Raw genomic sequence first — 230686 nt, 5'->3', positions numbered from 1 at the left:
GGCGGCTCGGCCTGCAACCACTGCATCCGTCCTGGCTGCGGCTCGCCGATCGGGCGTCCCTAGTGGACACCCGGCGCGCGCGGGAGGAACTCGGCTGGCGGCCCCGCCACGACGCGGCGACCACGATCAAGGAACTGCTCGCCGCCATCCGCGCCGGGCGACGGGGAGACAGTCGCCCGCTCGACCCGCCGCGCGACCGGATCCGGCTCGGGCGGCCGAGCCACCAGGATCAAGCCGGCGGCTGAGCGGCTTCGCGGCCCTTCGCGAGATCCGCGAGACGTCGCAGGGATTCCCGGTTCCGCGGCACCAGGAAGAGCGCCTGCGCGGCCTCCGGCAGCAGACGTCCCGGCCCGCGGGTCGCCTGCTCGGACATCAGGATCTCCGTGGTCCCCGGCGCGGTTTCCCGCAGTTCCAACCGGATCCGCGCGGTGCCGAAGGGCCAGGCCCGCGCGTCGAGTTCGAGCAGCCTCGGCGGGTCGGCGACGTGCACCTTGGTGACGTCGTCGAGCAGGAGTGGCCACGACCCGACACAGTGGTGGATCCGCGTCCCCCGCGCCGGCCAGCCCGCGTCGACGTCACGGATGTGGGAGGCCCCCACGACCCACGCCGCGTACGTCCAGCCATCCGCGAGCACCTCGAACACACGCTCGGGAGAAGCGTCTACCGTCATCTTCACGTCGACCATGAACCCATCCGCCCTGGATAACCGGCCGGCTCGTTCCGGCTCGCCTCACCGCCCCGGATACCCCGGGGCGGCAAGGGCAAACCCGTGCCGATGGCGTTCAGTCGCGCCAGCGGTTGTTGAGGAACGCGTCGTCCTCGTCGTCCGCCGGTGCCGGGCGGGTGCGGGGAGCGCGCCGGGGCGTGTCCCGCCCCGGGCGGGCAGGCGGCTCCGAAGCGAACGGAGCCGCCATGTCCACGGGCTCGTCTTCGAACGGCGACGCCGCCCCCGGCCGCGCGTGCGACCGGTCGGTGCTCCAGCCCGACTTCGTCTTGCGCTGCCCCAGCTCCCGCCGGTGCTCGACGTACCGCTGGGCGGTCGCGACCTGTTTGGTCATGAACTCCTGCGAGCTCGCCTTGATCTCGTCGGCGCGCTTGTCCCGCAGCGCCCGGCGCTCCGACTGCTCGCGGACCAGGCCGTCCAGGGTCGCCTTCATGGCGGCGGTGTCATCGGCGCTCATCTGTTCTCCCCTGACCCGGCTCACCGCTTGCGGGTGACCGACTGATCCTCGTCGTCCAGCAGCGAACCGGTGATGCGGCCGGTGGGTTCGTTGATCTGGTCGAACACCTCGCCCTCGATCCGGTACGCGCGGTTGGTCCGTTCCTGGTCTCCGCCCTGGCCGCCCGCTCCGCCGGCACCCATGCCCATCGGCGGCATCGCGCCGCCGCCGAACGACTGACCCGACGGGCTGCCCATCGGAGCCGACGGGGCACCCGCGGCCACGGGCTGCGGCTGCTGGGTCCCACCGCCGCCGGTGTGCACGCCTTCGCTGAGCGATTGGCCCGTCGCGGGGCTCGCGGTCTCGAAGGGCATCGACGGCGCACTACCGCCGCCGCCTCCGAAACCACCACCGCCACCGCCACCGATGTCACCGGCGCGGATCCCGTCGGGGACGGTTCCGCCGCCACCGTGGTGCGGGGTGAACTCCGGTTTGGAGTCGGGCTGCGCCGTCCCGGTGACGGGAGTCGCCGGATGCGACGCCTTGTCGGCGGAGGGCTTGTCCGTGGCTGGCTTGTCCTCGCCGAGGGTGTACGTCGTCGGCTTGCCGGTGCCGTCGTCGACGGTGACGACCGTCGGCCCGGAGGGACCGTCGGGCCGTTCGGCGGTGATCTTCACATCGCCGTCCTGGATGTGGATCTTGCCGTCCGGACCGGGACGGTGGACACCGTCCTTGTCCGGCTTCCCGTCGTCCTGGCCTGGGGTCGAGCCCAGCTTGGACTCGTCGCCGTCGCCGGTCCAGTCGAGCTTGAAGTCCTTGGCGGGCCCGGAACCGTCCCCGACCTTGATCTCCATCTCGCCGTCTTCGTCCGGTTCGGTCATCTCGAAGGTCGTGTCGCCCTGCTTGACCTTGAGGGTCTCGCGTTCGCCGTCCTCGGCCTTGCCGCCGTCCTCACCGGGCTTGTCACCGGTCAGCTTGTCTTCGCCGGACAGCTCGTCGTCGAGCTTGTCCAAGGCGTCCGACGCCTTCTTCTTCGCCTCGTCGGCGGACTTCTCGCCGTCCTTCGAGTCGCCGTCCTTGGCTTCGGTGTCGCCCATGCCGCCGGGGGCGTCGCCCAGCTTGTTCAGCGCGTCGGAAGCCTGCTTCTTCGCCTCCTCACCGGCCTTCTCGGCCGCTGCCTTGGCTTCGGCCGCAGCGTCGGTGTTGCCACCGCCACCGGGGCTCGAACCGCCCGGCCCGGAGCCGCCGGAACCACCGAGGTCGGCACCGGCCGGACCGTCGCCCAGCTTGCCCAGCGCCTCGGACGCCTGCTTCTTCGCGTTCTCGGCCGCCGCGGCGGCCTGCTTCTTCGCCTCTTCGGCCGCGGCCTTCTGCTCGTCGCCGTTCGACGGCGGCGGGGTCACGCCCGAGGGCGACGTCTGATCCTTGTTCGCGTCCGGACCACCGCCGGAGCCACCCGGAGACCCGGAGCCGCTCTCGGGAATCTTCACGTCCGGGACCGGCGGGGGTTTGACGTCGCCCGTCGGACCGGTACCGCTTCCACCGGGACCGGGACCACCGCCACCGGGGCCGCTGCCGGAGCCGCCCTCGGGGCCGCCGCCGCCCGGACCGCCGCCGGTGCCGCCGGTGAAGTCCGGTCCCTGCCCGGCGCCTGGCCCGCCGCCCGTGCCGCCGGTGAAGTCCGGGCCCTGGCCCGAACCGCCCGGCCCACCGCCGGGTCCACCGGTTCCCGAGCCTTCAGGACCACCACCGGGGCCACCGCCCGGTCCGCCCTGGCCACCGGTGAAGTCCGGCCCCTGACCGCCTGGCCCGCCGCCCGTGCCGCCAGGGCCGCCACCCGTGCCACCGGCTCCACCGGCGCCCGCGCCTTCGAACTCGTTCTTGACCTTGCCCATGACCTTGTCGAGCTCGTCGTAGGCCTGGTTGACGAAATCCTTGGTTTCCTTGCAGGACTTGGCGAATCCCTCGTAGATGATGGTCCACATCTCGGGGATGAACTGGTTCTGGATCCACTGCTTGGCGAGGTTCTGGCCCGCCTTCTTGAACTCGTCGTCGTCGCAGCAGCCGTCGTTGTTCAGCTGCTGGACCAGATTGGAGCCGAAGTTGACGTCCATCCAGCCCGCGATCGCGCCGAGGTCCTCCTTGCCGCTCTTCTCGCCGGCGGCGATGGCGATGACCTTCTGCGCCATCGTGAAGTCCGCCTTGCCGACGATCTCCTTGTAGAGGTCGACGACCGTGTCGGCCTTGCCCTTGCACAGCTTGAAGACCGTGGCGGTGGTGTGCAGCGTCGCTTCGCTCGCGTTGTCCAGTGTCTGCGAGAGTTTCTTGGCCTTGGGGAGGATCTTCTCGTTGTAGTTGGCCGACGAAGCGTCGGCGGCCTCCCCGGTCCAGGTCCCGTACAGCGTGGTCAGCTGGGAACCGGTGTCGTCGATGGCCTTCTGCACGGTCTTCGCACCGGTCTTGAAGTGAGCGGCGTCGTCGACGAAGTTCTTGAAGCTGATCCCGCGCTGCTCGTCGAACGGCTTCTGGATGTCCTTGTCGAAATCGAGCGCGCGAGAAGCTCCACGGCAGTCTTCCGGAACCTTCGCCAGCAGCGAGCCGAAGGTCTGGAAGACCTTGAGCGCGGGCGCGGCGGCGTCGAAGATCTCGTCCGACGTCTTGGTCCCGGCGCCCTCGGCGGTGGGTTCCTTCACGCCGTCGAGCTTCTTGTTGCCTTCGTCGACGGCCTTCGTCTCTTCGTTCTGGTTGAAGCTGGCCTGATCTCCGGCCTTCTTCGCCTCGTCGTAGACCTTGCCGACGTCGTCGGACGCCAGGAACGGGATGGCGTTGTAGGACGCCGCGTATTTCTCGGCTTCCTCGCGCTTGCGCTTGATGTCCTCCGGCTCCTGGTCCGCCGACCACGGCGGAGGCGCCGGATGCGTCCGCATCCACGAGCCGATGAGCTTGGTCTTCTGCTCGGCGGGGACGGCCGGGTCGTCGAGGACTGCCTTGACGTCGGTCCAGGTGGTTTCGGTGGCCACTAGCGCATCCCCGTCTCGGTGATCTTGTTCTTCTGCTCGTCCTCGTTGGTGCCGTAGGCGGTGGCGGCGGTACCGAGGTTCGTGCCGAACGAGCCGAGCGTGGTGCTGTACCCCTGGACCGACGCCCACAACGCCGCCACGCCGTCGGTGTACTTCTTCGCGTGGTCGCCGTGCGCCTGGCCGAAGCCCGCCGCGTTCACCGGGGTGTTCGACAGATCCGGATTGTCTTCGAGCAGCTGTTCCGTCAGCTTTCCGATGTTCTTCGACGCCGATGAAAGCGCATCGGTCGCCGCGGTGAAGCCCCCGCTCATTCTTTTCAGCGCCTTTCGTCGGATCCGTCGGCCTTGACGCCGAGTGCCTCTGCGAGCACCTCGGCCACCGACCCGATGTCGGTGAACCGGTCCAGCTGGTCCAGATCGATCCTCACGTCGTGGTAGATCTCCAGCGCCGACAGGAGTCTTATCCGTCCCTTGGAGTCGATACCCAGCTCTTCGAGCGGCGCGTCGGACTCGATTTCGGCGGGATCAAGCCGAAAAGTCTCACTGACGACCTTCACGACCTCCGCGCGGTGATCACCCACGGGGCCGACTATAACGCGCCCTCGCCGCGGCTCGCGCGACCTTGCCACTGGAAGTGCGCGGAAGGTCACCGGAGGGAACCAGACGTACCGATCGCAGCGTCAGATCATGTTCTCTGGAAACGGCGCGCAATACCACTCTCGTCACTTCTTTGACATCCGCGTCGGCGTTTTTTGCCCATTCGGCTACCAACATCGCCCCTTCTCCCCTTTCGTCCGTGACACCGAATGCGGCGACGCGGTCGCGGCGGATCGCCGGATGCGCCTCACCCGCCACCGCCTCGATGTCCTGCGGGTGGAAGTTGCGGCCGTCGATGACGATGAGGTCCTTGAGCCTGCCGGTGATGTAGAGATCGCCGCGGTGGACCACGCCGAGGTCACCGGTGCGCAGCCAGCCGGTGACGCCGTCGAGTTCGCCGCCGAACGCGGCGGCGTCTCCACGGCCCCAGTACCCCGCCGCGACGTTCGGCCCGTGGATCCAGATCTCCCCGGCGAGGCCGTCGGGCTGCGCCACCCCGTCCCGGACGATCCGGACCCGCTGGCCGAGCGGCCGGCCGACCGAGACGAGTTCCTGACCTTCCGGCACCTCGATCGCATGGCCCTGCGCGAGGGCTTCGCGGTCGAACACCGCGCTACGCGGTCCTTCCGCGTCCGCGCTCGCGACGTACACGGTGGCCTCGGCCAGGCCGTAGGACGGACGGTGGGCGTCGGCACGGAATCCGTGCGGGCCGAAGGTCTCCCGGAAGCGCGCGACCGTGTCCGGCCGCACCGGCTCGGCGCCGTTCAGCGCGATCCGGACGTCGGAGAGGTCGAGGTCGTCCCCCGCTTCTCCGGCCGCTTCGACGGCCAGGTCGAAGGCGAAATTCGGCGCGGCGGTGAACACGGCCGGGTGATCCGCGAGCTGACGGAGCCAGCGCACCGGACGGTGCACGAACTCGGCGGGCGACATGAACACCGATCGCGCCCCCGCGTGGACCGGCAGGCACAGCAGCTGGATCAGGCCCATGTCATGGAAGAACGGGATCCAGCCGGCACAGGTCGTGCCTTCGTCGACGGCGTAGGCCCGGCTCGCCTGCCAGCAGGCGGCGGCCACCGCCCGGTGCGGGATCACGGCACCGGCGGGTTCGCGGGTCGACCCGGACGTGTACTGCAGATACGCGGGGCTTTCCGGCGCGACGGCGACCGGATCGGCCCCCGGCCCGGACAGTTCGTCGACCACGATCAGGTGGTCCGGCGTGCCCGCTTCGCGGACCTTCACGGCCGCGGCCGAAGAGGTCAGCCAAACCCGTGCGCCGCTGTCCTCCAGCACACCGGTGAGCCTGGCTCGCTGGGATGGGCTGCCGGGTGCCATCAACGGCACGGCGATGAGCCCGGCGGCGAGCGCTCCGAAGAACGCCAAGGGGTAATTCAAGTCCTGGCCGGTGAGCACGGCCGCACGATCACCCGGCCGTGCGACCTGGCGCAGCGTGCCCGCGACCAGTCGCACGCGCGAGACGAACTCCGTCCAGGTGACCGTGCTGTCCACACCGGCGCTGTGGTCCTGGTGCGTGAACAGTGGGCGCGGGTCGGCTTCACGAGCGAACAACCGCTCCACGATCGAGGTGCGCAGCACCTGCTCCGGCACATCCTCCGGCGACGCGGTCATATCCGGCAACGTACTGGAACCCCGGCGAGGGCGCTCGGACGACCCGGGCGACTGTCCGTCCTAAGTAGACACTGGATGGTCCGGTCCACCGGAATTCGCTCTTGTGAATTCCGGACAGAAGACCGGACAATCCTCGCCCTTTCGTGGACCAGGGCCGCACACTCGGCGGGCAGTGTGTTTCTTTCCCCCGGCCTTGGAGGACTAGACCATGCGTCGAAGAATCGCCCTGGCAGTCGGCGGCGCCGCCGTCCTGACCGCGAGCCTCACATCCGCCGCTTTCGCTCCCGTCGCACAGGCTTCCCCCGGATTGATCGCCGCCATGCAGCGGGACCTGGGGCTCACCGCCGCGCAGGCCTCGGCCCGGCTCACCCAGGAGATGACCGCGTCGCGGGTGCTGCCCGCCGCCCAGCAGGCCGCCGGTGCGGCGTTCGGCGGCGCCTGGTTCGATCCGGCGCGCGGCAAACTCGTCGTCGGGGTGACCGACCCCGCCGCCGCTCCCGCCGTCCGGCAGGCAGGCGCCGAACCCACCGCGGCCGCGATCAGCGCGGCACGGCTCGACGCGGCCAAGGCCGAAATCGACAGGTCGGTCGAGACCGAGCCCGCCCCCGCAGCCGTCAGCGGCTGGCGCGCCGATCCGCGCAGCGGCAGCGTCGTGGTCGCGGTGCGGCCGGGCACGCACGGTTCCGACGTCGACGACTTCCTGGCCAGGGCGAGGAAATCCGGTCCGGTCACGGTGGTCACCGCCCCCAAGGCCGAACCGTTCGCGGCGGGTACCGTCGGCGGCGACCCGTACTACATCAACGGGAACACCCGCTGCTCCATCGGTTTCTCCGTCCACGGCGGTTTCGTCAGCGCGGGCCACTGCGGCGGCACCGGCAGTTCCGTCGTCGGCTGGGACGGCTCGGCGATGGGCAACTTCGCCGGTTCTTCCTTCCCCGGCAACGACTACGCCTTTATCCGGATCGGCAACGGCTGGTGGACCGCGCCGGTCGTCCTCGGCTGGGGCACCGTCAGCGACGCGCTCGTTCGCGGCTCGTGGGTCGCGCCGGTCGGCACCTCGGTGTGCCGGTCCGGTTCGACGACGCACTGGCACTGCGGCACCGTGCTGGGGCACAACGAGACGGTCAACTACTCGCAGGGCGCGGTGCACCAGATGACCCGCACCAACGTCTGCGCGGAACCCGGCGACTCCGGCGGCTCCTTCATCACCGGCGACCAGGCGCAGGGAGTCACTTCCGGCGGCTGGGGCAACTGCGGTTCCGGCGGGGAGACCTGGTTCCAGCCGGTGAACGAGATCCTGCAGAACTACGGTTTGTCGCTCGTCACCGCTTGATGCGCGTGAAGGCCCCCTTCCTTCGGCTGCGCCGAGAAAAGGGGGCCTTCAGGCCTACGAGCCGCCGGTCTCCAGCATGGCCTTGATGTCGGCGACCGCGGCCCGCGCGGTCATCCCGACGCCGATCAGCGTGGCCGACGCCGGCCCGGTCCAGTCGCCGTAGCCGAGAAGGTGCAGCCGGGGCTCGGCCACCACTCGGGTGCCTTCGGTGGGGATGCGGCCGCGGGTGGTCCGCAGCCGCAGCGACGCGAGATGGCTCAGCGCGGGCCGGAACCCGGTGCACCAGATGACCGCGTCCGCGTGCCGGTGGGTCCCGTCCGTCCACACAGGACCTTCGCTGTCCAGTCTCGTGAACATCGGGCGCGGCCGCAGCAGCCCGGCGTCACGGGCCTCCCGGACCGGTGGGACGGCGACGATGTCGCCCAGACCGCCGACTCCGCCGGTGTCGGCCTGCCCGGTTTCGAGGGCTCGGCGGCGCCGGGTGGCGACGTCGAAGAGTGCCTTGCCGTCGACGTGGTCGGGCAGGTAGCGGGGCGGGCGGCGGGTGACCCAGGTCAGGTTCGCCGTGCCCGCGAGGTCGGCGGCGATCTGGGCGCCGGAGTTGCCGCCGCCGACCACCACGACGTCCTGGCCCGCGAACTCCTCCGGATCCCGGTAGTCGACGGTGTGCAGCCGGCGACCGGTGAATCCGCCGGGCATCAACGGCAGGAAGGGCCGCCACCAGGTGCCGGTGGCACTGATGACAGCCTCGGCGCTCCACTCCCCCGTATCGGTGCTCACCGTGAATCGTCCGCCGTCACGGGACACGTCGCTCACCGGCTCCGAGCGGCGGATCGGGAGTTCGTAGCGCTTCTCGTACGCCGCGAGATACTCGACGACATGGTCGGCGGTCGGATAACCCGGCCCTGGGTAGGGCGGCATCGGCCACCCTGGCAGGGAACTGTGCTGTGCCGGGGAGAACAGCCGCAGCGAGTCCCAGCCGTGGATCCAGGCGCCGCCCGGCCGGGCCTGGGCGTCGAGGATGACGAAGTCCAGCCCGGCACGGCGCAGGTAGTAGCCCGCGGCGAGACCGGCCTGACCCCCGCCGATGACCACCACCCGCACGGCTGCGGTCACTCCGCGGGCGCTTTCGCGGTCCAGCGCTTGCGCAACCAGAGGCTGACGTAGACCAGCGCGACGAGCACCGGTACTTCGATCAGCGGTCCGACGACCCCGGCGAGCGCCTGCCCCGACGTCACGCCGAAGACGCCGATGGCCACGGCGATCGCGAGTTCGAAGTTGTTGCCCGCCGCGGTGAACGCCAGCGTCGTGGTGCGCTCGTAGGAGAGACCGGACGCCTTGCCCAGCAGATAGCCGCCGATCCACATGATCGCGAAGTACACCAGCAGCGGCAGCGCGATCCGGGCGACGTCGAGCGGGCGGGAGGTGATGTTGTCGCCCTGCAGGGCGAACAGGATCACGATGGTGAACAGCAGGCCGTAGAGCGCGACGGGGCCGATCTTGGGCAGGAACTCGCCCTCGTACCAGTCGCGGCCCTTGCTCCGCTCCCCGACGCGGCGGGAAAGGTAACCGGCGGCGAGCGGGATCCCGAGGAAGATGATCACGCTGAGCGCGATCTCCCACGGCGAGAAGTCGATGCTCGTGGTGTCCAAGCCCAGCCAGCCGGGCAGCAGATCGAGGTAGAACCAGCCGAGCACACCGAACATGATCACCTGGAAGACGGAGTTCAGCGCGACCAGCACCGCCGCGGCCTCGCGGTCACCGCAGGCGAGATCGTTCCAGATGATCACCATCGCGATGCACCGGGCGAGGCCGACGATGATCAGCCCGGTCCGGTACTCCGGCAGGTCGGGCAGCATCAGCCAGGCGAGCGCGAACATCAGCGCCGGACCGAGAATCCAGTTCAGCACCAGGGAAAGCACCATCGTGCGCTTGTCCTTGGTCACGGTGTCGAGCTTGTCGTAGCGGACCTTCGCCAGCACCGGGTACATCATCAGCAGCAGACCGAGCGCGATCGGCAGCGACACCTGGCCGATCTTCACCGCGTCCAGCACACCCTGCAGACCGGGGATCACACTGCCCAGCAGCAGCCCGGCGCCCATCGCGACGATGATCCAGACCGGCAGGAACCGGTCCAAAAAGGACAGTTTGTGCAGGACGTCGGTGCCGGTCTCTTCGGCGGTTCGGGTCACGGGGCTGGTCTCCAGAGGTCGGAAGCGAGGGTCAGGCGTCGAGGATTTCGGCGACCAGGCCACGGACGCGGCGGTCGATCTCGTCGCGGATCGGGCGGACGGCGTCGACACCCTGGCCCGCGGGATCCTCCAGCGGCCAGTCGAGGTAACGCTTGCCGGGGAACACCGGGCAGGTGTCACCACAGCCCATCGTGATCACCACATCGGACGCTTCGACGTCCTCTGTGGACAGCTTGCTCGGCACCTCGGCGGTGACGTCCAATCCCCACTCCGCGAGCGCCGCGGCGGCGGCCGGGTTCACCTTGTCCGCGGGTTCGGACCCCGCGGACCGGACGGCGATCCGGCCGAGCGAGTAGTGCTGCAGCAACGCGGCGGCCATCTGGGAGCGGCCGGCGTTGTGCACGCACACGAACAGCACCTCGGGCTTGCGGGTCATACCAAGTCCGCCTTTCTGCGGTGATCAGTCGATGAGTTCGTCGAGCAGGTGCCGGACGCGGCGGCCGATGTCGTCCCGGATCCCGCGGACGACCGCCAGCGACTGGCCCATCGGGTCCGCCACGTCCCAGTCCAGGTACCGCTTTCCAGGGTGGACCGGGCACGCGTCCCCGCAGCCCATCGTCACTACGACGTCGGCCGCACGGACGACCTCGTCGGTCAACGGCTTGGGGTAGGCGCCCGCGAGCCGGATGCCCAGCTCCGCCAGCGCCTCGGTGATGACCGGAGGGATCTCCCCGGTGGGCCGCGATCCGGCGGAGCGGACCATCACGTGCCCGAAGGCGTGATGGTCGAGCAGTGCCGCGGCCAGCTGTGAGCGGCCGACGTTGTGCACGCACACGAACAAGACCTGCGGCGCGGTCACCAGCGTGAGCCCGCCGACTTTGGCGAGGTCGACCAGCCGCAGCCGGGCGAACCGGGCGGTCAGCGCCGGCAGGTGGACCTTGACGGTCGCCGAGCGATCCAGCAGCCGGTACGTCTCCTCGACGCAGTATTCGATCGTCTCGCGGCCGAACGTGCCACGGAACCGATCGGCCAGCTCGTCGGCGATCCGGTCGAGCTGGTCCAGCGCCGCACGGCCGGGCAAGCCCTCGGTCGCAGGGTTCATCACGTCTCCTCGGTCCGGGCGACCTGGATTGAAGTATCTCGATCCAAATTGAAGACCTTGGATCGAATTTTGTCAATTCAACGGGTACGCTGGGCTCGTGACGAGCGAGAACGGACGCACCCGGAAGCCGGTCGCGGTGACCCTGCTGATGGCCGAACCCGCGGCGGTCGTCGATCCCGGGGACGCCGAGACGGCCGCGAAGCTGTTCAAGGCGCTGTCGGATCCCGTCCGGATCCGCTTGCTGTCGCTCGTGCGGCACTCCCCCGGCGGCGAGGCGTGTTTCTGCGACCTCGCCGAGGAGTTCGACATGCCCCAGCCCTCGCTCAGCCATCACCTGCGGGTGCTGGTCTCCGCCGGCATCCTCGAGCGGGAGCGGCGTGGCACTTGGAGCTGGTACACCGTCGTCCCCGAGCCGCTCGAAACGCTGGGGAACCTGCTCCGCTCGGGCGGGCCGCTCGCCGACCGCCCCGCGCGGCTCAGCAAGACTAGGTGCTGAACAACCGGTCCAGCGCCGAGCGGCTTTCTTCGGCCATGGCGCGATAGATCACCAGCCGCTGATCCTGATCCTGAAGCGGCGTCAGCACTTCGAAATGCAGATCGAGCACGCCTGCCTCGGGATGCCGCAGCACCTTGCGTCCACGGCCGTTGACCTTGACATCACGTTCAGCCCACAGCCGCGCGAATTCCCCGTCGCTGGTGAATTCGGCGATGAGATCGGCCAAGGCCTGGTCGTCCGGATGCGCGGCCCAGGCGGCGCGCAGATGAGCGATCCCTTCCCGCACCACCCGTTCACGGTCCGCGTAGAACTCGCGCACCTCGGGATGCTTGAGGCACAACCACATCGCATTGCGCTGCGACGGCGGCAACGTGGCGAAGTCCACCAGCAGCCTCGCCATTTCGTCGTTCCAGACCAGGATGTCGTAGCGGTGGTTCAGCAACATGGCGGGCAACGGCGACAGATCGGCGATCAGCCGGGCCAGCGGCGGCGCCGCGGTGGTGGCGAGTTTCTCGGCGTTGCGGGGTCGCTGACGGGCCAGGTCGAAGAGGTAGACACGTTCGTCGGGGGCCAGGCGCAACGCTCGCGCGAGCGCTTCCACCACCTCCGCCGACGGACGCAGCCCGCGCGCCTGCTCCAGCCGCACGATGTAGTCGATGCTGATCCCGGCCAGTTCGGCGACCTCCTCGCGGCGCAGACCCGGGGTCCGCCGGGACCGGCGGCGTGACGGCAGGCCGAATTCGTCCGGGTCCAGGCGTTCACGCCGGGTCCGCAGGAACGCGGCCAGCTCCTGGGTCGGGTCCACGGTGGGGGTCGTCATGCCCGGTCCAACAGCGAGGGTGGGACCGGTGTTCCCAGGATGTCTTCTCCCTTAACCCCTGCTCGCGGCGGTCGCAGACTCGTCCTCGACAACGGATCACGAGTACAGGAGGACACGATGTCGCTCACCCTCGACACCTATCGGCTGCTGGGCCGGTCCGGGCTACGGGTGTCCCCGCTGGCGCTGGGCGCGGCGACGTTCGGCACCGAATGGGGCTGGGGCGCCGGGCGGGACGAGGCGCGCGAACTGTTCGACACCTACGTCGAACGCGGCGGCAACTTCATCGACACCGCATCCACCTACACCGACGGCAGCTCCGAGCGGCTGCTGGGCGAATTCGCCCACGACAATCGCGAAAGCCTCGTGCTGGCGACGAAATACACGACCCTGCGCCGTCCGGGCGATCCGAATTCCGGGGGCGCCCAGCGAAAAAGCCTGTTCGCGTCGGTGGAATCCAGTCTGCGGCGGCTGAACACGGACTACATCGATCTGCTTTACCTGCACGTGTGGGATTTCACGACCCCGGTCGACGAGATCCTGCGCGGGATGGACGATCTGGTCCGGCAGGGCAAGCTTCTGTACGTGGCGATCTCCAACGCGCCGGCCTGGGAGGTTTCGCGGATGCAGGCGATCGCCGACCTGCGCGGCTGGTCGCCACTGGTCGCGCTGCAGATCGAGTACAACCTGATCGAGCGCACCGGGGAACGCGACCTGATCCCCATGGCACGCGAGATGGGGCTGGGAGTGGTCCCCTGGTCACCGCTGGCGGGCGGCGTGCTCACCGGGAAGTACAGCCGGGACGATCTGACCGGGGTGCCGTCCGAGGACGGCACTCGCAAGAACTTCAACTTCGCCTTGGGCACGCTCACCGAACGCAACCTCGCCATCGTGGACGTGGTCAAGGAGGTCGCCGCCTCGGCGCACCGCCCGGCGCTGCGTGCGACAGGCCGGCGTGGCGGCCCAGTTCGGCCTGGCGCGGAGGGCGGCCAGCTGTGATGCGTGTTGCCGCTCGCGGACGCGCGCCGGCATCGGCCGGTTTCGGGTCCGCGGGTCTCACGTGGCCGGCGCGCGCTGGCGCGCCGTGCGGATCGGAGCCGCGCGACCGCGTGCCGACGCAGTACGGTTGCGCACGGTGCCTCGTCGTCGAGACAGCTGCGCGTCGATACTGCCCGAGGTTCGGTCGACCCTCGCGACCGTGAGTCCGACCGCGTCTCCGCCGCGCGGCGCTACGCGGCGTGAGCGCCGAGGGGCCCGAATGCCCGGGCCGGGCACGGACCCCTGAGCGGAGCGTGGCCGGCGGCCCGTGAGCCCTGGTCACCGGCGGGGCGTGCCGCGGTCGGCCCACCCGGGAGCCAGCTCGGCGTCGTGGTGGTGGCACCGCACCTTCGGGGCTCGTGCCGAGTCGGTCAGCCGGTGGCGTTCACGCCGTCGGGGCCGTCGCGAGTTGGTCACAGACGCGTCGGTTCTCCGTCGGCCGGTCGTCCGCCCATTCGCCGATCACCTCGAAGCCGGGCTCGCCTGCCAGCAGGGCGGCGATTCCCGCCCGCACCACCGGATGATCGTCGACTATCAGTACCCGGACGGTCATCGGACCTCCCTGGTGGGCACGGCGACGGCGAGCGCGGTGCCCTCTCCTGGCGCGCTCTCGACGACCATCTCACCACCGAGTTCGGCGAGCCGCTCGCTGATCATCCGCATACCGTTCCCCCGGTCGCCGCTCGCGCGAGTCGACGCCGGATCGAAGCCGACACCGTCGTCGCGGATGTCGAGGACGACCTTGTCGGCCAGGTAGGTCAGCGTGACGGCGGCCTTCGTCGCCTTGGCGTGCTCACTGACGTTCGCCAGCGCGCCCTGTGCGACCCGGAGCAGAGCCGCCTCCACCGCGGGCGGCAGTGGATACGGGTCTCCGCTGGTCTCGAAGCGCACCTCGTGCATGGCGGCGAACATGATCTGCTCGGCGAGTTCCTTCAAGGTCTCGGCGAGATCCCCGGCGTCGAGCCGCGGTGACCCGAGGCCTCTGACGAACCGGCGCGCCTCGGCGAGGTTGTCCCCCGCCGCCTCGACGGCGCGGGACACATGGGCTTTCGCCAGCTCCGGGTCCGTGTCCCACGACCGCTCCGCCGCCTGCAGCAGCATCCGCATACTCGAGAGCCCCTGTGCGAGGGAGTCGTGGATCTCCCGCGCCAGCCGCTCCCGTTCCTTCATCATCCCGGCCAGTCGCTGGCTCTGCGCGAGATCGACCCTGGCGCCCAGGAGTGCCTTGACGGCTTCCCCCAGTTTCCTCCGGCCCCGGTCGAGTTGCAGGAAGGTCATCGTGGCCATCAGCGCGACCGCGACGGGCGCGAGGACGAGGCTCGGATCGAACCCACTCGCGATCCTCAGCTGGGCGAGGATGGTCGCGGCGGTCAGCAGGACCACGACCGCGACCATCACCCGCGGGCTCAGCATCTGCAGGCAGACGAAGAACAACGGCACGGCGCACCAGGCGAAACTCGGCGCGGCCACCACCAGCGCGAGCCAGACCGCGATCACCGCCGTCAACCACACCGGACGCCACCGGCCCAGCGTTTCCCAGCTCAGTATCCCCGCCACGTACACCAGCGCGAGCGCGCCGGTGAGCACGAGGATCAACGGTGTGGCACCGCTCAACCCGTGCCCCGCGACGAACCGGGCCACCGACGCGGCGAGCAGCAGGAAGAACCCGGCATGCATCGCGGCGTTCAGCCGGGTGGCCGCGCCGAGGTGCGATTCCATTCGGTCCTCCCTTCGTCGCCGATGATCGTAAGCAGGGAGGCTGGGTGTTCCGCATCAATCGTTCGGTTGATGCCCCCACCGATCACTCGACGCCCGATCGATGTCCACTCTCCCGATTCGCCGCGCCCCGCCGGACGGGAGAGTCGTAGGGGAAGGCAACACCCCCTCACCGCAAAGGAAATCCGATGAACGCCAAGCTCCCCCGCACTCGTCTCATCCTCGGTATGACGGCCGGTCTCGCGACCGTCGCGCTGGCCACCGGTGTGGGCGCGGCGCAGGCACAGGACCACAAGCCGCAGCCGCCCGCCCAGCAGGCCGTCGTGCAGACCAGCGTGCTCGGCGTCGACGCCGCCACCCGGGCCGCGCAGGCCGCGCTGGACGCAGCCGAGAAGGAGGGCCAGCGGGTCACCGTGGCCGTGGTCGACCGCTCGGGTGACGTGCGTGTGCTGCTCAAGGGCGACGGCGCCGGGCCGCAGACGGAAGAGTCCGCCAAGCGCAAGGCCTTCACCGCGGTCTCCTTCGGACAGCCCACGTCCGCGCTGGCCAAGAACGCCCAGGGCGACGGCCCGACCATCCGCGACATCCCGGGCACGCTCTTCCTCGGCGGCGGGGTGCCGGTCGCCGCGAACGGCGGCCCGATCGCCGGGATCGGCGTCGGCGGGGCGCCCAGCGGTGACCTCGACGAGCGCTTCGCCACGGCCGGGCTGCGCGCCATCGGGGAACTTCGCTGATGATCGGTGAGCGGGCGATCGTGGCGTTGCTCGCCGCCCTCGTGCTCGGTGCCTGCTCCCCCCAGGCACCGAGCGCACCACCCCGGACGGCACCGAGCACCGCCCCGCCGCCCGCCTCGTCCCAGCCGCCCCGCCAAGGAGTCCCCGTGAGCCAGCTTTTCGAAGCCGACGTGAACCGCGTCCGGCAGGCCGTCGAGGCGGGCGCCGATCTGGAGACCCGTGACGATCGCGGCCGGACCCCGTTGCTCGTCGCGGTCACCGAGAACCGCGTCGACGTCGCCGAGGTCCTGGTACGCGCGGGCGCCGACCCGGACGCGCTCGACGGACGGCACGACACGCCGTGGCTGGTCACCGGAGTCACCGGCAGCGTCCCGATGGCGAAGCTGCTGCTGGAGGCCAAACCGGATCTGACCATCACCAACCGGTACGGCGGCGTCTCGCTGATCCCCGCCTCCGAACGCGGGCACGCCGAGTACGTGCGGCTGGTGGCCGGCAGCGGGATCGACGTCGACCACGTGAACGATCTCGGCTGGACCGCGTTGCTGGAAGCGGTCATCCTCGGCGACGGCGGGCCACGTCACCAAGAGGTGGTCCGAGCACTCGCCGCCGCCGGGGCCGACATGAACCTCGCCGACAAACAGGGCGTCTCTCCCCTCGCCCACGCCCGGTCCAAAGGCCAGGCGGCCGTCGTCCGGATCCTCACCGAAGCCGGGGCGCGCTGACCCATGCCGCCCCGGTTTCACGGACCACGACGGTGACCCGCTGCCGATCCTGTGGCTACCGTGGCAAGGCGAAGCCCGAGAGCCGCACAGTGTGTCGAAGGTGGCTCGTCGAGGAAGGAATCGGGACACTCGATGTCCCAATTCCTTCATCGACGTGGCCAAGCGCAGGCACGCAATCGAAGGCCCACTGCCGGCAGTGACCTCACAACCGGCGGGCGTGTCTCGTCGTACCCGGGACAACGCACGAGACCCAGGGGGCGACTTCCCATGACCGAACGCACGCAAGACCCGCTCGACCCGGCGTTGAAGGCGATAGTGAGTGAGCGGCGTCAGCTGATCGGCCTCGCGTATCGCCTGGTCGGTTCGCTTTCCGAGGCCGAGGACGTGGTGCAGGAGACCTACACCCGCTGGTACGCCTTGTCCCCGGCACAGCGGGAAGCGATCGACTCCCCCGGCGCCTGGCTGACCACCGTCGCCGGCCGCATCTGCCTGGACCTCCTCGGTTCGGCCCGCAAGCGGCGGGAACGCTACGTCGGCGAGTGGCTCCCCGAGCCGGTGCCGGGACATGTCGAGTGGACGACCCTGCGCCCGCCCACCGACGATCCGGCCGACCGGGTCACCCTCGACGAGTCGATCAACATGGCGTTTCTCGTCGTGCTCGAATCACTGACCCCGGCCGAGCGGGTCGCGTTCGTCCTGCACGACGTCTTCCGCTACCCCTTCGCCGAGGTCGCGGCGATCGTCGGCCGTAGCCCGGCCGCTTGCCGTCAGCTGGCGACCTCCGCACGCCGCCGCATCCGCGCGTCGCGGCTCGTGCCCGCACCGGTCGCCCGGCAGGCGGACCTCGTCAAGGAGTTCAAGAAGGCGTGGGAGGCCAAGGACATCGAAGCCCTCATCGGTCTCCTCGATCCGGACGTCAAGGCGGCCAGTGACGGCGGAGGTGTCGTCAGGGCCGCGCTGCACCCGTTCGAGGGGCGCGAGGCGGTCGCGTCCTATCTCCTCACGGTGGCGCACCTGACCTCCGGCCTCGACCTGGTGGAGCGGGAGGTCAACGGACTGCCCGGCCTCGTGCTCCAGCAGGCCGGGCGGACCGTCGCCGTGTTCGCGTTCCACGTCGCCGACGACCGCATCCAGCGGATCTGGGGGATGCGGAATCCGGAGAAACTCCGGCCGTGGGCCGACGCCTGACCGCTACGCCGCGAGGGCGCCGAGTTGCCGGAGCTGGGTGAGGACGTCGACGACACCCCAGATCTCGGCGACCCGCCCTCCGGCGAAGCGGAGGATGAAGATCTCGCTGTAGGAAACCGGTTTCCCGGTGGCGGGCATTCCCCGGTATTCGCCCCCATGGGTGCCGGTGACGGTGTTCCGGCAGACGATCTTGTCGCCGTCGGCGAGCACGTCCTCGGCCGTGACCCGCAGGTCGGGGAACGCGCGAAGCAGCACCGTCCACACCTGTTTCAGTGCCTGCGCTCCCGTCGTCTCCATCGGCACCGGCGCGTGGAACACCACGTCCGGCGCGACGACCTCGTCGATCATCTTCTCGATGACGTCGTAGCTGCCACTGTTGGTCGCGTCGTGGAAGCGGTCGAACGCCGCCCGGTTGCGGGCTGTCTCGGCGGCGGTCATGCGAACTGCCCGACCCGGTAGTCGCCGCCGGGGTTCTGGATGATGCCGTTCATCCGGTTGAAGGCGTTGATCAGCGAGATCACTCCGACCAGCGCGGCGAGCTGGTCTTCGTCGAAGTGTTTGGCGGCGTTCGACCACGCCTCATCGGTGACGCCGCCGCCGTCGGCCATCCGGCAGGCCTGCTCGGTCACCTCCAAGGCGGCACGCTCGGCCTCGGTGAAGCAGTTCGCCTCCCGCCACACGGCGACCAGGTTGATCCGCACGTCCGTTTCGCCCGCGGCGGCCGCTTCCTTGGTGTGGATGTCCAGGCACACCGCGCAGCCGTTGATCTGGCTCGCGCGCATCCGTACCAGTTCCTGGATCGTGAGCGACAGCGGCGAGTCGACCAGCCCCTTGTTCGCCGAGACGAGAGCCTTCACGAACTTTCCGCCGACCTTGTTGCCGAAGTAGTCGAGCCTGGCGTTCATCGCGATCTCCTTGCGTTGGTGGATGTTCCTGTCCCACCGACGAGGCAGCCGCGCGGAATGTGAGGCCGGGCCCGAAAACACGTGTGGAGGGCGGACCTGGAACGGTCTCACCCTCCACACGGGATACAGCCGGTCATCGCACGACCGCCGGGTCACCTCCGGTGACTTCGCTCGGCGCGCTCCGGGGGAAGCGCAGGGTGGCCATGGCCAGGAAGCCACCGGCGACCGCGATTCCCGCGGCCCCGAGGAACGCGGCCGAGTATCCGCCGGTCAGCGCGACCGGGTCCCCGATCCGCCCCGCGCCGAACGACACGCCGACCGCGGTCATCGCGGCGAGGCCGAGCGCCGAACCGATCTGGTACGAGGTGTTCACGATCCCCGACGCCAGCCCGCCTTCCTCCGGCTTCGCGCTGGAAATCGCGGTGCCGAGCGACGGGATGAACGCCAGCGCCTGGCCCAAAGCCGCGACCAGCGACGCGGGCAGGACGTCGACCAGGAAATTGCCCGTCGGGCTGACGAACGACAGCCACACCAGACCCGCGGCGAGTGCCCACAGACCACCGATGATCATCTTCTTCGGCCCGAACCGGCCGATCAGCCGGGGCGCGACCGCGACCATCAGCACGACGATCAGCACCGTCATCGGCAGCAGCGCCGCACCGCTGGCGAAGGCCCCGTATCCCAGCACCTGCTGCAGGTACAGGTTGAGGAAGTACCACATCGGGATCCACGCCGCGCCGAGCAGGAACTGCGCCAGGTTCGCGCCGCCGAGGTTCGGTGTCCGGAAGATCCCCAGCCGCACCAACGGAACCTCACGCCTGCGCTGGATCAGCACGAACACCACGAGCAGGGCGACCCCGCCCACCAGCGCGCCCCACGTGCCCGCCGAGTCCCAGCCTGCTTCCGGAGCCCGGACGACGCCGAACACGGTCAGCCCGAGGCCCGCGGTCGCCGCGATGGCACCGGCGATGTCGACCGAACCACGCCGTGCGGGCGCGGACGGCATCAGCCTGCCGGTCGCCAGCACCGCGACGAGCGAAATCGGGACGTAGAGCCAGAAGATCCACGGCCACGACAACCACTCGGTGATCACACCGCCGAGGAACACCCCCGCCGTACCACCCGCCGGGGCGGCCGCGCCGTAGAGCGCGAGCGCCTTGGTCAGCTCACGAGGACGCGCGCCGAACAGCATCATCAGCAGGGTCAGCGCGGACGGCGCGATCAGCGCCGCTCCCGCGCCCTGCAGCACCCGGCCGAGCAATTCGACCCACGCGGTACCCGCGACCGCCGCGACCACGGAACCGCCGAGCGTGACGACCCAGCCGGCGGTGAACATCTTCCGCGCGCCGAACAGGTCCGAGAGACGTCCGCCGAGCAGCAGGAGCCCGGCCAACGCGATGACGTAGGCGTTGAACACCCACGACAGGTCCCCCGGGGAGAACCCGAGGTCCTGCTGCATGGCGGGTAGAGCGACGCCGATGATCGAGGTGTCCATGATGACCATGAACTGGGCCAGCGCGATGAGTCCCAGCGCCCACCACCGTCGTGGGTCCGGGGTTGTCTCCGCCATGACGACCGTCCTTTCGAGAAGTTGATACCCCCATGGGGTACCTGACGGAGACGAAGTTATGCCTGGGTCCACACTCGGCGCAAGTACCCCAAGGGGGTATCTATGTAGCGCTGGTCACAGCCGCTCCGCGACGCGCTCGACCTTGCCGACCAAGAGGACGTAGGACAGGATCCCGGCGATCGTGATCACGGTCATGTAGGCGAACCCGGGCGCGAAGCTGTCGTCGGTGACGATCAGGCCGATGACGATCGGGGTCGCGATCGACGACAGGTTCCCGATGAAGTTGAACATCCCGCCGGTCAGCCCGAGCAGCCGTCGCGGGGCCAGCGCCGAGACCAGCGACCAGGTGATCGACGCGAGCCCGTTGCCGAAGAAGGCGATCGACAGGATGACGATGACCAGCGTGGTCGAGTCGGTGAAGCCCGCGGCGACCATCACGGTGCTCAGCAGCAGGCCCGCGATGATCGGCCCCTTCCTCGCCACCCCGAGCGAAGCACCACGGCGCACCAGGAAATCCGACAGGACACCGGAAGCCAGCACACCGACCAGCGCCGCGATGAACGGCAGCGACGCCAGGAAGCCGGACTTGATGTAGTCCATTTCCCGGTATTCGACGAGATACGTGGGGAACCAGGTGAGGAAGAACCAAAGCGTCGAGGTCAGGCAGAACTGTCCGAAGTAGATTCCCCACAGCTTCCGGCTGCCCAGCACCGTCGCCAGATCCGCTCGGGTGATCCGCGCCCGCTCCGGCCGTTCACGCGGTAGATCCACCAGGCCGCCGCCGGTGCGGATCAGGTCGACCTCGGCCTCGTTGGCCCGCGAGTCGCGCGGCTCCCGGTACTTCGCGTACCAGAGCACCGCCCAGAGGATGCCGACCAGGCCCGTGGCGATGAACACCCAGTGCCACGAAAGCACGGTTTGCAACCAGGACAGCACAGGGGTCAGCAGCGCCAGCCCGATGAACTGGCCCGAGGTGTAGAAACCGATGGCCGTGGCGCGTTCGCGTTCCGGGAACCAGACGGTCGCGATCTTGCTGTTGATCGGATAGGCGGGCGCCTCGAAGACACCGACCATCAGCCGCAACGCGATCAGCGCCACGAATCCGCCGATGATCCCCATGAAGAACGTCGCGAGCGACCACAGGATCAGGCACGCCGGATAGAGCAGCCGCGGCGGGATCTTGTCGACCAGCCAGCCACCGGGCAGCTGCAACGCGGCGTAGGTCCAGCCGAAGGCCGACAACAGCAGGCCCTGTTCCGCTTTGGTCAGCTCGAGTTCGCCGGCGATCGCGGGCATCGCGATCGACAGGTTCGAGCGGTCGAGGTAGTTGATGACGACGGTGACGAACAACATCACCGCGATGAGCACCCGGAACCGGGTCGGGCGCACAGTGGTCTGGACGGAAGTCGTCATCGCGCTCACCATTCCGCGAACGAGCCGTCGGTGTGCCGCCACACCGGATTCCGCCAGCGATGTCCCTCGGCCGCGCGTTCGGTGACGTACTCCTCGTTGATCTCGATGCCCAGCCCCGGCCCGCGGGGGATGGCGACCTGTCCCTCGTCGTAGGCGAACACCGACGGATCCGCCAGATAATCCAGGAGATCGTTGCTCGTGTTGTAGTGGATGCCGAGGCTCTGTTCCTGGATCGTGGCGTTGTAGCAGCCCGCGTCGATCTGCAGGCACGCCGCCAGCGCGATCGGGCCAAGCGGGCAGTGCAGGGCCAGGCCGACGTCGTAGGCCTCCGCCATGTGCGCGATCTTGCGTGCTTCGGTGATGCCGCCGCAGTGCGACGGGTCCGGCTGGATGATATCGACGGCGCCCGAGGCCAGCACCGCCTTGAAATCCCACCTCGAGTACAGCCGCTCGCCGAGCGCGATCGGGATCGGCGAGTTGCGCAGGACGTCGGCGAACCCGTCGACGTGCTCGGACAGCACCGGCTCCTCGACGAACATCAACCGGTACGGCTCCAGTTCACGCAGCAGGACCTTGGCCATCGGCTTGTGCACGCGGCCGTGGAAGTCCACCCCGATGCCGATGTCCGGGCCCACCGCCTGGCGCACCGCGTCCACATTGGCCACACAGCGGTCGACCTTGTCCCATGTGTCCAGATAGGACAGTTCCTCGGTGCCGTTCATCTTCACCGCGCTGAATCCGCGATCGACCACCTCACGCGCGGCGCGGGCGGTCTCGGCGGGGCGGTCTCCGCCGATCCACGAGTACACCTTGATCCGGTCGCGCACCCGGCCGCCGAGCAGTTCGTGGACCGGGACGCCGAGCGCCTTGCCCTTGATGTCCCACAGCGCCTGGTCGATCCCGGCCAGCGCGCTCATGTGGATACCACCGCCACGATAGAACCCGCCGCGGTAGAGCACCGTCCACAGATCCTCGATCCGCGAAGGATCCTTGCCGATCAGGTGGTCGGAAAGCTCCTCCACGGTGGCGGCCACCGAAGCGGCCCGGCCCTCCAGGACCGGTTCACCCCAGCCGGTGACGCCCTCGTCGGTTTCGATCTTCAGGAACGACCAGCGCGGCGGCACCTGATATGTCGTCATTGACACGATCTTCATGGGTCTCTTCCTTAGTCCTGGTGCCAAATCCTGGAAAATTCGCGGGCACGGGCGCCGACCGCGTCCGCGTCGTCACCCGGCCGGTAGAGGCAGGAACCCAGCCCCGCCCCGGCCGCCCCGGCGGCGGCCCAGTCCGCCAGGTTCGCTTCGTCGACGCCGCCGACCGGCAGCAGCCCGATTTCGCGTGGCAGCACGGCACGCCACGCCTTCATGCCCCCGATCCCGACCGCGCCGGCGGGGAACAGCTTGAGATTCCGCGCTCCCGCGGCCACCGCGGCGAAGGCCTCGGTGGGCGTGGCCACGCCGGGATACGGCGTCATCCCCTCGGCCACGGCGGCGGAGATCACCGCGGGATCGGTGTTGGGCGCCACGATCATCCGCGCCCCGGCCGCCCGCGCCCGGCCGACGTCTTCGGTGGTGAGCACGGTGCCCGCGCCGATCTCGCACCATTCGCCGAACGCGTCGGTGAGCAGGCGGACGCTCTCGAACGGCTCGGGCGAGTTCAGTGGCACCTCGATGGCGGGGAAGCCCGCGTCGACGAGCGCCCGGCCGATTCCGACGACCTCGGCCGGGGTCACTCCGCGCAGGATCGCGATCAAACCGGTCACGGCTTCAGTGTCCTTTCGAGACGGTCTTCGAGCAGTCCGGCGGCCGTCGCGATACGCCACAGCCCCCGGACGGTGATCTCCTCGGAGAGCACGGTGGCCTCAACTCCCCTTCCGGCGAGTGCGGCGGCATAACGACGGCAGAGTTCGCTCGCTCCACAAAGGACGACGTGCGTGTCCGACGCGTGCAGCAGATGCGAAACCTCGTCGGCGATCAGGACGCCGGAGAGGTAGTCGGGCAACGACTCCGGCTCCAGTACGCCGTCGAGCACGAGCGGCCGGGCGCCGAACGCCTCGGTGGCGAGTCCTCGCGAACGCCGTCCCGCGGCCAGTCCCCGCGAGAAGGCCGCGTCGTCGGCGACCGGATCGGCGGCCGTGCGGGCGAGAATGCCGTGTGCGGTCAGCAATCCGTACAGTTCGCCGGTCATCGCGGTGGTGAAGCCGGTGACGATCCCGTTCTCGACGCGGACCCATTTGCTGTGCGTACCGGGGAGCACCACGGTGAGCGGTCCGCCGGGGTGCCCGAGCGTCTCGAGCGCGCCGACGAGTTGCGTTTCCTCGCCGCGGATCACGTCGCCCGGGTCGTCACCGGACGGGATCCGCAGCCCCGGCACGAGATGGAGCACGCCGTCTCGATGGGAAACCGGGACGAGCGAAGGGAAATCGAGCGGCGCCGGGACGGTGCGATAGCCGGAGTCGGTCCAGCCCTGCGCGCTGCCCACCATCCCGGAGGCGAGCGCGGGAAGCCCGGGATACGTCGTCAGCCAGTCGCCGCAGGCCTGCCGGAAGGCCGACTCGTAGGCGGCCGCCCTCGCTCGCGGATCCCGGAGGTCCACGTCCTCGGTCGTGGTGAGCAGTCCGCGCCCGGCGTCGCGGGAGGCCAGGATCTCGCCCTCCCTGCCGAGCAGCCAGGCGCGCTGACCGGAGGTCCCCCAGTCGAGCGCGATCAAGGCGGGTTCAGTGTCCGTCACGAGCGACATCGTGCGGTCGCGTTCCCGATAATGCGATCGCCGTCCCTATATGTAGGATCCAGCCATGTCCGACACGGCACCGCCCGGCACCCAGACCCTCGCCCGCGGCCTCGCGGTGATCCGCGCGGTCGCGAACGGCGCGACCGACCTCCGCGCCCTGGTCGACCACACCGGCCTGGGCCGCAGCACCGCGCACCGGCTGGTCCAGCTGCTGGTCAGCGAGGGCTATCTGCGCAGCGGACGGGACGGCTACACACTCGGGCCGACCTTGATCGAGCTGGGTTTCCAAGCCCTGCACGGAAGTCCGCTGCCGGTGGTCGCCCGGCCGGTGCTGGAGGAGCTGGCGGAGCAGTTGCGGGACACCGTGCACCTGGCCGTCCGCGACGGGGATTCCGTGCTGTACCTGGACAAGCTGCCGGGTTCACGGGGCGCGGAGATGCGCTCCCGTATCGGGCACCGGATGCCGTTGACCCGCACCGGGGTCGGCATGGCGCTGCTGCTGGACTCCGCGCCGGAGTGGCGGGAGCTGTATCTGGCCGAGACACCGGCGGAACCCGGCCGGGTGCGCCCGGAGGACGTCGACGCCTTCCTGGCGCGGATGCGCGAGTACGCGGAGTCCGGGGTGGCGATGGACCTGGAGGACAACGAACCGGGGATCCGCTGTGTCGCGGCGCCGATCCGGGACGCCACCGGCGCGATCGCCGGCGCCATCAGCGTTTCGGCGACCCGGCCGTACATGCCCGCCGCCCGCATGCGCGGCCTGAACCGCGTCGTCGGCCGCGCGGCGCGACAGGTCTCCGCCGGGCTCGGCCACCGCGAACCCTAGGTCCGTCAGATGCCCAAAGCGCCCACGAGCAGCGCGCTCACCGCGTCACGGTTGGCGGGGACGTCCTCCCAGCGCAACCTCCGGCCCGCCTCGACCACCACCCCGAAACCCGCGTGCACGAGCACCCTCGCCTGACGCTGGCCGAGTTCCGGCCTGGCCGACCGTAATTCCCTTTCCCAGACGGCGATGTGCTCGCGCTGCGCGCTGACCAAGGGCCGCTGCAGAGCGGCCGGGAGGCCCGCCAGTTCCGCGTTGGCGACGCTCGTGAGCGCGGTGTGCTCGAAGCTGTACGCCACATACGTCCGCGCCAGTGCGAGCAGGGCTTGGCCCGGGTCGCCGACACCGCGAAGGTTCTGTTCCACCGCCTGGGCCAGAATCCCCGCGGCCTGCAGGCAGGCGGCGGCGAGGATGTCGGCCTTACCGGGGAAATACCGGTAGAGCGCGGACGGCACCAGCCCCACGGCCTCGGCGATCCGGCCGTTCGTGACGTTGGCGAACCCGTCCTGTTCGAACAGCGGGATGGCGGCCGCGATGATCTCCGAACGCCGGGTACGCGACTCCGGGCTGGACGGCAGCTCGACGGCGTGTGCGCTCCCGCCACCCGTCGCCGGGTCGGTCGCGGCCACCCGCAGCGCCGACTCCACCAGCACCTCTTCGACCCGGCGCTGGGCGATCGACGTGCGGTGCATCGTGATGGACCCGATCACGCCGAGCGCCGCCACGGCCCGCAGGCCCGCGTCGGGGAGCGGGTACTCCCGCTGCACCGCGTCGGCCACCCGGTCCACGACCTGACCGAATTTCAGCGCGAGCGAATGCCGGTCGTCACGGTCGAGATACCGGGATTCCCAGCGGTACAGGCCGCTCGACGCCCGATGGGTGACCGTGCCCCGCGTGACGGCGGCGAGGACCTCCGCCAGCGGCGCGCCGGGCGCGACCTCGTCGAGGGTGGCGACGAGCCGGTCGGCCATGACGTTCGCGCACGCGGCGAACAGCGCGTACTTGTTCGGGAAGTGCCGGTACAGGGCCGCCGCGGTGATGCCGACGTCGGCGGCGATCTCCTCCATCGACGCCGCGTGGTAGCCGTGTTCGCTGAAGATCCGGCCGGCCGCGTCGACGATCGTCTGCTTGCGGTTGCGGGGCCGGACGGCCGCGGTCGAGTCGGCGCTCATCGCGGGTGCCGAGCGGCTGCGGACGGGAACTGGGCCATGCGGGGAAGTCAACCACGAACCGGATCACCGGCATGGGAACTGACCGGCGAAGACCGGGCCCTGATGTGATTCCCGATTAACTTATGGGTTCTCAACCGGCGCTTTGGCATGCATACTGGCTTCGCGACCAGTCCCGTTCCGACACCTGAGGATGGCCATGTCGACCGCTTCGGCTCCCGCCTCGTCCTTCCGGCACCACTGGATGGCGCACGCGGCGACGCACGCGATGATGCGTCCGGACAAGCCCGCCCTGCGGTACCTCGGGGAGACGACCACCTGGGCGGAGCTTTCAGAGCGGTCCTTGCGGTTGGCCGCCGGGCTCGCCGCGCACGGGGTCGCCGAAGGCCATCGGGTGGCCACGCTGACCTTGAACCACCCGTGGTTCGTGGAAACCGTGTTCGCGGCGAACAGCCTGGGCGCCATGGCCGTCCCCCTCAGTTTCCGGCTCGCGCCGGCGGAGCTCGACTACATCCTCGCCGACTGCACACCGTCCGCCATCGTCGTCGACGAGCGGCTGCTGCCCCTGCTCGACGCCGCGCCGAAGGCCGCGTCGATCGGGACGGTGCTCGTGCTCGGAGAGGCGTACGAGGAATTCCTGACCGCGCACGAGCCGCTGGAGCTGCCGGACGTCAGCGAAGAGTCGACCGCGCTGATCATGTACACCTCGGGCACCACCGGCAGACCGAAAGGGGTGATGCTGTCCCATCGCAACCTGCAGATGCAGGCGATCACCTGCATCCGGGCGATGAAGATCTTCGACGACACCGACGTCGCCTTCCTGACCGCACCCTTCTTCCACATCGCGGGCCTGGGTTCGATCGTGGCGAACTTCCTGGTCGGCGGCGTGGTCGTGATCCATCCACTGGGCGCCTTCGATCCGCGCGCGGTGCTCGACGCCTACGAGCGCGAAGGCGCCACGGTGGTGTTCAACGTCCCCCAGCAATGGGACCTGATCTGCGCTCAGCCGGACATCGCCGACCGCGACCTGAAACTGCGGATCATCAGCTGGGGCGCGGCTCCCGCGTCCAGGACGACACTCCTCGCCATGGCCGAGAAGTTCCCCGGTGCTCTCAACGTGGCCGTGTTCGGCCAGACCGAGACCTCCCCGATCACCTGCGTCCTCAGCGGCGAGGACTCGATGCGCAAACTCGGCTCCGTCGGCAAACCGATCCCGACCCTTCAATACCGCGTCGTGGACGACGACATGAACGACGTCGCACCGGGCGAGGTCGGCGAGATCGTCTATCGCGGTCCGACGGTGACCAAGGGGTACTGGAAGAAACCTCGGGAGACCGCGGAAGCCTTCGCCGGTGGCTGGTTCCACTCCGGCGATCTGGTCTGCCAGGACGAAGACGGCTTCATCTGGGTGGTCGACCGCAAGAAGGACATGATCATCAGCGGTGGCGAGAACATCTACTGCGCCGAACTGGAGAACGCCATCTCCGCGCATCCGTCGGTGGTGGAGGTCGCCGTGATCGGCAGGCCCGACGAGCGCTGGGGCCAGGTGCCGGTCGCGTTCGTCACCACTCCGCCCGACGGCGGACCGTCCTTGGCGGAACTGGCCGAATTCCTCGAAGGCAGGCTCGCGTCCTTCAAGCTGCCCAAGGATCTCGTGGTCGTCCCCGAACTCCCGCGCAACGCGGGCGGGAAGGTGGTCAAGGGTTCGCTCCGCGACCTGGACGAGAAACGCGTACGTCACTAGCGAATCACTCATCGGATGCCTACCAAGGAAGTTAGGTCAGTAAATGAGCGATCTCAGCAGGAGGAACGTCCTGTCCCTCGGTGTCGCCTTGGGGCTGGTCGGCGCGGCGAGCGTCGCACCGGCCTGGGGTGCGACGCGATCCGGTTCGGCCGCCGACCCGTGGTGGGTCTGGGACGACGAAATCGACCGCATCATGGCGAGGATCCTCGAGGCGGGCCAGGTTCCGGCGGTCAACACCGCGCTGAAACCCTGGGTGGACAACAACGATCCGCTGCCCGGCGGCCTGCCCGCCGATCTCGCCGGCTACCTCCAGGGCGTCCACAAGCTGCCGTCCTGGGCCGACCCCGCGAAACTGCGCCGCGCGGCCGATTTCAACCGGCGCAAGGACACCTATCTGTTCATGTTGTACGGGCTCGGCAGCGGCATCATGAGCACCGTCATCCCACGTGAGGCCAAATCGGTCTACTGGTCCGCGGGCGGGGCCGACATGCAGGACCGCGCGGCCAAGACGTTCACCTTCGGCTACGACCTGAGCGACCTGAACGCTTTCGAACCCGGCGGCCAGTTCGTGGTCACCGCCAACAAGACCAGGCTCGTGCACGCCGCGGTGCGGCATCTGCTGCCGCAGTCGGCGCATTGGAAGGCCGTCGCGGACGAGCGGATCCCGATCAGCAACGGCGACATCCTGGTCACCTTCCACAGCCTCGGCACCTACGTGCACCGGAAGCTGCGCGAGTGGAAGGTCCCGATGTCGGCCGCCGACGAAGAGGCCTTCCTCCACATGTGGCAGGTCGCCATCCACCTGCTCGGCGTCCGGGAGGAGTTCATCCCGAAGACGTGGGCCGCCGCGCACGCGCAGTCGGCGCAGGTGCTCACCCCGATCCTTTCCCCATCGCACGAAGGGAAAGAGCTCGCCGAAGACCTGCTAGGGCTGACCGCGCAGATCGATCTGGGCGTCACCCGCGGATTCCTCAACGAATTCGTACGCTACGTGCTGAGCGACGCGATCGGCGACTGGCTCGGACTGCGCCGCGACTACGCGTCCGCGGCCCTCATCCGCACTGCGTGGCCCGCCTACATCGCCTTCCGCGAGGGGCTGATCCCCGTCATGCCCGCCGGTTTCTACATGTTCGACCAGCTGGTGCGCGCGCTGGCGATGCTGTTCCTCAACAAGGGCACCTCGCCGACGACCACCCCCATCACGATCCCGACCGGGAACCGGCCGGGCGCCTGACCGGTGGTCGGAGGGGCTTCCCAAAGGTGACGTGATGCGAAAGCCACTTTCGCAACGTTGAAGGTTGCGAAAGTGGCTTTCGCAACGCCTCCGCGCCAGACCGCTCGGCCGAGGCACGTGGCGCCACGAACGCGTGTCGCGAAAGCCACTTTCGGGACGTCAGACGTCGCGAAAGTGGCTTTCGCGACACGCCACCCCCGGCAACCAGGACAGATCTCACCATTCACGACCGCCGAATCCACCTCGGCGTGACAATTTTCCGCGTCTCAGTAGTTTCCACGACGCGCGTTTCCCCGGAATCCCGCTATATCTGGGAATCCGTTCCGGCCTCGGAACGGTTCTTCCGAGAGGACATGCGCAATGAAGCGTGGATCAACGTGGGGCGCCGCGGTTCTCAGTGCGGTGACCGCACTTCTCGTGGCGGCGGTACCGGCCGCCGCCGAAGAGAGTCCGTATGCCCGCGGCCCGGCGCCGACGAAAGCCAGTATCGAAGCGGATCGCGGTACGTTCCAGACCGCCACCGAGAAAGTCCCCGCCGGACAAGGTTTCGGCGGCGGGACGATCCACTACCCGACCGCCACCGGCCAGGGTACGTTCGGCGCGATCGCGATCGCGCCCGGCTTCCTGGAGTCGGAGGCGGCGATCGCCTGGTACGGCCCGAGGCTGGCGTCCCAGGGTTTCGTCGTCATCACGTTCTCGACCAACAGCCTCTGGGACACCCCGGACAGGCGCTCGGACCAGCTGCTCGCGGCGCTGCGTTACGTCACCGATTCGAGCCAGGCCAAGAGCCGGGTCGACCCGAACAGGCTGGCCGTCATGGGGCATTCGATGGGCGGCGGCGGGGCGCTGATCGCGTCCCAGAAGGCGCCCACGCTGAAGGCGGCGATCCCGCTGACGGGCTGGAATCCGAACACGACGTTCTCCGACCTGAAGGTCCCCACCTTCGTCGTCAGTGCCCAGAACGACTTCATCGCCCCGGACGGCTCCCATTCCCGGCCGTTCTACCAAAGCCTTCCCGCGTCGCTGGACAAGGCGTACATGCTGCTGGCCGGGGCCGGCCACATGGCGCCCACGAACCCGAACGTGACCATCGCGAAGTACAGCCTTTCGTGGCTCAAACGCTTCGTGGACCAGGACACCAGGTACGAGCAGTTCCTGTGCCCGCTTCCGGCGAACGACCCGAAGATCGCCGTGTACCAGGGAACCTGCCCGATCGACTGACGCCGGGCGTCCCGCGGCCGCTGTGCTCCCAGGAGGTCACAGCGGCCGCTGCTCGACCCAGACGGCCAGCTGGGTCCGGTTCACGAAGTCGAGCTTGTGCGAGATGTGCTGCAGATGCGTCTCCACCGTGCGCCGGGCGATGACCAGCCTCGCCGCGATCTCCCGGTTGCTCAGCCCGGCCGCGACCAGCCGCGCGATCTCCGATTCGCGGGGCGTCAGCGGCGCGAGCACGGCCTGCTCGCCGACGGGCTCGGACGGCGGGCCGCTCAGGGCGTCGTGCGGGTTCCGCCGCCGTCCCTCGGCGAACGCGGCGTCGAACCGCGCCGCTCCCAAGGCGTTCCGGGTGGCCTTGTGGAACATCCGGTGGGTCATCGTGACGGCCACGTCGGGTTTGGCGCTGCAGCGGTCCCACAGCGTGGCGGCGGTTCCGAACAGTTCCGCCGCACGGACCCAGTCCTCGCGCCGCGCGGCCACCCAGGCGAGGCTGTCCACCCGGTAGGCCACCGACAGCACGTCGGAGGCGCGGAGGTCGATCTCCAGCGCGGCACGGATCCAGCGTTCCCCCTCGTCGAGATCTCCGCCGAAACAGACCTCCGCGACCCCCAGCCCGAACAGGGCCATGGAGCGATACCGGTACTCCCCCGCTTCTTCGCACAGCCGACGCATCGAGCCCAGCAGCTCCCGCGCTCCATGGAGATCCCCTCGGTAGGCGAGAGCGACCCCCTGGATGAACATCGGGTGCATCTGCCGTCGTACGTCGCCTCGCTCACCGAACAGCCGCACCGCCTCCGCCGCGCGGATCATGGTGTTCGGCTCGATCGACAGCATCCTCACGAAGGCACTCGCATGCGCGATGTAGGGAGCCGCGTCTTCGTCCCCGAGCGTCTCGGCGGCGGCCAACCGCCGCCGGGCAAGCGGCAGATCCGCGTGCAGCGCGGCGCACAGGGCCGCGATCGCCAGCCCCCTCGCCCGTCCCGGGGTCTCCGGCGGCGCCGCGTCGAGCGCGCGATCGATCCAGTCCCGCAGTTCCCAGGCCGCGCCGCGGGCCACCCAGTATTCGATCGTGCCGGTGGCCATCTCCAGCGCCACCCGGCTTTCACCGGGGGTTCGAAGCGACCACGACAACGCTTCGCGGATGTCGGCGTGGGCGGCCGTCAGGCGCTCGTAGGCCTCGTCCTGCCCAGGCCCGAACCAGGCTTCGGCGGCCTGGGCGATGAGCCGGGCGTAGTGGTCACGGTGCTTCCTCGCCACGGCGAGCTCGTCTCCCGAAGCGGCGAGCCGCCGTCCGCCGTATTCGCGGAGGAGCCGGAGCATCCGGTAGTGGACCCTGTCCGTGCCGTCGATCCGGGCCAGCACCGATTTGTCGACCAGACCGTCCACCGCGTCCAGTACGGCCAGGGAGTCCAAACCGCCCTCCTCGGCACAGACGGCCTCGACGCCCGCCAGATCGAACTGCCCCGCGAACACCGAACAGCGCGCCCAGACGATCCTCTCGGTCTCGGTGCAGAGGGAGTGGCTCCAGTCGATCGTGGCGCGCAGCGTCCGATGCCGCTCGACGGGCATCCGGAGGCCGCTCGCCAGCACCCCCGAATTCTGCTCGACCCGATCGGCGATCTGCGACGGCGACAAGGCGCGGATCCGGGCCGCCGCCAGTTCGATCGCCAGCGGCAGTCCGTCGAGGCCACGGCAGAGGCGGACGACGTCCGCGACGTTGCCTTCCGTGACCTCGAACGCGGGCAGGACGTTGGCGGCGCGCTCCGCGAACAGCCGTACCGCGCCGAAGGTGAGCGCCGCTTCGGGTGTGGCGAGCTCGTCCCGGGGCACGGCCAGGGGCGGGATCGTCAGGACCTGCTCACCGGCGAGCCCCAGGGAGCAGCGGCTGGTGGCGAGGACCACGAGCTCCCGGCATTCCCGCAGCAACGCCGTCACCAGCTCCACGCTGCCGTCGCGGAGATGCTCGCAGTTGTCCAGCAACAGCAAAGACCGCCGGGGACGCAGATACGCGACGACGGCGTCCAGGTCGGTGCGCCCCGCCGTGTCGTGCAGGCCGAGGCTGTCGGCGACCGCACGCGGGACGAGCCGTTCGTCCCGCAGTTCCCCCAGCCCGGCGACCGCGACGCCGCCGGGGAACTCCCGGGTGAGCGAACTGGCCACCTGGGCCGCCAGGCGGGTCTTGCCCACCCCGCCGGCGCCGGTCAAGGTCACCAGGCGTCCCGCGCCGAGCAGCCGCCGGACCTCGTTCTCCTCGTCCGCACGGCCGACGTAAGTCGTCAGGGGCCGCCGCCGGATGTCCCGGACGTCACTGTCGCTCGTCATGCCTCATCACCCGCCGAACCGTCGATCGCCTATCGAAGCATGCCCTGCCGGGGTGACGTGGGCTGTTCGCACCACAGCCGGGCCCGCGCCGCATAATGCCCCGGACCGGAGAGACACGTGGGGGCACTCGATGACCGACCAGCTCACCGCCGCGAGGGAACAGGTCGAACGCACCCTCGGCCCGAAGGTCGCGAAACGACTCGCCAAGTTCGACGACGGGACCCTGTACGTGTCGGCCGGCGGGTGGGCCGAGTTCCTGGCCTGGCTGGTGGATTTCGCCGTCTACCTCCTGGGCACGGCGATCGGTTTCGTCGTGTTCGCGGTCGCCACCCGGAACAGGGTGATCCCCGACAGCGCGGCGCTGCTGACGCTGCTCGGCCTGCTGATCGGTGTCCCGGTGCTCTATGGCCTGTTCTTCGGCGACGGCCGCGTGCTCGGCGCCGCGTTCACCGGGACCCGGCTCGTCCGGATCAAGGACGGCGGGCGGATCGGCGCGGCGGCCTGCTGGGCCATGGTCGTGCGCACCCTGCTGTTCCCCCTCCTGCTCGCCGCGATGGTGCTCACCGGATCGGGCGGCGTCGGGTCGGTCAGGAGGGTCAGCATCGACGAAGAGGCGACGCGGCGGCTCCGTATCGGCTAGGCGGCATCGGCTAGGCCGTGTCCCACTCCGGCGCGTCGACGAAGTGGACGTCGTACCGCTCGTGCAGGCGCTCGACTTCCTCCGGCGCGACGTTCCCGCGCAGGATCTCGGGCAGGACGCGGAAATAGCCGAACCGGTCGACGCCCGGCGCCAGCGTGATGAGGACGTCCGCGGCCCGGTCCGGCGGCGCGGCGAACGCGTGCCGCACGCCCGGCGGGATCACCACGTATCCCCCTCGCTCGACCGTGACCGTTTCCGTGCCCACCAGCATGCGCAGCGCCCCTTCCAGCACGTAGAAGGCCTCCGCGGATTTCTCGTGGTAGTGCGGTTTCGTGCCGGGTTCCCCGGCTCGGAGCGACAACCGGTTGGCGCCGAGAAACCCGCCCGTGTGCTCGCCGTCGGCCAGCAACCACAACGCGGGCTTCTCGATGACTTCCGCGTCCTTCTCCTGCATCACCCAGGCTTCGTTCGCCATCTCGTTCCCATCTAGTTGAAGTCTTCAACCAAAGCTAGCCCGAAGTGGTTGAAGCCGTCAACTGTTACGGTGTGTGCCGTGACCGACTGGCTCGACCCGGAACAGCAGCGCGACTGGCGTGCGTTCATCGAAGGCTCCGTGCGCTTCATCGACCTGCTCGACCGGCGGCTGCGCGAGGAGCACGGCCTTTCGCTGGCCGAGTTCGAACTCCTCGTGCGGCTGTCCGAAGCCACCGGCCGGTCGATGCGCATGGCGGACCTGGCGAAATCGGCGTACTACTCGCGCAGCCGGCTGTCGCACCGCGTCGGCGGGCTGGAAAGCCGGGGCCTGGTCCAGCGGGAATCGACCGCCGACGACGGCCGTGGTGTGCGGGCGCGGCTCACCGACAAGGGGTACGAGACCCTGCTGCGCGCGGCGCCGGACAACCTCCGCACGGTTCGCGACCACTTCGTGGACGTGATCGCGCCCGAAGACCTCCAGGCCGTCGGCCGCGCCATGCGCGCCGTCTCCGCGCGGCTCGATCTGTGACGTGCGTCCGGTGAGCTGCCCGTCATACCGCCACCCGGTAATGTCCCGATCATGAGCGACGCGCCGCCGACCCCTTCCGAGGCCTTCGACCTTCTGCTCTCCGGTAACCGGCGTTTCGTCGCCGGAACCCCGGAACACCCGAACCAGGACGCGGTACGCCGCGCCGAAACCGCTCCCGAACAGAGCCCTTTCGCCGTCCTCTTCGGCTGTTCCGACTCGCGACTGGCCGCCGAGATCATCTTCGACCGCGGGCTCGGCGACCTGTTCGTCGTCCGCACCGCCGGCCACGTCGCCGGTTCGGAGGTGCTGGGCAGCATCGAGTACGCCGTCAGCATCCTCAAGGCTCCCCTGGTCGTCGTCCTCGGCCACGACTCCTGTGGCGCCGTCGCCGCGACCCGCGCGGCGCTGACCGGCGGACTCGGCACCAACAGCTTCGTCCGCGACGTCATCGAGCGGGTCACCCCGAGTGTGCTCGCCGCCCAGGCCGCCGGGCTCACCGAGAACGACGACATCATCGACGAGCACATCCGCCACACCGTCGACCTCCTCGTCGACCGCTCCAGGCTGCTCGCCGACAAGATCGAGGCAGGCGAGACCGCCGTCGCCGGGCTGTCGTACCACCTGGCCGACGGCAACGCGCGGGTCGTCACCACCCGCGGGCTGGGCTAACTCGGCAGGAGCGCTCCCGCCAGCGCGAGAACGGTTCCGGCACCCGCCGCGACCAGGATCGTGGTCACCACTCCGCGCCGTAACACGAACAGCAGGACCCCGGCACCGGCGAGTACGGCGTACTGCCATGCCTGGGTCAGGCTGAGCGCGAGCGGGACCGCCGAGCCGAGGATGGCCCCGACGGCGGCCGGGCCTGCGCCGTCGAGGAACGCCCGCACGTTCGGGTTGCCGCGGAGCCGGTCGAAATGCTTGGCACCGAAGAGAATGAAGAGAAACGACGGGGCGAAGGCGACCAGCGAGGCGAGGAGGCCGCCGGCGAGCCCCGCCGCCGCGTAGCCGACGACGGCGACGGTCTGCACGACCGGCCCCGGGGTGACCTGGCCGAGCGCGACCGCGTTGAGGAACTCCCCCGCGGTCATCCAGCCGTAGGTGTTCACCGCGTCGTCCTGCATGAGCGGGATGATCACGAAACCGCCGCCGTAGGACAGCATCCCGACCTTGAGCGCCACCCACGCCACCGACGCGAACACCCCGGCACCCGCGGCCGCGGCGGCCAAGGATTGGACGGGGACGGCGAACAGCGCGGCGGTGGACTCGCCGCGGCGTGCGCGGTTCACGGTCAGCTCGATCAGGCCGCAGCCCAGCAGGACGAGCACCAGCCACGGACCGAGGAAGGCGGCCGACGCGACACCCGCGACGACGTACAGCGCCCAGCGCACGCGCCCCGTGGTGGCCGCGCGCCGCCACCCCGCCGGGATCAGGCCGACGCCCGCGTGCACCGCGACGGCGGCGACCGCCGCACCCGCTCCCGCTCCGGCGCCGCGGACCCATGCTGGCGGCGAACCGGTGAGGAACAGCGCGGCCAGCGCCAAGATCACGACGAGGCCGGGCACGATGAACGCCGCGCCGCCGACCAGCGCCCCCGCGCGGCCGCGCACCCGCCACGCGGTGAAGATCGCCAGCTGGGTCGACGCCGGGCCGGGCAGCAGGTTGCAGGCGGCGATCGCGTCCTCGAACTCCTGATCCGACAGCCAGCCCCGGCGTTGCACGCACAACTTGCGCAGCAGGGCGATATGCGTCGGCGGGCCACCGAAACCGATGCAGCCGATCCGGCCCCATTCCCGGAGGACGGTTCCCAGGCCGGCGTCCTGAGTGGACTTGTGCGGCATCGCGGGCTCCTGTTCGCCGTGCGATGTCACCGGGCCGCCGGCTGGAACAGCTCGACCGGATTGCCCGCCGGGTCGTCGAAAACGATCTGACGACCGCCCGGCCCGGTCACGACGTCACTGCGGAACTCGACGCCCGCCGCACGCAGCCTGGTGACCTCGGCGTCGATGTCCTCGACGAGGAGATGGATGCGATTCCAGCCGCCCGGCGCCGGTTTCGTGCCGTCCGGCATCGGACGGCCCGCCGAACTCGCCGGACCGCTGAGCAGCAGCCGGAGATTCCCGCGCACCACGTCCGCGAACGCGGGCAGCACACTCGAACGCACGGTGAAATCCAGGTGCCCGGTGTAGAACTCGACGGCCGCCGCGACGTCGTCGACCAGATAACGCACACTCACCAGATCCGAAGTCATGTCCTCTTCACCTCGTCGTACCGGTTCTTCAGCTGGGCGGTCAGGAACCCGATCCGGCGGTCCAGTTCGGCGGCGAGGCGACGGAACGCCGGATAGGTCTCGCCCGTGTCGTCGATCTCCCGCGCCGGGTCCGGCAGGCTCCAATGGACGACGCGCGGATGCCCGGGGAACTCCGGGCAGACCTCGCGGACCCGGTCGCAAAGGCTGATCACCCAATGGAATCGCCTGTTCCGGAGACCGTCCACATGGGACGGTTCATGGTCGAGGACGATGCCGCGCTCGGCCATGACGCGCACCGCGTCCGGATGCAGCGGTTTCGGATGGCTGCCCGCGCTGGCCACCTCGACCGACGGACCGGCCCGGTGCCGCAGCAGCGCCTCGGCCATCGGCGACCGTCCACTGTTGCCGGTGCACACGAACAGCACCTTGAGCCGGGAACCGGTGGCCTTCGCGTCCGCCGGATCCGGTACGAGAGCGGGATGCAGCGAGCCTCCCGCCTGGGCGAGCGCGTCCGCACACCGCCCCAGATCCAGGTGATAGTAGGTGTCGCGGCCGTCGAAACTGCTTCTCCGCGCCTTGACCAGCTCCGCCGCCCGCAGCTTGCGCAGGTGATAGGACACCAGGTTCTGCGGCTGGCCGACCAGTTCCACCAGCTCGCGCACCCGGCGGTCGCCGTGCGACAACTCGCGCAGCAGCCGCCAGCGCAGCGGATCACTCGCCAGCCGCACGAACGGCGGCGGATCGGACATCTCGGCGGTCGCCACGCGGTGAAGATACATCAATACGGGTTGATGTATCTAGACCTCGGCGTGCGGGGCGGTTACCGTCGTGAGGTGCCGTCTCCCGAGATCGTGGAGTTGTCATGACCGCTGACCCGCCGCACCTGCCGCCCAGCGACGAAAACCTCGAGAAACTGATCGACGCGCTGACCGAGCGCTTTCCCGCCGGTCGCGAGGAGGTCGAAGCGATCGTCCACCGGAACTTCACCGAGCTCAGCTCCGACGCCCCGGTGGACGCGTACCTCCTCCAACTGACCGAAGGCAAGACCGCGGACGAACTTCGCGCCCGCTATCCGGCGCATCACTGAGGTTCCTGCCCGGGAGCCACTGCTTCCGCGCTGGAGGCGGTGTCGCGAAAGCCACTTTCGGGACGTCTGATGTCCCGAAAGTGGCTTTCGCGACCCCCGGGCAAGCGCCCAGCCAGACCCGGCGAGCAAGAAACACCGGCAGAGCGAGCCCCGCATGGACGACACGCGTGATCAGACAGACGACACGCGTGATTGGACGGACGACACGACCGCGGCCGGATTCCGCCACGTGCCGTCCGCAGGAACACACGCGCCGTCCGACTGATCACGCGTGTCGTCCGACTGATCACGCGAAAGCGCCATTCCGCGCAACCGCGGTAGGTCTTCAGGCCACACGGCGGGCGCGTGAGAGGGCGAGCCATCCGACGATCGTGGCGAGCAGCCCGAGCACCAGCGCGATGAACCCGCCGACGATTCCGTAGCCGGTGCCGGGACCACCCTCGGCGGCGGCCACGACGTAACCACCGCCCGCCATCCCGAGCAGCCCCGCCGTGAGCGCCACGAAGGTCCCGCGCCGGGAGTCGCCGGAGCGCTTGCGAGCGAGGGCCAAGCCTCCGGCGATCAACCCGATCACGCCGGCCAGCGCGGCCACCAAGGACCAGAGACGGCCTGAGGTCAGGGAGGCGGCGGCGATCGGCTCGGCCAGCAGATGGACCGACATGGGGTGCTCCTTCGTTCGATGACTGGGTCACCCTGGATGGTGTCCGCCGGGATCGCGTCGGTCGTCCGGCGAACGCGGACAATCCGGGCTACCGCCGATGCCGCAGGAGAGCGCGGACTACCACGTCCGCGGTAGTCCGCGGATGGTCCGCGCGGACGAGTCGCTCCGGCGGGCGGCTGGCTAGGGTGCACGCATGAGCAGGGTCTGGGACTGGGTGATCGCCGCCGGGGTGACGGCGGTCCTGCTCGTCACGGGACTGTCCGGTGTGGACTCCACGACGAGCCTCGACCCGCTGGGCCACGTGCTGCTGGTCGCCGGTGGCCTGGCGCTCGCCGCGCACCGGCGGGCGCCGATCACGGTGCTGGCCGTGGCCGGGGTGTGCGCCTTGGGATACCAGGCCCTCGGTTTCGATGTTCCCGTCGTCGCCTATCTGGTCGCGGTCTACGCCGCCGTCCGGGCCGGTCACCGGATCGTCGCCGTCGCGGGCTCGCTGTTCATGATCGCCGCGCTCCCGCTGGTGCTCCTGGCCTCCGCCAACGCCGTCACCGTGAGCGAGGCGCTCGCGCAGAGCCGGGACGCGCTCCAGCTGGCCTGGCTGATCGCCGCCGGTGCGGCGGGTGAAGCGCTGAGACAGGCCGAAAGCCGGGCCGACGAGGCCGAACGCACGCGCGAGGAGACCGCGCGGCGGCGGGCCGACGAGGAGCGCCTGCACATCGCGCGGGAGCTGCACGACTCGCTCACCCACCAGATCTCCGTCATCAAGGTGCAGGCCGAAGTCGCCGTCCACCTGGCGACGAAACGGGGTGAACCGGTGCCGGAATCCTTGCTGGCGATCCGGGAAGCCGGTCGCGAGGCGACCCGGGAACTGCGGGCGACCCTGGAGGCCTTGCGTGACGACGGAACGCACCCGCCGCACGGGCTCGACGGGATCCCCGATCTGGTGGAACGGGCGAAGTCGACAGGTCTGGACGCGACGCTGATCGTCGGCGGGCAGCGGCACGACCTGCCCGCCGCGGTGGACCGCACCGCGTACCGCATCGTTCAGGAGTCGCTGACCAATATCGCCCGGCACGCCGCGGCCAAGACCGCGTCGGTGCGGATCGACCACCGGCCCGGCGCTCTGGCCATCCGGGTCGACGACGACGGCGGGGCCACCCCGGACACCACACCGGTGCCCGGTGTCGGGCTGCTGGGTATGCGCGAACGGGTCACCGCCCTCGGCGGCAGTCTCCACGCCGGACCACGGAGTGCCGGCGGCTTCTCCGTCCAGGCCGAACTTCCCGTGGAGCGAACGTCGTGATCCGTGTCCTGCTCGTCGACGATCAGCCGCTACTCCGCAGCGGCTTCCGCGCGCTGCTCGACGTCGAGGACGACATCGAGGTCGTCGCCGAAGCCGCCGACGGGAGCGACGGCGTGGCACTCGCCAGAAAGCACCTGCCCGACATCGCGCTCATCGACATCCAGATGCCCGTGGTCGACGGGATCGAGGCGACCCGGCGCATCGCCGCCGATCCGGCCCTGTCCGGCGTGCACGTCGTCATCCTGACCAACTACGGCTTGGACGAGTACGTCTTCGACGCGCTGCGCGCGGGCGCGGCGGGTTTCCTGGTCAAGGACATCGAACCCGAGGACTTCCTGCACGCCGTCCGCGTCGCCGCCCGGGGTGACGCCCTGCTCGCGCCGTCGATCACGCGCAAGCTGATCGACCGGTACGTCACCCTGCCGCCCGGCGCCGGGACGGGTGGCGGGCTGAAGGAACTGACGAACCGCGAACGCGAAGCCGTCGCCCTGGTCGCCCGGGGCCTGTCCAACGACGAGATCGCCGGCCGCATGGTGATCAGCCCGCTGACCGCGAAGACCCACGTCAATCGCGCCATGACCAAACTCCACGCCCGTGACCGCGCGCAACTCGTCGTGCTCGCCTACGAATCCGGCCTGGTCGTCCCTGGCGACGCGGGCTAGCCCGATCAGGGCCAGCTGCCCGAGCCACCACGGGCGGACCGGACGGCTTTGCCCGTGCCCCGCGGGAAACCGTGTTTGCCGAGCCGGACCTCGGCGAGTTCGTCCGCGCTGGTCATCGTGAAGAACAGGGCGAGGAAGAGGCTCAGCACGAGCGCGCCCAGCACCGGCGCCACCGGGAGCGGCGTCAGCGTCACCAGCAGTACGAACGCGCCCAGGAGCCACGGCAGCGCCTCGAAACAGATCCGGGCGGCGAAACGCAGCAGCCACGTCCGCGCCGTCGCGTCGTGCAGGACCCACTCCCGGTATCGCTCGGGCAGCCGACGTCCGTAGACGTACTGCACCCAGCGGATCGGGCCCGGTCGCTCCATGCGAATCACCTCTTGTGGATTACCCCTTTTCGCCTCAATTCATGTACGAGTCCGTGGTTGCCGGAGAACCGGGCCGGGTAGCCCATCGGCACCGGAGCGAGATCGAGGAGGATGCCCGATGGCCGCCTGCGAAGTCTGTGGAAACGACTACGAGAAGACATTCGAGATCCACACCGTCGATGGAGGGGCGCATACTTTCGACTCGTTCGAATGCGCCATCCACCAGCTGGCGCCGATCTGCGACCACTGCGGTTGCCGCGTGGTCGGGCACGGCGTCCAGGTCGAGGACCGGTTCTTCTGCTGCGCCCACTGCGCGCGGGAAAGCGCGGTGGCCGGCGGCGAGAAGGCACGGGACGCCGTCGCCACGACTTGAGCACTGCGCCATTCGAGTGACATGGGGCTCCTCCGGGGTAGGGCGAAACCGGGTGGGGGTACCCGGCAGGCCACTGCTCCTTGGAGGAGGTCCCATGATCACCCGCATGGTCATCGACCGCGACGGCACGACACTCGAATGCGAGCGGTGTGGCCGCCCCACGGTGCACGTCGCCCGGCTCGTCGCCGACAACGGTGGTGAGGTCGGGCAGACCCTCGTGTGCACGTTCTGCCGACCTCACCGCGCGGACCAGGTCACCCGCGACGGCACGGCCGCCCACTGAGTCAGATCGCGAACCTCAGGATCGCGCCGACGCCGTCGGCCAGGCCCTCACCGCTGACGGGGACGAGATCCGCGCCTTCGGCCAGCACGGCCGCCGGAAGCGCTTCGTCCGCGCGACACCGCCTGAGATCCTCCGCGGCGGCCCCCGAAACGTCGAGGTCCTCCTTCGTGGTCGCGACCTGCGTCGGGTCGCCCGCGACCCAGACGAGCCGGTCGGCCAGCGACTCACCGTCGATCAGCAGCGTCTCGACGGCGGCCGACCGCAGGGCCGCCGTCGTCCTGGCGAGCCCGTCCACCGCCAGTCCGCCGTCGCGCCCCTGTCCGGCGCGGAAGCGGTCGATCACGTCCTGGCGACGGCGTTCCGCGTGCTCCGCCAGCACTCGCCGCACCTCGGCCTCGAGCGCCTCCGGCGCGCTCCCTTCCGCCCGGCCGCCTTCTTCGAGCTCGACGACCTTCTCGGTCCCCCGCGGCGGGAGTTCGTCGCGCACCAGCGCCCGCGCCTGCACCTCGCCCGCGAGCACCAGCACCGCGGCGCCGACGGAGTCGGCGAGCTTGACCGCCTCCCGCGCGACCTCCGCGGCGTTGCGTTCGGCGACGGCCTCCACGCGACGCTGGATGTTCCAGTAGGCCGAGCCACCGCCGCGCACCTTGTGCACCGGGTGGTCCTCGCCCTCGACGGTCCGCTCTTCGGCGCCGTCCTCGCCGACCGCGTACAGATCGGCGCCCGTCTTGTCCACGACCACCACGACATGCGGCACGACAGCCGGGGTGAGCCGCAGCAGCGGGAGCAGGTACGGCTGCGGCGCGACCCGGGCGACCTCGCGGAGCGGCGGCTCCACGAGCTCCTCGTCGAGCACGACCTCGCCGCCCTCCGCGACCAGGGCGCGCCCGGCCGTCCCCTCCGAAGGCGGCGCGGCGGACACCGCCTCGTCGAGCGCGGTGAGCGTCCGCTCCTCGGCGCCCTCGTCGGCCAGCCGCTTGCGGAGCGACCGCCAGCGCAGGTCCAGCCGCGCGGCGGCGTCCTCGGTGTTGTGCGAGTTGTCGAAGTAGACCGACGCGAACGGTCCTTCGCGCACGGTGACCTGCCGAAGCGTTGAAGTGTGCACGGTATCTCCTGTCTCGTCGGTTCCGTTTTCGATCTTCGGGTACCCGGGAGAAGGCCGGTGAATCATGGCTCCGGCAGTCGGGTGGGACTTGGGAGCGCCCGAATTCTTCTTTCCGTCGTAAGGGGCTGTGCCCGTAGAATGGGGCGATGTCGGGGGACGAGTCGAAGAAGAGCGATGACGAGCCGGACTACAAGAAGTGGGGCGTCATCATCGGCTCGATCAGCGGGGTCTTCGCCATTCTGGCGGCCGTCAACACGCTGACCGGGTTCAATCCGCTGAAGGGCCTCGCGCCCTCCCCCACCAGCCAAACCTCGGCTTCACGGCCGCTCGCCGTGGCCACGAGCGTGCCGCGGGCCACCGCGTCGCCGCCCGCCCGCGAACCGGCGCGGACCACGAAGAAGGCGCCCACCACCCGGACGACGCCGCCCGCCCGGCCCGATTTCCAGGTCCGCTCCTCACAGTGGAACGGTCCGTGCGACGACAAGGCCTGCTCGATGAGCGCGGTCTTCCGCAACAACGGCGGCACGGGTTCCGGAACCGCGACGTTCTTCGTGCTGTGGCCGGACAAGTTCAGCTATCTCGCGCAGTGTTCCGTCGTCCTGCCCAGAACGGGCGAAAACGAATTCACCAGCGCCGGATGCGTCGCGAGCAGCGCGCAGCTCCAGAACTATTTCCGCACCCATCGCGGCGGAACCGTGCGCCTGTACGTCAAGGCCGAAAGCTGACCCGTCCGTGAAGGCCTCCTTCACTACCTTCAGGGTAGGGAAGGAGGCCTTCACGGACATCACGGCCGGTTAGGCCGTCTTCGGCGTCGCGCGCACGCCGTAGTGCATGTACGGCTCACCCGTCGGCAGCGTGTAGAACGTGACCGGCATCCACGTCCGCGTCCCCGGCTCACGGCATACGAACAGTGAATCGGTCACCGGCACCAGCTCGAACTCCTGCGTCTTCTCCGGCAGGAGTTCGGCGAGCGGTCCGGTGGCGGTCTGCCGCAGCCGCAACCCTTCCCCGGCGGCCAGTACGTCCATCCGCGCGCCCGCCCGTTCGTAGCCGCCCACATGCCTCGATCCGTCGACGGTGACCGGGGTCGCGGGCGGTTCGAGCGGCCGGGGCATCGCCACGTCGGCGAGTTCGGCGACGATCTCCCGGTACAGCTCCACGTACAGGTCTCGCGTGTTGCCGCCGTTGGTGAGCAGGGTGATGGCGAGCCCCTGGTCGGGCAGGAGCCGCAGGAACGCCGACTGGCCGATCGTGTTGCCGTCGTGACCGATGACGCGCTGGCCGCCCCAGGTGTCGCGGATCCAGCCGAGCCCCCAGGAGTCGCCGAGCGAGTGCTTGTCCGGGATTTCGGTCTGTTTCGCGGCCATCGCGGTGACCGAGTCCGTCGTCAGGATCCGTTCCCCCGCCGGGGTCAGCCCGCCGGTGAGGTGCAACCGCGCGAAGCCGAGCACGTCCTTCGCCGTGGCGGTGATCAGCCCGGCGGGCCCCATGCTCCGGGGCAGTCCCCAGACGGGCGCGGGCGCCGGGTCCTCGTCCCCGTCGGTCACGTGGCCGACGGCCGCCCGGAAGAGCAAGGCCTCCTCGGGCAGGGTCACGGTGTGGGTGAGACCGAGCGGGGCGAACAGTTTCTCCCGCATCGCCGCGTCCCACGTCAGCCCGGTGAGCTTCTCGATCACCCGGCCCATGACCACGAAACCCGAGTTGCAGTAGGAGAAGGTCTCGCCGAGCGGGTGGTTCTGCGCGGCCTGGTCGAGGACTTCGACGTAGCGTTCGAGACAGTCGTCGCCGCGGCCGGTGTCGGTGAAGACGTCGCCGTCGATACCGCTGGTGTGCGTCAGGAGATGCCGCATGGTGACTTTCCCGGCCACGCCCGGGTCGGCCAGCCGTAGTTCCGGCAGGACGTCCGCGATCGGCGCGTCCAGTTCGAGGAGCCCTTCGTCGACCAGTCGCATGACCACGGTCGCGGTCCACACCTTGGAGATCGAGCCGATCTGGAACACCGAGTCCTCGGTGACCTCGACCCCGGTCTTCGTGTTCAGCACGCCGTAGGACGCCAGCACCTCGGCGTCGTCACCGATCCGGGTGATGCCGAGAGCCGCACCGGGAACGCGGTGCTTGCGGGCCAGTTCGGCCAGCCGCCGTCGCCAGTGCGCGGCCTCGATCGGCACCCGGGACGGTCCGTCGGCCGGCGCCGTGTACTGCTCGACCCAGTCGAGGACGCGCCGGTTGAAGTCGAGCCGGTGCGACGGCGGCCCGTCGAGGATGAACAGGTGCGAAGCGTCCGGGTACAGCACCAGCCGTGCCGGGACGCCCCGTGCGCGCAGGGCACCGAACCACTGCTCGGCCTGGCCGACCGGGCACCGGTCGTCGTTCGCGCCCTGGATGACGAGCGTCGGCGTCCGCACCCGCTCGACCTGGGCGAAGGGCGAGAACCGCTCGTTGGCCTTGTCCCACGCCGGACCGCCGAGTTCGCCGACGGCCAGGTAGTGCCCGGCGTCGGACGTGCCGCCCATGCTGGTCAGGTCGCTGACCACGCCACCGGCGACGGCGGCGGCGAACCGGCTGTCGCGGCTGGTGAGAAAGCAGGTCATGAAACCGCCGTAGCTGTAGCCCGCCACCGCGAGCCGGTCCGCGTCGGCGATCCCTTCGGCGACAAGGTGATCCAAGGGCTCCAGGAAGTCCGCCGCGTCCGCGACGCCCCATCCGCCGACGGCGGCGGTGTAGAAGTCCTCGCCGTAGCCGTCGCTGCCCCGCGGGTTGATCAGCAGCACCGCCCAGCCCCGCGCGACGAGCGCCTGGTGATAGAGATGGATCGAGTCGGCCGCGCCGTTCCAGGCGTTGTGCGGTCCGCCGTGGATGTCCAGCAACAGCGGCGCGGCACCGGATCGCGCCGGGTCCCGCAGCAGCCAGCCGTGGACGACGGTGCCGTCGCCGATGGTGAATTCCCGTTCCTCGTGACGGAAAATCTCCACCTCGGACACGGAGGCGCCGTGCTTCGTGCGAACGTCGACGTCGCCGGTGGCCCGGTCGACGACGGCGACCTCGCCGAACGAATCGCCCGTCGCCAGGACGACCACGATCCGCCCGGCGGCGGTGTCCATTCCGGACACCACGCGATCCGCGCCAGCCAATACCGCACGCGGGCCGTCACCGTCCACTTCGTACAGATGGGTGCAGCCGCGGTCCCGGACACCGAACAGCACGGCTCCGTCTTCCGTCGTCTGCGGCAGGGCTCCCGGATAGCCGGGGCCTCCGGCCATCACGTTGCGATCCAAGGACGCGGTCAGCTCGACCGGATCCCCGCCGTCGAGCGGAACACGCCACAACCCGAGATGACCGACCCGGGTGTCGGCCCGGCCGACCACCAGCAGCGCGCCGCCGTCGGCGGTCCAGCCGACCGTGCCCGCCATGCCCTCGCCGGAGCCGACCAGCCGTGGCTCGGCGGTCTTCGCGGTCACGTCGAGAACGTAGGCGCCGGAACGGAAGGTCAGGTCGGCGTCGCCGTCCTGTCCGGACGAGAAGGCGAGGTGCGTGCCGTCGGGCGACCAAGCCGGGTCACCGGCGTGCCAATCCCCGAAGGTGACCTGCCGGACTTCGTGCGTGGCGACGTCGAGGACGTGCAGATGCTTGCGGACGGTCTTGATCAGCCCGGCGCCGTCGGCCTTGAAGTCCAGCCGATCGGCCACGACCGGCGCGTTCGGCGCGGCTTCCCCGCCTGCCAGGTCGACCGCGGCCGAGAAGGCGATCTTGCCGCCGTCCGGGCTCCAGACCGGCGCGCCCGCCCCGAGCGGGAGTTCGGTGATCTGCTCGGCCTCCCCGCCCGACGACGGCAGGAACCACACCTGCGGCGGCCCGTCCTGAGCACGCAGGAACGCGATCCGCGTACCGTCCGGCGCCCATTTCGGGGCCAGGTCGGCGGTTCCGCGGGTGAGCCGCCGCGCTTCGCCGGTGGTCGCGCCGACCTCCCAGAGCGCGTGCACGTTCCGGTCCTCGTCACGGTCCGCGGTGCGCAGGACGTAGACGATCCGCTCACCGTCCGGGGACAGCGACGGCCGGCTGGGGACGGCGATGTCGTACAGGTCGTCGAGACCGAGACGTCGGGTCATGATGCGTTGGCTCCTCTGGAGGTCGTGAGCTCGTTTTCGCTGAAGTGGCAGGCCGCCGAGTGACGCCGCTGTGCCGCTCCGCCGGCGGGATCCACGCGGAGGCAGAGGTCGCGGTCGGCGCGCACGAGCGGGCCGACCGGGCAGCGTGGGTGGTAGCGGCATCCGCCGGGCGGATGGTGCGGGTCGGCGGGTTCGGCGTCGGCGATCACGTCGTCCGATCCGGTGCCGAGCAGTGACGTGGTCGCCGAAGGCGCGGCGGCGAGCAGGTCACGCGTGTACGGATGCCGCGGGTCGGTGAGCACCTGTTCGGCCGGGCCGACCTCGACGATCCGGCCGAGGTACATCACGGCGACGATGTCGCTGAGATAGCGGATCACCGCGAGGTTGTGCGAGATGAACAGCATCGACAGGCCGAGCCGCCGTTGCACGGACCGCACGAGGTTGAGCACCGCGCCCTGCACCGAGACGTCGAGCGCGGAGGTGATCTCGTCCGCGATCAGCACTTCGGGCCGCCCGGCCAGCGCGCGGGCGAGCGCCACCCGTTGCCGCTGGCCGCCGGAAAGCCGTCCCGGCAGGTGGCCTGCCCGTTCGGGATCGAGGTTGACCAGCTCCAGCAGCCGGGCGACCTCGTCGCGGCGCGCCGCGCGCCCGGGGAGGACGCCGCGCGGGATCGCCTCGGTGATCGATTCCCCGATACTCATCCGGGGGTCCAAAGAGGAATACGGATCCTGGAACACCATCTGCAGCGGCGGGCGGCGGGGCAGCTCGCGGACGTCCACACCGCCAAGCAGTACCCGTCCGGCGCTGATCGGCGAGAGCCCGACAGCGGCACGCGCCAGCGTCGACTTCCCCGAGCCCGATTCACCGACCAGCCCGACGACCTGTCCGGAAGGGACGGTCAGCGCTACTCCGTCGACGGCGGTGAGCCCGCGCCGTCCGCCGTAGCGCACGCTCACCGCGTCGAAGACGAGATCGCTCACTCCGCACCTCCGGCGGTCACGGTTTCCTTGACGGGCTGGGAAAGCGGCGCCGGATACCAGCAGGCGACGCGATGCCCGGGTTCCACGTGCTCCAGCGCCGGGTCTTCGAGACGGCATCGATCGGTCACCGCCGGGCACCGGTCGGCGAAAGCGCAGCCGTCGGGCACCCGGTCCGGTTCCGGCGGACGGCCGGGGATCACCGCGAGCGGCGCGTCGCGATCGGTATCGAGGTCGAGCGTCGCGGCCAGCAACGCCCGCGTGTACGGATGCCGCGGTGTCCCGCCGGTCGGCAGATCCTCCACCACCCGGCCCGCGTACATGACCAGCATCCGTTCGCACGTCTGCGAAACGACCGCGATGTCGTGGCTGATCAGGATGATCGCCGTGTCCCGTTCGGCCCTGGTCCGCGCCAGCAGGCGCAACAACTGCCGCTGCACGGTGACGTCCAGGGCCGTGGTCGGCTCGTCGGCGATGATGAGCTTCGGGTCGCCCATCAGGCCCATGCCGATCATCGCGCGCTGCCGCATCCCGCCGGAGAACTCGTGCGGATACTGCCGCGCCCGCCGTTCGGCGGCGGGGATCCGCACCGCGCGCAACCGGTCCACCGCGCGCTCGAAGGCCTTGGCACGCGGGAGACCTTGATGCTGTTCGGCGACTTCGGCCAGCTGGCGGCCGATCCGCCTGGTCGGGTTGAACGACGTCATCGGATCCTGGAAGACCATCGCCAGGGAGGTGCCGAGCAGGCCGCGCGACTCCCGTTCCGGGGTCGTCAGCAACGGTTTCCCGGCGAATTCGAGCTTGTCCGCGGTGACCACGGCTGGCGCTTCGACCAGCCGGGACACCGCCAGGCCGGTCAGGCTCTTCCCTGAACCCGACTCGCCGACGACACCGACGGCCTCACCGGCGTGGACGGTGAAACCCACCCCGCGCACCGGAACGGTCCAGCCCGCCGGGTTCGGGAACGCGACCTGGAGGTTCTCCACGACCAGCACGGCGTCGTCGCGGGACTCGGCGGCGTCCTCCCTGGCCGGAGCGACCGGCCGCGGCGCGAATCTCCGCAGCCCCGTGCGGACGCCGATCACCCCGGCGACGGTCTCCCCCACCAGGTTGAAGGCAAGGCCGGCGAGAACGACCGCGACCCCGGGCGCCAGCGCCGCCGCCGGATTGACGTAGATGCCGTTGAGTCCTTCGCCGAGGATCCGCCCCCAGTCGTATTCGGGGGCCTGCACACCGATGCCGAGGAACGACAGACCGGCGAAGGCGAGCAGTGCCCCGCCGGCGCCGATGGTCGCGTTGACCACCAGCGGTTCGCCGATATTGGGCAGGATGTGCCGGAACAGCAACCGGATCCGGCCGACGCCGGAGATCCTGGCCGCCGCGACGAAATCCCGTCCCGCCACCGAAGCGGCCATCGTCTGCGCCAGCCGCGCGAACGCCGGTGCCAGCGCGAAACCGACCGCCAGCACGGCGCCGTGCGTCCCGACGCCGAAGATGACCGAGAAGAACAACACCAGCAGCAGCCCTGGGAAGGCGACCGCGATGTTGACCGCCGCGATCACCAGCCGGGCGAGCGGACGGGGCAGCACCGAGGGCAGCGTGCCGAGCACGAGCCCGGTCACCACGCCGAGCGCGGTGGCGAGCAGCGCCAGCACGATCGACAGCCTGGTCGCCACCAGCACGCGATAGAGGATGTCGCGGCCGAGGTCGTCGGTGCCCAGCCAGTGCGCCGCCGACGGTCCTTGCCCGATCGCGTTCGTGTCGATCTCGAAAGCCTTGTCCTGCCACAGGATCGGGGCCAGCACCGCGAGCACGATCACCAGCGCCAGCAGCGCGGCCGAGCACGCGCCCAGCGGGGTGCGCAGGGCCGCGAGCCATTTCGCTCCGCGCGGATTCACCATCTCAGTCCTCCCGGATCGTCGAACGCGGATCGAGGACGGCCAGCAGCACGTCCACCGCCAGGTTCACCAGCAGGACACCGATGCCGTAGACGAGCACGATTCCCTGTACCTGTGGGTAGTCCTTCTGCAGGATCGACTGCGTGATGGTGGAACCGAGGCCCGGCCAGGCGAACACGTTCTCCACCAGCACCGTCCCGGCGACCATCCCGGTCAGCATCAGCCCGCCCATGGTCAGGGTCGCGGTCAGCGCGTTCGGCAGCGCGTGCCGCAGGTAGACCAGCCGCGCGGGCAGCCTTTTCGCCCGCGCCGTGCGGATGAAATCGTTGCCCAGCACGGAAAGCGTCTCCACCCGGACGATACGGGAGAGGACCGACGCCGGGCCGAGCGCCAGCGCGATCACCGGGAGCACGAGCGCGCCCGGTGCTTCGCTGCCCGCCACCGGGAACCAGCCGAGGCGGACCGCGAAGAACGCCACCAGCGCCACCGCGACGAGGAACTCCGGGATCGCCGCCAGGAGGACCGTCGCCGAGGTGAACGCCAGTTCCCCGCCGCGGCGGCGGCCGCCCCTGGTCAGCACGGCGAACAGCAGGCCAAGCGGGATCGCGACCGCGATGACCACCACGAAGGCGGGCAACGCCAGTTGCAGCGTCGCGGGGAGCCGGTCGCCGATGACGTCCGCGACCGGCACCCCGGTGGTCATCGACGTTCCCCAGTCGCCGGAGAAGAGACCGGCGAGATAGTCGGCATACTGCTTCCAGAGCGGATCGTCGAGGCCGAGCGCGGCCCGCCGGGCGTTCACCAGCTCGGCGGGCGCGGTCAGCCCGAGCGCCGCGCGGACCGGGTCGCCGGGGATCAGCTGGATCATCAGGAACGCCGTGGTGACCAGCACCCACAACGAGACCGCGAACCGGCCGAGGCGGCGGAGCCCGAACGACAGCCAAGGACTGGTCCTCGGGCCCGCCGTCGCGACGGCGCTCGTCATCAGGAGTACATCCGGATCGACGAGGGCAGGATCTGCCCCTGGTTCATCTCGAACCGCGCGCTGTTCGCGAAGGTCGGGACGGTCGAATTCACGAACGGCACCACGTCGAGCCGTTCGAACAGCGCGGATTCGGCGGCCAGCCAGTCACCGCAACCGGATTCGCCCGCCTGCGCCGACGCCTTGCCGACGAGCTCGGCGTACCGGGGGTTCTCGATGTACGCGAAATTCGTGCCCTGCGGCGGTTTCGCGCCGGAGACGAACGGAATGGCCTGGCTGGGCAGCACGAATCCCAGCGGTGCCAGCGAAACCTCCCACTCGCCGGTGCCGAAAAGCACCTGGCTGGTACCGGGACCGTCGACGGCCTTGATCGTCGCCTCGACCCCGATGTTCTTCCACGACTGCAGGATCAGCTCCGCGGCCGAGACCATCGTCGGCCCGACCTGGGTGCCGTAGACGACGGTGAGCGCGAGCCGTTTGCCGTTCTTGACCCGTATTCCGTCCGGGCCGGGCGTCCACCCCGCGGCGTCGAGCCCGGCCTTCGCGGCGGCGACGTCGAAGGCGGGCAGCTTGCCGTTGATCGAATCACCCGGGCACGCCAAGGGTTCTCCGGTGACGAGTCCCTTGGCGGGCTGCCCGTTGCCGGTGGTGAGCACCTTGCCGATCTGGCCGAAATCGAGCGCCTGGGTCAGCGCCCGGCGCACCGCCAGGTCCTGGCCTGGCCTGCCGGGCGCCTGGTTGAAGAACACCTCGCCCATCGGCACGATCACGTCGGCGTGGAACAACTTCTGCGACCGCAGCCGCTGCTGGTCCTGTCCGGTCACCGCCGCCGCGCTGAGTTCCCCGGACAGCAGAAGGTTCGCCGTCGTCGTCATGTTCGGCACGACCCGGAAGACCACTTTCTCAGGCAGCCCAGGCTGTTCGGTCTTCCAGTCGCCGGGGCCCCAGGTGTAGTCCTTGCGCCGGGTGAGGGTGTAGTGGTCGTTCGGCACGATCTCGGTCATGGTGAACATGCCGGTGCCGTGCTGTCCTTTCGCGACGGACGCCCGGTCCACCATCCCCTTGGCGCAGACGATCGGCACGGCCGCCACGTTGCGCAGCAGGAAAGAATCCGGCGCCCCGCTGGTGACCGTGACGGTCCGGGCGGCGTCGTCGGCCACCGCCCTCGTCCCCGCTTTGACACTGACCCCGGTCAGCGGGGACTTGGTCGCCGGATCGCCGACGTGGTCGATGTTGGCGGCCACGTCCCGCGCGGTCAGCGGCGAACCGTCCGCGCATTTGATCCCGTCGCGCAAGGTGAAGTTCGCCGTGGTCGTCGTGGCGTCCCATTTCTCCGCCAGCCCCGCGACCGGTTTGCCCGCCGAGTCGAGGTTGATCAGGCCGTCGTAGAGGAACCGCCCGATCTGCCTGGCGATCGACAGTACGGTGACGGCCGGGTCGAGCGTCCCCGGATCGGTCGGCAGGCCCATCGTGAAGGTCTTGCCGTCGGCCGGTTTCTGGTTCGCGGTCCGGTCCTCCCCGGATTGCGATGTCCCCCCGCACGCGCTCACGGTCAAGGCCACCACGCCCGCCATGGCGGCGGTGAGCCGAGCTGTCTTCATGCGGTTCTCCTACGGTTCGACGGAAAATGCGCGAAGGTGGTCCACGGCGAGGCGCGCCGCCGTGCCGATCGAGGCGTCGACCGCGGGCAGGCGGTCGGCGAGGGATTCGGCGCGGGTGAACACCGCGACGGCGTACCGACGACCGTCCACATCGGACACGACACCCGCTTCGTTACGGACGGCGGGAAGCGTCCCGGTCTTGGCCGCGATCGCCACCCCGGCGGGGAAACCGGACGAAATCCGGTGCGGCCAGATCTGCTGCGCCATGGTCTTCCGCACGCGTTCGCAGGCGGCCGGGTCGCCCGCGCGGTCGGTCCAGATCGCGTCCAGCAGCGCGGTGATCTCCCGCGGCGTCGACGCCGTCGTGCGTTCCGGGTCGAGCACCGAGAGCTTCCACAGCTGTTCGGGCGTGGCGGCGGCGAAGACGGCTTCCAGGTCGTCGTCCGGTTTCGCGCCGAGATCGGCGATCACCGAGGCGAAAAGGTCTTCGCAGCAGCCGATCAACCGCGTCCTGGCGAGCCCGAGATCGGCGAGCACCCGGTCGACGGCTTCCTGCCCGACCCGGTGGTAGACGAGGTCGGTCGCGGCGTTGTCGCTCATCGTCAGCATGAAATGCGCCAGGTCGCGCCAGCTCATCTCGACGTCGTCCGCACAGCCCGCGGTGCCGATCCCGCCGATCCGGTACCGGGCGGTGACGCGGGTCCGCTCGGTCTCGTCCAGCCGCCCGGCCACCACTTCCCTGGCGTAGGCGACGGCGACCGGGATCTTGAAGACCGACGCGAGCACGACCGGATCGTCCGCGCCCACCGCGACTTCGGGCCCGCTGGAGACGCCGACCTCCCGCGCGTGCAGGAATCCCCGAGCCCCGGCGGCCGCGAAGACCGCTTCGATCTCGCCGGCGATCCGGCTCACCGGCTCACCCGACGGTCGGCGCGCCCGGTGTGGAGGTACAGCGCCCGCCCGTTCCCGTCGTCGCCGACGAACGCGTGCGGCAGGTGCAGGCCGGGGTTGGTCTTGTAGGCCGCGACGAGCGTGTGGTCCTTGTAGGCCAGCAACTCCGCCTTCTCGGCTTCCCCGCCCGTCGCGGCCATGACCCCCTTCGGCACCCGCTCGATCCACAGCTTGCCGTCGTCGTCCTGGGTGACCACGGTGTCGGCGACGCGCGACGAGTACTCGCCGACGTACCGGGACGGGTCGGCCGGGGCCGCCGCCGCGTTCGGCTCCGGCAGGGCGGGGACCTCGACGTCGGCGAGCTCGCCCAGCACCTTGCGGAAGATGTCCGCGTACAGGTGGAGCGTCTCGCCTCCGTTGGTGAGCAGGGCGACCGCGACGTTGCGGCCCGGGACCACCCGCAGGAAGGCCGACTGGCCGATGGTGCCGCCGTCGTGGCCGATCACCGGGCCGCCCGGCCAGTCGAAGAGCATCCAGCCAAGGCCCCACGCCCCGCCCATCAGGCCGAGGTCGGGCAGCTCGACCTGGCGCTCCCACATCGATCGCACGGTTTCCGGCCGGAGCACCTGGGTGCCGTCGTCCGCCCGGCCCTCGGACAGGTGCATCCGCGCGAAGGTCAGCAGATCGCGCGGGCGCATCGAGAGCATCGATCCGGCGGGGGCGTTCGACCGGGTCAGCGCCCAGATCCCGGCGGGCCGCGGGTCGCCGCCCGGCTCCGGCGCGAGGTGCCCGATCGCGGCGCGGTACCGGATCGCGTCGTACGGCCCGGCCGCCGCGTGCGTCAGTCCCAGCGGCGCGAACAGATGGTCACGCAGGCAGTCGTCGTAGGACTTGCCCCGCAGCACCTCGACGACGCGGCCGAGCACGCAGTAGGCGGCGTTGTTGTAGGAGAACATCTCCCCCGGCGGGAACAACTGGGGCACGTCCGACAGCGTCGCGACCAGCTTCTCCACGCAGTCGTCGCCCACGCCGGTGTCGGTGAAGATGTCGCCTTCGAAACCGGACGTGTGGCAGGTCAGCTGCCGGACGGTGATCCGCGACGCCGCGTCTTCGTCGGCGAGGACGAACTCCGGCAGGTAGCTGCGGACCGGCTTGTCGAGATCGAGGAGACCTTCGTCGACGAGCTGCATCACCAGTGTCGTCGTCCACACCTTCGTGATCGAGCCGATCTGGAACAACGAGTCCACTGTGGACTCGACACCGGTGTCCTTGTTCAGCACGCCGGCCGCGTGCTCGATCACCTCGCCGCCGGCGAGGACCGCGACGGCAGCACCGGGAACCCGGTGTTCGGCCAGCAGGGCGGAAAGGTTCTGGTCCAACCAGGCGTCGATTTCGGAAAGTTTCGCCATGTTCCACCTCGTGTCAGGGAAGCGTCGGCCGCGGTTCCCGGGATGCTATGCCGGGAACCGGCGCCACCGATTCGTGCGGAACGACGAGAGCGACGGGAAAGTTCATCCGTGCTGACGAACTGGAGTCGGAGCCGCTCATCCCGGTCGTCACACGACAGCAAGGGAGACAAGGAGTTCCCGGACACGATGCCGCCCGTCACCGGAAGGACGGGGGTTACCGGTCCGCGGGGTCGCCGCTGAAGTACGTGAAGGCCCCCTTCCTTGCGCCTGGCGCAAGGAAGGGGGCCTTCACGTACTTGGGAGGGCAGCCGCTGGGCTCCTGCGGCGCGTGGGGCAGCCAGTCCGTGTCGTCCCCGAACACTCACGACAGCCCCAGCGGCGGTGTCGCGAAAGCCACTTTCGGGACATCAGACGTCGCGAAAGTGGCTTTCGCGACGCGTCCCCGGCATCACGGCACCTTCCCGCACTACACTGCGATTGATAACCGCTGTTTATCAATCAGCCGGAACCAAGTCTTTGTCTTCGATGATTCCGCTTCGTACCGTGGACCGATCGGCGGCAGAGGCAACGGAGGGAGGCGTCTCATGGAACTTCGTCACCTGCGCTACTTCGTCACCGTCGCCGAGACCTGTCACTTCGGCCGGGCGGCCGAGCGGCTGCACGTCGCGCAGCCCGCGCTCTCGCACACCATCCGCCAGCTGGAGGACGAACTCGGCGTCGTCCTGCTGGCCAGGACGACCCGGCAGGTCCGCGTGACACCGGCGGGCGAGTTCTTCCTGGCCGAAGCGCGGCGCGTGCTCGCCGGCCTGGACGGGGGCGTACGCGGGGTCCGCCGGATCGGCGAGGGCAAACGGGGCCTGCTCCGGGTCGGCTTCACCGGCACCGCGGCGTTCTCCCATCTGCCGCGGCTGGCCAGGGCGCTCGCCCAACGCGTACCGGATGTGGAGCTGGAGATCCGCGCCGATCTCCTGACCGCCGAGCAGTGCGAACGCCTGCGCATCGGGACGTTGGGCATCGGGGTGCTCCGGCCGCCGGTCACCGGGGACGACATCGGCTTCCGGGTGATCGAGAGCGAGCCGCTGGTCCTCGCCGTCCCCGCCGACCACCGGCTGGCCGCCGAACCCGTCGTCACGATGGCGGAGCTGCGGACCGAACCGCTCGTGACCTACGACCGGCGCAACTCCGTCGTGTACGACGCCGTCGCCCGCAGCTGCCGGGAGGCGGGGCTCACGCCCCATCAGCTGCACGAGGCATCCGGGACCGCGGTCCTGCTGGCGCTGGTCGCCGGCGGCCTCGGGGTCGGCGTGGTGCCCGCCTCGGCGCGGGCGCTGCCCCTGGCCGGTGTCGTGTTCCGCGACCTCGCCGGAGCGGCGACCGTCGAACTGGCGCTGGCGTGGCACCGCGAAACCCCGTCCCCGCTCGTCACGACGGTCCTCGACGTGCTCGAGGACGTCTTCCCCACCGCAGAGGGCACCTGATGAAGATCACGCGAGTCGAGGCGATCCCGTTCGCCATCCCGTACCGGAAACCGCTGAAGTTCGCCTCGGGCGAGGTGCACGTCGCCGAGCACGTCCTCGTGCGGGTGCACGCCGACAACGGCGTCGTCGGCGTGGCCGAAGCGCCCCCGCGGCCGTTCACCTACGGCGAGACACAGGCGGGGATCGTCGCGGTGATCGACTCCCTGTTCGCCCCGCAGGTGGTCGGCCTCAGCCTGCTCGACCGCGAAACGGTGCACACCCGGCTCGCCCGCACGGTCGGCAACCCGACCGCGAAATCCGCGATCGACATGGCCGTCTGGGACGCGCTCGGGCGCAGCCTCGACGTGTCGGTCACCGAACTGCTCGGCGGCTACACCGACCGCATGCGCGTATCCCACATGCTCGGCTTCGACGAGCCGTCGGCGATGGTCGCCGAGGCCGAGCGGATGCGGGAGACGCACGGCATCACCACCTTCAAGGTCAAGGTCGGCCGTCGTCCGGCATCGCTCGACACCGCCGTCGTGCGCGCGCTGCGGGAGCATTTCGGCGACGCCGTCGACCTCTACGTCGACGGGAACCGCGGCTGGACCGCCGCCGAATCGGCCCGCGCGATGCGCGAGATGGCCGACCTCGGGCTGCTCTTCGCCGAGGAGCTGTGCCCCGCCGACGACGTCCTCGGCAGGCGCTGGCTCGTGCGGCAGCTCGACGTGCCGTTCATCGCCGACGAATCCGCGGTGACCCCGGCCGACGTCACCCGTGAGATCCTCGGCGGCTCCGCCACCGCGATCAGCATCAAGACCGCCCGCACCGGTTTCACCCGTTCGCAGCGCACCCACCACCTCGCCGAAGGACTCGGCCTGGAAGTCGTGATGGGCAATCAGATCGACGGTCAGCTCGGCTCGCTGTGCACGGTCGCCTTCGGCTCGGCCTACGAGCTGACGTCCCGCCGCCCCGGCGAGCTCTCGAACTTCCTCGACATGAGCGACGACCTGCTCACCGAGCCGTTGCGGGTCGTCGACGGCGAGCTCACCGTCCGTCCCGGTGCCGGTCTCGGTGCCGAAATCGATCCGGACAAGCTCCGGCACTACCGCCAGGACCACTGACTCCCAGCACGAATCAAGGAGGATTCATGACCGCCATCCACGAGTCGGCCACCGCGGCCGCGTCCGGCGCCAACGCGACGGAACGGTTCAAGAGCGACAAGTTCGCCGGCGTTGCCGGAACGCCCAAGGAGCGTGTCAGCCTCCTGGCCCGCGAGGTGCTGGAGGCGGTGCACGGCACGATCCGGAAGCACAAGGTCACCTACGACGAGTACAACGCGCTCAAGTCGTGGCTGATCGGCGTCGGCGAGGACGGCGAGTGGCCGCTGTTCCTCGACGTCTGGGTGGAGCACGTCGTCGAGGAGGTCGCCACCGAACACCGCGAGGGCAACAAGGGCACCATCGAGGGGCCGTACTACGTGCCCGGCGCGCCCGAGCAGGGCGCCCGCGGCCCGGTCCCGATGCGGGAGGACGAGCCCGGTACCCCGCTCGTCTGGACCGGCCGGGTCACCTCCACCGACGGCACGGCGTTGAGCGGCGCGAAGGTCGAGCTGTGGCACGCCGACGCCGACGGCTTCTACTCCCAGTTCGCGCCGGGCATCCCGGAGTGGAACCTGCGCGCGAGCTTCACCGCCGACGCAGATGGCCGGTTCGAGATCCACACCGTGCGCCCGGCGCCGTACCAGATCCCGACCGACGGCTCCTGCGGCAAGCTCATCGCCGCGGCGGGCTGGCACGCGTGGCGTCCGGCGCATCTGCACGTCAAGGTCTCGGCCCCGGGCCACGAGCTGCTCACGGCGCAGCTGTACTTCCCCGGCGACGAGCACAACGACGACGACATCGCTTCGGCGGTCAAACCGGAACTCGTGCTCGACCCGAAGCCGTCGGGTGACGGCGAGACCGTCGAGTACGGCTTCGTCCTCGACCCCGAACGTCCCTGATCAGTGTCCCTTTTGGAGTGACGTTGCTCTACCACGTGCGCATGGACGTCCGCCTGCCGCCCGATCTCGACGCGGCGGAACGGGCCGACCTCATCACCCGTGAAAAGGCGTACAGCCAACGGCTTCAGCGTGCAGGAAAGTGGCCGCAGCTGTGGCGGATCGCGGGCGAGTACGCGAACTTCTCGATCCTCGACGTCGCCGACCACGACGAGCTGCACACGCTGCTGTCCGGGCTGCCGTTGTTCCCGTACATGGACATCGCGGTCACGCCGCTGGCGGCGCATCCGTCCAAGGTCGGGGACGGCGGCTGAGGATCAGTCCTTTCTCTTCGCGAAGAGAGGCCCCTTGGAAACGATCATCCCGATGCCGAAGCCCAGCACCGTGATCCCGAACATCAGGAGGATGAAGCCGCCGAACTGCGCCTCGGCATCGGTGTCCGGGCTGCGCGCCGACTTCGAGGAACGGGAGACCACGCCGCTCGGATCGGCGAGCGCGTCGACCGCCGTGTAGAACAGGGCGATCGAAGCGAGGATCAGGAAGATGCCGCCGGCGATGCGTTTGCCGGTCCGGCCCGGTGGAGCGGCGCCTTGGCCGTCCTCAGTGGAGTTGGACTCTGACATGGGCCGCAACATATCAGCCGGCTAGGCCGTGTCCTGCAAGTCATGTTCGCGGTCTCCGCGCCCAGGCGCTCCCTGACGGCACGGGCGGGCTCGGCCGAGTACGACCCGGTACGAGGCCGACCCGCCCGCACCGTCAGGAACCACCTGGATCACGAAGCCCATCGAACAGACTTACAGGACACGGCCTAGACGAACGTGAGGTGTGAACGGCGCCGCAAGCGGAAGCCGGACACGACGGCGACCGCGCCGAGCAGGAGCACGAACGCCGCCACGCCGTGCGCGACACCCCTGGTCAGGTAGCCGATGTCCGTGTGGTCGATGGCGTAGGTGCCGATCTCGCGGCTGGACCAGAACGGCAGCAGCCGCGCGATCAGGCTCGACGGATCGGCCATCATCTGGAGGCCGACGACCGCCAGCAGGACGAGCGTGCCTTCGAGTTCCCTGGGCAGCACCGCGCTGAGCAGGAGCCCGAACGGCGCCGACACGGCGACCGTCAACACCATGACCACGGCGACCGAGCCGTACCGGACGTCGTGCTGATCGACGAGGATCAGCACGAAGTACGGGGCGGACAACAGGAATCCGACCGTCCACAGTGCACTCAAGCGACCTAGGTACAGGTCGCGGGAGCGGTAGCCCGAAAGCCGCAGCCGGGGTTCCATGGCGCGGCTCGCGCTGCCGGCGAACAGCGCGGCGGTGCTCAGCGCCCAGCCGAGGCCGAGGCAGACGAACCGGATCGACTGTCCTAGGTGGTCACCGCGCCTGCTCAGGTAGAACACCAGCGGCAGCAGCAGGAGGATCAGCAGGACCGACCGGCGCCGCAGCAGTTCGCGCAGCGACATCTCGGCGACCGTCAGGATCTTCTTCACGCGACAGCCTTCCTGGCGGGGGAGAGTTCGAGCACCGTGTCGACGCGGTCCAGCTGGTTCAGCAGGTGGGTCACCACCACGATCGCCTTGCCCGCCTCGCGCCATCGCCAGACCTGGTGCCAGAAGTCGAGGTACGTGCCCTTGTCGAAACCCTGGTAGGGCTCGTCGAGCAGGAGCACGTCCGGTTCACCGAGCCCGGCCAGCACGAGGTTCAGTTTCTGCCTGGTCCCACCGGAAAGGTGCCGGGCCTGCGTGCCGCGTCCGGGCGTCCAGTCCAGTGCCGCGGCGCGGGCGGCACCGATCCGTGCCGACTCCTGGCGGGTCATCCCGCGCCCGGCGCCGATCAGGATGAAGTGCTCACCCGCGTCGAGGAAGTCCGCGGTGCCGCCGTCCTGCGGGCAGTAGCCGAGCGAGCCGCGCACGCGGACCTCGCCCCTGTCCGGGCCGGTGATCCCGGCGCAGATGCTCAGGAACGTGCTCTTGCCGCAGCCGTTCGCCCCGATCACCGCGGCGATCTCGCCCGAGCGCACCACGAGGTCGACGCCGTCCAGCACGGTCCGCCTGCCGTATTTCTTCGTGATACCCCTGGCTTCCAGCAACACTTCGCCAGGACGACGCCGGGGACGTCCCACGCTTTCGGCCACGGCCGAGGCGTACGCGGCGGGCGGCCCGAAGACCCGCACCGGATCTCCGCCGCTCTCCCGCAGATGCACGGCAGCCTCCGCGACCACCTGCCGCGCCGCGTCCCCGCCGACGCCCCGGCGGCGCAGTTCGTGCGTCAGCGCGGAAAGCCATCCGTCGTGGTTCATCTTCCCTCCCGCAAGATCGAGGCCACCCCGGCGGAGAACTCCTGCCAGTCGGAGGTGGCGTGCCGCAGTGTTTCCCGGCCTTCCGCGGTGATCCGGTAGTACTTGCGCGCGGGCCCGGCCGGCCCGTCCCGCCAGCTCGCGGTGACCAGGCCGAACCGCTGCAACCGCAGCAGCACCGGATACAGCGTGCCGCCCTGGATGGGCCCCAGCCCGGCGGCGTCGAGCGACTGGGCCAGCTCGTAGCCGTAGGACTCGCGCTCGGCGACCAGCGCCAGCACGCACGGCGCCAGCACGCCCTTCAACCACTGGCCGCGCCGGTCCTGATCCACGCCGGGCAATGTAGCAGTCCTATCTAGGTAGCGCTACAAGCTAGCCCGCCAGTTGTGCACGAAGCCGGATCACGCGTGATTGGAGGCGTATCTCGCGTGCTTGGAGACGTATCTCGCGTGATTGGGGCCGGATGACTCGAGATGGGCGAGTTACGCCTCTGATCACGTGAGTTACGCCTTCAATCACGTGAGTTACGCCGCTGATCACGTGTGTTCGGTCGCGGGACGAAACCGTCACGGGTAGGAAAGGGACATCGTGGATATCCAGTGCCATGACGCCGGTGGCCATGGGGGACGCGGGCGAACAGGAAGGAGTAGATCGTGTATCGACATACTCCGGATCCGAGCACGGAGACGAGTGACGCCGACGCGGCCGATCCGAAGGCCGACGCCGTCATCGGCGCACCGATCGACCCGGCCGTGAAGTCGGCCTTCGAGGAGCTCGTCCCGGCAATGGCCGGCGAGGTGGCCCTGCTCCGACGGAAGCTGAGGGACTGGCTGGACCCGTTGCCCATCGACGCGAACAGCAAGTACGACATCACCATCGCCACGTACGAGGCGCTGGCCAACACGGCGGTGCACGCCTACCCCGGCGGGCGAGGCTGGGTCCGGCTTTACGCCGACTGGGCGGGCGACGCGATCACGGTCACGGTGACCGACACCGGGGACGGCATCCCCGCGTCCCGGACACGGACGGACAAGCCCGCGTCCGGTGGTCGTGGCCTGAACCTGATCGACGAGCTCACCGACCAGATGACCATCGACACCGGTGCGCACGGCACGCGGGTGGACATGGTGTGGCGGCCTGCCGCGCTCCGGCGGAACACCGCATCCTGACCGGAACCGCCTAGCCTGTGCCCTGCAATTCCGCGCGCGCCATGGTCGTGAGTGGCGTTTCGGGTTCTAACCCGAAACGCCACTCACGACCATGGCGACCGGACCGTCTAACGCGGCCCCACCGAGACCGCGGGGCCGGGCTCCGGGCCCGAACGCGGAGTCGGCCCGAACCAGTCGAGGCACACCACCATCGCGTCGTCCTCGGCCTGCTCGCCGTGGCGGCGGGTGGACAGTTCCCGCAGCACGGAGCCCGGGACATGGGCGGCGGGCAGGTCGGCGGTCGCGACGACCGCCTCGGCGAGTTCGTGTTCCCCATAGCGATCACCGTGCGGCCCGGCCGCGTCGTAGACGCCGTCGCTGACGAACACGAACCGGTCGCCGTCGAGGGCCTGGAATCGCTGGGCGGTGTAGAGGGTGTCCTCGAACGTGCCGAGCGGCAACTGTTCGTCGAAGTGGACCTGCTCGGCCTTGCCGTCCCGCAGCCGCCACAAGCGCGGCGATCCCGCGTCGACGACGTCGGCCATTCCGGTGGCGAGGTCGAACTCCAGCAGCAACGCCGAGACGTGCTGCGCGCCACGATAGTGCGCGTAGAGCGCCTGGTCGGCGAGCTCGGCCTGGGCGTCGAGGGCGACTCCGGCGCGGCGGGCGTTGCGCAGGGCGTTGACGGCGAGATTGGTCAGCAGCGCGGCTTCGCTGCCCTCCCCCATGCCGTTGATGAGCGTGACGGCGAGTTTGTGGGCGGAGGCCGACCAGTCGAAGCAGTCACCGTAGATCGCGTACGCGGGTTCGAGCTGGCCGCCCAGGGCGAATTCGGCGCGGGTGCAGGCCCGGCCGGGCAGGAGCTGCCATTGCATCTCCGCGGCCAGCGTCAGCCGCGAAGAACGCCGGGCCTGGATGTAGAGGTCGGTGTCGCGGTCGGCGACGAACAGTTCGTGCGCCAGCGCTTCGGCGAACCGTTCGAGTTCGGCCCACACCGGCGGTTCCGGCTCCTCGGGCAGGGTCACCGCGAGGATTCCGAGCCGGTCACCGCGGACGCTGACCGGCAGGTACCCGGTCACGCTCGCGCCGTCGTGGTCGAACGTGGCGGCCTGCGCGACGAAGGCCGCCCCCGGCACCGTGCCCTCGACCGGGATCGGGTCCGACGTGTAGGGCAGCGTGCTCACCTGGCACAACTCGGTGAGAGCGTAATCGGCCATCAGCAGCTCGACCGCCCGCGCCCCGAAGTGCTCGGACAGCGCCGAGCGCAGTGCGGCGGGCAGGTCGTGAGGCGGGACGTCCCGCAAAAGCCGCTCCACCGCCAGGGATCTGTCCAACGCCCCGCCTCCCGCTCGCCCGGATCGCGCACCGGGCAGGCACACGTCGAATCTCTTGAGTCTGCGCCGCTCCGGCGTGCCGGTCTACGGCGATTCGCGTGAGCTGTGCTGCAGAGACGAGCATAAGGATGCCAGAGTGGACACCGTGGATCGGTCCCGCGAGCAGCCAACCCCGGACGGGACGGCTGCGGTGTTCGACCTGCCCGGCCTCGTCGAACTCGTGGTCGAGCGGGTGCAGGACGTCTCCCCGCGGCCGCTGTCCACCGCCCAGCTGCGCGCGGTGATCGCCCTGGACCACCACGACGGGCTGAACCTGCGCACCCTCGCCGAGTTGCTCGGCTCCACCCCGCCGCTGGTGAGCAGGCTCTGCGACCGCCTCGAAGCGGTCGGTTTCCTCGAACGCCTGCCGAGCACCCGCAGCCGCCGCGAGCTCACGCTGCGGTTGAGCGAACGCGGCCGCGCCTACCTCCGGGAGCTCCGCGCCCGGCGACGGGAGAACATCCAGGCGGTCCTGGAGAAGATGACCCCCGCCGGAAGGGCCGCGCTGGCCGCCGGACTGCGGGAATACCACGCCGCCGGCGCCGTGGACGAGGTCGGCGGCGGGTCGCCGTGAGACCCCGCTGTTGCGGGAGTACCCTCGACTGTTGTTATATGACAACAGTTCACCGGCGTACAGCAGAGCGCGCCCCAAACCGCAGGAGGACACGGTGCTGGGGACGGATGATGCCCCCGTTCGGGAGCTGCTGACGCAGACCCTCGACGACGACCACACCACGCTGGTGGACGACTGGGTCCGCCGTCAGCTCGAACCGCCCGCCGCGGCGCACCCCGAGCAGGATCTCCGCCGCGAGGCCGCCGAACTGCTCGAAGCCCTGCGAGCCGCGCTGGGCACGGCACTGCCCGCGGACCGGATCGTGGCGCGGGACGGCGCGGTCCGTGACGCGCTGATCTCCCTTTCGCAGCGCCGGGCCCGCGCGGGCGCCGAGCCGTCGGCCACCGCCCTGGCGATCTTGTCGCTCAAACGCATGATGCTGGCCGCCGTCGAGCGGCACACGGAGGACGCCGGCCTGCGCTACCGGGCGGCGCTGCTGGTCAGCGAACTGCTCGACAGCGCGGGCGTGCTGACCTTCGCGGTCTACGTCACCGGGCGGGAGCAGATCATCCGCCAGCAGCACGACCAGATGCTCGAACTGTCCACCCCGGTCGTGCGGTTGTGGCGGCACGTGCTGGCGGTGCCGCTGATCGGCACCCTCGACAGCGCCCGCACGCAGGTCGTGATGAACAACCTCCTCGAGGCGATCCAGACCCACGAAGCCCGGGTCGCGATCATCGACATCACCGGCGTGCCGACCGTCGACACCGCGGTCGCCCAGCACCTGCTGCAGACCGTCAGCGCGGTCCGGCTGATGGGCGCGGAATGCGTCGTCAGCGGCATCCGCCCGTCGATCGCGCAGACCATCACCCAGCTGGGTATCGACCTGTCGCATATCGTCACCCGCGGTTCCCTCGCCGACGCGCTCGCCACCGCGATGCGGCTCATCGGCGACAGCACGCACGCGAGCACGGTGACGGTGTGAGCGCCCAGGCGGGATTGCCGATCCTCAGGCTCGGCGACATCCTGCTCACCGGTCTCCTCAGCGACCTGGACGACAAGACCGCCCTGCGGTTCACCGAAGAGCTCACCGCCCGTATCGCCGACGAAGACATCCGCGGCGTCATCATCGACATCTCCCGGCTGGAGATCATCGACTCGTTCGTCGCCCGGGTCCTGATGCAGCTCGCCGACACCGGGCGCCTGCTCGGCGCCACGATGATCGTCGCCGGGATGCGCCCCGCGGTCGCGATCACGCTGTCCGAACTCGGGCTCCAGCTCACCGGCGTCCGGACCGCGCTCAACGCGGAACAGGCGATGGAACTGCTGGGCTGGCGCCGTCCCGCCGAGGCGCCTCATGCTCCCTGACGAACTCACCGACCCCGGACGCGACGTCCCGCCCCTCGAACACGCCGTCCGCGCCGAAGAGGATCTGCTCACCGCCCGGCACGCCGTGCGGTCCAGCGCGGTCGCCGCGGGGTTCTCCATCGTCGACCAGACCAAGATCGTCACCGCCGCCAGCGAACTGGTCCGCAACGCCTACATCCACGGTGGCGGCGGATCCATGACGATCACCATGCTCCGCGACGACCGCGGCAGGCTCGGGCTGCGGCTGCGGGTCCGGGACGACGGGCCCGGCATCGCCGACGTCGCCCAGGCGATGACCGACGGTTTCAGCACCGGCGCCGGACTCGGCCACGGCCTCGGCGGGACCCGCCGCCTCGTCGACGAATTCACCATCGACACCGCTCCCGGCCGGGGCACGACCATCACGATCACGCGCTGGAAACCATGACCGGCATCGTGGTCCCCCCGCCCTCGCGCCACCTGCGCGTCGACCACGCCAGCGCCGTCTACGCCGCAGCACGGACCGCCCGCGAAACCGGACGGGCGGGCGGGCTGCCCTCGGTGCTCACCGAACGCGCCGCCGTCGTGACCTCGGAGCTGGCGGGGAACCTCGACCGGCACGCGATCAACGGTTCGATCGTCGTGCAGCGCCCCGCGATCGGGCTCGGCATCGACGTCCTGGCGGCCGACGACGGCCCGGGGATGGCCGACGTCGGGCATTGGCTCGTCGACGGCAACACCACCACCGGCACGCTCGGCACGGGCCTCGGCGCGGTCGGCAGGATGGCCACCGTCTTCCGGATCCGCTCGGCGCCCCGGTCCGGCACGCTCGCCGCGGCCAGGGTCCTCGTCCCCGGGACACCGGCCGGGCCCGCCGCCGCGGTCGGGCATTTCTGCCTCCCCCGCGACGGGGAAGACCACTGTGGCGACGCCGTCGCCCTCGCCGAACTGTCCGGGGGCTGGGCCGCGGTCGTCGTCGACGGCCTCGGCCACGGGCCCGAAGCCGCCGAAGCCGCCGACACGGCGATCCGCGTGTTCCGCCAGAACCCCGATCGCCCGTTCCCCCATCAGCTGGCGACCATGCACCGCGCCCTGCGCACGACGCGGGGCGCCGCCGTCGCGCTCGCCCGGATCGCCTCCGGCGGGCTCGAATTCTGCGGCGTCGGCAACATCAGCGGCACGACGCTCAGCGGGGACGGCCGATCGCGCTTGCTGCTCAGCATCCCCGGCGTCGTCGGCTACGCCCTGCCCGCCGCGCAGGTCCGGCACGCCGCGCTCACCGCCGGCGACCTCGTCGTGCTGCACACCGACGGCGTCGACCACACCTGGCGCGCACCGGCGAGCGCCACGCAGCCGGCGAACGCGCTGCTCCTCGCCGCCCTTCTCGCCCACCGTCATCGCAACCCCCGCGACGACGCCGCCATGATCGCCCTGCACCCGGACCAGCTCGGCTGATGCACCCACACCTCGCCCGGCTCCGCCGCCGCCTCCGTACCGTCTGCGCCGAAGCCGGCGTCCCCGTCGAAGACCGCGCCCGGCTCGTCATGGCCGCGACCCTGCTCGCCGAACCCGCCTTCGACACCGGCACGGAAGTGACGCTCGAAAGCAGCACCGCCGACGGCCTGCTGGCCGTCACCGTCCGGCTCCCCCGCCCGGTCGAACGGCCACGGCGCAACACGCTCCCGCTGCTGCCCGACGCCGAAGACGACACGAGCCTCACCTGGCACCTCCCCACGGGAACCGCCCGGCATCCCGTCCCGGCCGCCGACGACCGGGCCACGGACGAGGAGACCCTCGCGCTCATCGCCCGCGCCGACGCGCTCGCCCAGGAACAACGGGAGCTCAAACACGAACTCGCCGAAACCAACAGCGGCGTGCTGGCCATGTACATCGAACTCGAACAGCGCGACGAACAACTCCGCCGCGCGCACTCCGTCATCTTCCGCGAACTCGAAGACGCGCTACGGCCAGGCCCGCCCGCCGTGCCGGGGCTCGAACTGGCCGTCCACTACTCGCCGACCGACCAGGACTCCCCCACCGGCGGCGACCTCTACGACTGGTTCGTCCTTCCCGGCGGCCACCTGCACATCACCCTCGTCGACGCCGTCGGGCACGGGGTCACCTCGACCCGCCACGCCCTCACCGTCACCCACGCGATCCGCACCCTCGCGCTGGAGGGCCATCCCTTCCGCGATCTCATCGCCCATACCGCGCGCACCCTCGCCACCATCGAACCCGATCTCATGGCGACCGTGATCCTCGCCAGGATCGACCCCGCTACCGGCGAACTGACCCTCGCCAACGGCAGCCATCCCGCTCCCGTACTGGCCACTGTGGACGGTCAGGCGCGGTTGCTGCGCGCCCCGGTCGTCGGCCGCGGGATCGGCTTCCCCGACCCCGGCAGCCCCGAACTCCGCCACCACACCCTCGACCCCGGCGACACCCTGCTCCTCTACACCGACGGCCTCGTCGAAAGCCGCAAGGACTACCTCGAAGGACAGGACCGGCTCCTGGACCTCGCCCCCGCGCACGCCGCCCTTCCCATCGGCGAGCTTCCCCGGGAACTGGCCGTCCGGATGCACGACGTCGTCCTGCACGCCGACGACACCGTCGTCCTCGCCGTCCGGCGGACACTTCCCGGGGCCGACCTCAGCACGCGGGCGGAGTGAACGTCCCGTTCTGTGCGACGACGTCACCGATATCCGCGAAACCCACGTGATTGTTCTGGTGGCTGAGCAGAAGCACCCAGTTGTTCCCCCGCGGACTCTTCCATCCCGGGAACTGGCAGATCGCCGCCACGTCGTCGGCGGGCAACGGTAGCCCGTCGTTGACCCACCCCTGGTTGCAATTGGTGTACGGGCATTGGAAGAGCGAGAGCAGGTTGAACTTGGCGTAGACGCCGGCGCCGATTCCCGCCGCCCCCCGCACGGCCCGATCTCCGTTGACAGACTGGATTTCCTGCAGTCCCGACTCGGCCTGCCCCTGGGCGGACGCGGAGATCGGCAGGAACAACGCGAACAAGGCTACGATAATCGCAAAATTGCGGAGCGTTTTCACGTCAAGGATGTCCCTTCGCGATTCCTCGGCACATTTCGATGACACGTACTCCGTCGAAGTTCCCATTCTTCGCCGGGACGCCCCGAGCTGTCGACGGCCGTTCAGCTATTCCTGCGACTCGGCGAGCAGTTTCAGCGCGAGTGCCTTGAGTTCCGGGCTCGCCTTCGCGGCGTCGCCCGAGTCGAACGGCGGCCGCGGGTCGTATTCGACGGCGAGCTGGATACCGCGGGCGATCCGCTCTCCGGCCAGCAGGGACGCGAGATGGAACGCGAGGTCGATCCCGGCGGACACCCCCGCCGCGGTGACGACCTTGCCGACCTGGACGTACCGCTCGGCCACGTAGCGCACGCCGAAGGTCTTCTCCAGGTAGTCCGCCGACGCCCAGTACGTGGTGGCCCGGTCGCGGAGCAGCCCCGCCGCGCCGAGGATCAAGGATCCCGTGCACACCGACGTGGTCCAGGCCGTGTGCCGGTGGACGCGCCGGATCCAGTCGAGCAGGACCTGGTTCTCCATGGCGGCGACCGTGCCGCGGTTGCCCGCGCCCGGGACCAGCAGCACGTCCAGGCGGTTCACCTCGGCCACCGAACGTTCCGCCATCACCGCGACGTCCCGGGTGTCGGTGCGCACCGGGCCGCGGCGCTCGGCGATCATCGTCACCGTCGCACCGGGAAGCCGGGACAACACCTCGGCGGGGCCGGTCGGATCCAGCAGGCTGAAGCCGTCGTAGAGCAGGATGCCGATCTTCGATCCTGAGCTCTCCGCCTGGGCCGTGCCGGTGCCGAGACCGAACGCCGCGGCCGCCGCGGCTCCCGCCAGCACTGTCCTGCGCGTGGTCTTCGCATCGTTCATGCCGCGAATCCTGGAGCGGTCAGGGGACGATCGGGCGTGGCATGTCCGGCATCCTGCGAAGCTTGTCCCCGGACAGCCCGTAGTGGTGGCGGAACGCCGTGCGCAGGGTTTCCGCCGAGGCGAACCCGCATTGCCGCGCGACAGCGGCGAGCGGCAACGCGGTGGACCGCACCAGCTGGGCCGCCGCCTCGGTCCGCGCCGTGCGCACGGTCCGCGCCGGGGTGCTGCCCAGCTCGGCGGTGAACAGGCGGGTGAGGTGCCGGGTGGTGACCCCGGCCCGCGCCGCCAGCGCCGGCGGGCTCAGATCCTCGGTGAGATGCGCGGAGATGTAGCCCAGCAGATCCAGCACGACCCGGTTGCCCGGCGGCGGAGCGGCCAGGAACGTGCTGATCTGCGCCTGGTCGGCCGGGCGGTGCAGATAGGTCACCAGTTCACGGGCGACTTCGCGGGCCAGCGTCGGACCGTGGTCGTCCTCGATCAGCGCGAGCGTGAGATCCAGCGCGCTGATGACCCCGGCCGAGGTGATGACGTTCCCGTCGCGGATGTAGAGCGGGGCGGGATCCACTGTCACGGCGGGAAAAGTCGCGGCGAGCTGTTCGCTGTATCCCCAGTGCGTGGTGACCCGCCGGTGGTCGAGCAACCCGGCGGCCGCCAGCACGAACGTCCCCGTGCACACCGAAGCGACCCGCCGGCTCCGTTCGGCCAGCCGCCGCACCTGCGTCAGCAATCGCTCGTCCCTGGCGGCCGCCTCCGTTCCCGCGCCTCCGACCACCAGCATCGTGTCCATCCGCCCCGACACCTCGGCCAGCCGCCGCACACCGGCGAGCAGGATCCCCGACGAACTCCGCGTCGTGCGCCCATGAACGGTGGCCAGCTCGACGGAATACGGCGGCGCGGCACCGTGCGAGTTCGCGATCTCCAACGCCCCGCTGGGACAGGCGACATCGAGTATCTGCGCGCCGTCGAAGGCGACGATCACCACGCGGCGCACCGATTCCAGTACAGACCCCACAAGGCGAACCTACTCGCCGGATGCCCGATCCGGCGGCGCGTTCTCCTGAACTGCCTTCTCCGCCGTCGATTCCCCAGTCTGTGCCGGGCTTTCCCTATGCTGGACGACAGGTCGCCGCGTGATGACCACTGTGGACACCCGCCGCGAATGCTTTCGTCCCGGCCGGGCACGAGTTCCAGCGAGGGGTGTCGCGAAAGCCACTCGCCACGGCCAGAACAGGAGAACTTCATGAGCGCCACCCGGGCAGGCTCCGTGCACTGGACGGTCGTCGTCCTCTGTTTCCTGGCGATTCTCCTGGACGGCTTCGACACCGCCGCGCTTTCGCTCGCGATCCCCACGATGGCCGCCGAATGGGCGGTCACGCCTGCCGCGTTCACCCTCGCCGTCGTGCTGACCAACATCGGCGTGGTGTTCGGTTACCTGTCGGCGGGATACCTCGGCGCGCGGATACCGGGACGGCGGCTGGTGATCGGGGCCGTCGTGCTCTTCGGGGTGGCCACCATCGCGACGGCGGCCACCCTGCCCCTGGAGTCGATCGCGCTGCTTTCGGCGACCCGCCTGGTCACCGGGATCGGGCTCGGCGTGGTGGTGCCCGCGGCCGTCGGCCTGGCCACGAAACACAGCGCCGAGAACCGCCGGGAGCAGGTATCCATTGCGGTGGCCCTCGGTCTCGGGGCGGGCGCCGGACTCGGCGGGCTTCTCGGCGGGCGCCTGCTGAACCTCGTGGGCAGCGACGGCGTCTTCTACGTCGCGGGGATCGTCCCGCTGCTCTTCGCCGCCGTGCTGGCGTGGCTGCTGCCCGCCGAGGGGACCGCGGTCACGGCGACCGTCGGCGACAAGAGCGACGCGAAGATCGGCAGGCTCTTCGACCCGGGCCTGCGCCTGCCCACCACGCTGATCTGGGCCTTCTCCTTCCTCGTCTTCATCACCTCCTACGTCCTGATCTCGTGGATCCCCACCTTGCTCACCGGATACGGCTTCAGCCCGTCCAAGGCTCCGCTCGGTCTCGCGTTCCTCACCCTCGGCGGCATCATCGGCGGCCTGGCGTTGCTGCCGCTCGCCGGACGCCTGGGGATCGCCCGCGCGATGATCCTGATGCCCGCCATCGGCGGGGTGTTCATGATCATCGCCGCGAAGGCGTCCCTCGGCGACACCGCGTTGCTCCTGTGCCTCGCCGGTGCGGGGGTCGGCGTGGTGTCGGCGCAGCTCGGCCAGCTGGCCCTCGCGGTCGCGACCTATCCGCCCGGCCCCCGGACCACCGGCGTGGGCTGGGCGGCCGCGCTGGGACGGCTCGGTTCCATCGTCGGGCCGGGGATCGCGGGCGTCCTCATCGGGCAGGCGCTGGCGACGCGGGACATCGTCGTGGCGGCCACGGTGCCGCTCCTCTTCGCGATCGTGTGCGCGGTCATGCTGTCTCGGGTGAAGGCGAAAGCACGCGTCCTGCCGGCCGCGGAAACCCCGCTGGTGCTGGAAAAAGCCCGGTAAGGCTCAGTCGGCCGCGAGGATTTCGGCCAGCCGGACGGTGTCCTGGAGATAGCGCTCGTACGGAAAGCCCGCCGCGATGAGCCCTTCGCGCAACTCGTCGTAAAGCGGCTTTCCCGCGGCGTGGAAGGCTTTCCGGCCGGGATCGGTGAGCCGGACCAGCCGTCGGCGCGCGTGCTCGGGATCGACGGTGATCCGCACCAGACCGTCCGCTTCGAGTCGCCGCAGGGCCCGGCTGATCGCCGGGTCGGAGACCGACAGCGCCTGGGCGAGCCGGTGCTGCGTCGCCGGCTCGATCTCCTCGAGCGTGCCCAGAAGCCGTATCTGGCTGTACGTCAAACCGTCTGGGTCGTCGGCGCGCCGACGGGCGGCTTCGCCCATCAGCATGACCACCCGGTGCAGCAGGTCCGCGAGTCCGTCGTCCACGGAGCCACCCTATCATCAGTGTTGACGGGTTAATATTAACTAGGTAAGACTGAAGGCATGAACTACTTCACCCAATCCGCCTTCCCCCTGGTCTGGGTCGTCGTGCCCGCCGCCGGAGCCTTCCTCCGCGCCCGCCACGCGACGTCGTCTCAGGAGCGGCTCGAAATCTGGCAGCGCTGGTGGGCCATCGGCGCCTTCGGCTGCGGCAGCCTGTGGATGACGGTCGCCTTCCTCGCCTTCCCGGACGTCATGGCCACGGCGATCGGCTTCGAGCGGACGCCGTTCATGTTCGAGATCGCCTTCGCCAACCTCGCGCTGGCCGTCCTGGGCTTCCGGGCCGCCTCGGCCTCCGCGCGCGAACGCCTCACCATCGGCATCGCCGGCGGGATGTTCCTCTGGGGAGCCGCGATCGGCCACGTCTACCAATGGTTCGCCAACGGTGACCACGCCCCCGGCAACACCGGCGGAGTGCTCGTCACCGACGTCCTGCTCCCGGCGGTCATGATCGTCCTGGCCCTGCGATCGCGGCGCCTCACCGCGAAGATCGCCGCCTGAGGCACTCACCATGACGACACAGACCGGCCACGCGATCGGAAAGGCCGCCACCGAGCGGCTCGGCATCTTCGCCGACGCGGTGATCGCGATCGCGCTCACCCTGCTGGCGCTGGATCTCCCGATCCCCCACGGCGACACCACCGGCGCCATGCTGAGCTCGATCTCGGCCCACGGCAAGGAATACATCGCCTTCGCGCTCAGCTTCGTGGTGATCTCCGCGCACTGGCGAGCGCACCACGAGATCTTCCCCTACGTCCGCGCACTGAACGGGCGCCTGATCAGCCTCACCCTGGCTTGGCTGTTCATGCAGGTCCTGATGCCGTTCGCGACGCGGGTCATCACCGCCGAGGGCGCCTTCCCGCTCCGGTTCAGCGTGTACGCGATGGTGCAGGTCCTGGCCTCGGCGTCGTTCGCGCTGATCATCCGGGAGATCCGGCGCGGACACCTGTACGGGACCGGCGGGCCGCCGAAGGTGTTCGCCCAAAGCCTGACTCGCAGCGTCTGCCTGGCCGCGGTGTTCGGGATCTCCGTACCCGTCTCGTTCCTGACTAACGACACCGCCGCCTACCTGTGCTGGCTCGCGGCGCCTGTCGTGCTCGCCGTCGCCCGCCGCGTGCAGGACCGACGGCCGGATCGGCGTCAGCGCAAGGCCGTCAGGACGTAGTCGTCGCCGAACTGCCACACCGGGGCCACTTCGGCGAAGCCCGCTTCCCGGAGCAGCCTGGTGTGTTCCTGCGGGCTCAACCGGTTGCCGTAGCCGGTCGAAATGCCGCGCAGCTCGTCGGCCGTGAACCGCTCACGCAGCGCGGGATCGGCGGCGACCGCGGCCCACCATACCTTCCATTCCTCGTTGGCGCCGACCCCGGCACGCTCCGCCCGCCGGTTCTTGACCACCTCGGCGAGTTCGCGGATGGCAGGCTGTTCGTCGTAGAAGTGATCACCGTTGACGAGCGCTCCGCCCGCCCTCAGCGCTCCGGCGAGGTCACGGTAGACCTCGGCGAGCCGCTCGGGACGCAGCCAGTGCAACGCGGTCGTCGAGACCGCGGCGTCGACCGGCCCCCACTTCAGCCAGCCGCTCTGGGCGAGGTCCGCCTGGAGGTACTCGATTTCCGCCCCCGGCGGCCGGGTGGCCCTGGCGAGCGCGAGCAGGAAGGGGTCGTTGTCGACGCCGACGATCCGTGCCCGCGGGAGCCGCCCGGCGAGCCTCGTGGCCAGCGATCCCGGTCCGCAGCCGAGGTCCAGCACCAGCGGCTCGGCGACGCCACGGCATACGTGCTCGACGACGTCGATCAGCACGGCGAAGCGTTCTTCGCGGTCGGCGATGTAGCGTTCCTGCTGGATGTCCCACCGGCGTACCCAGTCCGCCGCGAACTTCTCGTCCACCGGCCTCCCCTTCGTGATCTTGATCCTGTGTAGCACATCCCGGTCATGGGTTACCGTGGGCGCCACAACGCAAGAAGGTGCCCGTCGGGGGAAGCCGGTGTGAATCCGGCGCTGACCCGCAACCGTGATCGGCCTGGGAGGACTCCCGGTGCCGAGAGCCGGACTGCCCGCCGGGTACCGCCAGCCCCAACTGTCGTGGAGTACGGAGCGGGGTCCCGTTCACGTGCGGCCGCGCGCCCGGGACAGTGCTCGATGTCCCGGAGGTTCCTATGACGCGTCATCCGCTCACCCGCCGGCGGCTCCTCGCCCTGGCCGCTCTCACGCCGTTGGCCGCGTGCGGGACCGCGCCGGCGGACACAGGCCGGTTGAGGGTCGCGTTCGCGGCGGGCGGCTCGAAGGAGACGCTGGACCCGGCGCAGGTCTCCCTTTTCGTCGACCAGGCGCGGGCCAAGGCGCTCTTCGACACGCTGGTCGCCTACAACGCCGACACCTCGTTGCGGCCGCGGCTCGCGGAGTCCTGGGAGAGCGACGATTCCGGCACGCGCTGGCGGATCCGGCTGCGGCGGGCGGCCTTCCACGACGGCCGTCCGGTCACGGCGGACGACGTGCTCTACACCTTCCGGCGGATCGCCGATCCCGCACTGGCCTCCTCGTCACGGCAGTACTTCGCGAAGGTTGATTTCGGCCGCAGCAAAGCGGTGTCCCCCAACGAAATCGAGCTGGTCCTGACCGCTCCCGACTTCGAGTTCCCGTCGGGCTGGGGCGCTCCGGGCGCAGAGATCGTGCCCGCCGGTACGACGGACTTCACGGCGCCGGTCGGCTCCGGCCCGTTCCGGTTCGTCTCGTTCACCCCTGGCGGCCCGGCGGTGTTCCGCAGGAACGAGTCCCATTGGGACGGTGCGCCGAACGTCGGCGAACTGGAATTCGTCCCGGTCAACGAGGAAGCCGCGCGCGTCAACGCCTTGCTGTCCGGGCAGGTCGACTACGCCCACGATCTCGCGGCCGGAACCGCGGCCCGGTTGGCCGGTGACGCGCGCGTCTCGCTGCTCGAAGCCAAGGGAACGACGATGCAGGGCATGATCCTGCGCGTGACGCAGCCGCCGTTCGCCGACCCGAGGCTGGTCCGCGCCGTACTGTCCGGAGTGGACAGAGAGGCGCTGAACCGCGTCGCACTGGCCGGGCGCGGCGAGATCGGCAACGACCTGTTCGGCAAGGGACTCCGCGGGTACGCCGCCGGTATCCCCCAGCGCGGGCGCGATGTGGAACTGGCCCGCTCGCTCGTCCGGGAGGCGGGCGCGGAGGGGCTGGCCTTCGCCGTCGAAACCAGCGACGTCGACCCGGGTTTCGCCACCGCGGCCACGCTGATTTCCCGGCAACTCGGGGAAATCGGGCTGAAGGTCACGCCGAACACGCGCGCGTCGAGCACCTATTTCAGCGAGATCAAGACCAAGGGCGTCGCCGCGCTGACCCGCACGGCCACCCTGCCGGTGCCGACGTTCCTCAACCAGCGCTTCCGGACCGGCGGTTCGAACAACGTCAACGGCTTCGCCTCGCCGGAGTTCGACGCCCTCATGGACCGGGCGGCGGCCACCGCGGACGAAGGTGCCCGGCTGGCGCTGTTCGGTGACGCGCAGCGGATCGTGCACGCGTCCGGAGGCCTGCTCGCCTGGGGGTTCAGCACCTGGACGATCGGTGTGTCGAAGCGGGTTTCCGGACTGGTGACCGCGCCGCCGAACACCTTCGACTGGGCGAGGTTCGACCGCGCCCGGCTGTCCTGACGTGCCGGGTTACACCGCCCGGCGGCTGGGTTTCGCGGTACTGCAGGCGATGTTCGTGCTGGTCGCGACGTTCGCCGTGACCGCGTTGCTTCCCGGCGACGCGGCGTCGGTCGTGCTCGGCGAGCAGGCCACCGACGAGCAGGTGGCGACCGTGCGCCACCGGCTCGGCCTCGACCAGCCGGTCCTCGACCGGTTCGGGCACTGGATTTCGGGTTTGGTGAGCGGGGATCTCGGCCGGTCGCTCGTGACCGGTGCCCCGGTGACCGACGAGATCACCCGGCGTTTCGCCGCCACGGCCGTGCTCGCCGGGGTGACCCTGCTCGTGCTCGTACCGCTCGCGCTGGCCATCGGGGTGGCCTGCGGGCTGCGCGAAGGATCACGGACCGACCGGGTGCTCACCTCGGTCACGCTGTTCCTGCACGCCATCCCCGAGTTCGTCCTCGGTCTGCTGCTGGTCGCCGGATTCGCCGTCTACACCGGGTTGCTCCCGGCGACCGCGGCCGGAACGGACCTGACCGCACGCCCCGAAGTCCTCGTCCTGCCGGTGATCGTGCTGGTCGCCCGGCAGCTGTGCGACGTCGCCCGGCAACTCCGGATCGGGATCGCCGAACAGACCCGGGGCCAGGTGGCCGGGCACCTGCGCCTGCTGGGCCTGCCCGAACGCACCGTGGTGCTGCGGCATCTTTTGCCCGCCGCCGCGGCGCCCGCCGTGCAGCAACTCGCCCGCGCCGTCGAAGGCCTGCTGACCGGCACGGTGATCGTCGAGTCCCTGTTCGCGATCACCGGGCTCGGCACGGGTTTCGTCGAGGCCGTGCAGAACCGGGACATCCCGCAGGTGCAGGGCTACGTGCTGCTGTTCGCCGGGGTGGTCGTGCTCGGGAACCTCGTCGCGGACCTCGTGGCGCATCGGCTCACGCCGCAGCGGGAGCGTGCCACGTGGTGAAACGGATGCTGGGCTGGTCCCTCCTCGCGGTACCGCTGGCGCTCGCGATGGCCGGGCCGGTGATCGCGGGCCCTGTGGAATCGGTCGGGGCGCCGTGGCAGACACCCGACGGCACCCATCCGCTGGGCACCGACGTCCTCGGCCGTGACGCGCTCACGGTGATCCTCGCGGGCGGCTTTCCCGTGATCGGCATGACGGCCGCCGCGCTCGGGCTCGCCTATCTGATCGGGGTGCCGCTCGGTCTGGTCGCGGCCGGGCGCGGACGCCTGGCCGACGAAACCGTGATGCGATCCCTCGATCTCGTGCTGGCCTTCCCCTCGCTGCTGGTGCTCATGGTGCTCGCCGCGACCGGGCACCGGGGGCCGGGCGTGCTCATTCCCGTCGTCGCCGTGCTCCAGCTGCCCGCGATCACCCGCGTGGTGCGGGCCGCGGCGCTGGCGCCCGGCTGCCGGACCGCCGTGGAAGCCCTTACCCTGCAAGGACAACTGTGGTGGCGGATCCAGCTCGGGTACGTCGCCCGGCACCTCGCCGGCCCCGTCGCGACCGACGCCGGCACCCGTCTCGGCGTGGTGCTCTACCTGCTGGCGTCGGCGAACTTCCTCGGTCTCGGCCTGCCGGCCGACTCCCCGGACTGGGCCGTGGTCATCGAACGCAACAGCGAAGCGCTCTACACCTCGCCCGCGGTGGTCCTCGTGCCCGCCGCGCTGCTGATGGCGTTGTGCGTCGGCACGAACCTCGTCGCCGACCGGCTGCTCGCCGCCAGGCGGGTGATCCCGTGACCGTCCTGGAGATCAGCGGGCTGTCCGCCCGCGCCGGGGAAACCGTTCTGCTCGACGACGTCTCACTGTCCCTCGAACCGGGCCGGGTACTCGTCGTACTCGGCGCGTCCGGCACGGGAAAGACCACCTTGGGGCTCGCCGCGACCGGACAGGCTCGCCCGGGGATCACGCTGTCCGGGTCGGTGATGCTGGCGGGATCCCCGCTGCTGGGCCGGACCGCTTCCGAACTGCGGCGGGCGCGGGCAGGCGTCATCGGCCACCTGCCGCAGCAGCCGTCGGCGGTACTGGACCCGGTCCGCCGCTGCGGGCCCGTGCTGGCCGAACTCGCCGCCCTCCGCCACCACGGCCGTACCGCCCGGCTGGCGGCGGCCCGCACCGCGCTGGCGGAATCGGGGCTCGAACAGGCGTTGTGGCGGCGGTTCCCGCACCAGTTGTCCGGCGGACAGCAGCAGCGCATGGCGCTGGCCACCACCCTCGTGAACCGACCCCGGGTGCTGGTCCTCGACGAGCCGACCAGTGGTCTCGACGCGGCGAACAGGGCCGTGCTCACCGACCGGCTCGCGGAGCTTTCCCGGGCCGGGACGGCGTTGCTGATCCTGACCCACGACCTCACGCTGGCCCGCGCCCTGGACGGCGACGTCGCCGAACTCCGCGACCACCGCTTGGTGCCGTCCCCGACGCTCCCCGACCCCGTGCGTTTCGAAGGCCCGCCGCCCCCTTCGCTGTCTTCGCCGGTGCTCGTCGTTCGCGGACTCACCGTGCGCGCCGGGCGGACGACGCTCGTCGAGGACTTCGACCTGGAGCTGGCGGCCGGCAGCCGGACCACGCTCACCGGCGTCTCGGGCGCGGGCAAGACGACACTCGCCCGCGCGCTCGCCGGTTTGACTCCACCGAGCGCCGGCACGATCGAGATCGACGGTGTCCGGCTTCCCCGCCTCGCCCGTCGTCGCACCCGCGCGCAACTGCGTGCGATCCAATACGTCCATCAGGACAGCCGCGCGTCCTTCGACGAATTCCGCGACGTGCTCGACCAGGTGGCCGACACCGCCCGCCTCCTTCGCGGCCTCAGCCGCGCGGACGCCCGGCTCGAAGCGACGGAAACCCTGCGCTGCCTCGGAATCGACGCGGCCGACCGGCGGCCCGGCCAGCTCTCCGGTGGCCAGCTCCAGCGCTGTGCCGTGGCCCGGGCGCTCCTCGCCCACCCCACGGTGCTGATCTGCGACGAGGTGACCTCGGCGCTCGACGCGGCGAACCGTGCGCGGCTGCTGGATTTCCTCGCCGCCGAGGCGACGCGGCGCGGGACGGCGCTGCTCATGATCAGCCATGAGGACGTCTCGGCTCCGTTCGCGATCACGATGCCTGAGTGACCTACTGTCCACAGGGGACAGTTTCGGGGCGCGTTTGGTTTTACGGGGGCGGGACCCTGACGCTCGTGTCGCGAAAGCCACTTTCGGGACACCAGACGTCGCGAAAGTGGCTTTCGCGACACCCGCCCGAGCAGCGCGCCACGACCGGACCCCACCCAGCCATCCACCGACGTTGCGAAAGCCACTTTCCCAACACCCAACGTTGCGAAAGTGGCTTTCGCAACACGCCACCTCTGCAACACCGAAGCCTCACACCACCAACCGGCCCACCCGACCGGCACGCGTGTCGCGAAAGCCACTTTCGGGACACCAGACGTCGCGAAAGTGGCTTTCGCGACACCCGCCCGAGCAGCGCGCCACGACCGGACCCCACCCAGCCATCCGCCGACGTTGCGAAAGCCACTTTCCCAACACCCAACGTTGCGAAAGTGGCTTTCGCAACACGCCACCTCGACCTCAAGCCCCGAGAACCGTCCTCTGTGGACACAAGGACCAGCTCAGCAATATCCCTGAACCTTCTCCCGACGCGACCGGAAAGCCCAGCCGAAGAGGCCCGGAAACGACCACCCACCACCAGGCCATTCGACTCCCGCCGGCCGCCAGCCGAGCAAGGTCCTCCTGAAGACCACCTCGACCTCCCCATCGGCCAGCGCCCGCGCGAACGCCGCGAACTCTTCGTCGTCTTCCGGCGAATCCACTTCGAACGCGTCCAGATCGTCAAGGAACAGGTCCCCGGTGCTTCCGGTCATGCGCAGCAGCAGGCGCGGCGCACCGGGGACGGCAGGCTCGACCCGGACGACCGTCTCGTCGTCATCGTGTTCGACGCTGAGCGAGACCGCTCCGCTTTCGATCAGCCGTCGGTACGCGGCTTCGAGTGAATCCACGAACCGGTCGGCTGAGGGCAGGCTCATCGTCGTCCTTCGGTCGCGCGGTAGCGGGACGAGTCTACGCTTCGGGGTTGTACTGCCAGCCGCTCCGATAACAGGTGTCCCAGCCCGCGTCGTCCACGCAGACCACGACGCGGACCCGGGTGAGCTTCGTTCCCGAGCTGTACCAAAGGTTGCTCCAGGTGGTCGTGGTGCCACATCCGCTCTGGTTCCAGCGGTACGGCGTCGGGTCGATGGTCCCCATGCCCAGGTCGGCCTCGAAGTGCACGTAGACCGGATTGCCGTCGCATTTCGTGTCCCGCACGGCCATGTTGATGCTCTTCATCCCGCTGAGCGTCCAGGTCCAGTTGGCCGATCCGTAGACCTCGCTCCCGGATCCGGTGGCCGCGCCCGTCGCCGCCGACGCGGTGCCCGTGAACGCCAGCGTCGCCGCCGACGCCACCACGGCCGCCGTCGCCACCCGCCGCAGGTTCCTGCTCAGAAAACGCTTCATGGTCCCCTCCGATGTGATAAATGAATGACGACTCCAGGGGGAGGCGTCATGCTTCGTATTCACTTCACCGACCGTGACCTGGCCCGTGTCCGTGTCGCGGCCGCGCCGGATCCGCTGTGGGAAACGGTTCTGGCCATGCAGAAACTCACGCTCGACGGCATTCCCGCCTTCGCGCGCTGGCGGCGCCGGGTGCGGGAAGGGCTGCGGGAACGCGACACCCGGACGGCGGTGCGTTTCCTGCAGACGATCGCGCCACCGGCCCGCTACTTCCCGGACTTCCTCACCCCCGACGAGTCCGAGGGCGGGCTGAAGGCCGGGCTGGCGGCACTCCGCGGAACCCCGGCGGACCGGCTCGGGCGCGAAGTCGGGCTGATGGCACAGCACCGCCGCCTGCCCAGTTGGACACACGGACTCGCGGCGGGCACGGCGCTCGATCAGGTCGCCGAAGCGTTGCGGATCGCCCACGACACCCTGGTCGCTCCACAGTGGACTACCGTCCGCACCCAGGTCGACACCGACCGGGCCGTACGGTCACGCCTCGCCGGCGAGAGCGGTGCCCTCGGCCTGCTCGAGTCGCTCCGCCCGGCCTTCCGCTGGGAGGCGCCGGTCCTGACCGTGCGCTACCCCATCGACCGCGATCTCCACCTTCGCGGACGCGGCATCCGGCTCGTCCCGTCTTACTTCTGCTGGGACACCCCGGTCGCCCTCGCCGACGACGGCCTTCCACCGGTCCTCGTCTTCCCGGTGTCCCACGAGCACGAGCCGGCTCCCCTGCCGAAACACCTCGCCACCCTGCTCGGCCGGACCCGCGCCGCCGTCCTGTACGCGGTCGCGGGCTGCCCCACCAGCGGCGAACTCGCCGACCGGCTCGGCATTTCGGCGGCCGCGGTTTCGCGGCACACCACGGTGCTCCGCGACGCCGGGCTCATCACCAGCCGACGCCACGGAGCCGTGGTGCTGCACAATCTCACGCCTGTGGGCGCCGCGCTGCTGGGCTGAGCCGTCAGCGCACGATCCGCCACGGCGTGCAGCTGTCGTCTCCCGCGTCGTCCTCGCAGAGCCGGAACGACGTCACATCCGGGATCGTGGCGTGACCACAGCCGATCTTCGAACCGTTGTTGTCGCGAAGAGTCAGAAAACCGATCTTCTGCCTGTACTGGGCGTAGACGCCGTTGCCGTCCTGCTCCTCGTCGCAGACCTCGGCGAAATCGCGGGTGGTCTCGTACTGCGCGTAATCGTGTCCCTGTTTGATGAGGTAACCGGCCGCCTCCGCGGTCGAGGTCCCCAGCACCAGCGCGGAGATCATCGCGCCACCGACGAGCATCACTTTTCGGATCATCGTTCCCCTCCCCTTTTGTGCCCTCCCCTGGGCACGGGAACAGCCTGCCGCCTCTCCCCACCGGACGACGACACTTTTGCGCCAGAGTGGAAAACCGCAGGCAGGGCGCCCCGCGCCACCCGACTCCGGTCAGCCGACGTGGATTCCCGGGCGAAGCGCCGGATCGCGTTCGCTGGTGCGGATGATCTCCCGGACGACCGGGGCGGTGTCGCCCCGGCCGAGGATCAGGTAGCGGAACAGGTGCCCGAGTGGATTACCCTCGCTCCACTCGAAATGGCATTGGGGCCGCACGCCGGTGGCGTCGCGCAGCGCGAGCAGGACAGCCGCGATGGCGTTCGGCGCGGCCGGGCTTTCCACCCGCAGGACACGGAATCCCTCGATCTCGACACCGCGGACCTTCAGCACGTCGCTGAAGCCGGACGGGTCGATGACGTCGATTTCGAGGAACAGGACGTCGGCGGCGCCCGGTACCGGGTTCAGGCCGCGCTGTTCGGCTTCCTTCGCCCGGTATTCGTCGGCGTCCCCGGCCTGGCGCCGGTTCGCGATGATGGTGAGCGCGCCGTCGTGCGCGATCGACTCGGTGACGAACCGGCGCGCGGGCTCGTCGAACTCGATGTGGTCGACCCGCAGTTCCGTGGTGCGGGTGACCCGCGACACCAGCGACACCACGATGATCCCGAGGATGAAGAACGCGGAGATGGTGAGGCCGTCGGGTTTCTCGATGACGTTCTCCACCAAGGCGTAGATCAGGATCAGGGTCAGCACGGCGAACGCGATCGCCGCCTTCCGCTGCCGTTTCTTCGCCGCGGAGATAGCCACCGCGATCGACGCCGACACCATCATCGCGAGGATCCCGGTGGCGTACGCCCCGGCCTGGGCGTTGACGTCGGCGTTGAAGATGATCGTGACCAGGACGCAGATCGCGGTGTAGACCAGCACCACCGGCCGGACGGCGCGGGCCCAGTCCGGCGCCATCCCGTAGGCGGGCAGGTAGCGCGGAACGATGTTGATCAGCCCGGCCATCGCCGACGCCCCGGCGAACCACAGGATCAGGATGCTGCTGATGTCGTACGCCGTGCCGACCCACTCGCCCAGCAACTCGTGCGCGAGGTACGCCAGCGCCCGGCCGTTGGCCTCACCACCCGGTTTGAACGCGTCGGGCGGGATCAGGACCGTGGTGACGAAACTGGTCGCGATCAGGTACACCGACATGATCAGCGCGGCGGCGGTGAGCAGTTTGCGGGTGTTGCGGATCCGGTCCGCCAGTTTCCGTTCGGCGTTCTCGCCCTTGGCCGCCACCAGCGGCATCATGCTCACACCGGTCTCGAAACCCGACAAACCGAGTACCAGCAGGGGAAACGCGAGGATCGCCGGGCCGATGACGCCGCCGAACCCGCCTCCACCGGAGGTGAGCGCGTCCAGCCAGCGGTCGAACGCGGCGGGATCCGCGATCACCTCGCCGATCCCGGCGACCACGACCACCGCGTTGAGCAGCAGGAAGATCGCGACCAGCGGGATCGCGACCCCGACCGCCTCGCTGAACCCGAGCAGGAACACCCCGCCGAGGATCAGCAGCAGGACGACCGTGATCAGCACCTCGTGCCCGTGCAGGAACGACGGCGCGATCGGGTTCTCCAGCGCGTGCACGGTGGCGTCCGCCGACGACAGGGTGATCGTGATGATCCACGACGTGGCGACGAAACCCAGTAGTACCAGGACGAAGATCTTGCCGCGCCAGAACGGCAGCAGATTCTCCAGCATCGCGACCGAACCCTGACCGTGCGGGCTCTCCTTCGCCACCCGCCGGTACATCGGCAGCATGCCCAGCAGCGTCAGCGCCACGATCAGCAACGTCGCCAGCGGCGACAACGCGCCCGCCGCCAGCGCGGCGATCCCGGGCAGGTACGACAACGTGGAGAAGTAGTCCACGCCGGTGAGACACATGACCTTCCACCACGACTGCGGCGTGGCGTGCTCTTCATGGCTCTCCGGCCCCACCGGCTGAACCCGGTGCTCCATCAGCCACTGGCCGACCTTCCCCGACGGCGCCGCCTGCCGGACCGGGCTCTCCACCCGCTCCGGCACAGCATGCTCCGGTACCTCGGTCATTCCGTGCCCTCCCCGATCGCACACCCGGCTGGCCACCTGACCCGTGGTGGCCGCACACCGACGCGGACACTAACGATCCGGCGCTAAGAATCCCGGCCCCGACCGTAAAGAAAACGTAAGTGTCGTAAAGGCGCGCCTCCGCCCTAGGCCTCGCCCGCCATCCGGTAGGCGCCGTCCTCCAGGCGCCGGATCAGCCGATCGGTCCATTCGACGCGGTGCGCGGCGGTGTGCAGCCACAGCCCCACGACCTCGCCGACCGGGCCCCAGTCGTCGAGGTCGGCGCCCGGCGGCAGATGCGCGGTGATGCTCGCCTGCCACTGCCGCATGGCCTCGGCGCGTTGCCGGAGCAGCTCGATCGCCTCGGCGCGGGTCAGGTCCTCGATGAGACCCACCGCGGCGGCGAGCATGTCCAGCCGAGGCTCGCGACTGCCGAGTGCCTTGCGGAGCAAGGTGAAGTAGCTCTGTTCGCCCTTCGCGGTGATCTCGTATTCCATCCGCGGCGGCCCGCCCGCCTCGCTGGGAACCGTCTCGTGGAGAACGAGCAAGTCCTGTCCGGTCATGGCCTTGAGCGCGTGATACACCGAACCGGAGGTCGCCGTGGACCATTCGTGCGCGCCCCACGACTCCAGGTCGGAGCGAACCTGGTAGCCGTGGGCGCGGCCACGGCGCCGGACCGCGCCCAGAACCAGCATGCGAACCGTCGACACGTGGTCAGCCCGGCGAGTTCGTGCTGAGCCACCACAACGTCCCGAACGGATCGACGAAGCCGCCCATCCGGCTGCCGTCGTCCTGCGCGGTGATCCGCATGGCCGGCTTCGCGCCCGCCTCGACCGCCCGCGCGAAGACGTCCTCGGGGTCCGGCACGGTGACCCACAACTGGACGTGCACCGGATCCGACGGCGACCGCAGGCAGCGCATCCCTCCGGCCCCGGAGTCGGCGAAGAACACCACACCGGTCCCTATCCGCGCTTCCGCGTGCACCATCCGCTCCGGATCCTCCGGTAGCGGAATCACGTTCGACACCTCGGCGGCGAACGCGTCTTCCAGAAACCGTCTGTAAGCCTTCGCGCTGTCCACCATCACATAGGGCGTAACCGACATCAGCCTCTCCCTACTAGCCAAATTTAGCTACTCGGACTCTACCCGCCGGCCGCCCATGGGTGAACCACCGGATTCGGGCCACTAAGCTGTCGGGAGGAGTACTTATCGGTCGGCGGTCTCGACCCGCCGACCTGGGAACGGAGCTCGGAGATGCTGGTGACCGCCGGTGGCGGGACGAACGCCCCGTCCCGGGCATCGAGGAAGATTTCCGGCACATGAATCCGCCGAACCAGGGCATCCGGTCACCGTGAATCCGAGCACGACGGCCGCGGATACCGACCCCTTCGTCCACCCGGCGCTGTTCTACCGCGGGCAGGACGACTACTTGACGGGCACTGTCCCCTTCATCCGGCAGGGCCTGGACAACGGTGAACCGGTCGCGGTCTCGGTGCCGGGTCCCAACCTGGAACTGCTGCGCACCGCGCTGGGCGAGGACGCCGAGCGGGTACGGCTGCTGGACATGACCGAAGAAGGCCGCAACCCCGGCCGGATCATCCCCGGTGTCCTCCGCGCGTTCGCCGACAGCCATCCCGGACAGCGCGTCCGCATCATCGGCGAGCCCATCTGGGCCGAGCGGTCGGAGCTGGAATATCCGGCGTGCGCCCAGCACGAGGCCTTGATCAACCTGGCGTTCACCGGCCGCGAAGTCACCATCCTGTGCCCCTACGACGTCACCCGCCTCGACGCCCGCGCCCTGACCGACGCCGAAGCAACCCACCCGCTCCTGATCGACTCCGCCGGTGAGCGCGCCAGCGACGGCTACGACCCCGGCCGCATCATCACCGGCTACAACACCCCACTGCCCGCGCCGTCCCCGACCGAACCCGCCGCGCACACCACCCTCGACGCCGTCACCGGCGACGCGGCCTCCCTGGCGCGAGCCCGTGCGATGGCCCGCGGTCAGGCGCGGCGGGCGGGCCTCACCGGCGATCGAGTGGACGACGTCGAACTCGTGGTCGCCGAACTCGTCGCCAACAGCGTGGACCACGGCGGCGGGCAAGGACGGCTCAGCATCTGGCCGGAGGGCGGCCTGCTGGTCTGCGAAGTCCGCGACACCGGCCACCTGACCGATCCGCTCGCCGGACGGCGGCCCGCCTCCCCCGGGCAGCTGCGCGGCCGCGGGCTCCTGCTGATCAACCACCTGGCCGATCTCGTACGGCTTCACACCGGGCCGCAGGGCACCACCGTCCGCGCCTGCTTCGCCACCGCTTAGCGCTCCCACCCTGGCGGATAGATCGATTCGTGGCCCTGAGCTTTCGCTGCTCAGGGGTGGCGTGTTGCGAAAGCCACTTTCGCAACCTCCAACGTTGGCAAAGTGGCTTTCGCAACCCCAGCCGGGCAGGTTGCGACACGCGCCCGCCAGTCCCGCGGGATCACCGACATCGACGATTGACGTCCAATACTCAACAAGTTATATATGAACAATGTCATATCGACACACCGGCCGCGCAGCGGTGCTCGGCGCGGGGATCGCCGGTCTCGTGACCGCACGGGTCCTGTCCGAGCACTACGACGAGGTGCTCCTGGTCGAGCGGGACGAGCTCCCGGACCTGCCGGGGCATCGGCGCTTCGTCCCGCAGTCGCATCACGCGCACGGTCTGCTGGGGTCCGGCCGCCGGGTGCTGGTCGGGCTGTTCCCCGGCCTGTCCGCGGAACTGGCCGCCGGCGGCGCGCTCACCCCGGGTTCCGCCGATCCCGCGCTGGGAGATCGTTCGCTCTTCCTGGTCCGCGGCGCGACGACCATCCGGATCCCGGCCTGGTGGAGCGGGGGTTTCGGGGCGAGCCGGATCCTGCTCGAGCACGCGATCCGCGCCCGCGTACGGGCGCTGCCGAACGTCACGGTCCTGGACCGGACACCCGCGACCGGCCTGCTGACCGATCGGTCCCGCCGCCGGGTCACCGGGGTCCGAACACCGAACAGGAACCTGGACGCCGATCTGGTCGTCGACGCCTCCGGCCGGAACTCGCCGCTGCCGGAGTGGCTCGAGCGGATCGGGTACCGGCCGCCGCCACAGTCGGTCGTCCACTCCGATGTCCGCTACATCAGCGTGGTCACCGAACCCGATCCGTCCTTCGACCCCGATTGGATGGCCATCCTCGGCGGCCAGGCCACATCCGGCTCCTCCGTCGGCGGCGTCGTGCTTCGCGTCGAGCACGGCCTGCTGCACATCTCGTTCGGCTCGATCGCCCGGCGCGGGCCGGTTCCGGCGGACCTGGCCGAGTTGCGCGATTTCGCCGATCGGCTGACGGCACCGGTGGTGGCCGAGGCACTTCGCCATTCGACCCCGGTCGGCCCGATCCGCACCTTCCGCGTCCGCAGCAACACCCGGCGGCACTACGACCGCGTTCGCGAAATGCCCGACGGTGTCCTCGCGCTCGGCGACGCCGCCAGCGCGGCGAATCCCATATACGGCCAGGGAATGAGCGTGGCCGCCCTCTCCGCGGCCGCGCTCGGCCGGGTACTCGCCGCCGACGACGGCGAGCGATTCGGACGCCGGGCGGCGCGCGCCATCGCCGCCACGTCCTCCGAGGCGTGGCGGCTCGCGGTCGGCGAGGATCTCCGTTACGGCTGCCGCACCGAAGGGATCCGCTCACCTTGGGCCGCCCGGTTCGGTGAGGGCTACCGCAACCGGCTGGAACGAGCGGCGGCACTGGATCCCGAGGTGGCGGCGGCCTTCAACGACGTCCTCAATCTCCACCGGCCGCTGTCGTCGCTCGGTTCTCCGCGGATCGCGCGCCGGGTGCTGCGGCCGTTGCGTGACCGCGATCCCGGTCCCCTGTCCGCGACGGTCGCCGCCGTACTCGGCGCCGCCTGAACCCGCCCGAACGAGGAGGCCCATGTTCCGGCCACAGTTCGTCGACGTCAATGACGTCCTGCTGCACGTCGAGACCGACGGCCCCGACGACGGTCCGGCCGCCCTGTTCCTCCACGGCTGGCCCGATCTCTGGTTCACCTTCGAGCCGCAGATGGCCGCCCTCGCCGTACAGGGGTACCGGACGCTGGCGCCGGATCAGCGCGGCTACGGCCTTTCCTCCAAACCCGCCACCGTCGCCGACTACGAGATGCCCCGCCTGGTCGACGACATCGTGCTCCTCATCGAGCGGCAGGACGCGGCGCCGGTCCATCTGGTCGGGCACGACTGGGGCGGGGCGGTAGCCTGGGCGGTGGCGACCGAACGGCCCGATCTGGTCCGCTCGCTGACCATCGTCAACTGCCCGCATCCACAGGTGTTCGCGGACTCGTTGCGACGCAAGCCTTTCCAGCTGCTGCGGAGCTGGTACATGCTGGCGTTCCAGATCCCCGGTCTCGCCGAGGCCGTCCTCGGCGCGCGCGGCGGCGCGGTCCTCGCGGCGATGCTCGAACACGGCGCCCGGCTGAGCGAGGCCGACCTCGACCGGCATCGAGCGGTCTGGCGCCATCCCGGCACGATCCAGCGGCCGCTTTTCTGGTACCGCGCGATGTTCAGGACGATGCCACGGCGCGCCGCGCCCGCCCGGACGGTCCGCGTGCCGACGCAGATCATCTGGGGACGCCGCGACGGTGCGCTCGGCAGGCATCTCGCCGAACCCAGCGCCGCCCTGTGCGAACGGTCCGAACTGCATTGGCTCGACACGGGACACTGGCCGCACCGCGAACGACCCGGGCAGGTCACCGAACTGCTCGCCGCCTGGTTCGCACGGCACGCGGACCGGAGTTGATCGATTGCTATTCTCCGGGTCTCCCGCCGGAAGGAGCCCGATGCTCAGATTCGCCCTGCTGGGTTTCCTGCTCCGGCAGCCGATGACCGGCTACGACCTGGCCACCGCGATCCGTGCCAGCATCCACTTCGTCTGGCCCGCCCAGCTCAGCCAGATCTACCGGACGTTGAGCCAGCTCGAAGACAGCGGGCTGGTCGTGTCCGAAGTGGAGCCACAGCAGAGCAGGCCGGACCGCCGCGTGTACACGGTCACCGAATCCGGGCGGGCGGCGTTCGATTCCTGGCTGAGCGAACTGGTCACCGAACTCGACCCCGTCCGCGTGCCCTTCATGGTCCGCTTCTTCTTCGCCGGCTCCCGTCCGCTGGAGGACACCGTGACCCAGCTCCGGGTCATGCGCGACCTCCACGTCAAGGATCGCGAGCGGCTCGCCGTCGAACTGCCGGACCAGATCACGGCGGCCGCGGCCCTCACCGGCGGCGGCGAACTCGATCCCCTGGTCTGGGACTCGGTCCGCCGGGCCGGCGAGATGATGGCCCAGACCTGGGTGGAGTGGATCGACGAGACCATCGAACGACTCCAGAACGCCGGCCGTGAATAGTCCGATCCTCGGTCAGTTCACCGTCACGGTCTCGATCACCGGCAGTTCCTGGTCCTTGGGCATGTGGCACCCGTAGTGGATCGGCTGGGGCGAAGTTGCGAAAGCTGAGCGTGACGGTGCCCGGAGTCGTGAAGGTGAACTGTTCGGTGCCCTCGACGGAAGCGATGGCCCGGATCGCTCGTGCCTCCAGTGGGCTCCCCGTCCGGGGCTTGACGTCCTGGATCTTGAGGAAGACGGGCACGGGCACGCCGCGGGTCACGGTGGCAGGCGCGGTGATCGTCACGTTCACCGTTCTGCCGATGTCCGTGCCGTTGACGTAGTAGGTCTGGGTGACCGTGCCTGCCGAGGCGGTACCCGGTGGCCACCGCCATGACGGCGGCCGCGATCTTTCCGACGAGTACGTGTGGACTCACCGTCCCGCATCCGGCCGGAGCCGCAGCGTCTTCCGAAGTGCTATCGGCCCAGGTGTCCCTCGCCGGTCCTGAGGTCAGCGGCCGAGGCCTCGCAGGGCGGTCTCGATCTCCGTGTCGGCGAGGCGCCGGGGGCTGACGTAGTAGAGCACCGAGCCTGCCGGGAGATCGCCGTCCCACGAAGGATTGACCACCAGGTCGTCGCCGGTCCGTGCGGCCAGGACCGTGGCGCCGAAAGCGCGGCCCAGCGCCATCCGGCATTTTTCGGTGCTCAGCCGTCCCAACGACTCGGGCAAGGTCACCGAGTACGTCGCCGCTCCGCCCGCCGTCATCAGCTCGGAGTAGACCTCGGTGATTCCCGGGGAGGTGAGTTCTTCCGTGACCATCCGCGGCGTATGCCACTGCACGCACTTGATCCGCGGATCCACGTAGCGGACCAGCTCGGATTTCTCCATGTCCCGCAACGTCACCACGACATGCGCCGACTGGTTCGCGTGGTCGACGGTCACCGCGACCGCCAAGGCCTCGTTGTCGTCGCGCATGTCGACCAGGATGGTGCCCGCCTTCGCGACGGCGGCCCGGGTGAGCACTTCGGCCGCGGTCGGGTCGCCACGGACGAAGTCCACCGGCTGCGACGGCATGGGGTGCACCTGCACTTCGTCGCTCGCGCAGAGGACGATCCCGGTCACGCCGTCGGCGATGAGCTGGGCGACGATGCGCTCGGTGCGGCCCGGCGTGTAACCGATCAGGAGCGTGTGCCCGCTCGCCCGTACGGCTTCCATCCCCTGCATCCGCCGTCCCTTCGCCTGTTCGAGCCTGGAAGCGAGCTTGGTGAACACCGTGGTGAGCGTCGCGATCCCGCCGATGATGACATAGGCCCCGACGAAATGGCCCGCGGTCGTCTCCGGCGAGAAGTCGCCGTATCCGACCGTCGCGGCCGTGACCACGAAGTACCACCAGTAGTTCCCCGCCTGGACGAGCTCACTGCCCGCGGGCTCGGCCAGCGCCATCAGCGGCCAGCTGGTTGCGAAGACGAAGACGACCACGACGACCGGAAGCATCCAGCCCTGCTGCAACACCCAGCGGGTCAGCAGCCGCGCCAAGACGAACGACACCCCGCCTCCTCACCGACCGCGACCGTGAACTCACTCGAACCCCGCTCCACCTGGCCGCGGGTTCCGATACCAGACCACACCGTTCCCACCGGCGCAACGGACGTTACCCGACCGCTATGGCGGATATCGTCGAATGGGAAAAGGTGTCTGAAAAGGACTGTCCACTGGCGACGCTTCGCGGCGTCGCGGGCCGTGTCAGTCCTTGAGCGCGAGGGCGATCGAGTCGGCGATCGGCGTGGTGGGCCTGCCGATCAGGCGGCCGAGATCACCGCCGGTGCCCGCCAGTTCGCCTTTTTCGATGGCCAGCTCCACCCCGGTCAAGGTCGCGGCGAGCGGCGCGGGGAGCCCGGCGTGGCCGGTCAGGATCTCGGAGAAAGCCTCGGCCGAGACGGACTTGTAGGCGATTTCGCGGCCGGTCTGCTTGCCGAGTTCGGCCGCGAACTCGGCGAAGCCCCATGCGGTGTCGCCACTGAGCTCGTAGGTCTTGTTCTCGTGGCCTTCACCGGTGAGCACGGCGACCGCGGCGGCCGCGTAGTCGGCCCGGGCAGCGGAGGCGATGCGCCCGCCGCCGGCAGCCTGGGTGACGGTGGAGGACTGGAGTACCGGGGCGAGCCGCTCGGTGTAGTTCTCGTTGTACCAGCCATTACGCAGGAACACGTACGGCAGACCGGATTCGAGGATCGCGGCCTCGGTGCCCCGGTGGTCGTCCGCGAGCGCGGCGGTCAGAGCGCCGGGCGCGCTGGTGTACGCGAACAGGGCGACTCCGGCCGCATTCGCCGCGTCGAGGACGATCTTGTGCTGCTGGACGCGCCCCTTGTCGAACTCGTTGCCGGAAATGAGGAGCACCTTGTCGCCCGCCGCGAACAGGCCGCCGAAGGTCTCCGGGTCGTTGTAGTCGGCGATGGCGACCCGGACGCCCCGGGCCGCGAAACCGGCGGCCTTCTCCCGGCTGCGGGCGACGGCGGTGATCTGCTCGGCCGGAACCTTCTCCAGCAAGCCCTCGATGACGAAACGGCCAAGGCTTCCGGTGGCGCCGGTGACGACGATGCTCATGCTCGTACTTCTCCTTCTGGATCGCTTCGGCCTAACCTTGAGGCCCCGCTCACCGATTGGGAAGTACCCACCTTGAAGTAAGGTACTGTTATGGACGTAAGTGGAATGACGCTGGTGGACCGCGTCCGGCTCGCCGGCGGCGACACGATGTGCCCGCAACGCCTGGTCCTCGAACACGTCACGAGCCGTTGGGGAACGCTCGTCCTGATAGCCCTGCTGGACCGTCCGTACCGCTTCAACGAGCTGCGACGGCAGATCGGCAAGGTCAGCGAGAAGATGCTCGCCCAGACACTCCAGACCCTGGAACGCGACGGCCTGGTCCACCGCGACGCCAAACCGGTGATCCCGCCCCGGGTGGACTACTCCCTCACCGAACTCGGCAAGGAGGCCGCCGACCAGGTGAACGGCCTCGCTCGCTGGACGGAGCAGCGGATGACCGCCGTCGAGAAGGCACGAGAGGACTACGACGCCACGAAGGCGGAACTCGGCTGACCGCATCCGGGCCTTCCGCGGCTATGGTGCGCGCATGGCAGAGTTACCGGTCGCCTCGGTCCTCGTCCGCACTTGGTTCGGTGACGACAGTGCGTGGGAGTCTCTGGTCCACGAGGTGGAGACGCCGAGCGATGAGGGGTTCCAGGCGAGTGTCGCCGTGGTGAACAACCCGGCTTTCGCCGGCTTGAGTGCGGAAGCGTTGACGGCAAAGCAAACCACTGGAGCGATCGTCTCCTTCCTCGCGGACGAGACGACCCTCACGAACGCCGGACATCCCATCCTCGCCGTCTGGGTTCTCCCGCGTCGGGGTGATGACCACCAGCCGTTCCGGGTGGTGTCCGCCGAGCTGTGGAGTGTGGAGAACAACATCAACCTCGGGAACATGGACTGGGAAGACTTCACGAGGTCGTTGAGCGGCGACGGCGTGTTCCGCGGGTTCTGACGCGGGTCGAACGGTTCGTCGACGACGAGGGTGGATCAGACCGGCGTCCGGCCGACCGCGATCAAATGGCTGCTCAGACCGAGCAGGGACGGTTCGCTTTCGACAGCGCGGACCGCCTGGAGAATGACTTCCCGGTTCACGGGGTCGTCCCACTGCTCCGCGAGCTCCGGCAGCCAGCCCGCGAGCCCCTCGATTCCCAGCACGTCGAGGACGTTCAGACCCGCGTCGAGGCATTCTTGACGTAGTTCGCCGGGATGGTGGAAGTAGCTGGTGGTGAACCAGTGGGGCCGGTCGTCTTCATTGCGATGCTGCCCGGAGGCCAAGTCGGTGTCCACCATCCGCCGGAACTCCGGGTCGAAGAGGAAACCGCGGGACAGGCCATCGAACAGCGAGGCGAAGCGGGAGATCGCCGCGACGAATATCCAGCCACCGGCGCGAACCGCACGGCGGGCTTCGCGCAAAGCCGTCAGCCGGTCGTCTCGGTCGGTGAGGTGATAGAGGGGGCCAAGCAGGAGCGCGGCGTCGAAGCTTCCGTCCGGCACCGGCAATTCGCGGGCGTCGCCCAGGGAAGCGGTCATCCCCGGTGTCCCGTCCGCCAGTTGCCGGGCAGCGGCGACGTGTTCCGGGACGATGTCGAACAACGCGACCTGATGGCCGTCCGCGGCGAGCCAGGCGGCGTGCACTCCGGTGGCACCGCCGATATCGAGCACACGCTGGGGGCCGGTGGGCAGGTAGCGACGTATGATCTCTTGAGTCCGTATGAACTCCAGGCGGCCGGAGGCCCCGGTGAGTCGCGCTCCCTCGTCGGCCGCCCGATAGTGCTCGACGATCTCGTGCCGTGGCTCCATCACCTCACGAACAGTACGGTCGAGCGCCGGTCGGCGCACCGCGATTTCAGACCGGCTATGGAGTTCCGCGCGCATGGAGCCGGGAGAGCGGCCCGGTCGGCGATTCCGTTGGCCGATGCGCTGGGCGCCATGCCTTACCGGGATCGACTCGATGTACCGAGAATGTATGTCCGCTGAACCGGCCGGCTTCAGAGTTGCCCTGTCACGGGCCGATCGAGAGGCGGGACCGAGGAACGCCGGGCAGGTCGCTTTCGCCTTCCACTCGCCGTTCGTGCACTCGAGAGGAGAGGAGCATCGTGAAAACCACGGGAAGTTCCGCCGGCAGGACAGCGCTCTACGCCGTGTCGGGTGGCGCGCTGTCAGCCTTTTTCACCCTCGCCGGCGCCCAGCAGGCGGAAGCCGCCCCACAGCCGCCACCCCCGCCCGCGAAGAAGGCGGAGGCGGACAAGCAAGTCGCGAACCGGAAGGCCGTGGATGCCGGGCCGTCGGGGCGGAACGAGCAGACCGGCAAACGCGAACGCCAGACGCGGGCGGCGAAAAAGGCGGAGAGCGACAAGAAGGTCGCGGAGCGCAAGGCCGTAGACGCCGGGCCATCGGGGCGCAACGAACAGACCGGCAAACGCGAACGCCAAACCCGAGCCGACAAAAAGAAAACCGAAGACGACAAAAAAGCCGCCGAACGCAAAGCCATAGACGCCGGGCCATCAGGCCGCAACGAACAGACCGGCAAACGCGAACGCCAAACCCGAGCCGACAAAAAGAAAACCGAAGACGACAAAAAAGCCGCCGAACGCAAAGCCATAGACGCCGGGCCATCAGGCCGCAACGAACAGACCGGCAAACGCGAACGCCAAACCCGAGCCGACAAAAAGAAAACCGAAGACGACAAAAAAGCCGCCGAACGCAAAGCCATAGACGCCGGGCCATCAGGCCGCAACGAACAAACCGGCAAACGCGAACGCCAAACCCGAGCCGACAAAATCCGCAAGGCGGGCGACCAGGCACGCCGGGACGAAGCTATGCGTGATCTGCAGCGGACAGCGCCCGGGCGGGCCGATTACGCGGCCTCGCAACGGGGTGGCGCACCGGGGACAGGACAGGCCCGCCAGCTGAGGGACGCGCGTGAGCGTGCGGAGGAGGCTCGCGCCGCCGCGGCGCGACCCGCTGGATCGACTCGCGCGTGGGAGATCAGGCAGCAGCAGGCCCGCGCCGCCGACGCCGAGGTCCAGCGGCTCGAACGCCGGAAGCCGGCCGGCGGTGCCGGCCCGCAGGGCGTCCCGAACGGATGGCAGCGAGCGGCCGAGGACACCGGACGGGTGGCCAATGATGCCCTGCGGAAAATGCGGGAAGACTATTCTCACGAGGTGAAGGGCTTGCTTTCCGCGGCCGCCACCGCAGGCGAGGCACCCGGCGCCATCAAGGAGCGCGAGGCGAAGACCCAGCGGAAACTCCAAGGCCGGGTCGATCCGGACCTGAGCAAGAAGGTCGGCTTCCTCCGGAACATGGGCAAGGCCGGCGGCATCGTCGGGGGCACGCTGGGTGCGATCTACGACATTCGCGAGGGGAAGGATCCGGCGCAGGCAACGGTTTCCTCGGTTCTCGGCACCGTCGCCGGCGGCGCCTTCGGGGGCATGGTGGCCGGGGCCGTCGGCGGACCGCCCGGCATCGTCGCGGGCTTGGTCGGCGGCGCGGCCGCCGGCCTGGTGACCAGCGGCGCGGTCGACGCGACGTGGGAATACTTCGCCGGCAAGGAAGAAAAGTAGCGCCTCCGGCCCGGATCGGTCCGTCATCGGCGAGAAGTGCCGGTGACGGACCGATCATCGGCGTGCGGCCCAGACGGCGCGTTCGGTTCGCACCATCAAATCGTCGCGCCGCATGATGCCGTCGGAGTCGAGTAGCCGGTCGAGCGCCGCGAGATCCTCCGGGGAAAGCGTTTCGGCGGCGGCACCGCGGACGCGCCGCAGGATTCCGAGCGCGTAGCGGCCGATCGCGTCGCTAGTGGCGCCTTGGATGTTCACCGTGACGGTGCGCTCGCCCTCGACCGTGAATCCGGCCGCGGTCAGCATCGGGCCCCAGTCGGCGCCGCGATGGGTCGGGTGCCCGGCGTGGCGGCGATCGGCCGCGGCGTGCACGCGTTCCTCCAGGCCTGGCGCGTCCTCGGGAGCGTTTTCGGGCAGGAACCGGGGCTGCCCGGCCAGCTCGACGACGGCGAACAGGCCGTCGGGAGCGAGCGCGTCGTGGACGGCTCGCAGGGCTCGGCCGGGGTGGGCCATGTGGTGCATGGAGGCCGAAGCCCACACCAGATCCGGTGAGCCGAGTTCGGGCCACGCGGTGTCGTCGAGGTCTGCGTGCACGGTGTGCACGCGCTCTTCGACGCCTCGTGCGCACGCCTTCTCGCGGACGCGCTGAAGGTACGCGACGGAGGCGTCGACGGCAGTGACGTGCGCGTCGGGGAAGCGGTCGATGAGCGCGAAGGTGCCAGCGCCCGTGCCGCAGCCCAGATCCACGATCCGGCGTGGAGGCGTCTTCAGCGGCAGCCACGCGGTGATGGCGGCCGTGTGCTCGGCGAGAATCTCGGCATCCAGATCGAGGATCTCCGTCAGGTCTGCGTGGTGGTGGGCGTGGTTCATGACTTCACCGTAGAGCGAGTATGCGCCTAAGGCACATCCTATCCCGGTTTACGCAAGACGAAGGCGTCTGCCGCTGCCCGAGGCGCAAGAGGCGGCTCATTCGAGGTCGTTCTCCTGCTGGTGGCCGCGACGCGCGTCTCGGTCGTAGATGCCGAGGATGTCGCACGGCCCACCCTCGGCGCCGATCGCGTGCGGCATCATCGTGGGGAACTCGGCGGCCTGGTTGGTCTCGACGCGGATGCGGCGGTGGCCGAGCATGAGCACCGCGGTACCGGACAGGACGACGAGCCATTCGCGTCCCGGATGCGCGCGCATCCGCGCCGGGTTCTCGGGCGGCGGCTCGGTCATGCGGTGCCGCACCACGGTCATGTCGGGGTCACCCTTGATGGTCCACCGCATCCGGCCGTGCGGGCCGTCGATCGATGGGCTGGTGACCACGTCGTCGGTCGCGGTCTCCACGAGCTGGTCCAGCGTGGTATCCAGCGCGCGGGCGAGCGTCACCAGCTGGTCCAGCGCGAGCCGGCGCTGCCCGTTCTCGATCCGGCTCAGTGACGACTGACTGAGGTGCGCGCGGGCGGCCAATTCCTCCAGTGACCAGCCCTGCGCCACCCGCAGAGCCCGGATGCGCTTGCGTACGAGGCTGTCCAGATCGTCATCTTCTTGCGTCATGAGCAAGATTGTATGCCTTGCCCGCAAGAGGCGGTTAGCTTCGGCTTCGACTCGACCTGCCGTCCGAAGGGAATCCATGAGTACGAACCAGCTCGCCCCCGCCGCGGAAGCCGATGGAGGGGCGACACCGGACGCGCGCCGGCTGCGCGCGATCCTGATCTCCGTCTCGATCGCGCTGATGGCGGTCATCGCCTCGGTGTCCGGACTGAACGTCGCGCAAACCCAGCTGGCCGTGGAGTTCGGCGCCTCGCAGACCACGATCCTCTGGATCATCAACATCTACACGCTCGCGCTCGCCGCGCTGCTGCTGCCGCTCGGCGCCGTCAGCGACCGGCTCGGCCGCAAACCCATGCTGATCACCGGACTCGTCGTCTTCGGCGTGGCCACCGTGGCCGCGGGTCTGGCTCCGTCGGCGGGGGTCATGCTCGCCGCGCGGGTGACCAGCGGCGTCGGCGCCGCGATGATCATGCCCATCACGCTGGCCGTCATCACCTCCACCTTCCCCGAAGACCGCCGGGGCAAGGCGATCGGTGTCTGGACCGGCGTCGCCGGAGGTGGCGGGATCCTGGGCATGTTCCTCTCCGCGCTCCTGGTCGACGTCGCCGACTGGCGCTGGCTGTTCGTCCTGCCCGCCCTCCTGACGGTCGCGGCACTGGTCACGACGCTGACCTCGGTGCCCAACTCGCGCGAAACCTCGGCTCATCGCTTCGACACCGTCGGCGCGCTGGTCTCCGTCATAACCGTGGCCGCTCTCATCTTCGTGCTGCAGGAGGGTCCCGAACGCGGATGGGCCTCCCCCGCGACGCTGATCAGCCTCGCCGTCGGGGTCGTCGCCGCGATCTGCTTCGTGGTCTGGGAACTGCGCCGCCGCGATGCCTCGCTCCTGGACGTGCGCCTGTTCCGGGAGCGCGGCCTGGCAGGGGGCTCGATCACGCTCCTGGTGGTGTTCGGCGTCCAAGCGGGTATCGCCGTGGTGCTGTTCCCGTTCTTCCAGGCGGTGCTCGGCTGGTCGGGCCTGCTGTCCACGGCGGCCCTGATGCCGATGGCCGTCGCCATGATGCTGACCTCCGGGCTGGCTCCCAGGCTCGCCGCGCGGGTGGGCAGCAGTTCGACCATGGCCACGGGGATCGCGCTGGCCGCCGCCGGACTGGTGTCGATGGCCGTACTCGTCTCCGTCGACGGCGGCTACCCGACGATCCTGCCCGGCATGATCGCCATGGGTGTCGGCATGGGCCTGTCGATGGCGCCGTCCACCGAGGCCATCACCGCTTCCCTGCCACGGGCGAAGCAGGGCGTCGCCTCGGCCCTGAACGACGTCACCCGGGAGTTCGGTACCGCGCTCGGCGTCGCCCTGCTCGGAGGGCTCGTGGCCACCGGCTACCGCGGCGCGATCGACGGCCGGTTGACCGGCATCCCCCAGGGAGCCGCGGACGACGCCCGCGAGGGGGTCGCCAACGCCGTCGCGGCGGCGGAGCACGCCGGCCCGCGCGCGCAGGAGCTGATCCACGCCGCCCAACAGTCCTTTGTGGACGGCTGGCAGCAGGCCATGTGGGTGGGCGCCGCCATGCTGGGCGTCCTGTTCGCCTACATCGCCGCCCGTGGTCCGCGGAGACTGTCATGAAATCCTAATACCGTGTCGGGCACGCTGTCCGCTGACAGCACAAGCACGCCACGGGGGGACATCCGATGCTCTTCCAGCTCCTCGGACCGATCGAGGTCGCCGTACCCGGCAGGCCGCCGCTCGCGATCAAACCGGGCAAGCCGACCACTGTGCTGACCGCGCTGCTGCTCGACCGCGGCAAGTGGGTCGGCGTCGACCGGCTGATCGACGCGGCCTGGTATGGCCGGGCCGCGCCGGCGTCGGCCGGGGGCAACCTGAAGTCCTACATCTGCGGGCTGCGCCGCGCACTGGCACCCGCGGCGGACAGGACACGCATCGAGAGCAGGCCCGGCGCGTACCGGATCGTCGTCGACCGCGAGGACACCGACGTCGACCACATCGGCCGCGACTTCGCCGAAGGCCGCGAGGCGCTCCGCGAAGGCGATCACGAGCGGGCGGCCAAGCTGCTCACCGGCGCGCTGGACCTGTGGCGCGGCTCGCCGTTCGAGGGCCTGCGGACCCCGGACGCCCTCGCCGAAATCGCCAGGCTGGAACGTCTGCACACGCAGATCCGCGAAGATCTCGCCGAAGCCGACCACGCGCTCGGCAGGCACCTCGACGCGGTCTCGCTCCTGCACGGCCTGATCGACGAGGACCCGCTGCGCGAGCACGCGTGGGCGAAGCTGGTGACGGTGCTCAACGAAACCGGTCAGCGCAGCGAAGCACTCGCCGCCTTCCGCCGTGCCCGCGCGATCATCGTGCGGGAGCTCGGGGTCGAACCGGGAGCCGCCCTCACCGACGCTCACCAGGCCGCGTTGCTCGGCCACGCCACCGGATACCGTCAGGCCGCCTGATCCCCACCTCGTGAGCGGCGATTCGGGACCGATCCCGAATCGCCGCTCACTCGTTCGTGCTATTTGACCGTGACCGTGGCGCTGGACCAGGACGAGCCGTCCGGGCTGGACGTCGTGACCGTCCGGGTCTGGCCCGGCTTCAGGCCCTTGCTGTCCACCGACACGTGCCCGGTGCCCGTCCGCTTTTCGGTCCGCTTCCGGCTCTCGCTGTTCTTCCCCTTGTCCTTGCTGTGCTTGTGCTTTTCGGCCTTGAGCTTCTTCAGCTCGCTCTTCGCCTTGTCCAGCTCGCTCTTGGCCTTCTTGACCTCGTCGCCTGCCTTGTCGACGAGCTTCTTGGCCGTGTCCAGCGAGCCGTTGGCCTTGGCGACCGACTCGATGATCTTCTTCGCGCTTTCCCGCACGACGGGAGCGGGCTTCTCGACCACGATCACCCGGGGCCGGAGCTCGGCGCGGCTGTCCTTGGTGACGGCCGCCTTGACCACCGGGAGCCGCGTCTTCTGGCGTTCCACCTTCTTCACCGTCACCGCGGCGGGCTTGATCTTGGCCACCTGCTTGACCGGAACCGGTTTCGCGGCCGGAGCCGCGGGGATCGCGGCGGGCGGCGCGACCTGCTGGACGAGCGGGTTGACGGGGGCGGCCGGCTGCTGCTGCGGGGCGGCGACCGGTTTCGGCGCGGTGGCCGCGGCCGGGGCGGGAGTGGCGGACGCGGTCGCTTCGTCGGCCCCGTCGAAGGCGCCGAAGGTCCACGCTCCGACGGCGGCGGTCGTCAGGCCCGCGACGCCGAGCACGCCTGCACGCTTGATGTTCATGGGATACCTCGATTTCCTGTTGCCCGCCGTGACGTTCACAGCTGGGGTTCGTCTTCGTGACGGCGTTCGTAGAACTCTTCGGCCAGGGAGCGGCCCATCAGGCCGCCGAAGATCCCGGCGGCCACGCCGACGGCGATGCCGACGGGCGTGGCGATGACCAGTCCGGTGGTCACCCCGAAGACCAGTGACGCGGTCCCACCGCCGAAGCCGGTGACCGCGCTCTTGCTGAGCGGCTTGTCCTCGTGTTCCAGGTAGTAGTCGTACTCGACTCGTTCGTCGTCCTCGGTGTCCGGAGTGGACGGTCGCTGGTTCAGCCACGCCTCCTCCGGGATCACCAGATACCGGGGCTGCGGGGCGCGCGGGACGGAGAACTTCCGGAAGGCCGCCCACAGCGACAGCGCCGGTCGTTCGGCGAGGTTCGTGGCCATGGCGCTCAGTCCCGGTCGCCGGTCATGATCTTGACCGGCTTGTCGTGATCCTTCATCTTCTTGGCGCTCTCCCGGAGCTTCTTCAGCTCGCCTTTGGCCTTCTTCAGGTCGTCCTTGGCCTTGTCCAGCACCTTGCCCGCCCGTTCCACCGCTTCGTTCGCGGTGTCGACGGCCTTGGCCTTGTCCCGCAGCTGCTCGCGGATCGTGCGCGGAGCCGTCTCGGCGACCGCTGCGCGGACGACGAACTTCTTCTCCGGGAGGACGTTCGCCAGTTTCGGCACGGCCGTCTTCACCACGCGGGGTTTGACGACCGCCGCCTTCTTCACCACCGGCACCGGCTGGGCCACCTTCTTGACCGGCTGCGCGGCCTTCACCGCGCGCTGCACCGGAACGGCCTGTTTGACGACCGGGGCCACGGACACCTTGGCAGGCACGGCTGGGGCCACGGGCACCTTGGCCGGTACGACGGGGGCCATCACCGCCGGCGGCGGGGTCGCCTTGCGAGGCGCGGCCGGTTCGGTCCGCGGCTCGACCTTGGGCTGGGGTGCCGTCTGCTTCGGCGGGGCCGGCGCCTGGACCTCCTGCGGTTGGGCCGCCTGCGCGGTGTCCTGTACCGGTTTCTCGTCGGGCCGGTCGTCCACCATCGCGTTCGCGGTGGTAGCGCCGATGGCCGCGGTGGCGAGACCGGCGACGCCGTAGACGGCCGCCCGCCGGAGATTGTTCTTCTGCTTCATCCGTCCCACCTCGCTTGTTCCGTGGCGTCGCTGCTGAGAAGCAGCGTGGCGCGGCACGGTTCAGCGCCGGTACATCGGCGGTTCATCCGCCCTCCCGCGATCGCGTTCTCCGCATTACTCTGCGGATATGCGACCGGAGGACGGGGAAGCGCTCGGCAGCGGATCGGCCGGTGCCGTCTTCGCCCTGCCGTCGGACGAAGGCGACGTCGCGTTCAAGGTGTTCCCCGGCAGGCTGTACGAGCGCACCCGCCTCCGGCTGGAACACGAACTGGAGCGGCTTTCCGCGCTGGGCGGGCAGGTCCTGGTACCCGAAGTCATCGAGGAACTGCCCGACGGCCGGTGCGCGCTCCGCAGCGAACTCTGCACCCGGTCACTGCTCGATCTGGTCGAGAGCACCGGCCCGCTGTCGGTCGCGGACACCCTCGTCCTCGGCTCCGCGATCGCGTCGACGCTCGCGAGGGCGCACGAATCCGGGATCGTCCACGGCAGGCTCACCCCCGCCAACGTGTTGTTCCGCGCGTCCGGTGAACCCGTGATCAACGATTTCGAACGCACCCTGCGCCCGGTTTTCGTCCGGGATCCGGACCACGGAAGCGATTTCCTCGCCCCGGAAGGCCCCCACGGCGAAGACGCGGATCTCTACGGGCTCGGTGCCGTGCTCCATTTCGCGCTGACCGGCCTCCCGCCCGGGCCGGACCGGCCGGAGCTGCACCGGGTCGACGCGCCGATCGACCTCCTCTCCCTCATCGAGAACCTCCTCGCCGAAGACCCGGATTCCCGTCCTTCCGGAATGGCCGTGGTCGAAGAGATCCTCATCGCGCTGACCCCCGCACCGTCCACTATGGACGAAGAACTTCCCGTCGTGGTGTCACGAGGGATCCAGGGATATCCGCTCCTGACCATCGCACCGGAACCGGCGCCGGCACCCGAGCCCCGCAAGAGGTCGGCCTGGCCGGTGCTCGCCATCGGCGCGGCCACCGTGCTCGCGACCGCCGCCTGGTTCCTCATCCCCGGTTCGCCCGAACCGGTGCCGCAGGCACAGGCACAACCAAGCCCACCGAAGACGAGCACGAACCCGAAACCCGCGCCCCGGGTGGAACTGGACGCACCGATCGACCACGGCTCGATGGTCGAGCTGACCTGGCGGGCGCCGGAGGGGTTCGACTCGGCCGTCGTCGTCGCGGACGGCACCGGCGAGGCCAAGACCACGATCGTCCGGCAGCAGCGGACGATGAAGATCCCCGTCGACCCGGGCCGGAAGTACTGCTTCCTCGTCCAGATCACCGACGGCGGCGACGTGCGGGAGAGCGCGCCGCGGCCCATCCGGGGCGCGGTCTGCCGGAAGTGAACCGGGCCCTGTTGTACCGTGGAGGGGTCCACGGTGGAGAGGGGATCCGGCCGTCGTATGAGCAGCGCCTCCGCCACCATCGTGCCCGGCCCCGGCGATACGGTTCTCAAGGTGTACCCGGGTTCGCTGGACCGCGAGACCCGGGCGGCGCTGGACCGGGAACGGGCCGCGCTCTCCGGAATCGCGTCGATCCTGCCGGTGGACGAGATCGGCAAGCTCGCCGACGGCCGGACGGCGCTGCGCATGCCGCGCTGCGACCGCTCCCTCGCCACCTTGGCCGAGCCGCTGCCGGTCCAGGACGCGCTGATCATCGGTGAAACGGTCGCGCGGGCGTTGGCCGCCGCGCACCGGGCCGGCGTGGTGCACGGTTCGGTGTCGCCCGGGAACGTCCTGATCCGGCGCACCGGCGAACCCGTCGTCGCCGACTTCGGAGTGGCGCTCCGGCGGCGGTTCCCCCGTGATCCGCTGCACGGCCTCGAGTTCACCGCCCCGGAGACCGTGCGCGACCAGACCATGGACGAGCGGACCGACCGCTACGGCCTCGGCGCCGTCCTGTACCTCGCGCTGACCGGCGAACCTCCACACAGGACGGTCGTCGGCGAGCAGCCGGGCACTCGCATCCACCGCGTGCTCACCGAGCCCGTCGCACCCATCACCCGGCCGGACGTCCCGGACGAACTCGTGGCGCTCGTCGGCGAACTGCTCGCCAAAGACCCGGAGCGACGGCCGGAGGCCCCCGAAGCCCGGCTGGAGCACCTGCACCGGAAACTCACGGCGGCCCGGGCCGGTATCCCGCTCGACCTGCCCGCGGAACCGATCCTCGTGCTGGAGCCGTCCCGTCCGGAGCAGCCGCCGCCGGAAACCGCGGCATCGAAGCGGAAATACGTCATCGCGGCCGCGGTCCTGGCCGGGATCTGCGGCGCCGTCGCCGTTCCGTGGCTCCTGTCCGGCAGCGAGGAGGCCCCCTCCGCGCCGCCGCCCACGGCCGCTCCCCCGTCGAGCGGCGTCGCGATCCGGCTGTCGCCGCCCGTCGACCACGAAACCTACGTCGAACTGTCGTGGACGTCGAACGCCGAACTGGACTTCGCCATCATCCTCGCCGAGGAAGGCCGGGCGGAACCGCAGGTGATCTTGACGCAGCGGACCAAGCAGCGCCGGGTCGACGTCCGGCCGGGCCTGCGGTACTGCTTCCAGATCCAGGGCAGCAGCCCGCAGGGCACCTACGAGAGCGAGTTCCAGCCGCTCCGCGGCGCCGTCTGCAAGCGCTGAGCCGCACCGCGCGAAGCTCCGTTGAAGGGTTGCGAAAGCCACTTTCGCAACCTTCAACGTTGCGAAAGTGGCTTTCGCAACGTGCCTCTCCCGGTGGTTTCGCGTGACCAGATGGACGACACACGTGATCAGGCGGACGACACACGTGATCAGGCGGACGACTCACGTGCCGTCCGTCTGATCACGCGTGTCGTCCGTTCAAGCACGCGTGTCGTCCGTCTGATCACGCGGCGCGGGGCGGGAACAGGACCCGGACGTTGACCGCCGCCCGCAGCCTCGCCGCCCAAGATCGGCGCCGGAGTCCTTTTCGGACGGTTCGCACCGCGGCCCAGGCCTCGTGGGCGACGTCCGGTGCCATCCCGGACCACAGCGCGGCGTCGACGGATCTCGCCAGCGAGTGCAGTCCGTCCACTGTGGACTGATCGCCGAAGACGCCCGCGGTGGCGGCCAGATCCCGTACGGTCATCCCGGCGGTCACCCGGAGTCCGTGCGCCCGCAGCCGGTCCCTGGCCTCGGCCCACGCGCCGATCACCCCGTCCCGGCCTTCCTTTCGACGTCGTCGCCAGGCGCGGAACGCGGTCACGCCGGGAACGCCCGCACCCCATAGCACCAGCAGGATCAGGAGCCCGGCGGCGACGACGATCGCCGCTGTCCGCCAGTTCCCCATGCCCGAGCCGGTGTCCTCTTCGGACTCCCCGGGCGGCAGCGGCGGGTTCTCCAGCTTCTGCACCGGCGGCAGCTGGGTCCGCACCTCCGCCACCGCGGCGGCGATCCCGTTCGCCGCGCCGGATCCGCTCTGTGCGGCGGCACCGGACGGATCGAGCGGGACCCAGCCCACCTTGGCCACGGCGACCTCCGGCCACGCGATGATGTCGGAGTTGCGGACGACGTGCGTGCCGTCGGCTTCGGCCCGTTCCGGCGCGCGGTAGCCGACGACGAGCCGCGCCGGGATCCCCTTCAGCCTGGCCAGCACCACATACGCGGCGGCGAACTGCTCGCTCGTACCCCGTTTGTCACCGTCGATCAGGAACCGGCGCAGCTGCGGCCAGCCGTGCCCGGTCGGCAGGTCGTCACCCGTGGCGAGCCGGTGGTTTCCGGCGAGGTACCGCTCCAGCGCGACGGCGGTCTGGAACGACGGCCGCAGGTCGGGCGGCAGCACCCGGTCGGCGAGTTCGCCGATCTCCGGGGGAACCGTGCCGAGACCGCCGAGACCACCCGGGAGCGCGGGATCCGTTCCGGCGCCGATCAGGTCTTCCGAGCCGACCTGGGGTTCCCACCAGCCGAGGGTGTACCGGAGTGGCGACGGCTCCGTGGTGACCAGGGTTCCGCGTGTCTCGTCGACGAGCGCGTCGACGCCGGTGACCGACGCGGGCGACGTCTGGCCGGGGAGCCACGGCCCGGACGGAGCCGACATCTCGATCGTGGCCTGGCGCCTGGCGGCCGGGACCTGTTCTCCCGTACGAGGCGGGATTTCAGCGCCCAGGCGGCGGAAACCACCACCGGGTAACCAGTTCGAGCCGTCGAACTCGTCCAGCACGGCCAGCGGCCAGCGCCGGGAGGCCGGGGTGTCCCCGGTGTAGCGGAACACCTGCGGCGACGGATTCTTGGTCCGGTACGCGATCTCGGACAGCGGGCTCGTGACGGACTCTTCGGCCAGCGGGACGGATTCGTCGTCCTTCAAGGAGTACGCGGGGCGCCCGAGCGGATCGGCCACGGCCAGCGCGAGCGCGCCGACGACGCCGAGCACCACGGCGGGCGCGACCAGCTTCAGCAGCCGGGGCAACGCGATCCCCCCGCCGCTGACCAGCAACAGTCCGGCGATGACCGCGTAGCCGATACCCGTGGCCACCGCGGCGGCGCCGGTCACCGCGACATAGGCCTGGCTCAGCACCAGGACGAGCAACCCCGGCACGAGCGCGACCAGTGGCCGGCGCAGCCGGTGCAGCAGTTCGATCCCCAGTACGGCGGCGACCAGGACGGCCAGCGGCACGAACGAGATCAGTTCCGGTTCCGGCCGGGCGGGCCAGGTCGTCCGCAGGGTCAGCTGCCAGCCGTCGACGGCCCCGGCGGCGAGCACCGCGAGCGTCTCCCCCGTCGGGATCCCCGCCGCGGTCGTTCCGGACAGCGCCGTCTCGATCACCGCGAGCAGCCCCGCCAGTACCGCGATCACCGGCCGCCACGGCACCGTCTTCGGGAACCGCCTGCCGAGTTCGGTGACGCCGTACGTCACCAGAACCACCGCGCCGATCGGCAGGAGCAGCGCGGTCAGACCGAAGACCGGCGCGAAGAGCAGTCCTCCGATCGCCGCCGCGGCGAGTACGGCGACGTCCGCGATCCGCGGGGTCACGACACCAGCTCGTTCCACCGGTTCACCGCCTCGGCCGCGTCCGCCGCGCTGACCCTCCGGGCGCGGGGGACGCCCTCGACGCCGTGCACGCCGAGCCCGTCCATCCCCAGCCCGTGCGTGCCGACCCCGAGCACGTACACCGACGAGAAATGCGGCCGGACGACCGCGAGCCCGCGCAGGTCCGGCCCGGCCCTGCCGGTCACGACGACCAGGCAGCCACCACGGACTCCCTTGCGGGACAACGAAATCGGGATCATCGGCCGGTCGGCGGCCGGGTCCTGGCCGACCTCGCACAGCACGTCCAGCAGCCGCCTCGCCGCCTGCGCGCCGCCGAAGGTCGTCAGATCCTCGCCGGTCGAGGTGAGCAGGCGGCAGCGGTGCCCGGCCGTCGCCGCCGCGTTGACCAGCGACGCCGCCAGCTCGGCGGCCTCCTCGAATTCGTTCTCCGACAACACCTTCGCCCGGGTGTCGAGCAGCAGCGTGAACCGGGGGTGATCGGGATCGACGTAGTCCCTGACCATCAGCTGCCCCGTCCGGGCCGTGGCCTTCCAGTGCAGGTGACGGACCTCGTCCCCCACGACGTACTCGCGCACGTCCCGCAGATCCGCCGAACCGTGCAGCGAATCGTCGGTCGTCGGCCCGTCGTGATGGTGACGGGGATGACCGGTCGCGAGCGCGCGCACGGGATGCAGTTTCGGATAGACCCACAGCGTCGCGGTGTCACCGGCCGGAAGAGGGCGGCGGACCAGCCCGAGCGGATCGGCACGCTCCAGGATCAAGGGCCCGACCGTGAACCGCCCGCGCCGCCGCGTCGGCAGTTCGTAATGGTAGGTCGCCTCGCCGCCCGGTGGCAGCGGGCGAACCGTGACGGCCAGTTCGGCGCCGTGTTCCCCGTGCTCCCGCGCCGTGAACCCGGCCTGCCGCCGCGTCCCCGGGTTCCCGACCAGCAGCCGGGCCATCGCCGGGCGCCCGCGTTCGACGCGGTCCGGGAACACGTCGCGCCGCACCTCGACCCGCGGGCGCCGGATCGCCAGCGCCACCCCGGCGAGCAACGCGCCCACCGCGGCTCCCGCGAGCACGCGCAGCAGTGGGTATCCGGCCAGTTCGCCCGCGCCGTACAGCAGCACGGCGGCGACGAGCAGTCCGGTACCGCGTCCTGTGAGCCGCATCCTCGCTCAGACCGCGTTGATCGCGGGTGCCGGCGTCGCCGCCAGCGCCTCGTCGACGACGTCGGCCGCGGACCGCTGGTTGAGCTCGGCGTCGGCGGTGAGCACCAGACGGTGGGCCAGCACCGGTTTCGCGATGAACTTGATGTCGTCCGGCGTCACGTAATTGCGGCCGTCGGTGGCCGCGATCCCTTGCGCCGCACGGACGAGGGCGATGCTCCCGCGCGGGCTCGCGCCGTACCGGACCGCCGCGTGGTCCCGGGTCGCCGCGGCCAGCCGGACCGCGTACGAACAGATCGCGGGATCGAGGTAGGCGTCCCGCACCTGGTCGATGGCACGGCGCAGCGTCTCCAGGTCGACGACCGGGCCCAGCTCGTCCGGGCTGACCCGCGCGCAGTCGCTCATGAGCACCCGGACCTCGGAGTCGTGATCGGGGTAGCCGACGGAGATCCGCATCATGAACCGGTCGAGCTGCGCTTCGGGCAGGCGATAGGTGCCCTCCATCTCGATCGGGTTCTGCGTGGCGACCACCAGGAACGGATGCGGCACCTCGTGCGGCACGGAATCGACCGTCGCCCGCCGCTCCGACATCACCTCGAGCAACGCGGACTGGGTCTTCGGCGTACCGCGGTTGATCTCGTCCGCGAGGACGATGTTCGCGAAGATCCCGCCGGGGTGGAACTCGAACTTCTCGTTGTTCTGGTGGTAGACCATCACCCCGGTCACGTCACCGGGCAGCAGGTCGGGCGTGAACTGGATCCGGTTCCAGCTCCCGCCGATACTGCGGGCGAGACACCGGGCCAGCGTCGTCTTCCCCAGGCCAGGGACGTCCTCGATCAGCAGGTGTCCTTCGGACAGCAAAGCCGCGATCGCGAGCCGGACGACGTCCGGCTTGCCGCGCAGCACGCGCTGCACGTTCTCGGCGACCGCCTGGTAGACCCCGGTCGCGGTCGGCTGGTTCATCGTGCCCCCTGTTTCGTGCCCGTCATTTCCAGGTGATCGTCTTCGTGATCGGGTCGTAGGAGTTGGGATCCAACGACACGGTGACCTCGTCCCCCTTGGCACCGGGATAGCGGAAGAGGTCAGTGCCGGTGTTGTGCTGGCCGGTGAGCTTGATCGTGAACTCCTCACGCAAGCCGCCGGGTCCGGTGACGACTACGGGGAGCGTGGCGTTCCAGTTCGAGCTCTCGGTGATCGTCCTGGCCACCAGCCGCACCATCCCGTTCCGCTGGGTCACCTCGATATCCGGCCGTCCCTTGGGTGTCGTCGGATCGTCCCCCGCCGGGCCGTTGCCCGCGGCGCTCATGGCCTCGACGTAGAACCGGAGTTCGGTGCCCACCAACAGGAAGTCGGCCACGTACTGCCGAGCCGACGGCCCCACGGTGTCCTCGCCGCAGTCCGGCGGGTCATGCGGTTGATTCGGGCCTTCGCTGTCCGGGCACCAGTAGATCCGGTAGCCGGTGATCGGCGAGCCGTTCGCGGTCGCGGGTGTCCAGGTGATGAGCGCGCCGCCGTTGCCCTGCGGTTGCGCGGCGACGTTGCCAGGGGCGCTCGGCGGCTTCGGCACCGCCGGGGTCACCGGTGCGGAACTGGCACCGGGCCCCGTGCCCGCACGGTTGATCGCGGCCACGGTGAAGACGTACGAGGCACCGTTCGTCAGCCCGGTGATCGACGCCGTCCGCGCGCCGCCGCCGACCATGGTCTCACCGCCGGACCAGGTCACCCGGTAGCCGGTCACGGCGGCGCCGTTCGCGGCCGCGGCGTTCCACCGCACGGTCGCGGAGGCGTTGCCCGGTGTGGCCGTCACCGACCGCGGCGCGCCCGGTGGGCTCGCCGCGACGGGCGGGGGCTTCTTCGTCGGCTGCGGCACGACGGGCCGGTCCGGTTTCCCGGCCGGCGCGGGCGGCGGCTGGGGCTGCGTGACAGGTCCTCGCGTGTCCGGAGGGTTCTGGGGCGGCGGCGGAGCCACCGGTTTCGGATCCTGGGCGGGATCGGGAGCACCGGTCACCGGGACCTCGTTCACCGCACCGTCGTGCTCCACCACCAGCACGTGGGAACCGTCCACGCCGTCGACGTAGACCCTGGAGTCCTGGCCGCGCACCGGGGGCCTGCCGCCCTCGCCGGGGATCGGTTTCTTGTCCCGCTCCCGGCCGTCACGGTCGTAGGTGCGCAGTGTCTTGCTGGTGCGGTCGACCACCGCGACGGCGGTCCGCGAGGCGGCGACGCCCGCGTAGTCACCCGGCGGAAGGCCGACGGTCACCGGAGGGGTCTTGTTCTGTGGCGCGGCGTCCACCAGATGCAGCCGCGACCCCTGCGGATCGAGGATCGCCACCTTGCCCTCGACGTCGTTCGACGCCGCGACCGCGGTCTCCGGGACCTCGACGCCGAGCTTCACCGGATCCCCGAGGCCGGTGACGGCGACCGTCCGCGCGGTGTCGTCGGTGGTGTCCACGAACATCGCGGTGTCGCCGACGACGGTGAGGGAACCCTTGTGTCCCTGGGGAATCACGAAGGGGCAGGACAGCCGCTCCGAACCGGGAGCCAGTTCGCACAGCAGCCCGGTGTCGAGCCGGTGCAGCCAAAGGCGCCCGTCCGGGGTCGCGACCGGGGTCCCCAGCGGTCCCCCCGCCTTGACGGTGACGGCGTGCTCGCCGAAGCGGCTCACCGTCCCGGCTGCGCGGTAGACGGCGTACGGCCCGCCGCGGACTTCGAGGGTCACCGGACGTTCGGGAGCGGGCGCGGGATGGCTGCCTTCGACCGACAACGTCGACTTGCCGAACTCGATGTTCTTCGAAGGGCCGACGACGTATCCCTGCGTCGGCCCCTGCACGACCTGGCTGTCCTTGTCCGCGCCCGGGACGCTCACTTCGGCGTCCGCCCGCTTGCCCGCCCCGTCGATGTGGAACGCCTTGCCGAGCACGGAGTTGTAGATCCAGTGCCCGGTCGGCACCACGTCCAGCCCGGGCAGCGGTTTCGAAGCGCCGCCCACGGCGATGCCGACCACCGCGACACAGCCCGCGACGATCAACGCGATCGGAGCCCTTGCCCGCCAGCGCGCCCCGGCGGTCCCCTTACCTGCACGGATCACATCCGGCAGGGTAACCCGTTCGTTCGGCGTCATGGCCTGTCCACCGGTCCCATCGGCAACGCGAGCTCGAAGATCGCCCCGCCCTCGTCGCGGTTGTAGAGACGCAGCGTGCCGCCGTGGATGTCGGCGACCCACTTGACGACGGCGAGGCCGATCCCGGTCGATCCGCCGCCGCTGACGAAACGTTCGAACAGTTCCGCCGCCCCCTCCGGATCGACGCCGGGACCGCGGTCGGCGATGATCACCCTGCCGTCGAGCACGGTGACCTGGATGTCGGCCTCCTCGCCGGGCGCGCGGCCGTGGTTCACCGCGTTCCCGATCAGGTTCGCGACCGCGCGCCGCAGCAACGTCGCGTCGCCCTCGACGCGGGTCGGCACGGAGGTGACCGAGATCCGGGCGCCGTCGGCGGGCATGTCCTCGACGACCATCTCGACGAGTTGATCGAGCATCAACGGCTCCATGGCCGGTTTCTCGACCCCGGCGGTCATCCGGGCACGGCTCGGCCAGAGATCGATGATGTCGCCCATCATCGAGGCGAGCCGGATGGTCCTCGGCAACATCTCGGCCTGCGCGGCCGGGTTCCGCGACGCCGTCTCGGCCAGCGCGCGCAGGCCGGCCACCGGCGTCTTGAGGTCGTGCACGACGCCGTCGAGGAGCTGGGAAACCCCGTCCAGCAACGACTTCTGCTGTTCCAGCGCCGCGGTCGCCGGCCGCATGGCGCGTCCCGCGATGAAGTATCCGGCGGCGCCGAGCCCGAGCACCAGGAGCACGCAGCCGCCGATCACCAGCAGCGTCCACTCGTCGTGCCGCTCGTCGACGACCTCGGCGTCGGCCACCACGACGACGGCGCCGACGATCTGCTGCGAGGTGTCCTTGATCGGATCGGCGGCGACGTAGACGGACCGGCCGGCGGCCGTCTTCTCGTAGCCGGTCTTCGAGAGGTTCGTGCCGGTGGCCTCGGTCGCGAGCCGGTTCAGCAGCGCGTCGTCGACGGGGACGCACTCGCGTTCGCCGCGGTAGGGCTCGAAGCGCGGGGCGGTGCCGGGGAGGACGGCGAACTGCGGGCACTGCTCGTTCACCGTGTCGGTGCCGATGTAGGCGGTGACGATCGCGCCGCCGTCCGCCGCGATCAGCCTGGCCAGCGTCGCGGAGACCTGGCGGACGTCGCTGTCGAGCCGCTGCCTGCCCTGATCGGCGTCCGCCTCGATCAGCAGCCACGCCAGCACCACCAGGCCGACCGCGTTCATCGCGGTGAACAGCAGCGTCAGCAGACCGCGGAGCCGTCGCAGCCGCCCGGTCGAGGTGTCGGTCGAAATGCCGGTCACGAGAGCCGGAACCCGACTCCGCGCACCGTCTCCACCGGATCGGGCTCGCCCAGTTTGCGGCGCAGCCGTTTGACGACGGCGTCGACGACGTTGGCCGTGGGCTCGTTCTCGAGGTCCCAGCAGTGCTCGACGAGATCCGCCCTGGACACCGCCATCCCGGGACGGGTCGCGAGGTATTCGAGGATCGCGAATTCACGGTTGCTCAAGGAGAGCAGCACGCCGCCCCGGCGGACCTCGCAGCGCGCGAAATCGACTTCGAGGTCGGCGTGGCGCAGCACCGGCGGCCTGCTGTCCCGGCGGCGGCACAGGTTCATCACCCGAGCCAGCAGCTCCGCCATCACGAAGGGTTTGACCAGGTAATCGTCCCCGCCGTGTTCGAATCCCTCGATCCGGGCGCTGCTCGAATCCAGCGCGGTCAGGAACAGCACCGGCACGGCCCAGCCCCGCCGCCTGCGCTCGTCGACGAAACCGATGGCGTCACCGTCGGGCAGCATCCGGTCGAAGACCGCGCAGTCGTGCGCTCCGGTCGCGTCGAGCGCCGCGGCCGCGGCCGCCAGCGAACCGGCGGCGTCCACGGTGAACGAGGCGGCGCGCAACTCGGCGGACACCGCCATCCGGATGTCCTCGTCGTCCTCGACGACCAGCACCCTCGCGTTCATCGGCATCCAATCCTCGCACCAGAGAGGGAGGTCATGGGGTCACCGTGGGAGATTAGCGCCCTGCGCTCCGCTGAACGGGCGATCACCCCGATCCGGCCGCCCGGCGGCTCGGCTACCTTGGCCGTGTGCGGATCCTGGTCATCGAAGACGACGAAGCGCTCCGGTCGTCTGTGCACTCGTCCCTGCGTTCCGCCGGGTTCGCCGTCGACGCGGTGGACGATCTCCGCCCCGCCGACGAGGCCCTGTTCGTCAACGCCTACGACTGTGTGGTGTTCGACCGGATGCTCCCCAGCGGCGACGCGCTGGACTACGTCGAGCGGAAACGCGGCACCGGCTGGACGACCCCCGTGCTGTTCCTGACCGCGCTGGGCGACCCCGATCAGCGCGTCGCCGGTTTGCGGCGCGGCGGCGACGACTACCTCGAAAAACCTTTCGCCATCGCGGAAATGGTGGCGCGCGTGCGCAGCCTCTGCCGCCGCGGCCGGGTCCCGCTGCCGTCGGTGCTGCGGGCCGCGGACCTCGAACTGGACACCGGACGGCACGAGGTCCGGCGCGACGGGGTCCTGCTGAGCCTGACCCGCACGGAATTCGCCGTGCTGCGCTGCCTGCTGGAGAACGCGGGCCGTCCGGTTTCCCGCGATCAGCTCATCAGGGCGGGCTGGGACGAGGTGGCCGATCCGGCGTCCAACGTCCTCGACGTCCTGCTGACGAGCCTCCGGCGGAAGCTGCTGAAGCCGCCGCTGATCACCACGGTGCCGAGAGCCGGTTACCGCATCGGCTGACCTCGCCGTCCGGACGTCATCGCTGCGCAACTCGCCACCTGTTTCGTACACCTCGGGCCGATACCGCCGTCGGGGGCGGTGAATCGTCTCGATGATGGCGGACGCCGGTTCATCGGCGGTTCATTCACGGCCGAGGGGCGAGACGGTGTCGGGTGTTGTGAAGGGGACTTTCGCCGCATCGGATGCCCTGGTGCTGCCGCCCTTGCGCGAGCCCCCGGCGGAGGTGTCGCGAAAGCCACTTTCGGGACGTCTGATGTCCCGAAAGTGGCTTTCGCGACACGCCTTGGCCGGGAGGCACGCGTCGCCGAGGTGGTGAAGGAGCCCTTCACGGACGAGCAGCGAGGCGAGCCGCGAGATCGGCCAGCGTGCGATGGCACGTCTTGCCGGTGCGGCCCAGCGGGAGCTCGGGAAGGGTGACCAGCAACTCCGGCAGCTTCCGCACGGCGAGGCCGTTGGCGGTGAGGAACGCGGTCAGCTCGGACAGCGTCGGCGAGTGGCCGTTCCTGGGTGCCACGCAGGCGCAGAGCCGTTCCCCCAGTTCGGCGTCCGGTACCGCGACACAGGCGACCTCCTTGATCGCGGGATGTTCACCGAGCGTGCGCTCCACCTCCGCCGGGCTGATCGTGTATCCGCCGCGGATCACCACGCGTTTGCTCCGGCCGGTGACGTGGAGCCTGCCGCGCTCGTCGAAACGGCCGTTGTCGCCGGTCCGCACCCAGCCGCCGTCGGGCCGGTACGCGGCGTCCAGTTCCGGCGCGGCGACGTAGCACAGCGGTGTCATCGGGCCGCGCGCGTGGATTTCGCCGTCGACGATCCGGATCTCGCATACCGCGGGATCCGGTACGCCGACACCGTTCTCCGGTTGCGTCGTATGACAGTTGACGCCGTCGGACGAGCCGTAGACATCGACCATCTCGACGCCGAACCGCTCCCGGCAGGCGGCCAGCGTCGAAGGGGGCAGTGTGTCGCCGCTCGACACGATGGCCGCGAGCCCGGCGGTGTCCACCGTGGCGGGATGGTCGGCCATGCGCCGCCACATCGCGGGTACGGCGAACACGTGGGTCGGGCGGTGTTCGGTGATCAGCCGCAGCGCCGCGCCCGCTTCGAAGCGGCGCGTCAGGATCAGCGTGCCGCCGAGCCGGCACAGCGTCACCGGCACCCCGAACGAGCCGAATCCCGACGTCGGCGAGACCAGGACGAGGTCCCGGGGAACCTTCGTGTCGCCGTGGACGGCACGGAGGTAGTTCGCCCGCCCTCCGGCGAAGGCGTTGTGCGAGTAGGCGACCATCTTCGGCGCCGACTCCGAACCGGACGACACCAGTATCCGCGCCGGGGCCTCCGGATGTGGACGGACGACGCGCGTCGCTTGGCGCGATTCACCCGCCACTCGCCCGTTCTCGACGACGAACCGCACGCGCGCGCGGTCGAGGAGGTCGTCCGAGCCCGGCGGCAACGGCAGCACGACGGCACCGAGCGCGAGGACGGCCAGTTCCGCGACCACCGAGGCCCGCCCGGCGGGTTCCCGCACCCCGACGATCTCCGCCGAACCGCATCCGGCGGCCGCCAGGCGCGCTGCCAGCTCCCGTGCCGCAGCGTCCAAGCGCGCGTAATCGAGCGAGCCTTCGTCGTCGATCACCGCCGTGCGAAGTGGATGCTCGCGCACCCGCTCGCCGAAAAGCGAGTACAGATCCCTGTCCGGGCAGTGTCCACATCGGACCCATTCGCGGCGGAGCCCGGCGGGCACGAGGTCGCGCAGCACCACCCCGGTCGCGGAAACCCAGGTCATGACGTGAATTCCCACGGCGACGCGACGAGCACGCAGTCGTCGTGGATCAGCGCGCGGGAAAAGCGGGGATCCGCGGCGAGTGCGGTGAGGTCGTCGCACACCGGCACGGTCAACGGACGGTCACAGCGCCGCCGGGCTCCCGCGTTGAGCCTGCTGGCCGCGGACAGGAGCGACGAGTCGACCCGCGTCGCGCCGCGCGCCAGGGCCGTCACGATGCCGTGTGCGCAGACGACCCCGCCGAACACGTCGACGATCGTCATCAGAGACGGCGGGACGCCCGCGTGGGCCTGCACGACGAAATCCGTGCCCACCGGCGGTTCCGGCCCCAGCTCGGTGCCCCATCCCGACGCGTGCGCGTACAGGATCCCCGGCCGGGCACGCGCCAGATCGAGTGCGCTCAACGACCACCGCCCGGCCTTCCCGGGCGCCCAGTTGTGCAGGAACACGTCGGCCCCGACGGCGAGGTCGAGCAAATGGCCCCTGCCGTCCCGGGTGCTCAAGTCGATCTCGATGACCTCCTTGCCGTCGTTGAGCGCACGGAACCTGGCCGACGCGTCGCCGGCGATCGGCGGGACCCACCGCAGCGGATCGCCACCCGGCGGCTCGATCCGCAGCACCGTGGCGCCGAGCAGCCGCAGCAGGTGCCCGGCCAGCGGGCCCTGTACCCGGCGGCAGGATTCGAGCACCACCAGACCGGACAACGGCAGCGGCATCGACGGCCGGGCGGGCCGGTGCCCGCGGCCCAGTCCGCTCACCACGAACGCGGGCAGCCGGTCGAGTCTCCGATCCGCCACCCTCACGAGCGTCATCCCGGTACGGACCGCGATCCGCTCCGCCGCCGCGATCGGGCGTGCCGCGAGCGCTTCCGACAGCCGAGGCGGCAGTGGGCAGGTCGCGGTCGCGAAGCGCTGCACGAAGGGCCGCCAGGCACTGGAGATCACCCGCCCGTCGACGCCGAGTTCCCGCCAGAACCGTTGCCACACCGCCGGATCGAGCGTCTCGATCTCGTAGGCGACGCCGTCGGCCGAGCGGAAAGGCGGACCACCGGGGAAGAAGTCCTCGGTATGGTCGTCTTCGGCCGTCGCCGCCGCCAGATATTGGGAAATCGCCAGCAAAGCCGCCTGCGCCACCGAAGTGGACACGCCGCGCAGCGGGATCCCCCGGTCACGAGCGAGCCCTACCGCGACGCCGCCCAATTCGGCGAGTTCGGCTGCGAGGATGGACGCGTAGTCGAGCCCGAGCGGGGTCGGCCTGCCGAAGCGCCGGCCGTGGACGTGCATGATCCCGCAGGCCGCCTGCACGTCGAGCTCACCGGCCAGCGGCAGGTCGACCGGACCCGCGACCGTCACGGCCTCCACCTCGGTGATCATTCGGGACGCCTTCCCTGCACGGAGTACAGCACGCACGACGAGGCCCGGAACCCCGGATCCGCCATGACCGCACGCACCTCGGCGAGTTCGCCGTCGGTCATCCCCGCGGCGAGCAACCGGTCCCGCAGATGACGGGTGTGGTGGATCAGCAGCCGCACACCGGGCGAGCCCGCCCGCCACGGGAAGATCAGGGGAACCGGGTCGACGTCGACCAGGCCCACGCCGGCCATCGACGCGGCCACCCGGCGGCCCCACGTACCGTCCCCGCCCGCGGTCTTGAACGTCTTTTCCTTGGCCGCCAGGAACTTCTCGTAGACACTCGCCGCGCGGGCGTCGGGTGCGAGCAGCACCGGACCGTAGGAGATGTCGAACTCGTCGATCTGCATCCAGCCGCCCGGTTTCAGTGCCCGCGCCAGTTTCCGGAGGACGGCCTCCCGCTCCGGCAGATGCTGCAGGACCAGGCGGGCGTGGACGAGGTCGAACCCGCCGCCTGGCAACGGATCGTGGACGACGTCGTGCCGGAGGACAGTCAGTCCCGGCCCGGTCCCGATGTGATCGGGTTTGATGTCGGTCGCCAGCACCGATCCGGTCGGCGCCACCCTCGCGGCGAGCCACCGCGCCACGCCGCTGCCGCCCGCGCCGACTTCGAGACAGGACCAGCCCTCTCGCAAGCCGGTCCGCTCCAGCCGCTCGAAGGTGGCCGGGTCGTACGCCTCGGAGAGGCACCGATGCTGCTCGGTCGCGTGCCCGCTGTGGTTGTCGAACACGTAGGCCGTCGTCACGTCCACCTTCCCGATCCGTTCGTGGCGGCCGTCCCGGTCAGCCGCTCCAGCAGTTCCAGCCGCCGCACCTTCCCGGTGCCGGTGCGCGGGACGTCGTCCCACGCGAGCGTCACCGGCTCCCCCATCGGCGGCAGACCGGCCACGGCGGCCCGCCACCGCGCCGGATCCAGCCCGGTGTCGGTCACGACGACCGGGATCGGCGCCCGCCCCGCCGCGGAAAGCACGACGCATTCGGCGATGGCCGGAAGCCGGTCCTCGATCGCGTCCTCCACCGAGAGGCAGCTCAGCCCGGGGACGCTGTCGACCTCCCGATCGAGCAGAGTCACCGCGCCGGTCCGGCTCACCACGCCGAGATCGCCGGTGTTCCACCACGCTCCGTGCGCCTTGGCCGCCCAGCGGTCCTGCTCGCCCACGTAGGCCACGCAGCGAGCCCGAGTGCGAGCCAGGAGAAGCCCCGGCGTGCCTCGCGGTACCGGCTCGATGGTCTCCGGGTCGACGACCCGCAGTCTGGCGAGACCGGGCAGCGGCCTGCCGATGTCCCGCGTCGCCCGCACGGAGTTCCTGGTGAAGAACCGGAACGAGAGGGGGCCGGTCTCCGACTGACCCCAGCCTTCCATCCACAGTGGACGGTTGCGGCGGGTGGCGTTCAGCATGGTCCTGATCACCGGTGGGTGCACGGCGTCGTAGGTGCTGACGAACCGCCGCACCCGGCGGAACGGATTCTCCGGTGACCACGCGAGTGGCCGCCAGCGCACGAAGGTCGACGGGAGGGCCTCGACGACCGTCGGCCGATGCCGTCCGAACACCCGCGCCGCCGAGGCGGGCTCGCTCAGGATCACGATCTCCCGTGGAGCGAGGCACAGCGCCGAAGCCGTCCAGCAGAACGTCCGGCCGTGCGCGTAGGCGCTGGCGTTGCCCAGGACGTCGTCACGCCGGACGCCGAGGACGGGCCAGCGGATCGCCTCCGGGCGGGCCAGCCGGTCGATGATCGTCCGCGTCGTGTGGACCACCAGCTTCGGTGTCCCGGTGGTCCCCGACGTATGGCAGATCAGCAGCGGTTCGTCGGGGTGCCTCCGGTACGGCTCCGGCGGCGGGGCGGCGGCGAAACCGTCGATGGGCAGGACCCGGTCTCCGCGCAGCGACGGCCGGTCGGTGACCACGACCGCGGCGTCCAGCCGTTTCAGCAGGATTTCCAGCGTGTCGTCCGGCAGATGCCCGGACAGTTTCGCCGCGACCGCCCCCAGCCGTGCCGCGGCGCACGCCAGCAGGTCGTAGTCCCAGTGGTTCCGCTTGACGATGGCGACCCGGTCCCCCGGCCGCACACCGGCTTCGGACAGCCACCCCGCCGCGTCCCGCACCAGTTCGGCGAGCCCGGCGACCGAGTGGACGGTTCCGCGCTCGGGCGCGATGTCGAAGGGCCGGTCGAGGCGCACCGTCGTCCGCGTGCGCGCGCATTCGTCGAACAACGTTCCCATGTCGTGCGGTTTCATCCGGCTCGTTCCTCCTGGACGGGACACGCGATCCGCTCGGTCAGGCGCCGCGCGGCCCGGACGCCCGAGCGGACGGCGGCTTCGCTGCACGGGCTCAGGAACACCCAGTCGCCCGCGTAGTCGACGACGCCCCGGCCGAGCCCCGCCTCGAAGGCGGAACGCAAGGCGAGCGCACGCGGTGTCGCCTCGGGCGCCGCGTGCCGCACCCGCCGGATCAGGGCGCGGCGGGTCGCCGCCCGCAGTCCGGGGACGAGGCGCTCGGCCGCGTCGGTCAGACGGGTCACGACGTCCTCGTCGGTGGCGGCCAGCAGCTCCGGCACCGAGGCCGGATGGGCCATGACCGTGACCAGGCCGCGGCCCGCGGGCGCGCGGCCGGGATGTTTCAGATGGTCGAAGATGATCGTGGCCACCGTGCCGTTCTCCGCGGTCGGCACGATCACGGCGTAGTCGGGCCCGCCGAGCGGGCGATCGAGCAGCAGATGTGCCTTGACCACCGGTGTGAACGAGCAGGCGGAGAGGAAAGCCGACCCGTGTCCCGGGTGCAGCTCGGCCGCGACGGGGGCGGGCACCGCCAGCACCACGGCCTTCGCGCTGATTTCGCGCGTACCGCTGACGATCCGCGCCGCGGAACCGTCGTCGACGACCTGATCGACGCGGAAGCCCGTGCTGACGTCGACCCGCTCTGCGAGGGCGCGGGCGAAGGTGTCCATTCCGTCGCGGTACGCCCGCCACGTCGGCGGCGGGCCGACCGAGGTGAGCAGGGCGAGCAGGGGCGCGGCCGCCGAACGCGCCGGATCCCAGCCGAAGAACCCGGAGACGACCGGCTGCAGCAGGTAGTTCAGCAGATCCGGGTGGTGCGGCGCGGCGAAGTCCGCGACGGTGCGGCCGCCCAGCCGCGAGATCTCCGGCCGTTCGGGGTCGAACTCGCCCCGCATCGCCCGCGCCCCGGCCAGCCGGGCCCGCAGCGACAACCCCGCCCCGGTGAGCAGCCCCCTGGTCTCCGCGACGCCGGACCTGGGTCGGCCCCGCCACATCGCGATGCCACGCCCGATCCGGGGTGCGGCGTCATCGCCGATGCCGAGCTCCGACAACAGCCGCCAGGTCTCGCGATACCCCCGCTCGGCCATCTGCTCGGCGCAGGTGTCGATCAGGAAGCCGTCCTCACGCACCGTCGTCATCCGGCCGCCGACCACGTCGGCCGCTTCGAACACCCGCACTTCGTGCCCGGCCTTGCCGAGCTCGTACGCGGCGGTGAGCCCGGCGACGCCGGCGCCGACCACCGCCACCTCGACATCGGTCACGTGATCACGACCAGGTTGACCACGACCAGGCTCAGCACGGTCATCCGGTGGATGTGGATGCCGAGTTTCCTGGCCCGCATGATGTCGTCCTGAACGAACCCGAGCCAGAGCTGCCGGATCCGCGCCACGAGGGTCGGGAGCAACGCGAGGGGGAACCACCACGGGCCGCCGAGTGCGGGCACGGCGAAGATCAGGGCGAACTCCGCCGCCGACACGGCGACCACGAAGTACATGTTGCCGCGCGGAGTGGTCAGCGCCGCGACCGTCGGCCTGCCGACCCGCCGGTCGCCGTCGACGTCGTTGGTGTTGGAGTACACGCCGAACAGCAGCGGTCCCAGCCCGAAGAGCAACGCCTGCGCGAGCGCGAAACCGGTGAACTCGCCGGCCGCGAGGCCGTATGGCGCCAGCACCAGCGCCCAGCCGAGCGCCGCGATGAAGAACTCCTGGAAGCCGTGGTAGCTGAGCTTCACGCCCCAGGAATATTGCAGTGAGAAGAAATAGGTGACCAGGATCAGCACGACGGTCCACAAAGGACGGTGCGGTGCGATCGCGATGGCCGTCAGCCAGAGCACGGCGCCGACGACGCCCGTCACCCAGGCGAACCGCAGCACCTGGCCCTCGTCGAGGGTGCCCGCCACCAGCGGTTTGCGATACCGCTTGCGCTTCGGGTCGTCCGGCGAATAGTTCGTGATGTCGCTGCCGTCCCGGTATCCCGTGAGGTCGTCGAGGGCGACCATCGCCGCGATCACGAACACCTCGCCGAGCAGGAACACCCCGACCGAGGCCAGGACACCGCTGTCGAACCTCGCCGACGGCGCGAGCAGCGTCCACACCACGACCACGCCGAGGTAGTAGTCGACGATGTCGAGTTTCGCGAGCCGGAAATACGCCTTGCCGCGTGTCGCGGCCAGTGTCGCGGTCATCGCCCGTCCAACGCGATCAGCGCGGCGAAGGACCGGTCACCGCCGTAATGCAGGTCGTGCCGTTCGAGCAGCCGGGCGCCCGGGAGCAAGGCCAGGTACTCCTCGACGGTCCGCAACCGCGAGAACCTGCCGACGGGGATGTCCGCCTCCTCGTATTCCACGAGCACGAGATGGCGGGCCGCCGCGGCGATCGCCCGGCACGCTTCGGCGATCTCGTCGTCGTCCAGTACGTGCATCAGCACCCACACGCAGACGGCGACGTCGAACCGCCTGTCCCGCCACGGCAGCCGCTGGACCGTCGTGCGCACGAAGTCCACAGTGGACAGATGCGCGCAGTTCTCCCTCGCCAGCGCGAGCATGCGCGGGGTCATGTCGATCGCCGTCACCGTACGGGCGTGCGCCGCGACCGCCGGGGTGAGCCTGCCCATCCCGCAGCCGATCTCCAGCGCGGCACCGACGTCGCCCAGTGAACGCAGGAGACCGGTGACGAGCCGGATGGTGCGAGTGGTCGTCTCGGCCGCGAGTTCGGCGGGCTGCGAGGCGCGCATGACGCGGGACAGCCCGGCGCGCTCCGCCCGCCTGTGCCACTCCTGGGCGACCTCGCTCGGCGCGGGCGTGCTGGTGATCTGCTGCATCACGGCTCCTTCGCGAACTCGCACACCGCGTCGGCGATGCGTTCCACCTGCTCGTCCGTCAGATGGGGGTAGATGGGTATGGCGAGCGTGCGCCGCGCGGCCAGCTCCGCCGCGGGCCAGGTGTCCGACGGCCGGGTGTACCGCGCGAACGCGGGCTGCCGCGGCAGCGGGGCCGGGTAGTAGACGTGCGAGCCGATCCCCCGCGCCGCCAGGTGCTCACGGAGTTCGTCCCGGCGCTCGACGAGCAGCGAATAGACGTAGTAGCACCGTCCGTCCTTCACCGGGGGCGGCGCCAGCACCCCGCAACCCGCCAGATCGGCGAAGCGCTCGGTGTAGTACTCCCCGATCCGGGCCCGGCGCGCAAGCCGCCCGGGAAGGCCGGGGAACCGGTACAGCTGGAACGCGGCCATGATCTCGTCGAACCGGCTGTTGTAGCCGACGCGGTGGTAAAGGAACCGGTTCTTGCCGTCCTGGCCGTGATTGCGCAGCATCCGCACGGCCGTGGCGAGTTCCGGATCGTCGGTCACGACCATGCCGCCCTCCCCCGGCATCCCGAACGTCTTCACCTGGACGAACGAGTACACGCCCGCGTCGCCCCATCTCCCGGCAGGCGTGCCCGCGAGGCTTCCTCCTTGCGCGACGGCGGAATCCTCCAGCAGCCGTACACCCGCCGCCGCCGCGATCCGGCGCAGCGCGGGCATGTCCGCCATGACCGAGAACATATGCGCCGGCATGATCACCTTGGTCCGCGAAGTGACCAGGCTCGCGACCGCTTCGGGATCGACCACCATGGACCACGGGTCGATGTCGGCGAACACCGGCGTCGCGCCGAGCAAGGCGGGCGCGGCGGCGAGCGGCGCGCAGCCGAACGCGGGCACGATCACCTCGTCCCCCGCGCCGACGTCCATCGCGCGCAGCACCAGCGTCAGCGCCGAAGTCCCACTGCCGCAAGCGATCGCGTCCGCCGCGCCGACGGAGTCACGGATCGCCGCCTCGAAGCGGGCCGTCTGGTCGCCGAGGATGAACTTCTGCTCCGGTGCGAGGCCGACCCGGCGGACGATGTCCAGCAGTTCGGCACGGTCTTCGTCGAAGAGATCGGGCGGGAAGAACGGCAGCGTCATCCACGCCGCCCGCGGTAGAACGCGCGGATCGAGTCGCAGACACGGTCGCAATCCGCGGTGGGCATGTCCGGATACAGCGGGAGGGCGAGGGTGTGACGGCAGGCGTTCTCGGCGTTCGGGAACTCGCCCTTCCGATGGCCGAGCCCGGCGAAGCACGGTTGTTGAGGCAGCGGCGCCGGGTAGTAGATCTCGGTCTCCACACCCTCCGCCGACAGATGCGCCGCCAGGTCGTCGCGCGCGTCGACCTCCACCACGTAGACGTAGAAGACGCTGTCCGGCCGCGCCGACGGCAGCTTGCGCACACCTTCCACGTCCGCGAGCGCCGCGGTGTACCGGGCGGCCAGCTCCGCGCGGCGAGCGATGTCGAGGTCCAGCCTGGTGAGCTTCGCGAGGAGGATGGCGGCCTGGATGTCGTCCATCTTGCTGTTCACGCCGGGCAGGCCGGTCGCCGTCGAGATGGCGGGGAAGTCGGCGATCGTGCCGCCGAACCGGCCGTGGTGGCGCAGCGCGTCGACGGTCTCGGCGATCCGCCGGTCGTCGGTGAGGACCGCGCCCGCGTCGCCGAGCGCGCCCAGCGTCTTGGTCGGGAAGAACGACAGCACTCCGCCCGCGCCGAAAAGCCCGGCGTGCTTGCCGCGAAGGCGCATGCCGATGGCCTCCGCGCTGTCCTCCACCACGGTGAGCCCGAGCCGCCGGGCCACGCCGAGGACGCCGTCGATGTCCGCGAGCCGCGAGAACAGATGCGTCGGCATGACGAAGCGGGTGCGCTCCCCCGCGGCGTCCGCCACCGCGGCGGGGTCGATGCCGTACCCGTCCGGCTCGATGTCGGCGAAGACCGGGCGGCCGCCCGCGAGCACGACCGACGTGGCCGACGCCCCGAAGGAGAAGGCGGGGACGACCACTTCGTCGCCCGGCCGCAGGCCCGCCGCCCGCAGCAGCAGGACCAGCGCGTCCGTTCCGCTGTTGACCCCGATGACGAACTTCGCACCGGTGTGACCGGCCAGCGCGGTTTCCAGCTCGGCCACCTTGCGGCCGTGCGAATACTTGCCATTTTCGAACACTTCGAGAATATGTCGTCTTGCGCTGGGCCACGTTCGCTCGAATGTGCTCGATTGGTTGAAAAATGACACCGACAGCGTACCCACCTCCGGTGGCGTTGGAACCCGTTCCCGAGCGTATGTCAGGAAAACCGGGCCCTCGCGAGGTTCGCACTTCCTGGTCAACCCCAGGGGAAAGTATTGACAGTTGATCATGGCGGATGTCAGTTTTGCGATGGATTCCGAATGGGAAACTCTGAGGAGCAGGCTCACCAGTGCGTTCACTCATTGTGGGACTCGGCCGGGCAGGCGCGGGTCTGCATCTGCCGGTCTTGGCCAAACTCCGTACCCGGACCCCGCTGCTCTTCGACGACGCTCCCGTCACCGCGTGCGAACCGCGGCCGAACGTCGCCCCGCGGGCGGGTCTCGAGGTCGTTCCGACCATCGAGGCCGCGGCCGCCGGACTCGACCCCGCCGTCACCGTCGCGCACGTCTGCACCCCGCCGACCGAACGCCTCGCCGTGCTCTCCGAACTGGCCACGCTGGGCTTCCGCAAGGTGATCGTGGAGAAGCCGCTCGCCGCCGACATCGACGACCTCGCCCGGATCATCCGCCTGCGCCGCAAGTACAAACTGCACGTCGAGGTCGTCGAGCCCTGGCTCGCCAGCACGCTCACCGCCCGGCTGGTCGAGCTGATCCGCAGCGGCCGCTTCGGCGCTCCGAAATCCATCGACATCGTGCAGAACAAACCGCGGTTCCGCCGGTCGCTCGTGACGCCGGGACACCCGACCGCCTTCGACGTCGAACTGCCGCACGGGGTCGCGCTCGCGCTGCGGCTCGCGGGCGCCGCGCGGGTCACCCACGCGTCCGGGACCGATCTCGAGGTCGAGGGGAACGTCGGCCCCCGGATGGGCGGCGCCAGCGTCGGTCTCCGGCACAATTCGGGAATCCACACGGAGATCCGTTCGGATCTGACCTCGCCGGTGCGGGAGCGGCGCGTCACCGTCGACTTCGAAACGGGCACCGCGGTCGGGCATTTCGCGGTGAGCGGCGACGACCACCATTCGCAGCTGACCCTGCGGTCGAACGGCCGGTCCGAGCACGTCGTGCTCCGCGACGACGCCATGACCGAATGGATGTTCCAGGCCTACCGGAAGTTCCAGGTGGACGGGGAGCAGACGCAGGGCTTCACCTTCGCCACCGAGGTGGTGCAACTGCTGTCGGTGGCCAAGAACATCTGCGCGGAACCGGTCTCCCGTCCCGAACCCGGCGCGGTGGCGGCCCATGCCGACTGACCCGGTGTTCGCCGGCATCACCGACGAGGCGGCCGACGACCTCGGGGGCCAGATCGCGGCGCTCGACACACTGGGGTGGCGGACGATCGAGCTGCGCACCGTCGATCGGATCCCCGTCGCCGACCTCACCGACGAGCGGTTCGACGAGGTCGCGACGAGGCTGGCGGGCAAGGCGATCGGCGTGGTCTGCCTGGCGTCCCGGATCGGCGGCTGGGGCAGGCCGATCACCAGCGACTTCCGGCACGACCTCGCGGAACTGGACGTCCTCGCCAGGCGAGCGCGGTCGATCGGCACCCGCTATCTCCGGATCATGTCGTATCCCGGCGATGGCCTGTGCGAGGACGACTGGCGCCGCCTGGCCATCGCGAGGATCACCGTGCTCGCCGAACACGCCGAACGGCACGGCGTGACGCTGCTGCACGAGAACTGCTCGGGCTGGGCGGGCACGAGTGCCGAGCGGATGCTCGAACTGCTGGACGAGGTCGCGAGCCCGGCGCTGAAACTGCTGTTCGACACCGGGAACGGCGTGCCCCACGGTTACGACGGATTCGACCTGCTGGCCGATATCGCCGGCCACGTCGAGCACGTGCACGTCAAGGACGCGGACGAGCACGGCTTCACCCTCCCGGGCGAGGGTGAAGCACGCGTCGCGGACTGCGTGAAGTTGTTGCAGGCCAACGGGTATCGCGGCGCCTGGTCGCTGGAACCCCATCTCGCGCTCAAACCCCATGAGCCGGGTGTGCTCGCGCACGACGCGGCGGCCACGTTCGTCGCCGCCGGCCGGGCGATGGCCGGGTTGTTCCCGTGATCCGCGAGGATCGGGAACTGCTGTCACGGCTGCTCGCCCTGCCGACGGCCGGTCCGCTCGAAACGACCGGTGAAGTCCGCCTCTGGGACGCGATGCGGGCTTACGCCGATGCGGCGGCCGGGATCGGTTTCGAGACGCTGTACCTCGGCACCCCGGAACCCTCGGTGCTGCACCGGCCCGGTGTCCCGGTCGCGGTCCGCGAAGCCGGGCCGGACTTCCTCGCCTGCCAGCCGAGCCTGGTGCTCCGGCTCGGCCCGGCCAGTCCCGCCGTGATGTTCAACGTCCACCTCGACACCGTGGCGCCGTTCGAGCCCGCGGGTTTCGACGGGACCAGGTTCACCGGCCGGGGCGCGATCGACGCCAAGGGGCCCGCGGTGGCGCTGCTCGCCGGGATCCGGGCCGCGGTCGCGGCGGATCCGGCGGTCGGCCGGGACGCCGGCGTGCTCATCCAGGCGGTCTCCGGCGAGGAAGGCGGCGCGATGGGCACGTTCGGCACGCGGCCGCTCGTCGAGGCGGGTTTCCACGGCGAGCTCAACATCTTCTGCGAGCCGACCGGCCTGCGCTACCTGCCCCGCTGCTCGGCGTCGATGACCGCGTGCGTGCGGGTGCGCGGGGAAGACGCGATCGACGACGAACCGCACCGAGGGCACAACGCCACCGTCCTGCTCGGCTTCCTCGCCCAGCACCTCGCGCTCGACCTGGCGGACCATGGCCGGGTCTGCGTGGCGGGGCTACACACCGGACGCCTGCACAACAGGGTGTACGGCAGCGGGGAGCTTCTGCTCAACATTCCCTACGACAGCCGGGAAGCGGCGGCGAAGATGACCTCCGCGCTGGAGGACGGGCTGCGGTCGGGCATCGCCGCGTTCGTCACCCGGTGCAGTGAGACCGCCGCCTTCGCCCGTACCGCGGCCGACGCCGCGGCGATCACCGACGTGCGGTGGCTCAAACGCGACCTGCCCGCCCTGATGCCGCGGGACATCCCCCTGCTGGACGAGTTCGTCACCCGCTGGCCCGACGACGAGCCCGGCTTCACCTGCGACGCCCTGTGGCTCGCCGACGTCCCCGGCACCCGGACGGCCGTCCTCGGCCCCGGTTCCCTCGGCGGCAACAACGCGCACTCCGCCGGGGAGTTCGCCGACGTCGGAGAGCTCGACAAGTTCTCCGACGTCGTCCGCGAGATCGTCGTGCGATTCAGCCGGAACGGAGGAGCATGACCGTGCTGATGCCCTATCCCGAGCTTCTGTCCCTGGTCACCGCGATCTTGGTGGACCGCGGCGTCCCGCGGGACCGGGCGGCGATCGCCGCCACCGCGTTGTGCCACGGCGACCTGACCGGGGTGACCTCGCACGGACTGGTCAACCTCACCCGGCTGTACCTGCCACTGCTCGACGAAGGCCGGGCGAATCCGGCGGCGGACATGGTGATCCAGACCGATCTGGGCGCGTGCGTCCTCGCCGACGCCCGTCGCACGCTGGGGTTGTGGTCGGCGTCGCAGGCCATGGAGCTGGCATGCGCCAGGGCTTCGCGGCACGGCATCGGGATGGTGTCGCTGCGGGGCGCCACGCATATCGGCTGTGCGGGGCACCACGCCGCGCGTGCCGCCGCCCACGGCATGATCGGCCTCGTCGCGTCGAACTGCGGCGGGCAGCGCATCGCCCCGCCACCGGGTGGCGCGGCGGCGATGCTCGGCACGAACCCGCTCGCGCTGGCCTGTCCCGCCGGTGACGCGCATCCGTTCGTCCTCGACATGAGCACCACCGTCGTGCCGACCGGGCGGGTGCGGGCCGCGGCGAGGGAAGGCCGCGCGATCCCGCCGGGGTGGCTCGCCACCGATGACGGCGCGCCGGTGACCGACGCCGCCGCGTTCGATCGCGGCGACGCCCACCTGCTGTGGCTGGGCGGCGACCCCGAAACGGGCGCCTACAAGGGATTCGGCCTTGGCCTGCTCGTCGAGGTGCTCGGCGCGCTGGTACCCGGCGCCATGCTCGGCGCGTTGTCCGCCGGCGGGAACCGCGACGACGACATCGGGGTGCTGACGCTGGCGATCGCACCCGAACTCCTGCGCGGCGGATTCGCCGCCGACGCGACCGCGTTCTTCGCCGCCGTGCGCGGCTGGCCCGCCCGCGACCCCGCCGCCCCGGTCGTCTATCCGGGCTGGCACGAGGGTGAACGCGCGGCCCGGTTCCGCGCGCACGGGGTGCCGGTGCCCGACGAGGTCCACGAAGTACTGCACGCGGCGCGGGAAAGGGCGGTCGGATGATCCGCGTCGGTGTCGTGGGGCTCGGCGTCATCGCACGCTTCTACCTCGCCGCGGTGGAACGGTCCCGTGCCTTCGGGCTCGCCGCGGTCTGCGATCTCGATCCGGCGGCGCTCGCCGGGATCGGCGTGCCCGGCTACCGGGATCACCGGGAGATGCTCGCCGCCGGAGGGCTCGACGCGGTGATCGTGACCGCGCCCAACGACGTCCACGCGGCCGTGTGCCGGGACGTGCTGGACGCCGGTCTGCCGGTCTGCGTGGAGAAGCCGCTCGCCACCGTGCTCGCCGACGGCGAAGATCTCGTGGCGAGAGCGGCGAGGCACGACGTCGCCCTGTTCACCGCGTTCCACCGCAGGTACAACAGCAACGTGCGGGCGCTGCACGACGACCTCGCCGGCCGGGCGCCGATCGCCTCGCTGAGGGTGCGATATCTGGAGCGGATCGAAGAACACGTCGGCGGTGACCGCTGGTATCTCGACACCGCGCGCTGCGGAGGCGGCTGCGTGGCGGACAACGGACCGAACGCGCTCGACCTCGTCCAGCTGTTCCTCGGGGCGGTGTCGCTGCGGAGCGTGCGGATCACGCGGGACGCGGAGGGCGTCGACAGGCAGGCGACCCTCGTGCTCGACAACGCGGTGGTGGAACTCGACTGGTCGTTTCCCGGAGAGGTCAAGGACGTCGAAGTGACCCTGACCGATGGCACCGTCCTGCGCGCCGACATGCTCGCCGGGTTCCCGGCGTTCAAGGAATCGCTCCGGCACGAGTACGACGGGTTGCTGCGGGAGTTCGAGGAAGCCGTGCGCAAGGGCGGGGCCTGGCGCGACAGCGGTCTCACCACTCTGTCCATAGTGGACGAGTGTTACCGGAAGGAGCGCGATGCGCGAGGACGGGCCGAAACGGGAGATCACCGGCACGGTGGTGAAGGTGCTCGTACATCACCGTGAAGACCGGGGAATGAGCCTGGAGCCCTTCGCCAGCCGATGCGTTCGCGCCGGCGAGATCCACGAACTCGTCACGACCGGCCACGAGGACACGGAGCCCGGAGCGCCGATCGACCGCGTCGGCTTCCTCGGCTTCGCCGAAATCGAGCGGGCGGGGGTGATCGACCGAGGCGACGAGGTGTGGATCGGCGGCGAACTCGTGGGCACCGTGCTCGGCTTCGACGGCTGTCATTTTCCCAACCACTACAACATTCTCATCCACACCACGCCGCCGGTCACCGGTGAAGAGCTCGGCTTGAAACCGGAGCTGGAGGTGCGTTTCCGCGGCCGGTGGTGAGTGTTCCCGGCCCCGGGAACACTCACCACTTCGCCGCTACTTGCCGAGCAGGGGCACGTCCGATTTGCCGAGATGGTAGTCGCGTACCGCGTGCACGAGTTCGTCGACGGTCAGCTTGCCGTTGCCGTTCACGTCGATCGCCCGGAACGCGGGGGCCACGGCCGAGGACTCGACCCCGATGGCCGCCAGCCACTTGGCGAACTCCTGCTGGTTGACCTCGCCGTCGCCGTCGGTGTCGCACAGGCCGACGATCGCGGCGATGGTGGGCCGGACCACCCGGTCGAATCCCGAGTCGCCCTCGGAGAAGATCTGCGCCTCGATCACCTCGGTGAACTGCTGCTCGCTCAGCGCACCGTTCGGGCCGGCGCCCGCCTTACCGGCCAGGTACTCGTACATCGCCACGAAAGAGTCCTTCACCGCGCGCGCCTGTGGCGAGGCCGGGTCTTCGCCGAACGCCTTGATGATCCGGCCGGCTTCGGCCTCGAGATCGGACTTCTCGATCTTGCCGTTACCGTTGACGTCCCACTTCTCGAAACGCTTCTTGAGCCTGTCGTTCTTGACCGCCGTGGTCATTCGTGCACACTCCTTTTCGCGTGAACTCGGAAGAATCTGCGGTACGCGCGTACCCGGCGGCTCTCGACCCGCCGGACACGGTCAAAGACGGACGACCTCCTCTCCGGGCACCTGGCCCGTCACGTCGAACAGCAGCCTGGCCGTCGAGGTCAGCCGGCTGAGGTCGTAGGCGCGGTGCGCCACCAGCAGGACGGTGACGTCCGCGGTTCGGAGCACCTCGTCGAGGTCGGTGGCCGGTGGCCCCAATTCGGGTACGGCCGCGGCCACCGGGTCGTGGTAGGACAGGTCCGCGCCGAGCGCGCGCAACCGGAGGGCGATCCGGATGGCGGCGGACTCGCGGGTGTCCGGCACGTCGGCCTTGTACGCGACACCCAGCAGCAGGACTTTCGCTTCGCACAACGGTTTTCCCTGCTCGGCGAGCAGGCGCGTCACCCGCTCGACCACGTGCTCGGGCATCCGGTCGTCCACGAGCCGGGCGGCGTGCACCACACCGAGCGGGCTCCCTTCCCGGTCGGCCTTGTCCAGCAGGTATTTCGGGTCGACCGGGATGCAGTGCCCGCCGACGCCCGGCCCCGGCACGAAGGGCATGAAGCCGAAGGGTTTGGTCGCGGCGCAGTGCACCACGTCCCACACGTCGACCCCGATCCGGTCGCAGAAGATGGAGATCTCGTTGACCAGGGCGATGTTCACGTAGCGATAGGTGTTCTCCAGCAGCTTGGCCATCTCGGCCTCCCTGGTGCCGCGCGCCACCACGATCGTGTCGACGAAGCGCCCGTAGAACGCCGCGCAGTACTTGGCGCACAACGGGGTGTGCCCGCTGATCACCTTCGGCGTGTTCCGGATGCCGAAGCGGCGGTTGCCCGGGTCGACCCGCTCGGGCGAATAGGCGAGCGCGAAGTCCTCCCCCGCGGTCAGGCCGTGCTTCTCCAGGATCGGGCGGACGATTTCGTCGGTGGTGCCGGGAAAACTCGTCGACTCGAGCACCACCAGCGTTCCCGGCCGCAACTGTTCGGCCACCGTCTCCGCCGCCTCACGCACCGCGGCGAGATCCGGCCCGCCCGACGGGTCCAGCCCGGTCGGCACGCAGAGCACGATGGTTTCCGCGGTGCCGAGCACACCGGGGTCGGTCGTCACGGTGAACCCGCTCGCCCGCATGGCCCGCAACCGGCTCGTGGTCACGTCGGGCACATGCGAACGCCCAGCGGCCACGGCGGCCGCGACCCTCGGTGAAGTGTCGTACCCGGCGACCGACAAACCCGCCTCGCAGGCGGCTTCGGCCAACGGCAGTCCGACGTAACCGACTCCGACCACGACAAGATCGACAGACACGGGACCCCCTCAGTCTCGATGTCACACGAAACGATCAGCTGACCGAGAACGACCCGGTGCCCGGTGGGACGTGGGAGCCGTAGCCCGCCGGGACGCGCATCCCGGGCGTCAGGCAGAGCGGATCGCCGTAGACGACCACCTCGGCCGAGGTCAGATTGGCCAGGACATGGGCGGCGATGGGGAGTTTGTAGCAGCCGTCGGGGTTCCGATAGGTGTCCAGACGCTGGAACTCGGTCGAGAAGACCACCACTTCCCCGGCCGCGGCCTGAGCCGGTGGGCTCGCGACCATCAGCAGGGCGCCGGCGGACACCGCGCTCATCGCGGCGATGACAAGACGGTTCATCGTATGCCTCCTCCACAGCCAAGATCATGACTTCAATCCGCACGCTAACAGTCACTCTTGGTGAAATCGGGGTCTCGCCGGAACTTCACGCGCGCAGGTTGCGGTCCGTCCCGGCGGGTCATTCGGATGGCGGCTTCAAGCACTCTTCGCGTGATCTTCGGAAGCGCCCGGTTCACATGAACGAGTGGCGCGGGCAATGAAGTCAGGGATGATCGGCGGTGAATAGAGACGCTGAGTGTCCCGGGCCCTCATCGACCGGAAAAGCTTGCGCGGCCCGGCGTTCTCACTCTTCGTGCCACGATCGGGCTAAGCCGGGCCTCCGCTCCGGCCAGCGGCTCCGTCCCGCACGGGTCAGCCCTTACAGTGCCGACCATGTCGGAGGAGGAACGCGCGCGGGCGCGACGTGTGCTGGCCTTCGCGCTCGACGTGGCGATGCAGATGTTCCGTCAGGGCATCGAGACCGCCGTCGTCGTCCGCACGATCCGCCGGCTGGCGAACGCGGGCGGTATCGACGATCCGCGGATCTCGGTCGGGGTGCGGACGGTCCATCTGCAGTACTGCCCGAGCCGAGGCGGCGAGCCGGTGGTGCTGCTGGGCAGTGTCGAAGCGAACGACACCCGCGACATCGGCCGGATGGGCGATCTGGAAGCGCTCGCGGTCCGCGCCGGCACGGGCGCGACCTCGCCCGAAGAGGCCGAGCACGCGATCGGCGAACTCGCCAAGGCGGGCCCGACCTGGCCGTGGTACGTCAGCCTGCTCGGCGGCTGCCTCCTCGCGGCGATGATCTGCCTGCAGGCCAACGGCACCCCGCTCGCCGCGGTGGTCTCGGCCGCGTTGTTCGTGCTCGCCAACCGCGTCGGCTGGGCGCTCGGCACGATCGGCATCGCGGAGTTCTTCCAGGTCGCGGCCAAAGCGAGCACCGTGCTCGTCGCCGCGATCTCCCTGCTGTCCCTCGGCCTGCTCGACGGGCACGAGGCCGCGAGCCTCTCGGCGGCCAATCTCGTGCTGCTACTGCCGATCCTGTCGCTGGTGTCCCTGGTCGAAGACGCCGTCGGCGACTTCCACCTGATGGCCGCGGCGCGGATGGTCACCGTTCTGCTGCTCACCGGCGCGATCGTCACCGGAGTCATGGTCGTGGTGTCGGTGGCCAACGATCTCGACATCCTCGGGGAGGCAGGCCGGGTCCACCTCGCCACGCTGCCGCTCGCCCTGGTGCCGGCGACCGCGCTCGTCGGTTCACTGGGCAACGCGATCCTGATGGGCACGCCCGCGCGGTGGTGGCTGCTCGCCTGCGGCGCCGGGATCGTCACGTCCCTGGTGAACTGGGCGGGGCACTCGATACTCGGCCTGGCCACTCCGCTGTCGATCTTCCTCGCGACCACGGTGCTCGGCGCACTGGCCGGCGCGGCGGCCCGGACCTTGCGAGTGCCGACCGCCGTCGTCACCATCCCCGGGCTGACCGGCGCCGTGCTGCCCGGCCCCGCGCTTTACCTGAGCCTGTCGCAGGTCTTCGCCCGGGTCCCCGGCGCGTGGACCGCCGTGGCCGAAGCGATCGTCTCCACCGCGGCCATCGGCGTCGGCGTCGTACTCGGTCTCCAGCTCGCCGCGCTGCACCGCGCCGGGCGCCGCGCTCTCGGCGCTCGCTGATTTTCGAAGTGTTTTCCACAAAAGGAAGTCATTCGGATCCGAGTGTCCTTTGTGGTCCGAATGACCCCTGCGTCCGATATCGGACGCGCGTTACCCTCGGGCCGATGCGATAGCCGAACCGAAGGGAACGCAATGCCCCGTTTTTCGCGCATTCTCGCGCCAGTCGCGGCGACAGCGCTGGTCTTCTTGTCACAGATGCTCGCCACGCCCCATGTCGCCGCGGCCGATTACACGAGCATCGACGTCGGACCGGTCAGCATGGCCACCTCCATGGAGTGCATGGGAGAGCGAAGGTCGGTGGGTGACGCCTGGGTCACGCTCAACGGTGACCGCATCACCGTGCGGGATCACTGCGCCGACGGGAATCCGGTCATGGCCAGGGTGCAGATGACGGTCAACGGAGCCACCCGGTATTGGCTGTGCTACAACACCTCCGGCGGCGGAACCACGAAAGTGTGCGACAACGACTGGCCAGAAGGATTCGTCGGGTTCAAGACGGTGATCTTCTTCGCGTGGGACGGTATCCGCGAGTACAGGATGGGCACCCTGAGGCACTGGCGGGACGGCTAGTCACACCGATCGTCCATATAGGACACTGAGCTTTTCCTACGGCGGCGCGCGGGATCGTGTCGCGAAAGCCACTTTCGGGACGTCAGGCGTCGCGAAAGTGGCTTTCGCGACATGCCTCGGCTGTCCGCGGGTGCGCCGTGCCGGTGGTCGCCCGGTCGAGGCCGCCGTCGGCACCGGCGGACCCGCGCCGCCCACCGAGCGGCAGTTTGCCCTTTATGACTTCCCTGAGCGTCTCCCGGCTCCGTAGCGTCGCGCACTGATTGATTGGCCGCGTTCAGGGAGAAAGGGAACGTCGTTGAGAAGATTGATGGCCGTACTGTTCGGCGTGGCACTGACATTGAGCAGCACTCTCCTGGTCACCCCGGCGGCACAAGCCGCGACGGCGCGGAACGGCGTCTGCGAGGACGGCGAGTTCTGCTTGTACTACAACAGTAATCAGCAGGGATCGGTCAGCGATTTCGACGCGTCGGTCGCCAACTACGGCACGAGTTCCGACTGCTATCACTTCCTCGGCGCGGGCGCGGGGAGGGGCCTGTGCGTGAAGGACAAGGCGGCCTCGGTGTGGAACCGGCGGGACGCGGTCGTCACCGTGTTCTCCAAGAACGGCTGGACCGGGCCGATCGATTCGTTCCCGCACGGCGCCAAAGGCAACTTGAGCTCGGCGTACAACGAAAACGCCGGGCACCTGCTCGGCCTTGTGGGGAACGACTGGCTGGAAACCGGGCTGTACCACAGTGATTCCGGCCGCATCACCTCCTATTTCGACGGCTACGTGAGCACGTCGGGCAGGCACGAGGGGATCGACTTCGCGCGCGGCTTCGGTGCTCCCGTGTACTCGATGACGCAGGGCTACGTGATCAGGAAGACCGAAGGCAGCAACGGCAGCGGCGGCCTGTCCACGTTGGCGATCTACAATCGTGATCAGGATTTCACCATCATCTACCTGCACCTCAACCCGTCGAACGGGCTCGCGGTCGGTGAGTTCGTGAACCGCGGCCAGCAGATCGGCACCGAGGAGTACCGCGGCGCCACCGCCACGCACACGCATGTCGAGTACCGTCCGGGCAGGCGCGAGAGCGCCGCGGACAGCACCGGCGATCCGGTGCTCGACAACCCGAGCCCGTCGATGTTCTGGCGGAACCACGGCTACAACATCTGCTGCGGATAGCGCCGCCGAGCCCGCTCCGCTCACCCGAGCCGGGCGGGCTTCTCCGGCCACGCACGCCGAACCGGCACTTTTTCGGTGAAACTTCCGGTTGTCCCTCCCCTGTCGCTTTCCGACCATGATGCGGCATCGGTGACGTGAGTCGCTGAGCGAACCGGAGGACGCCAGTGACTCGAGGTGTTCACATCGGCCTGTCCGGCAGGCAGGCGATCGTGCTGGACGTATTGCTGCTCAACGCGAACCAGGTGGTCGGCATCGACCGGTTGATCGACGCCGTCTGGGACACCGAACCGCCCGCCACCGCGCGGACCCAGGTACGGCTCTGCGTGTCGGCGCTGCGGGCGAGCCTGGGCGGGATCGGGCTGCCCTCGACCATCGTCACCAGGCCTCCCGGATACCTCATGCGGGTGGCCGAAGCCGCCCCGGCGCTGGAGTCGATCACCCCGGCGGATGAGCGTCCGGCCCACTTCGGCGAGTTGCTGCGGAGCCACCGGCAGAGCCTCGGCGCGACCCAGCGGCTTCTCGCCGCCCGCTCCACCGTCAGTGTCCGGGCGATCAGGGATCTCGAACACGGCCGGGTCAGCAGGCCCCGCCGCGACACGGTCCGGCTCATCGCGGCCGGGCTCGGCCTGTCCGGCCAGGCGCGCGCCGACTTCGAACGGGCAGCGGCCTCGTCCCGACCGACCACCGGCACGTCAGCGCCGGGAAACCACCGCAAGAGGAGATCCGTATGAAGCATCCGTGGAGAGCGGCGCTGGCCGCCACTCTCGCCGGTCTCGCCGGCTTCGCCATCGGCGTAGTTCCCGCCGGCGCCGACGTGACACCGCAGGCCGACGCTCTGCCACCGCTCGCGATCGAGGACTTCAACTACCCGCAGGCCGCGCAGATCCAGGCGGAACGCGGGTTCCTGCTCAAACGCGGCGACGGCCACATCGTGCTGCTCGCCACCTGCCCGGCCGACTCGGCGGATCCGGATCTGCTGCGGATCGCCGAACGTGGCCAGCCTGCCCCCGGCTACGTGTGCTTCCGCGTCTCGGGGAAGACCGGTCACCTGACCGTGGAAATGCCGTCCGTCTACGGCGTGGACACCGGGAACTTCACCAGCGAGGTCGTCCTGACCCCCGACGACGGGGCGACGAAGAAGACCTACAAGGTGCCGCCGAACAGCTACGCGGGCGTCGGCGAGACCGACCCCGGCGGCACCGGCGGCGAGTACATGCTCCTGGAAATCAAGGTCTCCCGTTGACCGGCCACCGTGCGAGGAACTCAGTCATGAAAAGACCCACCAGAAGACTGGCTCTGTTGTCCGGCCTGGCACTGGCCGCCACCGCGGTGACGACCACACCCGCGGCGGCCGTCGTCGGCGGCGACGGCGACCACGCGTTCGTCGTGCGGCTGGACATCGGCAACGGCGCCCGCGCCTGCTCGGGCGCCCTGGTCGCGCCCGGCTGGGTGCTCACCGCCTCGAGCTGTTTCTCGGCCACCCCCGGCACCGGTCTCCCGCCGTCGGGCGCACCTCCTCAGCCCGTCACCGCGACCGTCGGCCGCCCCGATCTCACGACCACCACCGGCGTGGTGCGGAACGTGCTCCGGCTGGTGCCGCACGAGTCACGGGACCTGATGATGGCCCAGCTCAACCTGTCCGTCCCGGGCGTCACCCCGGTCGCGGTCAGCTCGACCGCGCCGACGGCCGGTGAGCGGCTGACCCTCCCCGCCTACGGCCGCACCGCGACCGAGTGGGCGCCGCTGCACCAGCACGCGGGCACCTTCACGGTCGACGCGGTCACCGGTGGGGACCTCGCGCTCACCGGGCAGAACGGCGCCGCCGTCTGCGCCGGCGACACCGGCGGCCCCGCGCTCCGCACCACCGCCTCCGGCGTCGAGGTGGCCGCGGTGAACAGCCGCTCCTGGCAAGGCGGCTGCTTCGGCACGCCGTCGACCGAGACCCGGACCGGGGCGATCGACACCCGCGTCGACGACGTGCGGCCGTGGATCGCGAACGTCGCGCTGGGCGTCCACTGGACCGACGCGGCCACGGTCTCCGGCGACAACCAGACCGACTCGGCGATCGCGACCTCGAACAACGGCGCGACGACCGCGGTGGTGTGGGAGGACGACCGGCTGGGCACCAATCCCGCCGACACCGTCGGCACCAACGTCTACCTGCGGCTGTACCAGAACGGGCAGCCCAAGTTCACCCGCGCGGTCACCGGGACCGGAACGGCGAACTGGAAGCACATCCAGCCGGATGTCGCGGTCCGCGACGACGGCACGACCATCGTCACCTACGCGGACGACCATGACGGCAACGGCTACTACGACATCAGGGTGAAGACGTTCGACGCCGCCGCCCGTGAGACCGGCTCGGCCCTGGTCAACGCGAACGCGGCCGGACAGCAGCAGAATCCCCGGATCGCCGCGGACCCGAACGGCACGGGCTTCGCCATCGCCTTCGAAACCTGGAACGGCGCCCCGAAACAGGTGCGCCTGGCGTTCTACTCGGCCATCACCGCGAAGAAGTGGGAACAGATCATCAGCCCCGGCGCCGGTCCCAGCCAGAACCCCGACGTGGCGATGGGCTCGAACGGGAACGCGGTCGTGGTCTGGGAGATGGACACCGGCGGCGGTTCGTTCGCCATCCGCATCCGCGGGTTCGCCCCGGACGGCACGGAGTCACTGGGGTACCGCGCCCCCGGCGGCACCGGGGATCAGCGTGACGCGAGCGTCGCCGCCGACTTCGCGGGCAACTTCGTCGTCGGCTGGCAGAACGACAGCACGGGCAACAGGCAGGTCGCGGTCCGGTCGTACACCGCGGCGGGTACCGGGGGCGCCACCAGCTACGGCCCGAACGGGGCGGAACCGAAGGTCGGTATCGACGGCCAGCGGCGCGCCGTCGTCGCCTGGCGGTACGGCGGCGAGGTGTACGTGCGAGGCGTCAACGCGGATGGCACCACCACCGGCAGGCTGCCAACACTGCGGACCACCCCCGCGGCGAACTCCAACCCCGACGTCGAGCCCGCGGTGGCCGTCGATCCGGCCGGGGCGATCACGCTGACCCACACCAAGACGATCAACACGGCCGGGTTCAACCAGATCCAGTACGGCACCGGCCTGAGCAACTTCGGCTGGTGACGAGGCGGGGCGAAGGTGCCGTGGCGGGTTCAGGGGGTCGTGAGTGGCGATTCGGGTTAGAGCCCGAAACCCCACTCACGACCACCGCCACCGAGCCTGGCCACGACACCTTTGCCTCCCCCCTCGGTAAATCCCCGTCCCGCCCTGAAGCAAGCCCCGCTCTGGAAAGGAATCCGTGATGTCCTCGAACGAATGGTCCAGACGCACCGCGCTCCGCGTGTTCGGAGGCGCCGCCGCGCTGACCGCACTGCCCGCCGGGTTCGTTCTCGCCGGCGCCGGCCCGGCTCTCGCCGAGACCGGCCCGGCGGAGGCGGGGCTGCCGGACACCGCCAGGGGCCGGGCACTGTGGCAGTACAAGATCGGCGGCAAGGCGGTCCGCCGTGAGGGGAAGGCCGCCCTGCTCGGTTCGGACGCGGACATCACGGATTTCCTGAACAACCGGCTCCAGCACGCCATCGACGAGGACAACCGGTTCGCCCTCTTCGCCGCGCTGCCCTTCGCGGGCCGGGCGGCCACCGCCGGGATCGGCACCGCCCTGTCCGGCGGCAGCGCCGCGATGTCGGCCTTCCTGCGGGACGGCTACAGCGCCGCGGTCACCGAGGACAAGCGGGTCGAGGTACTGACCATCAAGAACACGGGCGGGACCGCGGTACAGCGGGCGGCGACCAACGCACTGAACACCAACACCCTGGCCGCGTTCACCGCGTTCATCGAGACCGACCAGTACCCGGCTCACGACGAGGACGCCAGGATCCTCGTCTTCACCATGCTCAACACCGGGTCACCGCAGGTGAAGCTCTACGCCCAGCGGGCGATCGACGCCGGTACCCCCGAAGCGATCGACTGGTTCCTGCGCACCGGTCAGTACATCGCCCGCGCCCGCGACGAAGAGTCCGCCACCATCCAGCAGCTGGTCGGGATCGTCGAACGGGAAGGCCGCATCGCGCAACGGTGCACCGATCAGGCCGTTGCCCTGTCCAACGCCGCGAAGGAGGCGGCGGCCAAGGCGAAACAGGCCGCGCTCGCCGCGCTGGCGGAGGCCCAAGCCGCGCAGAACGACGTGCGCCGCTCGGCGAAGGCGGCCAACGCCGCCGCCCGCGCGGCGAAGAACGCGGCCTCCTGCGCGGCCACCGCGATCAGCGCCTCCCGTGCCGCCCAGCAGGCCGCGCGCCGCGCCGCTTATGCCTCCCAGGCCGCCGCGCACGCCACCGCCGCGGCGGGCCAGGCCGCCGCTCGCGCGTACAACGCGGCCATTTCCGCGTCCAACAACGCGAGCGCGGCGGCCGCCGCCCGGCAGGCCGCCGTCACCGCCCGCAACGCCGCCGGGCAAGCGCGGAACGCCGCGAAAGCCGCCGAGCAGGCTCGGATCGCCAGCTGGAGCGCGGTCTCGGCCGGTAGCTCGGCCGCGGCCGCCGCGACCGACGCGGCAGACGCCGCGAAGGCCTCGTCCGACGCCGCGTCGGCCGCCGGGGTGGCACAGGCCGAGGCCCAGGAAGCGCGTCAGGCCGCGGCCGAAGCCACGGCGGCGGCGGCTCGCGCCAACCGGGCGGCGGAGGCCGCGCGGGGGTTCGCCAACCAGGCCTCCGTGGCGGCCGCCGCCGCACGCGATGCGGCGAACAGCGCGGCCGACCACGCGGACGCCGCGGCGGCCGCCGCGGAGGAGGCCGCCAACCACGCCGGCCAGGCGATCGACTACGCGAACAGGTCCACGGCGGCCGCCCAGCGCGCGGTCACCGCGGCCGAACTGGCCCTGAACACGGTCAACCAGGCACGGGCCGTCGAGCAGGCGGCACGGGACGCGGAGACCGCCTCGCTGGCCGTGGAGACCGAACTCGGCGTCGAACTCGCCCAGCGGGAGGCGCGGGAGGAGGCGGACGAACGGGCCAGGCTCGCCCGGCAGCAAACCCAGAACGCCTTGACCGACGAGGCGACCCGCACCTTGATCGCCGACGCCGAAACCGCGATGCGCGCCGGCGACACCGGCCGCGCGGCCACGCTGGGACGGCAGGCCGCGCTCCAGCTGATCACGAACGGGCTCACCAGGAGCTGGACGAAGTCGGCGGCGGAGTTCGCCGTCGCGGGCGGTGACGAGGACGTGCTGGCCTGGCTGAGCGCCGACCGGCTGCTGTCACAACGGCAGGACGACGCCGAATCCGTCGCCGCCGTGGCCGGTGTGTCGACGATGGCGGTGGCCACCGCCGCCGCCCAGGCGCTGGAGGCCGAGAATCCCGGGGCGGTCACCGAGTTCCTCACGACCGGCGCGATCAACGCCGCGGCCGAGGACAACAGGCGGACGATCTTCGCCATTCTCGCCGACAATCCCGGGACAGCGGTGCGTACCGCCGCGGAGGCGGCGCTGAACGACGGATCGCCCGCGGCGTTGCACCGGTTCCTCAAGGTGACCATCGTCGACGCGGCCGCCGAGGACGACCAGGTCGAGGCGTACCGGCTGCTCAACGAGGGCGGCCCGTACACGAAGGCGGCGGCGAAGATCGCGCTCGCGGGCACCACGAACATGCGTCGCGGTTTCGTCGCCGGTACCCAGTTCGACACCACTCGACTCGACCACGACTGGGCCACGCACGTCGCCGCCATCCGGGCGGCCATCGCGCACGCGGCCAGGGTCGCGTCGAACGCGCTGGCGGACGCGGCCCTCGCGTCCAAGGCCGCCGCCGAGGCCAGGAAAGCCGCCGCCGAAGCGGTCACCTGGGCCAACCGGGCGGCCGGGTACGCGGCGGACGCCCAGCGCTCCGCCACCGAAGCCGCGAACAACGCCGCCGCCGCCGAGCAGTCCGCCGCGGACGCCCGGCGATCCGCGGACCAGGCCGCGGCCGCGGCCGCCGTCGCGAACAAGGCCCGGCGCTCGGCGAACTCCTCGATGCTGCGCGCGTTCGACTGTGCCGACCGGGCGGTCAGCTTCGCCTACCAGGCCCAGGCCTCCGCGAACAGCGCCCGCGTGTCCGCCATCCAGGCGGGCAAAGACGCCACGGCGGCGGCGGAGGCGGCTAGCCACGCCCGGCACATCGTCGTCATGGCCGCGGAAGCCGAGGCCGCGCTCGCGGCGCAGAGGGCGGCGAGGGACGACAGTCTCGATCCCAACGCGCAGGGCGATTCGTCGATCATCGGGATGTGGCAGAACAACCCTGATCGGCTACTGGAGGAATCGGCGAAGTTCTTCGACCGCCTCGCGGACTGGGCGGGCCTGCTCTCCGCCGGCTGCAGTGTCGGCGCGTTGCTCACCGCGGGAGCGCTACCGCTCGCCGCCGTTCTCGCCGCCATCGGCACCGGCGCCAAGATCGTGTCCATCGCCTCCGGATTCCTCGCGGCGGGAGCGAACGGCATGCGTTACGGCTGGGAGAGCAGTGAGTTCCACACAGCCCTCGGGAAGGCGATGGTGAACACCGTCTTCACGGGAATCGGCTCGATCAAGATCGCCAAGAGGTCCCTGCCGGAAGGTTGGTCGGCTATCCCGCAGTTCTTGCTGGAGCGCCATTACGAAAAAATCGGCTCAGTGACGTGGGACGCGTTCGAAGGCACCTTCGGCTGGCTGCACCGTCTCTTCAACCCCTGATCTCCGATCAACGGATGGGCCGGGTCCTCGCTCGCCGCAGGACCCGGCCCGGCGGGCGTTTTCGACCAATTTCGATCAAAATTCTCGGTGAACCTCCACTTTTCGTCGTCGCGCTCGCTCTATCATCCGCAAAATGGACCCCCGGCCGAGGTCGTTGCTGGGTGAGTCGCGGCGGGACGCCGGGCTCACGCAGGAGGAGTTGGCGGAACGCACCGGGCTGACGGTGCGGAGCATCAGCAACATCGAGCGCGGCCGGGTCGCCCGGCCGCGCCGCCATTCGGTGGAGGCACTGGCGCTGGGGCTGGGTCTCCAGGGCGAGCAGGCGAGCCGGTTCGTGCGGCACTACTGCCCGGACGCGGTGTCGCCGGCGCGAACGCCGGTCGTCTCGGTGCCCGCGCAGCTGCCCTCGGGCATCACGTCGTTCATCGGGCGGCAGCGGGAGATCGACGCGCTCGACGCCCTCCACGGCGGGAGGGCCGGCGAGGGTGTCGTCGTCGCGGTGCTGGAGGGTATGGCCGGGGTCGGCAAGACCTCCTTGGCCGTGCAGTGGGCGCAGCGGGTCAAACAGGACTTCCCCGACGGGCAGCTGTTCGCGAACCTGCGCGGGTACGGGCCGGGGGCGCCCGCCGATCCGGCCGAGGTGCTGCGGTCGTTCCTGCGGGCGCTCGGCGTGCCCGTGGCGGACGTGCCCGCCGACCTCGACGACCGGGCCGCGTCGCTGCGTAGTGTGCTGGCCGGCCGTTCGGTGCTCATCGTGCTGGACAACGCCCGCTCGGCGGACCAGGTCCGGCCGCTGCTGCCGGGCCACGCGGGCTGCGCGGTGGTGGTGACGAGCCGCGCGGCACTGCACGGGCTGACGATCAGCGCCGACGCGCACCGGGTGCCGGTGCCACTGCTGACCGAACAGGAGTCGTTCTCCCTGCTCGACCGGTTGGCAGGCCCCGGGCGGCGGTTCGCCGACCGGACCGCGCTCGCCGACATGGTGTCGGGATGCGGCGGCCTGCCGCTCGCCCTGCGCATCGTCGGCGAGCGGCTCGCGCACAACCGGAACCTGGCGAACGTGGCGTCCTCGATGCTCCCGGCGGGGAACCGGCTCGCCGCGCTGACCACCGAAGAGAAGACCACCTCGCTGCCTTCCGTGCTGTCCTGGTCCTACGAGGCGCTGCCCGGCGACGTGGCCTCGGGCCTGCGGCTGCTCGGACTTCATCCCGGCCCGCACTGGGACACCGCCGCCGCGGCCGCGCTGCTGGGCACGGATCCGGCGGAGACCCGCCGGATCCTCGACGCGCTCGTCGACAGCCATCTGCTGCTCGCGCACCGCGCGGACGGCCGGTTCGAGTTCCACGACCTGGTCCGCGACTACGCGCGCGGCCGCGCCGACGAGGAACCGGCGGAGCGGCGGTCGGCGGCCCTGCGCCGTCTCGGCGAGCATTGTGTGGCCGGGGCGGCCGACGCGGCCAGGGCGATGACGGCGGGCGACCCCAACCGAAGACCCCTGCTCACCCCGGTCGCCGGGAACGTCGTGTTCACCGGCGCCGAGGAGGCGGCGACCTGGCTAGCGGCGGAGCTGCCCACCTTGATCGCCATCGCGGAACAGTCGTCGGCCACCGGCGACACCTACGCCCGCGACCTCTCGACCGTGCTGTGGCAGGCGTTGCGGGTGAACGGTCACTACGGTGCCCTGCGCACCCTGCACCGGCTCGCGCTCACCGAGGCACAGCGGGCGGGCGACGCCATCGGCACCCAGCAGGCGCTCGTCGACCTGGCCGCGATCTGCGCCAGGCTCGGCCATTTCGACGAGGCGGTGACCCATCTGACCCGCTGCCTCGACGTCGACGGGAGCCCGGTCGTCGCCGGCCGCGCGCTGAACACGCTCGGCACCGTGTACGCGCAGCTGGGCCGGTACACCGCCGCGGTGGACCATCTGAGCAGGGCGGTCACGGTGTCCCAGGAGACCGGGGATCGCCTCAACGAGGGACGTTCGCTGTCGAACCTCGGCTTCATCCACGAACGCCGGGGCGATCTGGACGCCGCTCTCGGCTGCTACCGGCAGTGCCTGACCATCGCCCAGAGCATCGACGACCGGCTGAGCGAGGCGATCTCGCTGCACAATCTCGGCGACGTGTACCGCGCGCTGGGCCGGTGGGCGGAAGCCCGCGACCACCTCGACCGGTCGCTGGCGGTCAGCAGGGCCGAGGGCCACCGCGAGGCCGAAGGGTACGCGCTGGCCTATCTCGGGCTGGTGCACCTCCGGCAGGGCGACCTGGCCGCGGCCCGCCTGCATCAGGAGGCGGCGCTCGACATCGCGGTGGCGACCGGCATCCGGCCGCTGGAGACCCTCGTGCACAACGGGCTCGCGGACAGCGCGCTGGCGTGCGGGGACCGATCGTCCGCGATGGCGCACTACACGCGCGCCGCCGACCTCGCCCGGCTCACCAGCGAACCGCACGAAGAGGCCCGCGCGCTGACCGGGATCGCCGCGATCCACGACGACGCCGGTGATCCGGACAAGGCCAGGCCGTTCCGCGAACGCGCGCGGACGCTGTACGACGCCATGGGCACCGCGGTGGTCGTGACCGGAACTTCGCCCGCCGGATAGTTCCGGTCGGAGTTCCTGGTCCCGGCGTCGTCCCGCAAGTTCAATCTGCCGAGGTCCGGAATTCCGGACGGGCATGAGGGGATTCAGCGGGTTGCGGGCAGATCTGGGTGCGTTCGACCGGGTACACGAGGCGTTCGAGGAGCAGGCGCGGAAGACGCCCCACCGCTGTGCGCTCGTCGCGGGTGAGGAGCGGCTGAGCTACGCCCGGCTGGACGAGGCCGCGAACTCGGTCGCGCACGCCCTGCTCGGCCGCGGGGTGGCACGCGGTGACCTGGTCGGCGTCTGCCTGCGCCGCGGCCGCTGGCTGGTGCCCGCGCTGCTGGGAGTGCTGAAGGCGGGGTGTGCGTACGTCCCGCTGGACCCGTCCGCTCCCCCGGCGCACGGCGCGTCGGTCGTCGCGGACTCCGGGCTGTCGCTGGTGCTGGCGGACGAACCTGATCCGGCCGCGCTCGCGGACGCCGGCGTGCCGGTGCTGGCCGTCGGGGACGCCGTCTCCTCCCCCACGACCTCCCCCGGTGTCCCGGGTTCCGGCACGGATCTCGCGTACGTGATCTACACGTCCGGCTCCACCGGCAGGCCGAAAGGCGTCCAGGTCGAGCACCGCAACGTGCTCGCGCTGCTGGCGTGGGCCGCCGCGACCTACGGCGACGACGAACTGCGTGGCGTGCTCGGCGCCGCGTCGGTCTGTTTCGACGCGTCCGTCGCCGAGGTGTTCCCGCCCCTGGTGACCGGCGGGAGCCTGGTGCTCGCCGAGAACCTGCTCGCGCTGCCTGGGCTCGCCACGCGGGACGAGGTGACGTTCGTGCAGGGCGTGCCGTCCGTACTGGCGGTGCTGGCGCGCACGCCGCTACCGCGTTCGGTGCGGACCGTCGCGATCGCGGGTGAGGCACTGCACCGGTCGCTCGTCGACCGTCTCTACGCCAACCCGGGCGTGCGGCGGATCGTGAACTGCTACGGACCGACCGAAGCGACGGTGAACTGCTCGTGTCACGAAGTAGGCCGGGACGGGCTGGACGACCCGCCGATCGGCACCCCGCTGCCCGGCGCCGCGTTCTCGGTGCGGGACACCACCGGCCGCGCGCTCGGCGACGGCGAGGTCGGTGAGCTGTGGGTCAGCGGGACACTCGTGACCCGCGGGTACCTGGGGCAGCCGGAGCTGACCGCCGAGAAGTTCGTGACCGACTCCCACGGCGTCCGGCACTACCGCACCGGTGACCTGGTCCGGTGCCGCGACGGCGTGCACAATTTCGTCGGCCGCGCCGACGACCAGGTGAAGGTGCGCGGCTTCCGGATCGAACCGGGACAGGTCCAGGCGGCGCTGCTCACCCATCCTGCCGTCGGCAACGCGGTGGTGCTCGCGCCCGCCGACGAGCACGGGGAGCGCAGGCTCGTCGGGTTCGCCGAACCGGCCGGTGACTCGGTGTCCGAGCCGGAACTGTTGCGGTGGCTGCGGTCGCGGCTGCCCGCGCATCTGGTGCCGTCCCGGATCGCCGTGCTCGACGCGATCCCGCTCGGCACGACCGGAAAGGCGGACCGGGCAGCGCTGGCGGCGTGGGTGTTCGACCGTGAGGACACCGCGTACGTCGCCCCACGCACCGAGGCCGAGCGGCTGGTCGCCGGCGTGGTCGCGGCCGCGTTCGGGCTGCCGGGCATCGGCGTGCACGACCGGTTCTCCGAATCAGGCGGGCATTCCCTCGCCGCGGCGCGCGCGGTCGCGCGGCTGCGGGAGGCCACCGGCCGGGTGGTGACGCTGGCGGAATTCCTCTCCGGCGGCACGGTGGAGGCGGTCGCACGGCGGCTCGCGGACGCCCCGGCCGCGGCGCCCTCGGTGGCACTGCGGGAAAACCCGGACCGTGACAGCTACCCGCTGACCGGCACGCAGAGGGATCTGTGGACCCTCGCCCAGCTCGGCTCGACCGGTACCGCGACGACGGTCGCGTGGCGGCTGCGGCTTCATGGCCGGGTGTCGCTGCCCACGCTGCGGGCGGCCGCGGACGGCATCGTGGCGCGGCACGAGGTGTTGCGCGGCACGATCGGTGACCACGACGGCGAACCGGTCATGGTGGTGGGGCCGCCGGCGCCGGTCCCCGTGGACGAGCACGACCTGCGCGGGCTCGCCGACGCGGACCGCCGTGCGAAGGAACTGGCCGAGGCCGCCGCCCGGCACGCGTTCGACCTCACCAAGGACACGCCGCTCCTGCGGATCACCCTGCTGCGCCTCGCCGACGACGTGGCCGACCTGGTCGTCGTGTCCGACCACATCGCCACCGACGGCGCGTCCGTCGGTGTGCTCATGGCGGAACTGGCCGGCGCGCCCGCGGCTTCCTTCGCGCAGGTCGGTGCGGTGGCGTTGCGGGAACGCGCGCTCGCGGAGGTGCCCGGTGAGCGAGACAGGCTGAAGGCGTACTGGTCGGCCGAGCTGGCGGGAGCGACGCCGCCGGACGCCCTGTTCGACCGCGTCGTGCACGGCCGTCGGCGTTTCGCCGGTGAGCGGATCAGCACGCCGTTGCCCGAGTCGCTGGGATCGGCGGTGCGCGCGCTGGCCGAATCGACCGGGGTGACTCCGTTCGCGGTGTACCTGTCCGCGGTGGGGGTGCTGGTCGGCGAGCTGGTGCGGGGCCAGGACGTTCTCCTCGGGATGGCGGCCGCCCAACGGGACCGCGCCGAGCTCGAACACACCATCGGCCCGCTGGTCGACGTCCTGCCGGTCCGGTTGCGGCTCGACGCGGACACTTCGTTCCGCGACCTGCTGCGCGCGGCCATGACCACGTCGGCACACGCCATCGATCACCGCGGCCTGCCCAGCGGTGAACTCACCGGGCTGTGGGGCGGCGACCGGCCCGCCGGGGTCCCGCTCACACCCGTGTCGATCGCGGTGCAGCCCGACGGCGTCCCGTTGTCGGCGCACGGGCCGGACACGCGGCTCGACCTGCTCGGCGAACTGCCGACCGGCGGCAGCCACACCCCGCTGACGGTGTTCGTGAACGCCAACGTCGGCGGCGCCGAACTGATCGTCGAGCACGACCCGTCGTGGCTCGCCCCCGGCCGCGCCCACTGGTTCACCCGTTCCCTGCTGCACCTTCTGCGCTCCGCTGTGTCCACACCGGACACCCCGTTGTCCGCGCTGGTGCCGGCCGCGGACGGGGAAATCGCCGAGCTGACGACCTGGGGAACCGGCCCCGCGCTGCCGGCAGACGGCACGACCGGCGTGCCGGACGCGGTGTGGCGCAACGCATCGCGTGCGCCGGACGCGGTCGCGGTGTCGTCGGAGAGCGGACGGCTGACGTACGCGGAGCTGACCGGCCACGCCGACCGGATCGCGCGTGTGCTCGCCGCGTCCGGGGTGACGGCCGGGGACACGGTCGGGGTTTGCCTGCCACGTGACGAGTTCCTGCCCGCCGCGCTGCTCGCCGTCTGGCGGGCGGGTGCGGGGTATCTGCCTCTCGACACCGAGCAACCCGTCGCGCGGCTGGCCCAGCTCGCGAGTGAGGCGGAGCTGCGCGTCGTGCTCACGCGGGGCGACGCCCAGCCGATGGCGTCGGAGGTCGCCGAAGCGGTACCGGGCCTGCGCGTGGTCGACGCCGACCGAACCGACGGAGAGCCTTTCGAGCCGGTATTGCCGGACGGCGACGCGCTCGCCTACGTGCTGTACACGTCGGGGTCGACCGGGCGGCCCAAGGGCGTCGAGATCAGCCACGCCAACCTGCACGCGTTCGTCCGGTCCCGGATGCTCTCCCCCGGCATGACGCGGGACGACGCGATGCTCGCGCTCGCGCCGCTCGCCTTCGACGTGTCCGCCGAAGAACTGTGGTGGCCGCTCGCCACCGGCGCGCGCTGCGTCGTCGCCGACCGCGACTGCGCCGTCGACGGTCACCAGCTCGCGCGACGGATCGCCGAGAGCGGTGTCACGGTCGTCGACCTGACGCCCACGAGCCTGCGGATGCTGCTCGCCGCGGGCTGGTCAGGCGACCCCGCGCTGCGGCTGCTGCTCGGCGGCGAGGTGCTCGACCCGGAGCTCGCCGCGCGGGTCCTGCCGCTGGTCGGCGAGCTGTGGAACGGGTACGGCCCCACGGAGACCACGGTCGCGGCGACCGCGCACCGGCTCACCGGCCAGGACCGGGACCGGGTCCCGATCGGCTCGCCCACGCCGGGCGCCCGGCTGTACGTGGTGGACGAGGCGGGCAGGCTCGCGCCGCCCGGCGCGATCGGTGAGCTGTGGATCGGTGGCGCCGGTGTGGCGACCGGCTACCGGGCACGGCCCGAGCTGACCTCGTCCGCGTTCGTCGCCGGCCCGGTCCGTCCCGGCGAACGCTGCTACCGCACCGGTGACCTGGTCCGGTGGCGTCCCGACGCGACGCTGGAGTTCCTCGGGCGCGCCGACGACCAGGTGAAGGTGCGCGGCAACCGGTTCGAGCCGGGCGAGATCGAGTCCGTCCTTCGTGGACTGTCCGATGTGGACGACGCGGCGGTGGCGGTCGCCGCGGAAGGCGTGGACGCGCACGTGATCGGCTACCTCACTCCCGCGACCGTCGACGCGGCGGCCGTCGAGCGGCAGCTGCGGAGGCTGTTGCCCGCGTACATGGTGCCAAGCTCGTGGCACACCCTGGACACGCTTCCCTTGCTGCCCAACGGAAAGCTCGACCGTCGGGCGCTCCCGCCGGTGCCCGGCACCCCTCCGGCCGCGGCCGCGCCGCTTTCGGACGCCGAAGCGCTGGTCGCGCGGGTCTGGCGGGAATGCCTCGAACTCGACGGGGAGATCGGGCCGGACAGCGACTTCTTCGCGCTCGGCGGCCGGTCGCTGGCGGCGACCAGGGTGGTCGGCCTCCTGCACACCCGGCTGAGACGCCGGGTCACCGTCCGCACCTTGTTCGACCACCCGGTACTCGCCGACTTCACCGCACGGATCGACAGGGAACCCGCCTTCGACGACCGCCCGCTCGTCGCCCGGGCGGACCCTGCCGCACCCGCGCCGCTCTCGCCGGCGCAGCGCATGCTGTGGTTCGCGGCGAAGCTCGACCCGGACAGCGCCGCCTACAACTCCCCCACCGTGCTGCGGCTCCGGGGCGCGCTGGACGAGCCGCGCCTGTACCGCGCGGTCCACGCGCTCGCCACGCGCCATCACGTGCTGCGCAGCCTCTTCACCGAGATCGACGGGGAGCCGGTCGCGCTCCTCGGGCCCGCCGAAGCCGTACCTATGTCCACTGTGGACATCGAGGAAAGGTCGGCGGACACGGCCGTGGCGGCCGAGATCCGGCGGCCGTTCGCGCTGGACGCCACGCCACCGCTGCGCGTGGTCCTGTTCCGGCTCGCACCGGACCACCACGTGCTGACCCTCACCTGCCACCACATCGCCACCGACGCGGTCTCCCAACGGCTCCTGCTGTCCGAAGTGGACCACTTCTACCGCACGGAACCCGGCGACTGGCCGCCATCACCGGCACTCCAGTACGCCGACCACGCCGCACGGGAACGCAAGCAGGACCGGACCGCGGGTCTCGACTGGTGGGAGCGGCGGCTCGCGGACCTGCCCGCGTTGCGGCTGCCTGCCGACCTGCCCCGCCCCGCCGTCGCCGACTGGACGGCGGACGAGGTCCCGGTCCGGCTGCCCGCGGACGTCACGGGCCGGGTCCGTGCCTTGGCGGGTGAGGCCGGGACCACGCCGTTCACGGTCCTGCTCGCGGCCTGGCAACTGCTGCTCGCGCGGCTGGCCGGGGTACGGGACCTCGCGGTCGCCGTTCCGCACAGCGGCCGCCGCACCGCCGAACTGGCCGGGATGGTCGGCTTCTTCGTGAACACCGTGGCCATCCGCGCCGATTTCGGAGCCCGGTCGGGCCGCGACCTCGTGGCCAGGACACGCGCGGCGGTACTCGACGCGTTCGCGCACGCCGACGTGCCGTTCGACGAGGTCGTGCGGCGGCTCGCGCCGGAGCGGGACCCGGCGAGCACCCCGGTGTGCCAGGTGATGATGAACGTCCTCGACGAGCAGGCGACCGCGGAGCTCGGCGACCTGGCCGTGACGGTGCTGCCGCAACCGGTCGCCACCGCGCTGTACGACCTTAACCTGGACCTCGCCGCCACCGGCGACGGCTACACGGGAAGGCTCGTGTTCCGTGCCGATCTGTTCGACCGCGCCACGATCGAACGGTGGTCCCGCTGGTACGGCACCCTCCTCGACCGGCTCACCGCCGATCCGGCCGCCGAACTGTCCACACTGGACATATCGGACGACGCGGAGCGGGCGGCGCTGCGCCGCTGGGGTACCGGGAACCCGTTGCCCGCCAACCGGACCGTGGTCACCGACGTGCTCGCGCAACCGCCCGGCGCGGTGGCGACGTCGTCACCGGCCGGACGACTGTCCTATGGAGACCTGGCCGACCGGTCGGCACAGGGCGCCCGCGGTCTGCTCGCCGCGGGCGTCACCACCGGCGACGTGGTCGGCGTGTGCCTGCCCCGCGACGAACACCTGCCCGCCGGGCTGCTCGCGGTGTGGCGGGCGGGTGGCGCGTACCTGCCGCTGGATCCAGGCCATCCCACGGACCGGATCGCGGCGCTCGCCGCCGACGCCGGGGTCCGGGTCGTCGCCGCGCGCGGCCACGCGCTGGACGTGGCCCGCGCCGCGTTGCCGCGGCTGACCGTCGTGGACCTCGACGCCCCTGTCACGGACACCCGCACCCTGCGAGAGCCGGGCCAGGACGACCTCGCCTACGTCCTCTACACGTCCGGCTCGACCGGCGAACCGAAGGGCGTCGCGGTCACGCACCGGAACCTCGCCGCGTTGGTCGACGCCTTCCGCGAGGTCACCGACGTGCGGCCGTCCGACACGTGGCTCGCCATCGCGCCGCTCGTGTTCGACACGGCCACCGGCGAGATCTGGACGACGCTGACCGCGGGCGCGCACTGCGCGATCGCCGACCGGGACTGCGCCGTCGACGGGCACGCGCTCGTGCGGCGGCTCGTCTCGACCGGCGCGACCAAGTTCAACCCGACACCGACCACCTTGCGGATGCTCGTCGCCGCCGGGCTCCCCGAACTGCCGGGACTGCACGTGTTCTCCGGCGGCGAGGCCCTCGACGTCGCGCTGGCACGGCAGATCACCGCAAGGGTCGCGAGCCTGCGCAACTGCTACGGACCCACGGAGACCACCATCACCGCGACCACACATCTGGTGACCACCGCCGACCTGGCGGCCGACCGGCCGATACCGATCGGCGGCCCCCTCGGCGGCACCCTGCTCACGGTGATCGACCCGTTCGGCCGGGTCGCGCTGCCCGGCGCGGTCGGCGAGCTGGCCATCGGCGGCGCCGGTGTGACACCGGGCTACCTTGGCCGCCCGGAGCGGACCGCGGCCGCATTCGGCATCGACCCGTTGCACGGAGGGCGTTCCTACCGCACCGGCGACCTCGTCCGCTGGCGCGCCGACGGCGTGCTGGAGTTCCACGGCCGCGCCGACCACCAGGTGAAGATCCGCGGGAACCGGGTGGAACTCGGAGAGGTGGAGCACGTGCTGCGCACGGTCCCCGGAGTGACCGACGCGATGGTCGTGATGCGCGCCGGAGAAGGCGAACCACACCTCGTCGGTTATCTCACCCCATCCACTGTGGACATCGAGACGGTGGCGGCCGTGCTGCGCGGCCGATTGCCCGGCTACGCGGTACCGCACCGGTGGGTCTCACTCGACGCGTTCCCGGTCACCGCGACCGGCAAGGTGGACCGCGCCGCGCTGCCCGCACCCTCGGCACCGGCGGGGCCGGACAGCCCGCCCGCGTCGGCGGTCGAGGAACTCATCGCGATGACCTGGGCCGAGGTGCTCGGCCGGGAGCGGGTCGGCGCGCTGGACGACTTCTTCGGTCTCGGCGGACATTCGCTCGCCGCGACCAAGGTCGTCGGCCGCCTCGCCGAGGCGTTCGGTTTCCCCGTCCCGGTGCGGTGCCTGTTCGACCGGCCGGTGCTGCGGGAATTCGCCACGGAACTGGAACGGATCGCGATGACCGCACTGGCGGACGACGGCGCCGATGTCCCGACCGGGAGCACGGCATGACCGACTCACTCGTCACTCCCGCACAACGACGCCTGCGCGAGCTGCTCGCCGGCCGCGCCACCGCCGCGTTGCAGGGCGGGACACCCGTCGCGAAGGAGCCCGCCATCCCCCGGCTCCCTCGCGACGGGTCACCGGTGCCGCTGTCGTCCGCGCAGGCCAGGTTGTGGTTCCTGGCCCGCTTCGAACCCGGCGGCCACGCCTACAACCTGCCGCTCGTGCTCGAACTGGCGGGACCGGCCGACGAGACCGCGCTCCTCGCCGCGGTCCGGGACGTCGCCGACCGCCACGACGTCCTCCGCGGCGTGTACCGGGAGATCGGCGGCGTGCCGATGCGGTGCGCCGGACCGGCCGTCCCGGTGTCCATTGTGGACGTCGCCGCGGCGGAGCTGGACGCCGAGGTGGCCGCCGAGGCCACCCGGCCGTTCGCGCTCGAGGACGAGCCACCGATGCGGGCGGTGCTGTTCCGCGTCGCCGCCGACCGGCGGGTGCTGGCGCTGACGTTCCACCACATCGCGATGGACGCCCCGTCGGCCGCGGTCGTGCTCGACGATCTCGCCGCCTGTTACGCGGCCCGCCTCGGCGTCCGTGACCTGCCGCCGGAACCGCCGCTCCAGTACGCGGACCTGGTGGCGTGGAACGATTCCAGGCCGGACACCGCCGAGGCCGACCTGGCTTGGTGGCACGAACGGCTCGCCGGGCTCCCACCAGTGCTGGAGCTGCCGACCGACCGGCCTCGCCCGGCCGTCGCCGGGGACGACGGCGCCGAGGTCGAGGTCGAAGTGCCCGCCGCGCTCACCGCGCGGGTGCGGGAGATCGGCCGCGCCACCGGCGTCACCCCGTTCATGGTGTTCCTGGCGTGCTGGCAGACACTGCTCGCCAGGCTGGCCGGGACCACCGACGTGCCGGTGGGGGTGCCGGAGTCCGGCCGCCGCCACCCGGACGCCGAACGGGTCGTCGGCTGCTTCGTCACCACGCTGGTGCTGCGCACCGACCTGGCCGGTGCGGCCACCGGCCGCGAACTGCTCGCCGCCGCCCGGGACACGGTGCTCGACGCGTTCGCCCACCCGGACGTGCCGTTCGAGCGGATCGTCGAACGGGTCGCGCCACGACGCGGGCTCGACGCCTCGCCGATCTTCCAGGTCATGCTCAACGTGCTCGACGAACCGTCGCGGACGCCCGAATTCCCCGGTCTGGCCGCACGGGTCACCGAACCGCCGGTGCGGAGCGTGAAGTTCGACCTGAACCTCGCGCTGTCCCGGTCCGGCGACGGCTATTCGGGTGGGCTGTCCTACCGCACCGACCTGTTCGACCGGGGCACCGCGGACCGGATCGCCCGCTGGTTCGTCACCCTCGTCGACGGGATCACCGCGGACCTCGACCGGCCGGTGGCCGAAGTGCCGATCGAAACCGTCACCGCGCCGGTGCTGGCAGGACCGGAACCGGGGCGGACGGAGCTTCGCCCCGTGCACACGCTGATCGAGGACACCGCCGACCGCTACCCGGACCGGGTCGCCGTGGTCGGCGCGACCGGCTCGCTCACCTACCGGCGGCTCGACGAACGGGCCAACCGGATCGCGCACCGGCTGCGGGCGCTCGGCGTGCGCGCCGACGAGCCGGTCGGGATGCTGCTCGAACAGGGTACGGACGTGGCGTGCGCGGTACTGGGCATCATGAAGTCCGGCGGCGCGTACCTGCCGATGGACACCACCTACCCGCGGGCGCGCGTGGCCACCATCCTCGCCACCGCGGGCACGCGGATCCTGCTCGCCGAACCCGGCCTCGACGTCACCGTTCCCGGCGTCACCGTCCTGACGGTCGACGACGCGGTCGCCGCCCAGCCGGATACCCGCCCGGACGTCCCGGTCGCGGGGACCGACCTGATCCATGTGATCTTCACGTCCGGTTCGACCGGTGCGCCGAAGGGGGTCGCGGTCGAGCACCGCAACGTCGCGCACTACCTGTCGGGCATGCTGCCCCGGCTCGGTGACGTGGCGGGCGCGTCGTTCGCGGTCGTCTCCACCCCGGCGGCCGACTTCGGCCTCACCGGCGTGTACGGCGCGCTGACCACCGGCGGCACCGTCCACCTGGTCGACCGGGACACCGCGATGGATCCGGAATCCTTCGCCGGGTACCTCGCCGAGCACCCGGCCGACGTGCTCAAGTGCGTGCCCAGTCATCTGGAACTCCTTGCCCGGCACGGGGATCTGGCCACCGTGCTGCCGAGGCGGCTGCTGATCCTCGCCGGTGAGGCGTGTCCGTGGCCGCTCGTCGAGCGCGTCGAGGCGGCCCGGCCCGGCCTTCGGGTGCAGAGTCACTACGGGCACACCGAGAGCACGATGATCTCGATGACGTGCGACGTGGCGGCCGTCCCGCCGCACGAGCGCACCGGATACGTACCGCTCGGCACGCCGCTGCCCGGGGTCGTCGGGCATCTCGTCGACGCGCGCGGCGCGGTCGTGCCCGAGGGCATGACCGGCGAACTGGTGATCGGCGGACCGCAGATCACCCGCGGCTATCTGGGCGACGACGCGCAGACCGCGGCCCGGTTCGTGCCCGACCCGCTGGGCACCGGCGTGCGATGCTTCCGCAGCGGCGATCTGCTGCGGGTGCGGGCCGACGGCGCCGTGCAGTTCCTCGGCCGCGCCGACGACCAGGTCAAGGTGCGCGGCCACCGGGTGGAACTGGGCGAGGTCACCGCCGCCCTCCGCGACGTCGACGGGGTGGCCGAGGCCGTGGTGCTGCCGGTCGGCACCGGCCTGGACCGCAGGCTCGCCGCCTGGCTGGTCGGGCCGGGGCTCGACGTGGCGACCGTCCGCCGGACGCTGCGGGAACGCCTGCCCGACTACCTGGTGCCCGCCTCGCTCACGGTCCTGGATCGCTTGCCGCTCAACGCGAACGGCAAGATCGACCGGTCCGCGCTGCCCGACGTCGCCGAGCGGGAGCCCGCCGCGCGGAGGCCGGTGGCGACCCCGGCCGAGCGGCTCGTGGCGCGGGTCTGGGGCGACGTCCTCGGGAACGCCGGCATCTCCGCCGACGACGACTTCTTCGCCGTGGGCGGTCATTCCTTCGCCGCGGTGCGCGTGGCGGGCCGGCTGAGTGAGGCGCTGCGCCGGGACGTCGCCGTGCGCACGGTGTTCGAGCACCCGGTGCTTGCCGACCTCGCCGCCGCACTGGCCGCCGATCCGGGTGACGCGTTCGGTGGCGCGCCCATCCCCGTGCGGCCGGACCCCGAAGCGCCCGCGCCCTTGTCGTCGGCGCAGGCGCGGCTGTGGTTTCTCGAACTGCTCGGCCCGGGGTCGGCCTATCACGCCGATCTCGTGCTGCGGCTGCGCGGGCCGCTGGACGCGGCGGCGATGGTGCTCGCCGTACGGGACGTCGCCGCCCGGCACACCGTCCTGCGCAGCGTCGTCGAGGAGCGGGACGGCACCCCGGTGGCCGTTCCGGTTCCCGCCGACCGCGTGCCCGTGTCCATTGTGGACGTATCCGCGGACCGGGTGGACGCGGCGTGCCGGGCGGAGCTGGCGCGGCCGTTCGCGCTCGACCGGGAGCCGCCGCTGCGGGCCTCGCTGTTCCGGATCGCCGCCGATGAGCACGTCCTCGCGCTCACCGTGCACCACATCGCGACCGACAACTGGTCGCGCGGCGTCATCGGCACGGATCTCGCCGACGCGTACGCCGCGCGGCTCGCGGGATCGGCACCGGACGCGCCCCTGCCCGTCCAGTACGCGGACTACGCCGCCTGGCTGGCCGCCCGCGAGCGCGACGAGGACCTGGACTGGTGGTGCGACCGGCTGGCCGGGCTGCCGCCGCTGCTCGCGTTGCCGACCGACCGGCCCCGCCCGGCGGTGGCCGACTGGTCCGGCGGGCACGTCCGGTTCGCGCTCCCCGCCGCGCTCACCGCACGCGTCCGGCAGGTCGCGGCCGAGGCGGGCGTGACGCCGTTCATGGTGCTGCTGGCCTGCTGGCAAGAACTGCTCGGCCGCCGCGCCGGGACCGACGACGTCGCCGTCGGCGTGCCGGAATCCGGGCGGCACCACCCGGACGCCGAGTCGACGGTGGGCTGTTTCGTGAACACGCTCGTGTTGCGCACGGACCTCGGCGGCGACCCGACCGTGCGGGAGTTGCTCGGCCGGTCCCGCGAGACCGTGCTCGGCGCGTTCGCGCATGCCGAGACACCTCTCGAAAGGATCATCGAGCGGCTGCGGCCGGAGCGGTCGGTGGGCGCGACGCCGATCTTCCAGGTATTGCTGAACGTCCTCGACCAGCCGGCGACGCCGCCCGCCATCCCGGGTGTCGAGGTGACGGCCGTCCGCGACGCGGGCGAGCAGGTGAAGTTCGACCTCAGCATGGTTCTGGTCAACGACGGCGACACCTACCTCGGCGGCCTCGCCTACCGGGCTGACCTGTTCGACGCCGGCACCGCCGAAGAGATCGTCGCGGACTTCCAGGCACTCCTGACCGGTTTGCTGTCCGATGTGGACCAGCCGGTCGCCGCGGTCGGTCCGGCCCGCAGCGGGCCCCGCCCGGTCACCGAGCCCGTTCCCGCGCCGGTGAAGGGTTCCCGTGCACCGGAAACGCCGGCCGAGCAACGCGTCGCCCGGGTATGGGCACAGGTGCTCGGCTTGCCCGAGGTCCGTGCGGACGACGACTTCTTCGCCCTCGGCGGCCATTCGTTCACCGCGGTCCGCGCGGTCCGGCTGATCGACGAGCGGCTCCGGGTCATCGACCTGTTCCTGCACCCGACCGTCCGCGAACTGGCCGCCCATCTCGACGCCGGGCGGGAGACCGACGACGGGCGCCTGCTGCACCGCCTCTCCCCCGCCCGCGCGGGCACACCGGAGCTGACGCTCGTCTGCGTGCCCTACGGCGGCGGCTCGGCCGCGGTGTTCCAGCCGCTGGCCACCGAACTCGCCGCCGCCGCACCGGAAATCGACCTGCTCGCCGTCGAACTGCCCGGCCATGACGTGGCCCGGCCCGACGAGGCGTTCCGCACCGTCGACGAGGTCGTGGACCTGCTGGCCGACGAGATCGGCCGGACCGTCACCGGCCCTGTCGCGGTGTACGGGCACTGCGTCGGCTCCGCGGTGGCCACCGCGCTCGCCGCCCGGCTCGAGTCCGACGGCCGCGTCGTCGCCGGAGTGGTCGTGGCGGGCAGCTTCCCCGCCGCACGCCTGCCGGGCAGGCTGTCGGCCTGGCTGCAGCGCCGGTTCCCGCGCGAACGCTGGGTGGCGGACCGGCTCTACCGGGACACGCTGCGGGCCACCGGCGGACTGCTGGACGACATGGACGAGTCCGCGAGCGCGGCGATGCTGCGGGCGTTGCGGCACGACGCCGGGCAGGCGCAGGCGTGGTTCGGCCGCGCGCTCGACCCGGACGCCGCCGGAAGACCCCGGCTCACGGCCCCGGTCCTGTGCGTGGTCGGGTCGAGCGACCCGGCGACCGAGCTGTACCAGGAGCGATACCGCGAGTGGGGCGTGTTCGCCGATCGCGTCGAACTGGCCGTGCTGCCCAAGGCCGGGCACTACTTCCTGCGCCACCAGGCCGCCGAGGTCGCCGCACTGCTGCGGGACCGGCTGTCCCGCTGGGCCGGCGGCGACCTGCCGCCCGAAGTCCACGACGTCCCGGTCGCCGCGACCGCGACCCGGCGCGGGCTGCGTGCGTTCTACACCGTGGCGGGTGGCCAGGCGGTGTCGATGATCGGCAACGAGCTGAGCGCGTTCGCCCTCGGCGTGTGGGCCTATCAGCTCAGCGGCCGCGTCGTCGACCTCGCGCTGGTCATGTTGCTCGCCCGCGTGCCGAGCATGCTGCTGACCCCGATCGGCGGCGCGCTCGCCGACCGGGTCGACCGCAGGCGGATCATGCTGTGCTGCGACCTGGCGAGCGGCGCGGCGATGGCCGTGCTCGCCGTGCTGTTCGCCTTGGGGCGGCTGGATCTCGTGGCGGTGTGCGCGATCGTCGGGGTCATGTCGGTGGCTTCGGCGTTCCACCGGCCCGCCTACCTGGCGGCGATCGCCCAGCTGGTGCCGAAGCCGTACCTGCCGCAGGCCAACGCGCTCGCCGACATGGGCGCCGGTCTCGGCACCGTGCTCGGGCCCGTCCTCGGCGGTGTCCTCATGGGACTGTCCGGGCTGACCGCGGTCGTCGTGGTCGACGTCGCCACGTTCGCGATCGGGGTGCTCACCCTGGTGCTGGTGCGGTTCCCGAACCGGATGTTCTTCACCCAGACCGAACCGTTCGCGAAGGCGGTCACCGGCGGATGGAGGTTCGTGCTGCGCCGCAAACCGCTGCTGGTGATGATCGGCTACTTCGCGGTGGTCAACTACTTCACCGCCGTGATGTGGGTCGGGCTCACCCCGCTGGTCCTGTCGATCGGCTCGACGGGCGAACTGGGTGTGGTCAGTGCCATCGGCGGGATCGGCGCGGCGGTGGGCGCGCTCGTCGTGATCACCTGGGGCGGCACCGCGCGCCGGGCCACCGGCATGATCGCCTTCGTCATCGGCTCCGGGCTCGGCGTGGCGCTGATGGGCGCGTGGCCTTCGGTGTTCGTGGTCGCGATCGGCCTGTTCGTGCGGCTGGCGTGTATGAGCATCGGCAACGCGCACTGGCTGTCGGTGATCCAGACGAAGGTCGGCCAGCGGCTTCAGGGCCGGGTGCTGGCGATCAACGTCATGCTGGCCACCGCCATGCAACCGCTCGGGTTCCTGACCGCGGGACCGCTCGCCGACCGGCTCGGCGGCTTCGCCACGCTGATGGTGGTCTCCGGCGCCGTGCTGGTGGTGTGGGGTGTGCTCGGCCTGCGGTACCGGCCGCTGCGCGACATCGAGGACCTGTTGCCGGACGCGGCGCCACCGGCGGAGATCGACGCCGACCTCGACCGCGTGCAGGCGGTCGCCGACCGGAACCTGGCGCGGTGACGCCGATGTCCTCCCTCGTCACCCCCGCGGACCTGCGCTCCGCCGCCAAGCGGATCCGGCACTCCGTGCACCGCACGCCCCTGCTCGGCCCGTTCGGCGACCTGTGGCTCAAGCCGGAGCACCTGCAGCGGACCGGTTCGTTCAAGGCACGCGGCGCGCTCAACGCGGTCGCCCGGCTCACCACGGGCCACGTCCTCGCCCAGTCGTCCGGCAACCACGGGCGGGCCGTGGCCTACGCGGCGGCACGGCACGGGCTGCGAGCCACGGTCGTTCTGCCCGCCACGGCGCCCGCGTTGAAGGTGGACGCGGTCCGCGCGCTCGGCGCCCACGTCGTGATCGTGCCGCCCGCGCTGCGCGAGCGGGCCACGGCCGAGCTCGCGGCGCGGACCGGCGCCACCGTCGTCGGTTCCGCCGACTTCGACGTGATCGCCGGGCACGGCACGGTCGGCGCCGAGATCATGGCGGATCTGCCGGACGTCCGCACCGTCCTGGTGCCGGTGTGCAACGGCGGTCTGCTCGCCGGGGTCGCCGCCGCCGTGAAAGCGGTGTCCCCCGGCACCCGGGTCGTCGGCGTCGAGCCGGCACTGGCCGGGGACGCGGCGGAATCGCTGCGGCTGGGCAGGCTGGTGCGGTGGCCGGTGGAGCGGACCTACCGCACGATCGCGGACGGGCTGCGCGCGCCGGTGCTCGGCGAACTCGCCTGGCGGCACATCAAGGTGCTCGTGGACGACATCGTCACCGTCGACGAGGACGGCATCGTCGCCGCGCAGGAGTACCTGTCGGGCCGGTTCGGCGTGCGAGCCGAGCCGAGCGGCGCTGTGGCGACCGCTGCCCATCTGACCGGGCAATGGCGGGGCACGACCGTGGCGATCGTGTCCGGCGGCAATGTCGCGGCCCCGGCTCCGGTGGCGCGGGGAGAGCGGGTGTCCGTTGAGCACGGATGAGTTGAGCGGTGTGCTCGCGACGATCGGCGGCACGCCGCTGGTCGCGCTGGAGCGGATCGTGCCGATCGCGGACGTCCAGGTGTTCGCGAAGATGGAGAAGTTCAATCCGGGCGGCAGTGTCAAGGACCGCACCGCGCTGCACATGCTGCGCGGCAAGATCCAGGCCGGGGAGCTGGTACCGGGACGGTCGGTGGTGGTGGAATCGACGTCCGGCAACCTCGGCGTCGGCCTCGCCCAGCTGTGCGCCTACTTCGGACTCGAACTGATCTGCGTGGTCGACACCCGGACGACCGCGCAATCCGTCGCGCTGTTGAAGGCCTACGGCGCGGCGGTGGAAGTCGTGTCCGCGCCGGACGGCGACCTGCTCGGCGCGCGGATCGCCCGGGTCCGGGAGCTGGTGGCACTGTTGCCGGACGCGTTCTGGCCCAACCAGTACGAGAATCCGCTCAACGCGGCCGCGCACGAACAGACGATGGCCGAGATCGTCACCGCGCTGGACGGCCGGGTCGATTACCTGTTCTGCTCGGTGAGCACCGGCGGCACCCTGCACGGCTGTGCCGACCACATCCGCGACCGCGGCCTGACCACGAAACTGGTCGCGGTCGACGCGGCGGGCAGCGCGATCTTCCACACCCCGACCGAGCACCGGCTCATCCCCGGGCACGGTGCCGGGTGGCGGCCGCCGCTGGTCGGCTCGGCCGATTCCACCGGGGTGATCAGCGAGATCGTCCACGTGACCGACCTGGAATGCGTGCGTGCCTGCCGGTCGCTGGTGGCGCGCGAAGCGATCCTGGCGGGCGGGTCGTCGGGCGCGACCGTGGCCGCGCTCGGCAAGCTGCGCCACCGCATCCCCGCCGGTTCCCGCTGTGTGCTCGTCTTCCCCGACGACGGCAACCGCTACCTCGACACCATCTACTCGGATTCCTGGGTACTCGAGCACTTCGGCGAAGTTCCCGAGGTCACGGCCCGGCCGTTGACCGCCGCCCGGTAAGGAGAAACCTTGCGCCACCTCATTTCCCTCGACGATCTCACCGACGGGGAACTGCGTTCCATCGTCGCGCGGGCGACGACCCTGGCCGCCGACCCGCAGCAAGCGGGTTCGCCGCTGTCCGGCGAGGTCGTCGGGATCTACTTCAGCAAGACCTCCACGCGCACCCGCACGGCGTTCTCGTCGGGCGCGCTGCGGCTCGGCGCGCGCATCGTCTCCTACGGGCCGGGCGATCTCCAGCTCAACACCGGGGAGACCATCGCGGACACGGGCCGGGTGCTGTCCTCCATGCTCGACGCGCTCGTGGTGCGCACCGCCGGCGACCCGGCGGAGCTGCGGGCCATGGCCGACCAGAAGCGGATGTCGGTGGTCAACGCCATGACCGCGGACGAGCATCCCACCCAGGCACTCGCGGATCTCACCACGATGGCCCGCCGGTTCGGGCGCGTCGACGGGCTGCGGGTGCTGTATCTCGGCGAGGGCAACAACTCCGCGGCCGCGCTCGCGTTGGCGCTCACCCGGTTCCCCGGTACCGAACTGCAGCTGCGCACCCCGCCCGGTTACGGCCTCGATCCCGCGGTGCTGGCCCGTGCGCGAGCGCACGCCGCACGACACCGAGCGTCCATTGTGGAGCGTCACGACATGGACGACCTGCCCGTGTCCGACGTCGTGTACACCACGCGATGGGAGACGACGGGGACGACCAAACCGGACCCTGACTGGCGCGAGGTTTTCGCGCCGTTCCAGGTGACGCGGGCGTTGTGGCGGACCAGTCCGGACGCGGTGTTCATGCACGACCTGCCAGCGCACCGCGGCGAGGAGGTCACCGCGGAGGTGCTGGACGGCCGGGACAGCATCGCGTTCACCCAGGCGGAGAACAAGATGCACAGCGCGATGGCGGCACTGGAATGGTGCCGGGGCAAGGATTCGGCATGAGCGAGCAGTGGTACGACCAGGCGGACACGGGGCTGGCGGGCGCGGGCCGGGTGACCGTGCTGTCGCGCGCGGACGTCCGGCGCTGCCTCGCGACGATCGACCCGGTCGAGATCGTGCGGCGGACGCTCGCCCGTCACGACCGTGGCGAGAGCCTGCTCCCCGCGGAGGCGTACCTGCGATGGGAGAACTCGCGGGGTGCCTACACCCGGTCCATCGGCATGCCCGGCGCGGTGGGGCCGCACCACGGTATGAAGATCATCAACGCCAGCGTGTCCAACCCGGCGGCGGGCCTGGAACGCGCCGGCGGGCTGGGCCTGTGCTTCGACGCCGAGACCGCCCGGGTCACGTCGATCATGGAGGCGGGTCTGCTGAGCGCGGTGCGCACCGCGGCGGTGAGCGCGGTCGGTGTCGACGTCACCGGTTTCGGCGGCGCCCGCTCGCTCGCGATCGTGGGGTGCGGAGCGCAGGGGCGGATGCACGCGACGCTGCTGACCCGCCGGTCGCCTTCCCTGCGCGCCGTGTCGCTGCACGATCGCGACCCGGCCGTCGCCCACCGCCTCGCGGACCTGCTCTCCCGCGACGACCTCGAAGTGACCGTGCACGACAAGGCCCGCGACGCGGTCGGCGCCGGCGAGATCGCGGTCTTCACCACCACCGCCGACGAGGGTTACGTGACCCCCGACTGGGCGCGTCCCGGCGCACTGCTGGTCAACGTGTCACTGGGCGATCTGGCGGATGAGACGTTCCTCGACGCCGCGGCCCTGTACGTCGACGACCTCGACCTGGTGGCGGACAATCCCCGCCGCCCCCTCGGCCGCCTGATGCGCGACGGACTGGTCACGCGCCCGTCGGACGGCACGGCGAAACCCATCGACGCCACCTTGGGCGGACTGCTCACCGGCCGGTACCCCAGCCGTGGCACCGCCCGGCCGCACGTCGTGCTCAACCCGTTCGGCATGGGCGTGCTGGACGTGGCGCTCTACGGCGCCATCGCCTCGCAAGCCCGTCACTTGGGCTTCGGATCGCTCATCGATCTCGGCTGATGCCTTGGGTCCGGCGTTTTCGAACAACCTCGATCAAGATCACCGCACAAGATCACTAGGCGGCTCCACGTAATGCCGATAATGTTCGCCGTGGCCAGTTGAATGACTGACGGAAAATCACTCACGCGGGCAAGTCGTGCTCTTCTGGCGCGGAAATAACCCAGAAGGCCTTTCGATCCGAACAACGAGAAAGAGAACACCAGTGAAGAAATGGACGACACGGGTCACGACCGGCCTGCTGGTCGCGGGAATGGCACTCGCCGTGCAGAGCGCGCCGGCGATGGCCGAGGAAGAGGTGGACTCCACCACGACCGAGGTCGCACTGACCGACGTGACCACGGAGGGCATCGACGCTTCCGGCGACTGCGGCGGATGGCGGGGCGGTTTGGCGGGCTACGGCCGCTGGAAGGTGGACAAGGCGGGCTGCGGCTACATCAGCCCGGATTCCAAGAAGAACCCGCAGCACCGCCGCTACACGTGGAAGCTCCCGCCCGGTAGCAACAGCAGGATCTGTGTCCAGGCGGAGGGCCACTACTGGAGCACCAAGAAGAACAAGAGCGTCAAGACCTGGAAGACGGCGGGATGCGGAACCGGCGGCACCGTTGTCGTGCGCTGGTCGGGCCCGCCGAAGAAGGGCGGCGGTTATCTCGGCCTCGCCTCGACCCCCAGGGTGCGGGCGAAGGTCCAGCCGGGCTTCGGTGGCGTCGCGTACAGCTGGAAGTGAGCCTGCTCGCGCCGGCGTGACCGATGGCCACCACGGATCCGGGACACCGCCACTCCCCCTCGATGGCGCCCCGGATCCGTGGTGCACCGGCCACGTCGCGCATCAAGCGAATTGGCGCGGGCCTCTTTGCCAGTCCCGCCGGCGTCATGTCGCGAAAGCCACTTTCGGGACATCACACGTCTCGAAAGTGGCTTTCGCGGCACGCGTTCAGGCCACCTAGGCAGGCCGCCGACGTTGCGAAAGCCACTTTCCCAACCTCCACCGTTGCGAAAGTGGCTTTCGCAACACGCCACATTGCATTACCCCGCTGGAACAGCCCTTGCCGCCTAGCGCAGTCCGATCTCCGTGAGCAGCGCCTGCGCCTTCCGCCCGTGATCGTCGGCCATGCCGGTGTCGCCGGTGACGGCCGCTCCGTGCTCGATCCCTTTGTGCGCCCGCGCTTGTTCGTAGCGGTCACCGAGTTTTTCGGCGACCGCAAGCGCTTCCCGGTGCCGGGCGATCGAACCGGCGGCGTCGCCCAGGTCGCCGAGTGCGATACCGATGCCGTTGAGCGCCTTGATCTCGAACTCCCCCAGGCTGTTCCGACGCGCGAGGTCCAGTGCCTCGGTCAGGTGCGCCAGGGCGTCGTCGTGCTCGCCCAGCCGCGCGAGCAGCGAGCCGATGTGGAGCAACGCCTCGGTCTCCGGGAACGGGTAGCCGAATTCGCGTGCGGTGGCGAGCGCCCGCCGGTAGTGGCCGAGTGCCTCGGCGGAGTGACCCTGCTGCTCGTGCACCGTGCCGAGGTTGCCGTAGGTCAGGCATTCCCCCACCCGGTCCCCCACCTCCAGCATGATCGCCAAGGCCTCGTCGAGGTACGCCTGGGCCTTGTCCCAGTCGCCGACGCGCATCGCGCTGTTCCCGAGGTTGCCCAGCGCGCGGCTCTCGCTGGTGCGGTTGCCGGTCTCCCGGTGCACGAGCAACGCCTGCCGGTAGCAGTCCTCGGCCGCCGCGAAGTCGCTGAGCCGGTCGAACGCGTTGCCGAGATTGTTCAGTGCCCGCGCCCAGCTCGCCCGGTCGCCGCCCGCCTCGTAGCGCGCGAGCGCCTGCTTGAGCCGGTCGATGCTCTCCTGATAGCGATTGGAACGCAGGTAAACCGCGCCGAGGCTCATGTACGCGCTCGCCTGGACCAGCGGGTCGGCGGCGCGGACCGCGACACCGTGCACGATCTCCGCGTCGGCGAAGTGCAGCGCGTTGTACAGGTACCGGTTCAGGATCGGCGACATCGTGGCCGCGTCCTCGCGCCCACCCTGTTCCTCGGTCAGCACGGTGATACCGACCAGGTTGTGCCGCTCGGCGTCCAGCCACGCCGTCGCCGCCGCGACGTCGGCGAAATCCGGCGCCGGAACGTCCGAAGTGGACACAACAGGTCTGCGGTCGCACTCGTGCGGGGCGTAGCGGTCCATGGCTCGGCAGGCGGCGTGCCGGTAGTAGCCGAACAACCGCCCGAGTGCGGCTCGCCGCGCGGAGGCGGCGTCCACGTCCCGTGCCAGTCCCGCCGCGTAGAGGCGGACGACGTCGTGCAGGCCGAACCGGTCCTGGACGCTCCGCTGCACCAGGCTGCCGGCGACCAGTTCACCCAGCAGCACCTCAGCCTTGGGTAGATCCACCCCGGCGAGCGCGGCCGCCGCGCGGGTGTCGACGTCGCGGCCGGGGTGGATCGCGAGGAGCCGCAGCAGTAGCGCGGCCTCGGCGGGCAGGTCCGCATAGGACAGTCCGATGGCGTTCTCCAGCTCGTCCTCGACCCGTAGGCTGTCCCGGCGTTCCGCGAGCCGGGCGGCGTGGTCGCGCAACGTCCAGTCGCGCCGGTTCCGGATCCGGCCCGCCACCACCGTCAACGCGAGCGGCAGATGACCGACCAGCTCGGCGATCCGCGTGGCGGCCTCGATGTCCTCGGCGACCTTCGCTTCGCCGACCAGCCTGCGCAACATGTCGAGCGACTCGGTCCCCGGAAGCGCGTCCAAGTGCACGAGCCGCGCACCGGCCAAGCCGGTCAGGCGCCGTCTGCTGGTGATCAGCACGATGCCGCCCGGCCGGTCCGGCAGCAGCGGGCACACCTGATCGGCGTCCGCCGCGTTGTCCAGCACCACGACCGGCCGCCGGTCCGCGAGCAGCCTGCGATAGGTCGCCTGCCTGCCGTCGGGGCCGAGGCGGTGGATCTCCTTGCCCGGCACCCCGAGCCGCCGGAGGAACTCGTCCAGCACCGCGAGCGGATCGGCGGGCGCGCGGTCGGCGTCGTAGCCACGCAGGTCCGCCCACAACCGGACCTCGGCACCGTCCCGGTGTGCCAGCCGGTGCGCGGCACGGACGGCGAGACTGGTCTTGCCGACGCCCGCCATCCCGTCGATCACCACCACCGGCGAGCGCTCGTCGCCCCCGGTGATCGCGGCCAGCTCGGCCTGCCTGCCGACGAACTCCGTGCTGTCGGCGGGCAGCTCACCCGCCACGGTCACCCACGACGAGTCGGCCGTGAGGCCCGCGATCACCTGACACACCTGACGCCACCGCGCCACCACCGCCTCGTCGGCGGCGAGCGCGCGCACGATGTCCGCGACGAGGTCCACGTCCATCCGCCGCCTGCCCGGCTGCAGGCAGCGGTAGACCGTGTTGAACACCGGCAGGTCGGGGTTGCCCGCCGTCCGCCGCGCCCGGACGACCCGCCGGTGCAGCTCCCGGTAGGACACGCCGTTCCAGCCGCGCAGCGAGTTCAGCCGGGCCGCCAGCTCGTCGAACGAACCGGCGCCCACCGGCTCCGGCGTTCGGTCGGGATCCATGGCCGGAAAGGGTAGTCCGTTCGGCCGATCGGCAAGGTCCGAACAGGACGATCCGCCGGACAGCGAGTTCGTCCATCCGGCCCACCCGGTCGCCGATCTCGACTATGGTCGAGCCGCATTCGGTCCGGGGGTCGCCACCGGGCGGATCGGTTCACGTGTCCAGGGGGTTCCTGTGCCGGAGGAACGGCCGCCGAGTCCGATCGGGGCTCGGTCGTACGACGAGCTTTCCCAGCGGCTGCGGCAGGCGCTGGCCTGGGCGGGATTGACCCACCGGGAACTGCACCGCCGGGTGCGGCGCCTGCGCACGGCCAGGGGCGCGGCCGACCTTCCCGCCTACAACACCGTGTACCGCTGCCTGCTGCCGGGACGCAAGCGACTCGACGTCGAGCTGGTCGTCGACATCGCGGCCGTGCTGCTCGGCATGGACGTCGCGGCGGAATGGCGGCAGGCGCACCGGGTGATCACCGGGCACGCCACCGAGGCGGCCGTGATCAGCGTGGCCGATCACCTGCCCGCCCCGGACGGCGGGTTCGTCGGCAGGCAGGCGCAGCTGCGCCGGATACTGGACGCCGAGCCGGACGCCGCCGGCGTATGGGCGATCTCCGGGATGGCCGGGGTCGGCAAGACCCGGTTCGCCAGCGAGGTCGCGCGGCTGCTGGCCGCGCGGGGCCGGTTCGCCGACGTGCGGCTGGTGGTGAATCTCCGCGGTTTCGACGCGGATCGGCCCGCCGCGGACCCGGCCGCGGTGCTCGAAGGCTTCCTGCGCCGGCTCGGGGCGTCCGGTAGCGAGATCGGCTGCCTCACCCTCGCCGGCCGGAGCGCGCTGTTCCGGCGGCTGCTGGACGGGCGTCGCGCGCTGATCCTGCTGGACAACGCGGCGTCGGTCGACCAGGTGCTGCCGTTGCTGCCCGACCTGCCGACCTGCCTGGTGCTGGTCACCAGCAGGCGCCGCCTCACCGGGCTGGACACGGCCCGGCACGTGGCGCTCGACGTGTTCACGCCGGAGGAGTCGGTCGAGTTGCTCCGCGACGGGATCGGCGACGAACGCGTCGACGCGGAGCGGGGCGAAGCGGCCGACATCATCGAACTGGTCGGCCGGTTGCCGCTGGCCCTCGCGCTGCTGACCCGCCGTCTGGCCGCCTCGGACGAGTGGACGATGGCCGACCACCGCGACCGCCTCGCCGACCTGCGGACCATGCTGAGGCTGGACGACGGGGTCGAAGTCGCGTTGCGCACGTCGTACGACGAGCTGGCCGAAGCCGACCGCGTCCTGCTCGGCTTGCTCGCCATCTATCCGGGACGCGATTTCGACGACCACGCGGCCGCGGCGCTGGCGGGCGTCGAGGTCGGCGTCGTGCGCCGCCAACTCGACGACCTGGTGGCGGCCAACATGATCACCGCCCGCGCGTCCCGGTTCGAACTGCACGACCTGGTCCGGGTGTTCGCCGAGAAACGCGTCCGGGAGAGCGTCCAAGCCCGGATGCGCCGGGCCGCGGCCGGGCGGCTGCTCGACTTCCAGCTCGCCACCGCCCGTGCCGCGCTCGTCACCTGCTATCCCCACGAGGCGGAGCGGTGGGAGGACCTGCCCACCCCCGCGGCACGCGCTCTCGTGTTCGACGGGGCGGACGAGGCGATGGCCTGGCTGGACACCGAGCGGGTCAACCTCGTCGTCGCGTCCGGCTGGGCGCTGAACGAGGGACGCGACGACCACGTGACGCGGCTCGCGTGCGTGATGACCAGCTATTTCGAGGCCCGCGTGCACGTGAGCGACGCGCAGGCCCTGTTCGGCAACGCCGTCCGGGTCGCGTCCGGTGTCACCCGGGGGCACGTCCTGAACGGGCTGGCCATGACCCATTGGCAACGGGGCGACGCCGCCGAAGCGCTCGTCGTCCTGGAAGAAGCGATCAGGGAGTTCTCCGCCGCCGGTGCATCCGATTACGTCGTCAACCTGTCGGGCAACGTCGGCCTGTTGCTGACCGGTCTCGGCGACTATCGCGCCGCGTTGCCCTGTTTCCGGCGGGCCATGGAGTTCGCCGTCGCGCGGAACAACGAGTCGTTCCGGGCACGGCAGTTGTGCAATATCGGCCTCGCCGAAATGCGGCTGGGGAACTATCCCGCCGCCGTCGACAATCTGTCGCAGGCGCTCGCCGTGACCAGGGCGAGCGCGGACCACCTCTGCGAATGCCGGGCGCTCGACGGTCTCGGCACCACGTTCTGGCGAATGGGAAAGGACACCGAGGCAGGGGCCCATTACGAGCAGGCGCTCGCCGTGGCGAGGCAGTCGCACAACCGGGCCGACGAGGGCAAGGTGCTCAACCATCTCGGGGTCCTGCTCGTCGCGGCGGGGCGGTTCGACGAGGCGCTGGCGCATCATCGGCAGGCCATCGAACTGGCAAGGGAAATCGGCGGCAGGGAAGGAATGCTGGCCGCGACCAACGACATGGCCGCGGCCCTGCTCGCCGCCGGGCGGACCGACGACGCCGTGCGTTGCCTGCGGCAGTCGATCGATTCGGCGACCGCGGCGGACAGCCGTTACGAACTGGCCAGAGCCCAAAGTGGACTCGGCGACGCACTGTCCGCCGCCGGTGATCCGGTCGCCGCGCGGAAACACTGGCGGACCGCGCACGCCGCGTTCACCGAGATGGGTGTGCCGGAGGCCGTCGACGTCCACGAACGTCTCGTGTCGGCCGCGACGGTGGCGTCGTAGGGCAGGCCCGTTGGAGCGGCGTTCCCGCCGCCCCAACGGATCCGGTCAGTCGTCGAGGGCGTCGAGCACGCGTCCGAGGTCGACGAACTTGAAGTTCGTGGCGTCCCGGCCCGGCTCCCCCGGCTTGTCGTCACCGTCCTGGACGACGAGCAGGCCGTTCGGGTACCTGCCGCCGAGCGGCTCGTTGAGGACGGCGGCGCCGTCGCTCTCCTCGGTTCCGTCGAGGGTCGCGGACGCGGCGGTCACCCGGAAGCCGCCTTCGTACTCGTTGTCTTCGTCGAGTTCGCGGTCGTAGGCGGCGAAAGTGTCGTCCCCCTGGCTGGAGGCGAGCAGGTAGCCGTCGCCGTCCTTCTGCTTGAGGATGGTGAGACCTTCGACGTCGGCCGACAGGCGCTTGCCACCGTAGCCCGGGTCGGATCCGGGTACGCATTCCTCGGTCGCCTCGTCGTAGGTTCCGGGGATGCCGTACTCGCGGACCTTGTCGATGAGCTTCGGAGTGCCTTCGAGGCCGGCGTCCAGCCGCCAGATTCCGACATCCTCCTGCCCGGCATAGAGAGTGCCGGTCGCGGCATCGACGACCATGCCCTCGACCTGGGGCAGTTCACCCGGCTCACCGCACGGAGTCCACGTCTTGCCGTTCGGCAGCCGGAACTCGGACGGCAACACGAGCGAGCGCACCTCGCGGTAGGAGACCGTGCCTCCGGCGCCCGCGGTCAGCTCCAGCAGGCTGAGCGCGGTGCGTTCCCGCTGGCTGACCACCGCGTACGAACGGCCGCTGGCGGGATCGGTCCAGGTGGCGAGGCCGTAAGCGGTGCGCTGGTCGTTGATCTCCTCCTGCGACGACGAGAAGATCGCCGGCGCGGCGGGATCGGTGACGTCGGTGAGCGGGGCGCCGGGGTTTCCGCCGTCGATACGGTAGATCCGCAGCCGGTCACGGCCGCGATCGCTGGTGACGGCCAGGTCGCTCACCCGGGAGCCGACCTTCACGCGGTGCACGAGGTCGACGTTGTTGAACCGGCCGGGCGCATCGTCCGGTCCGGGCGCTTCGGGCGCCGGAATCGACTGCACTTCGCGGCCGTCGAGGTCATAGACCCGCAGGCCGCCCTCCTTGACCGTGGCGACGACGAGGCTCCGGTCGGGAGCCGCCGGGTTGCGCCAGATCGCCGGGTCGTCGGCGTCCGCGTTGCCGCCTGCTTCGTCGTCGTACACGGCCGGGGTTTCGGTCGTCGGCTTGACGCCGGGCAACACGTCGGCCGCCGAGGCCGAAGGGGGCAAGACCGCGGAGAGCGCCGTGACCAGCACGAGCCCGCCGACGGTGACGCGGGCTCTGGAGGCCTGAGCCATGAAGGTGTTCCTTCCTGGAGCGAATCGGACAGCCCACTATGAAGTCACCGCGTGACAAGTTACCCGAAAGTAACGGCACATCCGGGTGACCAGGACGTGAACACCGCCGTCCCCTTGCTCGGTCGCGAGCGGCGTTTCGGGTTATTCGAGAGGCAAGGCAAACGTGTCGTGTCGCGAGCGGAGACGGGCCTGCGGGACCGATCATGACCCAAACTGTCCACAAGGGACACTCAAGGTTCTTCTGATGCCCGATTTGGGCGCTTTGCGCGGGGTCGTGAGTGACAATGATCGTCCTAACCCTCTTTATCACTCACGACCCCGCACGGAATCGGGCATCGCGACACCAATCGGGCGTTCAATCGGCGCGAAGAGTCCCTTGTGGACATTTGGCGGGCGGTGGGCCGACAGTCTCTCCGGGGCCACGCCATCCCATCTCGGCGCGAAGTAGCGAAGACGGCCTGCGCGTCAGGGGTCGACCACACCAGGTTTCACTTACCCCTCAAATAGAACCCGAAACGCCACCCACGACCCGCAGCAAGTGATTGCGCGATCCCGCCGCCGCGGTCTATCTTCCTACGTGTCCGGATAGCGTTCCGCAGTGTCCGCATACCGGACACGCGCCTGTCCGGCCGACTCGACGAGGAGCGAAAGTGACGAACGTGCCCGCCTCGCACGAAACGGCCGGTTCGAGGTCTGGCGGCGTCAGCCGGTCGGCGTTCCGGCGGGTCCTGGCGGGCAGTACCGCCGGCGCGGTGCTCGAGTGGTACGACTTCGCGCTCTACGGAATCCTCGCGGCCACCGTGCTCGGGCCGCTGTTCTTCCCCGGCGGCGACGGGTTCGCCCAGTTGCTGCTCGCGCTGGCGACACAAGGGCTCGGCTTCGTCGCGCGCCCGATCGGCGGCATCGTGTTCGGGCATCTCGGTGATCGCCTCGGCCGCAAACCCATGCTGGTGACCACTTTCCTGCTGCTCGGGCTGTCGACCTCCGCGATCGGGCTGCTCCCCACCTACGCTCAGGCCGGCATCGGGGCGACGATCTCGCTCGTCGTGCTGAGGCTGATCCAAGGGTTCGCCCTCGGCGGCGAATTCGGCGCGGCCGTGCTGATGGTCAGCGAGTACGGAAGCCCGAAACGGCGGGGCTTCTGGTCGGCATGGCCGCAGGCGGGGGCGCCGCTGGGCACGGTGCTCGCCACGGCCGTGGTCGGCGGGATCGCCTTGGTACTCCCCGAAAACGCCTTCGACCAATGGGGCTGGCGAGTCGGTTTCCTGTTCGCGATCCCGTTGCTGGCCATCGGTTTCTGGATCCGGCGGCGTATCGACGAGTCTCCGGTGTTCCAGGAAGCGCAGGCGCGGGCCACGGCATCCGCGGACGCCGTCCGGGAGCGGTCGAGCATCCTGGAGACGCTCGCCCACCCCGGTCCCGTCCTCCGCGGGCTCGGCGTGCGGCTGGGCGAGAACGTGGCCTTCTACGTCTACACCGTCTTCGTGGTCGCCTATGCCACGAAAACCTTCGGCTACGGCAAGTCCGACGTCCTCCTCGCCGTGGCCGTCGGGTCCCTGCTGCAGTTCGCGGGGATGCTGGCCGGCGGCTACTGGTCGGACCGCGTCGGACGGCGTATCGCCATGCTGGTCCCCGCGGCGGGCCTCGCGGTGTGGGCACCGGTCTTCTTCGCCATCGTCCAAGCCGACAATCTGCCGTTGCTCTATCTCGGTATCGGCGTCGGCGCGGCACTGCACGGACTCCTCGCCGGGCCGGAAGCCGCGTGGATCGCCGAACTCTTCCCGACCCGCCGCCGTTTCGCCGGTGCTTCGCTGGTGTTCCAGGGTTCCTCGATCATCGCCGGCGCGCCCGCTCCCCTCATCGCCGTGTGGCTGGCCGAAAAACAGGGCCCGACGGCGGTCGTGCTGTACCTCGTCGGCACGATCGCGGTCACCCTCGTCGCGCTGCTCCTCAGCGCCGAAACCCGGGGCGCCGACCTGACTTCCGGCGACAGGTGACCGGCGAAATCTCGGCATGACGCCGGCCGACCGCAATTCGAGTGCGCGAAGCCGGGACGGCCACTACGGTCCTGGCCATGACCTCGGATGAGTTCGTACCGGCCGGATTCGTCCCTCCGGCCTCGCTCGTGACCGAACGGTTCCGCCTCGAACCGCTGGGGCCGCAACACAATTCGGCCGACCACGCCGCCTGGATGTCGAGTATCGAGCACATTCGCTCCACTCCCGGCTATCCCGACGGCGACTGGCCGCCTCGCGACGGCATGACTCCCGAAGAGAACCTCGAGGATCTCCGCCGCCACGCGGCGGACTTCGCGCGACGCACCGGGTTCACCTTCACCGTCCTCGACCCGGCGGACGACGTCATCGGTTGCGTGTATCTGTATCCCCCGGACTCCGAAGAATGGGACGTCACGGTGCAATCCTGGGTACGAGCCGACAAGGCGGACCTCGACGCGGCACTCGCCGACACGGTCGCGCGCTGGCTCGCCTCGGAATGGCCGTGGAAACGCGTGGACCGCTGCGGCCGCTTCTGGTCCATGGCTTCTCAGCTCCAGGCGAACAGGTCCTGTTCGAGGTTCATCGCCGCGAAAAGGTGATCGCGCGACGCTTCGAGTTCCTGGCGCAACCGGGCCAGGTCCGCGTCGAGCAGCCGTCCCTTCCACTTGCGCACCTTGCCGGCGACGATCACCGTCTCGACGTTGGTGCGGTCCATCAGCGACACGATCGCGCCCGGCACGCTGTTGAGCGGGGCCACGTTGAGCGCGGTCGCGTCGAGCAGGACGATGTCGGCCTCCTTGCCGGGAGTCAGGGTGCCGGTCCTGCCGTCGAGGCCGAGGTGTTTGGCACCGTTGACGGTCGCGTACCGCAGCACATCGCGGACGGTGAGGAGTTCGGGCGTGCCCGGGGCAGGCGTCGGCCAGTTGCCCGGCGGTACGAGATCGCCCTGGTCCAGGATCAGCTGGTTGACGAGCATGCGCTGCATGGTCATCGCGGAGCGCATCAGCGTGAACGGGTCCGCGGCCATCGTCGTCTCGACGTCGGAGCTCAGTGAAGGTTCCAAGCCGAGTTCCCGCATCTTGAGGATGGGCGGTGTGCCGTGCCGCATGGTCATCTCGATCGGGAAGGCCAGCGAGACCTGCGCACCGGCGTCCCGCAGCCGTCGCCAGGTCCGGTCGGACATGCCGGTCATGTGGATGAACAGGTTGTCCGGCCCCACTTCGACCCCGGCAGTGCCCTGGGCGAGGTCGTCGAAGACCGGCCGCATCCCCCACGAGCCGACGGCGTGCGCGGCGATCTTGAGGTCGAGCTCGCGGGCGATCGCCCAGGCGCGGGTGTACACCTGCCTGCCGAGGTGGAGCTCCCCGCCCATGACCATGGTCACCAGCCGGTCGTTCGAGGAGAACCATCGGTCGCGGATGCGGTACGCGTCCTGCGGATACCGGGCGCCCGTGCGGCCGTCGCCCTCGAAGAACCCGAACGCCGAACGCCGCCCGGTGTCGACGAGCGCCTGGATCGCCGCGTCGGTGTGCTCTGGTGAGTGGTGGATCTGCGAGACGTCCAGCACCGTCGTGACACCGGCGTCGAGCTGGGAAAGCCCTCCGAACAACGAGTTGACGTAGACGTCCGCCGGACGATAGGCCCGCGCGAAACCCTGCAGGATGTGCTCTCCGTAGTTCGGTTGCGCGCTCGGCGAGCCCGAGTGATCGTCGAGGAGCAGGCCGTTGGCGAGGAACGCGCGCTCCGCGGTCTCGAACAGGTGGTGGTGCGTGTCGACGAAGCCCGGCAGCACGATGCGCCCCCGTGCGTCGATCTCGCCGGCGTTATCAGCACGGATATCCGGCCGGATCTCGACGATCTCTCCGCCCTCGACCAGAACGTCGGCGGTCGCGAAGTCGCCGACGTTCGGATCCATGGACATCACCGCGCCGCCACGGATGACGTAGCGGCGTCCGGGACGCCCGCTGTCTTCCGGCGGCTCGCCCTCGTCACGTCTTTCGGTCATGGGGGGGGTGCCTTCCTTCGTGCGAGAACTTTGAGTTGATGTATCAACTGGTACTCGCCGACGAGTTGATTTGTCAACTCGTGGGGTAGGGTGACGCCATGAAGCAGCAGGAGTTGACGGAACACGAACTCCGCGCGTGGCGGGTGTCCTTCCAGATGCTGGAGCTGCTGCGGACGCGTATCGAGCAGCAGCTCCAGGCCAGCAGCGGCCTGTCCAACGCCGACTACACCGTGCTCGCCCTGCTGTCCGAGGCGCCGGACGGGCGGATGCGCGTCTACGAGCTCGGCCGGGCGGCCTCCTGGGAAAAGAGCCGCATGCATCACCAGCTCACCCGGATGGGCAAGCGGGGCCTGGTCACGCGGGAACGTTGCGGCTCGCGCGGTATGGAGGCGGTGATCACGGCGAACGGCCTCACCGCGCTCAAGCAGGCCGCGCCCGGCCACGCCCAGGAGGTCCGGCGCCTTGTGGTCGACCGCCTCACTCCTGAAGAACTCGACCAGTTCGCCGGTATCGCCACCACGATCCTCGAGCACCTGCAGGAGGACCAGCCACCCGCGTAGCGGCTTCACCGATCAGAAATCCTCCGCCACGTCGTCGGTTCTGGTGGCCCCCTCGCACCGGTGGAAGGATCGACGACCATGACCGACGCCAGACCGCACGGCACCGACGAAGCCACGTTCATCGCGGTGGCCCGCTCAGGCGATACGGCACGGTTCGCGCTCATCACGGAGCGCCACCGGCGCGAGCTGCAGGTGCACTGCTACCGGATGCTCGCGAACTACGACGACGCCCAGGACATGACGCAGGAGACGTTCCTGCGGGCGTGGCACAAGCGGGAGTCGTTCAAGGGCCACGCCGCGCTGCGGACCTGGCTGTACCGGATCGCGACGAACGTCTGCCTCGACTTCCTGGAGAAGCGCGACGACCGCACCCCCGTCCCGGCCGGGCTGGCGGACTCCGAGCCGGGCTACCTGCAGCCGTTCCCCGACCGGATGCTCCCCGAGGACCCGCAGGAATCGGTGGTGGCGCGGGAGACGATCGAGCTGGCGTTCATCGTCGCCGTCCAGCGGCTGCCGCCGCGGCAGCGGGCGGTGTTCGTGCTGCGCGACGTCCTCGGCTGGCCGGCGCCGAAGGCCGCCGACGCCCTGGAGCTGACCGTCGCCTCGGTGACCAGCGCTCTGCAACGGGCACGCGTGACGATGCGCGAGCAGCTGCCCGGCCGCCGTCTCGACTGGCGGAGCCCCGCCACCCACGAACTGTCGAACGACGAGCGCGGCGTGGTGAAGTCGTACATCGACGCCCACGAGCGCAACGACCTCGACGGCTTGATCTCCCTGCTGCGCGACGATCTGCGCTTCGCGATGCTGCCCGATCCGGGCACCGTGACCAGGACGGCCGGGGAGGCGGTGGACGGCTGGATCTCCGGCGGGCTCTTCCAGCGCGGCCACGACGACTGGCGCGGTCTCCCCACGACGGTCAACCGCATGCCGGCCGCCGCGCTGTACCTCCGCGCCCCCGGCGGCCCGGACCACCAGCTGTTCGCCATCGCGGCCCTGCGCGTCGTCGACGGGAAGATCGCCGAACTCACCGGATTCGACGCCACCGGCAAACCATGGCTGGGCCTTCCCCCGGCACTGTGATCGCTCAGCGCCTCGTCTCGTAGCGGGTCAGCACCACGCCGCCGGGGAACGTCCGCGTCTCCACGAGGTTCAGCTTCACCCAGCTGTCCAGCGCGGTGAAGAACGGCGTGCCCCCGCCCACCAGAACCGGCACGGTGACCAGCAGGTACTCGTCGATCAGCCCGGCCCGCATGGCGGCCCCGGCGAGCGTCGCGCCGCCGATGTCCATCGGGCCGCCGTCCTCGGCCTTGAGCCGGGTGATCTCGGTGACCGCGTCGCCGGTGACCAGGCGGGTGTTCCAGTCGACCGTGCCGGTCGTCGAGGAGAACACCACCTTCGGCATGTCCCGCCAGCGGCGGGCGTACTCGATCTCCGCCGAGGTCGCGCCGGGCCGCTGATCCGCGGTCGGCCAATCGGCACTCATCACCTCCCACAACTTGCGCCCGTACAGCGCGAGACCCGTCGCGGCCACCCGGTCGGACCACCACTGGAACAACTCGCTGCTCGACGACGAGTCCGGTCCGTCACCCCCGCTCCAGCCGAGGTCGTCGCCGGGCGCGGCGATGTAGCCGTCCAGGGACACATTCATGCCGAAGGTCAGTTTTCGCATGGCGTCAGCCTCCCGTGAGTAGATCTCACCCATATAGACGGACGGGGCGGGAAAACCTGATCGGTGCCGGGCACGGACCACTAGACTTCCGCGGCGTTCCAGGTTGGACGGCTGAAGGAGCTCGGGTGGCGGTCGGTTCGGAGGGTGCCGGATCCGGGGCGCCCTCGCCGTCACCGGTGACGGATTGCGCGGTGTACGTCGACGGCCGCCGCTTGCCGGGCCTGCGCGATCACGCCGAAGCGCTGGCCGAAGTACGCCGCCGTGGCGACGGATTCGTCTGGGCCGGGCTCTACGAGCCGGACGCGGCGAGGATGCAGGGCGTCGCCGAAGTGTTCGGGCTGCACGAGCTGGCGGTCGAGGACGTCGTTCACGCCCATCAGCGCCCCAAACTGGAGCCCTACGGCGACACGTTGTTCATGGTGCTGAAGACCGTCCGGTTCGTCGAGCACGAGTCGCCGACCACGGCGAACGAGATCGTGGAGACCGGGGAGATCATGGTGTTCCTCGGCAAGGACTTCATCGTCACGGTGCGCCATGGGCAGCACTCCGCGCTCCGGAGAGTGCGCTCGGAACTGGAAGCCATCCCGGAACGCCTGGCCGCCGGGCCGTCCGCGGTCCTGCACGCGATCGCCGACCACGTCGTCGACGGCTACCTCGACGTGAGCGAGGCGTTCGAGAACGACATCGACGTGATGGAGGCGCTCGTCTTCGCCCCCGGCAGCCCGATCAGCGCCGAGCAGATGTACCTGGTGAAACGGGAGATCGTCGAGCTACGGCGGGCGGTGATGCCGCTGGCCACCCCGCTGCGGAGGCTGGCCGAGGGCTCCACCCCGCTCATTTCCGATCAGGTCCGGACCTATTTCCGCGACGTCGACGACCACCTGACCACCGTCACCGAACGCGTCGCCGGGTTCGACGAACTGCTCACCACGCTCGTCGACGCGACACTGGCGAAACTGTCGTTGCAACAGAACAACGACATGCGCAAGATCACCTCGTGGGCGGCCATCATCGCCGTCCCGACCATGGGAGTCGGGATATACGGGATGAATTTCGACTTCATGCCCGAACTGCACTGGAAGTACGGCTATCCCGCCGTGATGGCGGTGATCCTGACCGCGTGCCTGGTCCTCTACCGGATCTTCAAAGGCAAGAAATGGCTTTGAACGACCGAGCCTGCCGAGACCGGGAGCCAGCGTTGTCGAAACCGAGGAAACCCACGTTCCGGCTCGTCGTGCTCCTCCTCGGCCGGCTCACGTTGGTCGTCGTGCAGATCTCGCTGGGAATGGGCGACGCCTCCTGAACCGGCGGATGAGTGGATGACCCCGTCGACGACACACACGACTGCTTCCGAAGACCGTCTTCACCCGAAGTTCCAGCCCCACCCTCATCCACGAAAGGCGCCGTCCATGACCGAGACGTCCACCCCCGGCAACCCGCCCGTGCCGCCCGGCAAGCTGTTGCTGGAGCTGGTGCCGGTGCCGGTCACCGACATCGAGCGGGCCAAGGCCTTCTACCAGGACCGGCTCGGATTCCGCCTCGACGTCGACGTCGACCCGAAGCCCGGTGTCCGCATCGTCCAGCTCACCCCACCCGGTTCGGCCTGCTCGATCACGCTCGCCGAAGGTCTTCCCACCCTCGACATGCCTCCGGGAACACTGCGCGGTCTGCACCTGGTGGTCGCCGACATCGAAGCGGCCCGCGCCGAACTGGTCGAACGCGGCGTCGAGATCAGCGAGGTCGAGGACCTCGGAGGAGTGTTCTACGCGTACTTCGCCGATCCCGACGGCAATACCTGGTGCCTGCAGCACATGCCCTGGCGTTGACCCGCGGGGACGCGGCACAGCCGTCGTCCGACATGGTGAACGGCGCGTTCATGATCGAACGCGCCGTTCACGACGAACCGGTTATGGCGTGAAAGCCCTTTCTCAGCTGAGGTAGAAGCCGCCGTCGTTGCGGAGGACCGTCGCCACGATCGGGAACCGCCGGGTGCCGTTCCACCAGTGGTAGACCGCGTGGTACTGGCCGTTCGCAGCCTGGAAGAAGTCCATCCCGCCCGGGCCGGGGTGGTTGCCGGGCAGGCCGCGGTAGGGGTTCAGGCCCCCGGTGCCGGTGTACCCGAAGTACGGCCGCTCGCTCCCGTTCTGCCGCGGCGTGCAACGGGTCGACGGCAGCGGGCCGGTGCCGCACCTGGCGATGCCGGTCGCGTATCGCGCGCTGTCCCAGTTGTTGCCGGAGTAGGCCAGGTACCAGTAACCGTCGGCGGATTTGAACATCGACGGGTTCTCGACCACGTGCGTGCCGCCGCTCATCCGGATGGTCTCCCAGCCGATGTCGGTGCTCTTCAACGCGTCCCGGCGGGTGTCCCAGTCCGCCATGCCGTTGGAATGGGTGCGCACGATCGAGATGCCGGTCTCCGGGTACGAGGTGATCGCGTCGTCCCGGTAGGCGACATACATGGAGCTGCCCGAGACGAACGGGTTCGCGTCGATGGCCCAGCGGCCGCTGCCCGGGCAAGCCCACTCGACGGGGTTGGTGAACGGTCCCCGCGCACTGCCCGAGACGGCGCGGCCGAGGCATTTCTGGCCGCTTCCCCGCTTGGACGCGGTGTAGTACATGAAGTAGGTGTCGCCGAAGCGGACGACGCCGGGCGCCCAGACGTTGCCCTCCGCCCAGCTACCCGGCCCGTTGGGCAGTGCGTCGGCGGACGCGCAGGTACCCACACCGACCGTGTTGCCGGAGCCGTGCACGAGCACCGGCACGAACAGGTGGCCGGTCACGCCGCACCGGGCGCCGACACCGGCGCCGACCGAGGTGCCGTAGGTGACGTACGAGCCGTCCTTCGCCTGGACCGTGTCCGGGTCGGCGAGCGGGAACGTCGACTCGGCGGCCGCGGTCGAGACACCGTCGGCCGCACTGGCCGTGCCGACCCCCACGACGGCGGCCGCTGCGGTCGTCGCGAGCACGCCCGCCACGAGTAATCTGGTCGTCCACTTGCGCATACTGAATCCCTTACTAGGCAAGGAGAGTAGTGTCGATCACAAGGCGCACCCGGCCACCACGGTCGAGGCGGCAAGCCCTGCCGCTGCGATGCGGAGCACGATCCGCCGAGGAGACCGGCCGGCCTCCCCGGTTACTTGTGGACGGACAAGTACGCCAGTCGGAAAACTATGTGACCCCCGTCGCCGACGCGACAGAAAGCGCGGAAACTGCCGCTCGATACATCCGTACGGCCCATCCGGCGGAGCCGTTAGAGCTACCCCGGCAGTGCGCGGTGATCCGCTCCCGCCGCCGAATGACCAGTGCTGGTCATCATGGCGTCAGGCGGCCACGATCCTGCAGGCCTGGGCGCTGAGCACGGCGTTGCGAGTGTTCCGCACAGGCAGCGGCAGCCGTTCCGGCACTGATCTCGTCATTCGGCTTTACGCGACCGAATTGCCGCCCCCAGCACGGCACCGACCGCGCCACCGATCAGGGGAAGCCCGATCGAAGGTAGCTCGTTGACCCAAAATGTGACTCCTGCCCCGCCAAGCACTATCAAGAATATGAAGGCAGCGCCCTTTTTAGACATTTCGTCCAATCCACCGGCCGGAGCAGCTCAGCCTGTCGTACTTGCCGAAGGGGTCATAGGTCGAGTCGCCGGAATTGTTACAGCGACAGGATACGGCGAGGCCGGCTGCGCTCTTTCCCGCCGATATGCCCGCTCAACTCAGGAAGTCGCGAGTTCGTAGGCGCGTTGCGGGACGAACTGGCCCGCCGACGCGATACAGCCGTCGGCCTCGCCGGGCGGCTTCACCCACAGGAACGCGTCGATCCGCCCGTCCCCGGTGTTCGTGGTGCTGGCCGTCCCGATCCGGCGGCCCGGCGGATCGCACCACTCGCTCCCCGCGGGCCCGTTGCCGTTGCGGCTGGTGTCCACGACCGCGCGAAGCCTGCCGTCGCCGACCCCGGCGAGCACCGCTCCCGCGAAGGCCACTTCGTCGGCGGTCCTGCGGTAGTTGGAAACGTTGGTGGAGATGCCATCCGCGGCGACGGAGATCTGGGCCGCCCGCAGCCGCGCGGCGGCTTCACCCGGCGACAGCCACGCGGAGTGCCCGATGTCGAAGTACACCTTGGCCGCCGCCGACCCGGCCTTCAGCCGTTTGCCCGCGTACGCCATGGACGCGCTGGTCTCGGCCTGCTGACCGGCGTTCTGGCAAGTGGTCATCAACGGCAGCACGTCCGGTTCGAGCACGATGGACGCGGGCCGCCCGGCGAGACCGGCCGCCACCTCGTCCACCCAGGCGCGGTAGGCGGCGTGCGACGGCGCGCCGCCGGAACTGGCGCCACCGCAGTCGCGGTTCGGGATGTTGTAGACCACCATGATCGGGATCTGGTTCGCGGCCGCCGCGGCGCCGACGAAGGCGTCGACCTGCGCGCGCACCGTGCCGGTGTTCGTCGTGGTGAACCAGCGCGCCTGCGCCACCTTCGCGATCCGGTCGCGGATGACCGCGGCCCGGCCGTCGTTCGGGTTCGCGGCCACCCACCGGGCGGCGTTGGTCTGCGGGTCGACGTAGAACCCGGACGGCGCGCCCTGCGCCGTCCCCGCGGTCAGGGGGACGACCGCGAGCGCGGCGAGCACCATGGCTCCTGTCTTGAGCGTCATTCCTACCTCCGGAGAATCGTCGGGAAACTCAGGCGGACACGCATCGCCGTCCGTCGACCATGAACTCCGACGGCGACCGATGGGCGCCGGTGTTATTCGCGTTGAAGCCGATGGACACCGACGCGCCAGGCGCGACCACGGCGTTCCACGACGCGTTGCCCGCCCGGACGGCCGAGCCGGTCTGGCTCCACGCGGCGCTCCAGCCGTGCGTCAGCTTCTCCTCACCACCGAAGGCGAAGGTCAACCCCCAGCCGTCCCACGCGGTCGTGCCGGTGTTCTTCACGGTGAGCGCCGCGGACAGCCCGGTCTGCCAGGTCGACGCCGTGTACGTCACCTGGCAGCCCGCCGACGGCGGCGCGGCCGAGTGTTCCGCCACCCAGTTCGACAGCCACGCGAACGCCGAGTTCCAGTTGACCGTCACCTCGTTGAGCGAATAGGCCTCGATGTGGTCGACCCAGCACCGCTGAGGGGCACAGCCGGGCAGCAGCCGCTGCGCGACCGGGTCCTGCAACGCGCTGTTGGGCCCGCCCGACAGCGCACCGGGCGGCGCGGTCGGCAGCGACGGGTCCTTCTGGTTCGCCCAGTGCCGGTGGTGCACGTTGCGCACCGGCCGATCGCCCCACCCGGAGACATAGGAGAAATCGACCGGGTTACGGCCCAGCAGATAGTCCATCGTCGCGAAGGCGCCGTTCCGGTACTTCGCCGCACGGGTCAGGTCGTGAGCGAGGCCCAGCAGCATGCCGTTGTTGGCGACCAAACCGTTCGAACCCCACTCGTACCCGCCGTCGCCGGTCCGGTACGGCGCCGGGTGCCCGGCGGACGCCATGTTCGCGAGGTGCGCGTCCGCGGTCGTGACGATCGCGGACCGGATGTTCTCGGTGGGCACCCCGCGCGGGGCCAGCACCAGGGAGATGTCGCCGAGCGCGCCCGTGGCGCCCCAGTCGAAACCGCGTGCGTCGAAGCTCTTTCCGCCGAACAGCGGGGAATCCGTCACGTCCGCGCGGTACTGCCCGGTGGTCACGTACAGTTCGGCCGCGGCCCAGTAGAACTCGTCGGTCACCGTGGGATCGCTGTACGAGCCGCCGCCGACGCCGTCGTTCGGGTCGGCGATCATGCCGGGGTGCGCCTTCGCCGCCGCGTAGGCCTTCTCGCCGGCGGACAGCGCGCGGGCCGCGAACTCGGCGTCGTAGGGAGCCCACAGTCGCGACGCCTGTGCCGCCACCGCCGCGAGATTCAGGGTCGCCGCGGTACTCGGCGCGGACAGCCTGCGCGGCTGGGCGTCCTGATGCGGCAAGGTCGGCAGGCCGGTCCACTGCTCGTCGTGGATCTTGTGGTGGGCCATCCCGGCCAGCGGCCGTCCGTCGGGAACCTGCATGCTCAGCAGGAACTCGAGTTCCCACCGCGCCTCGTCGAGCACGTCCGGCACGCCGTTCGACCGCTCGGGAATGGCGAGGGTGCCGTCGCCGAGCGCGGCTTCGTCGCCGAACAGCGCCGCCCGCTCGTAGCCGTTCTGCAACTGCCACGCGGCGATCCCACCGTTCACCACGTACTTGCCGTGGTCACCGGCGTCGTACCAGCCGCCGCGCACGTCGAGGGTGTACCCGCACTCCAGGTCCGCCCGGCAGGGGACGTCGTCGTCCCCTTGGTTCGGCGCCACGTTCGCATGTCCGGCCGGTCGCGCGTAGTCCTCCCCCACATACCGCGCTTCGATCGGTGTGCCGCTGCGCTGGTGATAGAAGAACGCGAGCGAGTCTTGCCGCAGCCGGGTCATGACTGTCGGGGAAATGTCGAACGGGCGGCTCACGTCATCGCCGACGTTCAACGTGTAGCCGCTGCCCTGCCGGTCGTAGGACGAGAAGTCGATGGTGTGGACGTTCTCGTCCGACGCGGCGTCGTGGCCCTTCGGAGTGGTCTGGCCGGTCGCGACGGCCGCGCCCGCGCCATCCCGCAACGTCCAGGGCAACGGGGTGGTCGAGCCGGTCGCGAGGCTCGCTTGTTTGGGCAGGCCGGGCACGTAGCCGACCTGGTTCACCCGCAGCGGTCCGGCGGGTTCAACCCCCGGTGGCGGCAGCACGCCACCGACGAGCGAGACGTTGTCGACGCAGACGGTGTTGTCGAACGACTGGCCGCCGAACCAGAACGCGAACTGGCCGTTGCCCGCGGCCGGGAAGTCCAATGTGGACTCGAAGGTCAGCGTGAAGGTCTGCTTGACGGGCGTCACGGTCACGTCGGTGCGCGCGATCTGCCGGTACGGATCGACGGCCTCGCCCGCGACCGCGGACAGCGGTTGCGCGACGGTCGCCCGCGCGTCGAACTTCAGCGTGTAGGACTGGCCGGCCTCGTACGGCACGCCGTTCTGGCCGGACAAGGCGTCGTACCCGTTGGCCGTGCCGCCGGTGACATCGACGCAGTACTCGCCGTCCGTCACCGAGCCACGGGTGTTCGCACCGGCCCACCAAGGGTCGGCACCACCCGCGGAGAAATCGCCGTTCACGATCCGCTCGTACTCCGCCGCCGAGGAAGATGCTTCCGGAGCGACGGCGACGGCCGCGAGGAGTACGGCGGGAAGCAGCACACGCCAATTGTCGATCACCACGTCGTGATCCTTTCGGAGGCCGAATTTGGGAGCGCTCCCACAATTTAGCCCGATGGCCGCCCGGCAGGGAAGACCATTCCCCGAAATCGCCGATACCGGACGTTTCTCACTCGTTCGGCCCTGTTCCCCCGGCGCCGGACCCACGCTAAGGTGCCGACGCTGGGAGCGCTCCCAGTCTTTGTCGGAAAGAAGGCGCGATGACACACAGAAAGGCAATGACCGCGATACTGGCCGTCGTCACCACGATGGTGGCCTGTCTCGTGACCGCGACACTGAACGCTCCGACCGCGTCGGCACACGGCGCGCTGATGAAACCGGGCAGCAGGACTTTCTTCTGCTGGCAGGACGGACTGACACCGCAGGGCAACATCGTTCCGAAGAACTCGGCGTGCAAGGCGGCCGTCGCGCAAAGCGGGGAGAACTCGCTCTACAACTGGTTCTCCGTACTCCGTTCGGACGGCGCGGGCCGCATCGAGGGATTCATCCCGGACGGGCAGCTCTGCTCGGGCGGGAATCCGAACTTCGCGGGTTACGACCGCACGGGGAACTGGCCGGTGACCCATTTGACGGCCGGCGCGTCGTTCGGCTTCTCCTACAACGCGTGGGCCGCCCACCCCGGCTGGTTCTACCTCTACGTGACCAAGGACGGGTACGACCCGAGCCGCGCACTGCGCTGGGACGACCTGGAGGAACAGCCCTTCCTCACGGTCGACCACCCGCAGGTGAGCGGCAACGTCGGCAGCGTCGACGGCCAGTACAAGTGGACCGGCAACTTCCCGTCGGCCAAATCGGGCAAGCACGTCGTCTACTCGGTCTGGAAGCGATCCGACAGCACCGAGACGTTCTACGGCTGCTCCGACGTCGTGTTCGACGGCGGCAACGGCGAGGTCACCGGGATCGGCGTCGTCGACGATCCCCCTGATCCCGGGCAGCCGCCCAACGGCGCGTGCACGGCGAAGTGGACGACGACCGGAAACTGGAACGGCGGGTACCAAGCGGAAGTGACCGTCACCAACCCGGGCACAACGGCGCTGTCCGGCTGGCGGGTCGGCTGGACCGTTCCGGCGGGACAGACGATCAACAGCGTCTGGAACGGCACCCTCACCCTGGACGGCACGCGGGCCACCGTGGGCAACGCGGACTGGAACGGGTCACTACCGGCGGGCACCACCCGTTCGTTCGGGTTGAGCGCGAACGCGACGGGGAGCGTCGCCGCACCGGAGCTGACCTGTTCGAGCCCGTAGCACCCTGGGCACCAGTGAAGTGGCGGCTTCAGTGGTGCCCGTGTCCGTGCTCCGGGTTGGCGAACACGCACCCCGCAACGTCCGAAGGCACCTGATGCACCCGGGGATCGACGGTTCCGCACCGGAAGTAGTACAGCCCCAGCTCGCTCACCCCGAGAAATCCTGCGGAGACCGCGAAACCGTTGCCGAAGGCGAAGGTCGGCCCGTCGGCGATCTCGCCCGCCCTCATCGCCGCGTGCCAGGATTCCTGGAACCTCCGCTGCTCGTCGCCGCCGAAGAGAAGGAGACCGACGACCGGGAATTCCGGTGACACCCGGCAGGTGGCCCATTCGGCCACATGCGGCTGAAAGCGCGCGGCGATATCCGGCCCGGCGAACGTGCGCAGCTCTCCGATCTCCCGGCGGGAGACCGCGGCGCAATCCCCCGCGGTCTCGTCGATCCAGTCGACCAGATCGTCCATTGTGGTCAGTCGGGCGCCGAGCGCCCCGGCACCGGCGGTGGCCGTCGGCGACGGCGCGGAACAGCCGGCGAGCATTCCGGCGGAGATCAACAATGTGGTGGCGAGTCGCCTCATGCTTTTCTGCTCTACTCCGAAAACGGCCGGATCACAACACTTCGCCGAAAGACGCCCTTACAAATCGGACGGTCCGCCGCTACTCTCATGAGAGCGCTCTCAGACTCATCCACTCCCGTTACCCCGGCTCAGGGCCATTGCCTGCCCACGTGGCCCTGGGCCGGTTCCACCTCTTGAGGGTGCCGGAAATCCGCTCGGACGAGGAGGACCTGTGAGATCACGACCATTGGCGCGCTCGACGAGAGCACGTCCCGTCACGGCGCTGGCCGCCACCGTTGCCCTCGCGGCGGCGGTCACCACCGGCGTCGCGCCGACGGCCACGGCGGCCGCGGTTTCCTGTACGACGACGTACAAGATCAGCAGCGAATGGGACAACGGTTTCGGCGCGACGGTCTCGATCCGCAACGAAGGCGGCGACGCCATCCCCGACTGGAACCTGACCTGGAGCTTCGCCGACGGCCAGCGGGTCACCCAGCTGTGGAACGGCACGTTCACGCAGTCCGGCGGTGCGGTGAGCGTCCGAGGCGCGGACTGGCAGCGCGGCATCGCCCCCGGCGCGTCCGTTCAATTCGGCTTCAACGCGGCGAAGACCGGCGCCGCGAACCGGGTGCCGGTCGACTTCAAGGTCAACGGCGTCAGCTGCGCCGGCCCGAACGCGGCACCGGCGGTGCGGCTCACGAAGCCGGAGAACAACGCGGTGTTCGCCGTGTCGTCACCGATCGAACTGGCGGCCTCCGCCGCCGACGGCGACGGTTCGGTGTCCTCGGTGGAGTTCTACGCGGGCACCACCCGGCTGGGCGCCGACACCACCGCACCGTTCGAATACACCTGGACCGGCGCGACGGCGGGCGAGTATTCGGTCACCGCGCGGGCGATCGACAACCTCGGTGCGGCAACGGTTTCCGCGCCGGTCGCGGTGCGGGTGCTGGCCGCGCCGTCGGTCGTCGCCACCCCGTCGACGGCCCGCGTCAAGCAGGGCGGCTCGGCGGGAGTGGACGTGAAACTCGCGACCCGGCCGACGGGTCCGGTCACGCTGAACGTGGCACGCACGGCGGGCAGCGCCGACCTCACGGCCACGCCCGCGACGCTCACGTTCGACCAGAACACTTGGAACACGGCGAAAACCGTGACGATCGCTTCCGCGGCGAACGGTGGCGCGCTCGCCACCGCCGCGTTCTCGATCACCGGGCCCGGCCTCACCGCGGCCACCCTCGACGTGGCGGAGATCGACGCATCCGCCTCGGACTACCGGGCCGCCTTCCTCGAGCAGTACCACAAGATCAAGGACGCGGACAGCGGCTACTTCCGGAATTTCGACGGTCTGCTGGTGCCGTACCACTCGGTGGAGACGCTGCTGGTCGAGGCGCCGGACCACGGGCACCAGACCACGTCCGAGGCGTTCAGCTACTACCTGTGGCTGGAAGCCGCGTACGGACAGCTGGAGGGTGACTGGGCGCCGTTCAACCAGGCGTGGGCGTCGATGGAGAAGTTCATCATCCCGGCGCACGCGGATCAGCCGACCAACGACAAGTACAACGCCGCCGACCCGGCGACCTACGCACCGGAGCACCCGCGGATGGACCGGTATCCGGCGGTTCTCGACGGCGGCGTCCCGGTCGGCTCCGACCCGATCGCGGGCGAACTGCGCCAGGCCTACGGCACCTCGGACGTCTACGGTATGCACTGGCTGCTGGACGTCGACAACACGTACGGTTTCGGCCGGTGCGGCGACGGCACCACCGCGCCCGCCTACATCAACACCTACCAGCGCGGGTCCAGCGAATCGGTGTGGGAGACCATCCCGCAGCCTTCCTGCGACACGTTCGCGCACGGCGGGCCGAACGGGTACCTCGACCTGTTCACCAAGGACGCGAGCTACGCCAAGCAGTGGAAGTACACGAACGCGCCCGACGCCGACGCGCGCGCCGTCCAGGTGGCGCACCTGGCCAACCAGTGGGCGACCGCGCAGGGCAAGGGCGCCCAGGTGGCCGACGTGGTGAAGAAGGCGTCGAAGATGGGCGACTATCTGCGGTACGCAATGTTCGACAAGTACTTCAAGAAGATCGGTGACTGCGTCGGTCCCAGCACGTGTCCGGCGGGCAGCGGCAAGAACAGCTCGCACTACCTCATGTCGTGGTACTACGCGTGGGGTGGCGCCACCGACACGTCCGCGGGCTGGGCGTGGCGGATCGGTGACGGCGCGGCGCACCAGGGCTACCAGAACCCGCTCGCCGCGCACGCGCTCGCCAACGACCCGGCGCTGAAGCCGGTCTCGGCGACCGGCGCGACGGACTGGGCGGAAAGCCTCGACCGGCAGCTGGAATTCCTGCAGTGGCTGCAGTCCGCCGACGGCGGCATCGCCGGCGGCGCGACGAACAGCTGGGACGGCCAGTACGCCACTCCCCCGGCGGGTTCGCCGACCTTCTACGGGATGTACTACGACCAGCAGCCCGTCTGGCACGATCCGCCGTCCAACCGGTGGTTCGGGTTCCAGGCGTGGGGCCTGGAGCGGGTCGCCGCGCTGTATCAGCTCACCGGGGACGAACGGGCGAAACGCATCCTCGACAAGTGGGTGCCGTGGGCCATCGCGAACACGACGGTCGGCTCCGGCGGCGACTTCCGGATCCCGTCCGACCTGGAGTGGACCGGCAAACCCGACACGTGGAACCCGGCCACGCCGGGAAGCAACGCGAATCTGCGGGTCCGGGTGCTCAACCACAGCCAGGACGTCGGCGTCGCGGCGTCGTACTCGAAGATCCTGCTGAACTACGCCGCCCGGTCCGGGAACGCGCAGGCACGGACGGTCGGCGAAGGCCTCCTCGACGCGATGCTCGCGCACACCGACTCGATCGGCATCGCGGTCCCGGAAACACGTACGGACTACAACCGGTTCGACGACGAATACGACTCGTCCACCGGTGAAGGCGTGTACGTGCCGCCGGGCTGGACCGGGACCATGCCCAACGGCGATCCCATCGCCGCGGGCGCGGACTTCCTGTCCATCCGGTCGTTCTACCGGGACGACCCGCAGTGGCCGAAGGTGCAGTCCTATCTGGACGGTGGAGCGGCGCCGACGTTCACCTACCACCGGTTCTGGGCGCAGGCGGAGATCGCGACCGCCTTCTCCCTGCACGTGCAACTGTTCGGCTGAGTCCATACCCCAGGTCCCGCCGGCCGCCACCGGCGGGACCTGGCCTCCCCCGCAAGTCGAGAGGATGGCGATGAGGGTCGTGAGTGGCGATGGTGGTTCTAACCCTCTTTGCCACTCACAACCCCGCCCGAAGTGCTCGAATCGGGCGCGGCAAGCCGATCCTGCGTCCTTTATGGACAGACGTAGCCACGTGGGGGTCTTTGCCACTCACGACCACCTGCACCGACACAGCCCAATCGTCCGCCCTGCGAAGTCCGTACATGTCGCGAAAGCCACTTTCGGGACATCAGACGTCCCGAAAGTGGCTTTCGCGACACACCACCTCGAACGCCCCCCTCAAGCGAAGTCCGGAGCCAGCACCCGATCGAAGCCGACCTCCCGCCGCGGACCGGTCAGCGTGCAGCCGAGCGTCGCGACGATCCGCACGCTGGAGGTGCCCACCCGCAGTTCGACGTCCCCGGGCTCGACGAGCCGCGTGCCCGCTCGTCCGGTGTAGGAGGTCAGATCGGCGTGCAGCCCGATCTCGACCACCTCGGTCGCGCCGGGAGCGACTTCGACCCGTTTCGCCGCGATCAGCTGCTGGACCGGCCTCGCGACCTCGGCCACCGGATCGTGCAGATAGATCTGGACGACCTCCGTCGTGGTGCGGTCGCCTGTGTTGCTCAGCGTCACCCGGACCCGGCAGCGTCCGTCCGTCGGCCACGCCGGGTCCGCCACGGAGACGTCGTCCCAGCTGACGGCGCCGTAGGAAAGCCCGTGCCCGAACGGGAACAGCGGTGTCGGATCCACCGTGCTGACCTCGCTGCGCTGCCCGAGCGGAGCGGTGAGATAGGTCGACGGCTGGGAGGCGTTCTCGCCGGGGAACCCGACCGGAAGCCTGCCGGAGGGGTTGATCCGTCCACTGAGGACACCGGCGAGCGCCACCGCGCCCTCTTCACCGGGGTAGAAACCGCACACGATCGCCGCGAGCCTGCCGGCCTGCCGCGAAAGCTCGTACGGCCGTCCGGACAGGAGCACCAGTACCACCGGTGTCCCGGTACCGAGCAGGGCTTCGAGAAGTTCTTCCTGCCGCCCCGGCAGTTTCAGGTCCGGCACGTCGCAGCCCTCGCCCGACGTGCCGCCGCCGAACAGGCCCGCCCGGTCACCGAGCACGGCGACGCAGATTTCCGCGGCCTCGGCGGCGGCGACGGCTTCGGCGATGTCCGCGTCCTCGCCGCCGAGCACAGGGCAGCCGAGCGCATAGGTGACTTCGTGGTATTCACCGAGCGCGTCGAGCACCGTCGGAACCGAAACCCCGAACGGCACCTCCGGATGGTGCACGCCGACGTGCATCGGGAACGAGTAGCAGCCGAGCATCGCGCCGGGGTCGTCCGCCCGCGGCCCGACGACGGCGACCTTGTGACGAGGTGAGAGCGGGAGCACGCCGTCGTTCCGCAGCAGCACGATCGAGCGTTCGGCGATCTCCCTTGCCAGCGCACGGGATTCCGGGTCGTCGAGGTCGATCTCGTCGGGCACCTCCGGCACCCAGTCTTCGTCGAGCAATCCGAGTTCGCACTTCTGCCGCAGCACCCGTTCGAGGGCGCGGTCGACGACGGCGGTGTCGACCGCGCCCTCCTCCACCGCCGCGAGCAACGGCTCGCCGTAGCAGTCCACTGTGGGCAGTTCCACGTCGATCCCGGCGACGAGCGCCTGCCCGGCGGCGTCGCCGCGATCGGCCGCGACACCGTGGAGTTTGTGCAGGAACGCCACGGAGAAGTAGTCCGCGACCACGGTCCCGGAGAACCCGTAGGTATCACGCAGCAGATCTGTCAGCAGCGCCTTGTCCGCGGCGGCGGGGACACCGTCGTTGTCGACGTAGGCGTTCATCACCGACCGGGCGCCCGCGCGCAACGCCATCTCGAACGGCGGCAGCAGGACGTCGGCCAGTTCCCTGGGGCCGACCGACACCGGCGCGAGGTTGCGGCCGGCACGGGAGGCCGAGTAGCCGGCGAAATGCTTGAGCGTCGCGATTACCCCGGCCGACTCCAGACCCGCGACGTAGGCGCCGCCGATCATGCCGACCAGATGCGGATCCTCGCCGATGGTCTCCTCGACGCGGCCCCAGCGCAGGTCACGCGCCACGTCGAGGACCGGCGCGAGTCCTTGGTGGACACCCAGCCGCCGCATGGTGCCGCCGATCCGCGCCCCCATGCGGTACACGAGATCCGGGTCGAAGCTCGCTCCCCAGCACAGCGGGGACGGATACACCGTCGCCTGCCAGGCGGCGAGGCCGGTGAGGGTCTCCTCGTGCACCAGCGCCGGGATGCCGAACCGGCCGTTGGCGACGATCTCCCGCTGCGAGCGGGCCAGGCTGTGCGCGCCGGTCACTGGATCGACGGGCCGGGTGCCGTACACCCTGGTCAGCTGGCCGATCCCGTGGCGTACCAGTTCGTCCCAGTCCAGTGCCACTTCGGCGAAGTCGTGCTGGTGCGGGGCCATCTCACCACCGGAGTCGATCCCTACCCAGACGCCGTAGAGCTGGGCGACCTTCTCCCGCAAGGTCATCCGGTCCATCAGCGCGCGGACGCGATCGGCGGGGTCCGCGGCGGTGTCGTGCCATGGCCGGGGCGACTCGCTGGGCTGGGTGGTCAAGGTCGTCCGCCCTTCGTCGTGGCTCCGAGGGCACGCGTCGAGCGGCGCACCACGAGACCCGTGGACAAGGTGATGTGGGTTTCCTTCTCGGGTTCCCCGCTGATCAGCGAGATCAGGAGGGTGATGGCGCGGTGACCCATTTCGCGGATCGGCTGGTCCACTGTGGTCAGTGGCGGGGTGCAGAGCGCCGATTCGGGGACGTTGTCGAAACCGACCACCGAAAGGTCGTCCGGGACGGACAGGCCGAGGTCCGCGGCGGCCCCGACGGTCGCGATCGCCGAGATGTCGTTGGCGGCGAACACCGCCGTCGGCCGGTCCGCGCCGGTCAGCAGTTCGCGGGCGGACCGGGCGGAGATCTCCGGATCGTAGGCGCCGAGCCGGATCAGGTCCTCGTCGATCGGGACACCGGCGGCGGTGAGCGCCCGCAGGTACCCGGTCTTGCGCAGTTCGGCCGATTCGAGATCCGGCCGCCCGGCGAGGAAACCGATCCGGCGGTGGCCGAGCTCCAGCAGATGCTCGGTCGCCAGCTGGGCGCCGCGGAGGTTGTCGGAATCGATCGTGGGCACCGTCGAGGGGCCGGTGTGCGGGTCGACCGCGACCACCGGCGTCCCCGGGACGGCTTCCAGCGAAGCCACCGGCGTCACCAGCACCGCGCCGTCGACCAGCGTTCCGGAAAGCCTTGACAGGTAACGCTTCTCCCAGCCCGACGGGTCCCCGACCCGGCCGCCGGCGGAGTAGACGACGAGTTCGTAGCCGGTGCCGCGGATGGCGTCGGCGGCGCCCTTGAGCAATTCGGTGGAGAACGGTTCGAGGTCGGCGACCAGGATCCCGATCACGTTCGTCTTGTGGTTGCGCAGGCTCTGGGCGACCAGGCTCGCCTCGTAGCCGAGTTCGTCGATCACCGCGCGGACCTTGGCCAGGGTCGCGGCGGCGACGCCGTAGCGGTCGTTGATCACCTTGGACACCGTGGCCACGGAGACGCCGGCGCGGGCGGCGACGTCACGGATAGTGACCCTCGAACTGGGCTGCATACGGTCAGACTAGCGATGTAAAACGTTATCGACAACGATTGACATCGGAAATCCGGGCGCGCAAACTCATCGCCAGTCCGGGCGCAGTCACGCCCTGTCCTACTCGGCCGAAGTCGTCAGGAGTGGACTCACCATGCTTTCGAACCGCCGAATCCCCGCCGCCGCCGCGCTGGCGGCGGCCATCCCGCTCGCGCTCGCCGGCTGCTCCGGAGGTACCGAGCCCGCGGCCGAGCCCACCGGACCGGTCACGCTCACCTGGTGGCACAACGGCACGACCGATCCGCTCAAGTCGATCTGGGCGCAGGTCGTCGCGGACTACCAGAAGGCGCATCCCGAGGTGACGATCAAGGGGCAGCCACTGCAGAACGAGGAGTTCACCACCAAGGTCCCGCTCGCCCTGCAGTCGAACGAACCGCCGGACGTCTACCAGTCCTGGGGCGGTGGCGAACTGGCGTCGCAGGCCACCTCGGGCAAGGTCGCCGACCTGACCGACGCGGCCAAGGACTGGCTCTCCACGGTGGGCAAACTCGCCGAGAGCTGGCAGGTCGACGGCAAGCAGTACGGGATCCCGTGGGAGCAGCATTTCGTCGGCTTCTGGTATCGCAAGGACCTTTTCGCGCAGGCGGGCGTCACGGCGCCTCCGTCCACTTTGGACGAGCTCAATACGGCCGTCGCCAAGCTCAAGCAGGCGGGTATCACGCCGATCGCGGTCGGCGGCAAGGATCGCTGGCCGGACGCGTTCTACTGGAACTACTTCGCGCTCCGGGCCTGCTCGGCGGACACGCTGAAACAGTCGGTCAAAGCGGTGAAACTCGAGGATCCCTGCTGGACCAAGGCCGGGCGTGATCTGCAGGCGTTCCTTGCCACCCAGCCGTTCCAGCCCGGCTTCACCGCCACTCCCGCCCAGCAGGGGGCGGGCAGTTCGGCCGGACTGGTGGCCAACGGCAAGGCGGCGATGGAACTGCAGGGCGACTGGGAGCCCGGCACGATGTCGTCGCTCACCGAAGACAAGGACCTCGACTCGAAGGTCGGCTGGTTCCCGTTCCCGGCGGTCCCCGGTGGCCAGGGTGATCCCGCCGCGGTGCTCGGCGGCGGTGACGGTTTCTCCTGCACCACCCGCGCGGTCAAGGCGTGCGTGGACTTCCTGCGGTACCTCGGCAGCGAACCGGTGCAGAACCAGCTCGCGGCGAAGGGCGCCGGACTGCCGATGTCCGCGTCGGCGGCCGGATCGCTCAAGACCGAGTCGCTGAAGTCCGTCTTCGACTACGGGCAGAAGGCCCCGTACGTGCAGATGTACTTCGACAAGGCGTTCCCGACCGCGGTGGGCGCCGCGCTCAACGACGCCGTCGCGAACTTCTTCGCCGGGCAGGGCACCCCGGAAGGCATCGTCGACGCGGTGAACAAGGCAGCGGCGGGCGACAAGTGACGGCGACGGCCACGCGGGTGCGGGCGGCGGCGCGGCCGTCCGCACCCGCCGTCCGGACGCGGACACCGGGAGTGCGCAAGAAGCTGGAACTGACGTTCCTGCTCGGGCCGGCGCTGGTGCTGTTCGCCGGGTTCGTGCTGGTCCCGATCGGGATCGCGGCGTTCTACAGCCTCTACGAGTGGAACGGTTTCGGTCCGCTCGACGATTTCGTCGGCCTCGGCAACTACGCCGACGCCCTGTCCGGATCGGTGTTCCAGGGCGCCATCGGGCACAACCTGATCATCGCGGGACTGTCCCTCGTGGTCCAGCTGCCGCTGTCCATCGGGCTGGCGCTGCTGCTCAACCGCAAGCTGCGCGGGCGCGCCGTCCTCCGCGCGCTCGTGTTCGCACCCTACGTGCTGTCGGAGGCGATCACCGCGGTGATCTGGCTACTCATGTTGCAGCCGAACGGTTTCGTGGACCAGATGTTGCGTGGTGTCGGCCTCGGCGGGCTGGTACAGCACTGGCTCGCCGACCCGGGGATCGTGCTCTACACCCTGTTCGCGGTGATCACCTGGAAGTACATCGGCTTCGGCATCATCCTGCTGCTCGCCGGGCTCCAGGGCGTGCCCGCCGAGCTGCGGGAAGCGGCCGCGCTCGACGGCGCGTCGGCCTGGCAGACCACCCGGCACGTCGTGCTGCCGCTGCTGGGGCCGACCATCCGGATCTGGGTGTTCCTGTCGGTGATCGGCTCGCTGCAGCTGTTCGACCTGGTGTGGATCATGACTCTCGGCGGGCCGGCCAACGCGTCGGCGACCATGGCGACCTACCTGGTCGACCACGGGTTCAAACGCTACGAATTCGGTTTCGGGAGCGCGGTCGCGGTGATCCTGTTCGTGGTCTGTTTCGTGTTCGCGTTGCTGTACCAGAGGTTCGCGTTGCGCCGTGACACCGATGGCGCGCTCACCAGGATGGTGGACTGATGCGCCGCGCCGGGACGCCGATCGGTTACGTCGCCGCGATCGCCGTCCTCGGGATCACCGTCGTGCCGCTGCTGTTCGTGATACTGGGCGGTTTCCGTACTACCGCGCAGATCAACGCCTCGCCCGCCGGCCTGCCCGGCCCGTGGGTCTGGGACAACTACGCGGTCATCCTCGGTTCGGCGTCGTTCTGGACGTTCCTGGGGAACAGCGCGCTGATCGCGGTGATCGCCACGGCGCTGACCGTGGCACTGGGATCGATGGCCGCGTATGCCTTGTCCCGCTACACCTTCAAGGGCCGCGAGGGTTTCTACACCTTGTTCACACTCGGCCTGCTGTTCCCGCTCGGCGTGGCGACCTTGCCGCTGTACCTGTGGCTGCGTCAGCTGGGGATGCTTGAGAGCTTCTGGGGCGTGGCGATCCCCGAGGCCGCGTTCTCGCTCCCGGTGACCATCGTGATCCTGCGGCCGTTCATGCGCGCGATCCCCGGCGAGATCGAGGACGCCGCCGTGCTCGACGGCGCGAGCAGGCTCGGTTTCTTCTGGCGGATCCTGCTGCCCCTGTCCGCGCCCGCGCTGACCACCGTCGCCGTGCTCGCGTTCGTGACCAGCTGGAACTTCTACCTGCTGCCGCTGCTGGTGTTCAACGACTCCGCGAACTTCACCCTGCCGCTCGGCGTGGCGACGTTCCAGTCCCAGTACTCCCAGGACACCGCGCGCGTGCTCGCGTTCACCGCGCTGTCGATGATCCCCGCGCTCGCCTTCTTCGTGCTCGCCGAACGCCGCATCGTCGGCGGGCTGACCGGATCCGTGAAGGGCTGATCGAACCGTTCGGTTTCCGAAAGGAGTTCCACGATGAACACCATTTCCCTGAAACGAACCGTCGCTCTTTTCACCGCTTTGGCAGGTGTCGCGTTGCTGAACGCACCACCGGCCTCGGCGGCAGGTCCGCTGAAGGACATCACGAATCGCTACGTCGGTAGCGCCGTCGCCGCGAACCACCTGGCCAACGAAGCCGACTACCGTTCGGTGCTCACCCGGGAATTCGACAACGTCACCCCGGAGAACGAGATGAAATGGGGCGTCGTCGAGGCGAACCGCGGCCAGTACAACTGGTCCGGCGCGGACGCGATCGTCGACTACGCCCAGCGGAACGGCAAATCCGTCCGCGGGCACACGCTCGTCTGGCACAGTCAGCTGCCCGGCTGGGTCAACAACCTCTCCGCCGGTGATCTGCGGTCGGTGACGCAACGGCATATCGCCACCGCGATGGGGCGCTACCAGGGAAAGATCCGGGCGTGGGACGTCGTGAACGAGATGTTCAACGACGACGGCACCCGCCGTGCCTCGGTGTTCCAGCAGAAACTCGGCGACGGCTATGTCGCCGACGCGTTCCGCTGGGCACGGGCGGCGGATCCGTCCGCCAAGCTGTACATCAACGACTACAACACCGAAGGCATCAACGCGAAGAGCGACGCCCTGTACAACCTGGTGCGGACGCTGAAGCAGCAAGGCGTGCCGATCGACGGCGTCGGCTTCCAGGCACACCTCGCGACGCGGTACGGCTTCCCCGGCGGCTACCAGGCGAACCTCGCCCGCTTCGCGGCGCTGGGCGTCGACGTCGCCATCACCGAGGCCGACGTCCGCATCCCGATGCCCGCCGACACGACCAAACTGAACACGCAGGCGAGCTACTTCAAGCAACTCTGGGACGGCTGCCACGCCGTCGCGCGGTGTGTGGAGTTCACGACGTGGGGCTTCACCGACCGCCACTCGTGGGTGCCGGACACTTTCCCCGGCGAGGGCGCGGCCTGCCTGTTCGACACGAACCTGCGGCCGAAGCCGGCGTACACGCGGATCAACCCGTGACCTAGGCCGGTTTCGGCCGGACGGCACAGCACCGGTCCCTCACCTGTTCCCCTGGTGAGGGGCCGGTTTGCCGGTCGTACCGTGTGCCCGTTCACCGGCCACCGCGGCCCGACCAGAGATGGGGGGCGATTACCCGGCCGCCGATCCGGGTATTAGAAGGATCATGTGGATGGTGCTGATGATCCCGTTGCTGGTGATGTCGTTCGCGCTGCTGATGGAGCGTGTCGAGGCGAACGTGCCCGAACGGGATCACAGTCGCGCCCCTGAACCCGTCTGAGTGACGGAACGGGCGCGCGTGGGAGCCCGTCAGTTCGCCACTGCCGCCCGAAGGATCGCCGCGGCCGAGCGCTCGACGTCGGACTCGGTGGTCGACCAGTTGGAGACCGAGATGCGCAGGTAGCGACGACCGCGCCAGGTGGTGCCGCCCAGCCAGCAGGTGCCGTCGCGCTGGACCGCGTCGATGATCGCGTCGGTGCGGTCATCGTCACCGAACCCGACCAGCACCTGGTTCAGGACGACGTCGTTGGCGATCTCGGCACCACCTTCGGCGAGGATCGTGGCGAACAGCCGCGCAAGCCCGCAGCAGCGGTCGACGAGGTCCGCCACACCGTCGCGCCCCAACTCCCGCAAGGCCGCCCACACCGCGAACACCCGCGCGCGACGGGACGCCTCGAGTGTGAGGTCGCCCATTCGGGACAGCTCGGCGGAGCCGGCAAGGTAGGGAGCGCGATAGGCGATGGTCTCGGCGTGCAGCGCCGGATGAGCACAGAACGCGAAGCCGGAGTCATAGGGGACGTTCAGCCACTTGTGCCCGTCGCAAGCCCAGGAGTCGGCCAGCTCCAGGCCGTCGACCAGCGCCGCTGTCGCGGGGTTGGCGCCGGCCCAGAGTCCGAAGGCACCGTCGATGTGGACCCAGGCATCGTGCCCCTTCGCGAGTGTGCAGGCGGCGCGCAGGTCGTCGCAGGCACCGGTGTTCACGTTCCCCGCCTGCAGGCAGACGATCGTGGGACCCTCGCCCGCGGCCAGCACCCTGGCCAGATCCTCGACGTCGATCGCGCCCTGCGGACCCGCGGCCACCGCCTGGATCGCCCTGGTGCCGATACCGAGCAACCTCAGCGAGCGGTCGATGGTCGCGTGCCGCTCGGCGCTTGCGACAACCCGGAGGGCGGGCGCCCCGGCCAGACCGTCCCGTTCGACATCCCACCCGGCTCGCGCGAGGACGTGGTGACGTGCCACCGCCAGTCCGACCGTGTTGGCCGCCTGGCCGCCGGTGACGAACCCGGTCGACGCGGTGGCCGGAATGCCGAGGAGATCCCTGAGCCACCGGCCGGCGACGTCCTCCGCGGCGGCCGCGGCCGGTGACAGAGCGGGATTGAAGCTGTTCTGGTCCCATCCCGCCGCCAGGAAGTCCGCCGCGACCGCGGACCTCAACGCCCCGCCGATGACCAACCCGAAGAACCGCGGGCCCGCCGTGGCCACGAGCCCTTCCTCGGCGATGCGGGCGAGTTCCTCGATGACGGCTTCCGGAGGGCTGGGCTCCCGGGGAAGTTCCTCACCGAAAGCCTGCCGCAAGACCGCTAGGTCGACAGGCCGCGCGACAGGTCGGTCACCCAGACCGGCCACATACCCGGCAGCCAGCTCCGCCGCCCGTGTGAAGAGAGTGTGCTCCTCGTGCATGAACGTCCTTCCGGCAACGCCACGGCGACTTGGCCCGTCGGACCACACGGTACGGGTCTCGACCGCAGCGACGGCTAGGTCGCCTCCAGCAGCAGACCGGCGAGTTCGCCGGGCATGGTGATCATGCAGTCATGGCCGGTCGGCAGTTCCCGCACCCGCTCGCCTGCCGGAACGGGACGCCGGGTGATGCCTGCCGGCTCGGCCCCGACGCAATGGACGTGCGTACGCGGGATAGTGCGCGCGGCCGGGTCGTCCAACCGGACCGGCTCCTGGAGGCACCCCACCGGATGGTCCGACAGCATCGAACGCAGCCAGGCGGCGTCCTCGGGATCAGTGACCCCGAACAGGCCTAGCGGCGGCGGCTGCTCCGGCATCGGCGGAACCCGCCAGCCGTCCACGGCGACGTCGATGAGCTGCTTGGTGACCGGAAGGACGTCGACCGCGGCTTCGCCGTCTTCGGGCACCATCGCGTCGAGGAACACCAGATGCGCGATCCGCTCCGGGACCCGGTGCGCGACCCCTGATATGACCATCCCGGCGTAACTGTGCCCAACGAGCACGACGTCGTCGAGACGCCCATCCTCGATCAAGTCGACGACGTCGTCGATGTGAGTGCCGAGCCCGACCTCGGGGCCCAGCAGGTGCGCCTTGTCGCCGTAGCCGGTCAGCGAAGGCGCGAGCACCCGGTGCCCGGCCGACTCCAGCAGCGGGACCAGCCGATCCCAGGCCCGTCCGCTGTGCCAGGCGCCGTGTACCAACAGAAAGGTGGCCATAGTCGTGTGGTTCCTCCTCGTGCCTCGGTACCCTTTGATAACCGAGAACATCGTGATCCACCCGACGCGCACCGGGCAATACGGCACTTTCGGGTGCCCCGGTTCTCAGGAGGTAACCATGCAGGACCCGTGCCAAGCCCGCGAAGTCCTCGGGATCGTCGGGGACAAGTGGGCGCTGCTGATCGTGCGCATGCTCAAGGACGGGCCGCGACGCTTCACCGAACTCAAACGGTCCATCGACGGCATCAGTCAGCGCATGCTCACAGTGACGCTGCGCGACCTCGAACGCGACGGGATCCTGACGCGCACGGTCCGCAACGTCATGCCGCCGCACGTCAGCTACGAGCTGACCACGATGGGCCGGACCCTGCGCGAGGCCACCGCACCACTGCTCGACTGGAGCATCGAACACCTGCCCCATATCGACGCCGCCCGTGCGGCGTACGACAACCGTTAGTGCGCCGCGTACGCGAACGTGGTCGGTCCCGCGTGTCGAGCCTGTCTCAGGAACACGGCGGGCTGTACGGCAGCTCAGCCGACACGAACTCGTCCCACATCTCACGAGTGAGCGTGTTTCCCGTGACGGCGCAGATGCGGTGCATGGCCTGGGGCACGGTCAGGTCCCACAGCCGCACGGTGTGGTCGTGGCTGCCGGTGGCGAGGGTGGCGCCATCGGGACTGAACGCCACCGTGTTGACGTGGGCCTGGTGTCCGGTGAGCGGCTGACCCGACTGCGTCCGGTCGGCTGTCCGCCAGAGCCGCACGGTGTTGTCGCCGCTGCCGCTGGCCAGCGTGTGACCGTCTGGGCTGAACGCCACCGCCGAGACGGGGTTGGTGTGGCCGGAAAGGGGTTCGCCGAGCGGTCTGGCGTGAGCGGGATCGGTGACGTCCCACAGCCGCACCTGCTCGTCGTCGCCGCCGCTGGCCAATGTCCGCCCATCCGGGCTGAACGCGACCCGGCGTATGTCGTCCTGGTGCCCTTTGAGGGGTCCGGCGAGCAACGTGGGTTCGGCCGGATCGGAAACGTTCCACAACCACACCGCGACGTCGCTGTATTCGGTGCCCGTCGCCAGAGTTCTTCCGTCCGGGCTGAACGCCACGGCCAAGGCGTTGGCGTCCGGTCCGATCACGACCCGGGACAGCAGCACGGGTTTGGCCGGGTCGGTGACGTCCCACAACCGCGCGGAGTTCTCGTCCTTCACGTCGCCGCCGGTGACCAGGACGCGGCCGTCCGGGCTGAACGCCATCGACCGGACGTCGTCGGCATGCCCGGTGATCGGCGCGCCGATGGGCGCCGGGCGGGCCGGATCGGTGACGTCCCACAGTCGCACCGTCCGGTCGTTGCCGCCGGTGGCCAGCACACGGCCGTCCGGGCTGAACGCCAAGGCGTTGATGTCGTCTTGGTGGCCGGTGAGCGGACGGCCCAGCTGCCGCCGATCGGCCGGTGTCCACAACCGGACGGTCCGGTCGCCGCCACCGGTGGCCAGGACGCGCCCGTCCGGGCTGAACGCCAACGCGTTGACTTCCCCCGTATGTCCTTTTAGGACAGTGTCGGGTATGTTCCACAGCCTTACCGCCCGGTCGCCACTGGCGGTGGCCAGGCTGCGGCCGTCCGGGCTGAACGCCATCGACCGGACGCCGTCGGCATGCCCGGTCATCGGCGCGCCGATGCGTGTGGGGTGGGCGGGATCGGTGACGCCCCACAGCCGCACGGTGTAGTCATCGCCGCCGGTGGCCAGCGTCCGCCCGTCGGGCCCGAACGCCAACGACCGGATCGCGCTGGCATGCCCCGTGATCGGCCGGCCCAGCGCCACCGGGCGAGCCGGGTCGGCGACGTTCCACAGCCGCACGGTCCGGTCGTTGCTCGCGCTGGCCAAAGTCCGTCCATCGGGGCTGAACGCCACCGATTGGACAGCCCCGGTGTGTCCGGTCAACGGTGGCCCGAGGGGTTCGGCTCGGTCCGGCGCGGCGACGTCCCACAGTCGCATGGTCCGGTCATCGCCGCCGGTAGCCAGAGTCCGGCCGTCAGGACTGAACGCCACGGAGTGGATCGTGTCGGCGTGCTCGGCCATCGGCGGGCCGAGTGCCGTGGGCCGGGCGACGTCGGTGACGTTCCACAGCCGTACGGTCCGATCGTCGCCCGCGCTGGCCAAAGTCCGCCCGTCAGGACTGAACACCAACGACCGGATCGTCTTGGTGTGCCCCGTGATCGGCGGGCCGATTGCCTCAGGGCGGGCTGGGTCGGTGACGTTCCACAGCCGCACCGTGTGGTCGGCGCCGCCAGTGCCCAGAGTGCGTCCGTCGGGGCTGAACGCCAGCGCACGGGTTGCTTCGCCGTGACTGATGGTTTCGTTCAGCAGCACCGGGCGGGCCGGCTCGGCGACGTTCCACAACCGCACGAGCCTGTCACCGCTGCCGCTGCCGGTGGCCAGCGTTCGCCCATCGGGACTGAACGCCACCACGCTGACGTCCTTGGCGCCCGAGGGCAACGTGGCGGACAGCGGCGCGTTCGCGTCGACGATCAAGTGGGTGCCCGTGTCCGGATCCGCCGGGCGCATGCGGTGGGCGACGAGATCGAGCTGGGCCGCCAGCGACACGTCGACGGTCCGTATCCGGTTCGCCTCGGCGGTGACCTTGTTGAAGATCGCGGCGTCACGTTGTTCCTGGGCGATGTCGCGTTGCTGGAAGGCGTAGACGGCGGCACTGGACGCGACGAGGCCGAGAACGGCCAGCAGGGTGACCGCGGTTCGACGGATTCTGCCCCGTCGGCTTTCGTGCCGGATCGACGCGCCGAGGAAGGCCGCTCCGAGCGGCGTGAGGGCGGCGCGGTGCTCACTCCTGGACTGCCACCCCCTTGCGGTGGCCAGCCGATCACCGCGATACAGCGATCCGGCCGGTTTCCCTTCTCTCTCCCACTGTTCGGCGGCCTCGATCAACTGCTGCCGGACGACCTGATCGTTGCGGCCCGCCTCGATCCAGGCGCCGAGTTGCGGCCACGCCCGCAGCAACACGTCGTGGGAAAGCTCGACGGCGTTGTCGTCCAACGTGACCAGGCGTTTCTCGATCAGCCAGCCGAGCACTGTCTCAGCGGTCCGCGGTGCGTCGAAACCCTTGACGAGGTCGGCCGGATCCGCGCGCCGCCTGGCAGGCGGCGCGTCGTGCCTGACCACGACCAGGTGCATGAGGATCTGCTGGAAGATCAGCCGCTGCTCGGCCGTGGAACAACGCGCGTAGGCCTCGTCCGCGGTCGCCACGATCGCGCCTTGGATCCGCCCGGCCCGGTCGTAATCCGCCAAGGTCAGCTTGTCGCCCGTGCGCCGCTGCCAGGTGACGGCCAATGCGTGGGCCAGCAGTGGGAGCCCGCCCGCATCCGTCCCGATCTCGTGCAGGAGGACCTCGACCAGACTCGGCTCGACGTCGACGCCGATCTGCCGAGCCGGCCGCTCGATGGCCGCGCGCAACCCCACCGGAGTCATCGCCTGGAGGTTGAACTGGCTCGCCGGCAGGAACTCCGCGAGCTGATCGTCGGCGAGGCAGTGGTCGTAGAAGTCGCCCCGCACCCCGAGAACCGCGCGCATCGCGATCAGTGCGGCGATGAAACGCCGCCGCTCGGCCTCGCCGGCGCACAGGGTGAACACCTCTTCGAACTGGTCCACCACGATGACAGTCCCGTCAGGCAGCATGCTTGCCAGCAGGGCAGGATCAGAGCTGATCGCCGAGAGCACGCCGTCCACGCTGCCGTCGATGAGCTGCGCGACCTGCTGTGCCAGTGTCTCGCAGGGCTCCTTCGCCGGGGTGAGCAACAGCCATGGGCGTCCACTGTCGGCGACCGCGGTCGTCACGCCTGCTCGAAGCAGCGACGACTTGCCGACACCGGACGGCGCGACGACGAAGACCGGCCCGCTGCGGTGATCGATCTTGTCCATCAACACCGACAAGGCCGCCTCGCGGCCGAAGAACCACCGCGCTTGGTCGGGTTGAAACGCCCGCAGACCCGGATAGGGGCAGACGTCCTCCGGCCACTCCGCCTGGCTGACGTCGGGCGGGTACGGGTCGTCCGGCAGGCAGATCCACCCCACCGTCGCCGTTTCCTTGACCCGGATGCGTTTGGGCCGATAGCGGGTCTCATCGGCAGCGCTGTGCCAGACCACTTCCCGGAACAACCAGTCGGAGGTGATCACCGCGAGCACACCGGCCGACCCGGCGAGGGCGTCCTTCAACGGCGGCGCGTCGAGCAACCGGAACGTGTGATTGATCGCGACGCCGGTCGCGCCGTGCGCGTCGAGCAGAACCTCCCCCGCGTGCACCGCCATTCTCAACCGGATCTGCTCGCCGGCCGCGTGCGCCCGGTTGTGCCTGTTCAACGCTTTCACCAGGCGACCGGGCACCTGCTCGACGAACAGCTGCTTCGGAACATCCGCCGGCGCCAGAAGAAGCACACCGTCACCCCGGTCTTCGCGATGGCAGACGCTCCAGTGCGAGCCGAGCGCATGAGCCAAGGCCGTATAGACGGCGTTGCGCACATTCCTCTGCTCCGGGTTCTTCCGGCCGCTGAAGCGCTCCACGTCCACCACCAGAACAGTGCGATGCAGCGCGTCAGGCGACACGAAACCTCCCCAGATCACGTCACTCGGCCAAAGATGCCGCCATAGTCCTCGCGGCCGCACAAAGCCTGACGAGCTTTCACTCGTTCGCGTGAACCGATTGGCTGCCGACGAGAGTTCTGGCCGAGAACAGCCGTAGTTCACTCCGCCCGGCGGTCGTCGCGCGCCTTCTTGGTAAGCGACCTGCTGACGTAGACCAGCCCGCTGGCCAGGACCACGATGTCGTCGAAGTACACCGGGTCGGGCAACAGGTCGAACGGGAACACCGTGTAGGCCAGGGAAACCCAATAGGCGGCCTTGGTCGGCACCGGCGTGCCCGGCTGATGGACCTGACGATGCTTCCGCACCAGTTTGACCACAAGGAACAACGCGATCAGAACGAGGACGACGACCACCACCACGGCCACCACGCCGAGTGTCGTCCACAGAGACTCCATTTGATCCTCTCTCATCAGGTCGCCGAAGCGGATCCCGAAAGCCGGGCCGCGAGATCGCCCGCGCCGTCGCCGGACAGGCGAGGGAGAGCGGCCAGGCGGCCGGCGCAGACCAGCAGCAGCGCGCTCATCGGGCCGCGGACCTCCGGACCGGTGCCGGTGGACCAGGAGATGTCGGTGGCGGTCAACCGGAACCCGGCCATCTTGCGCGCAGACGGGAGAGGAGGCGGCCAGCGCATGGACAGCACCCGGTCCGCGGCGACGGCCGCCGCGTCCGGTGGCATCTCGTGGCGCAAACCGAGAGGGATGGCGATGTCCTGGCCGTGGACGAGGATGTCGGCGAGCGTTTCCAGGTAGGTGACGCCGAGGGTGTGCCGCCGCGAGCCTGCCGTCGCGCGGATCTCGGCGGTGATCCGGGCGGTCGACAGTTCCGCGGCGCGCCGGCGGGCCGCGTCCTCGATGGTCCGGTCCATGCTGCCGCGCCAGTGGGCCATCGTCGCGATCAGGTCGCGGAGGCCGAGCTGTTGCAGCGTCAGGTGCGCGGCGACGTCGCGAACGGTCCAGCCGGCGCACAGCGACGGGTGCCGCCACTGGTCGTCGGACAGGTCGTCGAGCAGGTCTGCCAGGCTGGTCCGCTGGGCGGCGATGACCCGCCAGATCGCGTCGCGGTCCGGCGCCGGTCGCTTGCCGGTCATATCGGGACCTCCTCGGAGCGAGGGCGGACGACGCTCGTCACGAGCGCCGCGATCTGCGGGTAGGGATCGAACGCCGGGTCCGGGATGGCCAGTTCGTGCAGCACGATCCCGGTCCAGTGGTTGGCGATGATGGGCGCGTCACGGTCGGGATCGGTGGAGCCGGCGGCGCGCAGCCAGTTCATGAACCAGGCGTTGACCCGGGCGCCGGTGGCCAGCAGCTGTGGCCGCAGCGTGGGGTGGATGCCGGCCTCGACGAGGATCGCGTACCGGGCCAGGGTCAGCGTCCGGTTCGGGCCGGTCGCCTCACGGGCCAGCCCGGCCATCGCCTGCGCCAGCTCCTGAGGGGTGACCGGGTAGTACGTCGTCGCGAGGGCTTCCCAGGTCGCGCGCTCCCGATCGGACGTGCGTTCCACGACCGCGTTGAGCAGGGCGTCCCTGGTGCGGAAGTGATTGGAGGCCGAGCCGGTGGGCAGCCCGGCGGCGGCGTCGATGGCGCGGTGGGTCAGCCCGTGGATGCCACGCTCGCCAAGGACCGAGATCGCGGCGTCGAGGAGTTCGTCACGTCGTGCGGACACGGACGCAGACTACCATCGTAGTAGAAAGCACTTCAATAGTAGTGTTCAAGACTACGATCGCAGTACCTAGTGACGTCGCTCGACGCCGAGTGACGCGAAATTTGGGAGCGCATTGGGGCTGACCACCCGTAGGACGCCGGTCTCGACCGGTCGGCGCGGCCGAGGCAGTCATACAGGAACGCACGCGCGCCGTTATGCGGCAGGTCAAATCCCCCCGAGTCGAACGAGGTCATCCGGTTTTGCACGTATACCGCGATTTCACGTGGTGTCTCGGAGCTTTTCCGGCGCCGGAAGCCCTCGCCGTGCCCGGCGGTGAACTCTCACCACCAAGGTTCGGTGCACTTGGTGGTCCGCGGCTGATCACGCAACATGCCACAGGCCCGGAACTGCCAAGTCGGCGAAGGGTTCGTCCGCTGCGCCGCGCTGGTCTTGGTGGCTTGCGAATGCGGGATCACGAAGGGCCCGCACTGGATCCAGCTCCGGCCGCCGTCCCGCGTCCAGTCCATCCAGACCAGGTCGCCCGCCTGCGTGGCGCCACGCGCGTGCGCCCACCCGCGCAGCCCTTGGACATAGCCCTTGTACAGGGTCACCGTCATGAACCCGCCCACCACCATGACGCGGACCGGGTCGCCGGTGAGGTCATCGGGTATGTCCACGAAACCGTTCGCGCCACGCTCGCAGTCCGCCGCGGATTCCGCGGTGATCGGTTCCGCCGAAGCCGGTGCCGCGGCGGCGAACGAGGCCATGAGGACCATGACGAAAACGACCAGCGAAGTCTTCCATCGCATAGTTTCTCTCCCCAGAGTTGTTTCCCCAGAAGGCCATTCACCCACTCCAAGGGCGGACTTCGTCAGTGGAAAGGGGAAACGATCACCCGAAGAGCGGAAGATCGTTCTCGCGGCGTGCCAACCGCACGCCGTATGACCGACGGCGAAGTCGTCAAGAGACACTCGAGCTACTGGGCGGCCGTGCACCCAAGACACGATCCGCGCACGGCTCCGCGACCGACGCGACGCGGAAGGCTGCCTTGTCTCCATTGATCAGGCCCGACGCCGGTGGCACTTGGCCGCCGGTCGAACCACCCCGGTCCCACGATGTCTCTCGCGCGTGCGATGAGGCCCCGTCGGCTGGCCGCCGCCTTGACAGGCGGGCACCCCGAACCTCTACGCCGTAAAGAAATCCACGAGGGCACGGGCGATCCTGCCGGGGGCGTTCTCCGTGGGGATGTGGTCCGCTTCCGGAATACGGATGAGCGTGGTTCGCGGGATCTCCGAGGCGAACTTCTCGGCGTATTCCACCCTCTCGAAGGCATCGTCCTCGCCCCAGATCAGCAACTTGGGCGTGGCAGACCGTTTCAGCGCGGGAACGAGATCCAGGGTGTAGCGGCTATCGGCCGCGCCGGCCAAGGCGAGCCAGGAGCGGCGGACCCGCGGATCGTGCCACGGATCCAGATATTCGGCGACGAGTCGCTCGGTGGCGGCACCGGCCAATGCCGAGGTCACCGCTTGGCGGCGGGCATCGAGAAGAGTGCCGGCGATCTCCGGATCACCGAAGCGGGCCACGTGCGGCGCGGGCCAGGAGTCGTAGGTGACCGAATTGACCAACGCCAGCCGGGACACCTCCAGACGACCGCGGACCAGGAGATGCTGTCCGATGGCGCCGCCGATATCGTGCGCTCCCACGGCGACCGGCCCGGAAATCCTCGACGCGGACAAGAATCGCGTCACCCAGCCCGCGAGGGCCGGGACAGTGGCCGTCTCCAGGGTCAACTCGCCTCCCGAGCGCCCCAGGCCAGGAAGATCGACCGCGATGGGTCGTAGCCCCGCCTCCGCGAGACGGCTCAGCACCGGAAGCCACACCCGGCTCCAATACGTACCGTGCAGCAGCAACACGACCGGGCCATCCTGCTCCACGGTCAGGTAACTGGCGGCTTCACCATCGACCTCGACCGTCGTCCTCACCACACCCGGCTCCGCGGCTTCACTCATGAGACCAGCATGCGCGAAGATCACCTCCTCGCCGAGAGTCTGAAAAGACATCCATGGGTACATTTCTGCCACGCACACCATCGCCGGGTTGACGAACGTGTCGACCGTGACGGAACTGCCGTAGCCGAGCATCACCAGCGGCACGCCCAGATACTCCCCCGGAGTTCCGCTCCTAACGAACTCGTGGGCGAGTCACCCAAGCCCCGGACGCGGAGGTTCAGCGACGAGCCGGCTTCGCTGGCCTTGGACGTAGCGGAATGTGACACCACAGACGGAGGAGGCGACGAAACCGTTGCCGTCCATCGCGACAGTCGCGGTGTAGGTCAGCAGCAGCACAGCGACGCGTCCGGACTGCTCGTTGAGTCAGCGCGCGGTGGGCCGCGGTCAGCAGCAACGCCAGTCCCGCGCCGAACAGGACGCCGACCAGGCCTGTTGCACAACGCGGGCTCGCTTCAACCCGTCGCCTTCGTCGTCTCGACTGACGCGACTCGGCCTTGTCCCCAGCGAAGAATCCGGTGATCCCGAAAGGAACACCACTCGTTGTTCCTCGGGAGGTTCGCCGAAGCACCGTGCGAGTGCTTCATAGAGGACGTTCTCAAGTCGTTCCGGAGTCACGCGGTTCTGGTCGGCGTAGACATCGGACAATAGCGTAAGCACCTCGCGCACCACTTCCGTGTATTCCGGACTCTGGTCGGGGTACACAATGTCTTGAGTATCAGCTTCCTCGAGACAGTTCGACAGAACTGCTGATGCTTGCGGGGACCGTCGCGCCAACACCGCATTGACGGTCGTGCGCTCTCGTGTCGTCTGCAACGTCCAAAAGGGTGCTCTGAGCGGGCGGATTTCTTCAGGAATTACCGACCCGTCGAAATCGGTCGCCTCGACCCAGACGAGGGCTTCCCAGTCGATCGTCGCGGATTTGGCGCCGACCAGCCGGGCTGCTTCCCGCACATGGTGGAGATCGGGTGCATGACCGAGACTCCGCGCCACGGCTTCGGCAAGGATGTCGTTCAGCCGCCCGGCGGAGACTCGTCCGAGATTCCCGTTGACATCCGCCAACAGTCGAGGTCGTTAGGTGCTGGCCTGTCCCCCGTGAGAGCTACTCGGATCGTCCGCTCGTTGGTGATTCGCCGGCACCGGTGCGCTTCTAGCGTTTCCGGCGAGTCGCGCAGCCGTGCGGCCGTGGTTCTTCTGGAGGTCACCATGCACACGAGGCCGATCGCACCGACGGATCACCAGCCTGGGCGAGCGGGCCGCGTCTTGCGGTTCCCGCTCGTCTGGACGCTGGTCGGAGTAGTCGGTGTCGGCGGAGTGTCGGCGCTGTCCTCGGGCGGGCCGCCGGTGCTGGCGGCCGTGGGCGCGGTGGCCGCGGTCGTCGTCTATTGGGCGGTGATGCGCTACGTCGCGCGGCGAAGCACACCGGAGATCGCGAGGGCCAGGGCCGGGATCCGGGCGCTGCTCGGCATCGGGCTCGGCTTCCTGTTCATCGCCGTGTCCATGCTCATGGTGATCACCGAGTTCTCGTTCACCTGGGCGTCCGGTAGCGCCGTGGCGACCGTCCTGAGCATCATGGCGGTGCAACTCGGTGCGGCGGTGACCGAGGAGCTGCTCTTCCGCGGTCTGTTACTGCAAGGGCTGGAACGGTTGGGCGGCAGCTGGTTCGCGCTGGCGAGCACCGCGGTGCTGTTCGGTGCCATCCACCTGGCCAACCCCGGCGCCACGCTGTGGACCGGGTTCGCGATCGCCGTCGAGGCCGGTGTCCTGCTGGGCGCCACCTTCCTGTGGCTGCGCAGTATCTGGGCGGCCGTGGGCCTGCACTTCGCCTGGAACACCACCGTCGGGCTGCTCGGCCTCCCGGTCTCAGGTCACGCGTCGCCGGGCCTGCTGATCGCCGAACCGACGGGGCCGGAGCTGGTGACCGGCGGCCAGTTCGGCATCGAGGGGTCGATCGTGCCCGTTGTCGTGAGCCTGCTGCTCGCCGTGCCCATGCTCGTCGCCGCGCACAAGCGCGGCAACCTCGTGCCCATGCGGCGGCGTTAAGCTCGCCGAATGCTTGCCGGCACGGCGTCCCGCCTCAGCACCGCACTCAGCGGATGGCGAGAGCTCTCATCGTCCACAAAAGACAGTGTGTTGGCGGCGGCGATGACCGTGCTGGCCTTCACGCCGACCGTCGCCCATATCGGCCCGGAGATCGGCGATCTCCCCCAGCGCGAAACGGGTGGCATCGACGCGGTGATCGATGCGGCACTGACACTGGCGATGTGCCTGCCGCTCGCGGTACGCAGCCGCCTGCCCGCCGTATGCCTGTCGGTCATCGGTACCGCGTTCGCGATCGGTCAGGTGCTGAGCCACCCGGACACGTTCGGCAAGGTGGGGATCCTCCTCGCGCTGTACGCCGCCGGCGCGCACCTGGCGCGGTTCCGCCGGGGGCTTGCCGCGACACTGACCGCGGGCTATGCGGTGCTCACCGTGGTACTGCATGATCTTGGCTCACCGCAACGGTTTCCGGACTTTCTCGCGTTCTATCTCGTCTTGGTGGTGATCTGGCTGGCCGGCACCGGCATGCGCCGATGGCGCGCGGAAGAGACCGAACGGAGACGGCTGACGGCCGAGGTGGCCGCGGCCACCGAGCGGGCCCGCATCGCCCGGGACCTGCACGACGTGGTCACCCACCATGTGACCGCGATGGTGGTCCAGGCCGACGCGGCACAGTTCCTGCTCGACTCCGCGCCGGATCGAACCGGGACGGGCCTGCGCGCCATCAGCGACACCGGACGCCGGGCGTTGACCGAGCTGCGGACCCTGCTCGGCATTCTCGAGGCGACCGGCGAGCCCAGGACGGCGGACCGGACACCGGCCTTGGGAAAGGTCGCTGATCTGGTCGAACAGGCCCGGCTGTCGGGTCAGCCCGTCGAGTGGACCGAGCAGGGCGAGCACCTGCCGCGATCAGTCGACGTGGAGCTGACCACCTACCGCGTGGTACAGGAAGCGCTCACCAACGCGCTCAAGCACGCCACCGGTAACCCGACCCAGGTCATGGTCCGGCATGGCGAGGACCACATCGAGGTCGAAGTGATCACCCTCGGTCCCGCGGCAGGCGACACGGCCACACCGTCCGGTGGCCGGGGCTTGACCGGACTGCGGGAACGTGTGCGCATGCTCGGCGGCGACCTGGTGTCCGGCCGCCTGCCCGACGACGCCGGTTTCCGAGTCTGGGCGATGATTCCAGGGAGTCCCGCGTGACCGAGCCGATCCGGGTGCTGATCTGCGAGGACCAGGAACTGGTCCGCACCGGGTACGTCACCATCTTCTCCGCGATGCCCGACATCGAGGTCGTGGGCGAGGCGGCCGACGGTCGCACGGCGGTGGAGGCCGCGCGGCGGTTGCGCCCCGACGTGATCGTGATGGACATCCGCATGCCCGTCCTGGACGGCATCGAGGCGACCCGCCTGCTGACCGGCCCCGGCGTCGAGGCACCGATGAAGGTACTGGTCGTCACCACGTTCAACGTCGACGAGTACGTGTACGAGGCACTTCGCGCCGGCGCCAGTGGGTTCCTCCTCAAGGACACGCCGCCCGCGCAGCTGGTCGACGGCGTCCGCACGATCGCCCGCGGGGAGTCCCTGCTGGCCCCCGCGGTCACCCGAAGCCTGATCGGCCACTTCGCCGAACGGCTCCGCCCCGCCGACACCTCCCACCCGGCACGGGACAGCGTCGTGCGGACACTGACGCCCCGCGAACTGGAAGTGCTCGAACAGCTCGCCGCCGGCCTGTCCAACGCCGAAATCGCCGCGGAACTGGTCATCTCCTCCGAGACGGTGAAGACCTACGTATCCCGGATCCTCACCAAACTCGACCTACGGGACCGCGTCCAAGCAGTCGTCCTCGCCTACCGGATCGGCCTGGTATCCAACACGGACTGACACCCTCCCCCTCTCAATGATCCGCATCGGAAGGGTTCACCGGGCAGCTTCGCGCTCGGGGTCGAAGACGCGCGCCATCATCAGGGCATTTCGACGGCGGCTCAGGAATCGGCTCACGAGCACGCCGAGCTGGTTGGCGCGGCCGTCGATGACGATGGGGCCGGGGTTGCGGCCATCGAGGTGCTTCAGGGCAGTGGTCACGACGTCGTCGGGCTTGCGTACCTTTCCTGCGGTCAGCACTGCCGCGTCCGGCCCCATCCCGGTCGTGAAATCGGTAGCGGTGGCGCCGGGGCAGACGGCGAACACGGTGACGCCGGTACCGCGCAGCTCTGTCCACAGTGACTCGGTGAAACTGAGCGCGAAGGCTTTCGTGGCACCGTAGACCGCCATCCGGGGAGAAGGCAGGTAGGCGGACACGCTGGAGACGTTGATGACGAAGCCGTGACCGGCGTCCACCATCCGGGGAAGGAACGCGGCCGTCAGCCGCATCGGCGCCAGGGCGTCGACGGCGATCTCGGCGGAGAGGTGGTCGGGATCCAGTTCGATGAACGGGGCGAACGATCCGAACCCCGCATTGTTGATCAAGCCGGTGATGCGGATGCCCCGCTCGGTGACCGCTTGCCGCAGTTCGTCGGCGACGCCTGGTTGCGAGAGGTCCGAGGGGATCACGTCGATGCGGACATCGGCGGTGCGGCGGAGCTCGTCCGCCAACGATGTCAGCCGGTCGGCGCGCCGGGCGACGAGCACGAGGTTCGCGCCGCGCGCGGCCAGGGTTCTGGCGAAAGCGGCTCCGATACCGGAGCTCGCTCCGGTGAGCAGCACGGTCTGGGCGCGGTAGTCGATGGGCATAGCAGCGAGTGAACCGGCGGCCGACGCACGCGTCCAAGACCCGTTTCGCACCTCGTCATGCACGAGCCGTATCGCGGGTCAGCTCTCGCGGACGAGCAGGTTCTCCGCGGAACTGACGAACTCCGCGACGAGCGGGTTGGTCTCCTCGGCACGGCTGGCGACGACGACCTGGCTCGGTCCGGCCCCGTCGAGAGGGACAGCGACCAGGTCGGGACGCAGGGTGAAGCGCCGGTCATCGGCAGGAACGACGGCGATGGCGCTGCCCTCGGCGATGGCCTCGAGCTTGTCGTCGTAGGTGTCTGCCAGGGCCGGTCCCACCGGGGCCGGACCGCCGCCTTCTCGGGGTTCGAGCCGCCAGAAGCCGATCCAGTCCTTGCCCATGCCGGTACAGCCGACGAGCGGTTCGGACCAGACATCGGTTACGTCGACGGACTCTTTGCCCGCGAAGCGGTGAGCGGTGGACACCAGGGCGACCAAGGGCTCGGTGTAGAGCGTCGTCACGGCGAGGTCGTCGGCCGGTATCGGCAGCGGTGCGCGGATGACCAGAGCGTCGATCTGCCGATCCACCAGCGCACCGGCGTCTCGGGAACTGAGGTGACGGGTGCGGACATGGGCTCCGGGATAGCGGTTTCGCAGGTCGCGGATGGCGGGCGTGATGACGAGATCGTCGGCGTACCCGATGGTGATCGTGCGGGCAGGCGCCGCGGCGCGCGCGGTGAGCACCGCTTGCTCCGCGCTGTGCACCAGTTGCTGCGCCCGGGGGAGAAACGCCGCGCCGGCGGCGGTGAGCCGGCTGCCCTGGCTGGTGCGTTCCAGCAGGCGTACACCGAGCGCGTTCTCCAGCCGCTGGATCTGCCGGCTCAGGGAGGGCTGGGCGACCCTCAGCTCCTCGGCCGCACGAGCGAAGTTCAGCTGCTCGGCGACCACCAGAAAGTACCGGACCAGCCGCAGATCCAGGTCAGGGAGCACGCTCCCAGGCTACCTCGTCATGCAGTTCCTGTATGACGAGGTGCGAAAGGGGTCTTGGACGGCCGCCTCTGCCCGATGATGTTCTGAGGACATGACCGTTGCTTTCGTCAACGGTGTTCCTGTGACTCCTGCAGTGTGGACGCCCCTGATCAACGAGCTGCCCGAGGCTCTGCGGCGAAAGGTGGTTCTGCTCGCGCCGCCTGGCTTCGGCTCGCCGCTCCCCCGGATTTCGGGGCCATATTCGACGACTACCGGAACTGGCTGATCAACGAGCTGTCGCGGTTCGACTCGCCCCCGGACGTCGTCGGCCACGACTTCGGCGGAGGATACGCCCTCGAGGTGGCGATGACCGGGAGTCAGGCATGACATGCGCCGAGAAGGGTCACCACACTCGCGCTCTACCCTTATGCCACAAGGAGAAAAATGCGGTGGCGGTCCTACAATCCAGGCAATGTACAGCACAACGCGGTGGTCACCGTAGCTCTCAACGCCAGAGCGAACGTGCGCTTGATGACAAAGGTCAACTTCGCCGCCTACCAACGACAGCAATTCTACAAAATGACTGGTGGAGTAGCTGTCACACCACTCTTCAAGATGGCCATTCCACAAAATGGTTATTGGTACGTCGTGCTGGACGTTGAGGGTCTGAATTCGCCACTGCTCCCGGCCGCGGTATCCGTCGCACACTGACAGATAGCCCTCTACGGAGTGCTGGTCGGGCACGCGGCCAGGGCCGGAACCCGGAAGGTCGCACCTTCCATCCGCGCGACGATGCCGAATGACGTGTCGAAGAACCACACCTCGTCGTGGAACGTCGCGTCCATGAACTTCGGCGTGGAGATGAACTGGGCATCGTGAAAGAGCGCCTTGCCGATCGCACACCCCGTGAGGTCGAACTCGATCAGGGTCGCTCCCCGGAGATCCAGGTCGTACGGTTGATCGCGGAGCAGGTTGGCGAGAAGGTGCTGGACGGTGATCCGGACCTGCCACTCCTCGTGCTGCCGGCCCAGCAACAACAACCGCGGCCGCTCTGACAGGGTCACCGACCACGAGAACGCTCTCTACCTTCGAGAAGACACCCTGCTTGACGCCGACCGCGTGTTCGGTCCTGACGGGCGCACGGTCCTCGAAGCCGATCTGGCCGGTGCCGACGATCACGCCACAATCGAACGCAAGGAAGAACGAGCGCGGATCCAGCGACAGCTCGCCGAGATCGCCAAGAAGCAAGCATCAATCCTGAAGCAAGCGCAGCAAGGGGACCCGGACGCCCCCGTTACGGCCGCATTGCGAGGCAGCTACAACGAACTAGCCAAGGACGAGAAACAACTCCAGGCGAAGATCGCCGCCCTTGACGAGTTGGACTCTTCAACGCCTCGGGGGATGACAGCCGATGAAGTGCCTCTGATCGACGCGCTTCCCTATCTCGCGTCAAACCTCGCAAAGGCGCCAGAACCATACCTGCGGGCGCTGCTCGAAGCCGTCCAGCTCGCCATCGTGGTCCACGACGACGGCGAACATGCGACAAGGACGATCAAGCTCCCGGCAGACAAGCTGCCGGAGATCACTCACGTAGCGGAAAGGATCACCGACGTGACGCCCTCCCACGAAACTCCCGCGCGAAGCCGCGCCTGAGCTTGTGGGGATGTTGTCTGTGCCCCCGGCGCGGCACGAACAGCATCTACATGGAATCAAAACCCTCGTGAGCTGCGGATCTCGGCGACGACCGTGATCGAACGGCACCGCCGCAAGGCCCGGTGACCGCTATGACCACCACGAACGGTGCAACATCGTCCGGCCCGTGGCGCGAACCGGCTCTTGCCGTGCGGCTGCACTGCCCTGGTCGCCCTCGGCGCCGCCTACGCCTCCTACCGCCACGGACGAGACTTCGCCCTCCAATTCGGCGCCGACCACACCACCGCCGCCATCTGGCCACTCATCGTCGACGGCCTCCTCATGATCGCCACCGTCGAACTCTGGAAACCCGCCGACACCGACCGGACACAAGGCCGCTGGACCGCATGGCTCGCGTTCGTCTTCGGAATCTCGCTGTCGCTTTGCGCCAACATCGGCTCTACACCCGACCTGAGCATCTTCGGCTTAACCGTCGCGGCCTGCCCTCCCCTAGCCTTGCTCCTCGCCGTCGAACTCCTCAACCGAGCACTCAAACGACACCGCGCCAAACCCACCAACCAAAACCTCACCCCCAGCGACCACCCCGCCGCATCACCCGAAACGACAGGCCTACCCGCGCCGACCCCAGCTGAGCAACAGCCGTCAACACCAGACGAGCCGAACCAACCACACACCGCGACCGCCGAACAACTGATGTGGGCTCACTACCTCCGCGAACGTTCGCAAGGCCGCACACCCTCCGGCGCCGAACTCGACCGCGTCGCCGGAACCCACAACTACGGCCGCCGCATCCTCCGAAAATGGCGCAGCGAAGGCATCCTCTCGCACTCAGCCCCCGAGTCGCATCGGCCACGCGAAACACCGTCGACGCCTCAAACGATGGCACCGCCGAACCCACTTCCGCACGCCGACACCGCAAAACGAGAACTCGCCGAATCAACGCCCTAAAGTTCGATCCGACCCCATGATCAGCGTGAGCACCACCCAACTGAACGAAAACCAGCATTTTGATCTTCAAAGACCCAGGTCAGTTAGTGTCGTCCCCGCGCGAGCGGGGGTTGGTCGTGGGCCGGTGGCGTCACCTTTAACGCCGACGGGTCGTCCCCGCGCAAACGGGGCTGGTCCCAGGCTGCTCGTGATGTGCAGGTCCGAGTTCCCGTCGTCCCCGCGCAGGCGGGGCTGGTCCCGAGCCGGTCCGGTGATGCTCCAGCGCAACGATGTCGTCCCCGCGCAGGCGGGGCTGGTCCGACCGGGCTCCAAGCTCCACCCGCCGAACGCGGGGCGTCCCCGCGCAGGCGGGGCTGGTCCCGACGCGTGGCGTGCGTTCCAGGCCACCGCGCCGTCGTCCCCGCGCGAGCGGGGCTGGCCCGTTGTTCACCGGCCAGCCTGCTCGGCATCCCGAGTTCTTCCCGCGCGGGCGGGGCTGGTCCGTGTCTCACAGCCCCGGCAGGCGCGGCGCGTGTCGTCCCGCGCAGGCGGGGTCGGTCCCTGGCAGTCGACCTCATACGATCCAGCCGCGCGGTCGTCACCTCGTATGCGGGGCTGATGGTTCGCATGATCCGGCATGAACGCATAGATCAGCGTTGTTTTCCTCGCAGTCGGGATGGTCCGGCGTGTTCGAGGTTGCGTGCCTTCTTCCGCTAGCCGTCCCCGCTCAAGCGGGGCTGTCCGTATCGATGCAAACGAGCTTCCGTCCCATTGCCAGCCTCGGCTCATGCAGCTGGGCTGTTTGCCCGCATTTCTTTGCTACATCGCACGACCAGCGGCACAGGTCCAGGAGACCAGGGTGCCGCCGATGCCAGCCAGCCGACGTTGTGAACGCGGAAATGGGAGCGGCCGGGCAATCGGTTCGCTTTCTTGCAGATTCCCTTGGATTAAATGTCCAATGGTTCGATCGCAGTGATCTTTGAAAGCGTCGGGTGGAGGTCAGGTTGTGTTATCGAGGGGCCAGATCCTATCGAGTGGCGGGATCTGGTTGTTGAGAATTTGCTCAAGCTCAGCCTGCTCACCGCGCAGGGCCTGGCTGTGTTCTCGAAGCAAGTCGTGGTCACCGAGTGCACCGAGAGCGCGAGCTGCCGCGACACGGACTTCGGATCGCCGATCGGCTAACGCGTGTACCAACTTCTGACGTACTGGATGAGCGAGTATGTCTTCCGTAGGGCCTGCGTGACGAAGGCGGCGCACCGCGTTGGCTGCCGCTGCACGTACGCGAGGTGAGCGGTCGCCGAGTCCGCGTGCGAGTGGGTCCAGGGCAGCCAGATCGGCGGTATCGGCGAGGCCGAGCATCGCACCAAGTCGAAGTGACGCGAAGCGGTGTTTCGCCATACGCGTGTAGTCACCGAGCGCATCCACGCTCCGCAGGCGCGAATACCCGAATTGGAAGGCGGTGGGCGGCGGCTCGCCCAAAAAGAATTCAGTGAAGCGCGCGAGGACTTTTGCCCCTTTGCTCCTGGCCAGGGTGACTGGACGGATGAAATCAGGAAGGAACTCCGGACTTCGGTTTGGGTCGCGCTCGACGAGGATTCTGCTTGCCAGAGCAGCCGCCTCGTGGTGTCTCGCCGCGGCCTGGATGACCGCGGCGAGACTTTCGTCGAGTGTGACACTGGTACCGATGACGAGGCTACGCACATATTCGGCGTCGACCGGTTCGCGGCGCAGCTCGGCGAATATCGCCTCCGCCTCGTCGCTCAATGCGCTCGAGCCGAACGTGTCGGTCATTACCCGAACCTCATTCCATACAAACAGCCCACACCGTAGCCGACGTATTTAAGCCATTTGACCCCTACGATACCCCACGCGTTGGCGAATGCGTTGGCTCTCTGAAGGCATCTCCAGGAAAATACGCGATAGAAGAGGCTGGCCCTTGCCCGGGTCGCGTGGTAGCCGTTGCCGACGTACTGGAGGCCGCGGGCCATGCCGACGCCCCACCGGAGCAGGAGGCTTTTGCTGGTGCGTTTGACCCATGGCCAGGCGGTGCGCTTTACCCAGGGTACGACCGTCGAGTTGATCCAGTGGCCGGCTCGTTTCATGTCGTTCATGAAGCCCCGGCCGATGCCGCCGAAGCAGCGGATCATGGATCGTGGTCCCCGCGGCACGCACTGGCCGGTCAGGTCGGTTTCGTTGATGGGGTCGGCGTAGACGTAGTCATAGTCGTTGGCGGATCCACCGTCGACCGGGTCGACGGAGAGGAACCTGCCAAGCAGCGGGCTATAGGGTCGTGCGCCCATCTGGACGATGGACAGTGCACCGGCGTGTTCGTAGGCGCGCTGATGGCGTCCGAGCCAGCCATAGTCCATCTGCCCAGGCTGGTTGTCCGGGACGGCGTCGGCGTTGACGCTGCCCGTGGTGTCGAGCGGCTCCCCGAACGGGGAGTAGGCACGCGAATCGCCGACCTGTTTGCCGGTATCGTCGCAAGTCGCGATGATGTTTCCGCGGACGTCGGGAAGGTCCCAGGTCGCTGTCGGGTGCTCTGCGCTGTGACGGACGGTGTACAGCACGCCGCCCGGCAAGCTGATGCTCTGTGTCAGGAGCCGTTTGTCTGGGCTGAGTGCCAGGTCGGCGCTGTCGCCCTCGGCGGTGTAGGACAGGAGCACGTTGGTCACGATGTCGCCCTGGGACGCGGCACGCTGCGTGACGCGGTCGGTGGCGTCCCGCACGTAGGCGACATCAGCGGCATCAGGACCGACAGTGCGGGCCGTGAGGTGGCGTTCGGTGCTGTCCCAGCCGAGGTACGTGGTGGACCCCCCAGTGGTGAACTCGACAGTGTTGCCGTGGGAGTCGTATTTGATCCCGGTGGTGGCGTTGGCCCCGGTTGTGGCGAGGAGCCGGTCCGCTGCGTCGTAGCAATACCCGGTTTCAGCCGTGCCCGCGGCGGTCTGGTCGAGCAGGCGGACACGGTTGGTGTTGACGCCGGCGTTGGCTTGCGTGCCCGTCGGGCAGGCCGCGGAGGGTGAGGTGAAATCGTAGGTGTAGTGGTGGCCGGGAACATAGGCTTCCACGAGCCGGCCGGCGTTGTCGTAGCTGTAGTTCGGGCCATCGGGCCGAGCGTCGGCGCCGCGCTGTGATTCGTCGACGATGGTTCCCGCCCGTGTCCGGGTCACGTCGGACGTGATGGTGCGGCTATCGCTGGTTTTCCAGGTCAGGGAGCTGGTCTTCCCTGCCTGGTCCGCTCCGATCCCCGTCAGGCTCGCGCCGTTGGCGTAGGCCACGGTCGCCGCTTCCCCGGCGTTGTCGTAGGTCGCTGTGGCCAGGGTGACGGCGCCCAGTTTGACGGTGAGGAGGCGTCCTGCGTCGTCGTAGGTGTAGGCCGTGGTCTGCGGTGCGTCTGCGGGGTTCGGCGGGGTCACCGTCCGCTGGCCGACTCTGCCCGCCAGGTCGTAGGTGGTGGTGGTGCGGGTTCCGTGGACGTCGGTGTAGGAGATGACCCGGCCGAGCCGGTCGGTCTTGGTGGTGATGGTGCCGAGGTTGTCCGCGACCGTGGTCGTGAGCGGGTCACCTCCTGCGGCGTAGGTCGTGGTGACTGTGCGAGCGGCGGCTGCGGAGTTCGGCGGGGATGTCACTGCGATGACGCGGTCCCGGGCGTCGTAGGTCGTGCAGATCCAGTCGCCGGCGACCGATTTGGCCACGACACGCCCTGAGGCGTCGTAGACGTCCTCGATGACACGCAGAGTGCCAGTGGCAGGTGCTGCGGAGGTCAAGGATTTCGGCATGCCGCCCTGGTTCACCGCGGGGCTGCCGGGGACGCAGGGATTGGTTCGTGTCTCGGTGTCGCCGTAGTTGGTGGTCGTAGAGGCGACGGCACCGGACGGCATGGTCTTGGCGGTTTGCCGGAGGTAGCCCGTTCCGGGTGTTTCGTAGCTGGTGCCCTCGGTGAGCTGGGTCGCCCCAGTTCCGGAGGTAGTGCTTGTCGCCAGGCCGAAAACGGGGTCAAGACCGTTCTGGCCGTATTGAGTGGTGGTGACCTTGTCCGGGACGCCGTGGGATTCGCTGCTCGTGGTCGAGGTGGTGAGTCCGTAGCGCGGACGCAGCTGGCTGCCCGGCACGAGTTCCTGCACACCCGTGGGGGTGGTCCAGTTCAGGTCGAGCTTGGCGTAACCGCCGTTGTCGTAGTAGTCGATCCGGATTTTCTTGACCTGGCCGGGCGAGTCGCTGCGGACTGTCGCTTCGCGCCACGCGGGGTTACTGATCTGCCAGTAGTCCATGACCAGCTGGTCGTCGATCCACATCCGGATGCCGTCATCGACGTAGGCCCGCAGCCGATAGTCACCGGTCGCAGGGAACGCGATCTCGCCGGTGAGGCGGAGCGAGAAGACATCCGACGTCAGGCCAGGAGTCACCGCGGTGCCGTACTCCCAGGAGCTCTTGAGAGCGCCCGTCGCGTCCCCGATTCCCGTGGCGTACGCCTTGGGCGCACCAGTCAGCGACAAGTTGTCGTAGAACGCGCCGCCCAGCCCGCGCAGATTCTCGTCGTATCCGGTGTGAGTATTGGGTACCGTGCTCGCGCACGCGGCGGTCGGTGTCTGGCCAGCGAAGCACGATGCCGGCGCCGGTCCGTATTTGTCTGTCGCCCTGTCAGCATGGTCGTAGACCGTGGTCGACATCCGGCCTGCAGGGTCAGTACTCGTCAGCTGCAGGTCACGGGAGTTCCAAGTCTGGCTGCTGACCTTGCCGGTGGCGTCCGTGCTGGACAGCATCCGGTCGGCGTCGTCATAGGTGACCTTGCTGAAGAACCCATCGGCCGGGGTGACCCCGGCGAGGGTCACCTTGGTCGTCTTGGCGGCTGGGTCGTACAGGTAGCCATGTTCCGGTCGGACCTGGTTCGGCATTGGGGCAGGGCTGACGATCTTGGTGACCCTCGGTTTGCCGGCGACCTGCTCGTAGGTGATCTCGCTGCGGTCGTCCGCAGGCTGGGTGCCGGGGTTGGCGGCGAGCCAGTCGACGACCAGCGGCGAACGGTGTCCCGCCATCAAACCATCGGCGTTGTAGACGTAATCGTTGTTCTCCGAACCGGGGTCCTCGATGCGGGCCAAGCGGCCCTGGGAGTACCACAGCCGGGTCTCGGTGCCGTCCCAGTAGCTCACACGACACAGCATCTGCGCCGGCGCCGTCGCATCAGCTCCCGCAGGAGGCGTGACGCCGCCGTAGCAGTCGTTCCCCGCCCGCGCGTAGTGCAGGATCTGGGAACGCTGAGACACGGGGTCCTTGATCTCCCGCAATCGAGACGGGGTTCCGTCGTAGACGTACTGCAGGATCGCCGGTTTACGACCGTCGAGAACCGTCGACTGGCTCTCGAGCTTGCCAGTAGGACTGAAGACGAACACCGTGCCGGCCTCGGTCAGAGTGACCCTCCCGGCGGTGTCCAGGGCCAGGATCCCGTCCTCGTTCTCGGGCGCGGTGTAGCCGCCGGTGCTCTTCTTAGTCCAGGTGTGCTTCGCACCGGTGGCGTCCGTCAGGACGATGTTCTGGTCAGTGACCTTGGCTTCGGTATAGGTGGCTCCGGCGCCGGAAAGATCGGCCGAGAGCGACCACCCTCTAGGCAGTGCCGGCAGGTCATTGGTGTACAGCCACTCGGCGGGAACGATCTGCGGAGGGACCGTTGTGCTGTCGGTCGTGCGGACGAACAGAGTCATCCGGGCGGCACCGGTGGCCTCGGCGTTCTCGACCTTGATCGGCACGCGTTGACCGGCCGTGAGCGTGACATTGGTGGACTGGGTCCAGTTGACGTCACTGGGGACACCGACGTCATAGACCTTGGCGTTGTTGATCCAGACGACCGCGCCGTCATCGTGTACACCGGCGAACTGGTAGGTGCCGGCCTTGGGTGCTTCGAAGAAGCCTTCCCACCGCGTGACGAACCAGTCCGCGGCCAATGCGGGCGCGAATGGAGAGTCCGTGCGCCAGTCGACGTTGACCTGAGGTTCTGTGCGGACGAGTGTCGGTTGCTGGGCGTCGCTGATCAAACCGTTGTGGGACAGGTCCGCAAAGTAGGACGCCTTGAGTCCGCGGCTGTCGGTCTGCTGCGAGTTGTACGCGAAGGTGACACCGGCGGTACCTGCGACAGTCGTGAACGTCGGCGATTCCTGGGACGTGCTGAGGTTGCCGTTGGCGAGGTTGACCGAGAACGGGCCTGCGGTGTCGACCGGGGACGGGCCGTGGTCACCGATGCGCTGATCGACCTTGAGATGCCCGACCCACGTCGGGGTGATCGTGGTCCCGCCGCTGGAGGTCATCGCCTGCCAGGTGTAGGCGACACCGTCCTGCAGGATTCCGGTGGGGACTGTCCACGTGGGAGTGGTCAGGCAGCCGGATTCGACCACGACGCCGGATTTGGCGTCGGCGCCGGTCGCGATGCGGAAGCAGTACTTGACCGCGTCTCCGTCCGGGTCGATCACCGGCTTGACCGACAGGGTCGGGGTGAGCGAGGTCGACACGGTGCCGTCGGCCGGTGCCACCAGACTCGTGGCCGGTGCCGGGGATCCGGTGTCGACGGTCAGGGTGGCGTTGAGGTTCTTGTAAGTCCAGGTTCCCGGGTTCTCGGCGCCGATCAACATGAAGAACACGCTGCCGTCGCGAGCGTTGACCCGGTCGCGTATGAACCCGGTCAGGCCTTCGCCGACGAAGCTGCCGACGTCTCCGACCAGGGCGCTGGTCATGTAGCCGCCGACACCGTTGAAATTGAACGCGGACGCGTGGTGAAGGTTCGCATTCCAGGTCTTGACCGATCCGACGACGCTGGTGTTACGGGTCAGGTCCATGCGGGCGCCGACGACGGTCTTGCCGAACAGCGGCGTGTAGTCCACGTTGAAGACGCTGCGGTTGTAGGTGTCGCCCTTGGCCTGGCTGTTACCGATCCGCAAACCACACGCGTCACAGTTCGTACCGTCGGAACGGTACGAATGGGACTCTTTCACCCCGTAGGTGAAGGTCGGGTCGACGTAGACGGGGTAGACCCGCTTCGGGTCACGCAGCCAGTTCGCGTCGACGGCGACGGTCAGCCACCAGTCCGCACCGGCCTGCTCGAGCGAGTAGGTGCCGCCGGTCATCGCGGGCGCGGTCTCGCCGTTGCCCGCGGAGTCCCAGGTCTCGATCGGCGGCATCACGATCTTCGCCGCCCCGGCCTGATCGGCGAGGACGACGGTGCCGTTCTCCAGTTTCGGGGTCAGGCCACCGGTGTTGAGCTTGAACTTCCACGACGAACGGCCATCAGCGGGCAGTCGCTTGAGCTTGATGGTCTCCTTCACCGCGCCCGGCGTGACCTCGTACTCCAGATCCGTCCCGGCCGCGACCTCCGCATACGTGACGGAATCACCCTTCACCGCGGCGGTCGAACCCGCGGCCTTGTCCATCGCGAGGCTCGCGGTATGCCCACCGGACTCCACCTGCAATACCGCGGTGTCGTCGGCCTTCGTCGCCAGCGACGGGCTCAACGGATGCTGATCCACATCGGCGCGCTTCGTCGCAGGGTCGGTCGACAGACTGGTCTGGACCGGCTGCCAGTTCCCGGCCGCGTCCTGCACGTTCAGCGGCTCGTTCGACTGCCGCACCGACCGGGTGCCATCGGGGTTTTCGTACTCGGTGACGAACGTCGACCGCGACACCGGCTTCGACCGCTGCGGATCGAAATGACTGCCCGCACCGCCGTCAAGCCGCGACCTGGCTGCGAAATCCGCTGTGGATGGAGCCGCCGGCTGCACCGCAGACGCAGCCGGCGAGCTCAGAACCGCCACCTCACGAGGATCAATCGGCATAGGAGCCGCTTCTGCTCGCGGCGGTGTCGACACCGCCTGTGCACTGCTGGCGACCAAGGTCACGATCAGCGCCAGCGTCAAACTCCTGGCCCACGAGGATCTTTCCAAGGCACGACGCGGTCTGAACACAAGCAACCCCTCCCCCATGGCGGTCTTCCCGCCACCCCGATCCCCGTCGCGACGTGTGGACGCCGCTGGCGCGGTAGCCGGTTTAGACCAGCCGAGCCGTTTGATCGTCGCGACCACACACAGTCGTTACATAGCCACCTGAGGTGAACCTCACTCTTGCCAAGCGCCGACGGATCCCGTAAAGACACTGACCACAGCACAGCCGGAGCCGAATCGGGCAAACCGCTCAGTCTCCGGAAGGAGTGCTCACCTCACCTCGGGCAGGAGATCCGTGAACCAGTACGCCCCAGCTCGTCCCGTTTCGACGAACGAGCTTCCGCGTCACCCGCACCGCCGCCCGTGGCGACGCTCCGGGCAGATCGCGTTGTGGCTCTTCACGATTGTCCCGTTCGGGCTCGCCTTGGTCACTGCCGCACGAGCGCCGAAAATGCACGTATTGCTTGACTATTGGCATGTATTCGCGAAAATCACCGACGACAACGGCGATCTGCTAATCGGCCAGGTCTTCACCTATCACCTCGAGCAGCCCTTCGTACTCCCTTCGCTGCTGTTCTGGGCAGACGCGGCATGGTTCGGTGGGGACAACCGGATCCTGACCGTGCTCACTGTGCTGCTGGTAGCCGGGACCGTGACGGCGCTGTACTCGATGCTCCCCGGCTCCCTTTCCACCACAACGAGATCCGTCGTTCTGGCGGGCTTCTCATGGTTGCTGTTCAGCTCACACGCGGCGGAACTGTGGCTGCAGGGCACCAACGGGATCAGCTGGATCCCCGCCGTCTTTTTCTGCGTACTCGCGATCGCGTGCGCGCACCGGGGCCTCACGTGGGTAGCGGGGATCGCCGCGGTGCTGGGTTGCCTCAGTTTCGGTGCGGCATTGCCGATCTGGTTCGTCCTCGCGTTGATCGCCTGGCTGCGCAAAGACCCCCGCCTGCGCATCGCGCTCCCTGGCATAATCGGGATTGTCGTTGTCGTGACATGGTTCCTGACCAAGCCATCCGGCCAGCAATCCCTGGCCACCTCGGCGTTCGACCCCGACGGCAGGCTTTCCGTCCTGGCAGCCGCACTCGGCGCGCTGTGGTCGGCCGACATCGCCGTCGTCGCGGTGATCGCCGGCGGGATCACGGTCGCCGCGCTCGCTTACCTCGCCCGCGAAGTGACCCCCCGAGCTTCCGGTTGGATCGCGCTCGCCACCTACGCCATCCTGCTCGCCGGCATGCTCGCGATGGGCCGCACGACCGACCAACTACCCGGCGGCAACGTCGGACTGATCAGCCGGTACGCCGTCATCGGCGCACTCGCCACCAGTGCCCTGCTGGCCCTGGTGGCCATCAACCGTCCACAATGGCCACTCCGGCACCTGCTCATCGCCACCGTTACCGCCGCGCTCCTCACCCACGCCATCGGTGGCGCCAAAGCCGACCGGGTCCGAAACGACTATGGTCCCCTGAACCTCGCAGCCGTCGCCCTGCGCGTCGACGCGCCCACCGTCCTCGACGCGCTGCGCATCCAGCGCGCCGCCGCCCCCGCCGCCGGCTCACTCGGCGCCTACCCGTTCAACGACACATTCACCCTCGGCTGCGGCGGCCCCGAACTCGGCAGCCACATCTCGACACCGGCCCCGCTCCCCCGCAGCGCCGAACCCGGGAACACCCGCGGCGAAACCGGCACTCCCTTTACCGGGGACACGCTCCTCAGCGGCTGGGCCACCGTCGGCGGCACGCGGGCCGACTGCGTCCTCGTCGTCGACCATAACGACGTCGTCATCGGCGGCGGCCTCATCGGCCTACCGAGTTCGGCCGCCAAGACGAAGGAACCCGCGCCGGAAGGCATGGCCTGGCAGGCGGTCGCACCGCCCGGAGCCGCGATCGGCGGGGTGATCGCCGTCAAAGAGGGCAAGCTGTACAGAATCCAGGCATCCGCGAGTTAGCCCTTGAAGCCCGACGACTCGAATGCCCCGCAGAGTGAAATCGCTCCTGGGAACGATCACACCAATGGCATCATGCGTCCCGTCAGGTGGTAGCGCGCCCCGCTACCGGGCTGGTCTTTCTTGCGGCCTCGAGCAGCCACCGTGATCCCTGCGGGCCGGGATATCCGTAGCAAACGGAGCAGCGCACCTGGCTATCTCCTCGAGCTCCGCCACCACCTCAAGTAACTCCCTTGACGGAGTGCGCGGTGAGCAGTAGGCCTCTGTCCAGCACGTAGTCCCCTCGACTCGGTCCACGACCACCAGCACTCTGTCGTCATGGCCTGACGCCGTGGCCGCCGGCGCGATGACGGCCTGGCGCCAGCGCAATTGGCCGCGCCTTCACATACGGCCATACGTCGTACGCATGTTCGATGTGGTGATTCCATTTGCCACGGTACTTACTGGACCGTTCGGCGGTTGTCGACCTTAAGACCAGCTGGGTAAATGATCACATGAATCTTCATCGCCGATTACCACGCGCCGCAGCATGCGGAATCGTTGGTTTGATGGTTCTATTTCTCATGACAATTCCGGTATCGCCTCCCGCCTGGAGTATCCCGACAGACGGAACGACCACGGAAGCCACGCCTCCCGATTCGGACGTGGGGGCGCCAGTCGATGACACGGCCACGGAAAGCTCGGCGGACGGCACAGAGATGGACTCGCCGGAGGACGACGCGGACATCGAGGGGCCCGAGGCCACACCGGACATTAAAGCTCCGCCAAGCACTCCGGATACCAATAAATCAGCAGTACGGGACCGCGAGGCATTGCTCAGCGGCAAGCATTCGACCGGACCGAAACAAGACACGCAAAGCAAGGCGGCCGCGAGTTGTACCACCACAGATTTCAGCGTGGAGCCCCCGATCTATTCAGTTGTGGCGCTCAATCGAATATTTGGACGAGTTCGGCTAACAGAAGATCAAGTTCTGAGGTGCCAGGGGCAGAGTATCGAAGTCTGCGCGATAATGTACCCTTTTACCGACACGGTGAAAGACTGCGCAGTCCGGGAAATCGTATCTGGCACCACCTTATATGTAAGCAACGGCATCGTGGACTGCGCCGGGACCTGGGCGACGCTCGCCGGCTGGAAACACGAGACCGCTGGTCGCTTGTCATCGCCCAGCAGGTATCACGTCGCCGAGGACGGCAGTTGTCAGGAAGGCGAAGCCGATGACAATAAGCCCATCTCCAGGGACCTGGAGATGGTTATCCTGGCTTATCAGGCCAGAATCCCTGCAACCGAGAATACCAACGACTACCAGTGGGACGCCAAGAGCCCTGGCGAAATCGCGAACATCATCACCTTGATGAAGGCGGCGAACAGCGGAACCCCTGAGGGCAGACTTGAGGCGGACCGCGGCCTGGAAGAGTACGACTACGAACTCGAGTTCATCACAGACACGACCACTGGCCGAAACCATCTTCTGCTCTATGAATTAAACCCGTTCAATCGTGGCTGGGGCCTGTACGTACTGCGCTATGACGCAACGACTGCGCCAGCGAACACGGCAGTCGAAGCTCCTCATCCGATTCACGACGAGCTGTCCGTCAAATTCGGCATCAAGACTTTCATCGACCTTGACGGGAAGATGTTCGCGATGGCCGGCACACATCGCTACAACAGCACCGAGGTGCGCGACCCGGTAAAGTATCCGAAGAGTCGGATATCGGATATGGCACGCAGCTACGAAAGTCTGTTCCACAAGGTGCACACCAACTTCACCACCGGACACCCAGCCATCACACGGGGAACGTGGAGTCCGACTCATGTGGCCCAGGTCCATGGTTTCGAGGCGCGAGAAGGATACCCGGAGGTCGTGCTCAGTAACGGAAGTTGCCAGCCTCATTCCAAGCTCCGAACCTTCGCCGAGAAGGTTCGCTACAAGGGCGTCTCGGCTGGAGTTTTCGAAGGCGACGCCACGTGTTCCAAACCATCAAGGAACTATCCCGCTGTCGGCGCGACGATGAATCCGCAGGCGAAACACACACGAAAGAAAGGTGGCTACTTCTATCATGTCGAGGCCGTGAGGTCACTGCGGTTCGACCCCGCCCGGTATCACCTTGTCGCCAAAGCATTTGGCGAAACCCTGTTCGAAGGTGGCACCGGCATGCCTGCGAAGATCGGCCCGGCACCCGGGTTCGATCCCAACGCGACGGCGGCCTACGCCCGGACACACGCCCGGAACTACAACGGCAACTATTGGAACTGGAATCACCGAGGCCCTGCCGTCGGGGGTGACAGCCCGAACTTCGTGAGCCAGGCTTTGGCAGCCGGGGGCTGGCAGTGGTACGAGCCCGGAGACGGAGAGCTCGGCGATCACCAAAGCAGCAACTACTGGTACTACAGAGGAAATGCCGTAAACGGCAATGGCGTCGGCGCCACCACCTGGTCGTGGGTCAACGCTGAGACCTGGAGTTCGTTCGCGAGAAAGTCAGGCCGCGTGACGAAGATCAAGTATCTGAGTGACGTCGGCCTCGGCGACGTGGTGCAATTCGCTTTGCCGGACTCCAAGACCAAAGAAAACCGGTCGATGATCGTTACTGGTTTCGATTCCAGTGGGCCGCTGGTGAGCTATCACTCGCCAGACGTGTACAACGCGCCTCTGTGGTCGCTGTATCAGAGTCACAACCTGAACTGGGCGGATTCGGATGTCGCGAACGTGCATCGCCCGGGCATGGCGTTCTCGGCCTGGCGAACGGTGAGCGTGAGCGATCACGCGCACCGTGACAGCGGAGTTTCTCAGCCTGGAGTACCCACAACCCAAGCGCGGTTGGAACTGGACAGCCTTGCCCTCGGCCCAGAGGGATCGATGGAGGGATACGACCGAAGCCAGTTCCCCCATTGGAACGTTGTCAACGGCTGCAACACCCGGCAGACCGTGCTCCGGCGCGACGGCAGAGCAGTCCGGCTCGGCACTGGCTGCCAGCCGGCATCCGGTATCTGGTTCAGCGAGTACGACGGCCTTAGCCACACCTCTCCGGACGATGTCGAGATCGATCATGTCGTCCCGTTGGCCGAGGCGTGGCGCTCCGGCGCCAACGCCTGGACCCGTGAGAGACGCAGTGACTTCGCCAACGATCTCGCCGGGCCGCAACTGAGAGCGGTGACCGGCACGATCAACAACTCCAAGCGTGACAAAGACCCGGTGGCCTGGGTGCCGCCACGTGCAGGCGCGCACTGCGGATACGCCAAGCACTGGATCCACACCAAGTTCCGGTGGGGACTGAGCGTGCAGATCGAGGAAAAGGATGCGCTGCGTACGATGCTCGGCCGGTGCCCGGACTGAGTGACGCGTCAAGTTTGAGCCTGGCAGGCCCTGCGGATAAGGCCGCGGGGCCTGTCACGGTGCGTGCCGCACCACCGGGTCAGAAATTGCCGTTCGCGGTGGCCTCGGCGGTGCGGTCACGTGGCGTCCCAGTAGTAGCGCACGGACGACAGGTCCCCCCGGGCTACCGCTGCGGGGTCGCCGAACAGGTGCGCGATGCCGCGATCCCCCCATCCAGTGTCGTACACGTCCTCGTCGATCGTGATCAAGACCTGACCAGCAGGCTCGCTACTCGAGGGATAGGCGCGCCGCCCGCGTGGGTCTTCCTGAGTGAAGCCGGCGCTCCCACCCAGCGAACTACCGTGGACGAAGTCGTCACCGAATGGGCCATGACCGCCGAGGACATGGAAGTTCCATCCGTTGTACAAAAGATCTAGTGCATGATCACTGCGTTCCCCGTCCAGCAGGGCCAGTTCGCGAACCAGCGTCGCGAGATCCCCTTCCTCGTCAACGTCGAACTCGGCCAGTTGCGGAAGCGCCAGGCCGACTGTGAAGCTCACGCCGCGCGCCTCGACAGGACCAAAGGGTGCGTGCACACCGGGATTCTGGCTGACCATGTGCCACGGTGTCGGCGACGACGGGGACGCCACCGGGCGTGCAGTGGTGTCCGGATACCAGCGAACCTCGAACCCTTCCGTCCCTTTCGTTTCCCCGTGTGTGAGGCCGAAACTCGGGCTGTCTGCGCCGACGAACCACTGGAACAACCCTGTCGATGGAAAGCCGGGCAGCGGACCGACATCGGCAAAGTTGACCTGAACGACGCAGAACATCGGCACGTCGTTGTACCGCGGCCACGACACGCCCTCAGGCAGGTAAGGATGACCAGCCAGATAAGACGCCACAGCCGACTCAGGCCGGCCGCCATCCAGCCGCAAATCAGCGGAGGGAAGAGAAACCTGCCGAAGAAGCGGCCGCAACTCGTCGATCACTTGCTGACGTCGCGTCTCGTCGACGAACCCGTTCATACCGCCGACGATACAACGGCGGCACCGGCGATCACGGCCACCGGCATGCTGCCACCACGGAATCAGCCTCGGTAGTCGCGGAAAGCGCTGAGCGGTCTCAAGCGCGCCGCGACGCCGAACTGAGCCGGTCAACGAGGACTTGGCCTGGCAACTCGGTCCGGCGCGTCGGGGTGAGCAGCGCCGCTCGCCGGCTCTGTGAAGGAAGCAAGCTGACGTACAGTGGGCCGCTGTGCCCAACCCAAGACTCTCGGTCGGCCTGTTCGCAGTGGCCGGCGCCCTCGTACTGGCCGCGTGCGACGGCTCCGCCGCGCCGGACGCAGCCGGCCTCGACCCCGCGAAGTGCGCTGACCCGAATTTCGCCAGTGCTCACGCGGATTTTTGCGTCGACAACGCCTCCGTGCCGGAGACGCCGGCAGCCGAAGCCGCCACCTTGTCCAACGGCTTGAATGTCCGGATCATCTCCGCGAAGTCCGAGACCGTGGATTCGAACGGCTACGACTCCGGCCCAACCGCGAGTGTCCTGGTAATAATAGCTACCGAGATCACGAATACCGGCAACGCGACCTTCGTCTTCCCGACGGCGAAGGGAAATGTCCGTGCGGAGTTGTTCTACGGCCGCAACCACGCCAAGGCGACGAACTCAGCCGTTCGACAGGGTGACTCCACCGACCTACCGGAGCAGCTCGCCGCAGGCGGATCGGTGACTATGACGTCGACCTTCACGATGCGCGCCGGGGGCGCGGACAACGTCGTCTTCCGGTTCAACCCCGACAACACCACCACAGACGACATCACCTTCACGAACGTCCAGACCTTGTACAAATAACGCTCACGCGACTTCCAGCCCCGTCACCGCCCCCCGGGCTTCTTCGTCACCGCGGAGATCGGCGAGAGTCCTGCCCTCGCTTCGGGTACTCATAGTTCCCCGACGTAGATCCGGGGTCGCAGACTTCGCCAACTTCACCGCACTCGCGAGGACAAGAAGCCGTCGCGCTCACCGCTGAACCTCAGGAGCTGCTCCATGCGCAGAGAGACGACGGTTAACTGGTACGA

The 230686-nt window shown here is 69.8% G+C and carries 199 protein-coding genes, 1 pseudogene and 1 riboswitch (1 of these 201 running past the window's edge); of the genes and pseudogenes, 97 read left to right on the top strand and 103 right to left on the bottom strand.

Annotated elements, in window-relative coordinates; translation table 11 throughout:
• A protein-coding gene (locus NQK81_RS40215; protein WP_257485664.1) for an NAD-dependent epimerase/dehydratase family protein crosses the window boundary here: on the top strand, positions 1–245 show its final stretch. It extends 814 nt beyond the left edge of the window; only the last 245 of its 1059 coding nucleotides appear in the window; its start codon lies off the left edge, out of view; the stop codon is at positions 243–245.
• Here the strand turns inward: NQK81_RS40215 and NQK81_RS40210 are convergent.
• From NQK81_RS40210 to NQK81_RS40185, 6 genes are all read right to left on the bottom strand, one after another.
• The gene (locus NQK81_RS40210) at positions 230–685 is read right to left on the bottom strand and encodes an SRPBCC family protein (protein WP_257485663.1); all 456 of its coding nucleotides are present in this window, start codon (positions 683–685) and stop codon (positions 230–232) included. The genes NQK81_RS40215 and NQK81_RS40210 overlap by 16 nt on opposite strands.
• A 97-nt stretch (positions 686–782) precedes the next feature.
• Entirely contained in the window at positions 783–1181 is a 399-nt protein-coding gene (locus tag NQK81_RS40205; protein WP_126737055.1) for a hypothetical protein, read from the bottom strand.
• Positions 1182–1201: 20 nt separating this feature from the next.
• A complete protein-coding gene (locus tag NQK81_RS40200) occupies positions 1202–4180 on the bottom strand; it encodes a WXG100 family type VII secretion target (RefSeq protein WP_257485662.1) in 2979 nt (992 codons plus the stop codon).
• Positions 4180–4491: a hypothetical protein gene (locus tag NQK81_RS40195; RefSeq protein ID WP_126737057.1), complete on the bottom strand. Its 312-nt coding sequence runs from the start codon at positions 4489–4491 to the stop codon at positions 4180–4182. Before NQK81_RS40195 ends, NQK81_RS40200 begins: the two co-directional genes overlap by 1 nt.
• Positions 4492–4496: 5 nt before the next feature.
• Complete coding sequence (locus tag NQK81_RS40190) at positions 4497–4760, bottom strand: acyl carrier protein (RefSeq protein WP_185927382.1); 264 nt, start codon at positions 4758–4760, stop codon at positions 4497–4499.
• Positions 4753–6402, bottom strand: coding sequence for a fatty acyl-AMP ligase (locus NQK81_RS40185; RefSeq protein WP_257485661.1), 1650 nt, complete (start codon positions 6400–6402; stop codon positions 4753–4755). Before NQK81_RS40185 ends, NQK81_RS40190 begins: the two co-directional genes overlap by 8 nt.
• 208 nt (positions 6403–6610) lie before the next feature.
• Here NQK81_RS40185 and NQK81_RS40180 point away from each other — a divergent pair, with 208 nt between their 5' ends.
• Positions 6611–7735, top strand: a complete 1125-nt coding sequence (locus NQK81_RS40180; RefSeq protein WP_257485660.1) for a S1 family peptidase — start codon at positions 6611–6613, stop codon at positions 7733–7735.
• Between the two features lie 54 nt (positions 7736–7789).
• On the opposite strand, the gene NQK81_RS40175 is transcribed toward NQK81_RS40180, so the two are convergent.
• Genes NQK81_RS40175 through NQK81_RS40160 form a run of 4 tightly spaced genes read right to left on the bottom strand, consistent with a single transcriptional unit; the run spans position 7790 to position 11029 of the window.
• Entirely contained in the window at positions 7790–8851 is a 1062-nt protein-coding gene (locus NQK81_RS40175; RefSeq protein WP_257485659.1) for an ArsO family NAD(P)H-dependent flavin-containing monooxygenase, read from the bottom strand.
• Entirely contained in the window at positions 8848–9927 is a 1080-nt protein-coding gene (arsB, locus tag NQK81_RS40170; protein WP_306856011.1) for an ACR3 family arsenite efflux transporter, read from the bottom strand. The genes NQK81_RS40175 and arsB overlap by 4 nt, the downstream gene beginning before the upstream one ends.
• A 31-nt stretch (positions 9928–9958) precedes the next feature.
• Positions 9959–10363, bottom strand: coding sequence for an arsenate-mycothiol transferase ArsC (locus NQK81_RS40165; RefSeq protein ID WP_126737062.1), 405 nt, complete (start codon positions 10361–10363; stop codon positions 9959–9961).
• Positions 10364–10387: 24 nt separating this feature from the next.
• Positions 10388–11029, bottom strand: a complete 642-nt coding sequence (locus NQK81_RS40160; protein WP_257485658.1) for an arsenate-mycothiol transferase ArsC — start codon at positions 11027–11029, stop codon at positions 10388–10390.
• Between the two features lie 97 nt (positions 11030–11126).
• Between NQK81_RS40160 and NQK81_RS40155 the strand changes: the two genes are divergently transcribed.
• Positions 11127–11525, top strand: coding sequence for an ArsR/SmtB family transcription factor (locus tag NQK81_RS40155; RefSeq protein WP_185927384.1), 399 nt, complete (start codon positions 11127–11129; stop codon positions 11523–11525).
• On the opposite strand, the gene NQK81_RS40150 is transcribed toward NQK81_RS40155, so the two are convergent.
• Complete coding sequence (locus NQK81_RS40150) at positions 11515–12345, bottom strand: helix-turn-helix transcriptional regulator (protein ID WP_257485657.1); 831 nt, start codon at positions 12343–12345, stop codon at positions 11515–11517. The genes NQK81_RS40155 and NQK81_RS40150 overlap by 11 nt on opposite strands.
• Positions 12346–12462: 117 nt before the next feature.
• Between NQK81_RS40150 and NQK81_RS40145 the strand changes: the two genes are divergently transcribed.
• On the top strand, positions 12463–13341 hold the full coding sequence (locus NQK81_RS40145; protein ID WP_257485656.1) for an aldo/keto reductase: 879 nt from the start codon (positions 12463–12465) through the stop codon (positions 13339–13341).
• A 487-nt stretch (positions 13342–13828) separates the two neighbouring features.
• Here NQK81_RS40145 and NQK81_RS40140 read toward each other — a convergent pair.
• Together NQK81_RS40140 and NQK81_RS40135 are read right to left on the bottom strand one after the other, a co-directional pair.
• Positions 13829–13933: pseudogene (locus NQK81_RS40140) on the bottom strand (DNA-binding response regulator); the annotation flags it as partial.
• Positions 13930–15099 carry a sensor histidine kinase gene (locus NQK81_RS40135; RefSeq protein ID WP_257485655.1) on the bottom strand — a complete coding sequence of 390 codons (1170 nt, stop codon included), beginning with the start codon at positions 15097–15099 and terminating at the stop codon, positions 13930–13932. The pseudogene NQK81_RS40140 and the gene NQK81_RS40135, both read right to left, overlap by 4 nt.
• 185 nt (positions 15100–15284) lie before the next feature.
• On the opposite strand from NQK81_RS40135, the gene NQK81_RS40130 reads away from it, so the two are divergent.
• The 3 genes from NQK81_RS40130 to sigJ all read left to right on the top strand — a co-directional run bounded on the left by NQK81_RS40130 (position 15285) and on the right by sigJ (position 17740).
• On the top strand, positions 15285–15830 hold the full coding sequence (locus NQK81_RS40130; RefSeq protein WP_257485654.1) for a GlcG/HbpS family heme-binding protein: 546 nt from the start codon (positions 15285–15287) through the stop codon (positions 15828–15830).
• 146 nt (positions 15831–15976) lie between these two features.
• On the top strand, positions 15977–16552 hold the full coding sequence (locus NQK81_RS40125; RefSeq protein ID WP_257485653.1) for an ankyrin repeat domain-containing protein: 576 nt from the start codon (positions 15977–15979) through the stop codon (positions 16550–16552).
• A 267-nt stretch (positions 16553–16819) separates the two neighbouring features.
• Positions 16820–17740, top strand: a complete 921-nt coding sequence (gene sigJ / locus NQK81_RS40120) for an RNA polymerase sigma factor SigJ (protein WP_257485652.1) — start codon at positions 16820–16822, stop codon at positions 17738–17740.
• A gap of 3 nt (positions 17741–17743) precedes the next feature.
• Here the strand turns inward: sigJ and NQK81_RS40115 are convergent, their stop codons facing one another.
• The 7 genes from NQK81_RS40115 to NQK81_RS40085 form a co-directional block, all read right to left on the bottom strand.
• Positions 17744–18178, bottom strand: a complete 435-nt coding sequence (locus tag NQK81_RS40115; RefSeq protein ID WP_126737069.1) for an ester cyclase — start codon at positions 18176–18178, stop codon at positions 17744–17746.
• Positions 18175–18645 (bottom strand): carboxymuconolactone decarboxylase family protein, encoded by a 471-nt coding sequence (locus NQK81_RS40110; protein WP_257485651.1) that lies wholly within the window; start codon positions 18643–18645, stop codon positions 18175–18177. Before NQK81_RS40110 ends, NQK81_RS40115 begins: the two co-directional genes overlap by 4 nt.
• Before the next feature lie 133 nt (positions 18646–18778).
• Entirely contained in the window at positions 18779–20215 is a 1437-nt protein-coding gene (locus tag NQK81_RS40105; RefSeq protein WP_257485650.1) for an MFS transporter, read from the bottom strand.
• Between the two features lie 114 nt (positions 20216–20329).
• Positions 20330–21628, bottom strand: coding sequence for an MFS transporter (locus NQK81_RS40100; RefSeq protein WP_257485649.1), 1299 nt, complete (start codon positions 21626–21628; stop codon positions 20330–20332).
• A gap of 5 nt (positions 21629–21633) precedes the next feature.
• Positions 21634–22782, bottom strand: a complete 1149-nt coding sequence (gene dgoD / locus NQK81_RS40095) for a galactonate dehydratase (protein WP_257485648.1) — start codon at positions 22780–22782, stop codon at positions 21634–21636.
• A gap of 11 nt (positions 22783–22793) precedes the next feature.
• Entirely contained in the window at positions 22794–23390 is a 597-nt protein-coding gene (locus tag NQK81_RS40090) for a 2-dehydro-3-deoxy-6-phosphogalactonate aldolase (protein ID WP_257485647.1), read from the bottom strand.
• Positions 23387–24367: a 2-dehydro-3-deoxygalactonokinase gene (locus NQK81_RS40085; protein ID WP_257485646.1), complete on the bottom strand. Its 981-nt coding sequence runs from the start codon at positions 24365–24367 to the stop codon at positions 23387–23389. The genes NQK81_RS40090 and NQK81_RS40085 overlap by 4 nt, the downstream gene beginning before the upstream one ends.
• A 55-nt stretch (positions 24368–24422) precedes the next feature.
• Between NQK81_RS40085 and NQK81_RS40080 the strand changes: the two genes are divergently transcribed.
• A complete protein-coding gene (locus tag NQK81_RS40080; protein WP_257485645.1) occupies positions 24423–25184 on the top strand; it encodes an IclR family transcriptional regulator in 762 nt (253 codons plus the stop codon).
• A gap of 5 nt (positions 25185–25189) precedes the next feature.
• On the opposite strand, the gene NQK81_RS40075 is transcribed toward NQK81_RS40080, so the two are convergent.
• Positions 25190–26353 (bottom strand): TetR/AcrR family transcriptional regulator, encoded by a 1164-nt coding sequence (locus NQK81_RS40075; protein WP_257485644.1) that lies wholly within the window; start codon positions 26351–26353, stop codon positions 25190–25192.
• A 196-nt stretch (positions 26354–26549) separates the two neighbouring features.
• Between NQK81_RS40075 and NQK81_RS40070 the strand changes: the two genes are divergently transcribed.
• The 3 genes from NQK81_RS40070 (at position 26550) to NQK81_RS40060 (ending at position 30549) form a co-directional block, all read left to right on the top strand.
• Positions 26550–28094 (top strand): AMP-binding protein, encoded by a 1545-nt coding sequence (locus NQK81_RS40070; RefSeq protein WP_257485643.1) that lies wholly within the window; start codon positions 26550–26552, stop codon positions 28092–28094.
• A gap of 43 nt (positions 28095–28137) precedes the next feature.
• Entirely contained in the window at positions 28138–29328 is a 1191-nt protein-coding gene (locus NQK81_RS40065) for an oxygenase MpaB family protein (RefSeq protein WP_257485642.1), read from the top strand.
• 360 nt (positions 29329–29688) lie between these two features.
• Entirely contained in the window at positions 29689–30549 is an 861-nt protein-coding gene (locus NQK81_RS40060; protein ID WP_257485641.1) for a dienelactone hydrolase family protein, read from the top strand.
• Between the two features lie 36 nt (positions 30550–30585).
• On the opposite strand, the gene NQK81_RS45305 is transcribed toward NQK81_RS40060, so the two are convergent.
• Positions 30586–32865, bottom strand: coding sequence for an ATP-binding protein (locus NQK81_RS45305; RefSeq protein ID WP_306856010.1), 2280 nt, complete (start codon positions 32863–32865; stop codon positions 30586–30588).
• 130 nt (positions 32866–32995) lie between these two features.
• Between NQK81_RS45305 and NQK81_RS40045 the strand changes: the two genes are divergently transcribed.
• Positions 32996–33505 (top strand): hypothetical protein, encoded by a 510-nt coding sequence (locus NQK81_RS40045; RefSeq protein ID WP_257485640.1) that lies wholly within the window; start codon positions 32996–32998, stop codon positions 33503–33505.
• 10 nt (positions 33506–33515) lie between these two features.
• Here the strand turns inward: NQK81_RS40045 and NQK81_RS40040 are convergent, their stop codons facing one another.
• Positions 33516–33980: a cupin domain-containing protein gene (locus tag NQK81_RS40040; RefSeq protein WP_257485639.1), complete on the bottom strand. Its 465-nt coding sequence runs from the start codon at positions 33978–33980 to the stop codon at positions 33516–33518.
• Between the two features lie 78 nt (positions 33981–34058).
• Here NQK81_RS40040 and NQK81_RS40035 point away from each other — a divergent pair, with 78 nt between their 5' ends.
• Both NQK81_RS40035 and NQK81_RS40030 read left to right on the top strand, forming a co-directional pair.
• The gene (locus NQK81_RS40035; RefSeq protein ID WP_257485638.1) at positions 34059–34508 is read left to right on the top strand and encodes a MarR family winged helix-turn-helix transcriptional regulator; all 450 of its coding nucleotides are present in this window, start codon (positions 34059–34061) and stop codon (positions 34506–34508) included.
• Between the two features lie 51 nt (positions 34509–34559).
• Positions 34560–35177, top strand: a complete 618-nt coding sequence (locus tag NQK81_RS40030) for a carbonic anhydrase (protein ID WP_257485637.1) — start codon at positions 34560–34562, stop codon at positions 35175–35177.
• Here the strand turns inward: NQK81_RS40030 and chrA are convergent.
• From chrA to NQK81_RS40015, 3 genes are read right to left on the bottom strand one after another with little or no spacing between them, the layout of a single operon-like run.
• Positions 35174–36346 carry a chromate efflux transporter gene (chrA, locus tag NQK81_RS40025; protein WP_257485636.1) on the bottom strand — a complete coding sequence of 391 codons (1173 nt, stop codon included), beginning with the start codon at positions 36344–36346 and terminating at the stop codon, positions 35174–35176. The genes NQK81_RS40030 and chrA overlap by 4 nt on opposite strands.
• 26 nt (positions 36347–36372) lie before the next feature.
• Positions 36373–36756: a VOC family protein gene (locus NQK81_RS40020; RefSeq protein WP_257485635.1), complete on the bottom strand. Its 384-nt coding sequence runs from the start codon at positions 36754–36756 to the stop codon at positions 36373–36375.
• Positions 36753–37535, bottom strand: coding sequence for an arsenate reductase/protein-tyrosine-phosphatase family protein (locus NQK81_RS40015; protein ID WP_371878834.1), 783 nt, complete (start codon positions 37533–37535; stop codon positions 36753–36755). The genes NQK81_RS40020 and NQK81_RS40015 overlap by 4 nt, the downstream gene beginning before the upstream one ends.
• A gap of 83 nt (positions 37536–37618) precedes the next feature.
• Here NQK81_RS40015 and NQK81_RS40010 point away from each other — a divergent pair, with 83 nt between their 5' ends.
• Positions 37619–37843, top strand: coding sequence for a three-helix bundle dimerization domain-containing protein (locus NQK81_RS40010; RefSeq protein WP_192741410.1), 225 nt, complete (start codon positions 37619–37621; stop codon positions 37841–37843).
• A 325-nt stretch (positions 37844–38168) separates the two neighbouring features.
• Here NQK81_RS40010 and NQK81_RS40005 read toward each other — a convergent pair whose 3' ends face one another.
• The gene (locus NQK81_RS40005) at positions 38169–38504 is read right to left on the bottom strand and encodes a DUF6223 family protein (RefSeq protein ID WP_257485633.1); all 336 of its coding nucleotides are present in this window, start codon (positions 38502–38504) and stop codon (positions 38169–38171) included.
• A 193-nt stretch (positions 38505–38697) separates the two neighbouring features.
• On the opposite strand from NQK81_RS40005, the gene NQK81_RS40000 reads away from it, so the two are divergent.
• Complete coding sequence (locus NQK81_RS40000; protein ID WP_257485632.1) at positions 38698–39804, top strand: sensor histidine kinase; 1107 nt, start codon at positions 38698–38700, stop codon at positions 39802–39804.
• Positions 39801–40466 carry a response regulator gene (locus NQK81_RS39995; protein ID WP_257485631.1) on the top strand — a complete coding sequence of 222 codons (666 nt, stop codon included), beginning with the start codon at positions 39801–39803 and terminating at the stop codon, positions 40464–40466. Before NQK81_RS40000 ends, NQK81_RS39995 begins: the two co-directional genes overlap by 4 nt.
• Positions 40467–40471: 5 nt before the next feature.
• Here the strand turns inward: NQK81_RS39995 and NQK81_RS39990 are convergent, their stop codons facing one another.
• Entirely contained in the window at positions 40472–40834 is a 363-nt protein-coding gene (locus NQK81_RS39990) for a DUF5313 family protein (protein WP_257485630.1), read from the bottom strand.
• Between the two features lie 118 nt (positions 40835–40952).
• Between NQK81_RS39990 and NQK81_RS39985 the strand changes: the two genes are divergently transcribed.
• Together NQK81_RS39985 and NQK81_RS39980 are read left to right on the top strand one after the other, a co-directional pair.
• Positions 40953–41207, top strand: coding sequence for a metallothionein (locus NQK81_RS39985; RefSeq protein WP_257485629.1), 255 nt, complete (start codon positions 40953–40955; stop codon positions 41205–41207).
• A gap of 94 nt (positions 41208–41301) precedes the next feature.
• Positions 41302–41490 (top strand): hypothetical protein, encoded by a 189-nt coding sequence (locus NQK81_RS39980; RefSeq protein ID WP_126735966.1) that lies wholly within the window; start codon positions 41302–41304, stop codon positions 41488–41490.
• A 1-nt stretch (position 41491) separates the two neighbouring features.
• Here NQK81_RS39980 and NQK81_RS39975 read toward each other — a convergent pair whose 3' ends face one another.
• A complete protein-coding gene (locus tag NQK81_RS39975; RefSeq protein WP_257485628.1) occupies positions 41492–42595 on the bottom strand; it encodes an Rv2629 family ribosome hibernation factor in 1104 nt (367 codons plus the stop codon).
• A 146-nt stretch (positions 42596–42741) separates the two neighbouring features.
• On the opposite strand from NQK81_RS39975, the gene NQK81_RS39970 reads away from it, so the two are divergent.
• Positions 42742–43320, top strand: coding sequence for a hypothetical protein (locus tag NQK81_RS39970; RefSeq protein ID WP_257485627.1), 579 nt, complete (start codon positions 42742–42744; stop codon positions 43318–43320).
• Between the two features lie 69 nt (positions 43321–43389).
• Here NQK81_RS39970 and NQK81_RS39965 read toward each other — a convergent pair whose 3' ends face one another.
• Genes NQK81_RS39965 through NQK81_RS39935 form a run of 7 tightly spaced genes read right to left on the bottom strand, consistent with a single transcriptional unit; the run spans position 43390 to position 54459 of the window.
• A complete protein-coding gene (locus NQK81_RS39965; RefSeq protein ID WP_257485626.1) occupies positions 43390–46701 on the bottom strand; it encodes a serine hydrolase in 3312 nt (1103 codons plus the stop codon).
• A complete protein-coding gene (locus NQK81_RS39960; protein ID WP_257485625.1) occupies positions 46698–47681 on the bottom strand; it encodes an ABC transporter ATP-binding protein in 984 nt (327 codons plus the stop codon). The genes NQK81_RS39965 and NQK81_RS39960 overlap by 4 nt, the downstream gene beginning before the upstream one ends.
• Complete coding sequence (locus NQK81_RS39955) at positions 47678–49579, bottom strand: dipeptide/oligopeptide/nickel ABC transporter permease/ATP-binding protein (RefSeq protein ID WP_257485624.1); 1902 nt, start codon at positions 49577–49579, stop codon at positions 47678–47680. The genes NQK81_RS39960 and NQK81_RS39955 overlap by 4 nt, the downstream gene beginning before the upstream one ends.
• Position 49580: 1 nt before the next feature.
• Entirely contained in the window at positions 49581–50561 is a 981-nt protein-coding gene (locus NQK81_RS39950) for an ABC transporter permease (protein WP_257485623.1), read from the bottom strand.
• A complete protein-coding gene (locus NQK81_RS39945; RefSeq protein WP_257485622.1) occupies positions 50561–52159 on the bottom strand; it encodes an ABC transporter substrate-binding protein in 1599 nt (532 codons plus the stop codon). Before NQK81_RS39945 ends, NQK81_RS39950 begins: the two co-directional genes overlap by 1 nt.
• 9 nt (positions 52160–52168) lie before the next feature.
• Positions 52169–53071 carry a serine hydrolase gene (locus NQK81_RS39940; RefSeq protein WP_257485621.1) on the bottom strand — a complete coding sequence of 301 codons (903 nt, stop codon included), beginning with the start codon at positions 53069–53071 and terminating at the stop codon, positions 52169–52171.
• On the bottom strand, positions 53068–54459 hold the full coding sequence (locus NQK81_RS39935) for a serine hydrolase domain-containing protein (RefSeq protein ID WP_257485620.1): 1392 nt from the start codon (positions 54457–54459) through the stop codon (positions 53068–53070). Before NQK81_RS39935 ends, NQK81_RS39940 begins: the two co-directional genes overlap by 4 nt.
• A 584-nt stretch (positions 54460–55043) precedes the next feature.
• Between NQK81_RS39935 and NQK81_RS39930 the strand changes: the two genes are divergently transcribed.
• From NQK81_RS39930 to catC, 4 genes are read left to right on the top strand one after another with little or no spacing between them, the layout of a single operon-like run.
• The gene (locus tag NQK81_RS39930) at positions 55044–55937 is read left to right on the top strand and encodes a LysR substrate-binding domain-containing protein (RefSeq protein WP_257485619.1); all 894 of its coding nucleotides are present in this window, start codon (positions 55044–55046) and stop codon (positions 55935–55937) included.
• Complete coding sequence (locus NQK81_RS39925) at positions 55937–57040, top strand: mandelate racemase/muconate lactonizing enzyme family protein (protein ID WP_257485618.1); 1104 nt, start codon at positions 55937–55939, stop codon at positions 57038–57040. Before NQK81_RS39930 ends, NQK81_RS39925 begins: the two co-directional genes overlap by 1 nt.
• Positions 57041–57066: 26 nt before the next feature.
• On the top strand, positions 57067–57918 hold the full coding sequence (catA, locus tag NQK81_RS39920) for a catechol 1,2-dioxygenase (protein WP_257485617.1): 852 nt from the start codon (positions 57067–57069) through the stop codon (positions 57916–57918).
• A 23-nt stretch (positions 57919–57941) separates the two neighbouring features.
• Entirely contained in the window at positions 57942–58229 is a 288-nt protein-coding gene (gene catC / locus NQK81_RS39915; protein ID WP_126735953.1) for a muconolactone Delta-isomerase, read from the top strand.
• 3 nt (positions 58230–58232) lie between these two features.
• Here catC and NQK81_RS39910 read toward each other — a convergent pair whose 3' ends face one another.
• The 4 genes from NQK81_RS39910 to NQK81_RS39895 all read right to left on the bottom strand — a co-directional run bounded on the left by NQK81_RS39910 (position 58233) and on the right by NQK81_RS39895 (position 60545).
• Positions 58233–58538, bottom strand: coding sequence for a hypothetical protein (locus NQK81_RS39910; RefSeq protein WP_257485616.1), 306 nt, complete (start codon positions 58536–58538; stop codon positions 58233–58235).
• 185 nt (positions 58539–58723) lie between these two features.
• Complete coding sequence (locus NQK81_RS39905; protein WP_257485615.1) at positions 58724–59407, bottom strand: ABC transporter permease; 684 nt, start codon at positions 59405–59407, stop codon at positions 58724–58726.
• Positions 59404–60216 carry an ATP-binding cassette domain-containing protein gene (locus tag NQK81_RS39900; protein ID WP_257485614.1) on the bottom strand — a complete coding sequence of 271 codons (813 nt, stop codon included), beginning with the start codon at positions 60214–60216 and terminating at the stop codon, positions 59404–59406. Before NQK81_RS39900 ends, NQK81_RS39905 begins: the two co-directional genes overlap by 4 nt.
• A complete protein-coding gene (locus NQK81_RS39895) occupies positions 60213–60545 on the bottom strand; it encodes a PadR family transcriptional regulator (RefSeq protein ID WP_257485613.1) in 333 nt (110 codons plus the stop codon). The genes NQK81_RS39900 and NQK81_RS39895 overlap by 4 nt, the downstream gene beginning before the upstream one ends.
• A 321-nt stretch (positions 60546–60866) precedes the next feature.
• Here NQK81_RS39895 and NQK81_RS39890 point away from each other — a divergent pair, with 321 nt between their 5' ends.
• Positions 60867–61382, top strand: a complete 516-nt coding sequence (locus tag NQK81_RS39890) for an ATP-binding protein (protein ID WP_257485612.1) — start codon at positions 60867–60869, stop codon at positions 61380–61382.
• Between the two features lie 107 nt (positions 61383–61489).
• Here the strand turns inward: NQK81_RS39890 and NQK81_RS39885 are convergent, their stop codons facing one another.
• Complete coding sequence (locus tag NQK81_RS39885; RefSeq protein WP_257485611.1) at positions 61490–62695, bottom strand: PP2C family protein-serine/threonine phosphatase; 1206 nt, start codon at positions 62693–62695, stop codon at positions 61490–61492.
• Between the two features lie 136 nt (positions 62696–62831).
• On the opposite strand from NQK81_RS39885, the gene NQK81_RS39880 reads away from it, so the two are divergent.
• The 6 genes from NQK81_RS39880 to NQK81_RS39855 all read left to right on the top strand — a co-directional run bounded on the left by NQK81_RS39880 (position 62832) and on the right by NQK81_RS39855 (position 67303).
• Positions 62832–63308 (top strand): MarR family transcriptional regulator, encoded by a 477-nt coding sequence (locus NQK81_RS39880; protein WP_257485610.1) that lies wholly within the window; start codon positions 62832–62834, stop codon positions 63306–63308.
• A 94-nt stretch (positions 63309–63402) separates the two neighbouring features.
• Entirely contained in the window at positions 63403–64272 is an 870-nt protein-coding gene (locus NQK81_RS39875) for an STAS domain-containing protein (RefSeq protein WP_126735944.1), read from the top strand.
• Positions 64269–64655 (top strand): STAS domain-containing protein, encoded by a 387-nt coding sequence (locus tag NQK81_RS39870; protein WP_126735943.1) that lies wholly within the window; start codon positions 64269–64271, stop codon positions 64653–64655. Before NQK81_RS39875 ends, NQK81_RS39870 begins: the two co-directional genes overlap by 4 nt.
• Positions 64645–65082, top strand: a complete 438-nt coding sequence (locus NQK81_RS39865; protein WP_257485609.1) for an anti-sigma regulatory factor — start codon at positions 64645–64647, stop codon at positions 65080–65082. The genes NQK81_RS39870 and NQK81_RS39865 overlap by 11 nt, the downstream gene beginning before the upstream one ends.
• A complete protein-coding gene (locus tag NQK81_RS39860) occupies positions 65079–66089 on the top strand; it encodes a SpoIIE family protein phosphatase (protein ID WP_257485608.1) in 1011 nt (336 codons plus the stop codon). Before NQK81_RS39865 ends, NQK81_RS39860 begins: the two co-directional genes overlap by 4 nt.
• On the top strand, positions 66089–67303 hold the full coding sequence (locus NQK81_RS39855; protein ID WP_257485607.1) for a PP2C family protein-serine/threonine phosphatase: 1215 nt from the start codon (positions 66089–66091) through the stop codon (positions 67301–67303). The genes NQK81_RS39860 and NQK81_RS39855 overlap by 1 nt, the downstream gene beginning before the upstream one ends.
• On the opposite strand, the gene NQK81_RS39850 is transcribed toward NQK81_RS39855, so the two are convergent.
• The 3 genes from NQK81_RS39850 to NQK81_RS39840 form a co-directional block, all read right to left on the bottom strand.
• Complete coding sequence (locus NQK81_RS39850) at positions 67284–67691, bottom strand: hypothetical protein (protein WP_257485606.1); 408 nt, start codon at positions 67689–67691, stop codon at positions 67284–67286. The two genes, NQK81_RS39855 and NQK81_RS39850, sit on opposite strands and share 20 nt — an antisense overlap.
• Positions 67692–67796: 105 nt before the next feature.
• Complete coding sequence (locus NQK81_RS39845) at positions 67797–68540, bottom strand: DJ-1/PfpI family protein (RefSeq protein WP_257485605.1); 744 nt, start codon at positions 68538–68540, stop codon at positions 67797–67799.
• 19 nt (positions 68541–68559) lie between these two features.
• Entirely contained in the window at positions 68560–69522 is a 963-nt protein-coding gene (locus NQK81_RS39840; RefSeq protein ID WP_257489936.1) for a GlxA family transcriptional regulator, read from the bottom strand.
• A 258-nt stretch (positions 69523–69780) separates the two neighbouring features.
• Here NQK81_RS39840 and NQK81_RS39835 point away from each other — a divergent pair, with 258 nt between their 5' ends.
• Positions 69781–71037: an MFS transporter gene (locus NQK81_RS39835; RefSeq protein WP_257485604.1), complete on the top strand. Its 1257-nt coding sequence runs from the start codon at positions 69781–69783 to the stop codon at positions 71035–71037.
• Positions 71038–71040: 3 nt separating this feature from the next.
• On the opposite strand, the gene NQK81_RS39830 is transcribed toward NQK81_RS39835, so the two are convergent.
• Entirely contained in the window at positions 71041–71460 is a 420-nt protein-coding gene (locus NQK81_RS39830) for a MarR family winged helix-turn-helix transcriptional regulator (protein WP_257485603.1), read from the bottom strand.
• Positions 71461–71517: 57 nt separating this feature from the next.
• Here NQK81_RS39830 and NQK81_RS39825 point away from each other — a divergent pair, with 57 nt between their 5' ends.
• On the top strand, positions 71518–72015 hold the full coding sequence (locus NQK81_RS39825) for a DUF6790 family protein (protein ID WP_257485602.1): 498 nt from the start codon (positions 71518–71520) through the stop codon (positions 72013–72015).
• A gap of 10 nt (positions 72016–72025) precedes the next feature.
• Positions 72026–72679 (top strand): TMEM175 family protein, encoded by a 654-nt coding sequence (locus tag NQK81_RS39820; RefSeq protein ID WP_257485601.1) that lies wholly within the window; start codon positions 72026–72028, stop codon positions 72677–72679.
• Here the strand turns inward: NQK81_RS39820 and NQK81_RS39815 are convergent.
• A complete protein-coding gene (locus NQK81_RS39815; RefSeq protein ID WP_257485600.1) occupies positions 72655–73398 on the bottom strand; it encodes a class I SAM-dependent methyltransferase in 744 nt (247 codons plus the stop codon). The two genes, NQK81_RS39820 and NQK81_RS39815, sit on opposite strands and share 25 nt — an antisense overlap.
• Before the next feature lie 40 nt (positions 73399–73438).
• Positions 73439–73565: riboswitch (cobalamin riboswitch) on the top strand.
• Positions 73566–73667: 102 nt separating this feature from the next.
• Here NQK81_RS39815 and NQK81_RS39810 point away from each other — a divergent pair.
• Genes NQK81_RS39810 through NQK81_RS39795 form a run of 4 tightly spaced genes read left to right on the top strand, consistent with a single transcriptional unit; the run spans position 73668 to position 78265 of the window.
• Positions 73668–75176: an ABC transporter substrate-binding protein gene (locus NQK81_RS39810; protein ID WP_257485599.1), complete on the top strand. Its 1509-nt coding sequence runs from the start codon at positions 73668–73670 to the stop codon at positions 75174–75176.
• Position 75177: 1 nt separating this feature from the next.
• Entirely contained in the window at positions 75178–76119 is a 942-nt protein-coding gene (locus NQK81_RS39805) for an ABC transporter permease (protein ID WP_257485598.1), read from the top strand.
• The gene (locus NQK81_RS39800; RefSeq protein ID WP_257485597.1) at positions 76113–76898 is read left to right on the top strand and encodes an ABC transporter permease; all 786 of its coding nucleotides are present in this window, start codon (positions 76113–76115) and stop codon (positions 76896–76898) included. The genes NQK81_RS39805 and NQK81_RS39800 overlap by 7 nt, the downstream gene beginning before the upstream one ends.
• Complete coding sequence (locus NQK81_RS39795) at positions 76895–78265, top strand: ABC transporter ATP-binding protein (protein WP_257485596.1); 1371 nt, start codon at positions 76895–76897, stop codon at positions 78263–78265. Before NQK81_RS39800 ends, NQK81_RS39795 begins: the two co-directional genes overlap by 4 nt.
• A 497-nt stretch (positions 78266–78762) precedes the next feature.
• Here the strand turns inward: NQK81_RS39795 and NQK81_RS39790 are convergent, their stop codons facing one another.
• The gene (locus tag NQK81_RS39790) at positions 78763–79176 is read right to left on the bottom strand and encodes a hypothetical protein (RefSeq protein WP_257485595.1); all 414 of its coding nucleotides are present in this window, start codon (positions 79174–79176) and stop codon (positions 78763–78765) included.
• 34 nt (positions 79177–79210) lie between these two features.
• Positions 79211–79645 (bottom strand): hypothetical protein, encoded by a 435-nt coding sequence (locus NQK81_RS39785; protein WP_257485594.1) that lies wholly within the window; start codon positions 79643–79645, stop codon positions 79211–79213.
• Between the two features lie 48 nt (positions 79646–79693).
• Here NQK81_RS39785 and NQK81_RS39780 point away from each other — a divergent pair, with 48 nt between their 5' ends.
• Positions 79694–80644 (top strand): ArsR/SmtB family transcription factor, encoded by a 951-nt coding sequence (locus tag NQK81_RS39780; RefSeq protein WP_257485593.1) that lies wholly within the window; start codon positions 79694–79696, stop codon positions 80642–80644.
• Between the two features lie 4 nt (positions 80645–80648).
• On the opposite strand, the gene NQK81_RS39775 is transcribed toward NQK81_RS39780, so the two are convergent.
• From NQK81_RS39775 to NQK81_RS39760, 4 genes are all read right to left on the bottom strand, one after another.
• On the bottom strand, positions 80649–80984 hold the full coding sequence (locus tag NQK81_RS39775; protein WP_257485592.1) for a hypothetical protein: 336 nt from the start codon (positions 80982–80984) through the stop codon (positions 80649–80651).
• A gap of 129 nt (positions 80985–81113) precedes the next feature.
• Entirely contained in the window at positions 81114–83093 is a 1980-nt protein-coding gene (locus tag NQK81_RS39770; protein WP_257485591.1) for an APC family permease, read from the bottom strand.
• A 143-nt stretch (positions 83094–83236) separates the two neighbouring features.
• Positions 83237–83785: a PadR family transcriptional regulator gene (locus NQK81_RS39765; RefSeq protein WP_257485590.1), complete on the bottom strand. Its 549-nt coding sequence runs from the start codon at positions 83783–83785 to the stop codon at positions 83237–83239.
• Positions 83786–83804: 19 nt separating this feature from the next.
• Positions 83805–84194, bottom strand: a complete 390-nt coding sequence (locus NQK81_RS39760; RefSeq protein ID WP_257485589.1) for a VOC family protein — start codon at positions 84192–84194, stop codon at positions 83805–83807.
• A gap of 247 nt (positions 84195–84441) precedes the next feature.
• On the opposite strand from NQK81_RS39760, the gene NQK81_RS39755 reads away from it, so the two are divergent.
• The 5 genes from NQK81_RS39755 (at position 84442) to NQK81_RS39735 (ending at position 88811) form a co-directional block, all read left to right on the top strand.
• Positions 84442–85407, top strand: a complete 966-nt coding sequence (locus NQK81_RS39755) for an anti-sigma factor RsbA family regulatory protein (protein WP_257485588.1) — start codon at positions 84442–84444, stop codon at positions 85405–85407.
• A gap of 211 nt (positions 85408–85618) precedes the next feature.
• On the top strand, positions 85619–87010 hold the full coding sequence (locus NQK81_RS39750; protein ID WP_257485587.1) for an NAD(P)/FAD-dependent oxidoreductase: 1392 nt from the start codon (positions 85619–85621) through the stop codon (positions 87008–87010).
• A gap of 22 nt (positions 87011–87032) precedes the next feature.
• On the top strand, positions 87033–87893 hold the full coding sequence (locus NQK81_RS39745; RefSeq protein ID WP_257485586.1) for an alpha/beta fold hydrolase: 861 nt from the start codon (positions 87033–87035) through the stop codon (positions 87891–87893).
• Between the two features lie 40 nt (positions 87894–87933).
• On the top strand, positions 87934–88491 hold the full coding sequence (locus NQK81_RS39740; RefSeq protein ID WP_257485585.1) for a PadR family transcriptional regulator: 558 nt from the start codon (positions 87934–87936) through the stop codon (positions 88489–88491).
• A 146-nt stretch (positions 88492–88637) separates the two neighbouring features.
• On the top strand, positions 88638–88811 hold the full coding sequence (locus NQK81_RS39735) for a hypothetical protein (protein ID WP_257485584.1): 174 nt from the start codon (positions 88638–88640) through the stop codon (positions 88809–88811).
• A 167-nt stretch (positions 88812–88978) separates the two neighbouring features.
• Here NQK81_RS39735 and NQK81_RS39730 read toward each other — a convergent pair whose 3' ends face one another.
• Together NQK81_RS39730 and NQK81_RS39725 are read right to left on the bottom strand one after the other, a co-directional pair.
• Positions 88979–90016 (bottom strand): ion channel, encoded by a 1038-nt coding sequence (locus NQK81_RS39730; RefSeq protein ID WP_257485583.1) that lies wholly within the window; start codon positions 90014–90016, stop codon positions 88979–88981.
• 195 nt (positions 90017–90211) lie between these two features.
• A complete protein-coding gene (locus NQK81_RS39725) occupies positions 90212–91069 on the bottom strand; it encodes an SDR family oxidoreductase (RefSeq protein WP_257485582.1) in 858 nt (285 codons plus the stop codon).
• A 90-nt stretch (positions 91070–91159) separates the two neighbouring features.
• Here NQK81_RS39725 and NQK81_RS39720 point away from each other — a divergent pair, with 90 nt between their 5' ends.
• Together NQK81_RS39720 and NQK81_RS39715 are read left to right on the top strand one after the other, a co-directional pair.
• Positions 91160–91561 (top strand): winged helix-turn-helix transcriptional regulator, encoded by a 402-nt coding sequence (locus NQK81_RS39720; protein ID WP_371878833.1) that lies wholly within the window; start codon positions 91160–91162, stop codon positions 91559–91561.
• A gap of 34 nt (positions 91562–91595) precedes the next feature.
• Positions 91596–92003: a DUF6924 domain-containing protein gene (locus NQK81_RS39715; protein WP_257485581.1), complete on the top strand. Its 408-nt coding sequence runs from the start codon at positions 91596–91598 to the stop codon at positions 92001–92003.
• Between the two features lie 35 nt (positions 92004–92038).
• On the opposite strand, the gene NQK81_RS39710 is transcribed toward NQK81_RS39715, so the two are convergent.
• Positions 92039–92926, bottom strand: a complete 888-nt coding sequence (locus tag NQK81_RS39710) for a class I SAM-dependent methyltransferase (RefSeq protein ID WP_257485580.1) — start codon at positions 92924–92926, stop codon at positions 92039–92041.
• A 221-nt stretch (positions 92927–93147) separates the two neighbouring features.
• Here NQK81_RS39710 and NQK81_RS39705 point away from each other — a divergent pair, with 221 nt between their 5' ends.
• The gene (locus NQK81_RS39705) at positions 93148–94614 is read left to right on the top strand and encodes a hypothetical protein (RefSeq protein ID WP_257485579.1); all 1467 of its coding nucleotides are present in this window, start codon (positions 93148–93150) and stop codon (positions 94612–94614) included.
• 54 nt (positions 94615–94668) lie between these two features.
• On the opposite strand, the gene NQK81_RS39700 is transcribed toward NQK81_RS39705, so the two are convergent.
• Positions 94669–95481, bottom strand: coding sequence for a class I SAM-dependent methyltransferase (locus NQK81_RS39700; protein WP_257485578.1), 813 nt, complete (start codon positions 95479–95481; stop codon positions 94669–94671).
• 96 nt (positions 95482–95577) lie between these two features.
• Positions 95578–96150: a helix-turn-helix transcriptional regulator gene (locus NQK81_RS39695; RefSeq protein ID WP_257485577.1), complete on the bottom strand. Its 573-nt coding sequence runs from the start codon at positions 96148–96150 to the stop codon at positions 95578–95580.
• Between the two features lie 76 nt (positions 96151–96226).
• Here NQK81_RS39695 and NQK81_RS39690 point away from each other — a divergent pair, with 76 nt between their 5' ends.
• Together NQK81_RS39690 and NQK81_RS39685 are read left to right on the top strand one after the other, a co-directional pair.
• Complete coding sequence (locus NQK81_RS39690) at positions 96227–97771, top strand: DHA2 family efflux MFS transporter permease subunit (protein WP_257485576.1); 1545 nt, start codon at positions 96227–96229, stop codon at positions 97769–97771.
• A gap of 65 nt (positions 97772–97836) precedes the next feature.
• Complete coding sequence (locus NQK81_RS39685) at positions 97837–98604, top strand: AfsR/SARP family transcriptional regulator (RefSeq protein ID WP_257485575.1); 768 nt, start codon at positions 97837–97839, stop codon at positions 98602–98604.
• Between the two features lie 59 nt (positions 98605–98663).
• Here NQK81_RS39685 and NQK81_RS39680 read toward each other — a convergent pair whose 3' ends face one another.
• The 3 genes from NQK81_RS39680 to NQK81_RS39670 are packed head-to-tail and all read right to left on the bottom strand — an operon-like array spanning position 98664 to position 100575.
• Complete coding sequence (locus tag NQK81_RS39680) at positions 98664–99413, bottom strand: hypothetical protein (protein ID WP_257489995.1); 750 nt, start codon at positions 99411–99413, stop codon at positions 98664–98666.
• Positions 99414–99448: 35 nt separating this feature from the next.
• Positions 99449–99841: a hypothetical protein gene (locus NQK81_RS39675; RefSeq protein WP_257485574.1), complete on the bottom strand. Its 393-nt coding sequence runs from the start codon at positions 99839–99841 to the stop codon at positions 99449–99451.
• Positions 99842–99846: 5 nt separating this feature from the next.
• Positions 99847–100575: a hypothetical protein gene (locus tag NQK81_RS39670; RefSeq protein WP_257485573.1), complete on the bottom strand. Its 729-nt coding sequence runs from the start codon at positions 100573–100575 to the stop codon at positions 99847–99849.
• Between the two features lie 127 nt (positions 100576–100702).
• Here NQK81_RS39670 and NQK81_RS39665 point away from each other — a divergent pair, with 127 nt between their 5' ends.
• Both NQK81_RS39665 and NQK81_RS39660 read left to right on the top strand, forming a co-directional pair.
• Complete coding sequence (locus tag NQK81_RS39665; RefSeq protein WP_257485572.1) at positions 100703–101923, top strand: protein kinase domain-containing protein; 1221 nt, start codon at positions 100703–100705, stop codon at positions 101921–101923.
• A 57-nt stretch (positions 101924–101980) separates the two neighbouring features.
• Positions 101981–103192 carry a serine/threonine protein kinase gene (locus NQK81_RS39660; protein WP_257485571.1) on the top strand — a complete coding sequence of 404 codons (1212 nt, stop codon included), beginning with the start codon at positions 101981–101983 and terminating at the stop codon, positions 103190–103192.
• Positions 103193–103415: 223 nt separating this feature from the next.
• On the opposite strand, the gene NQK81_RS39655 is transcribed toward NQK81_RS39660, so the two are convergent.
• Genes NQK81_RS39655 through NQK81_RS39630 form a run of 6 tightly spaced genes read right to left on the bottom strand, consistent with a single transcriptional unit; the run spans position 103416 to position 111783 of the window.
• Entirely contained in the window at positions 103416–105557 is a 2142-nt protein-coding gene (locus NQK81_RS39655) for a transglutaminase TgpA family protein (RefSeq protein WP_257485570.1), read from the bottom strand.
• Positions 105536–106708 carry a DUF58 domain-containing protein gene (locus NQK81_RS39650; RefSeq protein WP_257485569.1) on the bottom strand — a complete coding sequence of 391 codons (1173 nt, stop codon included), beginning with the start codon at positions 106706–106708 and terminating at the stop codon, positions 105536–105538. Before NQK81_RS39650 ends, NQK81_RS39655 begins: the two co-directional genes overlap by 22 nt.
• A gap of 6 nt (positions 106709–106714) precedes the next feature.
• Positions 106715–107668, bottom strand: coding sequence for an AAA family ATPase (locus NQK81_RS39645; protein ID WP_257485568.1), 954 nt, complete (start codon positions 107666–107668; stop codon positions 106715–106717).
• A 22-nt stretch (positions 107669–107690) separates the two neighbouring features.
• Positions 107691–109793 carry a fibronectin type III domain-containing protein gene (locus tag NQK81_RS39640; RefSeq protein WP_257485567.1) on the bottom strand — a complete coding sequence of 701 codons (2103 nt, stop codon included), beginning with the start codon at positions 109791–109793 and terminating at the stop codon, positions 107691–107693.
• Between the two features lie 29 nt (positions 109794–109822).
• Entirely contained in the window at positions 109823–111118 is a 1296-nt protein-coding gene (locus NQK81_RS39635) for a sensor histidine kinase (protein WP_306856009.1), read from the bottom strand.
• Complete coding sequence (locus NQK81_RS39630) at positions 111115–111783, bottom strand: response regulator transcription factor (RefSeq protein WP_371878832.1); 669 nt, start codon at positions 111781–111783, stop codon at positions 111115–111117. Before NQK81_RS39630 ends, NQK81_RS39635 begins: the two co-directional genes overlap by 4 nt.
• Positions 111784–111902: 119 nt before the next feature.
• Here NQK81_RS39630 and NQK81_RS39625 point away from each other — a divergent pair, with 119 nt between their 5' ends.
• Positions 111903–112559, top strand: a complete 657-nt coding sequence (locus NQK81_RS39625) for a response regulator transcription factor (RefSeq protein WP_257485565.1) — start codon at positions 111903–111905, stop codon at positions 112557–112559.
• Positions 112560–112884: 325 nt separating this feature from the next.
• On the opposite strand, the gene NQK81_RS39620 is transcribed toward NQK81_RS39625, so the two are convergent.
• Genes NQK81_RS39620 through NQK81_RS39580 form a run of 9 tightly spaced genes read right to left on the bottom strand, consistent with a single transcriptional unit; the run spans position 112885 to position 123028 of the window.
• A complete protein-coding gene (locus NQK81_RS39620; RefSeq protein ID WP_257485564.1) occupies positions 112885–114345 on the bottom strand; it encodes a class I adenylate-forming enzyme family protein in 1461 nt (486 codons plus the stop codon).
• The gene (locus tag NQK81_RS39615; RefSeq protein WP_257485563.1) at positions 114342–115715 is read right to left on the bottom strand and encodes a CoA transferase; all 1374 of its coding nucleotides are present in this window, start codon (positions 115713–115715) and stop codon (positions 114342–114344) included. The genes NQK81_RS39620 and NQK81_RS39615 overlap by 4 nt, the downstream gene beginning before the upstream one ends.
• Positions 115712–116503 (bottom strand): class I SAM-dependent methyltransferase, encoded by a 792-nt coding sequence (locus NQK81_RS39610; protein WP_257485562.1) that lies wholly within the window; start codon positions 116501–116503, stop codon positions 115712–115714. The genes NQK81_RS39615 and NQK81_RS39610 overlap by 4 nt, the downstream gene beginning before the upstream one ends.
• Positions 116494–117987 carry a class I adenylate-forming enzyme family protein gene (locus NQK81_RS39605; protein ID WP_257485561.1) on the bottom strand — a complete coding sequence of 498 codons (1494 nt, stop codon included), beginning with the start codon at positions 117985–117987 and terminating at the stop codon, positions 116494–116496. Before NQK81_RS39605 ends, NQK81_RS39610 begins: the two co-directional genes overlap by 10 nt.
• Entirely contained in the window at positions 117984–119288 is a 1305-nt protein-coding gene (locus tag NQK81_RS39600) for a protoporphyrinogen/coproporphyrinogen oxidase (RefSeq protein ID WP_257485560.1), read from the bottom strand. The genes NQK81_RS39605 and NQK81_RS39600 overlap by 4 nt, the downstream gene beginning before the upstream one ends.
• Positions 119285–120211, bottom strand: a complete 927-nt coding sequence (locus NQK81_RS39595) for a UbiA family prenyltransferase (RefSeq protein WP_257485559.1) — start codon at positions 120209–120211, stop codon at positions 119285–119287. The genes NQK81_RS39600 and NQK81_RS39595 overlap by 4 nt, the downstream gene beginning before the upstream one ends.
• Positions 120208–120846 (bottom strand): class I SAM-dependent methyltransferase, encoded by a 639-nt coding sequence (locus NQK81_RS39590; protein WP_257485558.1) that lies wholly within the window; start codon positions 120844–120846, stop codon positions 120208–120210. The genes NQK81_RS39595 and NQK81_RS39590 overlap by 4 nt, the downstream gene beginning before the upstream one ends.
• On the bottom strand, positions 120846–121967 hold the full coding sequence (locus tag NQK81_RS39585) for a DegT/DnrJ/EryC1/StrS family aminotransferase (protein WP_257485557.1): 1122 nt from the start codon (positions 121965–121967) through the stop codon (positions 120846–120848). Before NQK81_RS39585 ends, NQK81_RS39590 begins: the two co-directional genes overlap by 1 nt.
• Entirely contained in the window at positions 121964–123028 is a 1065-nt protein-coding gene (locus NQK81_RS39580; RefSeq protein ID WP_257485556.1) for a DegT/DnrJ/EryC1/StrS family aminotransferase, read from the bottom strand. The genes NQK81_RS39585 and NQK81_RS39580 overlap by 4 nt, the downstream gene beginning before the upstream one ends.
• A gap of 251 nt (positions 123029–123279) precedes the next feature.
• Between NQK81_RS39580 and NQK81_RS39575 the strand changes: the two genes are divergently transcribed.
• The 6 genes from NQK81_RS39575 to NQK81_RS39550 are packed head-to-tail and all read left to right on the top strand — an operon-like array spanning position 123280 to position 128645.
• Complete coding sequence (locus NQK81_RS39575) at positions 123280–124299, top strand: Gfo/Idh/MocA family oxidoreductase (protein WP_257485555.1); 1020 nt, start codon at positions 123280–123282, stop codon at positions 124297–124299.
• Entirely contained in the window at positions 124289–125107 is an 819-nt protein-coding gene (locus NQK81_RS39570; RefSeq protein WP_257485554.1) for a sugar phosphate isomerase/epimerase family protein, read from the top strand. The genes NQK81_RS39575 and NQK81_RS39570 overlap by 11 nt, the downstream gene beginning before the upstream one ends.
• Complete coding sequence (locus tag NQK81_RS39565) at positions 125104–126324, top strand: M20/M25/M40 family metallo-hydrolase (protein WP_257485553.1); 1221 nt, start codon at positions 125104–125106, stop codon at positions 126322–126324. Before NQK81_RS39570 ends, NQK81_RS39565 begins: the two co-directional genes overlap by 4 nt.
• Positions 126321–127370 carry an Ldh family oxidoreductase gene (locus tag NQK81_RS39560; RefSeq protein ID WP_257485552.1) on the top strand — a complete coding sequence of 350 codons (1050 nt, stop codon included), beginning with the start codon at positions 126321–126323 and terminating at the stop codon, positions 127368–127370. Before NQK81_RS39565 ends, NQK81_RS39560 begins: the two co-directional genes overlap by 4 nt.
• Positions 127367–128311, top strand: a complete 945-nt coding sequence (locus NQK81_RS39555; protein WP_257485551.1) for a Gfo/Idh/MocA family protein — start codon at positions 127367–127369, stop codon at positions 128309–128311. The genes NQK81_RS39560 and NQK81_RS39555 overlap by 4 nt, the downstream gene beginning before the upstream one ends.
• On the top strand, positions 128244–128645 hold the full coding sequence (locus tag NQK81_RS39550) for a DUF6917 domain-containing protein (protein ID WP_257485550.1): 402 nt from the start codon (positions 128244–128246) through the stop codon (positions 128643–128645). The genes NQK81_RS39555 and NQK81_RS39550 overlap by 68 nt, the downstream gene beginning before the upstream one ends.
• Before the next feature lie 36 nt (positions 128646–128681).
• Here NQK81_RS39550 and NQK81_RS39545 read toward each other — a convergent pair whose 3' ends face one another.
• From NQK81_RS39545 to NQK81_RS39535, 3 genes are all read right to left on the bottom strand, one after another.
• Entirely contained in the window at positions 128682–129218 is a 537-nt protein-coding gene (locus NQK81_RS39545) for an EF-hand domain-containing protein (RefSeq protein ID WP_257485549.1), read from the bottom strand.
• A gap of 81 nt (positions 129219–129299) precedes the next feature.
• Positions 129300–130547, bottom strand: coding sequence for a nucleotide sugar dehydrogenase (locus tag NQK81_RS39540; RefSeq protein ID WP_257485548.1), 1248 nt, complete (start codon positions 130545–130547; stop codon positions 129300–129302).
• Between the two features lie 34 nt (positions 130548–130581).
• Positions 130582–130890 (bottom strand): hypothetical protein, encoded by a 309-nt coding sequence (locus NQK81_RS39535; RefSeq protein ID WP_192741324.1) that lies wholly within the window; start codon positions 130888–130890, stop codon positions 130582–130584.
• 372 nt (positions 130891–131262) lie between these two features.
• Here NQK81_RS39535 and NQK81_RS39530 point away from each other — a divergent pair, with 372 nt between their 5' ends.
• The 15 genes from NQK81_RS39530 (at position 131263) to NQK81_RS39460 (ending at position 163161) form a co-directional block, all read left to right on the top strand.
• Positions 131263–132537 (top strand): threonine/serine exporter family protein, encoded by a 1275-nt coding sequence (locus tag NQK81_RS39530; RefSeq protein ID WP_257485547.1) that lies wholly within the window; start codon positions 131263–131265, stop codon positions 132535–132537.
• A 195-nt stretch (positions 132538–132732) separates the two neighbouring features.
• On the top strand, positions 132733–133107 hold the full coding sequence (locus NQK81_RS39525; RefSeq protein ID WP_257485546.1) for a hypothetical protein: 375 nt from the start codon (positions 132733–132735) through the stop codon (positions 133105–133107).
• A gap of 307 nt (positions 133108–133414) precedes the next feature.
• The gene (locus tag NQK81_RS39520) at positions 133415–134275 is read left to right on the top strand and encodes a peptidase inhibitor family I36 protein (RefSeq protein ID WP_257485545.1); all 861 of its coding nucleotides are present in this window, start codon (positions 133415–133417) and stop codon (positions 134273–134275) included.
• 164 nt (positions 134276–134439) lie between these two features.
• Positions 134440–135006 carry a helix-turn-helix domain-containing protein gene (locus tag NQK81_RS39515; protein WP_257485544.1) on the top strand — a complete coding sequence of 189 codons (567 nt, stop codon included), beginning with the start codon at positions 134440–134442 and terminating at the stop codon, positions 135004–135006.
• Positions 135003–135518 carry a hypothetical protein gene (locus NQK81_RS39510; RefSeq protein ID WP_257485543.1) on the top strand — a complete coding sequence of 172 codons (516 nt, stop codon included), beginning with the start codon at positions 135003–135005 and terminating at the stop codon, positions 135516–135518. Before NQK81_RS39515 ends, NQK81_RS39510 begins: the two co-directional genes overlap by 4 nt.
• A 26-nt stretch (positions 135519–135544) precedes the next feature.
• Complete coding sequence (locus tag NQK81_RS39505; RefSeq protein WP_257485542.1) at positions 135545–137404, top strand: trypsin-like serine protease; 1860 nt, start codon at positions 135545–135547, stop codon at positions 137402–137404.
• A 178-nt stretch (positions 137405–137582) separates the two neighbouring features.
• On the top strand, positions 137583–140975 hold the full coding sequence (locus tag NQK81_RS39500; RefSeq protein WP_257485541.1) for an ALF repeat-containing protein: 3393 nt from the start codon (positions 137583–137585) through the stop codon (positions 140973–140975).
• A 133-nt stretch (positions 140976–141108) separates the two neighbouring features.
• Positions 141109–143574, top strand: coding sequence for an ATP-binding protein (locus NQK81_RS39495; protein ID WP_257485540.1), 2466 nt, complete (start codon positions 141109–141111; stop codon positions 143572–143574).
• Positions 143575–143665: 91 nt separating this feature from the next.
• Positions 143666–151612, top strand: coding sequence for a non-ribosomal peptide synthetase (locus tag NQK81_RS39490; protein ID WP_257485539.1), 7947 nt, complete (start codon positions 143666–143668; stop codon positions 151610–151612).
• Complete coding sequence (locus NQK81_RS39485) at positions 151609–158526, top strand: non-ribosomal peptide synthetase/MFS transporter (RefSeq protein ID WP_257485538.1); 6918 nt, start codon at positions 151609–151611, stop codon at positions 158524–158526. The genes NQK81_RS39490 and NQK81_RS39485 overlap by 4 nt, the downstream gene beginning before the upstream one ends.
• 5 nt (positions 158527–158531) lie before the next feature.
• The gene (locus tag NQK81_RS39480) at positions 158532–159470 is read left to right on the top strand and encodes a threonine ammonia-lyase (protein ID WP_257485537.1); all 939 of its coding nucleotides are present in this window, start codon (positions 158532–158534) and stop codon (positions 159468–159470) included.
• A complete protein-coding gene (gene sbnA, locus NQK81_RS39475) occupies positions 159457–160461 on the top strand; it encodes a 2,3-diaminopropionate biosynthesis protein SbnA (protein ID WP_257485536.1) in 1005 nt (334 codons plus the stop codon). Before NQK81_RS39480 ends, sbnA begins: the two co-directional genes overlap by 14 nt.
• Before the next feature lie 9 nt (positions 160462–160470).
• Positions 160471–161394: an ornithine carbamoyltransferase gene (locus NQK81_RS39470; RefSeq protein ID WP_257485535.1), complete on the top strand. Its 924-nt coding sequence runs from the start codon at positions 160471–160473 to the stop codon at positions 161392–161394.
• A complete protein-coding gene (locus tag NQK81_RS39465) occupies positions 161391–162437 on the top strand; it encodes an ornithine cyclodeaminase (RefSeq protein ID WP_257485534.1) in 1047 nt (348 codons plus the stop codon). Before NQK81_RS39470 ends, NQK81_RS39465 begins: the two co-directional genes overlap by 4 nt.
• Positions 162438–162639: 202 nt before the next feature.
• Positions 162640–163161 (top strand): hypothetical protein, encoded by a 522-nt coding sequence (locus NQK81_RS39460; protein WP_257485533.1) that lies wholly within the window; start codon positions 162640–162642, stop codon positions 163159–163161.
• Positions 163162–163487: 326 nt separating this feature from the next.
• On the opposite strand, the gene NQK81_RS39455 is transcribed toward NQK81_RS39460, so the two are convergent.
• Positions 163488–165971 carry a tetratricopeptide repeat protein gene (locus tag NQK81_RS39455; RefSeq protein ID WP_257485532.1) on the bottom strand — a complete coding sequence of 828 codons (2484 nt, stop codon included), beginning with the start codon at positions 165969–165971 and terminating at the stop codon, positions 163488–163490.
• Between the two features lie 172 nt (positions 165972–166143).
• Here NQK81_RS39455 and NQK81_RS39450 point away from each other — a divergent pair, with 172 nt between their 5' ends.
• The gene (locus tag NQK81_RS39450) at positions 166144–168678 is read left to right on the top strand and encodes a tetratricopeptide repeat protein (protein ID WP_257485531.1); all 2535 of its coding nucleotides are present in this window, start codon (positions 166144–166146) and stop codon (positions 168676–168678) included.
• A 45-nt stretch (positions 168679–168723) separates the two neighbouring features.
• Here NQK81_RS39450 and NQK81_RS39445 read toward each other — a convergent pair whose 3' ends face one another.
• On the bottom strand, positions 168724–170022 hold the full coding sequence (locus tag NQK81_RS39445) for a phytase (RefSeq protein WP_257485530.1): 1299 nt from the start codon (positions 170020–170022) through the stop codon (positions 168724–168726).
• A gap of 650 nt (positions 170023–170672) precedes the next feature.
• Between NQK81_RS39445 and NQK81_RS39440 the strand changes: the two genes are divergently transcribed.
• Together NQK81_RS39440 and NQK81_RS39435 are read left to right on the top strand one after the other, a co-directional pair.
• Complete coding sequence (locus NQK81_RS39440) at positions 170673–172019, top strand: MFS transporter (RefSeq protein ID WP_371878831.1); 1347 nt, start codon at positions 170673–170675, stop codon at positions 172017–172019.
• Between the two features lie 77 nt (positions 172020–172096).
• Positions 172097–172618: a GNAT family N-acetyltransferase gene (locus tag NQK81_RS39435; RefSeq protein WP_257485529.1), complete on the top strand. Its 522-nt coding sequence runs from the start codon at positions 172097–172099 to the stop codon at positions 172616–172618.
• Here NQK81_RS39435 and NQK81_RS39430 read toward each other — a convergent pair.
• A complete protein-coding gene (locus tag NQK81_RS39430) occupies positions 172567–174024 on the bottom strand; it encodes an amidohydrolase family protein (RefSeq protein ID WP_257485528.1) in 1458 nt (485 codons plus the stop codon). The genes NQK81_RS39435 and NQK81_RS39430 overlap by 52 nt on opposite strands.
• Positions 174025–174122: 98 nt before the next feature.
• On the opposite strand from NQK81_RS39430, the gene NQK81_RS39425 reads away from it, so the two are divergent.
• Both NQK81_RS39425 and NQK81_RS39420 read left to right on the top strand, forming a co-directional pair.
• On the top strand, positions 174123–174584 hold the full coding sequence (locus NQK81_RS39425) for a MarR family winged helix-turn-helix transcriptional regulator (RefSeq protein ID WP_257485527.1): 462 nt from the start codon (positions 174123–174125) through the stop codon (positions 174582–174584).
• A gap of 78 nt (positions 174585–174662) precedes the next feature.
• A complete protein-coding gene (locus NQK81_RS39420; RefSeq protein WP_257485526.1) occupies positions 174663–175664 on the top strand; it encodes an RNA polymerase subunit sigma-70 in 1002 nt (333 codons plus the stop codon).
• A 4-nt stretch (positions 175665–175668) separates the two neighbouring features.
• Here NQK81_RS39420 and NQK81_RS39415 read toward each other — a convergent pair whose 3' ends face one another.
• A complete protein-coding gene (locus NQK81_RS39415) occupies positions 175669–176253 on the bottom strand; it encodes a dihydrofolate reductase family protein (RefSeq protein WP_257485525.1) in 585 nt (194 codons plus the stop codon).
• Positions 176254–176378: 125 nt separating this feature from the next.
• Here NQK81_RS39415 and NQK81_RS39410 point away from each other — a divergent pair, with 125 nt between their 5' ends.
• On the top strand, positions 176379–177419 hold the full coding sequence (locus NQK81_RS39410) for a magnesium and cobalt transport protein CorA (RefSeq protein WP_257485524.1): 1041 nt from the start codon (positions 176379–176381) through the stop codon (positions 177417–177419).
• Positions 177420–177662: 243 nt separating this feature from the next.
• Entirely contained in the window at positions 177663–178079 is a 417-nt protein-coding gene (locus NQK81_RS39405) for a VOC family protein (RefSeq protein ID WP_257485523.1), read from the top strand.
• A 102-nt stretch (positions 178080–178181) separates the two neighbouring features.
• Here the strand turns inward: NQK81_RS39405 and NQK81_RS39400 are convergent, their stop codons facing one another.
• The 3 genes from NQK81_RS39400 to NQK81_RS39390 all read right to left on the bottom strand — a co-directional run bounded on the left by NQK81_RS39400 (position 178182) and on the right by NQK81_RS39390 (position 183494).
• A complete protein-coding gene (locus NQK81_RS39400; protein WP_257485522.1) occupies positions 178182–179255 on the bottom strand; it encodes a family 43 glycosylhydrolase in 1074 nt (357 codons plus the stop codon).
• Positions 179256–179962: 707 nt separating this feature from the next.
• Positions 179963–180898: a glycoside hydrolase family 6 protein gene (locus NQK81_RS39395; RefSeq protein WP_257485521.1), complete on the bottom strand. Its 936-nt coding sequence runs from the start codon at positions 180896–180898 to the stop codon at positions 179963–179965.
• A gap of 28 nt (positions 180899–180926) precedes the next feature.
• Entirely contained in the window at positions 180927–183494 is a 2568-nt protein-coding gene (locus tag NQK81_RS39390) for a glycoside hydrolase family 9 protein (protein WP_257485520.1), read from the bottom strand.
• Between the two features lie 215 nt (positions 183495–183709).
• Between NQK81_RS39390 and NQK81_RS39385 the strand changes: the two genes are divergently transcribed.
• Positions 183710–184738, top strand: coding sequence for a lytic polysaccharide monooxygenase auxiliary activity family 9 protein (locus tag NQK81_RS39385; RefSeq protein WP_257485519.1), 1029 nt, complete (start codon positions 183710–183712; stop codon positions 184736–184738).
• Between the two features lie 28 nt (positions 184739–184766).
• Here the strand turns inward: NQK81_RS39385 and NQK81_RS39380 are convergent, their stop codons facing one another.
• Positions 184767–185312 carry a hypothetical protein gene (locus NQK81_RS39380; RefSeq protein WP_257485518.1) on the bottom strand — a complete coding sequence of 182 codons (546 nt, stop codon included), beginning with the start codon at positions 185310–185312 and terminating at the stop codon, positions 184767–184769.
• A gap of 211 nt (positions 185313–185523) precedes the next feature.
• Here NQK81_RS39380 and NQK81_RS39375 point away from each other — a divergent pair, with 211 nt between their 5' ends.
• Complete coding sequence (locus NQK81_RS39375; RefSeq protein WP_257485517.1) at positions 185524–188463, top strand: glycoside hydrolase family 48 protein; 2940 nt, start codon at positions 185524–185526, stop codon at positions 188461–188463.
• A 336-nt stretch (positions 188464–188799) separates the two neighbouring features.
• Here the strand turns inward: NQK81_RS39375 and NQK81_RS39370 are convergent, their stop codons facing one another.
• Positions 188800–191094, bottom strand: coding sequence for a beta-xylosidase/alpha-l-arabinosidase (locus tag NQK81_RS39370; RefSeq protein WP_257485516.1), 2295 nt, complete (start codon positions 191092–191094; stop codon positions 188800–188802).
• Positions 191091–192125, bottom strand: coding sequence for a LacI family DNA-binding transcriptional regulator (locus tag NQK81_RS39365; protein WP_257485515.1), 1035 nt, complete (start codon positions 192123–192125; stop codon positions 191091–191093). Before NQK81_RS39365 ends, NQK81_RS39370 begins: the two co-directional genes overlap by 4 nt.
• Positions 192126–192258: 133 nt before the next feature.
• Between NQK81_RS39365 and NQK81_RS39360 the strand changes: the two genes are divergently transcribed.
• From NQK81_RS39360 to NQK81_RS39345, 4 genes are read left to right on the top strand one after another with little or no spacing between them, the layout of a single operon-like run.
• Positions 192259–193551, top strand: a complete 1293-nt coding sequence (locus tag NQK81_RS39360) for an ABC transporter substrate-binding protein (RefSeq protein ID WP_257485514.1) — start codon at positions 192259–192261, stop codon at positions 193549–193551.
• A complete protein-coding gene (locus NQK81_RS39355; RefSeq protein ID WP_257485513.1) occupies positions 193548–194513 on the top strand; it encodes a carbohydrate ABC transporter permease in 966 nt (321 codons plus the stop codon). The genes NQK81_RS39360 and NQK81_RS39355 overlap by 4 nt, the downstream gene beginning before the upstream one ends.
• The gene (locus NQK81_RS39350; RefSeq protein ID WP_257485512.1) at positions 194513–195331 is read left to right on the top strand and encodes a carbohydrate ABC transporter permease; all 819 of its coding nucleotides are present in this window, start codon (positions 194513–194515) and stop codon (positions 195329–195331) included. The genes NQK81_RS39355 and NQK81_RS39350 overlap by 1 nt, the downstream gene beginning before the upstream one ends.
• A 33-nt stretch (positions 195332–195364) precedes the next feature.
• Positions 195365–196378, top strand: coding sequence for an endo-1,4-beta-xylanase (locus NQK81_RS39345; RefSeq protein WP_257485511.1), 1014 nt, complete (start codon positions 195365–195367; stop codon positions 196376–196378).
• Between the two features lie 306 nt (positions 196379–196684).
• Here NQK81_RS39345 and NQK81_RS39340 read toward each other — a convergent pair whose 3' ends face one another.
• Positions 196685–198055, bottom strand: coding sequence for a pyridoxal phosphate-dependent decarboxylase family protein (locus NQK81_RS39340; RefSeq protein WP_257485510.1), 1371 nt, complete (start codon positions 198053–198055; stop codon positions 196685–196687).
• Between the two features lie 74 nt (positions 198056–198129).
• A complete protein-coding gene (locus NQK81_RS39335) occupies positions 198130–198828 on the bottom strand; it encodes an alpha/beta fold hydrolase (RefSeq protein WP_257485509.1) in 699 nt (232 codons plus the stop codon).
• Between the two features lie 118 nt (positions 198829–198946).
• Here NQK81_RS39335 and NQK81_RS39330 point away from each other — a divergent pair, with 118 nt between their 5' ends.
• Positions 198947–199285: a winged helix-turn-helix transcriptional regulator gene (locus NQK81_RS39330; RefSeq protein WP_192741281.1), complete on the top strand. Its 339-nt coding sequence runs from the start codon at positions 198947–198949 to the stop codon at positions 199283–199285.
• Positions 199286–199331: 46 nt separating this feature from the next.
• On the opposite strand, the gene NQK81_RS39325 is transcribed toward NQK81_RS39330, so the two are convergent.
• The 7 genes from NQK81_RS39325 to NQK81_RS39295 form a co-directional block, all read right to left on the bottom strand.
• Positions 199332–203435 carry a WD40 repeat domain-containing protein gene (locus NQK81_RS39325; RefSeq protein WP_257485508.1) on the bottom strand — a complete coding sequence of 1368 codons (4104 nt, stop codon included), beginning with the start codon at positions 203433–203435 and terminating at the stop codon, positions 199332–199334.
• 137 nt (positions 203436–203572) lie between these two features.
• On the bottom strand, positions 203573–203869 hold the full coding sequence (locus NQK81_RS39320) for a YkvA family protein (RefSeq protein WP_257485507.1): 297 nt from the start codon (positions 203867–203869) through the stop codon (positions 203573–203575).
• 14 nt (positions 203870–203883) lie between these two features.
• Positions 203884–204561: a maleylpyruvate isomerase family mycothiol-dependent enzyme gene (locus NQK81_RS39315; RefSeq protein WP_257485506.1), complete on the bottom strand. Its 678-nt coding sequence runs from the start codon at positions 204559–204561 to the stop codon at positions 203884–203886.
• Positions 204558–205136 carry a TetR/AcrR family transcriptional regulator gene (locus NQK81_RS39310; RefSeq protein ID WP_126736901.1) on the bottom strand — a complete coding sequence of 193 codons (579 nt, stop codon included), beginning with the start codon at positions 205134–205136 and terminating at the stop codon, positions 204558–204560. Before NQK81_RS39310 ends, NQK81_RS39315 begins: the two co-directional genes overlap by 4 nt.
• 320 nt (positions 205137–205456) lie before the next feature.
• Positions 205457–205924 carry a hypothetical protein gene (locus NQK81_RS39305; RefSeq protein ID WP_257485505.1) on the bottom strand — a complete coding sequence of 156 codons (468 nt, stop codon included), beginning with the start codon at positions 205922–205924 and terminating at the stop codon, positions 205457–205459.
• A gap of 375 nt (positions 205925–206299) precedes the next feature.
• Positions 206300–207268, bottom strand: a complete 969-nt coding sequence (locus NQK81_RS39300; protein ID WP_257485504.1) for an alpha/beta fold hydrolase — start codon at positions 207266–207268, stop codon at positions 206300–206302.
• A gap of 240 nt (positions 207269–207508) precedes the next feature.
• Positions 207509–208183 carry a hypothetical protein gene (locus tag NQK81_RS39295; RefSeq protein ID WP_257485503.1) on the bottom strand — a complete coding sequence of 225 codons (675 nt, stop codon included), beginning with the start codon at positions 208181–208183 and terminating at the stop codon, positions 207509–207511.
• A 144-nt stretch (positions 208184–208327) separates the two neighbouring features.
• On the opposite strand from NQK81_RS39295, the gene NQK81_RS39290 reads away from it, so the two are divergent.
• The 3 genes from NQK81_RS39290 (at position 208328) to NQK81_RS39280 (ending at position 211047) form a co-directional block, all read left to right on the top strand.
• On the top strand, positions 208328–209164 hold the full coding sequence (locus tag NQK81_RS39290) for a CPBP family intramembrane glutamic endopeptidase (RefSeq protein ID WP_257485502.1): 837 nt from the start codon (positions 208328–208330) through the stop codon (positions 209162–209164).
• A gap of 102 nt (positions 209165–209266) precedes the next feature.
• Positions 209267–210367 carry a sensor histidine kinase gene (locus NQK81_RS39285; RefSeq protein ID WP_257485501.1) on the top strand — a complete coding sequence of 367 codons (1101 nt, stop codon included), beginning with the start codon at positions 209267–209269 and terminating at the stop codon, positions 210365–210367.
• Positions 210364–211047, top strand: a complete 684-nt coding sequence (locus NQK81_RS39280) for a response regulator (RefSeq protein ID WP_257485500.1) — start codon at positions 210364–210366, stop codon at positions 211045–211047. The genes NQK81_RS39285 and NQK81_RS39280 overlap by 4 nt, the downstream gene beginning before the upstream one ends.
• A 36-nt stretch (positions 211048–211083) precedes the next feature.
• Here the strand turns inward: NQK81_RS39280 and NQK81_RS39275 are convergent, their stop codons facing one another.
• Together NQK81_RS39275 and NQK81_RS39270 are read right to left on the bottom strand one after the other, a co-directional pair.
• On the bottom strand, positions 211084–211896 hold the full coding sequence (locus NQK81_RS39275; RefSeq protein WP_257485499.1) for an SDR family NAD(P)-dependent oxidoreductase: 813 nt from the start codon (positions 211894–211896) through the stop codon (positions 211084–211086).
• Positions 211897–211974: 78 nt separating this feature from the next.
• Positions 211975–212865: a LysR family transcriptional regulator gene (locus NQK81_RS39270; protein ID WP_257485498.1), complete on the bottom strand. Its 891-nt coding sequence runs from the start codon at positions 212863–212865 to the stop codon at positions 211975–211977.
• 423 nt (positions 212866–213288) lie between these two features.
• Here NQK81_RS39270 and NQK81_RS39265 point away from each other — a divergent pair, with 423 nt between their 5' ends.
• Positions 213289–213555 carry a DUF1883 domain-containing protein gene (locus NQK81_RS39265; RefSeq protein ID WP_257485497.1) on the top strand — a complete coding sequence of 89 codons (267 nt, stop codon included), beginning with the start codon at positions 213289–213291 and terminating at the stop codon, positions 213553–213555.
• An 11-nt stretch (positions 213556–213566) separates the two neighbouring features.
• Here the strand turns inward: NQK81_RS39265 and NQK81_RS39260 are convergent, their stop codons facing one another.
• A complete protein-coding gene (locus NQK81_RS39260) occupies positions 213567–213908 on the bottom strand; it encodes a hypothetical protein (RefSeq protein WP_257485496.1) in 342 nt (113 codons plus the stop codon).
• A 55-nt stretch (positions 213909–213963) separates the two neighbouring features.
• On the opposite strand from NQK81_RS39260, the gene NQK81_RS39255 reads away from it, so the two are divergent.
• Positions 213964–214497 (top strand): hypothetical protein, encoded by a 534-nt coding sequence (locus NQK81_RS39255; protein ID WP_257485495.1) that lies wholly within the window; start codon positions 213964–213966, stop codon positions 214495–214497.
• A gap of 147 nt (positions 214498–214644) precedes the next feature.
• Entirely contained in the window at positions 214645–215445 is an 801-nt protein-coding gene (locus tag NQK81_RS39250; RefSeq protein WP_257485494.1) for a DUF2637 domain-containing protein, read from the top strand.
• A 978-nt stretch (positions 215446–216423) separates the two neighbouring features.
• On the opposite strand, the gene NQK81_RS39245 is transcribed toward NQK81_RS39250, so the two are convergent.
• Entirely contained in the window at positions 216424–217215 is a 792-nt protein-coding gene (locus NQK81_RS39245; RefSeq protein ID WP_257485493.1) for a hypothetical protein, read from the bottom strand.
• Positions 217215–222593, bottom strand: a complete 5379-nt coding sequence (locus NQK81_RS39240) for a PA14 domain-containing protein (protein WP_503827237.1) — start codon at positions 222591–222593, stop codon at positions 217215–217217. The genes NQK81_RS39245 and NQK81_RS39240 overlap by 1 nt, the downstream gene beginning before the upstream one ends.
• Before the next feature lie 130 nt (positions 222594–222723).
• Between NQK81_RS39240 and NQK81_RS39235 the strand changes: the two genes are divergently transcribed.
• The 3 genes from NQK81_RS39235 to NQK81_RS39225 all read left to right on the top strand — a co-directional run bounded on the left by NQK81_RS39235 (position 222724) and on the right by NQK81_RS39225 (position 228629).
• The gene (locus NQK81_RS39235; protein WP_257485491.1) at positions 222724–222933 is read left to right on the top strand and encodes a hypothetical protein; all 210 of its coding nucleotides are present in this window, start codon (positions 222724–222726) and stop codon (positions 222931–222933) included.
• A 711-nt stretch (positions 222934–223644) separates the two neighbouring features.
• Positions 223645–225300: a DUF2079 domain-containing protein gene (locus NQK81_RS39230; protein ID WP_257485490.1), complete on the top strand. Its 1656-nt coding sequence runs from the start codon at positions 223645–223647 to the stop codon at positions 225298–225300.
• 560 nt (positions 225301–225860) lie between these two features.
• The gene (locus tag NQK81_RS39225; RefSeq protein WP_257485489.1) at positions 225861–228629 is read left to right on the top strand and encodes an amidase domain-containing protein; all 2769 of its coding nucleotides are present in this window, start codon (positions 225861–225863) and stop codon (positions 228627–228629) included.
• Positions 228630–228745: 116 nt separating this feature from the next.
• On the opposite strand, the gene NQK81_RS39220 is transcribed toward NQK81_RS39225, so the two are convergent.
• Complete coding sequence (locus NQK81_RS39220; RefSeq protein WP_257485488.1) at positions 228746–229633, bottom strand: DUF1963 domain-containing protein; 888 nt, start codon at positions 229631–229633, stop codon at positions 228746–228748.
• A gap of 229 nt (positions 229634–229862) precedes the next feature.
• Between NQK81_RS39220 and NQK81_RS39215 the strand changes: the two genes are divergently transcribed.
• Positions 229863–230459 carry a hypothetical protein gene (locus NQK81_RS39215; protein WP_257485487.1) on the top strand — a complete coding sequence of 199 codons (597 nt, stop codon included), beginning with the start codon at positions 229863–229865 and terminating at the stop codon, positions 230457–230459.
• The last annotated feature ends 227 nt before the right edge of the window (positions 230460–230686 follow it).

Source organism: Amycolatopsis roodepoortensis (assembly GCF_024628825.1).
Classification (GTDB): domain Bacteria; phylum Actinomycetota; class Actinomycetes; order Mycobacteriales; family Pseudonocardiaceae; genus Amycolatopsis; species Amycolatopsis roodepoortensis.
This window is presented reverse-complemented; position numbering and strand designations above follow the sequence as displayed.

What these genes read in the sequence shown, in the direction of transcription:
- NQK81_RS39740 (WP_257485585.1), top strand. Translation starts at nt 87,934, where the DNA reads ATGCTCAGATTCGCCCTGCTGGGTTTCCTGCTCCGGCAGCCGATGACC.
- NQK81_RS39720 (WP_371878833.1), top strand. Translation starts at nt 91,160, where the DNA reads ATGGACGTAAGTGGAATGACGCTGGTGGACCGCGTCCGGCTCGCCGGC.
- NQK81_RS39360 (WP_257485514.1), top strand. Translation starts at nt 192,259, where the DNA reads ATGCTTTCGAACCGCCGAATCCCCGCCGCCGCCGCGCTGGCGGCGGCC.
- NQK81_RS39430 (WP_257485528.1), bottom strand. Translation starts at nt 174,024, where the DNA reads ATGACCGAAAGACGTGACGAGGGCGAGCCGCCGGAAGACAGCGGGCGT.
- NQK81_RS39710 (WP_257485580.1), bottom strand. Translation starts at nt 92,926, where the DNA reads ATGCGCGCGGAACTCCATAGCCGGTCTGAAATCGCGGTGCGCCGACCG.
- NQK81_RS39855 (WP_257485607.1), top strand. Translation starts at nt 66,089, where the DNA reads ATGCACCCACACCTCGCCCGGCTCCGCCGCCGCCTCCGTACCGTCTGC.
- NQK81_RS39385 (WP_257485519.1), top strand. Translation starts at nt 183,710, where the DNA reads ATGACCGCGATACTGGCCGTCGTCACCACGATGGTGGCCTGTCTCGTG.
- NQK81_RS39525 (WP_257485546.1), top strand. Translation starts at nt 132,733, where the DNA reads ATGCTCGCCACGCCCCATGTCGCCGCGGCCGATTACACGAGCATCGAC.
- NQK81_RS39560 (WP_257485552.1), top strand. Translation starts at nt 126,321, where the DNA reads ATGACCGTGCTGATGCCCTATCCCGAGCTTCTGTCCCTGGTCACCGCG.
- NQK81_RS39400 (WP_257485522.1), bottom strand. Translation starts at nt 179,255, where the DNA reads ATGCGCAAGTGGACGACCAGATTACTCGTGGCGGGCGTGCTCGCGACG.
- NQK81_RS39395 (WP_257485521.1), bottom strand. Translation starts at nt 180,898, where the DNA reads ATGACGCTCAAGACAGGAGCCATGGTGCTCGCCGCGCTCGCGGTCGTC.
- NQK81_RS40080 (WP_257485645.1), top strand. Translation starts at nt 24,423, where the DNA reads ATGTCCGACACGGCACCGCCCGGCACCCAGACCCTCGCCCGCGGCCTC.
- NQK81_RS39405 (WP_257485523.1), top strand. Translation starts at nt 177,663, where the DNA reads ATGACCGAGACGTCCACCCCCGGCAACCCGCCCGTGCCGCCCGGCAAG.
- NQK81_RS39465 (WP_257485534.1), top strand. Translation starts at nt 161,391, where the DNA reads ATGAGCGAGCAGTGGTACGACCAGGCGGACACGGGGCTGGCGGGCGCG.
- NQK81_RS39220 (WP_257485488.1), bottom strand. Translation starts at nt 229,633, where the DNA reads ATGAACGGGTTCGTCGACGAGACGCGACGTCAGCAAGTGATCGACGAG.
- NQK81_RS40000 (WP_257485632.1), top strand. Translation starts at nt 38,698, where the DNA reads ATGAGCAGGGTCTGGGACTGGGTGATCGCCGCCGGGGTGACGGCGGTC.
- NQK81_RS40030 (WP_257485637.1), top strand. Translation starts at nt 34,560, where the DNA reads ATGAGCGACGCGCCGCCGACCCCTTCCGAGGCCTTCGACCTTCTGCTC.
- NQK81_RS39845 (WP_257485605.1), bottom strand. Translation starts at nt 68,540, where the DNA reads ATGAACGATGCGAAGACCACGCGCAGGACAGTGCTGGCGGGAGCCGCG.
- NQK81_RS39520 (WP_257485545.1), top strand. Translation starts at nt 133,415, where the DNA reads ATGGCCGTACTGTTCGGCGTGGCACTGACATTGAGCAGCACTCTCCTG.
- NQK81_RS40070 (WP_257485643.1), top strand. Translation starts at nt 26,550, where the DNA reads ATGTCGACCGCTTCGGCTCCCGCCTCGTCCTTCCGGCACCACTGGATG.
- NQK81_RS39605 (WP_257485561.1), bottom strand. Translation starts at nt 117,987, where the DNA reads ATGAAACCGCACGACATGGGAACGTTGTTCGACGAATGCGCGCGCACG.
- NQK81_RS39305 (WP_257485505.1), bottom strand. Translation starts at nt 205,924, where the DNA reads ATGCGATGGAAGACTTCGCTGGTCGTTTTCGTCATGGTCCTCATGGCC.
- NQK81_RS39680 (WP_257489995.1), bottom strand. Translation starts at nt 99,413, where the DNA reads ATGAACATCAAGCGTGCAGGCGTGCTCGGCGTCGCGGGCCTGACGACC.
- NQK81_RS39570 (WP_257485554.1), top strand. Translation starts at nt 124,289, where the DNA reads ATGCCGACTGACCCGGTGTTCGCCGGCATCACCGACGAGGCGGCCGAC.
- NQK81_RS39675 (WP_257485574.1), bottom strand. Translation starts at nt 99,841, where the DNA reads ATGGCCACGAACCTCGCCGAACGACCGGCGCTGTCGCTGTGGGCGGCC.
- NQK81_RS39660 (WP_257485571.1), top strand. Translation starts at nt 101,981, where the DNA reads ATGAGCAGCGCCTCCGCCACCATCGTGCCCGGCCCCGGCGATACGGTT.
- catA (WP_257485617.1), top strand. Translation starts at nt 57,067, where the DNA reads ATGACCGCCATCCACGAGTCGGCCACCGCGGCCGCGTCCGGCGCCAAC.
- NQK81_RS39925 (WP_257485618.1), top strand. Translation starts at nt 55,937, where the DNA reads ATGAAGATCACGCGAGTCGAGGCGATCCCGTTCGCCATCCCGTACCGG.
- NQK81_RS39670 (WP_257485573.1), bottom strand. Translation starts at nt 100,575, where the DNA reads ATGAAGCAGAAGAACAATCTCCGGCGGGCGGCCGTCTACGGCGTCGCC.
- chrA (WP_257485636.1), bottom strand. Translation starts at nt 36,346, where the DNA reads ATGCCGCACAAGTCCACTCAGGACGCCGGCCTGGGAACCGTCCTCCGG.
- NQK81_RS39550 (WP_257485550.1), top strand. Translation starts at nt 128,244, where the DNA reads ATGCGCGAGGACGGGCCGAAACGGGAGATCACCGGCACGGTGGTGAAG.
- NQK81_RS39415 (WP_257485525.1), bottom strand. Translation starts at nt 176,253, where the DNA reads ATGCGAAAACTGACCTTCGGCATGAATGTGTCCCTGGACGGCTACATC.
- NQK81_RS39685 (WP_257485575.1), top strand. Translation starts at nt 97,837, where the DNA reads ATGCTCTTCCAGCTCCTCGGACCGATCGAGGTCGCCGTACCCGGCAGG.
- NQK81_RS39985 (WP_257485629.1), top strand. Translation starts at nt 40,953, where the DNA reads ATGGCCGCCTGCGAAGTCTGTGGAAACGACTACGAGAAGACATTCGAG.
- NQK81_RS39650 (WP_257485569.1), bottom strand. Translation starts at nt 106,708, where the DNA reads ATGCGGCTCACAGGACGCGGTACCGGACTGCTCGTCGCCGCCGTGCTG.
- NQK81_RS39765 (WP_257485590.1), bottom strand. Translation starts at nt 83,785, where the DNA reads ATGCTGGTTCTGGGCGCGGTCCGGCGCCGTGGCCGCGCCCACGGCTAC.
- NQK81_RS39860 (WP_257485608.1), top strand. Translation starts at nt 65,079, where the DNA reads ATGACCGGCATCGTGGTCCCCCCGCCCTCGCGCCACCTGCGCGTCGAC.
- NQK81_RS39820 (WP_257485601.1), top strand. Translation starts at nt 72,026, where the DNA reads ATGACGACACAGACCGGCCACGCGATCGGAAAGGCCGCCACCGAGCGG.
- NQK81_RS39965 (WP_257485626.1), bottom strand. Translation starts at nt 46,701, where the DNA reads ATGACCCGACGTCTCGGTCTCGACGACCTGTACGACATCGCCGTCCCC.
- NQK81_RS39700 (WP_257485578.1), bottom strand. Translation starts at nt 95,481, where the DNA reads ATGAACCACGCCCACCACCACGCAGACCTGACGGAGATCCTCGATCTG.
- NQK81_RS39910 (WP_257485616.1), bottom strand. Translation starts at nt 58,538, where the DNA reads ATGTCAGAGTCCAACTCCACTGAGGACGGCCAAGGCGCCGCTCCACCG.
- NQK81_RS39695 (WP_257485577.1), bottom strand. Translation starts at nt 96,150, where the DNA reads ATGACGCAAGAAGATGACGATCTGGACAGCCTCGTACGCAAGCGCATC.
- NQK81_RS39950 (WP_257485623.1), bottom strand. Translation starts at nt 50,561, where the DNA reads ATGACGAGCGCCGTCGCGACGGCGGGCCCGAGGACCAGTCCTTGGCTG.
- NQK81_RS40105 (WP_257485650.1), bottom strand. Translation starts at nt 20,215, where the DNA reads ATGGCGGAGACAACCCCGGACCCACGACGGTGGTGGGCGCTGGGACTC.
- NQK81_RS39480 (WP_257485537.1), top strand. Translation starts at nt 158,532, where the DNA reads ATGTCCTCCCTCGTCACCCCCGCGGACCTGCGCTCCGCCGCCAAGCGG.
- NQK81_RS39245 (WP_257485493.1), bottom strand. Translation starts at nt 217,215, where the DNA reads ATGACCGACACGTTCGGCTCGAGCGCATTGAGCGACGAGGCGGAGGCG.
- NQK81_RS39615 (WP_257485563.1), bottom strand. Translation starts at nt 115,715, where the DNA reads ATGATCACCGAGGTGGAGGCCGTGACGGTCGCGGGTCCGGTCGACCTG.
- NQK81_RS39780 (WP_257485593.1), top strand. Translation starts at nt 79,694, where the DNA reads ATGCTTCGTATTCACTTCACCGACCGTGACCTGGCCCGTGTCCGTGTC.
- NQK81_RS39645 (WP_257485568.1), bottom strand. Translation starts at nt 107,668, where the DNA reads ATGAACCAGCCGACCGCGACCGGGGTCTACCAGGCGGTCGCCGAGAAC.
- NQK81_RS40040 (WP_257485639.1), bottom strand. Translation starts at nt 33,980, where the DNA reads ATGGCGAACGAAGCCTGGGTGATGCAGGAGAAGGACGCGGAAGTCATC.
- NQK81_RS39455 (WP_257485532.1), bottom strand. Translation starts at nt 165,971, where the DNA reads ATGGATCCCGACCGAACGCCGGAGCCGGTGGGCGCCGGTTCGTTCGAC.
- NQK81_RS39330 (WP_192741281.1), top strand. Translation starts at nt 198,947, where the DNA reads ATGCAGGACCCGTGCCAAGCCCGCGAAGTCCTCGGGATCGTCGGGGAC.
- NQK81_RS39495 (WP_257485540.1), top strand. Translation starts at nt 141,109, where the DNA reads ATGGACCCCCGGCCGAGGTCGTTGCTGGGTGAGTCGCGGCGGGACGCC.
- NQK81_RS39715 (WP_257485581.1), top strand. Translation starts at nt 91,596, where the DNA reads ATGGCAGAGTTACCGGTCGCCTCGGTCCTCGTCCGCACTTGGTTCGGT.
- NQK81_RS39485 (WP_257485538.1), top strand. Translation starts at nt 151,609, where the DNA reads ATGACCGACTCACTCGTCACTCCCGCACAACGACGCCTGCGCGAGCTG.
- NQK81_RS39290 (WP_257485502.1), top strand. Translation starts at nt 208,328, where the DNA reads ATGCACACGAGGCCGATCGCACCGACGGATCACCAGCCTGGGCGAGCG.
- NQK81_RS40150 (WP_257485657.1), bottom strand. Translation starts at nt 12,345, where the DNA reads ATGACGACCCCCACCGTGGACCCGACCCAGGAGCTGGCCGCGTTCCTG.
- NQK81_RS39835 (WP_257485604.1), top strand. Translation starts at nt 69,781, where the DNA reads ATGAGCGCCACCCGGGCAGGCTCCGTGCACTGGACGGTCGTCGTCCTC.
- NQK81_RS39265 (WP_257485497.1), top strand. Translation starts at nt 213,289, where the DNA reads ATGCGGTGGCGGTCCTACAATCCAGGCAATGTACAGCACAACGCGGTG.
- NQK81_RS39775 (WP_257485592.1), bottom strand. Translation starts at nt 80,984, where the DNA reads ATGATCCGAAAAGTGATGCTCGTCGGTGGCGCGATGATCTCCGCGCTG.
- NQK81_RS39620 (WP_257485564.1), bottom strand. Translation starts at nt 114,345, where the DNA reads ATGACCTGGGTTTCCGCGACCGGGGTGGTGCTGCGCGACCTCGTGCCC.
- NQK81_RS40005 (WP_257485633.1), bottom strand. Translation starts at nt 38,504, where the DNA reads ATGTCGGTCCATCTGCTGGCCGAGCCGATCGCCGCCGCCTCCCTGACC.
- NQK81_RS40210 (WP_257485663.1), bottom strand. Translation starts at nt 685, where the DNA reads ATGGTCGACGTGAAGATGACGGTAGACGCTTCTCCCGAGCGTGTGTTC.
- NQK81_RS39380 (WP_257485518.1), bottom strand. Translation starts at nt 185,312, where the DNA reads ATGAGGCGACTCGCCACCACATTGTTGATCTCCGCCGGAATGCTCGCC.
- NQK81_RS39785 (WP_257485594.1), bottom strand. Translation starts at nt 79,645, where the DNA reads ATGAAGCGTTTTCTGAGCAGGAACCTGCGGCGGGTGGCGACGGCGGCC.
- NQK81_RS40110 (WP_257485651.1), bottom strand. Translation starts at nt 18,645, where the DNA reads ATGAACGCCAGGCTCGACTACTTCGGCAACAAGGTCGGCGGAAAGTTC.
- NQK81_RS40160 (WP_257485658.1), bottom strand. Translation starts at nt 11,029, where the DNA reads ATGAACCCTGCGACCGAGGGCTTGCCCGGCCGTGCGGCGCTGGACCAG.
- NQK81_RS39285 (WP_257485501.1), top strand. Translation starts at nt 209,267, where the DNA reads ATGACCGTGCTGGCCTTCACGCCGACCGTCGCCCATATCGGCCCGGAG.
- NQK81_RS40185 (WP_257485661.1), bottom strand. Translation starts at nt 6,402, where the DNA reads ATGACCGCGTCGCCGGAGGATGTGCCGGAGCAGGTGCTGCGCACCTCG.
- NQK81_RS39530 (WP_257485547.1), top strand. Translation starts at nt 131,263, where the DNA reads ATGTCGGAGGAGGAACGCGCGCGGGCGCGACGTGTGCTGGCCTTCGCG.
- NQK81_RS40195 (WP_126737057.1), bottom strand. Translation starts at nt 4,491, where the DNA reads ATGAGCGGGGGCTTCACCGCGGCGACCGATGCGCTTTCATCGGCGTCG.
- NQK81_RS39435 (WP_257485529.1), top strand. Translation starts at nt 172,097, where the DNA reads ATGACCTCGGATGAGTTCGTACCGGCCGGATTCGTCCCTCCGGCCTCG.
- NQK81_RS39690 (WP_257485576.1), top strand. Translation starts at nt 96,227, where the DNA reads ATGAGTACGAACCAGCTCGCCCCCGCCGCGGAAGCCGATGGAGGGGCG.
- NQK81_RS39725 (WP_257485582.1), bottom strand. Translation starts at nt 91,069, where the DNA reads ATGAGCATCGTCGTCACCGGCGCCACCGGAAGCCTTGGCCGTTTCGTC.
- sigJ (WP_257485652.1), top strand. Translation starts at nt 16,820, where the DNA reads ATGACCGAACGCACGCAAGACCCGCTCGACCCGGCGTTGAAGGCGATA.
- NQK81_RS39760 (WP_257485589.1), bottom strand. Translation starts at nt 84,194, where the DNA reads ATGTCGGTTACGCCCTATGTGATGGTGGACAGCGCGAAGGCTTACAGA.
- NQK81_RS39535 (WP_192741324.1), bottom strand. Translation starts at nt 130,890, where the DNA reads ATGAACCGTCTTGTCATCGCCGCGATGAGCGCGGTGTCCGCCGGCGCC.
- NQK81_RS40065 (WP_257485642.1), top strand. Translation starts at nt 28,138, where the DNA reads ATGAGCGATCTCAGCAGGAGGAACGTCCTGTCCCTCGGTGTCGCCTTG.
- NQK81_RS40015 (WP_371878834.1), bottom strand. Translation starts at nt 37,535, where the DNA reads ATGTATCTTCACCGCGTGGCGACCGCCGAGATGTCCGATCCGCCGCCG.
- NQK81_RS39980 (WP_126735966.1), top strand. Translation starts at nt 41,302, where the DNA reads ATGATCACCCGCATGGTCATCGACCGCGACGGCACGACACTCGAATGC.
- NQK81_RS40075 (WP_257485644.1), bottom strand. Translation starts at nt 26,353, where the DNA reads ATGAGCGCCGACTCGACCGCGGCCGTCCGGCCCCGCAACCGCAAGCAG.
- dgoD (WP_257485648.1), bottom strand. Translation starts at nt 22,782, where the DNA reads ATGAAGATCGTGTCAATGACGACATATCAGGTGCCGCCGCGCTGGTCG.
- NQK81_RS39595 (WP_257485559.1), bottom strand. Translation starts at nt 120,211, where the DNA reads ATGACCGCGACACTGGCCGCGACACGCGGCAAGGCGTATTTCCGGCTC.
- NQK81_RS39930 (WP_257485619.1), top strand. Translation starts at nt 55,044, where the DNA reads ATGGAACTTCGTCACCTGCGCTACTTCGTCACCGTCGCCGAGACCTGT.
- NQK81_RS39510 (WP_257485543.1), top strand. Translation starts at nt 135,003, where the DNA reads ATGAAGCATCCGTGGAGAGCGGCGCTGGCCGCCACTCTCGCCGGTCTC.
- NQK81_RS40135 (WP_257485655.1), bottom strand. Translation starts at nt 15,099, where the DNA reads ATGGAATCGCACCTCGGCGCGGCCACCCGGCTGAACGCCGCGATGCAT.
- NQK81_RS39505 (WP_257485542.1), top strand. Translation starts at nt 135,545, where the DNA reads ATGAAAAGACCCACCAGAAGACTGGCTCTGTTGTCCGGCCTGGCACTG.
- NQK81_RS40165 (WP_126737062.1), bottom strand. Translation starts at nt 10,363, where the DNA reads ATGACCCGCAAGCCCGAGGTGCTGTTCGTGTGCGTGCACAACGCCGGC.
- NQK81_RS39225 (WP_257485489.1), top strand. Translation starts at nt 225,861, where the DNA reads ATGACAATTCCGGTATCGCCTCCCGCCTGGAGTATCCCGACAGACGGA.
- NQK81_RS40130 (WP_257485654.1), top strand. Translation starts at nt 15,285, where the DNA reads ATGAACGCCAAGCTCCCCCGCACTCGTCTCATCCTCGGTATGACGGCC.
- NQK81_RS40205 (WP_126737055.1), bottom strand. Translation starts at nt 1,181, where the DNA reads ATGAGCGCCGATGACACCGCCGCCATGAAGGCGACCCTGGACGGCCTG.
- NQK81_RS39990 (WP_257485630.1), bottom strand. Translation starts at nt 40,834, where the DNA reads ATGGAGCGACCGGGCCCGATCCGCTGGGTGCAGTACGTCTACGGACGT.
- NQK81_RS39945 (WP_257485622.1), bottom strand. Translation starts at nt 52,159, where the DNA reads ATGAAGACAGCTCGGCTCACCGCCGCCATGGCGGGCGTGGTGGCCTTG.
- NQK81_RS39770 (WP_257485591.1), bottom strand. Translation starts at nt 83,093, where the DNA reads ATGACCGAGGTACCGGAGCATGCTGTGCCGGAGCGGGTGGAGAGCCCG.
- NQK81_RS39935 (WP_257485620.1), bottom strand. Translation starts at nt 54,459, where the DNA reads ATGGCGAAACTTTCCGAAATCGACGCCTGGTTGGACCAGAACCTTTCC.
- NQK81_RS39545 (WP_257485549.1), bottom strand. Translation starts at nt 129,218, where the DNA reads ATGACCACGGCGGTCAAGAACGACAGGCTCAAGAAGCGTTTCGAGAAG.
- NQK81_RS39315 (WP_257485506.1), bottom strand. Translation starts at nt 204,561, where the DNA reads ATGACCGGCAAGCGACCGGCGCCGGACCGCGACGCGATCTGGCGGGTC.
- NQK81_RS40085 (WP_257485646.1), bottom strand. Translation starts at nt 24,367, where the DNA reads ATGTCGCTCGTGACGGACACTGAACCCGCCTTGATCGCGCTCGACTGG.
- NQK81_RS39500 (WP_257485541.1), top strand. Translation starts at nt 137,583, where the DNA reads ATGTCCTCGAACGAATGGTCCAGACGCACCGCGCTCCGCGTGTTCGGA.
- NQK81_RS40045 (WP_257485640.1), top strand. Translation starts at nt 32,996, where the DNA reads ATGACCGACCAGCTCACCGCCGCGAGGGAACAGGTCGAACGCACCCTC.
- NQK81_RS39665 (WP_257485572.1), top strand. Translation starts at nt 100,703, where the DNA reads ATGCGACCGGAGGACGGGGAAGCGCTCGGCAGCGGATCGGCCGGTGCC.
- NQK81_RS40010 (WP_192741410.1), top strand. Translation starts at nt 37,619, where the DNA reads ATGACCGCTGACCCGCCGCACCTGCCGCCCAGCGACGAAAACCTCGAG.
- NQK81_RS39825 (WP_257485602.1), top strand. Translation starts at nt 71,518, where the DNA reads ATGAACTACTTCACCCAATCCGCCTTCCCCCTGGTCTGGGTCGTCGTG.
- NQK81_RS39790 (WP_257485595.1), bottom strand. Translation starts at nt 79,176, where the DNA reads ATGAGCCTGCCCTCAGCCGACCGGTTCGTGGATTCACTCGAAGCCGCG.
- NQK81_RS39320 (WP_257485507.1), bottom strand. Translation starts at nt 203,869, where the DNA reads ATGGAGTCTCTGTGGACGACACTCGGCGTGGTGGCCGTGGTGGTGGTC.
- NQK81_RS40180 (WP_257485660.1), top strand. Translation starts at nt 6,611, where the DNA reads ATGCGTCGAAGAATCGCCCTGGCAGTCGGCGGCGCCGCCGTCCTGACC.
- NQK81_RS40100 (WP_257485649.1), bottom strand. Translation starts at nt 21,628, where the DNA reads ATGACGACTTCCGTCCAGACCACTGTGCGCCCGACCCGGTTCCGGGTG.
- NQK81_RS39350 (WP_257485512.1), top strand. Translation starts at nt 194,513, where the DNA reads ATGCGCCGCGCCGGGACGCCGATCGGTTACGTCGCCGCGATCGCCGTC.
- NQK81_RS39900 (WP_257485614.1), bottom strand. Translation starts at nt 60,216, where the DNA reads ATGAACCACGACGGATGGCTTTCCGCGCTGACGCACGAACTGCGCCGC.
- NQK81_RS39555 (WP_257485551.1), top strand. Translation starts at nt 127,367, where the DNA reads ATGATCCGCGTCGGTGTCGTGGGGCTCGGCGTCATCGCACGCTTCTAC.
- NQK81_RS39810 (WP_257485599.1), top strand. Translation starts at nt 73,668, where the DNA reads ATGACGCGTCATCCGCTCACCCGCCGGCGGCTCCTCGCCCTGGCCGCT.
- NQK81_RS39630 (WP_371878832.1), bottom strand. Translation starts at nt 111,783, where the DNA reads ATGCCGATGAACGCGAGGGTGCTGGTCGTCGAGGACGACGAGGACATC.
- NQK81_RS39335 (WP_257485509.1), bottom strand. Translation starts at nt 198,828, where the DNA reads ATGGCCACCTTTCTGTTGGTACACGGCGCCTGGCACAGCGGACGGGCC.
- NQK81_RS39590 (WP_257485558.1), bottom strand. Translation starts at nt 120,846, where the DNA reads ATGCAGCAGATCACCAGCACGCCCGCGCCGAGCGAGGTCGCCCAGGAG.
- NQK81_RS39240 (WP_503827237.1), bottom strand. Translation starts at nt 222,593, where the DNA reads ATGCCGCCGATCGAGACCTGGGACTCCGCGGGCAACGGCGAGACCGCG.
- NQK81_RS39865 (WP_257485609.1), top strand. Translation starts at nt 64,645, where the DNA reads ATGCTCCCTGACGAACTCACCGACCCCGGACGCGACGTCCCGCCCCTC.
- NQK81_RS40115 (WP_126737069.1), bottom strand. Translation starts at nt 18,178, where the DNA reads ATGACCGCCGCCGAGACAGCCCGCAACCGGGCGGCGTTCGACCGCTTC.
- NQK81_RS39445 (WP_257485530.1), bottom strand. Translation starts at nt 170,022, where the DNA reads ATGGCTCAGGCCTCCAGAGCCCGCGTCACCGTCGGCGGGCTCGTGCTG.
- NQK81_RS39585 (WP_257485557.1), bottom strand. Translation starts at nt 121,967, where the DNA reads ATGACGCTGCCGTTCTTCCCGCCCGATCTCTTCGACGAAGACCGTGCC.
- NQK81_RS39340 (WP_257485510.1), bottom strand. Translation starts at nt 198,055, where the DNA reads ATGCACGAGGAGCACACTCTCTTCACACGGGCGGCGGAGCTGGCTGCC.
- NQK81_RS39345 (WP_257485511.1), top strand. Translation starts at nt 195,365, where the DNA reads ATGAACACCATTTCCCTGAAACGAACCGTCGCTCTTTTCACCGCTTTG.
- NQK81_RS40060 (WP_257485641.1), top strand. Translation starts at nt 29,689, where the DNA reads ATGAAGCGTGGATCAACGTGGGGCGCCGCGGTTCTCAGTGCGGTGACC.
- NQK81_RS40145 (WP_257485656.1), top strand. Translation starts at nt 12,463, where the DNA reads ATGTCGCTCACCCTCGACACCTATCGGCTGCTGGGCCGGTCCGGGCTA.
- NQK81_RS40020 (WP_257485635.1), bottom strand. Translation starts at nt 36,756, where the DNA reads ATGACTTCGGATCTGGTGAGTGTGCGTTATCTGGTCGACGACGTCGCG.
- NQK81_RS39955 (WP_257485624.1), bottom strand. Translation starts at nt 49,579, where the DNA reads ATGGTGAATCCGCGCGGAGCGAAATGGCTCGCGGCCCTGCGCACCCCG.
- NQK81_RS39425 (WP_257485527.1), top strand. Translation starts at nt 174,123, where the DNA reads ATGAAGCAGCAGGAGTTGACGGAACACGAACTCCGCGCGTGGCGGGTG.
- NQK81_RS39970 (WP_257485627.1), top strand. Translation starts at nt 42,742, where the DNA reads ATGTCGGGGGACGAGTCGAAGAAGAGCGATGACGAGCCGGACTACAAG.
- NQK81_RS39235 (WP_257485491.1), top strand. Translation starts at nt 222,724, where the DNA reads ATGGTCTCCTTCACCGCGCCCGGCGTGACCTCGTACTCCAGATCCGTC.
- NQK81_RS39365 (WP_257485515.1), bottom strand. Translation starts at nt 192,125, where the DNA reads ATGCAGCCCAGTTCGAGGGTCACTATCCGTGACGTCGCCGCCCGCGCC.
- NQK81_RS45305 (WP_306856010.1), bottom strand. Translation starts at nt 32,865, where the DNA reads ATGACGAGCGACAGTGACGTCCGGGACATCCGGCGGCGGCCCCTGACG.
- NQK81_RS39420 (WP_257485526.1), top strand. Translation starts at nt 174,663, where the DNA reads ATGACCGACGCCAGACCGCACGGCACCGACGAAGCCACGTTCATCGCG.
- NQK81_RS39750 (WP_257485587.1), top strand. Translation starts at nt 85,619, where the DNA reads ATGTCATATCGACACACCGGCCGCGCAGCGGTGCTCGGCGCGGGGATC.
- NQK81_RS39745 (WP_257485586.1), top strand. Translation starts at nt 87,033, where the DNA reads ATGTTCCGGCCACAGTTCGTCGACGTCAATGACGTCCTGCTGCACGTC.
- NQK81_RS39275 (WP_257485499.1), bottom strand. Translation starts at nt 211,896, where the DNA reads ATGCCCATCGACTACCGCGCCCAGACCGTGCTGCTCACCGGAGCGAGC.